Origin of the sequence: Shewanella sp. SR43-4, assembly GCF_014163845.1 — a bacterium.
GTDB classification, from domain to species: Bacteria; Pseudomonadota; Gammaproteobacteria; order Enterobacterales; family Shewanellaceae; genus Shewanella; species Shewanella vesiculosa.
The window spans coordinates 1-163,547 of record NZ_JACJEB010000011.1 but is presented as its reverse complement, the minus strand read 5'-3'; the positions used below and the strand labels follow the sequence as shown (position 1 = coordinate 163,547).

Sequence of the window (163,547 nt, the reverse complement as noted above, 5' to 3'; positions counted from 1 at the left end):
TGACGCAGTCACGCCCTAGTAGCGAAGCGCCCTAGCAGTGACGCAGTCACGCCCTAGTAGCGCAGCGACCTAGCAGTGACGCAGTCCGCCCTAGAAGCGAAGCGCCCTAGCAGTGACGGAGTCACGCCCTGTAATTATAGAAAAGGTTTAACAAGGTTTGCCATCATATTGATATGATCATCGTTATCGTTTAGACATTCGATGTATCTATAGTTTTTGCCACCAGCATCTTCAAATACGTGACGATTTTCGCCCTTAATTTCTTCTAAGGTTTCTAAACAATCGGCACTAAATGCTGGGCAGATAACGGCGATATCGGTAACACCTTTTTCAGGCAGACTACCAATGGTTACGTCTGTGTATGGTTGTAACCATTTAGCTTTGCCAAAGCGAGACTGGAATGTTGCCACATACTCATCTTCAGTTAGGCCTAATTTTTCTACCACTAAGCGAGTTGTCTTCATACAAAAACAATAATAAGGATCGCCTAGATGCAGATTGCGTTCAGGCATACCATGATAAGACATCACCAGTTTTTGTGGTTTTCCGTGTTGTTCAAAATCTTTTTCAATCGATGCTGCAAGCGCATCGATAAGATCAGGGTTGTCATGGTAGGTGTTAATAAAGTGCAGTGCGGGGATATAACGCCATTTCATTAATTCTTTGGCTAAAGCATCGAATGCCGAACCCGTTGTTGGAGCCGCGTACTGTGGGTATAAAGGCAAAACCACTAAATTGTCTACACCTTGCTTGTGCATTGCTTGCAGGGTACTGGCCGTTGATGGAGAACCATAACGCATAGCCAAATGGACGCTCACATCATGCCCTTGCGCGTGTAAATGATTGGCTAGTTTGGCTTGCTGACGTTGGCTAATGTCGAGTAGAGGCGAACCGGCTTCGGTCCACACTTGTTTGTATAAGGCTGCTGATTTGGCTGGACGAATACGTAAAATAATCCCGTGAAGAATAATCATCCATATCAGTTTTGGAATTTCGACGACTCGAGGATCCGCCAAAAACTCAGCTAAATAGATGCGAACAGCTGATGCGGTTGGTGCATCTGGTGTACCTAGATTTAATAATAATACACCGGTTTTGCCACGCGCTTTGTGACCGGTTTCTTTATCTAGCCCTGAAAATCTAGCCAAAGTATCTTCTCCGTTATTAGTATGGATTTATAAATACATCACAGTATGAGTAACTTGTGAGATGAAATTATAATTATATCGCTTTCGATTAACACAAAAAGAGCGCTAGTTATCGATTTGATGATCAAATCGATCGGCGCTCTAAAACGTCTATTTCAATTAAACTATTATCTCGATTAAATAGCTATGTTAGTTAACGCTATCCTAAGTTAACTAACTGTCCTAGCTAACTCATTTGGATAAGCTAACCACTTATAGAACGGACTCAATCGCTTTTATCAATTCATCGCTATCGGGTTTAACACGAGAGCTGAATTCTTTTACCGTTTTGCCATCACCTGAAACAACATATTTATAGAAGTTCCACTTTGGCTGGCCACTTTTATCACCTAAATATTTAAACACTGAGTTGGCTTCACTGCCTCTCACGGGTGATGTTGATACCATGGTAAACGTGACACCGTAGTTGATGAAACATACATCTGCGGTTTTAGCTTCGTCTTTTTCTTCTTGGAAAAAATCATCTGATGGAAAACCAATTACCACTAGACCTTTGTCTGCATATTGCTTGTGCAAGGCTTCAAGTGCTTCAAATTGAGGTGTAAAGCCACAATGGGAGGCGGTATTAACAATTAATACTGCTTTACCTTGGGTGAGTTCACATAAATTGACGTTTTCTTCGGAGTGTAATTTGCGGGCTTCAACATTGAGATAATCAGGACAACTTGCAGCAAAAGCCCCTGCACTAAGGGTAAACAAGCCTGCTGCGGCAATAAATTTAATCATGTTAAGTGTCCTTTTCTCAAAGTTAATAGGCACCGCTAAATGAATTTATCGGTGCCTAATGAAGTATCAATGCATTATACGCGATACTTTTTTATTGAGATCAAAACCTTTTAGAAATAGAAACCAATATTGATGTTTAAGCGAGAATGCCATGATGTATCACCATTATTGATACCAACGCCTGGACCATCAACAAACCACATATTTTTACCGGCAATCCAATCTACATAAGAATAAAATTTACCTGCCGTGATAGCAACACCAGTCACATTCTGGATAGAATCATCAAGCCCTTGACCCGATGCCATTACCTGGCTGTAATCGTTGTAAAAATTTACATTAGAGATTGGACCCCAATCAACGTCAATCGATTTAGCAATGTTAACGGTAGCAACATCGGCTTCAGCTGCAATTTCAAATGGATATTGAAATGCACTCAGCGCAATACGTTCACTGTTGTCTATATCATAGTCATAATGAATATACTGTAACTGTAATTGCCATTGTTTCCAGTCAAGTTGCCAATGCGCTGCAGCGGCAAGACCATTGGTGTCTTCACCTACTACGGTAGCGGCATCAGCCATAAAATCTAATTGGCTGTATTGTAATGAACCACCTAACTTATGAGTCACTTCACCAGAGGTAAATTCTCGTTCAACTCGGGCGTTGATTTGTCCAGCCTCTTCATATGGTGAATCGGCTGTTGTGGCCGCATCAAATGAGTAACGATCATAATTAGAACCGTCGCCAATTTCGTCATTAGCAAAATACGCTAAGTCATAACGCCAACCATCTTGTTCATTTTTGTAATGGATACCGGCATCATAATCATCTTCAAAACCAAGATAATAGGTTGCGCCGAACCAAAATGAATGGGCGGCATAAGGTAATAATCCAAATGGCACTTGGGTTACACCCACTTGCACTGATTGGGCTTCATCAAATTGATAACCCATGTATGCATGATGCACTACGTCCATATTTTCATACCAACGATACTGAGCAGAGGCGAATAAGCCATCTTTACTCTTGTAGTTAACATCTGCACGGAACAGTTCAAACTCAAGTTTGGAGTTATTGTCGTAATCTTTCCAACCGTAGTTCACGCGCACTGCACCGCCGATATCGACTTCATCTGTGACTGGTACTGCTGAGGCCGCGAATGGAAACAAGATTAGCGAAGATAAGACGGTGACTTTTTGCCATAACTGCATGAAACATCCTTGAAAAACAATTTTATATAACGTGAAAAAATGTGTAACAGACAACGTAAAAATACGAATAAGGTTACTGAAAAAAAGATTTTTAATGTATTTTTGTTATCGCAACTTTCACAACAATAGTCATGATAACCACAGTAATGATAACAATAATGGTGACCATGGTAACAAAAAAGGCCGTAAGATGTGACTTACGGCCTTTAATAATAAACAGCTTGATGAATTATCAGCTTATTGACTGACTAAGATAATCACTAATCCATGTCTAGAGTAATGCCTTCCATTGTCCCTGAAGACGCGGCTTCATTATTTTGTAATTTAATCATTAAGCGTAAATCATTAGGTGAATCGGCATGATGTAATGCGTCGGCATAACTGATTTCGCCTTCTACATACAAATCGAGCAAGGCTTGGTCGAATGTTTGCATGCCTTGTTCGCGTGACTTACCCATAGTTTCTTTAAGTAAATGTAACTCGTTTTTGGCGATCAAGCTGGCCACTCGAGGAGTATTGATTAACACTTCAATAGCTGCACGACGCCCGGTTCCATCTGATTTAGGGATAAGCTGCTGCGCGACAATACCGCGTAAATTTAATGACAAATCAAATAGTAGTTGGTTGTGCTTACTTTCTGGTACTAAATGCATAATACGATCAAGTGCTTGGTTAGCATTGTTGGCATGCAAAGTTGCCATACATAAGTGGCCAGTTTCAGCAAATGACAATGCAAACTCCATGGTTTCTTGAGTACGAATTTCACCAATTAAAATCACATCAGGTGCTTGACGCAATGAGCTTTTAAGCGCGGCATCGAATGATTCGGTATCAATGCCCACTTCACGTTGCGTAATAATGCTTTTACGATGGTTATGGACAAACTCAACAGGATCTTCAATGGTCAGAATGTGTCCGCGAGCATGTGCATTGCGGTACCCCACCAGTGCAGCTAACGATGTCGACTTACCAGTACCGGTGCCACCTACCATGATGATAAGACCACGCTTACTCATCACCAAATCTTTTAAAATCGCCGGCAGTTTTAAGTCGTCAACTTCAGGAATTTGGGTTTCGATACGGCGCATAACACAACCGGCTGATTCGCGTTGCCAGAAGGCGCTGACACGAAAACGGCCTAAATCTTTTGCCGCAAAAGCAAAGTTACACTCGCTAGTATCGTGAAACTCTTTCTTTTGTACATCACTCATTAAAGATTCAACAAACACCAGCGACTGCTCTGGGGTTAATTTATCTTCGGATAACTGACGTAACTCACCATCAATTTTGGCGCTGGGTGGAAAACCGGCAGTGATGAATAAATCAGACGCTTTTTTTTCCACCATCAAATTTAAAAATGGACGAACATCCATGATCCCAGCTCCTTAGAAATTAGCTTGTTTATTCGAGCTTTTCTGCATTGCATCTTCACGGGTAATTAAGCCTCTATTGACCAAGTTTTGCAGACATTGATCAAGGGTTTGCATGCCATGAGACATACCCGTTTGAATAGCGGAGTACATTTGCGCCACTTTGTCTTCACGAATGAGGTTTCGAATTGCTGGAGTACCCATCATAATTTCGTGAGCAGCAACTCGGCCACCGCCAATCTTCTTGATTAATGTTTGCGAAATAACCGCCTGAAGCGATTCAGACAACATGGTGCGCACCATACTTTTTTCACCTTCCGGAAACACGTCGACCACACGGTCAATGGTTTTGGCGGCTGAGGTGGTATGCAAAGTACCAAACACTAAGTGACCAGTTTCGGCTGCTGTCATAGCTAAGCGGATCGTTTCAAGGTCGCGCATCTCGCCCACAAGAATCACATCGGGATCTTCACGTAATGCACTTCTTAATGCGGCATTAAAGCTATGGGTATGTTTATGAACTTCACGCTGGTTGATTAAGCATTGCTTATTTTGATGGACGAATTCGATTGGGTCTTCGATGGTTAAGATATGGTCATGGCGATTTTCATTAACGTAATCGACCATCGCAGCGAGTGTCGTTGATTTACCCGAACCGGTAGGCCCTGTAACTAATACTAATCCACGTGGGTAACTGGCAATTTTTTTAAATATTTCTGGGGCGCCAAGTTGCTCAAGCGATAAAATTTCAGAGGGAATGGTACGAAATACTGCGCCAGCGCCACGGGACTGATTAAATGCGTTAACACGAAAACGCGCTAAATTAGGCACTTCAAATGAAAAATCGATTTCTAGATGTTCTTCATAGTCTTTACGTTGTTTATCATTCATGATGTCATAGACAAGACTATGGACGCCTTGATGATCTAACGCAGGTAAATTGATTTTTCTTACCTCACCGTCAACGCGGATCATAGGAGATACGCCTGCTGAAAGATGTAGATCTGATGCTTTGTGTTTTACACTAAAGGCGAGTAATTCAGTGATTTCCATTGTAGAGACATCCATTTAACCAACATTATGACAACAATAGCAGACAGAATATCAATCGCCCAGAGTAGAATTAATCAAGCGGCGCAAAATTGTTCACGATCATCAGCAGAAATAAGCCTGCTGGCGGTGAGTAAAACTAAACCTATCAGTGACATCGTTGCCGCTTATCAAGCTGGACAGCGTCTATTTGGTGAAAACTATGTTCAAGAAGGCGAAACTAAAATTACCGCCTTACAGGCAGATTACCCAGATATCGAATGGCATTTTATCGGCCCATTGCAATCAAATAAAAGCAAAATTGTTGCCGAGCATTTTGATTGGATGCACACCTTAAGTCGCGATAAAATTGCCCAGCGTTTACATGAACAACGCCCGAATAACAAACCACCATTAAACGTGTGTATTCAAGTTAATATTAGCCAAGAAGAGTCTAAATCGGGCGTCAATGCTGAAGACGTTGCCACGTTAGCGCTTACTATCAACTCTTTATCTAAGCTGACATTACGTGGATTAATGGCGATTCCTACCGCCACTAATGACGAGCAGATCCAACAACAAGAATTTGCCCAGTTAAAGCAGTTATTTGATCAACTTAAGCAACAGTATCCTAGCGTTGATACCCTTTCCATGGGCATGAGCAACGACATGGACATCGCCATCGCCAACGGTTCGACCATGGTGCGTATCGGTAGTGCGATCTTTGGCGAAAGATAAAGCTGATAGCCTAGAGCTAAGCGACCCTAGAAGCGAAGTGCTCTATCCGCGCAGCGGCCTAGCAGGACGCAGTCCGCCCTAGAAGCGAAGCGATCTATCCGTGCAGCGGCCTAGCCCTAGAACCCAGAAGCGTGGCGTCCTAGGACTGAATTAGGTAACATACACACGAACTGGACATAAATTCACTCATTTATTGGATACAGACTCAATGACTCAAGCAAAAGTATGTTTTATCGGTGCGGGCAATATGACTCGCAGCATTATTAGTGGCTTAGTTAAACATGGCTATCCTAGTGACCTTATTCATGCAACCAATCCAAGTAAAGGTAAATTGGATGCTTTGCAGCAAGATTTTTCGATTCATGTTTCTCATGATAATAATGCAACAGCACAAGCTGCTGATGTCATTGTACTCAGCGTAAAGCCGCAGTTAATGGCCACCGTTTGCGAAGACCTCAGCTCACTGGATTTAACCAATAAGTTAATCATTACTATCGCGGCTGGTATTCCTGCATCGCGTTATGCTGTTTATTTTAAACAGCCAATAAAGCTTATCCGCACCATGCCCAATACTCCGACACAAATTGGTTACGGCATGACGGGTATTTATGCCGATGATAGTATTTCTGCCGAGCATAAAGCGATTTGCGAAACCTTGATGCAAAGTGGCGGTAAAGTGACCTGGGTTGATAATGAAGCTGAATTAGATCAAGTTATCGCGCTCGCGGGCAGTTCTCCTGCGTATTTCTTCTTGTTTATTGAGTCAATGATCGCTTCTGGGGTCAACATGGGCATGGCAGAAGACAAAGCAAGATTATTGGCAGAACAAGCAGCCTTAGGCGCCGCGCAGATGGTGATTCAAAACCAGCAATTATCGGTGACAGAATTACGTCAAAATGTGATGTCAAAAGGCGGCACTACAGCCAGAGCCGTTGAAACTTTTCAGCAAGGCGGTTTAGTGGAATTAGTCGATAAAGCAATGACAAACTGTGTTGCCCGCGCCCAAGAAATGGCTAAAACATTTTAACGCGATGAGATGAACTAATATTTAACTTAAAGTTAACCTCTTTGGTGTAAAATAGCTTAGGTAAAACTAAGCTTTAATAGCGCAGATCTGAGCGGTGAGTGATTATATTTGCAGCTTAGTACTGTATTGCTAAACATAAGCTCAGTTAATTGAAGCATTGATCCTAGCATGTGTTAAATACTAGATAGCATAAACATAAGCACTAAATTACATAAACGTAAGGCAATATCCATGAATGCAATGAGTTTTTTAGTCAACACCCTGTTTGACTTATACCTAATGATCGTCATTCTTCGTTTTTGGCTACAACTTGCAAGAGCGGATTTTTACAATCCATTTAGCCAATTTGTGGTTAAGGCGACACAACCGATTATCGCCCCAATGCGCCGACTATTGCCTTCGATAGGACGTATTGATACTTCATCGATGTTACTGGCCTTTATCGTCGTAATGGTAAAAATGTTAGTACTTACTTTCATCGCAGGCGCTGCGGTAGATATTCTTACCTTGGTATTGTTCTCAGTGATTTCTGTGGTAAAACAAGCCGGCGTATTACTTTTTTGGATGCTACTTGTTCGAGCTGTGTTGAGTTGGTTTAATCAAGGTTACAACCCAATTGTGATGGTAATGACTCAGTTAACAGAACCAATTTTAGCCCCAGTGCGCAAAGTACTGCCTGCAATTGGCGGCTTAGATTTATCTGTGTTGGTAGTATTTATTGCCATGAACTTCATTAATATGTTGTGTGCACAGTACATCCCTTTTTGGGCGATTATTTAGTTGTTGGACATCACTAAATAATGACGGCTATAAGCTATTCCAACGATGAGCAGCAAGGTGACTTGCTGCTTTTTGTTTATCTACAACCCAAAGCAAGCCGCGATCAAATTATCGGCTTACACGGTAACGAATTAAAAATAGCCATAACTGCACCTCCAATTGACGGTAAAGCCAATGCTCATTTATCTAAGTATCTTGCAAAAGCCTGTAAAGTGGCAAAAAGTCAGGTGCATATCCTCAAAGGTGAACATAGCCGTCATAAGCAAATACAAATATGCCAGCCGCAAGTTATTCCAGCAGAAATAGCCGCACTTTTAAAGCTCACTCATCTATAATAACCCTATTGCTCAGCTCGCTAAGGACAAGATCATGTTTCAATCATTGCGTTTATCTCGCTCACTTTTACCGATATTATTATTGTCATTGATGGCAATGACGAGTACAGCTCAGGCAGAACAAAAACAGCAAGTCGGTAATTTCGATATTCACTACATGGCGCTCAATAGCACCTTTATTACACCAGAAATAGCCAAAACCTATGGTATTGAACGCAGTAGTTATAATGGTCTAGTTAATATTACCGTTCTCAATACCAGCCAAGATGGACACCCTGCAGTGCCAGTTGAAATATCGGGTATCGCCAATAATCTACTTGATGCACGCATAACGCTTGATTTTAAAGAGATCCGTGAAGGAAACTCAATCTATTACATAGCAGAAGTGCCTTATCGTGACGATCAAGAAGTTAATTTTACGATTGCCATTAAGTACGGCAAACAACTAAACACTTCATTGAAATTTAAACAAAAGTTTTATGTCGATTAAGGCCTAAAATCTCGATAGCAAGCGATAAAAAGCATAGAGCACTTCGCTGCTATGACGCTTGGCGGCTAGAGGCTATAAAATCAACAGCCTAGTCGCCCAGCAACTCAATCTTAGCAGCGAAGCTGTGCCTAGCTGTGACCGAGTTACGACCTCGCAGGACGCAGTCGGCCCTCTGGCGAGCCCGAGAGTTCCTAGCGCCGTAGCGCATCGCGGCTTTGTTAGCGTATAATAACGACAAATTTTTCTTCATTTCAAAAGCAAACCTATGCAGACTCCAATCAAACAACAAATTGTTCTTGCCAGTGGCAACAAAGGCAAACTTGCCGAATTTGATCAAATGCTTGCGGCATTTAACATTGAAGTACTACCGCAGAACCAATTTAATGTTTCTGAGGTGGCTGAAACAGGCACAACGTTTGTTGAGAATGCCATTATTAAAGCGCGTCATGCGGCTGAAATTACCGGAAAAGCCGCTATTGCAGATGATTCAGGCATTGAAGTTGATGCACTACAAGGTCAACCAGGCATATATTCCGCGCGTTATTCGGGTGAAGGGGCTACTGAAACCAGCAATTACCTTAAATTACTTGATGCACTCCAGGGTGAAACGCTTCGCAGCGCTCGGTTTCAATGTGTGCTGGTATACATGCGCCATGCAAAAGATCCGACCCCCATTATTTGCCAAGCATCATGGGAAGGCACCATTAACCATGCCCCGCAAGGTGAACAAGGCCATGGATATGACCCCGTTTTTATTCCTCAAGGCTTTGACTGCTCTGCAGCTGAACTCACTGGCGATCAGAAAAATGCTCACAGTCATCGAGGTAAAGCACTGAAACTGTTAGTGAGCGCCATGCAAGCCCAAGGCATAATCTTATCGACTAACACATCGAACAGTTCGTCGAGCAATACAATAACAATGGATGAGCAATCATAAATGACATTGCAATTACCGCCACTGAGTTTATATATTCATATACCTTGGTGCGTACAAAAGTGCCCTTATTGTGATTTTAACTCCCATGGCCAAAATGGTGAGTTGCCACAGCAGCAATATGTTGATGCGTTATTAGACGACTTAACACAAGACTTGGCTTATGTTCAAGGTCGAAAAATCCATACTATTTTTATCGGTGGTGGCACACCATCGTTATTTGATGCTAGCCAAATTCAACGCATACTTGATGGTGCACAAGCATTAATCCCTTTTGAAGATGACATTGAAATCACTATGGAAGCTAATCCTGGCACATTAGAGCATGATGACTTTAGTGCTTATCGTGCAGCGGGTGTGACGCGGCTTTCCATTGGGGTGCAAAGCTTCTCTAAAGAAAAACTTAACTTGCTTGGTCGGATCCATAATGAAGATGAAGCTAAAGTAGCGGCACAAAAAGCTAAGCAAGCAGATTATTTGAGTTTTAATCTCGACTTAATGCATGGTTTACCGAATCAAAGCTTTGATGAAGCCATGCATGATATCGATACCGCCACGGCATTAGCTCCGCCACATCTTTCGTGGTATCAACTTACTATTGAACCTAATACCTTATTTCATTCAAAGCCGCCTCAATTACCGGACGATGAGAACCTGTGGCAAATTTATGAACAAGGCCAACAGCGCTTAGCGGCATTAGGTTATGAGCAGTACGAAATATCGGCCTATGCAAAGCCTGGTTACCAATGCCGTCATAACCTTAACTATTGGCAATTTGGCGACTACCTTGGTATTGGTTGTGGAGCTCACGGCAAAATCACCCTACCCGAATCAAATCAGATTGTGCGTACCGTTAAAATAAAGCATCCAAAAGGTTATCTTGCAGCGGATAAATATACCTTTGAAACCACAGATGTCATCGAAGAGGACCGCCCATTAGAGTATTTAATGAATCGCCTTAGATTGATGATCCCAATTCCTAAAGCTGAGTTTGAACAGCGCACCGGGCAAGCGGCAGAAGTGGTTCAGCAAGGCATGCAAAAATCCATTGAACGAGGCTTACTAACCGAGACCGCAACACACTGGCAGCTGACGCCTAAAGGGCATATGTTTGTAAATGATTTACTGTCTCAATTTATTTAACTGCACAATATAACTCGCGGTTTACTTTAATAAACAGTTAACTGCGAGTTAATCCTTATCCATTAATGTACAAATCTTCGACCGCAAATACACATCCTCTAACATTTCTATTCACACTTTTAGGCAAAGCTTTATTAGGATGTGCTCCTACATTTAGGTACTTTGGGAAGATATCCATGTCTATAAAAACAAAAACAACTCTGGTTGCTGTTGCTTTATCAAGCTTATTAAGTACATCGGCCCTTGCACAATTACAAAATGCGCCGCTGTCTAGCCCACAAGAAAGTACAGCTGTAGCCACACAACATAGTGAATCTGAAAAAGCCAATGCATTGTTTGAAGCCATTTTTATGGAAAACGTCATGGCAAATCCGATTAATCAAACTTACCTTGGTATCAAACAAGATTACGGTAAATGGAATGACCTATCAGATGCTGCTGCCGATGCCGACATCGCTCGCAACAAAGAGCAACTCACCAGACTAACTCAGCTTGATACAGCAAAACTGGATCAGCAAGCACTGCTAAGTTATGAACTATTAAAGGCCGATTTAGAAAACACCATAAGCGACGATCAGTGGCGTTATTACAACTATCCGATGAACCAAATGTACGGTGTTCATTCAATGGTGGCATCATTTCTTATCAATCAACACCAAATAACAGATGAAAGTGATGCTAAAGCCTATATCAGCCGATTAAACGCGGTACCGACCCTATTCTCGCAATTAGAAACATCATTAGAAACGCGAGCGCAAAAACACATCATAGCGCCAAAGTTTGTTTTCCCTTATGTGATTTCCGACAGCAAAAATATTATTAGTGGTGCTCCTTTTAGCGATACAGGTAAAGACAGTGCGTTATGGGCTGACGCTAAACGCAAAATCAATAAACTCGATATCACTGATGATAAAAAAGACCTCTTATTAAATGAAGTAAAACAAGCCCTGCTCACTAACGTCAAACCGGCTTATGAAAAGTTAATCACTTATACCAAGACGCTCGAAGCACGTGCCGATACTAAAGACGGAGTATGGAAGCTACCTAATGGAGAAGCGTTTTATAATAACGCCCTCGCCCGCACTACCACCACTAACATGAGTGCAGACACCATTCATGATCTCGGTCTAACTGAAGTTAAGCGTATTCATGACGAAATGCGCGTCATTATGAAAAAGGTTCAATTTGCGGGTAGCTTAAAAGAATTTTTTGCTTTCATGCGTGATGACAAACAGTTTTATTATCCTGATACTGATGCTGGTAAAGCAGAGTATCTAGCTCAAGCTAAGTCAATCATAGATAATATGAAGACTCGACTAGACGAAGTATTTACCATTCAACCTAAAGCCGATTTAGTTGTTAAAAAAGTTGAGGCATTTAGAGAAAAATCTGCAGGTAAAGCATTTTACGATCAACCTGCACCAGATGGCTCTCGCCCAGGGACTTATTACGCTAACTTATACAAAATGGATGCCATGCCAAAGTACCAAATGGAAGCGCTGGCTTATCATGAAGGGATCCCTGGTCATCATATGCAAATTGCTATAGCACAAGAACTGCAAGGCATTCCAAAATTCCGTAAGTTTGGTGGTTATACTGCTTATATTGAAGGTTGGGGACTTTATTCAGAATATTTCCCTAAGGAAATGGGCTTATATGCTGACCCATACTCTGACTTTGGTCGTTTATCGATGGAGTTATGGCGTGCATGCCGTTTAGTGGTTGATACAGGGATCCACGCTAAAAAGTGGACTCGTGAACAAGGCATTGCCTATTATGTTGAAAATACGCCAAATGCTGAATCCGATGCGATTAAAATGGTTGAGCGCCATATTGTGATGCCATCACAAGCTACCGCATATAAAGTCGGTATGATAAAAATATTACAGCTGCGTGAACAAGCCAAAAAAGAGTTAGGCTCAAAGTTTGATATTCGCGAGTTCCACACTTTAATTTTGAAAAATGGTCCATTGCCATTAGACATACTTGAAGAGCAAGTCAACAAATGGATTAAACAAGTGAACTCACTGTAACTGACAATGGGTCATCTGCACCAACGTAAAACGGCAACCTAAGGTTGCCGTTTTCATGTCACCATTACCACAAAAAAATAACCCCAGAACAAAGTCTGGGGTAAACCAAATAAACTAGGATGATGGTTTTAAGGCCGGCATTGTTTTAGTTCGAAAAGCATTGCCAACTCTGATCCAAAATTTGCTACCTTGCAGATTTGTACGCTTAATTGAAAAGGGGTCATTTCTCAACCAAACGCATGCTTCAAATCATTTCGAATCAACACACAACCATTGTATTGATATCAGAACAGACTTCAACCACTAAAGCAGCGTAAATCACTAACCCCTTGATTAGCAGGTTACGGATCAACTAATAAAGACATAGCTTAAATATCTGATATAAAAGGGATAAAAATAGAACATAACCTACAAGCAAAGCTTTGTTTTAAAAATAAAACAATGTTTCCACTTTGCTTAACATTAACGCTAAATAAGAGAGGGAGTAAATATGAATAAAGCGATTTGTTTTAAGTTTGCAGCATCAAACTTGTCATATCTTTTTCACAATAGGCTTATTGAAAAATCAATACGCCTATTGTGAGTAGATATCATCCTGCTCGCGGAAAAATGGCTATTTGATAAGCCCTTATTATCCGGCGTTGATGTTATTTACGCAGTTTATACAGGTGATCGAACTTAGCGTCCCAATATGGCGGGCTGCTAATATGCGTTTTAATAAAATCAATAAATGCACTGACTTTAGGAGCCAAGTGTTTACGACGAGGATATACAGCTTGTAATGGGAGGTTATGTGTCAACTGCCAATCGGGTAATAAAGGTACTAAAGTCCCTTGAGCAATCTCATCTTCCATCAAATAACTGGCTAAATACACAATGCCTAAACCACTCACCGCTGCCGATTTTAATGCTGGAGCATTATCAACACGGAAATTGCCTGACACGCCAATTTCGCAATAATCATCACCTTTTCTAAATTGCCACATGCTGTGTTCATGCCACTCGCCTTGGTACACCAAACAATTGTGTTCGACTAATTGCTCAGGGCGGCTAATGTTACCATGTTGGGCAATGTACCCCGGTGATGCGACTAACAAAAATTGACATTTCATTAGCGGCCTTGCCACCATACCTAGCGGCAATTGCTCAGACATGGTTAACAATAAATCTAAGCCTTCGCTGACAACATCAACTTTATGATCAAGTAAACTGACTTGCAGCTCAAGATCAGGATGTCTTGCCATAAACTCTGGTAGAGCAGGGATAATATGCATAGTACCAAATGATTGCGAGATCCCGACCTTCAATACTCCACGAGTTGCATCATTCAAGTTGTGCACGCTCGATACGGCCTGCTCTGCATCGCGAAGTAATTCTTCACCCTGAAGATACAATAAATTACCGGCTTCAGTAAGACTTAAACTACGTGTTGTACGCTGGATCAGCTGGACACCAAGTTTATGTTCAAGATCTGCAACTTGAGTGCTCACTTTAGATTTAGAAATGCCAAGACGTCTGGCTGCAGCACTAAAACTTCCTGCTCGTGCAACGTGAGTAAAAATTGCGATAGGTTCTAACAGTTCTAACATGAAAGTCGCCTTAAGCTGGTTACGACATTAATAATAATTTCAGATATCTGTTCTAGTAACTAAACCTTGCCAAGCATCAAAATCAATATTCACTTGTTATGTTTTTTTACTGCTAAATAAGCACCAAAACACATGAATACTGTCAATCAACATCAACAATTGAAGATTCTAAAATATAACCACATCTAAAGTAGAGTGTAACTTTGGTATAATTGGCACCAGTATAGCAAAAAAAGCCTATATGGTTCTATATTTATAATTGACAATCTCTTTATCAGAACAAAGCAACACCAGCTATAGCGGCATAATCGTTAAAATAGGCGCAAAAAAAAGCCCCTGTGTCTTAATAAGAGCACAGGGGAAGGTCAGGTGTCGGGGAGACATATTGACGGTAAATCGATATAGGTTACTTTGCTGCTTCACCTAACTTAGCTAAGGTATAAGGAGCTAATTCAGGAATAGCCTGACGGGTTTGATTTTCAAGCACTAATAAAGTGGCAAAGTTATCACATACTTTATCGGCACGATCTTCAAGACCTTGCGATTGCGACTCAAGTTGCTTTTCGATGTCGGCACCGACGTTGTCCATCTTTTGTGAAAAAGCATTCATTTTCTCTTCAAATGACCCCCCTTCTGAAGACATTATTTGGCTACCAAGTGTCATCATTAATGATCCCATTGAACTGGTAACCATTTGTTCCATTTCTTGCTCAAACTCTTTGTTAAAAGCTTGCTCAATTGATGCTTCTGTTGAGCCTAAATAAAATTTATCGCCTTGTTGATATGCCATGGTATCAACACGCTTTTGAATACCGACCATTAATTTATCGATATGAACATTAGCTGCATCACCAAAAATAGGTGTTAACGCCATATTAACCGCTTGAGTAGCCACAGAAACAACATCTCCAACAAGGTCTATCACATCTGGCACTTGGCGAGAAAGTTCTTCAGAGTACTGGGTGAGTAATTTTTGTTGTTTGTCATTAAGAGTCACTTTTTTACCCTCAACATAAAGCTGACCTAACTCAACACGATACTTTTCGATTCCATTATCGCTAATTTGTAGCGTAGTCGGCTCAACCGTTACGTCGTAGTTTAGGGTTACGTTACACTTCTCATCATTCAATGACATTTTTGCCATTGCAGGTGTTAACGCCCCAGCGGTGAATAACACACTCGTTAACGCTAAACCACAAATCAACTTTTGCTTAGTCATGATAAAAATCCTTTTGGTATACGAATATCAATAATTAGGTCGGATATGAAAGGTATATAGCATAAGTTATGCCAAAAACTATAAGGTTATGATTTATATTGAATTAAAATCTTAGAAACAAAAAAGATGGGCGAGTAGAGAAACAATAGCGGAAGTGTATTCGTAAAATAAACCAAAAAGTAGTCTATTTTACGAATCTCAATAATAATTAATTTATCTGCACCAAACTAAAAAATAGATCGACCGAGTTGCTGACTGAAGTGCTCAAGCATCGCAGTGCCGGCAAGTGAGTTGCCATTAACATCAAGCTCAGGTGACCAGACACAAATTGACATGTCACCAGGGATAACCGCAATAATCCCGCCGCCCACACCACTTTTACCCGGCATACCCACGCGGTAAGCAAACTCACCTGCACCATCGTATAGTCCCGATGTTGCCAGTAATGCATTAAGTTGCCGAGTTTGCACAGGCGATACTAAACTGTCGCCATCGAGCGTTTTACCACGATTAGCTAAATAGAACATAGCCCGAGACAAATCAGCGCAATTCATTCTTAATGCACAATAATGAAAATAACTTTTAAGCACGGTATTAACGTCGCCGTCAAAATTACCAAATGACTTCATCAAATAAGCAATAGATGCATTGCGGGCGCTGAACTGGAACTCAGAGTCCGCGACGACTTTATCGTAAGTGAGTATTGGGTTTTGGCTTAATTGGCGGACCACTTCCAACATACGATGCTTAGGTGCCCCAAGACGCGCTTGCAGCAAGTCGGCTATTACCAGTGCACCGGCATTAATAAAAGGGTTGCGAGGTTTACCGCGCTCTAATTCAACCTGCACGAGGGAATTGAACGAGTGTCCTGAGGGTTCTTTGCCTACCCGACTCCAGATTTCATCTTCGGTATATAAATTCAGTGCCAGAGTTAAGCTAAAAACTTTAGAAATACTTTGAATTGAAAAAGGTTCGAGGTAATCACCGGCACCAATTGTTTGACCATCAATGGTGGTGACTGCAATACCTATTTTATTAGGGTCAACACAGGCAAGAGCAGGAATATATCCTGCCACCTTGCCTTTACCCAAAAGCGATTTTACTTTATCGACAGCTTGCTGAAGTAATAATTGCTCTGGCAATTTAGCTTAACCCCACCAAATATCATATAAATCACTGACTTCAAGGTTAGAAACAGGCTTATCTTTCCAGAATGTTTTGACTGCTGCAGTATCTTCATCAGTACATTTACCAATAGCTTGGGTAGCAATAATACCTTCCCATTGCTTGTGTCCACCACCGTGGAAACCTAATTGACGAGGTTCAATAACTTCAATAAGAAACTGATCGACTAAGTTATCAATATCTTGCTCAGAAACTGACTCATCAAAGGTCCAGTTAATTTCAAAACCTAGCTCTTGAAACTCATCAACTCGTAATTTTTTACGTAAACGACGACTACGATTTTGCGCCATGGTATATTCTCCGATTGCTGAAAGTGTAGTTGTGATTAAGCGATACGCTCAAACATGATATCCCATACGCCGTGACCAAGTCTGTGGCCCCTTGCTTCAAACTTTGTTAGCGGACGATGGTCTGGACGTTCGACAACTGTACCAGTTGTTGATTGATTTTTATAACCTTCTGCTGCACTCATTATCTCTAACATATGCTCGCTGTAATTTTCCCAATCGGTTGCCATGTGAAACACGCCACCAATCTTAAGCTTACGGCGGATAAGCTGTACAAACTCAGCTTGCACAATGCGGCGCTTATGATGGCGCTTTTTATGCCAAGGATCTGGGAAAAATAATTGAACGCGCTCAAGTGAACCATCAACAATGCTGTGCTCTAACACTTCCATTGCATCGTGATGATATACACGTAAGTTAGTGACTTCAGCAGCACCAGCATCAGCAAGACACGTACCAATACCTGGCTTATGAACTTCTATGCCAATAAAGTTTTGCTCTGGGGCAGCTTTTGCCATTTGCACTAATGATGCGCCCATACCAAAACCGATTTCTAACACGGTATCAGCATCGCGACCGAACACTTGAGTTAACTCCAACGCTTGTGGAGTGTAATCAAGCCCCATTGTTGGCCAATATGCTTCAATTGCTTGAGATTGACCTTTAGTTAAACGGCCCTCGCGTAAAACAAAACTTCTGATTTTACGAATATACTTACCTTCTTCGTTAAATTCAGCTGTGGTAACGTCGCTCATTTTTGCCTCGTTGTCTGCGTATTCTGTTGTGCTGTGTAACTAGTGATAAAATCAGCTAGTGGCTATATGCCATTAAGCCACTCTTAACTAGCACGTTACGCAATTGCTATCTGTAATAGATCATTTATAAAGTCAGTTGCGCATTATACCTAAACTGATCGCACATGTTTATGCTAATTTATGTTTTTAAATAGCGCGGCTACTTGTGTAATAAAATGCCTATGGCTACACTGCGCCCATGAAAAATCTAAGCCCATTTTCTGAGCGTATTATCGCTTGGTACGACCTGCATGGTCGCAAATCACTGCCTTGGCAGCTCAATAAAACGCCTTACCGTGTTTGGGTGTCGGAGATCATGCTCCAGCAAACTCAAGTTGCGACGGTGATTCCCTATTATGAAAAATTTATGGCGCGCTTCCCAAGCGTTGTCGATCTTGCTAATGCGCATCAAGATGAAGTGCTGCATTTGTGGACCGGCTTAGGTTATTACGCCAGAGCCCGTAATCTACATAAAGCAGCACAGCATATACGTGATGCCTTTGATGGCAAGTTTCCCACTCAGTTTGAAGATGTTGTGGCTTTATCTGGAATAGGTAAATCTACCGCTGGGGCGATACTGTCATTATCACTTGGTCAACACCACCCTATTTTAGATGGAAATGTTAAACGAGTATTGGCCAGACATGGTGCTATTGCAGGTTGGCCTGGACAAAAAAACGTTGAGCAGCAATTATGGCAATTAACGGATGCGTTAACACCTGCCAAAAATGTTGAAAAGTTTAACCAAGCTATGATGGATATTGGTTCAAGTGTTTGTACTCGCAGCAAACCTAATTGCGCAGCCTGTCCTGTGGCAATTGATTGTGTAGCGCAACAAAGTGGCCATCAAAGCCTATATCCAGGTAAAAAGCCTAAAAAAGTGACGCCCGAAAAATCAGCCTTTATGGTGGTTTTAGTTGATAACAGCGAAGATTCTATAAAAGTTCAATTAATCCAGCGCCCACCAGCAGGTATATGGGGAGGGTTATGGTGTTTTCCACAATTTGAGCATCAAGCAGAATTAAATGACTATTTAACCCTGCATAATTTGACACAATCTGAACAAGGGCTTGCAGGGTTTAGGCATACCTTTAGTCATTTCCATCTTGATATTCAACCCGTATTAGTTGAACTATCTGTTGCTCAAGCTACTGGCATCATGGAACAAACCTCGGCTCTCTGGTATAACATAGAGCAACCTGCGAAAGTCGGCTTAGCAGCAGCCACAGAACGCATTTTGGCTAATTTAGCCGTACTTTTCGCGACACATTAGTGTTTACAGTAATTAATAAAGTTAGTAAGGAATCATCATGGCTCGCACAGTTCACTGTCAACATCTCAATAAATCAGCTGATGGCTTAGATTTTCAGCTTTACCCAGGCGAATTGGGTAAGCGCATTTTTGACAATATCAGTAAAGAAGCTTGGGGCTTATGGCAAAAGAAGCAAACCATGCTCATTAACGAGAAAAAACTCAATATGATGAATGTTGATGACCGCAAGTTTCTTGAAGAGCAAATGACTCACTTTTTATTTGAAGGTAAAGACGTTGAAATCGAAGGTTATGTTCCACCAGCGGAAGATGAATAACCTAGCAATATAATTGATAACAGTATTAAACAACAAAGCCGCTTAACTTAGCGGCTTTGTTTTATTCATCACTAATCCGACAGGTTATTGTTTAACGCCTTCCACTACCAAGGCTAATTCAACATTAGCGGAAGCTGGACCTAAATCCATTTTGACACCGAAATCTTTCATCGCAAAACTGGTTGTACCGGTAAAACCTGCACGGTAACCACCCCATGGATCTTTACCTTCACCGATAGCAACAGCATCAATAGTTAACGGTTTGGTTACACCATTTAAGGTAAAGTCACCATTAATCACAAACTGGTTATTACCTTTATCGACAATCGATGTTGATGTGAAAGAAGCCTCTGGGAATTTGCTGGTATTTAAAAAGTCTGCGCTGCGCAAATGCTTGTCACGTTCAGCATGATTAGAATCAACACTGTTAGTATTAATTTTAACATTCACTTTGCCGTCTGCTACTTTGGCAGCATCGAAACTGAAGTCACCAGAGAACTCATTAAAGCGTCCCACCACAAAGCTATAACCCAAATGGCTTACACTAAATTGAATTGATGCATGTGCACCTTGAGTGTCGATAACATAGTCGGCAGCGTTAACAGCAACAGGTAACATAAACGTTGCACCGACGAGTGCTGCTATAAGGTGTTTTTTCATGACTTTTATTCCTTTAAGTTAATAACAAGTAGATAAATAGGTAGTGATATACATCGAACATAACGGTTAATCGGTTCGACGGTTAAACCATTCGATTATTTGCTGATACGACTTGGCAGCAACATTCTTTTAAGCGTCTTGTCTTTATCAATAACATGATGCTTAATCGCACCTGCGGCATGCAACACAACCAACCCCATTAAGCTATAAGCAAGGTATTGATGTATCACTCCAGCGGTATCGGCTTGATCATCAATAAAAGCGTCAGGAAATGGCACGGCAAACCAATCAAAAATCCAAATATCTCGACCATCAGCTGTCGAAATCATAATTCCTGAACACATAATGAGTAACATTAACGTATAAAGAGCAGTATGCGCCCACTTAGCCGCACGTTTTTCCCATGGCTGATGGTTCGATAATGGACTAGGAGCATGTGATATGGTCCGCCAAACAAACCTCAATAGTGTTAATCCAAGTAAAAGCAGACCGACACTTTTATGAAGATGTGGTGCCGTTTGGTACCAACTACTATAGTAGGTAAGATCTACCATCCAATAGCCTACGCTAAATAGACCAATAACAGCGATGGCGGACAACCAATGAATCATAATGGTCACTAAACCATAGCCAGTCGGAGTGTTTTTTAACATGTCTTACTTTCCTCTAAACAAGTCACAACATTTTAACGTTAATTTTGGGAAAGAAAATCAGTAAAAATAGCCAAAATCGTTCTATAAAATAGAATTAATAGATTTTAAGATAGAGAATGACCGCATAATTAAGCAAGCTCTAATTAAACATATATCAATTGTAGTCACTACTGATCAAATATCATCAAGCCCGGTTGTTCGTCCGTCGTTAACATTCTTCAAACTAACCGGTTTAATTTTTATGAAACAAAGCGACACAAGTGTTAAAGACTCTGTCTCTAGCTGCGCTAATGTCTGGTAAAAAATTTATAAGATTAAAAGAGCTTCGAGCAGTGTTTGTGGTGAGTGTAAATTGCGTTATCGCTTACTGATGTAGCATAACGACATGTCATAAACACAGCCTTGAATTAAACGGCTATACATAGCTGCACAATTAATGTTGTTAGATTAGCTGGCATAATTCAGACCTATCTGAATCACTTCTCTCCCGTTGAGTAAATGTCCTCGCATTTCAGTGAACCTAAATTAAGATAAAATGCGCTATAAAAAGTTCACTTCTTTACATGTAAAGAAGTGAACTATCAACGACTCGGGCTGGCCGTTAAAGCCAAAACTCTAACTATTAGTTAAAAATCGGTCTAATGCAGATCAAGAAACGACAAATTCAATTTTCTGATTACTTTTTATGTAATCGTTAGCAAGCATCTATGACTTTATTCTTGGTGATTAATGCTGATAAACCACTTTCTGGGGTTAAAATCGATAAAAAAGCATCATTTTGCACATTAACTAGCCGAACGAGTGAAAACATTTAAAAAACCACTTGCACGATAAAATCCATCACTATACTATGTGCGCACTCCAGACGAGACAGGCATTGATTACCAAGTTAATACCTAGTTTGCAGTAGATAACTAACACTTAGTTAGTTGCCCGAATAGCTCAGTTGGTAGAGCAGAGGATTGAAAATCCTCGTGTCCCTGGTTCGATTCCGGGTTCGGGCACCACAATTAGCCGGCATAGCTCAGTTGGTAGAGCAACTGACTTGTAATCAGTAGGTCCCGAGTTCGACTCTTGGTGCCGGCACCATAAAAAACAAAAAAGCCACTCAATGAGTGGCTTTTTTGTATCTAATTATCCCCACCTACTAAATAATACAAGCTCACATTAAGCTCGGTATTTGCCCATAAAGCACAACGAATTCAGCTATATCAATATCACTGGATAAATGATTAAGAGTTTGCCTTATCAGATTAACTTAACCTCAAATAAACAATCAAAGATATAACCAGCTTAGATTAACCCGTATCCCCGGCAGCGTTTCAGAGACATACTATAAGCAAAAAGAGAGCCTAGGCTCCCTTTTTCGGTTGATAAAATCGCTTTAAACGGTAAACGCTATTTCCAACGTCTCATCTTATGACCTTTAACGGCATAAAACAGAATGAATAAGTAGCATGGAAACATCACCATATACCCACCCTGCATACCTAAGGATGTCGCTGAACTGGTTAGTCCCCAAAATAGTGGCCCAAAAGCGCCACCGGCAATCCCCATGATTAACAATGCAGAACCTGTGCTGGTCAGTTTACCCATACCTGAAAGTGCCAATGGCCACACAGCTGGCCACACTATGGCATTGGCTAAGCCTAGAAATGCAATCATCAATAATGTATCGGGAAGTTGGGCACCACCAAAAGGAACTAATAAAGCGTTAGCTATGACATAAGACTGGCTATCACCAAACACGATACCGGCAGTTAATATCAGTCCTAAAATAGCACTGAGCATTAATGCATTAGGTTGGGAAATAAAACGGGGAATACAAATAATGCCCAAGGTATAACCTAGCACCATGCACAGCATGGTATAGGATGTCATTACCCCGTAATTCTCAACGCCTAGCGTCAATGCAAATGTTCCAATCGTGTCGCCAGCAATAACCTCAACAGCCACATAAACAAATAAAGCAATAACACCTAATGCCAAACTTGGATGAGACAAAGCTTGTTTGATCTGGCCTTTTTCTGAATCGATTTCTGCTTGCTCTTGTTCCAATTCAGGCAGAGGTGATTTTTTCACTGCAAAAGCAAGAACACCAATAAAGATAGCCATGCCAAGATAAGGATAAATTAAGCTGTTGGCCATTTCATCAATTTGAATAGAGGTTAATTCAGTACCGACTCGCTCTTTAAAACTATCTAAAATAAGTGCTGTGAATACCATAGGTGCAATCACGCCGGCGCCTTTATTCAAAATACCCATTACGCTTACACGTGCTGCGGCTGACTCTTCAGGACCTAAGCGAACCACGTAAGGATTAACCGCTGTTTGTAATAGTGTCTGCCCTGTCCCCATGACAAGCTGAGCCACTAGAAATAATATAAATACTTGGGTTTGGGCTGCTGGGATAAATAATAAACCAGCCAACATCATTATTCCCATGCCTAATGCCATACCATTTTTATAACCCACTTTACGAATAACCCAGGCTGAGGGTAATGCGGTAAACGTTACCGCAATATAAAATGAAAAGAGGATTAACGAAGCTTGAAAAGGGCTTAGCTGTAATATTTGCTTTAAGTAAGGCATTAAGGAGCCATTTAACCAGGTAGCAAAGCCAAGAATAAAAAATAAAATTGCCACAATTGTCATTGGTACAACACTATTTTCTGCCGATGTTTTTGTTGTTGTCATTTCCATAAACCTGCTCATTATTATATTTATAGGGAGGACTTAGTGGTTTAGAAATATCAATATTAATTGAGGAATATTAATACACACTCACCACTAAGACAGCCTTGTCATCCATAACTAACAACTCACTTTAATAGGTGAGTTAACCTTATACTCTTATGAATATTTTTCGACGGTACATCCACCACAGTACGAGCCATTGCACTGTGACTAAACCTATGACACTGATCATTAACTGACTGGAAGCTGGTGCTGAACGTATCACTCCACCTAACAAGCTTTGAGTGATATAAGACCAATCAAGGATACTTGTTCCTAAATAAACAATAATGGAGTTAACACCAATAATAACAAATACATAAGACCATTTTTGCCATTTTAGTACATCGATAATGGCATAAAATACGCTAAAAAATAGTAAGCTCCACCCTAATGTCACGAGTACAAAGCTACTGCTCCACAGATCTTTATTTACAGGAATAATAAAGTCGAGTAACCACCCGCCGGACCACATAAGTAGCGCACAGAGCATCATAATGCTCACTTTAGCCCAATCGCCTTTGGGGTGTGGCTTAACAATGTATTGGCCCACAAACACACCACATAATGCGTTAATGACCGCAGGGAATGTCGATAGCACGCCTTCAGGATCAAGTGCGCGATGCTGATAAGCCATACCCGGTCGTAATATACTGTCTATATAAGTATTAAGACTTCCATCTGCAGTAAATACTCCTGCTTGGCCGCCAGGAAAACCAACAAAACACTGTAATAAAATATAAAAAATGAACATCGATATGGTGATTAATATTTGAACTCGCAGCGAGGTGTGCCACACCACCATTGCCGCAAAAAACCATGCAAAACCAATACGCGCTAGCACACTTGAAAATCGAATCTGTTCTGGGTCAACAGGGATCCCAGTCCCCCATCCATGGTTATATAACACTCCCAATGCAATCAGTAACAGTAAACGTGTTAATGCATAACGGTATAGCGGAATTCGCTCACGAAAAGCCAATAAGTCGATACGCTTAGGTGATAGACCGAGCGCCACACCCGATAAGAAAATAAACAAAGGGAAAATTAAGTCATAAAAGGTAAAGCCGTGCCATTGACTATGTTGGGTCTGAGCTTCAGCAACACGCCATCCCGCCCACCCCGTTAAAGCAAATAACGCGGCAAAAATGCCTTCGCCACCGATAATCCAAAACATGTCAAAGCCACGTAATGCATCAAGTGACATAAGTCTGGGTTTGCTGGGCTTATCACGTTGAGTATTGGACTCAATTTTGCGATTAACTGACATCATAGTCTCTTTCATATTTACACAATTAGACAGTAAGCTTTACTGCGCAAAAACGACGTTGCCAGCAATATAGGTGCGACTGACTTTATTGGCCGGGTTTAATAACACTAGATCTGCTCTATAACCTGGTTTAATTAAACCTAGTTGTTGCTCTAAACCGAGAAATGTTGCTGGATATAACGATGCCATTCGTAAAGCTTCTTCATGACATAATCCAAGCATAGCCACGCTATTATTCACCGCCCCAACCATGTCTAAAACACAACCGGCTAATTCTCCCGTGGCTGCATTAAGTCTGTCCCCCTGACGAGTAACCTGAGTACCAAATAATTTGAAACTGGCATCATCACTCATACCAACAGGCGGCATAGCGTCGGTTACCAGCATGACTTTACCTTTAGGCTTAGCATTTATGGCTATTTTTGCTGCCGCAGGATGAACATGATGTCCATCGACAATTAAGCCACACCAGGCATCTTGACTTTCCAGCGCAGCACCGACCATGCCAGGTTCGCGTGAACCTAAAGCAGACATCGCATTATATAAGTGGGTAAATCCTGTAGCTCCAGCCTCTAATGCTGCATTCACTGTGTCATAGTCAGCATTTGAGTGCCCTAAACAGACTTTGACGCCTGCTGACACCAGTGCCTTAATAACCTGAGTTGACACATTTTCAGGCGCCAGCGTGACCACTTTAATGCCTAAGTCTTGACGACTAAAAATACTCAGTTCTTTTTCACTAATTTGCCGAATATAGCACTGTGGATGTACACCTTTTTTAGGCACACTTAAATGTGGACCTTCAAAATGAATACCTAAAACACCAGCTTGTTGATTTGCAATAGCCACCGCAACCGTATCGGCTGCTTTTGTCATGATACTTACATCATCAGTAATTAATGTGGGTAAGAAACCTGTGGTCCCAAATCGTGCATGAGCACGGCCAATAATTTCAATACACTCGGTACTAGGCTCAGCATTAAATAACGCCCCGCCACCACCGTTCACTTGCACATCGACAAACCCTGGTGTGAGCGTACCCGCTAATTTTGTGACGGTATGGTGTTCGACATCAATTACATCTTCAGCACGTATGACAGCAGTGATCTTGCCTGCATCTATGGTTACGGCCATATTTTTATGAAATGACTCACCATCAAATAATCGCTCAACAATCAGGATTTGTTTCATAATACTCTCTGCTCTATATCGATTTTAATGAAGCAACTATAGTGTTTGAGTGACCTTCTTTAAGCCCGCGGGTTGATCAGGATTAATGCCACGGGCAATTGCGACTGCGGCAACATCAATGTAAAAACGCTGCAGTAATGCTAAAGGCGCAACTCGTGGATGAATATCTGCAGACGTTTGATTTAGATGCACTAAATCAGCACCTCGCTGCCTAACATTAGCAATTTGTTCTACATGGCTGGCATACGACTCATCGTTAATACATACATCAACAATCGCTAATTTCTTTTCAACTAATGTCACTGGGCCATGTAAAAATTCTGCACTACTAAATGCTTCAGCGTGTATTGAACAGACCTCTTTCATTTTTAATGCAATTTCTTTTGAAACTGCATAACCTAAGCCGCGACCAAGAACCACTAAGTTTTTAACGCCGTCCAATGACTCAGCAGTGAGTTGCGGTTCAGCATCAACTGCGGTTTGTAAAGCTTGGGGTAACGAGTTTACCGCTTGCGCTAATGATTCACTTTGAGTCCACTTAGCGGCAACTTGTAAAATAGCAGATAGAGTGGCTAGGTAGCTTTTTGTTGCAGCAACGGCTTTTTCTTCGCCTGCACGTAATGGCACAACAACATCAACAATGTCTTTAATAGGCGCTGACTCATCATTGACCAATGCCACACAAAATCCGCCCGCCGCTTTAGCCATTCTGGCTTGTGCAAGAATGTCAGGGCTTCGGCCAGACTGTGAAATCACGATGACTAATGCTCCCTCAAGTAGTAATGACTTACCGTATACGCTGGCAACAGAAGGAGCAGCAGCAAACGTAGGAACACCCGCTTCGATTTCAAATAAGTATTTAGCAAATACACCGGCATGATCAGAAGAACCACGACCTACAATCATGACAAATTTAGGCTTAAGTTCACGTAAGGTCTGACCCAATGTGTCAGTAATAGTCTGGTTGGCAATCAATTGCTCGGCAATTTTCTGAGGTGCGGTACGAGCTTCTTGTTCCATAACTGTAAGAATTTTCATAATAAACCTTGATAAAATAATGTTGAATTAACCAGTAACCTTGTAGGTATTGAGTTGACGTCAATTAACGTCAACAAACACTCTACTGATGATTTACATTAGCTATTGGTTGAGTTAAAAATTGCTTTTTGCCGAACAAATACGCCCCATATTCTGGTGGCGAAATAGAGGGTGAAATCTTGCTTGCTATCTCATTGTCTAACCAAGGTGTTAGTGGTTCTGCTAATCCACCAATAATAGAAAAACGACTTGGGTTAAGAACAAATAGTTTTCGAGCAAGCTCGCTTATGTAATTTGCTCCATCTTGTACAATAGCGATTGCAACAGCATCACCATCCTGTGCGCACATCAATACGATACGAGCTAGCTTTGCATAAGCGCTAGATGATTGACCGGCGAGCTGTTCAACAATATCGATGGCATTTTTAGCGTTAAAATAATTCAGTAAGCTCTCGGTCAGCTTGCTTGAACATGCAAAACCGTCCAGAGCAAGTAACACGTGCTCAACCGCTTTTAAACCAAGCCATGCACCACTGCCTTTGTCACCTAATGCAAATCCATGCCCGCCTAAAATAATACTTTGCTGACCAACATGCGCATAACCACATGAACCAGTACCAGTAATAATAACCGCACCATCTTCACCGTGATGAGCACCAATACAGGCTGTATGCAAGTCAGTCGTAAGATACATGGCTTTAAATGGATGTTGCCACTGAATAATTTGCTGATAAAACTGGCCAACATTAACTCCTGCTAAACCAATACCAGCAACTAACTGATGGCAAGTGTCAGGTGCAAAACCGGCATCGACTAAAGCCAACTGTGATGACTCAATCATTGATTGAAACGTTTGCTCTAAACCATGTAGTGGATTGGCACGACCAGCCACTGCGGTGCCAAGTTGTTGACCGTCATCGGAGTAAATCGTGGCACGACATTTACTGCCACCGCCATCAATACCGATATAAAGTTGCTGTTCGTTAGGCTGTTTGTTACCCATGACTGTCCTCTTGGTATTCTGTTTAACGCTACTATTTTTGATAGTCATCAAGCCTGTTAATAAGTTAACGCCATGTTACACTAAAAATGACAACGCTGTCATTTAATTTTTAACAAAAAACACTAATAATCAACAAAAATGATATTTACATCATATTTAACAGGAGGTTGTATAACTAAATTGTCTGCTGATATTAGGGGGTAACACGTCGCCAGCGCATATGATACTGACGACGCGGGTGTCTACTGGTTTAACAATTAGTCTACACGCAGAGTTCGGCCTTTTCGCTTACCATTAGCGGCTACTGCTCTAACATCAACAGGGCGTTTCACCGCCACCGCCGAGGTATATACTTGCCAAGGCTTATCACCTTCCCGATATTCTATCTGTAAGCCAGGAAAAGCAATATTCGCACTTAATATGCCGTCCTTAATTACTGCACCAACGGTGGGAACACGATAATTAATACCTGCATTATCTAACTTTGCCAGTTCTTTATTGCCTAGGTGGTTGGCGATTTTTTGCCATTGACGTGCTTGCTGTTGACGCATTGTAGTAGTGAAATGATCTGTTGTTTGGTTATACACAGCCCCTGCGTATTGGTATGGCACTTCCCATTCAGGTTTATACCATGCTCGCTCTGCTAACATTAATAGTCGCGGATAAATCATATACTCAACGGTTTGATCACTGCGTAACGTTTCACTCCATATTTGCCCTTGTATACCGTAAACAGTTTCACCAGCCTTCATTGGGCCACTAGTTTGCTTGCCTGTATCGTCTAATTGAGGACGGTCATCGGCTTCAAAAGGTTGCCCTTCTATATCGAACCATTGTTCGGCATTAGCGGGTAAGTTACCTGGCATGAAGCTAAAAACATGATGGCTATTCAAGGCTCGAGTTCCCCAATAGTAACCATGTTCCTTTGGGTCAGCTTCATAGGGAAAATCAAAGTAAAGCACTTCAGGGTTGGACAATACCGTCGTCCAACCGTTATTAGCTTGTTGGTGAGCGCGTTGATAGCCTTTATGTGATACGAGATCCCAGACATTACTTTGAGAATGAGCAGGCATGCGGGCTGGACTCGTGTGGCTCATGCCATCACTCCAACCTGCTGGTTGAATACCTTTGTCGGCTAACATATTAGCGACACGTTCAATGAAATAAGCGCCAACATGATTGATATCAGTGACACCGTATTGGTTGCTCGCTATAAACGCTTGGCAAATAGGCGATTCAAGCCAAGCGCCTGCGGTTTCATCTGCACCGATATGATAGGTCTCTAACGGCTGCCCCGCTTGTTCATGTAATTTAGCGATTTCAGTAATCACTTTATCTATGAAACGGTAAGTAGACTCCATACAGACGTTTAATGTGTTGTCGTTGTAATACTGTACCGATGAATACTGTGTTGTATCGTTTGAGTCCGCTAATATGAACTCATTTGCCGCCTGTTTATCCGCTTTTGCCATCATATTTCGATAACGAACCTCCATCGATTTGATCGCTGCGCGTGAATGACCAGGCATGTCCATTGAAGGGATCACTTGAATTTGTCGAGCATTGGCGTACTTAATAATATCAATATAATCCTCTTTGCTATAGAAACCATTCACCTTAGTATCCGAAAAAGGCCCACTGCCTAGCTGTGGTAAAATACAACGAGTTTCAGACAAGTCGTGACAACGTTTACTACCAACATCGGTAAGTTCCGGTAAACCGTCAATTTCTAATCGCCATCCTTCATCATCGCCCATATGTAAATGCAGTTTGTTTAATTTATAAGCTGCCATTTGATCTAGCAAATCTAAAATAAACTGCTTACTGTGAAAATTACGAGACACATCAACGTGCATCCCTCGATAAACGTATCGAGGACTGTCTTTTATCTGCATAGGGTTAACGGTTAACGAGTCAATATTAAGTAATGAACTTAACGATGAAATACCATAGCTAAATCCACTAGCATTAGCGGCTTTAATGATCATATTTTGTTGATTAATAATTAACTCATAGCGATCTGTGCTTTGGTTATTGTCCTGAGATAATCGCTCGAATACTAACGGGACGCCTGCACTCGATTGCCTGACACCAATGCGCTCCAGGCGGGCTAATGCGGCTTGAATATCGTGCAGTTCAAGCTGCACATCGACCAGGTTTTGGCGACTAATATTAATACCTTGATGCAAGGATATCGCCTTGCCATTAGCAACAATAACTTGCGATTTGGGAGTCGGTAGTAATGAATCAACGCTTAAACTGGCATCGGCAGATACCGTATTATTTTGGGTAAACAGTATTTCCGGCTTAGCCCAGACTAATTTGTCTGTTGGGCTACGCTGATACTGTCTTTTAGCATCGGTAAATGCTTGAGCATAAGGTCGAACTTCCATATTGGTTTCAGGGTCTTGCTGTACACGAGTACTATTAATCACTTGCGGGGTCAGCTCTACACCTTGAGCATCGTTAGCCACAATATAGTAATTGGGCATGGCATCAGTTTCAGAGAGTTGCCACAATTCGCCACGAAAACGCAGTGTGTTGGCTTGTCCTGCATGAAAACCAGTAAAAGCGGCAGTAGGGGTTATTCGATGAAGATCACCTTTAATTTGCTCAATCGTAAACTCATCACTTAATACTGCTTGTACAGGTCGCATTTGGCTAAAGTAAATAGCCCAATCAGCTAGCAACATATCGTATGAACTGGTGAAATCAATCTCAGCAATAAAACAACGCTCAGTCGCTTTGGCACCTTCAGCACAGGCTTCGTCGGTTAAATTAGACACTAAGCGATATGTTACGCTCACGTCATCTGCAAATTTGGCTAAATCATCTTGACTCCAAGACTGCAAAGCCATTTCCGACATAGGCGCTGATGATTGTGATGGTGTGCATGCGACTAAGTAGAAAGACATAATTATGGCACTAAACGTCCAAGTTGTTTTCATTGCGTCCTCGTTATCATCTAGAAGTACAGCTAATTTACCGTTATCGGTTTAGCTAACTGACATAATTTTTAGTGTCAATTAGCCTTTATTTAATATCAGGTTACTTGCTTATTACCAGTAAAAAAGCTGGAACATAAATCGCTTAAGATATGCACCAGCCCATACTTTTTTCTTGGGAGAAAGTAAAAAGTATCTTAAGGGATAGTGATGATTCAACCTGAAGTGCCACTATCAAACATGAATGGGAGAGCTACTCCTCATCACGTTAAACTGAAACAACGTTACAACCGCCAATGACAACGCTGTCATACATAAGTTACCAATTTTAACCAATGAGATCCAGCTTTTTTACATTAGCCGACAAAAACAAACATAATTGTATTAACAACCATATATATCAATGCTTTAATAAAAAACCTGAGCGCCTTGATATACAAAATTTCAACTTCGATTTATGACAAACATGCTTGTTACAAATAAGATAAGGCTCTGTGCATCGTAAAATTCCCATAAACTCATAATCAAACTAAAGTTATCCCCCGCCGAATTTGTAGATTTGGCCTTTACTCCTGCTGAATATTATTTTTAACTAATGTTTTTGAATGTCGGTTAGTGTAGTTCGATAGGGGTTCATTATGCTCAGCGGCACAGATAAAACCAAAATGGCAAGTTTTATTGAGTTTTCTATTTTATGCAGCAGTTTTATTATTCATAACAGTACTCAAAAATTATAATAAATGACTGTTACAACATTCAGTAAAGCCCATTATTAAGCAATACTATGTTAATGGTACTGAATTTTATCGCAGTCTAGTGACTGCTTAGTTATTTGTTGGCATTAATGAATAGTGGCTATTTATCTGTTATTAAGGCGGAATGTTGGACTAAGTTATCCATTGTAACTGCATGATAGTGAGTATGTGAGTATGTGAGTATGTGAGTATGTGCACCGTATCGTCAGTGATTTTAGAACCCGCAACAATGGTAGATATTGAGGTGTTTTTTTAATCCGTTAAGCTGAAGTAACTATTTCGTTTAGAATGATATTAACAGGCATTATCATGCTAACTTAACTAAGTATGTTATCTAAAAATGGCGCCATTTAGGCGCCATTTTTATAATCAGTTGACTAGCGACCTAATACTTCCATGCGCGCAAGTCGATTAACTTGATTTAACGAGCCGAGATGGCCAAAAATAGGCCCTAAAATGCCACGTTTTTTTAGTTCTAAAAATGCCTCATCGGATAGCTGATTTAATTTTTGCTCGTCAATGAGATACAAGCCGTTAATATTACGTTTCTCGCCTGCAACATCTACGGTTAATGTTTGACTTACGAGTAATCCCTGCTCCGCTAAAAAGCCTAAGATGCCTCTTGTCGCTTGGTCTTGCTCATAATGGCTAATTAACTCTTGCTTACGAGCCTCTAAGAATGGGGTCTCTTTTTCCGCTTCAAATAGCGCTTGGCCTTCGGTAGTGCTGACATCTTTAGACTGCTCACGAATACCAATCCACACTTTGTCTTTTACGTCTGGATTCAACACTAAGCCAAGCGGATAGTCACGGATTACGGCAGGAATATATAAGCCTAACCACTTACCGTCTTTTACACTTAGGTTTTGGCCGGGTTTAAGACCGAGCATTGCCACCGATTGAAACTCACCGGTGTCACTATTTTTAACAAATACAATGGGGTACTCTGTCGCAGCACGGCCAATTTCATGTAAGGTCACAGGCACAATATGTTGTTCTGCTATATGTGTGTAATCACTAGAAACTATTTTGAGATCACTGTGTTTAGCTGGGTCGAGTAGAGTAATTTGGTTGGACATCTTGGCTCCTTTGGGTGCGGCTCTGTGCAGGTAATCGCGACGATAGATAAAACGATCACAGGTTGGTTATAACCTGTTTACAATAAATTAGTATTGAAACTACCAAGTTAACCAATTTTTACAAGCACGAATATAACGATTTTGCGCTTTAACTTACCACTTGCTTAAATATCCACCAGCAAATAGATTTGTCATCATATTTTCTGCAGACCATATTGATGTATTTTACTGAGTAACTCTCTGTGAGCAGGTAAGTGTTGGCATAACTGTTCGCTGTGCCGCCGAATCCTTGCAGCATGCTGTTTAGCGAGCACTAATGAGGACTCAGACATTGTTTTCTTGTATGTCAAAAATTTCATGCCATACAATACATACAGGTAATTTTCTACATTGAACACTTCAAACTTAGAAAATAGGTCTTCACTCAAGGGCACATACTCTTGCCATAACGCCAGTTTGTTACTTAATCCTGCCGGGATAGTCTGTGGGTCGCGATTATCTATCCAAAAATCTGAATCATTACGATCAGAAAGGCAATAATGCATTTTGGCAAACTCAACGACCCGTTCCCATGCATACGACATAGTCTGATTAAATCGCTCGGATAAACTTTCACATTGACGACTATCACTAGGAAAACGACTTGCCAAGTAACCTGCTGCAAAATCCGTTAGCATGATTGATGTTGCCTCTATGGGCTCTAAAAATCCTTGAGCCAAGCCTAAAGCGACACAGTTCTTAGCCCAAAACTGTTTACGGTAACCCACTTTCATTGGAATAGTGCGATACGAGTATTGATCTAATTGGCCACTGAGATACCGATTGAGCTTTTGTTCGGCTTGCTCATCATCGAGATGAGCACTTGAATACACTAACCCTACCCCACGGCGATTTGATAAAGCGATATCCCATATCCAACCAGCTTGATGAGCCGTTGCCTTAGTATAAGGGGGAATAATGGCATCAGGATCAGTTGGCACTTGCACAACAACGGCTTTGTTAACAAATAGCTCCTGAGATTTACCCACAAACGGAACCTTCAGTGCTTTTGCTAATAAGATTGAATCAAAACCACTGCAGTCGATATAAAAATCAAATTCCTGCTCGCCACATTTATCTAAAACCAATGATGCAATACTACCATCGAGGTGCAAACGGGTATCGATCACATTGGCTTTAACATGATTAACCGCAAATTTCTGTTTGGCATTTTCAGCTAACAACAAAGCAAACTTTGCTGCATTTAGATGATAAGCATAACCTTGTACGGCCTGATATTCTGGGGTTGTAATTAATTTAGGGGCAAGGTTTGCTTCGCAAACGTCAAATTGACTGGAGACTAACTGACTGTAAGCATCACTGGGATTTTGTAGCCATAACGAAGATAGATCATCTCCCATTGAACTCGGAGGGTCAAAAAGATGATGATAAAAATTATCTCTGCCATGACGATGACTATCAAGCCAATTTTGAAACTTAATCGACTGCTTAAATGTCACATCACAACGGGTAATAAACTCGGTTTCACTGATGCCAAAACTTTGTAATGTTTTACGGATCGTCGGTACGGTTCCTTCACCAACACCAATAGTTGGAATATCAGGGGACTCGATCAAAGTAATAGTAATATTTTGATTAAATAGCGCTTTTGCAAGATGATTGGCCGCCAACCATCCCGCAGTTCCGCCACCAACAATCGCAACTGATTGAATTTTCATATCACCTCTTAATCCAATAAAAAGCCCGGCAAATGCAGGGCTTTTAGTATATGACTCAATTAATCTATTAGATTAGATTAGAAACGGAATGCGACACCCACTTTATAGCGAGCTTCACCTTCAAAGCTCCACACTGGGTAGTCTGCTTTAAACTCAGCAATCACTTCAGAGTCTAGTGGTGCAACACCAGTTTGGATGCTGTCTTCTTCGGTTAAGTTAACAGCTTCAAACGTTATATCCATCCAATCTGTCACGCTGTATGTTGTGCTTAAATCAAGTGTGCCATAGTCTTCATGTTGACGGTTACCATAGAAGCCAGGTAATTCACGCATCATGTATTCGCTGCGCCAGTTATAGGCCAAGCGGGCTGAAAATGCATCCATCTCATAGTAACCGACTAAGTTAACTGTATGCTTAGACGAATCAGAGAACACACCCACTTGATCAGGGTAGTTTTCAGCAGGAGAACCTGCATCTGCATAAGTATAGTTAATAGAGTAACCTAAACCGTTTTCATATGAATCTTGAAGTTGCAATTCAAGACCTTCAATACGGCCACCGGTAGCATTGTATTTTTCACTTACCGTCCAGCAGTCATATACACCGACTCCACAAGCACTTTGGCCTTGAGCAGCAAGGTCATTATCGTTAATACCGATTTGTTGGTTTAACTTTTGACGAGTTGAAATGAATGAACTTACATCTTTAATAAAGTAAGTTGCTGCAGCTAAACCTGAATCACTGAAATACCACTCTAAACTTAAGTCGGCTTGAGTTGCTTTAAATGGGTCTAATGAAACAGAACCACGGTTAAGCTTCTCGTTACCAGGAGTACCATCGTTTAAACCCGGTAATGTTGACGTAGCAAATAGCTCTGCATAGTTAGGACGAGACATTACCTGTGATGCAGAAGTACGTAAAATCAGATCTGGAGCTAAATCAAACGCGACGTTTAAGCTTGGTAACACATCACTGTAACTAGCAGAATCTGTTGATGTTGCATCAGCAAACTGACCTGTAGAACTGAGTGCATAGTAGTCAGATTCAATGTCGGTAGAGATATAACGTAAACCAAAGTTACCACGAATGCCTTCAGACTCGAAGTTAGCCATTGCATACACTGATAGGTTTTTCTCGTTCAATGTACCGTAACCAGACTTGTCACGAGTAAAACCGTTAATTGCCGCTTTAGCATCGTTAATCATGTTATCAAAGTTTGGCTTAGGCAAAGTAAAACCAGCACCCGAGCTCATTGTGCCGTCAAAATAATAAGAGGCATCATGAACGGCGATATCACCAACGATTGCTGCATCAGTTTGTTGAGTCACATCGTGGTCAGCATAACGAATACCTGTTTTGATTGACGAAATGGCCCCTAAATCTGTTGGCACTGTCACATCAAACTGGGCATAGGTTTCTTCGTCGGTATTAGGCTGTTTCTTTAATGCCCAACCCGCGCCAGATAATTGGCCATTGTAGTCTTCAGCACTAAAGTTTTTATTAGCGATATCGATGTCAATGATATTGCCCGTTGCATCATAGTGGCCAGCAAAATCTGAAGGCTTACCGATTGAGTTACCGTAGTTAGAGGTTAAACTGGTACCACCATCTGCCTTGGTATTACCGATGCTACCTTCAATTTTGAAATTTTCATTATCATAAGCGAAATTGAAATCAAGGGTATCAGAAGTCATTTCAGCTTCTCGAGCCCAAGTTTGGTTCCAAGCGAAAGCATCCACACCAGTATGAGTAATATCTGTACACACACCCGCAGCGTTAGTTTGATTACAAGTGCTAACACCTTGCTGAGTTGGGAATAAGAAAATGGATGTGTTGGCATTATCAGCCTTTAGACTTAAACCTGTGTAGGTTAAGCCAAACTCTAATGCATCATTAGCACGGTATTGCGCGGCGACGTTTAACGCAGTGCGTTCACGGTCTTGTTGGAAGGTAGAAGGAACAATTTCACCCCAACCTAGCAAGGTTTCAATACCATTACGCTGATACTGGGTGTTCGCACCAGCACCAGAGATTAAGAAACCGAAGTTTTCGTTTTCATTTTTCCAGCTATATAGGCCAGATAATTCAGGATCAGTTTCTTCTGAAATCGTGCCATAGTCACCTTTGGCACTTAAAAATACTGTGTTTGACTCTAAGTCTAATGGCTTACGAGTCTTAACGATTACCGTGCCACCGATACCACCTTCAGGTAAATCAGCTTGCGAAGATTTATACACTTCGATACCACTGATCATTTGCGGTGGTAGTAACGAATAGTTAAAACTACGGTCAATGGCTTGCTGATCAAACCAACCAGTAGATGCAACTGAATGTCCGTTTAACAATGTGCTAGTCAATTGGCTCGAGGCACCACGAATAGACACCTGCTGACCTTGACCAAACTGGCGGTTTACTGCAACCCCAGGGATACGACCTAATGACTCACCGACATCGCCATCAGGAAACTTACCAATATCTTCTGCCGTTACTGAATCCACTACAGAATTAGCAAAACGTTTTTCGTTAATTGAAGCTTTCATGGAGGCACGCATCCCACGAACTTCAATTTTTTCAATGTTATCATCAACAGTAATTTCTTCTGCTGCAATAGCACCCACTGACACTATACTGCCAAACAGAATCGCAATTTGAGTAGCAAGTACATTTTTTTTAAAGATAGATGGTCGCATCTTTTTCCCCTTCCATAACTTTATTATCGTTTTTGAGTTCATAACCATTCCCTAGGAATGACAACGCTGTCATGTCTGGAGCAAACATTACACAAAAATTAACAATGACGCCACAAAAAAATAACCGTTCCTGCTAATTCATTAATTTTTTTGCTAGATAAACAACCTAAAAAAAATAACAAATCATTAAAAAACATTTATATAGATAGGAAAATGATTTTAGACAGTATGTATTTTTAATTGTAATAAATGCCGTAATATGAGTAGAAATGAAATTGAGGATTGCCAATTTATACAAAAACTCGCACTATTAGCAGACAAATAACCCATTTAATGTTGCGGCAATTTGCCTTGTTGAGTGGTGTTTCGCCTGAATGAAGAGTCATTTCTGACATGAAAGTAACGATTAACGACGTCGCAAAATATGCCGGCGTATCGATAAAAACTGTTTCACGGGTGACAAATAAAGAACCCTCAGTAAAACAAGCCACCATTGATAAAGTAAACCAAGCGATAACAGCATTAAATTACCAACCGAATTTAGCAGCAAGAAATTTAGCGAGCACTAGCTCGTATGTTATTGGTTTTATTTACGATAACCCCAATGCGTATTATGTCATTGATATGCAAAACGGTATTTTATCTGCCTGTAAAGACAGAGGATTTGAATTACTTATTCATCCATGTAATGCAAAATCCGAGACCATTTGTGATGAGCTGACCACTATGGTTAAGCATGCTAGATTGGCAGGGTTGGTACTTACACCACCGATGTCCGAAGACCCTAATATTTTGGCAGCCTTAGACCAAATAGGTGCTAATTACGTTAAAATTATTGCTGGTGAAAAGATCATCAATAGTAACGGATTGACGGTATTGGTTAATGACCAAAGAGGTGCGGTTGAAATTACTCAACATCTTATTGATTTGGGCCATAAACACATTGCATTTCTTAGTGGTGATTTACAACATGAATCAACAAAAGAGCGATTACTTGGATTTAAGAAAGCGTTAAAAAACAACTCTCTAATTCTAAATACTGATTGGGTGCTTGAAGGGGAATACTCATTCGAGTCCGGTTTAGCTGGTGCAAATAAACTCATTGCTATGGCTAAACGGCCGACTGCAATTGTTGCCTGTAACGATGAGATCGCCGCTGGAGCATTATTTGCAGCGCGCTTAGCTGGACTCGATATTCCAACAGAACTATCTATTGTCGGTTTTGAAGATAGCCCATTCTCTCGTCAAACATGGCCTAAATTAACCACAGTCCATCAACCCAATATCGAAATTGCTCAAATTGCGACGCAACTGTTAATTGATAAACGCAAAAATCAAACAACTGAAACGTTCAGATGCTTTACTCCAACACCGGTTATTCGTAACTCAACAACCTCGCCTACATAACACCAGAAAGCCTCTATCAATAGAGGCTTTCTGGTGTTTATCAACATAAACTCGTTTAATGTAACTTAAGTTTAGGACGTTGCCAGCGCAGTAGTTTTTGCGCAATACGATATACTGAGGCCGAGAACCAGCCATATAAACTGGCTAAATGACGCTGATAAAGCGAAATATACATCAAACGCGCGATATGACCTTCAACAAAAAAGTCTCCTGAACGTAGACTGCCCATTAAATTACCCACTGCTGAAAAACGACTAAGTGAAACCAATGAGCCATAGTCCTTATACACGAAAGGCTTTTCTGGTTGTTGTTTCATCTTCAAGCAAATATTGGCATAAAGGCAATCGGCCATTTGGGCTGCCGCCTGGGCTCTTGGTGGCACAGGTTTACCTGATGGTAAAATAAGTTGCGCACAGTCACCTAAGGCGTAAATATCATCAATGCCTTTAACATGCATACAATCATCTACATCAATTTGATTACGGGGAGTGATCGGAAGTTGAGTAAAGTGTTCAAAAACTTTCGGACCTTTTACGCCTGCTGCCCATACTTTAATGTTGGCTTTGATAGTCTCGCCAGTCGCTGTAACGAAACCTTCTTTAGTGACTTCTTTAACCTGCACACCTAAATGCAATTTAACGCCTAACTTTGACAGTACAGTTTGTGCTCTTGTACTGACTTGCTCTGGTAATTGCGGGAGGATTTTGCTTGATGCTTCAATTAAGTTTATGTCTAAATGATCTTTAGAAATATTTTGGTAGCCATACTCTCTTACTGATTCAATAACATGATGAAGTTCAGCTGCAAGCTCAACGCCTGTGGCGCCAGCTCCTACAATACCTATACCTAACTGGTCTTGGGTTTCATTAAGCTGTAATAGTGCATCCATGAGCTTATGATGAAACAGATTAGCACTATCTAAGCTGTCTAAGAAAATACAATGTTTTTCAGCGCCTGGTGTATTAAAGCTATTTGAAACGCCTCCCAATGCTAAAACAAGCGTATCATATTCAATATTGCGCGCAGCAATAATGATCTCACCTTCATCGTTGTACACTGGAGCCAGCTGGATTTGTTTGGTATTCGGATCACATTGATCAATAGCGCCACGAATATACCGGTAACCGTTCTTTAAACCGTGATCTCGATACTGTAGCCCTTCAATTGATTGATCAATGACACCAACTGCCACTTCGTGCAATTTGGGCTTCCAAATGTGAACGGTATTTTTATCTATTAAACTAATATCAACTAACGGGTTTTTACCAAATTTTCGTCCCAATTTTGAAGCCAACGCTAACCCTGCCGCCCCACCACCTACGATAACAATTCGCTGAACCATACATTACCTCAGAGATACCTTATTCCAACAACTTAACTACAAAAATATACACGTATAAAAAAAGGCCCTTATGGGCCTTAAACTGCTTCTTCATTTTCTTCGCCGGTACGAATACGAATAACACGCTCTACATCGGTTACAAAAATTTTACCATCACCAATCTTTCCGGTTCTAGCAGTATCAACGATGACATCGATTGCACGCTCTAAAAGCTCATCTTGAATAACGAGCTCGATTTTTACTTTAGGTAAAAAATCCACCATGTATTCTGCACCACGATAGAGCTCTGTATGACCTTTTTGACGGCCAAAACCTTTAACTTCAGATACTGTCATACCCGTAATGCCAATTTCAGCAAGTGACTCACGCACATCATCAAGTTTAAACGGTTTAATAATCGCTTCGACTTTTTTCATTAAATACTCCTGTCATCGCTAATTTGTTGATTAACCCAACTCGGTATAAGAGATGAGATAAATCGATATAAAGATCGCTTCACGTCTGCAATATAAAACTCACTATTTGTGTTGCTACAGTTATTTGCACGCTAATACATGGCAAAGACTGTTTGAAAATTATTTTTATCCTTTGCAGAGGATGATTAAGCATATGTCCTAATTACAGTTTATATGCTTGCTAACGTCATTCAAATATCTTACTTGAAAGCGCTGCTAATTGTCGCGGCTATTTTACGTATTTATGAAAAGATATTTCGCAGCAAATTCGCTGTTCATTTTCTATACTAACTTAATCTTGCTGCAGGACGCAGCTGACAACGTTTAAGGATGAACAACGATGAGATTTTCTATTCAAGAAAATGGCTTCAGTTTGATTGAAGTTATTATCACCACGCTAGTCGCTTCAATTATGTCATTGATAGCTATCCCCCCATTAAATGACGTGATTGAACAAATCAGAGCCAGAAGTACTATTCAAGTTATTCAACAAACCATTCAATTAGGCCGAAATATGGCCATAAGTTATGGCTCAAGGGTAACGGTTTGCCCTTTAGTTGAAAACGTGTGTTCTGAGGATTGGAGTCTTGGGCTAAGTGTTTTTATTGACCAAGGTGAAAAAAACCAACTTGATGCGAATGACCAACTACTCCAACAGACATCACCGTTTAATGAAAATGATTATATTAGATATAACCGCCCGGCGATCCGCTTTCAACCTGATGGACTTGCCTCTGGCACTAATGGCACATTAACTTATTGCCCTGGAAAGGTTGATAGTGAATATGCAAAAGCTGTTATTGTTAATCAAGCTGGGAGGGTAAGGATATCAAAGAAGAAAAATATAACATGCAAACTTTAGCGAATCGTAAAATGACAAATTTACACGTAAGAAATTGATTGCGACAGATGTCCGCAAATAGTCAATAAAACACTGTTATTCAGGTTGTGCTTGGTTATACTCTTGCTTATATGGCAGAGGACTCTTGCATGAAAAAAATACAATCTGGATTTACCCTAGTAGAATTGATGGTCACTGTTGCAGTTGCTGCAATACTGTTAGCAATTGGAGTGCCTTCGCTGACCAGCCTTTATGAAGGTATTCGAGCAAGAAGCGCTATCAGTACAATTGAATCATCATTTGTATTTGCGCGTAGCCAAGCAGTTAGTTATGGCAGTAGAGTCTCAGTCTGCCCAATGGCATCGACATCATGTGGCAGTGACTGGACCAAGGGTTTTAGCATATTCATTGATAATGGCACTATTGGCACTATGGATACAACCAATGGTATTGCTGATGTAGTATTACGCAAGGTAGATGCATTTAACAGTAACGATATTATTAAATCAGATTTATCACGATACAGTTTTAACCCTGATGGTATGGTGGCGAATGGCAACAGCGGCACTTTGCGTTATTGCCCTAGCACTGCAGACAACAATTCTTCTGAGGCCATAAGTATGAACTCTTCAGGTAGGATTTCTAAAATTAGTGGTACCGTAACCTGTAGCTAGTAAAAAGGGCTTATAATCGTAAGCCCCCTTAAAACTAAAAAATCAATCGTCTAAGTCAGTTCTTTGCTCATCAAGGTGCCGAACAAACTTATCTTTAAACTTTTTATCTTCTGTAATGCATTCAATAACACGCTTAACCATTAAACGTTCATTAGTTACCGTTGCAACAGAATTTGCTAGTAGTCGGCTTTGTTCTTCTATAAGCAAATTAGGATCCCAACTAAATACAGCAACATTTGGTCCATTAGCCGTTTCAACATGGCATTTAAAAGTCGACAGTGACGAATAAGTACTCTGTTCAGCAGTAGAGTAAAAACTAGTCGATATTAACAAAACAACTAAACCTGTAATTATTTTCATTACCAACACTCCGTAGGTGACTTGGTACCTGTTGAGGTTAACGATATCGTTGCACAAGCGGAATCACGTGTTGCTTGTACACCAACAGCTGTTGCTGTCACGGTGTAATCATCCCCACTCAAAGTTGTATCAACCTTATAATAGGTATTTTCAACAATCCAAGGATCTGCTTTCAGCCCAAGTTTAGTCATATCAGTTGCAAAGCTTCGATGATCTAAATAATATTGTTCTTGCAAATTAGCAACATGCATAACGCCAGCTAAACCGTCGGCACGCGCCCCCTTAGCAACAAATTGAGTGTAATTAGGGTATGCAATTGAAGCTAAAATACCTACAATCACAACGGTAATCATCACCTCAATTAATGTGAATCCTTGCTGGTATTTCATTACATTTTTACTCATTCTATTCATCTACATGGTAATAAATTTTATTGACTTTTAAACCGCCACGAACACACTTGTTGTCACCATCAGCACATCCATCATCTGGACCTGGTTTAAGCTTAACAAATAACTCACTGCCTGCACCTACCAGATACATATATCCATCCTCACTAGAACTATGGGGCGGAATAATTACCTGCGGAGTATCTGGAATAGTATAGCCAGTTTCATAACTTGTCTGAGAGTATGAACGAGTCCCTTTATGTAAATCAAATCCATAGATACGCCCCTGACCAGTAACTAAACATTGATTAGTTGATTGTGCTGTACCTGGTTCATAAGAAGTGAAAAACACCCGCCCTTGGATAATAGTGCCTGCGGATAAGCTTTTTTCCCCGGTGCCTGGAAAGCTATAATACCAACCTCTTTTAGTACCAAAAGCAATATTTTGTGCTTCGGTGCTTGGCGGAGTGGTTGTTACATCATAAAGATCATTAATGGTTAATGCAGCGGGGATTTCTTTACCCGTTGCCCCCGTAAATGACTTTGTAAGAATATTACGATCTTGCAACACAAAAAACTTATCATTTCGAGCTTTGTCTAATGGATGTGGTCTGTGACCAGAGCCTACAACCACAGCATCATATGGAATATTTTGATAAGCATTTGTTTTTGTGGTTACCCCTGATACGGTTGATGTTACTTCTGATATATTATTAAAATAGGTTTGCACAACCGTCGGTTCCGCAAAGAAACGACGATCAGTTGCCTGAGTATCACCACCTAAACTGGCAAATTTAAACGCTGTCCACGGATTAGTTGAATCACTTGGGTTTGCTGTCGGTAAGTCCATTCGCCAAATATTGGCTCCAGTATCTGTTGCGTATATACGATCAGTCAATCTGTCATTATTACTATCAAGAACTGCGACACTATTTGGGATACTATCAACAATACCGGCCATTTTTGTCATTCCAGTCCCGCTTGCTGGACCGAATTGATGCACTAATGCGCCAGTGTCAGCATTGACAACGAATACTCCACGACCTTTTGTATCATCAGAACCAACAGCAGAGCTATCTTTGGTAGATGGAGAATAACCTGCACCGAAAATAAGCACTGGTGATGCTGTGCTCGCTGAAGTATTACCACTTGGCACACCTGGAATAAAAGTAACAATAGGCTCAGCCCAAGTTTGACCAAGCTCAGCCATACCTGCAGAACTTGAGTCTATTTTCCACTTAAAAGAAGGTGAGTCGGGATTAGTAATATCAAGTGCATAATATGACTGACCACCACGTCTCATCCCGATAAATAAATAAGCTTTTTGTATTGCGCCCGAAGCAGACCGTTTTACATATGTCACAGGTGGCGTATCCATTCCATATACAGAATGAACCCCGGTTGGCACATTTGCCCTAAGCTCACGTAAATTGGGCAATAATTCATAGGGCATAAATCCCCAAGACTCAGTTACGGTATCACCAGCATCCTTAAACATGTGTACAAAGCCAGCGTTAGTTCCAACTATAATCCGTAAATCAGGTGAGCCTGCAGTACCATAATTGATAGCAAGTGGCTTAGAATGTAGAGGATCGCCCATAATATCAACACGCTTATCGATTTTTGAACCATCGGAATCTTCATCATCGACATCGACACCTTTAGCCCAATCAAACAAACCAGATAACTCAGTTTTATCTACCCCCATAAATAAAGCTAATTTGTCTTCGTTACCAATATTTGGAATGTTTATGGCAGTATTCTTTGTGAAATCTGTCAATGCTCCACCACTGCCAAAATTTCCCAAAAGCTTACGATTCGCGGTAACTTGCAGCACTGATGACGCTCCACCAATATCAACATTATTACCATCACCGCCGGAGCTTGTCGCATCACAAATAGATTGTAATGTCCAATATGAGCATGCTGAATTTTTTAAGCTCCCTGTGGCATCAAGTGCTGGATTACCATTTTTATCGACAATATCTCCAGACTTGGTAACTTTGAATTTTTTAAGGTTGCCTAACCAACGGGGGCCCTTGTTCGGTAAAAACATCGCATAGTAAACAGAGTCTAAACTCTGAGTACGGTCAAAGTTATTACTGGCAATAGAGGGAGAGGTAAAACTTGAATTAACTTCTAATATGTTTGAGAAAATCTTTTGTAATGCACCTTGAAGCGCTTGAGCACTTTTTGCAGAATAATAGTCACCGCCACCTCTTTTAGCTGTTTCTTTAAGTATAGGTGCGGCACTATCAGCCCCATCACTAAAACCAATGGTATAAGTAGTAATTAACTGATCACCCGTTATATTTGGATTGACATCATTTTTATGCATCCAACCAGCTAAAGCGGGAAGATAGTTACTAGCGTACCTATCAGATGTTTTCAAACCAGATAGTTTTAACACCTCACTGTCAGCATCGGTATCAGATGTCGGCTCACCGTCGGTAACATAGATAATATAAGCATCATTTTGACATTGTTTACCCACAAAAGGTGAAGTATATTTACCATTCACTTCTATCGTGGTATCTCTCAACGGAATTCGAGTTGGATCATCATTACCATAATAAACACCTCCACCAGCAAAATATCGATAGGCTTCATACAGATTTTCACACAACGGAGTATTACCGCCAGGTGATAATGACGAGATGGTAGTTAATAACCGCTCTTTGGTTGCATTAGTGGTGGTTGAAATACCATAAACAATCCGTCCACCATTACGATTATTACTATTATAGTTAAATACACTTAACCCAAAATCAACGCCAGGAGTCGTAACAATAGTATCTTCAATTACTCGTTGTGCCACCGACATGCGAGAATAGTTATGCTTACTCTTCGTCGAATTGTACCAATTTATATATTTTTCGGTATAAATCGTGATGGGCTGACCAATACCAAAATTGGTCAATTTAGATTTAGCAATCGCGTCATCGATTTCAGACTGAGTTGATGAGTTATTAATTGGGGTATACATAACCGGTGCAGCACTGGTGCCTAAACCATCAACAGGAAAACCATTTTGAACCCCAGGATTTTTGTAACTTTGTTCCGCTATATCCTCATAACAGTCTATGATAGAAACAGCACTACCATCCGTTAATGGTAATTCTTCCCAAGCACCACTTTCACCAGTATATCGATGCTCGCGTAGAAAGCCGGTAAACATCCCATAGTTAATCAAATACTCTTGAGAGGTAGCGCACATATTTACCGAGTTTTTAAATGTTTGTTTACTTGCCGAAGTTGGTATGTTTGTACTGCTTCTTGTATAGAATAGATTGGTATTATTGGTCAGTTTGGTACCACTATTATTCACATCCTCATTACCTCGAGGATAAGAGTCTTCAGTATAAAAGTTATTCCCCATACTTCCTGATGTATCGAAAATAATCAGCACTTGTGGTCTCGCGCCTGATCTAGCTGAAGCTTCAAATACATATAACTCAGTATCATCAGCAAAACTGATTGATGAGTAAACCAAAATAGCAAATAGTAATGCCGACTGTAATTGTTTAAAAATCATGACTAGCTCCCCCCCATAACTTCTTTTTCTACACCGACAACCACAATAACTTGCCCCATATTACTGCGGCCAAATGTTGCGGCACTTGATATTTCGACTCGACGACAAAAGATACCTACAGTAGGCGTAATGCTTGGTTGACAATCTGTATCACCATCAGCCAAAGGAGTTAATGTACTTGACACCCCTAAATCATTATCGACAGTGGTTAACACCGCAGTCATTGTAGCCATAACGTCTGAATTGGCTAAAATAGCTTTGTCTTGAGCACCTTGTGCTGATGCCATAGCATCTATACGTTCAGCTCCGGCACCAGCCATTCTTAATGACTGCGTAGAATTAACCGCTAAAGCGACACCAATAATTGTCATCAACACCAATATAATTAAAGAGAAAAATAGCACAATACCTTGCTGTTTTTGATAAGATTTTATCATATTGTTACCTTAAAGGTTTTTCACTATTTGGACCATAATATTGGCCCGAATCCATATTTTTACTAGTTATTAAGTATACGGTTTTCTAATACAATCGTTGTTGAAACAATTTTACGACGATAATTATCTTTTAATGGGCCAATTTTTTTATCACCGAGTTGATACGTTGTGTCATTGGTATAACTGCGATCTTTATCACTTGAACGAACTAATAAAAAAACTTTTAAAGAGACGATTTCATTGTCATTATCCCACATTAATGTGGTCACATTTTCTGCGGGCATATAGCTATCTGCAGTTCCGTCAGCATTGTTATCGACACCATACAGTACTCGCATATTTTCGATGCCTTCAACTAGCTGCTCCTCATTATTCATACCATTATTTATCGACAATGTACGTCGTCTTAGTACCGGAATGTCACCATCATCACGAATAAAATAGACATGATGTTGATATTCCCAATTCCGACTATTTGCAAGCCCTGGCGCGGCAGCATTGCCATCAAAAAAAACGATAGCTTTTAAAGTAGAGGCTACGTAATAACGAGTAGCTGTTAGAAAGGTTGCTGGCGGGCCAATTAAACGCTTAATTTGAATCACATCGGTTTTACTATTAGGAGAGATACAAGCTAAAGATTGAGGGCTCACGCCCTGTTCATAACCCCATAGGTAACGAAAACCTATAGGCTGAGCATTGGGAAAACTAGCATTGTTTAAACCTGCGCCAACACAGTCATTTGTTACGACTGTTGAACTAACAGTAATATTACCTGGAGTTCCAGTTAAGTCGCCCATAAAACCTAATTGGCTAAGGTCTCGCTCCAATATAGCTAATGCGATACGCCCATTTTCTTGCAGTTGGTTAAATTGACTAGTGGTTGTGACATTACTGGAAGACATACTAAACATGGTAAAAAGACCAGCCGTTAAAAATAGACTAATCAACATTGCGACCATTAATTCAACGAGCGACAAACCTCGTTGCTTATCAAATAAAATTATCATCTTATAATCGCCGTATTAACGACGAATGTACGTCGTCGATCACTACTAGAACCACATCCTTTAACAAAACTCGTTTGCCCCTCAGCACCATCAGATGAAGCTCGGACGCCTTTCCACGTTATGGCAACGATAACATTATTCGCGCCATCAACAGCGATGCAAGCTGTAGGTGAATCCAAACCGCCGACATTTGTATTGTCTGACGACTTTTCACTTGTGCCTAAAAATGCACGCTCCCATTGAAACAAGTCCCAATTTCTAGTTTCAATATTGGTGCAAATAACGTTTGCACCCACAGCAACATCACAAGATTTTGCCGATGCAATCGTACTACCAGTATAGGTACCATTGTAAGTGGCTAATTGACTACTATTGATACGCATTCGATTAATAATATCATTGGCATAATACGAAGCTTGAGTTTGCTGAAAAGACTCAAAACTGCCTTGTTTAGAAATAATATGAAGATTAAAAATGCCAATAAGGCCTATCACCAGAATAACCAGTGAGACCATAACTTCAATCAAGGAAAATCCATTCCTTTTAGGTGACATAAGCGTCAAACCTCCTGCAAAGATCAATATTAGAGAATACGACCTTAAATTTTGTTGCGCCAAGCTAATTTTACTTAATATATAGATGATAGCTGAGTTAAATGTAATCAGATAGTATCAATTTTGTATATTAAGCATGATTAATAGCTCGAAAGATTTTATTGCTATTATACTCGGTTCATTTTTTAAGTACAAAAAACCCGCAACCTAAATTAAGTTGCGGGTTAATATATTTAACATATTGAAATAAAACATATAGCTAACGTGATTGTGAACGTAACAATTAACGTAATTCTGCAGGTACGGCGAAAACGGTATCTTCTTTACGGCCTTCCACTTCAGTTATCACACTCGGCGCTAATGTCGCTATCGCGTTAACAACTTGTTGAACTAACACTTCAGGCGCTGAAGCACCGGCTGTGACAGCGACTTTCTTTACGCCGTTAAACCATGCAGCTTCTACATCAGCAGCGGTATCAACTAAATAAGATTGAGTACCGGTTTTTTCAGCCAGTTCACGCAAACGATTTGAATTAGAACTGTTTTTAGAACCAACAACAATCAGTAAGTCCACTTCTGCAGACATACTACGTACTGCATCTTGACGATTTTGAGTTGCGTAGCATATGTCATCCTTACGTGGTCCTTCAATTGAAGGAAAACGTTGCTGTAATGCACTAATGATATCTAAAGTGTCATCAACAGACAGTGTGGTTTGAGTAACAAAACATAACTTATCAGGATTATTAACCTGAAGATTATTAACATCTTCAGGTGATTCAATAAGATAAACACCACCGTTAGGGTTATCGTATTGTCCCATTGTGCCTTCAACTTCTGGGTGCCCTTGATGGCCAATCAAAATGCACTCGATACCTTTACGACTTGCGCGAGTGACTTGCAAATGCACCTTTGTCACTAAAGGACAGGTGGCATCAAATACTTTTAAACCGCGATCTTTGGCTTCTTTTCTTACAGCCTGAGATACACCATGGGCACTAAAAATAACAATGCTGTTATCTGGAACCTGATCAAGTTCATCGATAAAAAGCGCACCACGCTGTTTTAGATTTTCAACCACATAGCGATTATGTACCACTTCATGGCGAACATAAATCGGTGGTTCAAATAATTCTAAAGCACGCTCAACAATACTGATTGCACGATCAACCCCAGCACAAAAACCGCGAGGATTAGCCAACAAAATACTCAGTTCAGGAGACGTCGGATCAACTTTTAACATGTGATACCTTTTTAATCAGTTATAACACTGACCACTTCAAGCTCAAACGTAAGCGTGCGTCCAGCAAGTGGATGGTTTAAATCGACAGTAATTGAGTCACCAGCCGTATCACGAACAATACCCGGTATTTCACTACCACCTGGGCCTGCAAAACTGACGATGACACCGTCTTCAAGCTTCATATCAGCTGGAAAACGGCTTCTGTCCATATAATGGATTGCATCTGGATTTGACTCACCAAAAGCATCTTTTGCCGCTAAGGTAAACTTGTGCTTATCACCTTCACTCAAGTCTTTAAGTTCATCTTCAAAAGCCGGACTTAAGCTACCGTCACCAATATTAAAACGCGCCGGTTTGCCCGATGCTTTAGTACTGTCGGCGGTCGATCCGTCTTCTAATACAATATTCATATGGCACACCAATGAGCGACCATCTTGTTTAGTTAAATCTGTCACAGTTAATCTTGCTCCTTTGGTGACTTTGCATCTGGTCTAAATGATTCCCAAATGATCAGTACTGCACCCACAAATATACCTGAATCGGCAATGTTAAACGCTGGATAATGGCTGGTTTGCCAGTAGAAATCGATAAAATCAACGACAAAGCCATGCATTAAACGATCAACTAAATTACCCAATGCGCCACCAATAACTAAGGTAAAGGCTAAATTACTCCGCCACATCGTGTGTGACTGTTTACGTAGCCATATGGTGAGTAAAGTACTAAAGCCGAGGGCTATAATAGTAAAGAACCAACGTTGCCAGCCACCAGCATCACTTAAAAAACTGAACGCTGCGCCATAGTTTCGCACATAAGTGAAATTAAAAAATGGCAGCAGTTTGATAGACTCATACAATTCAAAATTGGCCAAAACCCATTGTTTAGATAGCTGATCGGCTAAAAACACCAATGCAGCTACCCAATACCAACGCAAGCCACTGTCTTTCCATGTTAATGGCACAGTACTCATTGTGTTACTTCCTTAAGCAAAATTGCGTTGTTCGCCTTCACCTTCAATATTGGTCACACAGCGTTGACACAATGTTGGGTGAGATTCAATGGTGCCAACTTCTTCACGATAGTGCCAGCAACGCTCGCACTTCTCTGCCGAACTTTTGGCTACCACTAGCTTAAGTGAGCTTAATTCTGTTTCGATGGCGTCATCACCGGCTTGTGACATATCCGCCACGGCCGCTTTTGAAGTAATAAGGATAAAACGCAACTCATCACCCACCTTGGCGAGTTCAGCCGCTAAATCAGCATCAGCAAACAATGTGACTTCAGCTTCTAATGAACCACCAATACGCTTGTCACGACGCGCTTGTTCAAGCACTTTGTTGACTTCGTTACGGACAGTTAATAGTTTTTCCCAATAATCATCACTTAAATCACTGTCAAGCATTACCGCTTCTAGGCCTTGATACCATTCTTGAGTAAACACATACTTTTCACGCTTACCTGGTAGCTGCTGCCAAACTTCGTCGGCGGTAAAGCTTAAGATTGGCGTCATCCAACGAACCATAGCTTCGGCAATATGATAAAGCGCAGATTGACAACTACGACGAGCATGACCTTCTTGCTTCGCGGTGTACTGGCGATCTTTAATAATATCAAGATAAAAACTGCCTAGCTCAACAGAGCAGAACTGCATCAATTTTTGGGTCACTTGGTGGAAGTTGTATTGATCATACGCTTCGATAATTTCTTGTTGCAGTACCGCTGCACGGCGAACAACCCAACGATCTAATGCGACCATGTCTTCTGAGGCAATCATGTCTGTTTCTGGGTTAAAACCATTTAGATTCGCTAACAAGAAACGAGCAGTATTACGAATACGACGATATGCGTCAGCACTACGATTTAAAATTTCATCAGATACGGTCATTTCGCCACTGTAATCCGTTGCGGCAACCCATAAGCGTAAAATGTCAGCCCCAAGCTTATTGATCACTTGTAGTGGCGCTATCACGTTACCAACAGATTTTGACATCTTACGGCCTTTACCATCAACGGTAAAACCATGAGTCAGCACTTGCTTATAAGGTGCTGTACCATTCATCGCCGTTGAAATCATCAATGATGACATAAACCAACCGCGATGCTGATCGCTCCCTTCTAAATACAAATCAACGCCATGACCATGAAACTCTGGGCGCGCAGCAACAACAGATGAGAATGATGAACCTGAGTCGAACCATACATCTAATGTGTCAGTTACTTTACGATACTGATCTGCTTCATCACCGAGTAACTCACTGGCATCTAAATCCCACCAAGCTTGAATACCCTGTTGTTCAATGCGATGCGCGACACGTTCCATTAGTGAAACGCTGTCTGGATGTAATTCATCGGTTTCACGGTGAACAAATAAGGTGATAGGTACGCCCCAAGTACGCTGACGAGAGATACACCAGTCGGGACGATTTTCAACCATTTTTTCGATACGGCTTTGACCCCAATCAGGGATCCACTTGGTTTGCTCAATTTCTTTTAATGCTTGCGAGCGTAAACCATGGTTATCCATAGAGATAAACCACTGTGGCGTAGCACGGAAAATAATCGGTGTTTTGTGGCGCCAGCAATGTGGATAACTATGACGATAGGCAACATGCAGCAATAACGCGCCTTTTTCTTCTAACAGCGCAACCACATTGGCGTTGGCTTTAAAAACATGCTGACCGGCAAAAAATTCAGTATCAGCTTTATAAACCCCATTATCGCCAACGGGGTTTGCCACTTCTAAACCGTATTTTTGACCAACAATAAAATCGTCCTGACCATGCCCTGGTGCGGTATGGACAATACCGGTACCCGCGTCAGTCGTAACGTGATCGCCTAAAATAGCTGGCACATCGAACGCATAAAATGGGTGGTTAAAACGCATTAACTCAAGCTCTGCGCCCTTTACTTCACCTAAAATGATGTGTGACTCTGCAGCGTAACGCTCAAGGCAAGACTCGACTAAAACTTGGGCTAAAATCAATGTGGTGGTTTTGCCATCTTTAACAAATTCCACCAAGCTATAATCTAGCTCAGGGCTTAATGCTAACGCACGGTTAGCAGGAATCGTCCAAGGAGTTGTAGTCCAAATAGCCATTGCCACTGGTTTAGCATAATTTTCAACGCCAAATTTAGCTGCAACTGCTTGGCTATCAACTGCCACAAAAGCCACGTCGATGGCTGGCGATGTTTTATCTTCGTATTCAACTTCTGCTTCAGCTAGCGCTGAACCACAATCGGTACACCAATGCACAGGTTTGACACCTTTGTGCAAATGACCGCTATCAATTACTTTTGCCAATGAACGAACGATATTTGCTTCAGTTGAAAAATCCATTGTGAGATATGGGTTTTGCCAATCACCTAATACACCTAAACGAATGAAGTCATCACGCTGACCTTCAACTTGAATAGCGGCATATTTACGACATTCTTCACGAAACTCTGCCGCAGAAATTTTGACGCCAGGCTTACCGACTTTTTGCTCAACTTTTAGCTCAATAGGTAGTCCATGACAATCCCACCCAGGAATATAAGGTGCGTCAAAACCAGACATGGTTTTTGACTTAATAATGATGTCTTTAAGAATTTTGTTTACAGAGTGACCAATATGAATGCTGCCATTGGCGTATGGAGGGCCATCGTGCAGAATGAAAGGTTTACGGCCGATACGGCTTTCACGGATCTGTTGATACAGTCCATCTTGCGTCCAGCTATTTAACATTTCTGGCTCGCGATTTGCCAAATTACCGCGCATCGGAAACTCTGTTTCCGGCAAATTCAAAGTAAATTTATAGTCGCTCATTGATCCCATACCATTATTTAAAGCTGATTCATTTCAGCTAGCATCGTTGCTAAATAAAGCGCGAGCTTCATTTGCATCATTTAAAATCTGTTTTTTTAGCGCGTCCAATGACTCAAAAGGTTGTTCATCACGGATCTTTGCCACTAGTTCTACTTCCACTCGTTTACCGTATAAATCACCGGTGAAATCAAACAAGTGGACTTCTAATCTGCAGGTTTGACCATTGACAGTGGGTCTAAACCCCACATTAGCCACTCCATCATATATATCACTGCCATCCCAGTACAAACGAACGGCAAAGACGCCTCGAATCGGTACCACATGTCGCTTTAACGCGATGTTAGCGGTTGGAAAACCGATCGTACGGCCTAATTTTTGTCCGTGAGCAACCTTACCACTTAAAATGAAAGGATGGCCAAGTAAACGCCTTGCTTGCTCCAAGTTCCCTAATGCCAGTTGCTCTCTTACCGCAGTAGAGCTTACTCGCGACGAGCCAACAACAAAACTTTGGGTACTGACAACGGTAAAGCCAAACTTCTTACCCGCTGCAACAAGCATTTCGAAATTACCTAAGCGACCTTTACCAAAGCAAAAATCATCACCAACAACTAAATATTTAACGCCAAGCTTATTGACTAATAACTCTTCAATAAAGGCTTCAGCAGGTTGATTAGCAAAAGCTTCAGTAAAATTGATACAAAGTAGTCGATCAATCTTCAGCTCGTCTAGTAACCTCATTTTATCGCGAAGGAGGCTAAGTCGAGCCGGCGCATCAGCACCTCGGAAGCGTTCTTGCGGTTGAGGCTCAAACGTCATTAACGTTGCGGGTAATTGAAAGTGATGCGCTTTACTCACCAAGCTACTGATCACTTGCGCATGGCCACGATGGACACCATCAAAATTCCCAATGGTCAAAACACAACCATAATGAGAAGCTAAAATATTGTGTATTCCGCGGATTAATTCCATTACGCTCAATACTGCCTATTGCAAATCGGCAGATTATATACCCAAACCAATGTCAGATGCGAGTTTCAGCCTGAGATTATTACAGCCGATTTAGGATATTCTGCCGATACTCGCCCTGCCATTCGAATAGGATAATTTATCTCTGACGTTTAATTTTCCAAGGTCGAACACCCAACACAAGCAAACTCAACAGATAAATTACTGCGCCGCCAACAATAAGCTCAATTAACATAAACATCCGCTCAAAAGTGTGCCATTCAAGCCATATGCTTTGTTGTGGCATAAAATACACAAGTGCAATAGTCATCAATGCTGTAGAAATGATCACTTTAAATGAGAAAAACAAGGTTTGTCGGCTCATTTGATAAACGCCCGCCTTATGCAAACCTCTGTATAACAAGCCAGCATTCAATAACGCAGACATTGATGTCGCAATAGCTAACCCCACATAACCAAATGGAATCGCAAAAATAAGGTTAAAGGCCATATTACTTACCATGGCAATGATGCCATATTTAACCGGTGTTTTAGTATCTTGGCGCGAATAGTATCCCGGCGCTAACACTTTAATCATCATAAAACTTAATAAACCACAGCCGTATGCAACCAAGCTATACGATGCCATTTCAACGTCATTAACGCTAAATGCACCTCGCATAAACAGCACCATTAACATGGGTTTAGCCAGAACAATTAACCCTAACATAGCCGGAGTCCCCAGTAGCAAAATGGCTTTAACCCCCCAATCCATAGTGTGATTAAAGCCACTGCCTTCGGCATTCACATGTTTTTGTGACAGTGCAGGGAGAATAACAGTCGCGATCGCAATCCCAAATAAGCCTAAAGGAAACTCCAATAGTCGATCGGCGTAGTAGAGCCAACTTATCGACCCTGTCATCAAAAAACTGGCAATAAAAGTGTCAAACAATAAATTAATTTGTGATACCGACACCCCGAATAATGCAGGGATCATCAAAGTTCTGATTTTCACTACGCCGGGATGATTCCATCCCCATGAAGGTTTAACGAGCGCTTTCTCGCGGATCAAAAATGGGATTTGGAACAAAAACTGAATAAGGCCGCCAAAAAATACTCCCCAAGCTAAACCAATCTCAGGATTTTCTAGCGTATGTGCATACCACAAAGCCACGGTAATGATGGCCACATTTAAGAAAACCGGCGTAAACGCTGACACAGCAAAGCGTCCGCGAGTATTGAGAATTGAGCCGGCTAATGCTGTGAAGGTAATAAACCATAAATACGGAAAGGTAATTTTTAACATCACTGAAGCAAGTTCAAATTTTTCAGCATTGGGGCCATCATTTAGCCAATCGACAAACCAGCCACCGCCAAAAAGTGCTGCAAGCACTGGTGAACACACTACGCCAACTAAGGTTACAATCGTAACCAGTACCCCTAAGGTACCTGCAACCTTACTTAACAACTCACGAGTATCTTCTGGAGTCATTTTTTCCTGATACTCAGTCAGTACCGGCACGAACGCCTGTGCAAAAGCACCTTCAGCAAATAAACGTCTTAAAAAATTAGGGATTTTATTAGCAAAAAAGAACACATCAGCACTACTACCGGCTCCCATAAGATTCGCAATAACCACATCACGGACCAAGCCTAATACTCGAGAAATCAATGTCATAACACTAACTATTAGACCTGATTTAAATAATTTTTTGCTCAAACAGCCCCCTGAAACGTGGTTACTTCTAAGAAATTAATGGGATTTATAACAAATATTCTATTCTAACCCTGTCACACAGACCAAAGAGCTGGTAGAATTGCGCCACATATTACACGAGTTGGGTTGAAGTTTGGCATGCTAGGTTGGATTAATTTATCTTTATGATGATTATTCAGCTGTAGTCGTTGACAAGGCGACAAAAAGCAGGCATATTCCTCGGCCTTAAAAGTATCAAATCCAGTTTTTAGGAGTTGCACCTTGGCTAATAGCAAGTCTGCAAAGAAGCGCGCGCTTCAGTCTGAAAAGCGTCGCCAGCATAACGCTAGCCGTCGCTCTATGTTACGTACATACGTTAAAAAAGTCATCGCTGCTATCAAAAGTGGTGACCATAAAGCGGCTACAGAAGCATTCGCTACTGCACAACCAATTGTTGACCGTATGGCGACTAAAGGTCTTATTCACAAGAATAAAGCCGCTCGTCAGAAGGCACGCTTAAACGCAAAGATCAAAGCTATTGCAGCTTAGTTTTTTGTAGTTTAAGTTTCCAAAAACCGGCTTAGGCCGGTTTTTTTATATCTACATTTTACCCGCTTGTTTTTCCTTATGATAATTTAACACTCCTCAATTAATACAATCGCTCACCATGAGTATCCGCAGCCTCTTTAACACTTATCTAAAAATAACCACTCATTGTTTAGCGGTAAATTGATTTACTCATTTCTAACAGATCTAGACCTAAGCGCTCTCAAAAGAATGATATACAGGCTCATTGAACGGATAACAGATGGTAAATAGCAACGCTAAATACTGCAAAGATATTGAATTTATTGGAGTTCGAGATAATTGATTTGCTCTCATTGATAACGATAATCAATGGTAGTAATCATCATGCTATAGAATATAAGGCTTGTAAGAAAAGGCAGTATTCGATTGATGTTAAAGAGTAAAGCATAATATTAGTAGCAAAAACTAAACGTCTTAACTAAGGCATCAATAAATAAGATGTGCCCGTTAAGACGTTTGCGGAGTCAGTTTAATAACAATACATATTATTTAATACTTGAATTAACTCTTTTACCTCGTCACTTTTTAACGAATAAAAAACGGTTTGCGCCTCTTTCCTAGTACAGACTAATTTGTCTTTACGAAGCCATGCCAAATGTTGAGATAAAGCAGATTGACTTAGCCCCAACTTCTTATTCATTTCACCAACACACATTTCACCTTCATTAAGAAGATGACACAAAATAAACAGTCTACGTTCATTTGCTAATGCTTTTAGCAATACGACCGCATGATCTGCTTGCTGTTGCATTTTATCTATATCCATCACGCGCTCTTCTCCTTCATCTAACCCCGCACTAATATAGCGTTCCCTTACAAATAGAGTCGGGACATAAAGCACACTTTTTGGTAGATTGTTGTAAAAAATGAGACTTAGCTAAAATAATCAAAGGAAACTCATGAAAAACTATCAAAGAGCAACACTCGTCGGAGCCATATTTACCACTCTACTCGGGTGTCAAACCCCCGTACCCACTAAAATGAGTGATGCCAGTTTAGTTATCAATAATTCAGATGATGCCAAAATCAGTCAACAATTGGCTAAGCAAGCTTTATCATCACGTTTAAGTTATGACATTGTTGAATCGCTTACCGTAGAAGTAGGTCCACGATTAGCGGGTACAGACAAAGACATCATGGCCGTTGATTGGGCGATGGAAAAACTGTGGTCGCTCGGATTTGATAAAGTATATAAAGAATCGGTTCAAGTTCCTGCTTGGTCTAGAGGCAGCGCACACGCGAGTATCGTAGCGCCTTATGAGCAACCTTTAGTTGTGACAGCCTTAGGTGGCAGTGTTGCAACCCCAGTTAACGGAATTCAAGCACAGATTGTACGCTTTGACAGTTTAGAAGAGTTATCCAATGCATCGCCGGGGCGCATTGAAGGCAAAATAGTGTTTATTGACCGTAAAACTGAACGCCACATTACAGGTAAAGGTTATGGCGAGGCTGTTGGTGGCCGCTCTCTAGGAGCCATTGTTGCGGCCCAGAAAGGAGCCTTAGCAATTGTTATCCGTTCCATTGGCACAGATCATGACAGAATGGCACACACAGGAATGATGCGCTACGAAGAAGGAACGCCTAAAATTCCTGCCGCAGCAATGTCTAACCCTGATGCAGATTTGATTAATGCCATGTTAAAGCGTAATCCTAACATCACCCTATCACTGAATATGACCTCAGAAAATTTAGGTATTGCGACATCTTATAATGTTATAGCCGAAGTCACTGGAAGCAGTAAACCAGATGAAATCGTTCTTATCGGTGCTCATCTTGATTCGTGGGATGAAGGCACAGGTGCAATTGATGATGGTGCGGGTGTCGCGATTGTTACCACCGCAGCTAAACTCATTCAAGACTTACCGCAAAAACCTGCACGTACTATTCGAGTGGTATTATACGCAGCTGAAGAAGTGGGTTTAGTTGGTGGTAAAGCCTATGCAGCGCAACATGCTGATGAGTTAGGCAAGCATTATATTGCGGCGGAATCTGATTTTGGTGCAGGACCTATTTATAAAATTGATTTTAATGTTAACCCCGCCACATTCGAGCAAGTGAAACAACAACACTCTGCCATAGCACTTAATGGGGTTGAGCTTGGCAATAATAACGCTTCAGGCGGACCGGATGTGTCGATGCTACCAGCATTAGGTGTACCGGTTGCTTCATTGAACCAAGATGGCACAGACTACTTTGATTATCACCACACGCCGAATGATACATTAGATAAAATTGATCCTAAGAAACTGGCACAAAGTGCAGCAGCTTATGTCCAATTTGCCTACATGATGGCACAATCGGAAATTGATTTAAGACCTGTTACCGAGCAAAAAGACCAACACTAGCGAGTTGTAGCGCTATTAAGTTCAATTGAGCTCAGAATTTGATGACTAAAAAGCCCTTGTTTAAGGGCTTTTTTATTGGCTAAGGCTATGGACTTAAAGTTTTACTTTTGTTCGGCGCGTAAAAATACAGGCTCTGTGGGAGTCGACTGCGCTTCACTGTAGTAATAGCCTTCAAGATCAAACTCAGTTAATTGCTTAACAGAAGTGGGATTAGTATCAATAATATAGCGCGCCATCAAACCACGAGCTTTTTTGGCATAAAAACTAATCACTTTAAATTGGCCCTTTTTGCAGTCTTTAAACACAGGGGTAATTAGCTGACCTTGAAGTTGTTTTACTTTGACAGACTTAAAGTACTCATTAGAGGCTAAGTTAACAATGATATCATCGCCCTGCTCTTTCAATGCTTGATTAACAGCTTCTGTAATCGTCTCTCCCCAGAAAGCATACAAGTTATTACCTTCAGGGTTTGCCAGCTTAGTGCCCATTTCTAAGCGATACGGTTGGATTAAATCTAGTGGTTTAAGTAAGCCATACAAACCAGATAAAATACGTAAATGTTTTTGACTAGAAGCCATTTGTGACTCAGATAAATTATCTGCATCAAAGCCTGTATACACATCACCTCTAAAGGCAAAAATTGCCTGCTTAGCATTATCTAAGGTAAACGGTGGCTGCCAATCAGCAAACCGAGCGGCATTCAGCCCTGCTATTTTATCACTCACCTTCATCAAGCTGGCAATATCCATGGGAGTTAATTCACGGCAAACATCAATCAACGCTTGGCTTTGTTTTAGAAAGCGCGGCTGAGTATGGGTATTAGAAATAGGTGAATGTTCGAAATCTAATGTTTTCGCAGGTGAAACTAAAACCAACATAAGTAAGCTCCGGATAAAATCATAACGTCATCATACTGAACTGATATAAAAAAACCATGCCGCATTAGCATGGTTTTTTCGATTGAGCTATTCGAGTAAACACTCTATACCCGAGTTTATTTCTTTATAGGCTCTGAAGAATTAGGCCAAATTTTTTCTTCTAATTGATCGGCTAACTCTGGAAATTTGCTGGTATCAAATACTGGATCGATACCCGCATCAATCTGTTCCCGATAGTCGTTAATAACTCGAATCGCTAGGCCAGACAACAACAATAAGGCCACAATATTAACAATAGCCATTAATCCCATTGATACATCGGCTAAATCCCATACTAGACTGATTTTAGCCAGTGAACCGAACATCACCATACCTAAAACAACTACGCGAAATATAGGCAAAGCTTTTTTACTATTACCAGACAGGAACATGACATTAGTTTCTGCGTAAGAATAGTTCGCAATAATAGACGTAAAGCAGAAAAGTAAAATGGCAAAGGCAATAAATGCTCCCCCCCAATCACCCACATGGCTGGTAAGTGCACTAATCGTTTTCGCAATGCCATCTGAACTAGATGCTGCATCACCAGACAATAAAATAATTGCAGCCGTTGCAGTACAAATAACAATAGTATCGACAAATACACCCATCATTTGCACAAAACCTTGCGATGCTGGGTGATTAGGATTTGGAGATGCGCTGGCAGCCACGTTTGCTGCACTTCCCATACCGGCTTCGTTTGAAAATAATCCTCGAGCAATACCGGCTTGCATTGCTTGAGCAACACTATAAGCAACACCACCAGCAGCGGCTTCTTGCCAACCAAATGCACTATTAATAACTAACATGAAAATGTCAGGTAACTTCTCAATATTCATCCCAACAACAACAAATGCTATAGCAATATAAGCAATCGCCATTACAGGTACAATGAGCTCAGATGCTTTAGCAACTTTTTTAAGGCCACCTACAATGACAAACGCACTGCAGATAACAATACCAATACCGATATATAGTGGTTCAAAACCAAAAACTTGAGTCATTGCACCAGTAATGGTATTGGCTTGAACAGCATTAAATACAAGACCAAATGCTAAAATTAGGAAGATAGAAAAAACCACGCCCATCCAACGCTGACCAAGGCCTTTCTCCATATAATAAGCTGGACCGCCACGGTATTGACCATCACCATCTTTGACTTTATAAACCTGAGCAAGAGTCGACTCTATCATCGCAGTAGCCATACCCAATACTGCTATAGCCCACATCCAAAACACGGCACCAGGCCCTGCTGTTCCAATTGCAACCGCGACACCAGCCATATTACCAGCTCCGACACGTGCAGCCATACTGGTACAAAAAACTTGAAATGATGATAAGCCATGCTTACCTGGACGGCGGCTAATCGCGAGTACTTTAATACCGTGCACAAAATGGGTAATTTGAATAAAACCAAGACGAATAGTAAAAAATAACCCTGCTCCCACCAACCCATAAACCAATAATTTGCCCCAAAGCAGGCTATTCATGAAATTAACAATCGTCTCTAACATTGCCATATTGTCTAATCTTCCCCGTTATAAGGTTATTTTTCTGTATCAGGCCATTGCACTGAATATAAAACACATAAGGCACAGACCAAGCACGTCATGTGCAAGCTGCTATGTGTAAAACGGTAATACTAATAAAAGTACCTATATAAAGTCGCCATTATAAAAGGTTATGGTCGTGGATTAATAGGTATTGATCACTCAGGACTACGAATGCTAAAGCTACGTTACCTAGCATACACATCGATTAAGTAAATGAAACGTTGCAATAACATCAACAAAACAAAAATTAACAAGTGATCTCAGTCACACTTTATCATTTCTACTATTAATGCTCTATGTTTAAAAAACATTTGAATCGTTATTAAATTTCAAGTAATTAGCGACAAATCAACAATAAATGCGATCGAAACCAAACCTCATTACTCAGAAATTAGATAAAGGCCACATTATTGTAACTAAATTACAGATACAGTGTTCTCAAAGAAGGTTAAATAAGTTTTTCACTTTTAATAGAGGTCACTATGACTAACCCAAATGAAATCATCGCGCTAAAAAAATACGTAAGAGCAACGAACTTCCTTGCGACATCGCAGATTTATCTGAAGCAAAACGTACTTTTTAAGCGTCCGTTACAACATACAGATATCAAACCTCGTCTACTCGGTCACTGGGGAACATGTCCTGGTATTAACTTTGTCTACGCGAACGTTAACCGTCTTATTGTTAAGCATAAGCGTGAATTCATTTACCTTGTTGGTCCTGGCCACGGTTTCCCAGCTGTGCAAGCTAACTTATTTGTTGAAGGTTCACTTAGTCATTTCTATCCTGAGACCATTCCATTCACAGAAACAGGTATCGAAGATATCTGTAAAAAATTCTCAGCAGCCTACGGCTATCCATCACATGCAAACCCAGAAGCTCCTGGCCAAATATTAGAAGGTGGTGAGCTTGGTTATTCACTTTCTGTCGCTTGGGGCTCTGTATTAGATAACCCAAATCTTATTGCCGCTTGTTTGATCGGTGACGGTGAAGCGGAAACCGGCCCATTAGCGGCATCTTGGTATGCTAACCGCTTAGTCTCTCCTGAGCATAACGGTGCAGTTCTGCCAATCGTCCATATTAACGGTTATAAGATCTCAGGTCCAACCCGTATGGGCCGCATGAGCCATGAAGAACTGGATCTCGAATTCCGTGGCCTTGGTTATCACCCCATCATAGTTGATGATGAAATGGAAACGGACATCTTTGAACAAATGACAGCGGCAATGGATTTGTCTTATGAAATGATCACTGACATTCAACGTCGCGCTCGTTCTGGTGAAGACGTTGTCAAACCCCGCTGGCCAGTTATTTTAATGAGAACAGCTAAAGGTTGGACGGGTACAGCTGAATATGATGGCAAAAAGTTAGCCGGTAACTGTGAATCTCATCAAGTGATTGTCAGCAACTGTGCTAAAGATAAAGGCCATTTAGAAGCACTCAATACATGGTTAGCCAGCTATAAGTTTGATGAGCTAGTACAAACGACTGAAAGCGGCGAACTGATATTTGATAAAGACATCATGTCATTAATGCCACCAAAGGATTTATGCTGTGGTCGCCAACGTTTAAGTTATGGCGGTGAAGTGGTTCGCGCTTTAACGAATCCAGATTTAAGCAAACTGGGTTATGGTGCTGAAACACCTCGTGGCCATCGTGGTTTTTCAATGTTGAAAATGGGAGAATGGATGCGTGATGCATTCAAACTGAACCGCGATCAACGCAACCTGCGTATTTTCAGTCCAGATGAAACTTATTCAAATCAGTTACAAGCTGTATTTGAAGAAACAGATCGTTCATGGCAATGGCCTATAGAAAGCTGGGACCAAGATATGTCGCGCGATGGCCGCGTGATTGAGTTGTTATCTGAAAACTTGTTATTTGGTATGTTACATGGCTACACAGTAACCGGCCGTCACGGTATGTTCCCTACTTATGAATCTTTTTCTCAGGTAGTGTCATCAATGGCTGACCAATACTGTAAATATGTCCATGCCAGCCAAGGGATCCATTTCCGTAAGCCAATTCCAGCATGTAACGTAGTATTGTCATCGTTATTAGAACGTCAAGATCACAACGGTTACTCTCATCAGAACCCATCATTCCTAGGCGCGATGTTAGAGAAGCACCCAGAAATTATTTCTGCTTACTTGCCAGCAGATGCAAACAGCACCTTGGTATATACCGAAAAAGCTTATGCTGACAGAGACAAACTGAATATTATTGTTGCGGGTAAAAAATCTTTACCTCAATGGTTATCTTTAGCTGAAGCTCGTCAACAAGCTAAAGATGGCATGATGGTATGGGATTTCGCCTCAGATACCAATCCTGATGTGGTACTAGCTGGTTGTGGTGATTATGCAACTCAAGAATGTATGGCTTCTTTAGTTCTCATTCGTGAAATACTACCAAGAGTACGTATCCGTTTTGTCAGCGTGTCAGAACTTCACAGTAGCGGTTTAGGCAGCCTTGAATTTCAAAGCAAACCTTGGATGATGGATGAAGTATTTACCCAAGATAAAGGTGTGGTATTTAATTACCATGGTTATCCAAATACCATCAAGAAATTGGTCTTTGATTATAAAGGTAACCGTCGTTTCCGTATTAAAGGTTATGAAGAAGAAGGTTCAACGACGACACCATTTGATATGGGAGTGCGTAACGGTACATCTCGCTATCACTTAGTGATCGATATGGCTTACAAATTATTCCAGCAAGGTGTGATTGATGAAACACAACATGTGACCATCACCACAGATATGTTGCAACGATTAGTTGACCATAAGAACTACATCAAAGCCAATGGTGTGGATCCAGAAGAAATCGAAAACTGGGTATGGACTCGTTAAACTAACTTATTATTAGACCAAAAATACGCCTTCTGGGCGTATTTCTATTTTCACTTCCCAAATATGCTCATTAGGGGGCATAAAAAGCAAAAACATTTAAAAACAGGAATATATTCACAATTACTCCCCAATCAATGCCAAAATAAAACAATCACACTTAGCTTATGATTTTAATTACTTTTTTTATGTCGCATCAATTTTATTGCACTGGTATTTTACAGACCATTACCAAAAATTAATCTTTTTTACTATGGAAAAACATCTAATTACCACCCATACTTGCGCCGCTGACTAAAATACAAAGGAACACCACATTAAGCGTCAGCAATGCATGAAGATAACAACTCCGTTACATGCATATTTGGTGGAGTAAAATAACAATGGACTATAAAAATATGATGAAGAACACATTAAAAGTAGTATTACTCACATCTATGTTGCCTTTCGCTGCATCTGCTGCTCAAGAATTAACACCTTGGTACGTTGGTGGTGGTTTAGGCGTCAATAACTATGAACCAAACTGTGACCAAAAAACCATGAAAGTGTGTGGTGAAGATGACCCATATGCTTGGGACGTATTTGGTGGCTATTTATTTAACGAATACATCGGAATTGAATTAGGTTATCGTGACCTTGGCCGCGCAGAATGGACTAATTACGATAATAAGAGCTACGATGTCGGTGCTACCGGTGTTAGTTTAGGTGTTGTTGGTTTTTATCCACTTGCAGACAAGTGGAGCCTATCATCAGAAATAGGTACTTATAGCTACCTATTAGAAAACCAACAAACAGTGAATGGCCAGAAATTAAGTGATTCTGGGGTTGGTTTATTTGCTGGTGCTGGTGTTGGTTATAACTTTACTGACAATCTTAAGTTAGAAGCGAAATATCGTCGTTACGAAAATTTAGACGCTGACGCATTAAACAACTTAAAAATGGAAAGTAACTATTGGGGGCTAGCTCTAAGTTATCGTTTCGGTACTAGCGCTCCTGCTCCAGTAGCTGCTCCAATAGTGGCTCCAATTGTTGCTGTAACACCTGGTGATGCAGACAAAGATGGTGTTAATGACGACATGGACAAATGTCCAAATACTCCTTCAACACACAAAGTTGATGCTACAGGTTGTACTGTTTATGAAAACATCACCACTAAGCATGACTTAGGTGGTATTTTGTTTGCTAATGACTCAGCAGAGATCCGTGCCGGCTCATTTGCTGATTTAGAAAAACTAGCAGATTTCATGAACAAATACCCACAACATACTGTCTCTATCGGAGGCCATGCGTCTAACGTAGGTAAAGCAGAATACAACATGAAGCTTTCTGAGCGTCGTGCTGTAGCTGTTGCAAATGCACTGAACACAAAGTATGGCATTAGCAAAAGCAGAATCAATGCTGTTGGTTACGGTATCACTCAACCTGTTATGCAAGGTAGTTCAGCAGAAGCTAACCGTGTTAACCGTCGTATCGAAGCTATCGTGACGGGTACCGAAAAACGCGCAGTATTACGTTAATTGTAATATTGATACGCTATACTTTAAAAGTCGCTGCTTGCAGCGGCTTTTTTATTTTAAGAACAACCTAATAAGCCTTACAACAGTGGCTGACACTGACATTCAGGTAATTGAATTGGAACTCTGCACCGTATAAACTAACCAATTCTGTCTATTTAACGACAATAATGGCTTTAAATAAGCGAAAATAACGGAAAATTTGGTAATTTTTTTACAAATAAAGTTGGAATAATCCCTAAAATCGCTTCTAATAAAGGCATTGATCTATTTTCATTGCTTATCGAGAGGAAATTTCCATGGCCAATGCACTCGCGCAACTCAAATCATTCACTACCATCGTTGCTGATACTGGCGACATAGAGGCAATTAAGCGTTATCAGCCTGAAGATGCCACAACTAACCCGTCGCTAATCTTGAAAGCCTCACAAATCCCTGAATACGCTTTTCTTATCGAAAATGCGATTGAATGGGCAAAAACCCAAAGCCAAAATGTTGAACAACAGATCGAAGATGCTGGTGATAAACTGGCTGTCAATATTGGTGTTGAAATTTTAAAGCTAGTACCAGGCCGTATCTCAACGGAAGTCGATGCACGCTTATCATTTGACAAACAAGGCTCAATTGACAAAGCGCACAAGCTAATCAAATTATACCAAGACGCTGGTATAGACAAATCGCGTATTCTGATAAAACTAGCTTCAACTTGGGAAGGTATTTGCGCGGCAAAAGAACTTGAACAAGAAGGGATAAACTGCAATCTAACATTACTATTTAGCTTTGCTCAAGCAAGAGCTTGTGCCGAAGCTGGCGTATACTTGATTTCACCTTTTGTTGGTCGCATCTTAGATTGGTATAAAAAAGACACAGGCCAAGATTACACAGCACAAACCGATCCTGGTGTAGTCTCTGTTACTGAGATATATAACTACTACAAGCAGCACGGCTATAACACTGTTGTAATGGGTGCCAGTTTCAGAAATATCGGTGAAATTATTGAGCTTGCTGGTTGTGATCGTCTAACAATTGGCCCTGCGTTACTAGAAGAGCTAGCGAATACTGATATTGAAATCAGCGAAAAGTTAGTGGCAACTGCAGCAACACATTCGGCTCCAGCAGCACTCACTGAAGCACAGTTCCGCTGGGCATTTAATGAAGATCCAATGGCTGTGGATAAATTAGCTGAAGGGATTCGTAACTTTGCCATCGATCAAGGCAAACTAGAAGTTATGCTAAAGACAAAATTAAGCTAGTTGGAGGCTTTACTCGTGACTACACTGACTCAAAGCACGACTTGGAAAGCGCTACAAACGCATTCAAGTCAACTACCTCACATGCGCGAATTATTTGCCCAAAACCCACAACGTTTTGAACAAATGAGCGTTGCGGCTTGTGGTCTGTTTTTAGATTATTCTAAAAACCGTGTGAACGATGAAACACTTAAGCTGCTATTCTCTCTCGCTAAAGAAGCAAAACTGAGTGATAAAATTACCGCGATGTTTAATGGTGATGTGATTAACAACACTGAACAACGCTCGGTATTACATACTGCACTGCGCAGTAAATCAACTCAAACTATCATGGCTGAAGGGGCGAACATCGTTCCTGAAATACAACAAACATTAGCTAAAATGGCTAAATTTGTTGGCTCTGTTCAATCTGGGGAGTGGAAAGGTTATACAGGTAAAGCGATTACTGACATTGTGAGTATTGGTATTGGAGGTTCATTCCTTGGCCCCAAAATTGTATCACAAGCGCTAAGACCCTATTGGCAAAAAGGACTTAACTGTCATTTTGTTGCCAATGTTGATGCGACCTCTATATGTGAAAAGCTAAAAAATCTCAACGCTGAAACAACCTTGTTTGTGATGTCATCGAAATCATTCAGTACCCAAGAGACACTCACTAATACTCTGAGCGCTAAAGACTGGTTTTTAGCTCAAGGTGCAGGCCAACAAGATGTCGCTAAGCACTTTGTTGCCGTGACATCAAATGTGACTAAAGCAACAGAGTTTGGTATGGACGCTAGCAACATATTCCCAATGTGGGACTGGGTTGGCGGCCGCTACTCTTTATGGTCAGCGATTGGTTTACCTATTGCGCTACTTATTGGCATGGATAACTTTAAAGCCTTGCTGGATGGCGCACATCAAATGGATGAGCATTTTTCCAATACACCTGTCGAACATAATATGCCAGTGATCATGGCAATGCTATCGGTGTTGTATGGCAACTTCCATGGTGCTCAAGCACACGTCATTTTGACTTATGATCATTATCTGCGCGGTCTGCCAGCTTATTTCCAGCAATTAGATATGGAAAGTAATGGAAAATCAGTCACCTTAGACGGTAGTGATGTTGATTACAGCACGGGTCCTGTTATTTGGGGCGGTGAAGGTACTAATGGACAACATGCTTACCACCAGTTGCTGCATCAAGGAACATCACTGATCCCTGCGGACTTTATCATGCCACTTCAGAGCCATAATCCGTTAGGTGAGCATCATGACCAACTTGCATCAAACTGCTTTGGACAAACTCAAGCGTTAATGCAAGGCCGAACTTATGATGAAGCACTAGCAGAACTGAGTAATAGTTCATTAGACGCGGCTCAAATACCGCTTATTGCTAAACATAAGGTCATGTCAGGTAACAAACCCAGTAATACTTTATTAATGAATAAACTGACGCCAACGACCTTAGGCGCGTTGATTGCGCTATATGAACATAAAACATTTGTTCAAGGTGCTATATGGCAAATCAACTCATTTGATCAATGGGGAGTGGAGCTCGGCAAGCAGCTAGGTAATGATGTATTGGAGCGTATTGGTGCTAAAGAAGAGGCAACACAATTAGACTCATCAAGTAATGCGTTGATCAACCTTTATCGTCAGGGAAAGCTTTAACGCCTGAGGCAAATTAACGCTCGCCCACAAAGCCTTTATATCAAAACACCCTCAATAGTCTTGAGGGTGTTTTTTTATGTTCAGGATATGTATTTATTGATCATTTATTAACATCGTTAATCACTAGCTAAAAACATCAATATGAAGCATAAAAAAACAGCTGACATGTAACACTAATGAAACACAAGTGTTGCATCCTATAGCTGTTATATGATATTTATCTGCAGAGACATCATAATAAAAGGGAGGTTACCATGGATCGATTAGACTATGGTGGTGCGCTAGACGAAGTTGTTGAAAGACCAAGCCGCTCAAAAAGTTCGCCTAAAAAACGCAAATGGCGTGAGATTGAAGCCATTAAGGATAAACAGCGTTTGCTTAGGGAACTGCAAGATATTGATGATTCATTCGATTTTGATGTTAACACACTAGTGCTTTAATTGGGTTATATCACCATTAAAGCCTAACGATAAAATCAATTAAAAGAGCGCTTAATGCGCTCTTTTTGTTTAACAAAATCGTGTCAGATTAGGCATTGATAACTTTCAATATCTCTTCTTCAAAGTAAAACATTTTATTTATTGTCTGCATGCTCAATATAGGCACGTAAATCTTCAAAGACCGTTTTATTGCTGTCATTGAATAATGGGTCTTCAATTAAGCGTTTTTCACATAATACGGTGACTTTTTGCCAATCCTTTTCATCAAACACGTTAACAAAATTCGGAAACACATCCCGCTCTTCGTACTGCATATGCTTCTCTTGAAGTTCGATATATTCTTGCAGATCTTTAACAAGTTGATCTCGTGAAATCACCACATCAGATAAGATCATGTTCAGGCTATAAACTAACGCGCTAGATGCTTCAGCTAAACGATGATGTTCATTATACAACTGGCCACTATTTGCCTGGCCGGTTTTATTACTATAGTAATCGAAAATAATGTCTTCCAGAGGATGATGGCTGTGTTCTGCATAACTCTGCATGTACTCAACAATATCTCTAACCAGATTAAAATTGACTCCTTGGCCATCTGCCAATCGAGTCAATTTATTGGAAAGAATATTCAACAAAATAGCAATATGCTTATGGTCGTGCATTAAACGTTGCAACATAGTCTTCTCCCGTAATCTATTTACCAAACGATAATGTTTAAATAATAGTCAAAAATGCACTATTTACTAATCTACACTGGTATAAAGCTTTTGGGGTATGATTAAGATCATATTATTGAAATATAAAAAAACACCTTATAGCGATCTAATCGATATAAGGTGCTAGATATTGCAAAAAACTATTTTAATACTGCAAACATATGTGACTTAAGCTGTTCAAAGTCTGCTGGTAACTGCGCTGACAAGATATCTTTTTGTGCAACTGCAGCCAATTCAGGAGGCAAGGACAAATTAATCGATAACTCACGGTCAACCACATCCTTAAACTTAGCAGGATGGGCAGTACCAAGAAATATACCGGTTTCGTTACCCTCCAGACCTAGAGTTAATGCATGGGCTGCGATAGCGGCATGTGGCTCAGATTGATAGCCAGCCTGATATAACTGAAGCAATGCGGCACGAGTATCAAACTCTGAAAGTGCAACACCAGTAACCAATGATAGCGGCCACCCCATCTGCGCGCAAATAGCCTCAACACGAGGCCAGTTACTCGGTTCAGACACATCCATAGCATTTGACATGGTTGCCACTGTTTTATGCGGCTGCCATTCTCCGTCGACAAGGTAACGCGGTACAGTGTCATTACTGTTAGTGGCGGCAATAAAGCGTTTAATGGGGAGGCCCATGGCTTTAGCAAATAAACCTGCGGTTAAATTACCAAAGTTACCACTGGGTACGGACAATACAATATCATCTTGTCCAGCTTGCTTGGCTTGCGCTACCGCTTCGAAGTAATAACAGATCTGGGCTAACAAACGGCTAATATTAATTGAGTTCGCCGAATTTAAGGCTAAGTCTTCGCGAATATTACTGTCATCAAATGCTTGTTTTACAAGATGCTGACACGCATCAAAGTCAGAGGTTACCGCCACCGTATGGATATTTTGGCCTAAAGTAGTAAACATTTTTTCTTGCAGTTCACTGATTTTACCTTTGGGATACAACACCATCACGTTGACGTTATCTAAACCGTAAAATGCATCCGCTACTGCGGCACCAGTATCACCGGATGTCGCCGTTAAAATAGTCAGCTTTTTGTTTCCAGCAAGTAAGCCGATGCATTGCGCCATAAATCGAGCACCAAAATCTTTGAATGCTAAGGTTGGACCATGAAAAAGCTCTAAACAAGCACGCTTATCGTCAACCTTAACGAGTGGCACATCAAAGGTAAATGCGTTATCAACCAGTGTATCTACACTGTCCTGCCCCAACTCATCGGCTAACCATGCACCCAACACTTTTTTACTGCGCTCAGCAAAAGGTAACGCCAATAATGCATCCATATCGGCTAACACCGGAATCGATGTTGGGAAAAATAATCCTCTGTCTTTACCTAAGCCAAGCTGGACGGCTTGGCTGAAGTTTACTACCTGCGATGGGTGTTTTAAGTTATATAATTCCATTGCGACTGCCTTTTAAATTTCAATATAAATAATGCGAAAAATTAAACGTTACACGCAGCGCGTGCCGAGTTGATCTAATTTACAAATATGAGCAAAGCCACCTGGCTCAGAGATATAATGCTCCATTAACCAAACTTTGGCTTTTTCTGCAGTGGCTAAATCGTCAGTCACACTAAACAGTGTTGGACCACTGCCAGAGATACCTGTTGTGAGCATGCCTAAGTCAGTTAATGCTGCCCGAGCATCCGTATAACCTGGAATCGCCGCGGCACGATAAGGCTCTGCTAAAACATCTTTTAGCATTTCAATCGCTAATGCTGCATCTTGCCGATAACTTGCGTGAACAAAAGCACTCAAGTATCGACCAAAATCAATCGCAACCGATTTATCATATTGTTTAGGTAGTAATGCGCGCATTTTGGCAGTCGATAACGAGATACCAGGATACGCGACCACCCAATACCAATTGTCAAAGCTCGGGATGGTTGCACATGCTTGCTTATCAGAGTTAAGCATCAATTGCATGCCTCCTAAATAGCAAGGTGCAACATTGTCGTAATGCACACTACCCGATATTTTTCCTTCAAATTCGCCCATCAAAGCCAACAAAGCTTGCTGGTCAAACGGCAATCCAAAATGTTCATTTAGAGCATATAATGCAGCAACAACAGAGCTTGCACTTGAGCCTAAACCACTGCCTACAGGAAGGTTTTTTTCTAGGCAGATAGTCACTCCATCATGTCTTTGTAATTTATCTAAAAAGAACTCAGCACATTGATAAACGATATTGTCTTTGCCGTCAGCAGGTAACTTATGCGCCCATTCACCTACCTGACTATAACTGATGCCGCTAACCGCACTACTAATTATTACCCTATCACCCAGTAACGATCCATCGATTGGCGCTAAGGCAGCACCAAGCAAATCAAATCCCACCCCCACGTTGCCCATTGATGCTGGCGCATAAACCGTAAGCGTGTCTTGGCTTACCTTTAACGTTTGCTTCATAACCCAACCTCACGAGTCCAATTTAGGGTTCTTAGCACGTCTGCAAAGGCGCCAGCTGCTGTCACTTCAGTTCCTGCACCATAACCTCTTAACACGAACGGGATCGGCTGATAATAACGGCTATAAAATGCTAGGGCATTCTCGCCACCTTTAACACTATAAAGCGGATTAGTTGCATCCACTTCAATAATTCTGACATGGCATTGGCCTTCATCGATTTGGCCAACATAACGCAGTACTTTACCTTCGGCTTTTGCTGCTGCGACTCGGGCTGATATTTCTGCATCTAATGAAGGCAGATTAGCCATAAATTGATTTACATCACCAGAGTCATCAAAACCTACAGGCAATACCGACTCGACATGAATGTCCTCAAGCTCTAAAGGTAGACCGACTTCACGGGCTAAAATTAATACCTTACGCGCAACGTCCATACCGCTGAGATCATCGCGAGGATCGGGTTCAGTAAAACACTTATCACGAGCAATGGCTGTTGCTTGCGATAAGCTCATACCTTCATCTAACATGCCAAAGATATACGATAACGACCCAGATAATATACCGTTAAACTTATGTAGTTTATCTCCCGCGTACATAAGCTTTTTCAGGTTATCGATGACAGGCAAACCAGCACCAACCGTGGTTTCATATAAAAATTGACGGCGCTGAGTTAACGCTGTTTTACGCAGCTCTTGATAGTAAGCATAATCACGAGTATTAGACTTTTTATTGGGTGTCACAACATGGAAGCCGGCATTCATGACATCAAGATAACGATCTGACACTAACTCGCTCGAAGTACAATCAACCAGCACAGGGTTGAGCAATTGTTGTTCTTGACCCCACTGCAGCAACTTAGCTAAATCATATGGTTGACCTTTTTCGGCCAATAATGATTGCCATTCAGTAAGCTCAAAACCTTCACTGTTTAATATCATCTGACGAGAGTTAGCAATGCCACAAACACGAATGCTAATGTGCTGATCTTTTAGCATCGAGCCTTGTTGCTTAATTTGTTCTAATAAACCCGCCCCCACATTACCGCTGCCAACTAAAAATACATCGAGATACTGCTGTACATCAAAAAAGGCTTGATGACATGCGCCAATGGCATGTTTAGTTTTCTTCTGTTGGATAACCGTTGAAATAGAACGCTCTGATGAACCTTGCGCAATAGCAACAATATTGACACTGGCTTTAGCTAACGCAGTAAAAAACTTAGCCGCGACTCCCTTGTGGGTTTTCATGCCATCGCCGATCAGAGACACAATCGACAGGTCATGACGTAACTCTATTGGTTCAAGTAATTCACTCTTAATTTCTAGTTCAAACTCTTGCTCTAATGCCCATTTCGCTTTATTGGCATCTGAAGTGGCTACACAGAAACTGATACTGTACTCAGATGAGCTTTGAGTAATTAGAGATACTGAAATACCACTGCGAGAAATAACTGCTAATGTTCGGCTTGCCATACCAACCATGCCTTTCATACCAGGACCAGAAACGTTAAACATGGTTTGGTTATCAAGGTTTGAAATCGCTTTAACTTGTAAACCAGTTTTATCATCGTCATTAGACACTAACGTGCCAGGGGCAGATGGATTAAAACTGTTTTTGATATAACAAGGGATATGATACTGAGCAATCGGTGCAATAGTTTTAGGGTGCAACACTTTGGCACCAAAATAAGATAATTCCATCGCCTCTTGATAGCTTAATTGTGATAATAATTTTGCATCAGCAACTACTCGTGGGTCAGTATTATAAACCCCATCAACGTCAGTCCAAATCTCACAACTTGAGGCATCTAAACAGGCCGCCAGCACAGCAGCGGAATAATCAGAACCATTACGACCCAATGTCACCACTTTGCCATGAGCATCTGCAGCAGTAAAACCAGGCATAACCCATACGCGACATTGTTCAAGCTTAAGTAAAGCAAAGCGTAGTTTACTGACTGTGATATCAACCACAGACTCCAACGGCTGTCCGTGAGCTAAAAATAGCGCAACAGGATCAAGTTGTGCTGAAGTTATGCCTTTTGCCAACATCACTTGCTCCATTAATGCCGCCGACAATCGTTCACCTGTGACTACGATTTCAGCGCGGACACTGTCAGGGCATTCACCTAGTAATTTAATCCCATACAGTTTGTCTTGCCAAACTTGCATTTGTACGGCTAGTTTTTCAACCAGCAACTGATGCTGAGAAGACGTGATCAGTGATGCTGCGGCATCTGAAAAGAGTCCACTATAGACTGAACTAATATGGTCTAATACTGGCTGGTAATCTTGCTGATTAACGGCAATATCGACCATTTCTAAAAGCGCATTGGTCACAGTGGCAGGAGCAGAAAGTACAGTCGCAACAGATTCCGTTAATGCAGTATCAGCAATAATGTCTGCCGCCATAGAAAAACGAGGCCAATTCGCTAGTGATGTTCCACCAAATTTCATTACTTTCATGTCAATCTCCATGTCACTAATAGAGTGACAACATTAAATTAAAACCAAATGATTAGAATTAAAACAAAAAAGCCCGCTTCAGATGTTAGAAGCGGGCTTGTTGTACAAATCTTTTAGGGTGTAATCAGCCCGCCCCCACTATGGTAATAGTGGTGGTTGTAATGGTAGTAATTACAACGAGCATGAGGGTAAACATTTGATGATTCTCTTTTTATAATAAATGTTAACTGCTGATAATTATTGAATCAGATTCAACAATCTAATTTTCCTTGGCTAACAGAATCACTTTTTTTACCTAAGGTTGTCAACCCCTGCTTACAGTTTATTTACAAGTTATTTTTTAGGCTAAGTTGATTTTCTGAGTAAAGAGGTTTCATAACGTTACAAGTCACCACTGGTAACGATAATCAATAGCGATTTTCCACCTTAACGTAAACGTCAATAGAAAAGAAAAAAACAATAAAATATAATAAATACAGTACTATATAATTAACAAAATGATTAAATCCCTGATAGTCGACTGTCGATAGAGATACCAGAAAAGTAAACGAGAAGCCTTTGCAACGCTATGACAAACATACTGATTTATTTTCAGCATTTAGGTAATTAAACCTGCAGCATAAGACAAAATACAAAAAGCTGTGATTGAATAAGCAAAAACTGATGTTAGCCATCGCAGCTTGATAGCAAAATACGCTATCATGCACACATCACAATTGGAGGCGATATGAAAATTACAAAACATGCGGCGGTCACTATTCATTACCGCTTATCTGATGAGCAAGGTTTATTAGTTGAAAGTTCATTTGAAAGTGAGCCTATGGTTTACTTACATGGTACTGAAAACTTAATTCCTGGACTTGAATCAGTTTTAGAAGGTAAAACTGTCGGTGAAACTATCGAGGCGAAAATCCCTGCTGAACAAGCTTATGGCGAATATCATCCTGGCTTAAAGCAAGAAGTTCCTGTCAGTGCATTTGGTGATGTCGAAGACATTGTTCCGGGTATGCGTTTTATCGCTGAAACTGAAATGGGCCAACGCCCAGTTCAAGTGATTGAAGTCAAAGACGATGTCATTGTTGTTGATGGAAATCATCCATTAGCAGGTCAGTCACTGCATTTTAGTGTTGAAGTCATTGCAGTAAGAGAAGCGACAGCTGAAGAACTTTCTCATGGTCATATCCATGCTGAAGGCGGTTGTGGCAGCCATGAGCACGGACATGACCACGATCATGAATCATGTGGTTCAGAAAAACCTGGCTGTGATGGTAATGGCGGTTGCGGCTGTCGTTAATTCGTCACGCATAAATTATTTGATCAATAGACCTTATCTGGTGTTATGTTTAAAGTCTATTTGTCAGTAGAAAGATTGAAAAACCTCAAGGCATTGTCTATTAACTAGTCAGTGCCTTTTTATTTAGGTTACACTAGCTAGATTAGTAGCATTAATTTACTCGCATCAATTAGTTAGATTTATTGCGACTCCCTTTATGGATTATTTGGAGTGCGATCCTAACTAGTTGACTACCAATATAATAATTAATACGTAGCGACGGAGTGCTTATGTTAATTAAACCGCTATACGAATTATTACCTTTCTCTTACATGGTTATAGGCTGTGTCAGTATTTTTTTGCTTGAACCCAACTATGCCCTGATTGCCTCTGTTGTTGTGTATTTGTATGGTGCACATATCTATAACCTGAGGTCCAAAAACCGTCGCACTGATGCTAAACGTAAGAGGAAATCAGGCTTAATCCCTGAAACACTCTATGGATTGATGCCATTTATCTATGTGTTAACCGCTGTGAGCCTTTATCGCTTTTACCCTAGAGACTCCAGCACACTGTTTGCGTTGTGTTTAATCACTTATGGTGTTTACCTAATCTTGAGACGCTCAAGCTATCGTCACCACAGACTCCCGAGAAGCATCAGTCAATAAGCTGTATTGGTAAATACTGGATAAAATAGAACAGCTCAATTGGGGCGATAAATTAGTTATCTCGTTACAATCTGAGCTAAGCACATCCAAGATAATGAAAGCCATTCGAATACCAATGAGCTGTACTCCTCCCCCCAATCAGACACAGTAAGTTAATGAGACTATTTATTTGTGTTGGTCATTTTTGGTAATTCTAAAATTAATGATATGAATAACCATTGAACAGCAATGCTATCTGTTATCGATAACAAAAAAGCTCTGATAATATGATTAATAAAGAATATTTCTATCAAAATAAACTAGTCTAAAATTAATTTTTTGACTGAATCTCTTTGTTTTACGGACATATTTTTCAAATAATTTGAACAACGCGTAATGGTTGCAATACTGACCTGATGCTCTGCTGCGATTTGTCTTTGACTTAATTTCCCCGCCAATAAGGTTTGAAATACCTGTAAACGCCCAGAAACAGCGCTGCGCTCTTCTTCCGTTAATAATAATTGAAACAACACAGATAAATCATCTTCGTTAGCATGAGTTAAAATTTTTTCTACCACTAAATTCCAATTGGCACGCATTGTATTTCTCTTTATAGTAATGCCTAGACATTACAAGTGTATCAAGGAACTACGCAAATTAGCAAAACAGCCGTTGATAAACATGTAATAAAACATATCGCAAAATGATAATAAAATTGTGTAGAATAAAGACTAATACACTGAAACTTAGCGCTAAATATTTGGCTAAGTGGCAAACGTTAGAACACGCTAGCTTAATATTAAGTATGACTAATGAGTATTAGTGCTTATGGAACCGGTACCATCAACAAAAAGTGAAGGATAACGATGAAAAAGATATTACTAACAGTTGCGGTTACCGCAATGATGATTCCAGCAGTATTTGCGAATAATTTCAAAGAAACAGCTGATGCCATTGAATACCGTCAAGCTGCTTTCGGCTTAATTGCTTATAACTTTGGTGATATGGGCGCTATGCTAAAAGGTAAAAAACCTTTTGATGCAGCGGTGTTTAGTTCTCGTGCAGATAATGTTGCCGCACTATCAAAACTACCACATGAAGGTTTTATTGACGGTTCTGATAAAGGCGATACTGAAGCTCTTGCAAAAATTTGGCAAGATAAGGCTGACTTTGATAGCAAAATGACTGCATTCCAAGATAATGCCGCAGCGTTAGCTATTGCAGCTAAAACAAGTAATGAGAACAGTATTAAACAAGCTTTTGCTAACACTGGTAAAAGTTGTAAAGGTTGTCACGACGTTTACAAAAAAGACTAAAGTTACTTGGAGCTGAACAAGATTTAAATCGATTAGTTTAAGCAAGCAATAAGTCGTTCAGACCTGTAACCCAAAAGAGTAAAGCCCATGCATATGGGCTTTTTTATTGCTGATTAACGAGTGATCGATGAGTTTTTGGTTCGATTTCGTTCGAGATAAACATGAGATAATCAAGCGAGTGGAACACTACCTAGCAATCTAAGCAGCATTTCGCTCAACACAGAATAACACGCTTTTAACCTACACCTTAGGGCAATGTTTATTGGTCATATCTACTAGGGTATTGGCTTTTCATGTCAAATGACGACACAACAAAGCTCCCACCTTAATCACTGACAACTACAAACCAACAATTCACAGCAAAAAATTAAAAATCAACAAACCCTAATATAAATTTATAAATAACTGACTACAGGTTCAAGCAACCACCACCATACACAGACAAATATGGCTAATACGATAATTAACGCTATCCAAGGCGAACGTAAGCGAGGTGGGGTTATCTGCTTACTAGCCAGTTTATAACCACTAAACATTGCTTTAAGTATATTGTCACCTTTAGCGACATGGACAACTACCGCAATGATGTGAATCGCGGCCATAGCTAAAATAATATTGAAATTGGTTTTATGTAACCAAGTTAACCATCCTGCTGTATCTGACGATACAAGATACATCAATGGACCTTCGGTAAAGATATCATCGGTAGCAAATAATCCGCTAATTAATTGCAGCATAATGATGCTTAACAATAAAATGACCATATACCCACCTAGTGGATTATGGCCTATCGACTTGGGTTTGGGTTGTGCTTTTGCGTAAGCAATAACTTTTTTAGGTGCAACAAAAAAATGTGTAAACTTAGCGGTATCGCTTCCTATAAAGCCCCAAATTAATCTAAATATAATCAGTGTCATCAACAGGTACGCTAGTATCTGATGCCACTGCATTTCTCCTATTTCAGCTGTCCACCATAACCCGCCAACTAAAGACACCATGGCCCAATGAAAAAAACGGGTTGGAAAATCCCATACCTTTATTTTTTGTTGTTCTATACTCACTAATAACAGCCCTTATAAATTTGCTTATAAGTCGATTATAAGCCAATCAAAAATGAATTAAATCACATCATTAAGAGTATTGTGTTTAATGTTGGAAATATTTGCTCAGCAAAATAAGCATTTTGAGCGGATTACGGAGATTGAGGGCAGATTCTTGGCTGTTTTGTTTAAAATACCAGCAAAATAAATAATATATCATCAACTTATCTATTCAAATATGGCGCAATTTATACCGTACCACAAGTAGATTTTAATGCTTTTTATTGAAAAATGTCTAAGAGATCAAATAAGCTGTGTTCGATGTTTTTTGCCATCTAAAACGTGATCAGGATCACAATACTTATGGTTAATCTTGGTAATCTGGAGTTAAGCAAACAACAAGAAGGTTCTAAATATGCTGAAAATCACTAGCAAACAACTTGAAGTCACTGCCCTTATCCGTGAACGTATCGAAGGACGATTAGAAAAATTAAGTCGACATGATATTCAATTAATTAATCCGCACATTATTATCAATCAAGAAAAGCAGTTGTTTAAAATAGAGGCATCAGTTGGATTACCTAGTGGAGATTTATTCGCCCAGGCAAAAAGTGAAAACCTATACGCAGCGATAACTGCAATGGGACAAAAGCTGGAAAAACAGCTAAATCGCCTGACCCATAAACCCCAGGCTCAACGCCATGTATCATTACCAAATGATACAGAAAGCGAATTTGAGTATGTCTATAAGGAGGAAAACGCAGCTTGATGTTATTTATCTCTCACCAGCGCACCCTCGGGTGCGCTTTCTTTTGTCTGTAATTAACGCAAGTCTGTATTAATGAATAAAATTACATTGACAGCAGTCTGCTAGGGCTTTAGTTTTAACCCATGAACAAAAATATATTCAGCCTTTTTATTTTCTTTTTTATTCAGCCCACCCCTGGAGGCGGATTTTCTGTGTAAAAACGAAAATGAAAATTCTAAAGCCTCCCAAATGGGAGGCTTTTTTGTCTTATAAGCACTGCTGTATGAATCAATACACCAGTATATAGCGTTATATTGAGGTCTATATGCAAAAACCACCCGCGTTAAGTCAAACTCGCGAACAGATCACTGCTCTTGATAAAGCGCTATTAGAGTTATTATCTAAACGCCGCCAATTAAGCTTAAATGTAGCTCGCAGCAAAGAAATTGATGTTAGGCCAATACGAGACACTCAAAGAGAAAAAGAACTGCTCGAAAGACTCGTGCTACAAGGTCGAGAACAAGGTCTTGATGCTCACTTTGTCATCTCACTTTATCAAAGTATTATTGAAGACTCAGTGTTATTTCAACAAACCTATCTTCACGGCAGAGCAAATCCTGACACTCAAAAACAACAATATACTGTGGCTTATTTAGGAGCGAGAGGCTCTTATTCATACTTAGCAGCTAGCCGTTACTGCTCTCGGCGCCAAGTAGAAATGCTCGATTTTGGCTGTAAAAGTTTTGATGACATCGTTAATGCCGTCGAATCTGGTCATGCTGATTACGGCTTTCTGCCGATTGAAAATACCTCTTCCGGATCTATCAATGAAGTGTATGACGTGCTGCAACATACAACGCTATCGATTGTCGGCGAAACAACCATTGAAGTCAGTCACTGTTTACTCACGAAACCTGACAGTAAGCTAGCTGATATAGAAACTATCTATGCGCATCCGCAGCCAATTAGCCAATGTAGTCGTTATTTAAGCCAGCATCCTAATATTAAACTTGAATATTGCTCCAGTAGTGCTGAGGCAATGACAAAAGTTATCGAAGCAAAGAGTAACACTGTCGCAGCAATAGGCAGTGCAGAAGGCGGAGCCTTATATCAACTGATTGCAATGGAACAAGGTTTAGCAAACCAAAAGATTAACCAAAGTCGGTTTATCGTTGTCGCCCGCAAAGCCTCTGCAGTACCGTCTCAATTACCCGCTAAAACTACCTTAATCATGGCTACAGGACAAAAGCCTGGTGCATTGGTAGAGGCATTACTGGTTCTTAAAGCGCATAACTTGAATATGAGCAAATTAGAATCTCGCCCTATTCCAGGAACGCCATGGGAAGAGATGTTTTATCTCGACATAGATGGCAACTTAGCCACAGCAGAAGTTCAACAAGCGATTAAAGAGCTAGAACGCCTTACCCGTTTTATTAAAGTATTAGGCTGCTACCCCTGTGAAACGGTTAAACCAACCCAGCTATCGCAAGCCCAGCTATTGATTGAACCAGGCAGTTCAAAACAACAACCAATCAAGTCTTTACCCAATAGCCAAGCAAAGCATTCACGCGACTATAAATCACAAGACACTCAGTTATTTTGCCAACATTTACAAATAGGTGCCGGACAGTTTAGCGCATTACAGCAAATTAATTTGCCGATAGATAATACCGAACTAGCCACCCAAGCTAAGATTATCAAAGAATCAGGTTTTCAAGCTATTTTGCTCAACGATTTAAAACAACAACTGAATGAACAAGAGCTAAAACAGCATGCACAAGTGATTGAGCAAGCCGGCTTAGTATGCATAATGCAAGTAGATCATGAACAAGAGTTTAGTATCGCAAGCCAATTAGCAGACATGTTGATTTTGAGCGGTAAACAAATGTATAACACCGACATGTTAACCTTAATTGGTTCAGTCAATTTGCCGGTGATATTAGAGCGAAATACCATGGCTAGTGTTGACGATTGGCTACAAGCCGCCGATACGGTCCTTAGCCACGGTAATCAACAATTAGGCCTATGTGAGTCAGGAGTGCGAAGTTTTACTCATCCTGAGCAGTTAAGCCTCGATTTAGCGGGGCTAGTTGAAGTTAAATTACGCAGTCATTTACCCGTTATTGTTAATACTTGTTTTAGCAGTAATGCTGCGCTGCTGAGCACTAATGCGATTGCCGTAAAACAGCTAAAAGCCGATGGCATCATTATTATCCATCAAACGCAGTTGTCATATGCTGAGTTGCTCCACGATTTATACCAGATAAAATAAAACATCTACTATAAGTTAAAGGTATCAAACTATTTTATCTTGAGCCGACCTTCACTCAAGCCAATAAAAATGCCGAGATATTATCTCGGCATTTTGCTTCACTAGTCGCTTCTTTTACTTAAACTGCAAGACCATCATTAAGACTGATCCAGCCTTTGAAAATACGATAACTAAACCAACTAACACCTAGGATGTACATTGGTAAACTTAACCATAATGGACTTAACCAATAACCGGCAATAAAAAATGGACACAGGCCGATTATACTCATGCGTTGCCAGCGTAAATGACTACCTAGCACAGAATCTGGATTAATATTTTTCTGGATCAAATTAAACCAAAGGCTCAATAATACGGGAACAAAAAACAATGGAAAGGCACTCATTAAACCATAAAGAAAATGCCCTAAGGAATTATCTTCAACCTGTTGAATAGGCAGTGTATTCGATGGCATCATCGACATAGGGTTATCCTCCAAATGCAACTACGTTTACTGAGCTAACACGGTTTTATTACACTACGGTGCTAGTTAAACATAAGCTTTGTGTCACTATTTCGCAATATTTAGATTAATTAATAATGCTTCATTTAACAGCAATTCACTTCGACTCGGAATACAAAAAGACAGTAAAGAAATAAAAGTAAGTGATTTTACCGAGCCCTACACCGCTGCATCTGTTTGTTTTTTACTGTTCAATACAACAATAATGATGGGGTAAAACAAATTTGAAAACGGTTTAGTACCCCAAATACAAGTTAACTGCTTTTCATATCGTTAACAGATTGCAACATGGCGCGACTTTCGTGTTGGAACTGAGGAGCAAAATCACCAAACCATTTTGCCACTCGCTGAAATTGCTCAACAAAGGCTTGTCTATTTCCAGTTTGCAACATGGTTAATGCATCACGATAATTATCAAGATAATCACTTATCGCATGTTGACTACCAGCTTGTGCAAATATGATATCGGCATAAAGCTCAGGATCTTGAGCAAATAAACGTCCAACCATGGCCAACTCTAAGCGATAAATAGGTGAGCTAAATTGCAGTAGGTTTCCAATATCAGCTTCTTCTTTACACAGGTTGACACCATATACAAAGGTTGAAAAGTGACGCATAGCTTGCACTAGTTGCATGGCTTTATCATGACGTTCGGCTTCAGCTTCGACAATACGAGCCCCCCAAATCTCAATCTGCTGTAGCAACCATTGGTAGGCCTCTTGATGACGACCATGACACACTACCACCACTTGTTTAGCAAGACTGCCAACATCAGGACCAAACATAGGATGTAGACCAACCACTGGACCGCTATGGGCTGCTAACATTGCTGCTACGGGCTCTTCTTTAATTGAAGTAAGATCAGCTAAAATACAATTGTCAGGTAACTGAGTTAATTTTTCTCGAATAACCTCGCAAGTCACATTTATAGGCACGGTAACAATCACCAGTCCAGCACCATCAAAAATAGCTGCGGCCTCTTGCCAATCGTTTTTATCGATACTTTTAACTTCATAACCAGAAAGAACTAACATCTGGCTAAATAGCTGTCCAAGTTTGCCCTGACCACCGACTATCACCACATGACCCAGATCTTGTTTAACCTGCTTGAAACCAACATCTTTCTCATTTAAATAAGATTCACGCATAAGCCGGCGTAATATATCTTCAATTAACTGTGGTGAAATGTTCATGCTTTGCGCTTCATTTCGCCGCTTTGCTAACATGGAGGCTTCACGTTGTGGAGCATAAATAGGCACACCAGCGGCATGTTTTACTGCGCCAACTTGTGCAACTAAATCAAGGCGTTTACGTAATAAATGCAGTAATTGTTGATCAACGCCATCAATTAAATCACGAAGATGCTCTAGGCCTGCTGTGGTTTTTTCATTCATCTGTTTATCCATTAACCGTTGACGACCTGCAGCGAATCAAAACGTGTTGGTAACACTACAGACAACTGGTTAGCGCCTTGTCTTAAAATAGTTTCAGTGGTTTCCCAGTCAATGCAGGCGTCAGTAACAGAAACACCATATTTTAGCTCTGCTAAGGGTTTATCCGAACTCTGATTACCTTGATTGAGGTTACTTTCAAGCATAACACCGATGATAGATTTATTACCTGCTTCAATTTGATTAAATACATCTTCACAAACGTTTTTTTGACGTAAATGATCTTTTGATGAATTACCGTGACTACAGTCAATAACTAACCGAGCACTGAGCTTGGCTTTATGAATTTGAGCCTCACTTTCAGCAACACTGTGCGCGTCATAATTAGGTGATAAGCCACCACGTAAAATAATATGACCATCAGGGTTACCAGCAGTTTGTAGTAATGACACTTGGCCCTCTTGGTTAATCCCCATAAAGCGATGACTACTAGCAGCAGATTTAAGTGCATTAATAGCCACCTCCAATTTGCCATCGGTACCATTTTTAAAACCAACAGGCATTGATAGACCAGAAGCCATTTCACGATGAGTCTGAGATTCAGTGGTTCTTGCGCCAATAGCTGACCAAGTAACTAACTCAGACATATACTGCGGGCTTATCGGATCAAGTGCCTCAGTAGCAATGGGTAGTTCAAGCTCAGCAAGCCAAATCATCAGCTCACGAGCCATTCTAAGACCTTTCTCTACATCAAATGACTCATCCATGTCAGGATCGTTAATCAAGCCCTTCCAGCCCACTGTTGTACGAGGCTTTTCGAAATAAACTCGCATTAAAATGTAAAAGTCATCGCTGAGCTCATCATGTAACTTTTTAAGTTTTAATGCATACTCTTTTGCTGCTGCAATATCATGAATAGAACAAGGTCCAGTGACCACAAGCACGCGATTATCCCGTTTATGAACAATATCTGATACTTGCTTGCGTGCATTAAGGATATATTGATAAGCATGAGTTGATAATGGTAGTTCTTGCTTTAACTCTGCAGGAGTGACTAGCACTTGCTCTGAACTAATGTGCACATTATTAATGGTATCTTGTTGCATACTTATCACTCTCTTTTGACGACAGACCTAAGGTCACTAATAGATTAATATTCTAGATATCTGATGGCTAAACTCAGTAACACTGTAACGCTACACCATTACAAGTTAAAAGCAACTATGCCTGTGCCATGGCATTAGAGCAAGGGTTATTTATACAAAAAGTTAAAAATCATTTAATCGATGATATTTTATACAAAACGATACATCTAACCGACATTAATTACGGGATCCGCTTATATCTTATTATGGTTAGGTCACTCTTATCGCTAACCCGGAACTGTTTTTGATCTTTACTTTTTTAAAGCGCTACAAACAAAAACCCGCCTTTCGGCGGGTTGTTGTGCGAACACTGCATCTTTATTCTGTATCGGTAACTATTACTTAGTTGCCAATTTTTCACGGATACGTGCAGACTTACCTGAACGCTCACGTAAATAGTACAGTTTAGCACGACGTACACGACCGCGACGCTTAACTTCGATGCTAGCAATTAACGGGCTATGCGTCTGGAAAGCACGCTCAACACCTTCACCATTAGAGATTTTACGTACTGTGAATGCTGAATGCAGACCACGGTTACGCTTAGCGATGACCAAACCTTCAAAAGCCTGAAGACGCTCTTTTTCACCTTCTTTAACACGTACTTGAACTACTACTGTATCACCAGCACCAAAATCAGGTACATCTGTTTTCATTTGCTCATCGTTGAGCATTTTAATGATGTTGTTCATAATTACTCCATCCTAGTAATAACTGAGCGTTGACTATGCGGACTTGTCCGTTTCATTCACGAACTGCGCTAATAAAGTCGATTGTTCGTCAGTCAGAGCTAGATTTTCAAATAATTCTGGCCGTCTCAAAAAAGTTCTTCCGATACTTTGTTGTAAACGCCAGAGTCTAATTTTTTCGTGGTCACCGCTTAACAGCACTGCGGGTACGTCAAGACCATCCAATTGTTCAGGGCGAGTATAATGAGGACAATCCAGTAGGCCGTCAGAGAAAGAATCTTGCTCTGCTGACGCTTGCTTGCCAAGTACACCAGGTACTAAACGAGCCACTGAATCGATTAATGTCATTGCCGGTAACTCGCCACCCGAAAGTACGTAATCACCGATAGACCATTCTTCATCTACTTCAGTTTGAATAATGCGCTCATCAACACCTTCGTATCGACCACACACTAAAATCAAACTCTCTGATTTAGCTAACTCAGTAACGCCTTGCTGATCCAGCTTGCGTCCCTGAGGAGACAGATAAATCACTTTTGCCCTATCACCTGCGGCAGCTTTTGCCGCATGGATAGCATCACGCAAAGGTTGCACCATCATCAACATACCTGGTCCACCACCATAAGGGCGATCGTCTACAGTATTGTGTTTATCATGGGTGAAATCACGAGGATTCCACGTTTGCAACTCAAGCAGGCCGTTTTTCACGGCTCGACCCGTAACCCCAAAGTCTGTAACAGCACGAAACATCTCTGGAAACAGGGTTATTACCCCTAACCACATATGTTGTACCTCGACTTAGAAGTCAGGATCCCAATCCACTAAAATCTGTTTCCCTTGCAAATCCACCTGTTTGATGAACTGCTCAGGGACAAAGGGGATCATACGTTCCGCTTTGCCGAAGGCATCTTTGGCATTAGCTTTAACTAGTAGTACATCGTTTGATCCTGTTTCCACGATCTGTTCAACAATACCCATGTTATAGCCGTTTATATTGGTCACTTCGCAGCCGATAAGATCACGATGATAGAATTCACTGTCATCCAATTCTTTCATTTGCTCAGACTTGATAGCAATCTCACAATTTGTGAGCATTTGCGCATCTTCTCTGGTAGCAACACCCTCAAGTTCAGCCACAACAGCTTTACCTTGAAAACGCCACTGAGCAACCTTAACTTCACGCCAAACGCCTTGTTCTTTTATAAGCCAAGGCGAATAATCGAAAATACCTTCAACAGAATCGGTATAGGAAGTGATTTTTAGCCAACCTTTAATACCATGACTGGAGCCTAACTTTCCCAGTACAACTAGCTCTTGGTTACTACTCATCTATCTATACCTTATACGCAATTAAGCAACAGCTTTACGCGCGTCTTTGATCAGTTTTGCAACACGGTCAGATGTTGCAGCGCCAGTAGCAACCCAGTGCTCAACACGATCAAGATCTAAACGTAATGTTTCTTCTTGGCCACGAGCCAATGGATTGAAAAAACCTACACGTTCGATGAAACGACCGTCACGAGCATTGCGGCTATCAGCAACAACGATATTGTAAAATGGACGCTTTTTTGCGCCGCCACGAGCTAAACGAATGGTAACCATGCGTTTTATTCCTCTAATGATTTGCTAGAAGCAAAAATAAAAACTGGAACTCCGTGTTCGCAAAGAGTCCCAGAAAGAAAGCCGGAAGATTTTACCTGACTTTTGAACTAATGCAACCAAAACTGATGATTTTTAGCTCACCCGTTTTGTTGTAATAAAGTCAAAAATATAACCTAACCAACTGATTGAATTTAAAATTAACTAATTTAGCACTCGAAAGATGCTTATATTATCGGCCCGGAAACTTCATTCCAGGCGGTAACATTCCACCCATTCCACGCATCATCTTCTTCATTCCACCTTTTGCAGACATCTTTTTCATCATTTTCTGCATTTGGGTAAATTGCTTTAATAAGCGGTTTACATCTTGAATTTGAGTCCCAGAACCGCCAGCGATTCTACGTTTACGCGACCCTTTAATCAAATCTGGGTTTTTACGCTCTTTGGCGGTCATCGAATTTATGATGGCTTCCATTTGTCCAGTCATCTTACCGTCTTGAACCTGAGCTAATGCTTCTGGTGGCAATTGACCCACACCAGGAAGCTTCTCAAGCATGTTCATCATTCCACCCATGTTTTTCATTTGCTGTAATTGCTCACGAAAATCTTCTAGGTCGAAACTGCCACCTGATTTTACTTTTGAAGCCAGTTTCATCGCTTTGTCTTTATCGACACCGCGTTCAACTTCTTCAATTAATGACAATACGTCACCCATACCGAGAATACGCGAAGCAATTCGGTCTGGGTGGAAAGGCTCTAATGCATCGGTTTTTTCACCAACACCTAAAAACTTAATCGGCTTACCGGTAATACTGCGGATAGATAAAGCAGCACCACCGCGAGCATCACCGTCAACTTTGGTTAAGATAACCCCCGTTAAAGGCAAAGCTTCATTAAATGCTTTAGCCGTGTTGGCCGCATCTTGCCCTGTCATGGCATCGACGACAAATAATGTCTCGATTGGGTTTACAGTAGCATGCAGCTGCTTGATTTCATCCATCATGGCTTCATCAACATGCAGACGACCTGCTGTATCGACAATGACCACATCAATGAATTTTAATTTTGCATAAGTGATTGCTGCTTTAGCAATATCAACTGGCTTTTGGCTCACATCAGACGGAAAGAATTCAACGTCGACTTCAGTCGCTAATGTTTCAAGTTGTTTGATTGCCGCAGGACGATAAACATCTGCACTGACCACAAGTACCGATTTTTTATGGCGTGTGCGTAAAAACTTACCTAATTTGGCAACCGAGGTCGTTTTACCTGCGCCTTGAAGACCCGCCATCATGATTACAGCTGGAGGAATGGCCGCGAGATCGAGGGCTTCATTCGCCTCGCCCATGGCTTTTTCAAGTTCGTTTTGAACAATTTTGATAAAAGCTTGCCCTGGGCTTAAGCTTTTTGACACCTCTTGACCCACAGCGCGTTCTTTTACGCTTTTAACGAAGTCTCTAACAACAGGTAAAGCGACATCCGCCTCAAGCAGCGCCATACGCACTTCACGCAGAGTTTCTTTAATGTTGTCTTCTGTTAAGCGACCACGGCCACTAATATTTTTTAGTGTGCGTGACAGTCTGTCAGATAAATTCTCAAACATTGAGCGGCTCTTTTAAGCATAACAATAATTGCGCCCATTATACCCAAGCCACTCTAAATTACGATACTTGCAACGAGAAGAACTCAAACACTAGCCAATTTTGTACAAAATAATTATCGAAAACGCGATGAAACTGTTAAATTTTGGGTCTTAGGTCACTGCCATGTTAGGCCGTGATCATGTTAATCTAATACAAATAATGAAAAGGTCATGCTTTAATAGTATTGTTCATTACTCAGGCGCAGTTTTTTCAGCATTAACGACTAAGATAGGTTGATTCTAAATGGTTATTTTTTCCGCGGCAGCCATGCTTTTTTATTGTTTAGCATTGGTTTTAGTAACGAGCCGACTTTTTCATGTTGAAGGGCCTAATCGTAAGGCCGTTATGGTGGCTTCTGGTATTGCCGTCATCATGCACGGGTTTGCGCTTTCGAATGCAGTGTTTACCGTCGATGGACAAAACTTTAGTTTAACTAATGTGATCTCCTTGGTTAACTGGATTATTGCATTAACGTTCACTATCACAATGCCTCGGCTTAAAGTCATCATTGTTGTACCCGTTGTGTATGCCTGTTCAATTATCTCTGTAGCACTTCTATGGTTAGTGCCACCGCAGTTTATTACTCACTTTGAAATACACCCGGAGCTCCTAGCGCATGTAGTATTATCATTAATGGCCTACAGCGCATTGATGATAGCGGCTATGTACGCCATTCAACTGTTATTCATCCAGAATAAACTGAAGAAAAAACAGATGATGATGAGCCCTGCTATGCCGCCATTAATGACGGTAGAAAAACAGCTTTATCATCTAATCATTATTGGATTTATTTTACTGAGTTTATCGCTGGTAACCGGCTTTATCTTTTTAGAAGATATGTTCGGTGACGGTAAAGGGCACAAGGCCATATTATCAATAATCGCTTGGGTGGTTTACGCTGTTATGTTGTGGCAACAATATACTGTCGGCTGTAGGATCCGCACCGCAGTGATTTACAGCTTATCTGGCGCGAGTTTACTTTCACTTGCATATTTTGGTGCAAGGATTGTTAAGGAATTGATATTAAAATAATTTTAATTATTTTTAACGTGTATAGCCTAATCTATACAATTTAAAAATAACCGAGATAACTTGACTCTAACGGCCAATAATAAATAATGGCCGTTAAATTAATGACAATTTGGCCTTTAGGCCAATTTCACACTACTTCATGGGGCCCCTTTTTTGGACGCTATATCTACCAGCGCACTCCTTATTTTCCTTTTGGTTTTAATCGTGATTTCTGCTTATTTTTCGGGTTCAGAAACCGCAATGATGAGCCTCAACCGATACCGCTTACGACACCTTGCATCCAATGACCATAAAGGCGCTATACGAGCCTTAAAGTTACTCGATCGCCCTGATAGGCTTATTGGGCTTATCCTTATCGGTAATAACTTGGTCAACATCCTTGCCTCAGCCATTGCCACTATTATTGGTATGCGCTTGTTTGGTGATATGGGTGTTGCGATTGCTACAGGTGTACTCACCATTGTGGTGTTAGTGTTTGCTGAAGTTACTCCTAAAACATTTGCCGCCTTACATCCTGAGCGCATTGCCTTCCCATCTAGTATTTTATTAGGTTGGCTATTAATTTTATTGTCGCCTTTTGTTAAAGCAATCAATTTAATTACGTCGCTGTTTTTACGCTTGATGGGCATCAAAACCGTCAAAACAAGTGATGCATTAAGCCAAGAAGAGCTGCGCACTGTTGTTCATGAAGCCGGAGCCTTAATCCCACAGCGTCACCAAGAGATGTTACTGTCAATTTTGGATTTAGAAAAAGTCACAGTCGAAGACATCATGATTTCACGTTCAGATATTTACGCAATTAACGTTAATGATGATTTCAGATTAATTAATAAGCTCGTGGTTCAGAGTCCTCATACTAGAGTATTGGTGTATCGCGATAATATTGATGATGCCGTTGGCTTCATTCATTTGCGTGATGCATTACGCTTGCAATCAAAACAGCAATTTAGTAAATCATCATTATTACGCGCAGTAAAAGAGTTGTACTTCATTCCAGAGGGCACCCCACTAAACGTCCAGTTGACTAATTTCCAACAAAATAAAGAGCGTATTGGCTTAGTTGTTGATGAGTATGGTGATATTCAGGGATTAGTGACATTAGAAGATATTTTGGAAGAGATTGTTGGCGATTTCACTACCTCAATGATGACCACTGCCAGTGAAGACATTAATATTCAGCAAGATGGTAGTTTCTTAATTGATGCCACGATTAACATTCGAGACCTGAATAAAGAAATGAAATGGAACCTACCCATAGATGGTCCTAAAACATTAAACGGTTTAATCATTGAGTTTCTTGAAGATATTCCAGCTGTAAACACCAGTTTGCGTATCGTTGATTACCAAATAGAAGTCATCGATGTAGCGGATAACATGATTAAGACAGTCAGAGTGTTACCGACTAATTTAGAGTTAATTGAAGATACTGAGTAAACTCCAATCGATAAAAAAGGCGCTAATAGCGCCTTTTTTATGACCATTAATTCATCCACATTAGTTGGAAAGTTTAGCTTCTAATGCTCGGCGCTTTTCACGTGCAATGGGAGTGATTTGTGCCGCTAAGTCTTTTTCTAAACCCATCATAAAATATAGCTCTGCCATTAAAAAAAATGGCCCTATCAGAATTTGATTAAGATCATCCATAAAAGCAGGCTTAGCTTTTTCATAATGATGACCAATAAACTGCATCACCCAGCCGATAACAAAAATACTGATGGCAATAATAAACGGGTGTGAAGTATGAACAACCTGCTCACTGGTGTATAGCACAGGCAGAATAAATAACACTAAACCAAGCGCCAGTCGCATGTGAAGCGCCATGTAATAGCCCAACACCAAAACTGTTAATATCATCGCTACACTGATTTGATAATCTTGCCAGTCAAAACGAATGGTCCCCAGCATTAAAAATGCTGACCAAATAATCATCGGAACGCCAATAAAGTGGGTTTTAATATTTTGCGGATTTAAATGCACACTTTTGTAAGTTGAAAGTTGTTCTACTGCAGATTTCATTTTAAGTCTCTTTAATTGTTGTTATCTTGTTAATTTACTCCAATTAGGCCGATTTTAAAAGACCACAAAAAAAGGCGCTAATGCGCCTTTGATAAATCATTTAATGTTGTGACATCAACTTTCTAATACAACAGTGGCTACTGCATAATGTTGTTCATCGGCAATACTGATAAACCCACAGCGACCGCTTAACTGTTCTAGTCTTGCTAATGCACCATCAGTAAAGCGGATTAGAGGCGCACCGTTAGCATCATTATCGATATGAATATGTTGAAACGACACTCCTCTGCCTATTCCGGTACCTAACGCTTTTGCAGCGGCTTCTTTGGCTGCAAAACGTTTCGCTAGAAATCGCTCAGGCTGCTTTGATTGCAAGTAAGTCGCAAGCTCAGACTCTGTAAGCACTCTTTTGGCTAATCTATCACCAAGGCGCTGTCGTTGCTCACCGATGCGGGCAATCTCTACAATATCTGTGCCGATACCAACAATTGCCATTACTCGCCTCTGCGGCCTGCAAGCATGAGTTGCTTCATATCTCTAACGGCAGTATCTAAACCATCAATAGCGGCTCTGGCAATCACAGCATGACCTATATTAAGCTCATAAAGCTCAGGAATAGCCGCGATGGCCTTAACATTGTGATAATGCAAACCGTGCCCCGCATTAACCACTAAACCTTTACTGTGAGCATATTGTGCCATTTCAGTAATACGCGCTAACTCGTCAGCCTGCTCAGCATCAGTGATCGCATCAGCATAACAACCGGTATGGATCTCAATGTAAGGTGCGCCAGATAAAACAGCTGCATCAATTTGCGTTTTGTCGGCATCAATAAACAATGACACTTTAATACCTTCTGCAGCCAAACGAGTGACGGCTGAGCGGATCTTCTCTAACTGACCAGCAACATCAAGGCCACCTTCAGTTGTGAGCTCTTCGCGTTTCTCTGGGACTAAACAGGCATAGGCTGGTTTTATATCACAAGCGATGGCAATCATTTCTTCAGTGACGGCAAACTCGAAGTTCATTCTGGTCTTCAATGTTTTTGCCAATAAATACACATCGCGGTCTTGAATGTGGCGACGATCTTCACGTAAATGGATGGTGATCCCATCGGCGCCAGCATGTTCTGCTACTGCCGCTGCGTGAACAGGATCGGGGTAATGAGTACCGCGAGCTTGGCGCAATGTCGCGATATGATCGATGTTAATGCCTAATAGTATTCCGCTCACATCGAGCTCCTTAACGTAATAAATAACACAATAATGACTTATGCTTACCAAGCTTTATATACGGTTTAGACCGTGCTTGGTTCACGTATTAAATCTAAAAAAACATTATACTAATCCGTTTTTTTAGTGAATAACTGTCTGCTTAATAAAGGTTTATTACCCAATAATGGCGTAAGTAAATAACGCATTAATCCTTTGGCTTGATTAAACTGCTCAGGTTGTAACTCTTGCGATGCCAATGCTAGCAACATGGCCCCCGATAAACTGCCTTTGCCATGAGTAAAATGACTCTCTTGGCTTGTTAAAATAGGTATAAAGCCACTCTGGGCAATAAATCGATAGTGACAATTATTATCGAGTAAATCACCTTGTGTATCATAGGCAAGAGAAGGCAGCGCACCTAACTCTAATAACAGTGCCATTTCGAAATAACGCAGGTGACTTGAGCAAAACTGTTTAGCTAATGCGAGTAATGCGCGGTGGTAATCTAAAAATATCCCTTCAGCTTGGTGCTCCACGGACAATAGACGAACTAATAACTCATTTAAATAGAAACCTGAATAAAGACTATTACCACTTAAGGGCATCGCGGGCGCTGCAGACTCAATTTGGGTAATGTTTTTTAACCCTAAATTTTTGGACTCAGATTTGGTGCTAAACTGGATTATGAGAGGTTGAAAAGGTTGTAATATGCTTTTAATCGACCGTTTACCCGAGCCAACTCGAGTGATGGCATCGACGCGCCCTTCGCCCTCAATCAGCAAATTAACAATCACGCTCGATTCGCGAAACTGTCGATGATGAAGCACATAGCCACGTTTCATAGTGGCCATGTCTATAAACTAACAATCAATAACGCTAAAGTCGATTTAGTTATCGCCATAACCTAAACTTCTCAATGCACGTTCATCATCAGCCCAACCTGATTTGACTTTTACCCATACTTCAAGGAAAACTTTATTCTCAAATAGGGTTTCCATATCTAATCTGGCTTGAGTCGCAATCGTCCGAATACGTTCGCCTTTATTACCAATAACCATGCGTTTTTGGCCTTCACGTTCGACTAAAATTAACGCATTAATTTGGTAAACACCATTCTCCATCATTTTAAACTGTTCAATTTCTACAGTCGCATCATATGGAAGCTCGTCGCCTAAAAAGCGCATCAGCTTTTCGCGAACAATTTCAGATGCCATAAAACGTTGTGAGCGATCTGTCACATAATCTTCAGGGAAGTAAAATGGTGCTTCAGGTAACGACTCGCGCGCCATATCCAAAATGCGTTGTACGTTAGTACCTTTACTGGCAGATATTGGCAAAATCTCATCAAAATCAAACTTTTGTGCTAATTGATTGAGGTAAGGGAATAATGCTTCTTTATCTTTAATATTATCGACTTTATTGATAGCCAAGATGATTTTACGAGCATCATTACGATGTTGTAGCTTTTGTAATACCATCTCATCATCAGCAGTCCATGTCATGCCATCAACCACAAAAATAACCATAGCAACATCAGCTAAAGAACTGGCAGCTGCACGATTCATTAAGCGGTTAATCGCACGTTTTTCTTCAATGTGCAGACCTGGGGTATCAATAAATATAATTTGGCTTGGGCCATCGGTATGGATACCCATGATCCGGTGACGAGTCGTTTGCGGTTTCTTTGAGGTAATACTCACCTTTTGACCAAGTAACTTGTTCAAAAGCGTTGATTTACCCACATTTGGGCGACCAACAATAGCCACCATGCCACAATAAGTTACATCGTATTTGGCAGTGGCGACAGGTGCTGCTTGGTTCATCCTTGCTAGCAGTTCATCTAAGCTAGGTTCTTGATTATCACCTGCTGGCAAGTCTGTTTTCTTGGTCATTTATTCAGTAACTCCAATACCTGAGCAGCGGCAAGCTGTTCAGCTTTTCTTCTTGAACTTGCCACACCGGTGACAACTTTATCTAATTCACTAATGCTACATTCTACAGTAAAGGTTTGATCATGCGCTTCGCCTTCTACCGCGACAACTTGGTAATCGGGCAATGGTTTTTTAAAACCTTGCAAATATTCTTGTAAAATAGTCTTGGGATCTTTTTGATTAATACCCGGCTTTATCTCAGCTAAACGCTCTCGATACCATGATAATAATAGCTTACGGCACACTTCAATGTCGGCATCGAGGTAGACAGCACCAATAATAGCTTCTACTGCATCGGCTAAAATCGATTCGCGTCTAAATCCACCGCTTTTAAGTTCTCCAGGGCCGAGATATAAATAATCCCCTAATTTGAATTCTTTGGCGATGATAGTCAGCGTATCGCCTTTAACTAAGGTCGCACGCATACGACTTAAATCGCCTTCAGTTGCCTTTGGAAACTGATGATATAAGGCATCTGAAATGACTATCGATAAAATCGAATCACCTAAAAACTCTAAACGCTCATTATGTTTATTTGCTGCGCTACGATGAGTTAATGCCTGGATAAGTAATTCAATATTATTAAATTCATAACCTAAAGTACGGCACAAACGCGGCAAATTTTTAATGGGTTCCATCAATGTATTCCACCTACTCTATCAAAACGTACACCGGTTGGTACCCATGCAGGTAACATATCACTCGGCTGACGATCAAATTCAAAACTAATCCAAATTGCTACGGCTTTACCTACAAGATTCTCTTCCGGTACAAAGCCCCAAAAACGGCTGTCGGTACTGTTATCACGATTATCGCCCATGGCAAAATACATTCCCTTAGGCACAACAAACTCACCGGCAGGAAGGCCTGCTTGAGGATAAAAGTGCTGTCTAAAATCAGGTCGTGACGGATCGATTAATATATCGTGTTTAACATCGCCAAGTTGTTCAGTCGAACGAATTAATGGCACGCCATTATGGCTAAACTCTCCACGATTAATTTCGACATGTTCAATCGTTTTAGCCGCAGGACAGTCAACTTGGCTATCACATGCCTCTTGGATCATAAGCTGCTTATTTCGATAGAAAATTTTGTCTCCTGGCAGGCCAACTACACGCTTTATGTAGTCAATCTTTGGATTTTCAGGATATTTGAATACAAATACATCACCACGTTCAGGCTCACCAGTTTCAACCAACTTACTGCGCCATACCGGATCACGTAATCCGTAACTAAACTTTTCAACCAAAATAAAGTCACCGACCAAGAGTGTCGGCATCATAGAGCCAGAAGGAATTTGAAATGGCTCATAAATAAATGAGCGCAGAATCATGACAAAGGCGATGACAGGAAAAATAGAATGCGCCGTTTCAACTAGCACAGGCTCACGAATGATTTTATCGATAGCGTCTGCGCTTAACTGGGTTGAGTTAGCTTGTGCTGCTAATAAGTTTTCACGGCGTTTAGGCGCGAAAAAAACCACATCAATTAACCAAATAAGACCGCTGACCAAGGTTACGAGCACTAAAATAAGCGAAAAATAGGCTGCCATTACTGATTTATCTCCTGCTGGGTGTGTTGGATCCATATGGCTTGAGCAAAGCTCAGAATAACTCAATCCAGTATGGTGATTAACGAATAAACATTCACCCAGTTGAGTGTTACAAAATATATAGTAAAAATAACGATAACGCCGCAATATGCGGCGTTATTCTGCACATAAACTCGATTAATTATTATTAATCGTTTAGCTTCAGTACCGCTAAAAATGCCTCTTGTGGCACCTCAACGTTACCCACTTGCTTCATGCGTTTTTTACCTTCTTTCTGCTTGTTAAGCAGTTTCTTCTTACGTGAAACGTCACCACCATAACACTTAGCGGTCACATCTTTACGTAATGCTTTAATGCTTGAACGAGCAATAATCTGACTGCCAACAGCAGCCTGAATCGCAATATCGAACATCTGGCGAGGGATTAATTCTTTCATCTTCTCAACCAAAGCCAAGCCGCGATGACGAATGTTACTGCGGTGAATAATCATCGCAAGTGCATCAACTCTGTCGCCATTGATTAATATGTCTAGGCGTACCATGTCCGCTGGATCGAAGCGAATAAAGTTATACTCTAATGAAGCATAACCCCGGCTCGTAGACTTAAGACGGTCAAAGAAGTCCATTACCACTTCAGCCATAGGCAAATGATAGGTCACGGCCACTTGATTACCGTGATACACCATGTTGGTTTGCGAACCACGCTTTTCAATACACAAGGTAATCACGTTACCTAGGTATTCTTTAGGCACTAAAATATTGGCTTCAACAATCGGTTCACGAATTTCCTGGATGTTATTCAGCGCAGGTAATCCTGATGGATTATCAACATAAATAGTATCACCGTTATTCATGATAACTTCGTAAACCACTGTCGGCGCTGTAGTGATCAAATCGAGATTATATTCACGCTCTAAGCGCTCCTGAACAATCTCCATGTGCAGTAAACCGAGGTAACCAATGCGGAAACCAAAGCCTAACGCTGAAGATGTTTCAGGTTCAAAAAACAGTGATGCATCATTTAAGCTAAGCTTGTTCAATGCATCGCGGAAGCTTTCATATTCATCAGTCGAAATCGGGAATACACCAGCATAAACCTGAGGCTTAACTCGCTTAAAACCGGGTAATGGTTTGTCTGCGCCATGCTTTGCATGAGTTAACGTATCGCCAACTGGTGCACCATGAATTTCTTTAATACCAGAAATAACATAACCCACTTCACCGGCTCGAAGCTCTGCTTTGTCTTTTTCTTTTGGAGTAAAAATACCAACACGGTCAGCGTTATAGTTTTGTCCGGTGGACATCACTTTGAATTTTTCGCCTTTTTTAAGAATGCCATTCTTAATACGAACTAACGACACCACACCAAGGTAAGCGTCAAACCATGAGTCAATAATCAAGGCTTGTAAAGGCGCAGATTCATCACCTACTGGAGGAGGAATTTTTGCAATAATTTCTTCAAGGACTAAATCAACACCGATACCAGTCTTTGCAGAACAGCGCACCGCATCCATGGCATCAATACCAACGATGTCTTCAATCTCTGCAGCGACACGATCGGGCTCAGCCTGAGGCAAGTCAATTTTGTTGAGTACTGGGACAACGTCCAAATTCATTTCTAGTGCAGTATAACAGTTTGCTAATGTCTGAGCTTCTACGCCTTGACCAGCATCAACCACTAATAATGCACCTTCACATGCTGCCAAAGAACGTGAAACTTCATAAGAAAAGTCTACGTGTCCAGGGGTATCAATGAAGTTGAGTAAATAAGTGTTACCATCTTTTGCATGGTAATCTAAGGTGACACTTTGGGCTTTAATCGTAATGCCACGCTCACGTTCTAGATCCATTGAATCTAAAACCTGTGCAGCCATTTCACGGTCAGTTAAGCCGCCACATACCTGGATCAGGCGATCGGATAAAGTTGATTTACCATGGTCGATATGGGCAATAATCGAGAAGTTTCTAATGTGTTTCATTATGCTGCAATGACTACTACTAAATATGATGAAAATCGAGGTGGCAAATTGTACCTGATTAGGGGGTTAATACCAATCAGATTAAACAATAGTATCTATTTTGGTGTAATTGTTGGCCATAAGATGCTGTTTTCAAGTATTGGCTAATGAGTTTACGGACTCAATCAGTCAGTACAAGATGCACCACAGGCTAATAAGTTATCCTTAATAATAACTAGTGGCTCGCACTAATAATGCCCACTTCTTGCCCCAAATAGGCAATGATAACGGGTGTAGCTTGTGCTTCAAGTTGCGCGGCGAAGTGTTTACCAATAAACCAAGCAACCAATGCGCCTAATGCACCAAAAACCATAGCAAAACCATTAGTACTCAATCCTAGGCCAGCGGCTAACATTTGCCCCACTAATGCAGATAGAAACAATCCTAGTAACGGCAATAAATACACTAATGCAGCCGCTTTAATGATAACGCTTTCAGGTAAGCCTATTTTAAGTAAATCACCCTTATGGCAAGGTTTATCACTTGGCAATGAAAAACGTTGCGTTTGAACAGAAAAAGCTTTTGCAATGGTTGATGTGCCACAATTCTCACTGCTAGCGCAATGATTACAGGCACTTTTCAACTCAACTTCAACTGTTGCCCAACCTTGTTGATAATCAACCACTCGGGCAATTTCTTCCATCATAGTCGGTGCCGTTGATTCGGATATTTTACTCGTCATTTTACACACTCAACCGATAAATAATGGAGTAATTTTAGCATAATGCGGCGCAATGACTAAGCAAGTTTATCACTAAGCTATATCATTGATAACGCTCTGCTGGCCCTGAAAACACATAAGCCGTGATACAAGAAGCTCTTGTCACGGCTTATGTTCAATAAAGCACAAGGGTTACTTTAATACTAAACTATTAGCAATTTTATCTAAGGTTTCTGAAGGCACCTTACCAATAGCCACGACCTCAAGAGTACCTACTTTTACCACTACCATTGATAAGCCATTACGAATAAGTAATTCATTAGGCATAGGGTTTTCTCCTGCACGGGCAACATACACTGAAATATTAGCTAAACCATCAGTTAATGCAATATATTCAACAGGTTCATGAATACCAATTAAACGATGATGATCGCGAACAACCACGTCAAAACCTTCAGGTAACCAAGTAAATTGCCAATTTTTGCCATCAGTGCGTTCAGCTTGATTCATCACTGCTGGCCACTCTTGCTTAGCGGCTTCAATTAAAATATTTGCTGGTTCAGTTAACTCAATAAGTTCAATAACCATGGTTTGTTCAAGCAATTGTTTGTCTTTATTGAGAGTGTCAAAACGTAATGGCAGGTAGGTATCCATATCGATCCATACTTGCGCATCATAACGGTTATCGTCATTAGCCAATAAACGGATCATCTGCCCTGGACGTCCAGCTATACGAGCGCGACCGCCAATAACAAATTGATAGCCTTTTTCGAGTTGATTTAAATCTCCCGCCAACGCCGCAGGCCAAATACCCTGTATGCGAGGAGCCAAAACACTGTAAGCCGGCTGGTCATGTTCTATAAACGTAACTCGATTATCAACTCGTACAGCATTTTTAGGTGAGCCATTGAGGTACTCAAGTAAAGCAACTTCTTTGTTGTCGACAATGCCATGAATATAGACGAGCGGACGAATATGGTCAGCTTGTAGCTGAATAATTGAGGTTTTATATTGTTTATCGTGCATCGCTTGGCTCATATTATTAAGCCAAGCTTTAGCAGATAAATCTTCTTCAGCGTGTGTTGGAAAGGTTAACGCTAATAGTGCTAGCAGGATAAGGCGCAAGCTAACTCCTAACAAAGTAAGACGTAAGATAAGGTTTATTCCAATTTATTATGGATTTACCGTAGCATCTTGCACGCTATTGTTATCAACAGCAACACCTGGATTTAAGCGTTGTTGCAACATGTGATCTTGAATATAAGCATTAATCCGGCGACGCTGTTCAATCACTTGCTCGTTGGAATAGCTTTGCTGATTTTGTGCTGCACCAGTCTGATAACTTACCGGAGATACACTACCCACTAAAGGACGTGTCATTAACACTGGTAATGGCGATTCTGCATCATTGCTTTGGTTATAATTTTGCACACCAACAATCGCCACCATAGCGACAGTTGCAGCAATAGCATATTGGCCAAACTGCTTGAAAAATGGCACTACATTGGAAGCAGTAGTTCGCTGTTGGTCAACTTCAGTTGATTTGGCTTGAGGCGCGATAATTGTTGGCTCAAGCTCAATAGCTGCAGTGATGCTGGCAAAAAGGTCTAAGTCAATGGTCGCAGGCAGTTCGCCGCGCATTGCATCGCCTATCATATGATAGCGTTGCCATTCATCATGTGAATCAACATCAGCAGAAAGCTGTGCCAATGTTTTATCATCGACTTCACCATCAACTGCTGCAGATACCCATTCTTGACTTGATTTAAGCATTATTCACCTATCTAAGGTTAAGGCTGTTACTTTTCCAGCAAAGGCTGGAGCTGTTTGTCGATTGCTTCTCGAGCACGAAAGATACGCGATCTAACTGTGCCTACTGGGCAATCCATTATATTGGCAATATCTTCATAACTCATGCCGTCTAGCTCTCTGAGCGATATGGCCATTTTTAATTCTTCAGGCAGAGTATCGAGCGTGTTAAAGATCACTTTACTCATTTGATCTTTCATTAATAATTGCTCTGGTGATGCAAACTCTTTAAGTGCATCACTGCCTTCATAATATTCTGCATCTTCTATATCAACATCGTTTGCAGGTGCTCTGCGCCCTTGCGATGTAAGATGGTTTTTTGCGGTGTTTACCGCAATACGGTACAACCAAGTATAAAATGCACTTTCACCACGAAAGTTTGCTAAGGCTCTGTAAGCTTTAATAAAGGCTTCTTGTGTCACATCCGCCACGTCCGCTTGATTGCGAACATACCTGGAAATCAAACTCATCACTTTATTTTGATACTTTAGCACTAACAGGTTAAATGCGTTTTTATCGCCTTGCTGTACTCGTTCAACTAATTGTTGATCACTATATTGTCCACTCATCCGAGCCGACTACTCCTAATCTGTAATACTGATTTCTCAGTCGCTCGAATCCTGTTCATATAAGTAGACCTACCAATATGAAGAAAGTTCGATTTTGAATTAAAAAAAGTTAATTTATTTCACTTATCAATAAAATATCTAAGCAAAATCACAATAAAACCCGCTGTAAAAGTACCCTACTTAGGTTATTTGATTTACTATAATAAAACCACTAAGCCACACCATGATACCTGATGAAACAAGCAGTTGAACACCAATGTGACATTTTGATCATCGGCAGCGGAGCTGCTGGACTAACTTTAGCACTACATCTTGCTGAAAAATCAAAAGTAATTCTTCTTTCTAAAGGCCCGTTATCAGAAGGGTCCACGCTATATGCTCAAGGTGGAATAGCCTCCGTTTTTGATGAAGGCGACACAATTGAGTCACATGTCAACGATACGTTAATCGCTGGTGCCGGATTATGCGATAAATCGGTTGTGACATACACCGCAGAAAACGCCAAAAGCGCAATGCAATGGTTAATTAATTGTGGGGTGGCATTTGATAAAGAAGAAACCTTAGCAGGAGTCGATAATAGCGCGGCACCTTATCACCTTACCCGTGAGGGCGGGCATAGCCATAGACGAATTCTACACTCAGCAGATGCAACCGGTAAAGCAGTACAAACCACATTACAAGAACGAGCCATGGCTCACCCAAACATACAAGTATTAGAACGTTACAATGCGATCGACTTAATCACCACTCGTAAATTACATCGACCGGGTAACCGTGTACTTGGCGCTTATGTGTGGAATCGAGATGAGGAGCATGTTGAAACCGTTAAGGCAAAATTTGTGGCCTTAGCAACCGGTGGCAGTTCTAAAGTTTATCAATACACTTCCAACCCTGATATTGCCAGTGGCGATGGTATTGCTATGGCTTGGCGTGCGGGTTGCCGCATCGCAAACATGGAATTTAATCAATTTCACCCAACGTGTTTATTTCACCCTAACGCGCGAAATTTCTTATTAACCGAAGCATTACGTGGTGAAGGGGCATATTTACGCCGCCCAGACGGTAGCCGCTTTATGCCTGACTTCGATGAACGCGGAGAGCTTGCCCCTCGTGATATTGTCGCCCGCGCAATCGATTATGAAATGAAACGCTTAGGCGCAGACTGTGTTTATCTAGACATCAGCCATAAACCTGCTGATTTTATCATTAAACACTTCCCCACCATTTATCAACGTTGCTTAGAATTAGGTATTGATATTACTCAAGATCCGATCCCTGCAGTGCCTGCAGCACATTATACCTGCGGTGGTGTGATGACTGATCTTCATGGTCAAACTGACATTAATGGCTTATATGCTATTGGCGAAGTAGCTTACACTGGCTTACACGGCGCTAACCGATTGGCGAGTAATTCGTTACTCGAGTGTTTAGTCTTTGCACGGGCAGCATCACAGGATATAGAGGGACTGTTACATAAAATCCCAATGCCTTGTCCATTGCCTGTGTGGGATGAAAGTCAAGTCAGTAACTCAGATGAAGAAGTGGTCATTGCCCACAACTGGCACGAACTGCGGTTATTTATGTGGGATTACGTCGGTATTGTGAGAACTGATAAACGATTGGAGCGAGCGCTCAGAAGATGTTTAATGTTGCAACAAGAAATTGAAGAGTATTATTCAAATTTCCGTGTCAGCAACAATTTGTTAGAGTTGCGTAACTTAGTCCAGGTTGCAGAGTTGATTATTCGATGTGCGATGGAGCGAAAAGAGAGTCGAGGACTTCACTATAATATTGATTATCCTGAACAAGTCGACAATCCTAAACCGACTATCTTACAACCTAATCGTTAATCATTATCGGACGATTTACGCTTAAATAAGCTCATTGATGGCTCAATAATAGACGGCACAGATCACGATACGCTGTGTCGTCTAACATATCACTCCACACCAGTAATAACCGCTGCTCTCCAGATTTACTCACCTGTAAAAAAATAATGCACACTAGTGGGCAAATGAACGCTTTTTTGCTTAGGCTGATATTACTCGCTTGTACACCTGTACCGTATAATAGAGTACCAGCCCTCTTATTTCCCAAAGAAAATAAACAACGCCAATGAGACAATCTGCGCCATTCAAAAACAAAAATAAGCATTACTACAATAAAAAGTAATGTTTGGATAATGTGGTATATCAGGGAGGAATAACTGGGCCAAGCCAAAAAGCTACTTAAAATAACGGCAAAAAATACTGTTAACCCAGCACGCTGTAAAAACGAAGCACTCAACGCAAATTGCTGCATATGAGTGCTAGTATTAGACGACGAAACGGCTATTGAATTAAGGTGCTGGTCTTCCACGGACTTTTATTATCATATCGGCTAACAATGGATCTTGGCATTGTTCATGCCCCATAAACCAAGCAAATAACTCTGGGTCTTCACACTCTAATAGACGAATAAAGGTATTTTTATCATCATCGGTCATTGCTTCATATTGAGTTTCGACAAAAGGTTGAAACAAGATATCTAATTCTAACATTCCGCGACGACATGCCCAGCGGACACGAGCTATATTCATTAATTCCAACACAAATCTCCTGATGTCTGTATCACAAGTTAGCTTATACGGTTCTCAAAATCTTGTACTTGTTTATCTCGTCCAGCAAATAATTCTCCAAAATCAGTTGCTAATAATGATTTTACCGCGGGATGTTGGATCATTCGCTCAGCGAACATCACATGGTATTCTTCTTTGATGTCAGTTGTTTCACCAAGCAATACCATACCTTGTGACAGTATATCATGACGATAAATAGACGGTGCGACAAAAATACCGCGATTAAAGTAACCAAATGCTTTCATCATTTCGGCATCGTCAAATTCCCCCAGAATACTGACATTAAGATTTTTTTCCGCAAACCAACCGTGTAACTGTTGTCCTAATGAGGTTCGTTTACCTGGGATTAATAATTTACTCTGCTCAAGACAAGCAGGAAAAGGCGTAGAGATAGATTCCGCAGAAAAAAAGCTCACACCACACTCGCCTAACTTTTTCGACAAAATCTCAGGATACTTCAACGAGCCGCCGGCACAATCCGATACAATGATATCCAGCTTATGCTCACGTAAACGTTCAATAAGACTATCGTGAGTTGACTCATAACACGCTAAATGTACGGACCCATCGGCAGGAATAACGGTTAATAACACACGGCTCACGAGGGCTTTAGATAATGCATCCGCCACACCGACCTCGAACAACAAGGAGTCATCTTTTTGATAATTTAATATATCAAGCATTTCATAGCTAAGACTAAACATCTTATCCGCATAACGAAAAACCAGTTCTCCTAACTCAGTAGCCTCTAAATTGCGCCCTACACGTTTAAACACTGCGCCCTTTAATCTTTCCTCCAATGAACGGATCTGCCCGGTAATGGTTTGAGGTGCAAGACATAATACTTGAGCGGCTTTGGTTACAGAGCCTTTCTTTTGTACCATCCAAAAATAATATAAATGATTATAATTTAAATGCTGCATATCAATTACTAACCCTACAAAAATCACTACAGCTACTATAGCAAATAAACACTTAACTGCGCTGTTGATTAATTGATAGTAGCTGGGCTGTATATCTTAGGTGGTTAACGTGGGTTAGAGAAAACGCGTTAGTGGTTTATTTAACTTAAACTAAGGATAAGATATGACAATACAATAATAAAAATCATAGCCTTAGCTATCATCAAACTTGTCATTCGTTTTCCTACAAGGCGAATTGATGCTTCCAATAGCAAATTTATTACCCGTTAATTCAACGCAATAAGCAAGGCAAAGGGCTGTTTTAGCGTGGTTTACCATCTAAAATTCAGGTGATTTAACCCTGCAGTCTAAATCTTAGAAACACAGGATCTAAAAAGCTAATCCGCCATAACAAACTGCTGCAACATTCATCATCAAAAATCAACAGTCCCTGAACCACTAGAATAAATCATCTGAATGATTAGCCAAAAATAAAGCATAAAAAACGCAGCCCAAGGGCTGCGTTAATCTATTGACCAAATTACTGACTGCGGCGACAATCCATTAAACTCGTGATCACTGATTCCAGCTCATCACTGTTACTGACATTGTTTAACGACACCTGCTCAGTAAGTGCTGAGACAACTTCAGATTTTACGATTATGTGGCTAGAGCAATAATTCACATTCGCTGTTTGATAACGTTTCCCCGCTCGGTATTTCAATGCTCTTGATTCATAATCATTGGGATCAATTCGTTTCTTAGCCAGTTCATCTTGAAACATTAATGCTCCATCCACAACGCCTTCCAAATAACTTTGGCAAGTGGGTGAGTTAGATGATTCCAGACAAACATTAAATGATTCCGCCGATACAGGAATAGCTAAACTGCTCACGAGCATTCCCAAGGTTAATGTATTGAATTTCATGATTTCCCTCCATTTTTAGGCAGTACCTTGGCTAACCAAAAATAACCAATCACAGCCGCAAATAACGATCCAGTTAAAATACCGAGCCTTGCATAATCACCAAACGCAGCCGGTGAATTCTCAAATGCTAGTGAAGCAATAAACACCGACATGGTAAATCCAATACCACACATAACCGCAACAGGGATGATATGCCTCCAGCCAATGCCTGGTGGTAACTCAGCTAATTTAAGTTTTACTGCTAAATAACTAAATAACAGCACTCCAATAGGCTTACCTAATAACAGACCCATGATGATACCTAGGGTGATAGGTTCAGCAAATGTATCCAATGACATATTGGTTAATGATAAACCAGCATTAGCAAAAGCAAACACCGGCAAAATCATAAAGGTGCTCCATGGGTGTAACTTGTGCTCTAAATGCTCAGACGGTGAAGAGCCATCTTTAGCACGTAAAGGGATACAAAATGCGATAATCACACCGGCCAAAGTCGCATGCACGCCAGATTTCAATACCGCAACCCACAAAATAAAGCCCAGTAATCCATAAGGTAGAATCGAACTGACCCCTTTTCTATTCAACGCGACCATTAGCACGATTGATATCGCCGCAATCACTAAACTAAGCATTGATAAATCGGTACTGTAGAACAGCGCAATAATCACAATCACGCCAAGATCATCAATAATCGCTAACGCCAGCAAAAATACCTTTAAGGCCACAGGAACACGACTACCCAGCAGTGCCATAATGCCTAGCGCAAAGGCAATGTCAGTTGCCGCAGGGATGGCCCAGCCAACCTGAGTTTCAGGGTTAGAGTAGTTAAATGCTAAGTAAAATAACGCAGGAAAAACCATGCCACCAATAGCAGCAAAGCTGGGTAAGGATGCTTTTGCGACACTAGACAATGCTCCTTCCAGTAATTCACGCTTCACTTCTAAGCCAATTAATAAAAAGAACAATGCCATCAAACCATCATTAATCCACAGTAAAAGTGGCTTATCGATATCAAGATCACCTACCCTAAACTGGACTTCAGTGGCTAAGAAATCTTGATATATCCCAGCTAATGGTGAATTGGCAAGAATCATCGCCAAAGCCACGGCGATCATCAGTAAAATCCCACCGGCAGACTCTTGGCTTAAAAAGTTTTTAATTGCACGTTCCATATAACACTCCAAAAAAAACAATAAGATAAGTCTATCTGAATCATTGAAACTATAATAATCGCTTGTTTCTTGATATTAACTCGGTATTTCCGAGGTATCAAGCGGTAACAAGTCTGCTTTATACTTTATTCAAGTTATGCTGACACTGTGAAGCATAGCGTAGATTGGGTCTTTTTCTACAGATTAGAACGTGTTAATTAACCTTGGTTTGGGTATAATCTCGAAAAGGAAAAAGGATTAAACAGATGAAACAATATCTAGATTTGTGCCAGCGTATTGTCGATGAAGGCGAATGGGTCAATAATGCTCGCACTAACAAAAAATGCCTCACCGTCATTAATGCCGATCTTGTTTATGACGTTGCAAATAATCAATTTCCATTAGTGACTACACGTAAAAGTTTCTGGAAATCGGCCATTGCAGAAATCCTTGGCTATTTACGCGGTTATCAAAATGCTGCTGATTTTAGATCATTAGGCACCAAAACATGGGATGCCAATGCCAATGAAAACCAAGCTTGGTTAGACAACCCAAACCGTAAAGGTCACGACGATATGGGGCTGATTTATGGAGCCTTGGGGCGTGCTTTTCCAAAAGCGGGTGGTGGCCAAGTCGATTTACTGCAACAAATTGTTGATGACTTAACTAACGGTATCGATAATCGCGGTGAGATTTTAACCTTCTATCATCCAGGCGCATTTGACTTAGGTTGCTTACGTCCATGTATGTACGAGCATCACTTTTCATTACTTGGTGATACCTTATATCTCAATAGCACCCAAAGAAGTTGTGATGTTCCATTAGGATTGAACTTCAATATGGTACAGGTTTACGTATTGCTGGCATTAATGGCACAAATAACGGGCCACAAACCTGGTAAGGCGTACCATAAAATTGTCAACGCTCATATATACGAAGATCAGCTTGAACCCATGCGCGATATTCAGCTAAAACGTGAGCCTTTTGCCTCACCTAAATTAATCATTAATCCACAGATTAAAACCTTAAAAGACATTGAAACTTGGGTGACCTTGGATGATTTTAGTGTAGAAGATTATCAGCATCACGACGCGATTAAATATCCTTTCGCCGTATAATCTGCTTTCGCTCATAACAAAAATGGCGTTGTTCAAATACTTGAACAACGCCATTTTTGTTATTGTTTAGGCTTAACTCGTTAGTAGTTTCAATCCTACAACAACAAGCAAGCAAGCAAAGATTTTTTTCAACACTGGCGTGGGCCAAGAGCTTGCCGCTTTTACACCGATAGGCGCGCACAACATTGAGCTAATAATAATCCCGATTAATGCGGGTAAATAAATGTATCCTACCGAGCCCTCGGGTAAATTCGGTACATCAAATCCCGCGATGACATAACCAATGGTACCGGATACAGCAATAAGCATTCCGGTTGCCGATGAAAACCCAACAGCTTGGCGCATTTGTAAACCGCAATAACTCAAAAATGGAACTAGCAGTACTCCACCACCAATCCCCATTAGCCCAGCGGTTAGCGCTATCAAAATTGAGATGATAAATAGCACGGCAAAATTAGGCAGACTACTTCCCGTTTTCACTTTAAACGGAAACGCCATTTGTACAGCCATTAACACGACAAAAATGGCGAAGGCCTGCTGTAAATCATCCGATGCAATTTGCTCAGACACAAATGCTGACGCTAGAGAACCAATCACAATGCCGGGTAAAATAGGTTTAAATAACGCCCAAGGAATATTACCGCGTTTATGATGGGCAGCAGCTGAAGACATAGACGTTAAAATAATCGACGCCAGTGATGTAGCGATAGCGACGTGAGTGAGTTGAACCGAGCTAATGCCCACTGAGGGTAAGATATACAACAGAGCAGGCACAATAATTAATCCCCCTCCAATACCTAGAAGGCCGGCTAAAAAACCCACAACGGATCCCAGCAAAAGACATATTAAAAAGACCTGCAGTAAACTATCCACGATGACATCCTTAAGAGCGACACTTGGCAATATTATCAAAAACCACAACAGCGAGTTATCAAGCCGATTAAATTAAACGACTAATCCATATTAATTAAGTCTGCTAAATCATGCTGTTGTAAAAAATGAGCGAGTAAGCCTCGAACTTGATTACCATTTGATTGCTGTAAAATAGACTCCAGCAATTCAGATAACTGTTGTTTTGAGACACGTCTAAGTAAAAAATTAATCCTCGCTAAGCTGCCTTGGTTCATACTGAGTTTGTTATACCCCATAGCAACTAAAAGCAAGGCGCCGTAGGGTTCTCCAGCAAGTTCACCACACACACTCACATCTAAATCATACAGTTTACACTCATCAACCGCGCGTTTAAGGGCTCTAAGAATACCAGGGTGATAACTGTCAAATAGCGAACTCACACTCGGATTATTACGATCGACAGCCAGCAAATATTGCGTTAAATCATTACTACCGACAGAAACAAAGTCAACTCGCTTCGCCACATCTTGTAACTGGTATAATAATGCTGGTACTTCAAGCATTACACCAACTTTTGGCCTAACCAAAATAGTATTTAACTCTTGGCTTAATTCAATAAATGCTTGATCCAAATATTTTAAGGTTTGATCTATTTCATCTAAATTACTGACCATTGGCAGTAATATTTGCAATTGATTACCGTGACTTGCTGCTTGTAACATCGCCCGTAATTGCACTAAAAATAATTCAGGATGATCCAGTGATAACCGAATGCCGCGCCAGCCTAAAAATGGGTTATCTTCTTTAATCGGAAAATACGGTAGTGGTTTGTCACCACCCACATCCAATGTACGCATCACCACAGGTCTATCACCTGCAGCATCTAATACTTGGCGATAGACATTGATTTGTTCACTTTCACTCGGAAAGCGTTGATGCAACATAAATAGGATTTCAGTTCGATACAACCCAATACCATCGGCACATTCTGCTATTTCAGATGCGATACCACTGAGTAACCCTGCATTGAGATACAAATGGATCCGCTCACCATCGGTGGTAATAGAGGGTAAACCCAACTCGGCAGAAAATTGCTTTTGTTTTTCAACATCTGCATCAATCAGTAATTGGTACTCTTCTATCACAGCGGGTGAAGGCGATACCAATAGCTGACCACGATTAGCATTTAATACTAATAGCTTTTGATCAATATCGATGGATAAGACTTCATCAACGCCAACAATAGCTGGTACACCTAGCGCACGCGCTAAAATAGCAGCATGAGCATTTACTCCACCACGCTCGGTGACAATCCCAGCTAACTTTTGCCGCGGAAACTCTGCCAGTAAAGTGGCATCCACTTCTTTTGCGACTAATATAACCGGTTTATCCGGTTCTAATTCCAGTCGGCCAGGCTCTATCAGTTGTCGAAGCAACTTCTGCCCAAGCTCTCGAATATCACTGGCGCGCTCTTTGAGGTAAGGATCTTCCATCGCCAAAAACTGCTCAATATAGCGAATAGACACCCGACTGACAGCAGACTCAGCTTGCCAGCCTAATGCGACTTCACGGGCATACTCGCCACCGAGACTCGAATCATCGAGCAGTAATTGAAATGCAGTAAATATAGAGGCAACATCAGCAGATTTCTCGCGTTCAAAACGTTGCGATATTGACGTCAGCATGTCTTTACAACGCTGTACGGCTAATTTTAAGCGCAGAATTTCAACATCAACATCAGTACATCGGATCTCGGCCTGTTCCAGTGAAATCAAACCACCTAACACTAGACCATGAGCAATCGCAATACCGCTTGACGCTGTTTCACCACTGAAAACAACTTGTTGCTGCACATTGGTAATGGCCGCCTTGTGCTTTAAGCTTCGCACAACGACAGCAAGTTGCGCTGCCAAGGTCATTAAAAATGCTTCTTCGTTTTCACTGAACTGACGCGCTTCGGGCTGTTGCACCACAATAACGCCGACAACCTGTTTTTGAAAAATGATCGGTACAGCTAAAAATGCCCGATATTCTTCTTCTGCAGCTTCTGGGAATAATTTAAAGCGAGGGTGAATACGGGCATCAGCAAGGTTAATAGCTTCTTCACGTTCGGCAACTAAGCCAACTAACCCTTCAGATAGTGGCATACTGACGCGGCCAACAGCAGATTTTTCTAGCCCTTCGGTGGCCGATAACACAAGATGTTGTTGTTCAAGGATATAGATAGAACAGCAATGGGTAGCCATCGCTAATCGAGTTTGTGACACTAATATGGTTAATGCACTTTCAAGGCTGTTGGCTCTCGCAACAGCTTGAGTAATATCCCTGAGCATATTTAACACTGTTCCAATCCTCTTTGAAATCAGTTAACTCCGTTGTTTGCTTCGTTTTTTACTAAATTCGCGCGTTTGTAGCGCTAATGTCGTCGATGCGAACTCTTTCATTACCTTTCTATATACGTCGCGTTTAAAAGACACTACCTGACGAACAGGATACCAATAACTGACCCAACGCCAATCATCAAACTCTGGATGACCTGAAGAATTCAAGTTAATGGTATTATCGTGACCTTTCAATTGTAGTAAAAACCATTTCTGTTTTTGGCCAATGCAAACAGGTTTGCTTTCTTGGCGTACCAAACGCTTAGGTAAACGGTAACGTAACCAAGAGCGCGTGGACGTTAAAATTTGAACATGTTCAGGTCTTAGCCCCACTTCTTCGTAAAGTTCTCGATACATGGCTTCTTCTGCAGACTCGCCATCATCCAACCCACCTTGTGGAAACTGCCATGAATGTTGGCCAAAACGTCTGGCCCACATAACTTGTCCAAATTTATTACAGATAATGATGCCCACATTTGCGCGAAAGCCGTCGCTATCAATCACATGGACTCCGAAAATAACAAATTTTATATCGTTTGATTGTTTCACAAAGCATGCCTATCGGCAAACCTCTATTTACTGTGGATAATTGAATAACAATGTGAATAAATCAAAATTATCAACAATTATACAAAACCACTTTGTGGATTATCCACAAAATCTGTGGATATCTCTGTTCGAAACTTTGGTAAACCTTAATAACAGGCTAAAAACCAACTAATATCCTTTTGAATAAAACTGCTGAGAATTATATTATAATTCTATATAAACAGTAACTTAAAATTTTAAATAAATTCAAAAAATGCTAGATCGCTGCAATAGTACAAAAAACACACAAGCCTAATTGAGATAGCTAATCACTCATTTAGCAACTTAAGTTATACACAAATAACAAGGCTTATTTTAAATTAAACCCGTAAAAAAGCCATTTTATTACGTTGACTTGGGGTTTTTAATCAGTTAAAGAGCCATAAACTTGTACTTATCCATTAAATCTGTGGATAAGTATGTGTGAAATGTAGGGGAAAAACGAGTGTAACTTGGGACAAGTATATTATAAAAACAGTCGTAGTTAAAAAATTCATTTTAAAACAGCATCCTACAGAAGATTTTAAGCGAATAACTTTACCCAAACAAAATGCGGTTATTTTTCAACCAACCCAGGTACAACTAACTAAACTTGTTATCAATCAATATTACTTGATAGCATAGCGTGTCAGTATTAATCGCCAGCGCCCCCCACGTTCTCAAAGGTAAATTATCATCAAATGGCTAAATCATCGCCCTTAAACCTCAATGAATTAATGCAAAGAGCCCACAATATGGCAGGCATTTGTTTAGCGGATATTGCCAGAGATAATCAAATAGAAGTACCGGTGGATTTGCGAAGAGATAAAGGCTGGGTAGGTCAACTTATTGAATCTGAATTAGGTGCGCTTGCGGGCTCAAAACCTGAACAAGACTTTCTGCATTTAGGCGTTGAGCTGAAAACGATCCCGATTGATCATAACGGCAAACCACTAGAAACGACTTATGTTACTGTGGCCCCACTGACGAATATTCAAGGCATGACTTGGGAGAATAGTCTGGTTTATCATAAATTGCAGAGAGTGTTATGGGTTCCTGTTGAAGGTGAACGGAGTATTCCTGTTGGACAAAGACGCATAGGCACACCCATACTGTGGCAACCCAACAGAGATCAAGCCAGACAGTTACAACAAGATTGGGAAGAGATAATGGAGCTTATTGCCTTAGGCAAGGTGGATAAAATTAGCGCCCGTCATGGAGAGGTACTGCAATTACGACCAAAAGCGGCTAATAGCAAAGCACTCACAGAAAGCATCGCCGAAGATGGCAGTATACAATTATCCAATCCTCGAGGGTTTTACCTTAAAATTAACTTTACGCAACAGATCTTAGCTAATGCATTCTCATAATCTGCCACAATCACAACCCTGACTATGATTATTAATATCGAAAAAACTTGTACTACTGCAGCAGTTTCTTCACTTCTATTGATCTAAATCAGAAATAAAATATCACAAGTAAGCAAAATTTCTATAGACTACCCCTCTTATATACTAAGTCATTTAGGCAACCACATTCTCCGTGAAAGCACGCCGTCAAACACAAAAATTATTGTTCGCTATTTTTGCCTGGTGTGTAGCAATGGCTTCTTTCGTTTTTTTTCGTTACTCACAATCATCGCAACTACCTGAGTGGGCAGTTGGAAGTGCCGATTTAGCCACACTTGCTGTGATGATGGGCATTGTATTTGGCTGTTTGCATTGGATGTCGAACCTGATTGCTGACTTTAGCGCCATCAGTCGTTTACCTTATTTATTTTCAGTCGTATTTAAAGGCTTGTTTCTATTACTCGGGGCGACGACCTTAGCGTATGTGACACAATTTTTAAACATGTGGGCCATAGAGAATCACATGGTGACATTGCGGCAAATGCTTACGGTGCAAATTATTTACAGCCCATCATTCCAAGCATTAGTGGTTTATCTTGTTGTGGTGCGGGTCAGCTTAGCTTTTATTGAACAAATGTCGCTGTTGGTAGGCCCAAAAGTATTACTGAATATTGGCATGGGTAAATATCACAAGCCACGTTATGAGCAACAATTGTTCTTGTTTATCGATATGGTGTCATCAACCGCTCATGCAGAAACGTTAGGTGACTATCGCTTTAGCCGCTTGATTCAAGACAGCTTTAGTATGCTTGCAGATACGGTGACCGATAATGAAGCGGAAATTTATCGCTATATGGGTGATGCAGTATTGATCCACTGGCCGTTAGAACAAGGCATTAAACATGACCGTTGCATGAATATCTATTTTGAGTTTTGTCAGCAACTTCAGTGGCAGAGAAAATACTTTGAACAGCAATATGGTTTTGTGCCCAAATTCAAAGCAGCAGCCCACTGTGGCCAAGTTGTCGCCGCAGTTGTTGGTGTTCATAAGCAAGAAATTAGTTTCTTTAGTGATGTATTAAACACTCTGGCTCGACTGCAAGATCAATGTAACCCACTCGGTCAAAGAATGTTACTCTCAGGGGATGTAGTGCATCGACTTGAACAGCAAAATAGCCAGTATCAACTGACTGACTTAGGGCCTATTATGCTAAAGGGTAAAAAGCATCCAACTGAAGTGTATGGTGTTGCTCCAATAAAATAACTCCCTCTGCTAGTTGAAGTCAGTTAATAACAAAAATGGCAAGTATTACGACTTGCCATTTATTGAGGCTTCAACATTCTCCAAATGAGTCTCTAACCGATCTTATTCGGTAACACTTGTGCTAACAGCTTTTTCTGAATGGCCAAACCTAAGGTTCTGAACGTTGAAATACGACTGGTAGTTTGACGCCAAACTAAACCGATATCACGGTAAGGGGCTTCGCCAGGTGGATCGATAGCAACCAGATCGGTATCCGTTAATATCCCTGTATCAATAGCCATTTGGGGTAAAAATGTAGTACCAAGTTTACTGTTTACCATCTGTACTAAAGTATGCAGACTCGTGGCAGCAAAGGGATTAATTTTGGCACTATCACCCAATTGGCATGCTGTTATTGCGTGTCCGGTAATACAATGTTCAGCTTGGAGTAAAAAAATACTTTCATCAGGCATTTTTTGGTAGTCGATAGGTTGCACTAATTGTTGCGATACCTCTTTATGCATTACCATTTTAAACGGATCAATACCGACTTTCATACTATGAAAACCACTCGTGTCCACGGGTAACGCCAATATCAATAGATCTAACTCACCTTTGGCTAACGCATCCAACAAACGCTCAGTGGTATCTTCTTTTAATAACAAGCTGAGTTTGGGATAATCTTGCTGGCATAATTTAACCACTCGACTGAGTAAGAATGGCGCTATGGTCGGAATACACCCTAAGCGGATCTCTCCAGTCATGGGTTCGCCTTGATTTTTAACTAACTCAACTAAGTCATCGACATCGGTTAAAATATTGCGAGCTCGCTCAACCACTTCTTCGCCAATAGCAGTAAACATAAAGGATTTATGATCGCGTTCAATTAACTGGTAACCCAGTTGCTCTTCAAGGTTTTGAATCCCACTTGATAATGTTGATTGGCTCACAAAGCATATCTTGGCAGCGCGATTAAAATTTTGTTCTTGATGTAAATGAACTAAATAATAAAGGTTTTTAAGGCTAGGAAGATTTTTCATATAAACGATTACCCTTATCTATGTTAATTCAAATAGTGAATTAAATAAGCCAAAAAAACAAGACATCAATGGGCTAATCGAAATAAAGGCCCATAAAAAATGCCCCTTAAATAAGAGGCACTTAAACAGCATGACTTTCAGCACTCGTCTAGGTATTTATCTAAACAGATAGTGACTAGCATAATGGAAATTACGCTTTTGCTTCCAAGTATACTTTCAACTGTTGTAAATCTTTGGCAGCATGCTCAACGATTGCAGCAAGCCATACCTTGTGTTCGGTTTCCCATTTAGCTTCTTCACCGTGTTGTAATAACTGTGAAAATTGCTGAATGCGTTTCAGGCCAACAGACCCTGCTGCACCTTTAAATTTATGAGCTTCTGCACATAAGGTGTCTTTATCATTTGCATCACCCGCTTTCACTAGGCTGCTGATATATTCAGGCATTAGCTGCTCGAATAACACGACGCTTTTCAATAACGTTCCAGCTCCAATGGCACTGATATATTGCTCAAGCGTATTGAGATCCAATATTGAGTCTAACTGCGTTGTGGCCATTAAGGCACCTCTATCAAATATAACGCTATAAAGTTATAAATATGATACCGAGTAAAATACCCTATGCAAGGCTTGCTAATATTTAACCGCTATTTAATGACAAAATATCACATTTTTTCAACATAACTACTCAACTGGTATTACCAATGTTTAAAAATACCTCACATTGATAATTTTTCAGCCAAATTTTTAGTGATAATAGTTATCACTCCTATATAACATCACAAAAATCGACCTAAATGTTGAACCTATTTGATTGCCAATAATCGACCCGCAGCGATCACTCGCCCCAAGAGGTTTTAGGTTGGCTAGCGATTAATGCACTGCCTTGCCCACCAAATTCACGTAACTCGTTTACGATCGCAACCAAGCCATCCCAGCGAAAAGCACACCAATCTGGGGCGAGTAAGATTGGTTTTTTGGCATAAGCAGTTACCCGATGAAAGATAATATTTTTTGGAGTATGTCGAATAAGTTTTGCAGCTTCAGCGGCATACTCTTCAAGGGTCAATAATGGCATAGCATTATAACGCCATTGCTTCGCCATCGTACTGCCTTCAACAACATGTAAAGGATGTAATTTAAGTCCATCTACACCAATGCCTAATACAGTTTGTAAGCTATTAAAATAGTCAATCGACGTTTCGCCTGGGAGCCCTAATATCAAATGAGTACACACTTTAATGCCTCTAGCGCGGGCATTTTTTACCGTCCGACGATATTCGCATAACAGATGGCCACGATTAATCCGCTTTAAAGTATGATCATTGGCGGTTTGTAAGCCTAATTCTAGCCATACTTCTATCCCTCGTTGTTGATACTCAACCAGTAAATCAATTACTTGATCAGGAACACAATCAGGACGAGTACCAATATGTAACCCTACAATATCGCTATCCTCCAGCGCTTGATCATATTTTTGCTTAAGCACTTCATACTCATCATAAGTACTAGTGTAAGCTTGAAAATAAGCAATATATTTAGCTGTGGGTGCAGTATTTATATTCACCGAAGAAGTACATTTTTTTGCTGATTGCGCACGTACTTTGCCTTCAGTTAATTGTATCGCTATCGGTTGTTCTCTACCTCGTTCACCACTGAATGAGGCAACGTTGCAAAAAGTACACCCTCCCACCCCTAAGGTGCCATCACGATTAGGACAAGTAAATTGGGCATCAATGGTTAATTTTTTTACCCTTTGTCCATATAGACGTTTGCAATACAGGCCAAACGTATTTACGTAGTCATCTAAACCCAAAATACAGTCTCATTATTACGCCAAAGTTCGCCAGTGTAGTCAGTCGATAAACACCTGTCTTGGTGCTAAATCAATAAAACAGTCTATTAACTCAAGCGAGTTATAAACTTATGTACAAACTAAATAACGTTTAAAACAATTTAGTTTATTTACATCGACAAAAAGTGAATATTTACTCATTTATAATAATTTTTTACCCAAAGACTGTGTTTGAAATAAAATTCATTATTTTTGTTTCAAAAACAATTAACCGCTATTGTTACAAAAAGGTAATCAGTAATTTAATTTTTTTCTAAAATTCTTTTTATTCAGAACGTTATAGCGCTAAAAACACAGTTTACGTTAACGTAAACTTGACAGCTTATTACCTTTTTCTAGTAATTATATTTCAGTTTGTTGCATTTTTTTGGTTTGACCTTTATGCATTCTCGGTTTAATTTGGATGGTTCGGGTGCATATCTATGGATATTCTTCAAATTTACCCCGAGTCGTATCTAGTAGAGGTTTAGGGGGTTTTTTGTATGAGCTTGTATCATCCCAGTTTTGAGCGTGACAATTGCGGATTTGGTTTGATTGCACAAATGGACGGAGACGCGAGTCACCGTATTGTGCGTACCGCGATTCATGGTCTCGATCGAATGAAGCATCGTGGTGGTATTGCAGCTGACGGACGCACAGGTGATGGCTGTGGTTTATTAATGCAAATGCCTACAGATTTTTTTGAAGCGATTGCGGCTGAAAATGATTGGCATTTAAGCCGCAAATTTGCGGTGGGTATGCTATTTCTTAGCCAAGATGAGCAACGCGCTGATGAAGCGAAGTTCATTTTAGAAAAAGAACTACAAAGAGAAACGTTAAGTGTCGCTGGCTGGCGTAAAGTTCCGATCAATCCAGATGTTCTGGGGGAGATTGGCCGGAAAAGCTTGCCACAAATCTATCAAGTATTGATTAACGCGCCAGTGGGATGGCGTGAGAAAGATCTTGAACGTCGCTTATATATGGCTCGTCGCCGTCTTGAGCAACAAATAACAGATGATAAAGATTTTTATGTTGCTAGTCTTTCTGGGCAAGTCATAGTCTATAAAGGATTAATGATGCCAGCAGACCTGCCATCATTTTATACAGACTTAGCAGATATTCGTTTAAAAAGTGCGATTTGCTTATTTCACCAACGCTTCTCAACGAATACATCGCCAAAATGGCCATTAGCACAACCGTTTCGTTATCTCGCTCATAATGGTGAGATCAATACCATTACCGGCAACCGTCAATGGGCAAGAGCGCGTGCTTATAAATTCAACTCGCCTTTATTACCCGATTTACAACAAGCGGCCCCTTTTGTTAACGAAACCGGTTCAGACTCGTCTTCTTTAGATAACATGCTCGAAATGCTGTTATCCGGTGGCATGGATTTATACCGTGCGATGCGTTTGCTTATTCCACCAGCATGGCAATCTAATCCTGAAATGGATGACGAGTTAAAAGCTTTTTATGATTTTAACTCAATGCACATGGAGCCGTGGGACGGCCCTGCAGGCATTGTAATGACCAATGGTCGCCATGCTGCCTGTGCAGTTGATCGTAACGGCCTACGCCCTTCTCGCTACGTTATAACCAAGGATCGTATCCTCACCTTAGCGTCTGAAGTGGGAATTTGGGATTATTCCGCCGATGAAGTGATTGAAAAAGGCCGTGTTGGGCCTGGCGAGTTATTAGTCTTAGACACCTTAAATGGTCGCTTGTATCACTCATTTGAAATTGATAATGACCTAAAGCGTCGTCATCCTTACAAAGAGTGGATGGCTAAAAACAGTCAGACATTGATCCCTGCGGAGCAAATTGCGCCGACAAAACAAGGTTCAAGTGGCTTCGATGCCAAAACACTGCTGCAATATCAAAAACAGTTTGGTTTTACTCGTGAAGAATTAGAGCAAGTTATTTGGGTACTAGCCAGTAAAGGCGAAGAAGCCATTGGCTCAATGGGCGATGATACACCTATGGCTGTATTGTCGAAAAAGTCACGCTCCTTGTATGACTATTTCCGTCAAAAATTTGCTCAGGTGACTAACCCACCGATTGACCCCTTGCGTGAAAAACACGTAATGTCGCTCGCGACCTGTGTAGGACGTGAACAAAATCTTTTTAGCGAAACCACAGGTAATGCTTACCGAGTAATGTTTAATTCGCCAATTTTATTATTCAGCGATTTTAACCAATTACTTGGACTCGATAGCACTAACTATCGCGCCAATACAGTTGACTTGAACTACGATGCTCAAGAAACCTTAGAGCAGGCTATTCGTCGTATAACAGACGAAGCAGAACGCTTAGCGCGCAGTGGCACAACATTATTAGTCTTGTCTGATCGCGCGGTTGCAAAAAATGCTCAAGTGATCCCAGCCGCAATGGCTGTCGGAGCTGTGCAGCGACGTTTAGTCGATAAAAGTTTACGTTGCGACACTAACATTATTGTTGAAACCGCATCTGCTCGTGATCCACATCATTTTGCGGTACTAATCGGCTTTGGCGCAACAGCCATCTACCCTTACCTTGCATACGAATCTATTTCTGCGATGGCTAAATTACATCAGATAGATGATGTGACCCCATTAATGCTTAACTTCCGTTATGGCATTGAAAAAGGTTTGCGTAAAATCATGTCAAAAATGGGCATTAGTACCGTCGGATCATACCGTTGTAGCCAACAGTTTGAGGCCGTCGGTTTAGCCAGTGATGTGATTGAATTGTGCTTTAAAGGCGTAATCAGCCGTATTGAAGGGGTTAGTTTTAACCATATCGCCGATGACCAAAAAATACTCCATACTGCGGCCTATCGCGCCCATGTACCGCTACCACAAGGTGGCTTGCTTAAGTATGTTGAAGGCGGCGAATATCACTGCTTTAACCCAGATGTTGTCAATACCTTGCAAGCGTCACTAAAAGACAAAAACTACGCTGAGTATAAAAAGTTTACTCGCTTGGTTGATGATCGCCCAGTGGCAACGCTGCGCGATTTAATTGGCATTAAAGGCCAGCTTGACGCAGTTGAGCAAGAGACTGTTGAAGGCGCTGAAACACTTTACTCACGCTTTGACAGTGCTGCCATGAGTATTGGCGCATTAAGCCCTGAAGCCCATGAAGCATTAGCGGTTGCGATGAATCGTCTTGGCGGTCGCTCAAACTCAGGTGAAGGCGGAGAAGACGCGCGTCGTTTCAATAGCGAACGTAACTCAGCCATTAAGCAAATTGCATCTGGTCGATTTGGAGTGACAGCTCACTACCTGGTTAACGCTGATGTGCTGCAAATTAAAGTGGCACAAGGGGCAAAACCCGGTGAAGGTGGTCAGTTACCTGGTCATAAAGTGAGTGTGGAAATTGCCGGATTACGTCATGCACGTCCTGGTGTGACCCTCATTTCACCGCCACCACATCATGATATATATTCTATTGAAGATTTGGCTCAGCTGATTTTCGATTTAAAACAAATCAATCCAAAAGCCTTGGTGTCGGTCAAACTGGTTTCAGAACCAGGCGTGGGCACTATTGCAACGGGTGTCGCCAAAGCCTATGCCGATATGATCACCATATCGGGTTACGATGGCGGTACTGGTGCAAGCCCAATCACCTCAGTGAAATATGCTGGTTCTCCTTGGGAGCTCGGTTTAGCGGAAGTGCATCAGTCACTGGTAGAAAATGGCTTACGTCATAAAATTCGCTTACAAGTGGATGGCGGTTTAAAAACCGGTACTGATGTGATCAAAGCTGCATTACTCGGGGCTGAAAGCTTTGGATTTGGCACTGTGCCTATGATTGCGCTTGGGTGTAAATACTTACGTATTTGTCATCTTAATAACTGTGCCACAGGTGTTGCGACTCAAGATAAAAACTTACGTGATAATCACTATCACGGCTTACCAGAACGTGTCATGACCTACTTTGAGTTTGTTGCTCAAGAAGTGCGTGAATGGATGGCAGCATTAGGTGTCACCAAGTTCGAAGATTTAGTCGGACGCAGCGACTGGTTGTATGCGATTGAAGGTCAAACAGACAAGCAACGTGGCTTAGATTTAGCGCCGATTTTATACAAGCCTAAAGTGCAGCCAAATACGTCACTGACATGGAAAGAAATCAATCCGCCATCCGATGTGGGTCAGTTAAACCAAACCTTGTTAGCTGATTGTCGTACGGCAGTTGATCTCGGTGAACCGTTTACTTATCAATATCAAATTAATAATACCGATCGCTCTGTTGGCGCAACACTGTCAGGCTATATTGCCACTAAAGTCGGGGTCGCGGGTGCAAAACAACCGTTAACCCTTGGTTTTAGCGGTAGCGCAGGACAAAGTTTTGGGGTTTGGAATAGCCCAGGCCTTGAACTTAGGCTTTGCGGCGACGCCAATGATTATGTTGGTAAAGGGATGTCAGGCGGTAAAATCGTTATTCATCCTCCTATTGGTAGCCCGTTCCAGAGTGAACGCAGTGCCATTATGGGCAACACCTGTTTGTATGGCGCAACGGGCGGTAAATTATTTGCCGCAGGCCAAGCGGGTGAGCGTTTTGCTGTGCGTAACTCTGGCGCCATCGCTGTCGTTGAAGGCAGTGGCGATAATTGTTGCGAATACATGACCAGTGGTATCGTGGTTATCCTAGGTAAAACTGGAGTTAACTTCGGTGCAGGTATGACAGGCGGATTTGCTTATGTATTTGACCAATTTGGGCGTTTTAATCGTCGGGTAAACACCGAAATGGTCGACACCCATAAAGTAGAATCAAAAATCCACCAGCAGCACTTAAAAGGTCTTATTGAAACTCATTATGAAGAAACAGGCAGTGAGCATGCCAAAATGATATTGAGTGATTTTGAAAACTGGTTGGATTGTTTCGTATTAGTTAAACCAACGAATATTGCCGTTGCTGACCTGCTAAAAATTGAGCAGAAGAGTCCGGAATTAGTGGTAAAAGCAGGGTAATTATTATGAGCAATGACTTTCAATTTATCGAAGTGGGTCGAGTAGACCCGGTAAAACATGAAGCCAAGAAACGTGCCACACAATTTATTGAAATTTATCAGCCGTTTACACAACCAGAAGTCAAGCAGCAAGCCGATCGTTGTCTGGACTGTGGTAACCCGTATTGCGAATGGAAATGCCCACTGCATAACTACATTCCAAACTGGTTAAAACTGGCAGAAGAAGGCCGGATTATGGAGGCGGCAGACTTGGTGCATGAAACCAATACGCTGCCAGAAATTTGTGGCCGAGTGTGCCCACAAGACCGCTTATGTGAAGGTGCCTGTACCTTAAACGATGACTTTGGTGCTGTGACTATTGGTAGTGTTGAAAAATACATTACCGATACTGCCATATCACAAGGTTGGCGCCCAAACATGACTCAAGTGACTCCTCGTAAAGAGCGTGTTGCCATCATTGGAGCGGGTCCTGCAGGTCTTGGCTGTGCAGATATTCTGGCACGCAATGGTGTGCAAACAGTAGTGTATGACAAGTATCCACAAATTGGTGGTTTGCTCACTTACGGCATACCGTCATTTAAGCTTGATAAAGAGGTCATGGCGACACGTCGCTCAGTGCTTGAAGGTATGGGCATCAAATTCAAAATGGGTGTCACTGTCGGAAAAGATGTGAGCTTCCAAAGCCTGTTAGATGAATACGATTCTGTATTCTTAGGTATGGGTACTTACACCGCCATGAAAGCAAAACTGCCTAATGAAGATGCCCAAGGCGTGATCCAAGCCCTGCCGTATCTTATTGGTAATACTCATCACATTATGGGTACTCAAGACGAAGCGACACCGTATCTAAGCCTCGAAGGTAAAGATGTCGTGGTGCTAGGCGGCGGTGATACTGCAATGGACTGTTTACGAACAGCTGTTCGTCAAGGTGCTAAAAGCGTGACATGTGCTTATCGCCGTGACGAAGCCAACATGCCGGGTTCACGTCGTGAAGTACAAAATGCTCGCGAGGAAGGCGTTAATTTCTTATTTAATCGTCAACCTGTGGCCATTAAAGCTGAAAACGGTCAAGTGGTCGGGATTGAGTGCGTTGAAACCCGAATGGGCGAAGCTGATGCCAGCGGACGTCAACGTGCTGAAATCATTCCAGGTAGTGAGCAAGTGTTAGCAACTGATGCGCTGATTATTGCCTTTGGTTTCCAAGCTAGCCCTGCCGCATGGTTTAGTGATTTTGGTATCGAAACCAATGAATGGGGCCTAGTGAAAGCCAATAAAACAGATGACAACCCGTTTCAAACCACCAATCCAAAAGTGTTTGCTGGCGGAGATATGGTGCGAGGCTCTGACTTAGTCGTGACAGCGATTGCAGAAGGTCGAGACGCGGCATTAGGGATTTTAAACTATTTAGATTAATAGCTTGCTAGCCTAACAGGATAGACATTCTAGGTTAGCTTGATAATAACAAGCTGTTATAACGTGTTTGCTTGTGAATTTTTGCGCATCTTATGATGCGCTTTTTTTTAGTTTATTTTTTACTATAACTCACTGTTGATTATGAGTGTCGAGTCGAATTAACTAAAAAATAGCTGAAGATATTGTCTTTTAATAACGAATTATCATCTGAAAATTTGATCCCCACGTGTAATAGCCCTTCAACATTTTTAACTTTTACCGCACTGCCAGATAAAATGCCAGAAAGTTCAGTATTGATCGAAATAGACACGTGTATTTGCTCGCCTTCGGCAAAACTTGCCGCGTTGGCGTCTAAGGTTAGCAAACACCCCGAAAATGAAAAATCAACCATTTTGGCGCTCACTTTAGCGTCATTGTGAATAACAAATACATCTTGTTCAATATTAACTCTGAGCTGATCGCGTAACTTTTTCTTAATGATGATTTTCGGAACACTGAGACATAACATCTTAATTGGTTGATTAACGATAGATAAAATAGATGACTTAAACGCAATGATGTCTTTAAAGCCGCTATTGGTCATGGCTCTTACAACAATTTCAGCATTCACTAGCATATGCTGATAAGCCTCAGAAAGACCTTTGTTTGGATACTCAATTAAGATAAAACGCCCAAGTTGATAACCAATCATACTCGAACGTGATTGGACGGTTTTGCCATTGGCAAAATGAATTTCAATAAATAAATCCATGCCTATTTCGATCAAACTAAGATCACCATAAATTGGAGCGCTTGCTGGGGTAGTCATTGTCTACCTGCTCTTATATAACTCGTCATTATCGGCCTGTGTGTTATCAAAACATCTCGTCAGAATAGCTATAATAAACAGAATAATCTTATTTTGCTCATTATAGCTAACCCGAGCCAGATTCAAATCGGATAAATGGCCAAATAACGCAGACGGCAAGATAAAGGACGATTGCCACACCGTTTATTATCTTAAATGAATGTGACTTATACCAAACAGTAATAATTAATACTGCACAGCAACTAATCATAACTCAATGTTTTAGTGACTATAATAATAAATAATTTATTGCAGAATCATTTCCTCACCCTGAAATCAGATCATACTTGCGCAAATAAACTGGATTAATACTCACCAGCCTCACCAACAAGCTTTCACAGTGATTGATAAGCTACTAACAAATAAGTAGAATACAAATCATTATCATTTACTTGGTTTATTTTAGAGAATAATTCTTTTATTCCTATTGGGGCAATACCTTGAATACTTTCTTAAACAGCTTGACGTTAAGACGGCAATGGCTCAACTCATCCTTCTTCAATCGATGCCTATTGCTTGCTATTAGTGCGATTTTTTCAACGACGCTATGGGCGCAGAGCCCGGCAATGACATCTGACGATATTGTCAAACAAACACGACAAATTCTCCAGTTAGCTGAATATATTGGGGTGGATTACTCAGAAGCGGTTACAGCAGGTAATATTACTAATCCTGATGAATTTGCTGAAATGCAGCAATTTGCCAGCATTATTATTGAAAAAACCAACCTGCTCGCGAATGATATGCAAAATTCAGTAATGACAGATGCATTGCAATTACAACAAGCCATTGAAAACAAAGCGCCACTGGCTGTTATTCAAGGATTTAGCCAACAAATCCGCCAACAGTTATTAAGCCAGTCTCCGGCCTTAATACTGCCATCACAGCTATTAACCAAAGATCATGTTCAGCAATTGTTTATCGAAAATTGCTCAAGCTGTCACGGTGATTTAGGCCAAGGCAATGGGCCATTAGCCAAATCATTAGCACCTGAACCAACCAATTTCACCGATCAAGAACGTGCGTTAAATCGTTCGTTACTGGGACTGTATGACGCCATTTCTGATGGTTTAGATGGCAGCGCGATGCGGGCTTTTAGTGAGTTAAATGATCAACAACGTTGGTCACTGGCTTTCTATGTTGGCAGCTTAGCGTTTGAGCCAACGGCCACGGTAACTGAACATAACAAACATGATACTAATGTTGAATTACAACAATGGGTCAATAACAATCCTATACAATTACTTCAGCAAGATGTCGGCATTGATCGTAGCCAACTTGAGTTATTACGCTCACAACCTGAATTACTGTTTCAACACGCCGAGTCGCCGATTTCAACTGCACGCACAAACTTGCAAGCTGCAGTAGAGGCTTATCACGCCAATGAGTTAGCGCAAGCACAAACCTTGGCGGTAAGTGCATACTTAGATGGATTTGAGTTAATTGAAAATACCTTAGATGCTCATGACAGTAGTTTACGAAAATCGATCGAGAGCCAACTGCTTAACTTTAGAAACTTACTGAAAGTACCAGGCCAAACCACACAGATTAATCAAGAGTTTGCCAGTATAATGACTCAGCTTAATCAAGCTGACACTGTATTAACAGGCCAATCGTTATCAAATAATGCCATGTTTTCGGCGGCATTAATTATTCTGTTGCGCGAAGGTTTAGAAGCACTGTTGGTGATCATTGCCTTAATGACAGTGTTAATTAAAACCGAGCGCCATGATGCGATTAAATTTGTTCATTTTGGTTGGATATCGGCACTCGCTGCGGGAGTATTAACCTGGTGGGCAGCAGATAATCTGATTAGCATTAGCGGCGCATCGAGGGAGTTAATGGAAGGCGGCGCCGCATTAATGGCTGCTCTGGTGTTGTTCTATGTCGGTTATTGGATGCACAGTAAAACCCAAGGTTCCAAATGGCAAAGTTACATTAAAAATAATGTTGATCGTCATTTAAACACTGGTACCTTATGGGGTCTCACAGGGCTTGCGTTTATTTCGGTCTATCGTGAAGTCTTTGAAACCATTTTGTTCTATCAGTCATTACTGACTCAAGCCATAGGCTCTGATAGCAGTAATGAACAAGTCAGTTACCTGGTTTACGGCTTGCTAGCCGGTATGGCTATTTTAGCTGTGATTGCTTGGTTAATGATGCGCTACTCAGTTAAATTGCCATTAGCCCGCTTCTTTGCGGTGAGTTCATACTTCATGCTGGTGCTAGCGTTTATCTTGGCAGGCAAAGGTATTTCAGCATTACAAGAAGCTGCGGTAATTAGCCTTACGCCCTTCCCTTTAGATGTATCGATTAGCTGGTTAGGTATAGCGTCGACATGGCAAGGCTTAAGTACGCAAATGGTAATTGTGGTGTTATTTAGCTTTTTGGTTATTCGTAATCGTTACGCCAAATAATACCCAAAATTGACAGCATGACCTTGAGTGCTTAACCCTCAAGTTTGGTGTTTTGTATTCGAGTTTAACATTGAGCAGCCAATAAAAAGGCCGGCTAAATATATTTAGCCGGCCTTTTTGTGCCTAGAAGCGGTTAGTCATTTATTGCACAGTAAACTTAGTATCTTCATCTCTTAACATGTACAGCGCAAAACACGCGGCCCACATTGGCCATGCAGCAAAAAACAATAAGTTATTAAACGCATCAAAATATTGATTAAATGCCGACAAGGTTGAAGCGCCGTGCATGAGAAAGATAATCCCGTAAGTAATACGCTTTTAAAACCCCAATACAAACGCAAATACTAAGGTTAATTGCAGTGCGCCCATAATATAGGCGGCAACTTCATTCATGCCGCTAATGCCATAAAACTTTTCAAATATCTTCATGCTATGGCTAGGATTAACAAACTTATCCAATGTCCACACTAGCATCACCAAAAATACGCCTAAACGTAAAGCCAGTAATGACCATTGCAATTTGCGTTGAACATCGCCGCTAAGTGTTGTTTGCATCATCATTCCTTAAAAAATAATAATAAAGTGGTATCTATCTAAAACTAATGAGCTTTTAATAGGCTAAACTGACTTTTTAATCAAAAATCGCATTTGCCACTAATTGACCGAGTAACGCGCAACTATGTTGCACTGTCATCTATGCCATTTAGACCTAAGCCTATAAAAATAGGCATAACATGGTTGCAACAAAAAAGTTAATTAGAAGGTCTCTTTAACCATGTTCATCACAGCAGAAAATATTATGCCTACTCATCGCCATCAAAATCGTTCACTTATCGCGCTAGCGGTTAGCCTAGCCTTGTATTCATCTTTGACAACTGCAGCTGAAGACACTTCCACTATCGAAGTGATTCAAGTATCAGGTAAAGCGATTAACGATAAAGGCATGTCACCTAAAAACACTAAGATCAACGGCCCCTTTGGGGATGGCATAGCATTAAAAGATATTGCCCGCTCGGTCACGCCTATCACCAGTGAAATGATTGAACAGCTTAATATCACTGATTTATCAGACATTCAAAAAGTCAGCCCTAACAGTTATTCAGCCAGCGGCTTCGGTGCATCGAGTTTGCCAACCATTCGCGGTCAATTAGGTGAACTGTACCAAGATGGTGTTCGTCGCCAGGCCGGTAATAACGGCTTTGGGATTCCCATGTCGTTTAATGCAGTAGAGCAAATTGATGTCGTCAAAGGTGCACCACCAGTGCTACTCGGTACCAGTCAACGTAACGGTGGTTTTGTTAATTTACATTCGAAAACTGCGCCAACTGACAGTAAATTTGGCAAGATCACGGCATCGGGCGGCAGTTGGGACCATTATCGCGCTCAATTAGATGTCGCTACAGACCTAGTCGCCAACCAAAGTGGCATACGTTTAAGCGCTGAACACATAGATAACGGCAGCTATTACGATTACTCAGGCTTTAAAAGTGACAGTATTTTTGTGGCATTTCGATTACTGCCCGACGATGTCAGTACTTGGGATATTAACGTCGAATACTATGATGTTGAATTTACCGACAACGCGGGGATTAATCGCCCTACTCAAGCATTAATCGACAACGGTTTATATATTACTGGTCAAGGTGTTCAACCTAATGGCAGTACTATTGCTGGAGCCAATGCCATCGTATCGCCAACCGGCTTAGTTGAGATAGATCGCAGCCAAGTATTAACCGATCCCGATAACACTAACGACGCACAAACCTTTTTGCTGCACAGCACATATGTGCGCCAACTTAGTGATAACGCAACCCTTAAAAACATTACTTATTATCAGCATTTAGAACGTGAAGAAATCGCTCAAAACAGTTTTGTTGAAATCATTGATGGTGCTGACACAGCCCAAAACCGCCTTGAATTAGCCTATCAATGGAATGACAGCCAAAGTACCATTGCCGCGGTGGATATTCGCTACAACAAAGTGTTAGGTTACAGCCAATTTACCACCGAAGCTGACTTACCTATCGACTTGACGGGTCCAATTGAAAACCGCCGTATTCCACTGACTGCTGAGCAGCAAGCAAGGCTAGTTGAGCTGCGCCCAGGTGTGTTTGTGTCACCCGGAGCCCAATACGATACCAACGGCGATGGCACTGGCAACTTTTCATTGTCTGACACCACAGACTCCAGCAGTTGGCAAACCGGCTTGGCGATCCAACACAACAGTCAATGGACCGATAAGTTTTCGACCAGCATAGGTTATCGAGCTGATTTTTATGATGTCCAGGCACGCGATCCTATTGCGCCACAAGGTCAAATTGCGGCCAGCGATTCTATTCATGAAATGCTAGAGTCTGGACAAATTAGTCTCAGCTATAAACTCACCGATGCTATCACTACCTATGCCAGCGCTAGCTATAATGAATCAACCTCAAACAGCATGGGTGGTGGTAATACCTTAGGTGCAAACAACCAAATTAGTCGTCAAAACTTTGCCACTGAAAATACCCTTAATGAAGTCGGTATAAAATACTCACCAACAGACAGCGCTTGGTATGTCGATGCCGCTGTGTTTGATCAAAAACGCAGCCTGCGTAATCGAGATGGCAGCAATACCGGCATTCGCACCAAGGGATTTGAGGCACAAGCCTTTTTTGATGCCGATCCATATTGGTTTAGCGCAGGTTACAGCTATTTAGACGCTCGCTATGATGACTCAGCAAGTAGCCAAGACACAGTGCAAGTGGCCGACAGCTTTGACAACTCGCGCCCGGATATCATCCAAGGCACTGGAATTGGAGCGCCAAACTTTGCCTCATTTGCACCATCAAATCGTCGAGTTCAAGGCTTGCCTGAGCAGACATTGACAATTAATGGTGGTATTGCCATTACCGAAAAATGGCAAGCAGGTTTCTCCGGTCTATATACCAAGAGTTACCCATTAGATTTTTTAGCGACTGTGTACATCCGCGATCAATACACGCTTAATATCAACACTCGCTATGACTTTACACCGCAAACAAGCTTAAGGCTGGACGTGAATAATGTGACCAATCAAAACAACTGGCGCCCTGTATTTGAAGGCGGTTATTTTGGCTCAACCTTGGTTTTCCCTGAGCTACCTGTTAACGCCACGCTTACCTTGCAACATTCATTTTAAGGCGACTGTTTATGATTAAAAAAATTATCCTATTACTCATTGCTACATTATTAGTAGTACTGTTTTTCTACTTCGACTTGCATCATTTACTGACCTTAGAAGGCTTAAAAGCCTCGATGAATGATTTCCACCAATGGCGCGAGCAATCGCCATTATTAGTTATTGGCGGATTCTTTATACTGTATGTAACTGTGACAGCATTGTCTCTTCCCGGCGCAGCCATTCTCACCATTGCCTCTGGAGCACTATTTGGTATTGTTGAAGGGTTGATTATTGCTTCGTTTGCTTCAAGTATTGGCGCATTATTGGCCTTTTTAGTCTCACGCTACTTATTGCGCGACTCAATCAAAAAGCGCTTCCCTGAACGTTTAGCGGCGATTGATAAAGGCATTGAAACAGAGGGGGGCTTTTATTTATTCACCTTACGCTTAGTGCCCATATTCCCATTTTTCATGATTAATTTATTGATGGGCGTCACTTCATTTAAATCGTGGACCTTTTACTGGGTTAGCCAGATTGGTATGTTTTTGGGCACCTTTGTATACGTTAATGCCGGTACTCAGCTGGCGCAAATTGACAGCTTAACGAACATTTTATCGTTTAATCTGATTATATCATTTGCACTATTAGGCTTATTCCCTCTTATTGCTAAAGCGATAGTCAATACCATTAAAAAACGCCGCGTATACAGTCAATGGACTAAACCCGCTAAGTTTGATCGCAACTTAATTGTAATTGGTGCAGGTGCCGGAGGCCTAGTTACTAGCTATATTGCTGCCGCAGTAAAAGCAAAAGTAACCTTAATTGAAGCCGGAGAAATGGGCGGCGACTGCTTAAACTATGGCTGTGTGCCCAGTAAAGCGATTATTAAAAGCGCTAAAATTGCTCAGCAAATAAGAAACGCCCATCATTACGGCCTAGAAGACACGACACCTGAGTTTTCTTTTAAAAAAGTCATGGCGCGCGTGCATCAAGTGGTGGCCGATATTGCTCCCCACGACAGCATTGAGCGTTACACCAATTTAGGTGTCGACGTCGTCAAAGGCTACGGAAAATTAGTCGACCCATGGACAGTAGAAATTAGCCACCCTGACGGTAACACTAGCCGCTTAACCGCGCGCAGTATTGTCATCGCAACAGGTGCTAGCCCGTTTGTGCCACCGTTACCAGGCATAGAAGAAGTCGGCTATGTCACCAGTGATACCTTGTGGGATGAATTTGCCAAACTCGACACTGCGCCGCAAAAATTGGTGGTATTAGGTGGCGGCCCAATTGGTTCTGAACTAGCACAAAGCTTTGCCCGCTTAGGATCGCAAGTCACTCAAGTTGAAATGGCTGAACGCATCATGATCAAAGAAGATCGTGAAGTGTCAGAGTTTGCCACCCAGGCCTTACAAAAAAGTGGCGTGAATATTCTAACCTCTCATCAAGCACTGCGCTGTGAACTACGCGATGGTAAAAAATACCTTATCGTTGAGCATCAACAGCAAGAATTAGCGTTAGAGTACGACCAGCTATTATGTGCTGTTGGTCGTAGTGCCCGCTTAAGCGGTTACGGTTTGGAAGAGCTAGGCATTGAGACAAAGCGCACTATCGTCACCAATGAATACTTAGAAACCTTATACCCAAATATCTATGCGGCAGGCGATATTGTTGGCCCGTATCAATTTACTCACGTGGCAGCGCATCAAGGCTGGTACGCGGCAGTAAATGGACTGTTTGGTCATTTGAAAAAATTCAAAGTCGATTATCGCGTGATCCCGTGGACCACCTTTATCGATCCAGAAGTGGCTCGAGTGGGTATAAATGAATACGAAGCCCAGCAGCAAGGCATTGATTACGAAGTAACTCGCTTTGATTTTGCTGAACTTGATCGTGCCATTACCGACAGTGCCACCCAAGGGTTTATTAAAGTGATTACCCCTAAAGGTAAAGATAAAATCTTAGGCGTGACCGTGGTATCAGAACACGCTGGCGATTTAATTGCAGAATTTGTGTTGGCAATGAAACACGGCTTGGGACTGAATAAGATTTTAGGCACAATTCACAGCTACCCAACATGGGCCGAAGGCAACAAGTACGCCGCTGGTGAATGGAAGCGTAACCATGCTCCAGCAACTGTGCTGCGCTGGTTAGAAAAATACCACACTTGGCGTCGTGGTTAACCCTACTGAGTGATCACTTGGGTTTATGAAAATGGGCCTTAGGCTATAGGCCTTAAATAATCGTTCTGATGACGATTCTTAGAACATAACTCTCGATAATGGCTGTTATAAAGTGACTCTATATAACAAGAATAGGTCTCAGATAATGAAAAGATTAACGCGATATGCTCAATCGTTTATGCTGACTGTCGGTTTATTGCTGAGTTTGCTTGCTAGTCATGCGGCTATTGCGGCAGTGGATCAGTCTGACGTTATTTCTGCTATAAAGAGTCCGGCTATTAGTCAGGCGATCAACAACCAAGCTGCTGATAACAATACACTAGATAACCAGATCATGGCGCTACACGATAACTGGAATACATTACTCAGCCGTCATGTTAAGCCGATAAACCAAGGTCACAGTAGCGCGGTAGACTACGCCGCCATGCAGCAAGACCGAGCGATATTGACCCTGTATCTCAAACAACTCAGTCAAATTACTCAAACTCAATTTGATGCTTGGGATAAGCCGGCACAACTGGCGATGCTCATCAATGCTTACAACGCCTGGACAGTTGAACTTATCTTAACCAAGTACCCTGATATTGATTCAATCAAAGACTTAGGTGGATTTTTCAGCTCACCATGGGACAAGAGTTTTATCCCATTACTGGGTAAGACCCGCAGTCTCAATGATATTGAGCATAAACTGATCCGCGGCAGCGATCGTTACAATGATCCTAGAATTCATTTTGCGGTAAATTGTGCCAGCATTGGTTGCCCTGCACTACGCGAAGAAGCTTACACTAGCGCTAAACTCGACATGCAACTCGATGCACAAACCCAACGTTTCCTTGCCGATAGCAGCCGCAACTACGCCAAAGGCGACACAGTCTATTTGTCTGCAATTTTTAAATGGTATGGCGACGATTTTACCAAAGGCTTTAATGGAGCTGATTCTGTTGATGCATTTTTATTACTGTATCCTAGTGGGCTAAAACTCAGTCCGGCACTTCAAACCGCGGCAGAAAAACAGCAATTGAATATCGATTTTTTAGATTATGACTGGTCATTAAATGCGGTTCGCTAAGTGGATGTTATTCAGCAAAACACCTAAACCTATAGTGCATATCATTGCCACAATGGCTTTAATTATCAGTGTATGCGCCAGTCTTTGGACTGGTGAAGCTGATGCCAAAACCACTAGTTCAGCAACATGGTCAGATATTGAAGATCGTGGAATAAACCAAGACGTATACTTTCATGCTTGGGGCGGCGATCCACAAATCAATCGTTATATTCAGTGGGTTGCCAAGCAAGTTAAGCAGCAGTATCAGATCAATTTACACCATGTAAAACTCACCGACACCAGCGAAGCGGTCAGTCGAGTATTAGCAGAAACGTCAGCAGGTAATAACACTCAAGGCCAAGTCGATTTAGTGTGGATTAACGGTGAAAACTTTGCCGCCATGGCCAAGCATCAACTCCTTGCGCCAAACTGGGTCGCACAATTACCCAACTTTAGCTTAACTGATCCAGACAACAACCCTGCAATGACTCGCGACTTTGGCGTACCAACACAAGGCATGGAAGCGCCATGGGGTAAAGCTGCGCTGACTTTTTATTACGACAGCCTAGCGACACAATCACCACCGCAAACCTTGCAACAATTAAGCGAATGGGTCAAACAACATCCAGGCAGGTTCACCTACCCTAAGCCACCAGACTTTTTGGCCACCAGCTTTTTAAAGTATGCCCTGATTGTACTGAATAACGCTCAACCTGAGGCAATCAAAAATCGACTTTATCAACCTGCCACGGCACAAAGCCAAGCTCTGTTATTGCCGGTGTTGTGGCAATATTTAGATGAGTTACACCCGTATTTATGGCGCAAAGGCCGCCACTTTATGTCCAGCGGCATGGAATTACGTCGTTTAATCGGCGATGGCGAACTTGCCCTAGCATTTACCTTTTCAGCCGCTGAAATTCCGGCGGCAGTGGCGCGTTTTGAATTACCCGACAGTAGCCGCAGCTATCGTATGCAAGATGGCAGCTTGAGTAATATCCACTTTATCGCCATTCCCTATAATGCTGCTCACGCTAATAGCGCTAAACTGCTCGTCAATTTTTTACTTAGCCCACAAGCACAAGCAAAAAAACAACAACCCAGTGTATGGGGCGACATCAGCGTGTTGGCAACATCTAAGCTGACTGCCGAGCAACAAGTCTGGTTTAATCCATCCGCTCAGTCACATCCCAGTGCAACTATCGCTAACCAAGCAATCAGCCCAGCGTTGAGCGAGCCCGATCCAAGCTGGAGTAAAGTGATTGCAAAGCTATGGTTACAACGCTATGGAGTGATGCAATGAGCACGGTAGCCAGGTTGTTTAATCCTATTGTACGCATCAGTCCATACATCATGATGGCATTGTTAGTTATTCCGGTAATGGGTGGCTTAATTGGCGTAATGTTGCCTGCATTTGGTTGGATCCCAGCATTAGATCAAACCTCGTTGAGCTTGAATGGTTTTAGCCAATTATGGCAAACACCGGGTATTGGTCACATGGCGTTATTGAGCATCGGCACCAGCTTTGTCAGCACCTTATTAGCCTTTTTAATCACGATACTTATCCTAGCAAGTTACTTTACCAGTCCTTGGCTGGGTTATATTCAACGGCTTTTAGGGCCAATCCTTGTTATCCCTCATGCCGCGGCGGCCATTGCTATTGGATTTCTTATCACCCCGTCGGGCATGATATCGCGCTTAGTCTCACCTTGGTTAAGTGGTTGGAATGCACCTCCCGATTGGTTATACCCACACGATGCGATGGGGCTGAGTATTATTCTTGGCCTAACATTAAAAGAGCTGCCTTTTTTATTGCTGATGGCGCTGGGCGCGTTAGCGCAACCCGATCTTGGGCAAACATTGCGGGCACAACATAAAGTGGCATTGAGCTTAGGTTATTGCCCAATAACCGCATTTTTTAAAGTGGTGTTGCCAAGCCTCTATCCTCACTTACGCTTACCAATATTGGCAGTAATGGCCTACGCCAGTGCTAGCGTCGAAATCCCCTTAATTTTAGGCCCTAACAACCCACCGACATTGGCTGTAGCGATTATGCAGTGGTTTCATGATGTGGATTTAAGCCTACGGATTAAAGCATCAGCAGGGGCAATATTACAAATTCAACTCACCTTATTCGTATTAGCCTGCTGGTGGCTACTAGAAGGCTTAGTGTGTCAATTCGCTAACTCGATGTTAACCAATGGCCGGCGCGATTACGGCGGCGCCATCATCCAAAAGATAACCCATGTGATCACCGCCTTAATGATGGCCATCATAGGTTTGGCATTAGTGGGAATGCTACTGTGGTCTTTTGCTGGTTTCTGGCATTTCCCTGATGCCTTGCCGCAACAAGTTTTCATGCTGCATTGGCAAACAGCATTACAACAAATGCACACGCCACTTATCGACACGGTACTGATTGCCCTTTGCGCCACTGCCCTAGCCATAAGCTTAACCTTACTCACCTTAGAAGCGGAGCAGCACAGCGGAAAATCGCTATCGCTACTGGGGAGTGTATTAATTTATCTGCCTTTGCTTATTCCAAGCATCGCGTTTTTATTTGGTCTGGTGTGGTTACTTGAGCAAGTCAACAGTCAGCATACCTTTATCAATGTGGTACTGGCCCATTTGTTGTTTGTATTACCTTATGTGTTTTTATCACTGGCTAGCAGCTATCGACGTTTAGACCCACGCTTTAGTATTGTTGCGGCCAGTCTTGGTGCGACCAAAGCGAAAATCTTTTTTAGGATTAAACTGCCCATGTTAATTGGGCCAATATTCATTGCTTGCGCGCTTGGTTTAGCCATTAGCTTTAGCCAATACCTACCCACTTTGCTCACCGGTGGCGGGCGAATTAACACCATTACCACTGAAGCAGTTGCACTCGCCAATGGTGGAAGCCGCAGGATCAGTGCCGTATATGCGTTAATGCAAATGATCCTCCCCGCTTTAGGTTTTTTATTAGCTTGGTTATTGCCAAAAATGATTACCAAAATGTTAAGCAAGCGCCACCAACAAGGATAATAATGCAAACATTCGCCAGTACAGCCAAAAGCTCAAGTACAACTACAGCATCAGTTCTCACCATTGATGGGCTGATCTTGCGTCGTCAGCAACAAGGCTTATTATCATTAAGTGCAACCATTCGTGGCGGTGAAATACTGACGATTATGGGACCATCTGGTAGCGGAAAATCGACGTTATTAAACTGGTTAACTGGCATGTTACCAGCGGGTTTTAGTGCTGAAGGACAATTGCATTTAAACGGCCAAAATATCACTACGACAGCCAGTCATTTACGCCATATTGGTTTGCTCTATCAAGACCCATTATTGTTTCCGCATTTATCTGTGGCAGGAAACATCGGCTTTGCCATGCCGCCGAGCCCTAAAGCACAGCGACAAACCGCAATTAGTGAGGCATTAACCCAAGTCGGTCTGGGCGGATTAGAGCAGCGTAATCCACAAAGTTTATCTGGCGGCCAGCAAGCTAGAGTAGCATTGCTGCGGGTATTGCTTAGCCAACCTAAAGCCATTTTATTAGACGAACCCTTTAGTAAGCTCGACAGTCAATTACGCCAAGAAATCAGGCAACTCGTTTTTGATCAAATACGCCAGCACCAGCTACCCGCGATTATGGTGACTCACGATCAAAATGATGCCGACGCAGCCCAAGGCGAAGTCATTTCACTTTGAGAAATGATACTGTAATCAGCAGTACTGATATGGGTAGAACAGTTATAGATATAGATAAGCCGTGACGTAACAAAATCGCGACGTTAAAGAATTGAACGATAATCAATAGATTAATTGGAATGACATCATGCTAGATAGATTTATCACCCCAGTAATAAAGCCACTGTTAGCGCCTGCGGTGCTGTTACTCGATAAAAAAAATGTCCACCCTGATCAGCTCACCTTAGTGGGTTTCGGTTTAGGCATGTTGGCTGTTCCCTTGTTGGCATTACAATTTTGGTACGGCGCCTTGTTTTTTATCGCACTTAATCGAATTATCGATGGCCTTGATGGCGCGCTTGCTCGCCACCAAAAACACAGCAGTGCCGCGGGTGGTTATTTGGATATTTGCCTCGATTTTATATTTTATGCCGCCATTCCGCTAGGGTTCGCCTTGGCCAACCCTAATGAAAACGCCTTAGCCGCAGCTGTGTTGTTAAGCGTATTCATCGGCACAGGCTCAAGCTTTTTAGCCTTTGCTATACCGGCTGAAAAGCTGAATTTGCCTCGACCACAATTTGCCAATAAGAGCTTTTATTTTTTAAGTGGCTTAACCGAAGGCACCGAAACCATCGCCTTCTTTGTGGCATTTTGTTTATGGCCGACTTATTTTCCACAACTTGCCTATAGTTTTGCCTTTTTAGGGGCCATTACCATTTTTACGCGCATTCATGGCGGCTACTACACACTTAAAAATCAGCTTGTCAAAGGAGCAAAGACCAAGAAATCAGCCGTTAAGGAGCCAACAACATGATAGATGAGATGGTAGCGATACGCTTAGGTGTGTTTTTAACGATTCTGGCATTGATGATGAGTCTAGAATGCCTATTCCCCGCAAGGAAACTAACCAAAACACCACAAACAGCCTCTATAGTCACTCGTTGGTTTGGCAATTTTGGCTTATTAATAATTGCTTCTGTGGTAGCAAGATTACTATTACCACTGGGTTTAGCTGGGTTTGCCTTGTACACAACACAACAACAATGGGGCATATTGCACTGGGTTAATCTGCCCCATTGGGTCAATATTATAAGCAGTCTGTTGTTACTGGACATGCTTATTTACTGGCAACATAGGCTATTTCATCGCATACCGTTATTGTGGCGTTTACATAAAGTGCACCACGCGGATCGCCATGTCGACAGCAGTACGGCTTTGCGCTTTCACCCCTTAGAAATCATCGCCAGTCTTGGGATTAAAGCGCTAGCGATTATCATATTAGGTATACCTGCTGAGGCGGTGATACTGTTTGAGATCTTGCTTAATGGATTTGCCATTTTTAACCACGCTAACATTCGCTTACCTAAAAAAATCGAACATATTGCCCGATATGTGGTGGTAACCCAAATACTGCACCGCATACATCACAGCCAAGTGATGGCCGAAAGTAACACTAACTTTGGTTTTAGTATTGTGTGGTGGGATCGGTTATTTGGTAGTTATTCTGCTAAGGCCAGTAAAGCAGACGAGGATATCGACATAGGATTAATCGAATACCCAAACGCGAAACAAAATGCATGGTTAACAGGCTTGTTATGGATGCCGTTTACCCACAAAAAGAAGTGATGCGTAAAACTAAAGCGAGAACATTCGCATAACTAGCGCCATTAAATAACTGCTCCTATCCTTTAGGCTAAATACACATCTAGGTCGCAACATATGGCTATTTAATTGACACAATGTTGCAGCCCCTTGCAAACGAAAGATTGCTGCTAAATATGGGTAATAACGGTTATACCGCACCGACTCAGCATCAATACTATAAATCTTCACTGTCATTTTATTGTTCATACAGGTAGACCTTCGAGCAAAAATATTCTGCGCATTAAATCGATGAACAATTTTTAACCACAAAACTGTCCCCTCAAAGAAATAGCATTACATATAATAGATATTTACATTTTACTGTCACGAATAATCATACAGTCCATTGATTTATAAAAGTAAATGCTATTTAATTAATTTCTGGCAATCAAAATATGTGTTTTCATGAATTTCATTAACCAATTTTTCCTGCTAAACGATGATAAAAACGCACATGAATCGATACCCAACTGGCGAATAAGTGCACTACGAATAATCCTCTCTTCGGGAATGTTGCTGTGCTTAGCTATTGCGTTTGACACATTCAATTCTGCCTTACAATTAAATTACTTATGGATAATCGCGCTTACTATTGGTTTCACTTCGGTGTTATTTTTATTGTTACTGGCCAGTAAGCGATTCTATCATTTATGTGCTCATATCCTCCTCGCTGCATTGGTATTGGCGAGTTTAGCAATCAACTTGTCGCTTCCAGACTTAGGACTAGCCAAAATAGGTAGTATGCTGATGTTTGTATGCCCTTCTATTGCGCTAATGTTGTTAGGGCACCGAGTAGCAATCTGTTTCGCCTTATTAAATATCGTGCCATTTTATATGATATTGCATGATATCGACCTGTCTCAATACACCGACATAGATAAGCAACTCCCTGATGCGAGTTGGTATATTACTGGAGTGGTTTTTCTATTTTTTAATATCTGCGTGCCTTTAGCTGTTGCAAGAACCATTGTCGCGGCTAAACGTCTCAATAAAGCAACGCTAAGCTCAAACGCTTATTTGAAAAGCAAAAATGAGCTATACCGCACTTTTTTTGCAGAATCGACTATCCCCAAAATTATTGTCGATGATCTGGGAAAGATTACTGATGCGAACCAACAAGCGATTGATTTACTAAAATTACCTAAACCATTAAAAAGCGAAACGTTATTGCTTTCATCTGTCATGCCAAACATCAAAACCTGTAACGCAGGCAAACAAGAGCAAATATTGCACTTCAACAATACCTATCAGCGTGTTGTCCATCAGCAACTGACCGATGCTAATTTTTGTGTTTATGAATTTCATGATTGCAGTGCAGAACAGAGCATTAAAGGTAATTTGGCCGCCATGGAACAAGAGAACAGACGTCTACGTTATCGCGATACACAAACACAGTTACCGAATCGAGATTGGTTTGAACTGCAATGTGACCGCCTAATTGCAAAATATCGAAAAGGCTTTTATGTGGTTGTGGCTCAAAGTGCCAATAACGACTATTTAAATATAAAATTTGGTAACCATAATTCTCAAGCCATTACTAAAACAGCCTTTAAACGCCTGCGTAACAATATTGAAGGACCTTTATTATGTGCTCATATTGGACCTGGGAAAATTGCCTTTATTCTTGGTAGCCTTAACGAAACCGATCTGTATAGCGCCTTACCTAAAATCAAACATACTTTAGATGAAGATTACAACTTACTAGGAATTAAGTCTTCGCAATCATTTCTATTTGGTATTGCCCATTGCCCTGAACACGGGGATGCAAGCTGTAAAGTTGTCGCTCATGCTATCGAGGCGCTTAAATTAGCCAATACCAACGATGTATTTAGCTTATATGACCAAACCAATTCACAAAGCTTTTTAGAGAAATATGAAATATCGATGTTGCTCGATGAAGCACTACAGCAAGGTGAGCTAACCGTTTATTATCAACCTAAAGTAACGGCATCAGGACAATGTATCGGCCTTGAAGCGTTGGCTCGATGGCACAGTCCCATTTTAGGTACAGTATCACCAGCGGTATTTATCCCTATCGCAGAAGAATACCGAATGATCAGCCGTTTAACGGATTTGGTGATACAAAAAGTCTGCTCGCAAATCAATCAATGGACTCAACAAGGGCTTAACTGTGTACCTGTGGCGATTAATATCTCACTAATTGATTTCACTCAAACCGACTTTATGTCCAAGTTAGTTAAGTATTTAGCTGACTTTACTGTCAGCCCAAAACAAATAGAACTCGAGTTAACCGAAACCTCACTAGAAGCGAATCAAGCCCACTCGTTAATGTTAATGAAAACTCTACAAGCGTGGGGTTTCACCATTTCGGTAGATGATTTTGGCGTCGGTTATTCTAATATTGCTCGTTTGGCTGACTACCCAATTAATAAACTCAAATTAGATCGTTCATTAATCAGCCAAGTTACCTCTTCAGCTCGTCAACAAAGCTTGGTAAAAGCGATCCATAATATGTGTGAAGAACTCGATATCAAGTGTGTGTCTGAAGGTGTAGAAACTGCGGAACAGGTAAGCATTATGGCGGATATGGGCTGCAAAGAATTTCAAGGGTTTTATTTTTCAAAACCCATGACGCCTGAACAATTTTTTGCCCATGTCAGTAAGAAAGGACTGAAGTTTGAGCATCAGGACAGTTTAATAAAAGCGTAAACATTTATACCAATCTATAAAGGAGGTTTGGTGTGAGTCGCTTGTTGCTCGAAACTAGATTCCAGTCAACATAACAGCATGGGATAACGTGTCTTGCTGGGTTTAGCATTAACGCTCGAAGCTGAGAATCCAAGTAACGCTTTAATCTTTTCAATCTTATCTGCTGGGATTTTTTACTGGCATTAAAGGCTTTAACGCCTTGGCGCGGTTTGCATAGTAAGTCATATCGTGTTGCAGGATTTTGCCTCTAAATAATAGCTATGACGCTTTAATCGGCAATCCTAAGACAGGCTGTGTTAAATTGTCGTTATTGTGGCGTAATTAATTAGGTGTAAAAAAGCTGTTACCTCCAATAACCATGAATTAAATCACTCATAATAAAATAGTTTTAACTCGAGGCCCTGGTGCAAATAACCAACCCATTGATCAATAAAATAACTGTCAGCTTACACACATTTATCGTGCTCGTGATATATTAGCAGCCATTCAAATTTGCTTATTCAGTTAAGGTTCACTCATGAAAATCGGTATTATTGGCGCAATGGAGCCAGAAGTTGTTCATTTAATTCAAGCCATCATTGAGCCTGTGCATAGCACTATTGCCGGAATCGAATTTATTAGCGGTAGCATTGCGGGCAAAGATGTCGTCGTCACTCGCTCGGGGATCGGTAAAGTGGCAGCCAGTATCGCGACCACATTATTAATCGAAAAATTTGCCGTAACCCATGTGATTAACACAGGATCTGCAGGCGGTTTTGTGGATTCTCTCGCTATCGGCGATATTGTGATTTCATCAGAAGTACGTCACCACGACGTAGATGTCACTGCATTTGGTTACGAAATTGGCCAAATGGCCCAGCAACCAGCAGCATTTATGCCTGATATCAACCTAGTGAATGCGGCCAAACAAGCTGTAGCATCATTAGGTGAAGTAAACGCAATAGAAGGATTAATTTGTACTGGCGACAGCTTTATTTGCGACCCGGTACGGACAAAAGTGATGCGTGAAAACTTTCCGACTATGGCAGCCTGTGAAATGGAAGGGGCAGCTATAGCCCAAGTTTGTCACCAGTTTACAGTACCTTTTGTGGTTATCCGCTCTCTATCAGATAATGCCAACAATGACTCACCGGTTGATTTTGACTCTTATATTATTAAAGCAGGCCTGCATTCTGCCATGATGGTGATCGCACTGTTACAACAGCTATAAACCTTCTAGAATCAGTACAGAGACAATGACCTCATGGTCTCTGTACTGAGCAACCTTAAGGTTAACAACAGCCTAACTATTGAGTGTCTATGGTCAATCAATTATTTAATCCTCAATTACTTAGCCAAGATGGCGGGTTACTGCAAAGCTGTTGTATTTTATTTTGTGCCTTAATTTTGGCTCGATTTGCGCCCATTCCTAGAGATCTACAGCCATTATTATGGTTCAACCGCTTAGCCACCTTGATAGCCATCAAAGTAAATCATCCAGAGCGAGCGGTGAGCCAGCAACTTATTGCAGGGATTTTAGCGACACTCATTTTAATTGTGCCTAGCGGGATTATCGTGAGCTTTTTACTTAGCCTTGCTGCTTATCCTTGGTTTTTTGAACTGATCATCTTGTATTTCTGTTTATGTGATTCCGCTTTTAAGCCTGTGGCACAAAAAGTGGTTGATGCCATAAAAACCGGCAATAAACAACAGGCCAAACAACTTCTGGCTCCTTGGGTGAGACAAAACACCCAAGCCTTATCAGAGGTGGGGTTAAGTAAAACAACCATAGAGAAACTGTTTACTACTCCCATTTACGGCACCTTAGCAACCATACTATTTTTCAGCATAGGCGGCGCTACGATGACATTAGTGGTGCGTATGTTAAGACAACTACAACATTGCTGGCCGCCTTATCATCCACATTTTTATATTTTTTCAAGTTTTGTCGGCCAGTTAAATAGAGTTATATTTTTCATCCCGACGTTACTTTGGCACTGCTCAATCGCCATTCAATTTGGCCAATTGGGTATCAAGTCTATTTTTTCACAACCAATATCGACAACAGTGAATAAAGATCAGCTCAATAACCATTACACGAGTTATGCATTAGCGGCCAAATTATTAAAAATAGAATTAGGCGGGCCGCAGCAATTTATTGAAAATGGCAACACCATTCGGGTAGATTTACCCAAAGTAAAATCAGGGCCCTTGCCGGATCATCGCCACATTAGCCAAGCCATAACTGTCACGCACACAGCCAATCTTTTTTGGATCAGCCTAACCTTGCTACTACCGCTTATTTGGACCGGATTAAGATTTATTTAAACCATATAAATCTTGTTTTAAACAGGCTATCATTTAGCGATTATGGACTCGTGTGCGTTTGATGTAGGCCTGTTACAACCTGATGTCACCACTCGTTGTTAACATAGGTCAATTATGCCGACAAATGGCTTATATCTTTGTAACATAAATCCTCTATAACTAATTATTAGCTGCATGAAAACCAGTTTAGGAATGCCATTTTGTTCAACCATTTACATGTATCATTAACCACACCAGCATTGCTGTTTCCGGCTATTTCATTGTTATTGCTGGCCTACACCAATCGATTTTTTTCATTAGCGGCATTGATCCGTCAACTCAGTAACGATAAAAAACCGGTACAAGGCGATCAAATTAAAAATTTACGCCAGCGAATTATTATTATTCGCAAAATGCAAGAAGCTGGTGTCAGCAGTTTTGCCTTGTGTGTGTTATGTATGATTTTGATTTACGTTGGCTTTAATCAAGTTGGCTCATTGGTGTTTGGATTGAGTTTACTGCTGTTATTGTATTCGTTGATTTTATCGGTAATAGAAATCCGTATTTCAGTAGATGCCCTCACAATTCATCTCAAAGAGCTAAGTAAATGAGTCAATGGATCTACTTTTTTGATTTATGCGGTACCGCTGTATTTGCTCTTTCGGGAGCGTTAGCTGCTGGTAAGCACCGCATGGATCCTTTTGGTGTTATTGTATTAGCGTCTGTTACAGCTATTGGCGGCGGCAGTATTCGTGATGCCTTAATCGGCGCGACACCGGTATTTTGGATCCGCGATCCAAATTATATTATTGTCATTCTTGCGACCGTAGTGGCGTGCTTAGTGTTGGTGCGTAAACCCCATAAATTACCTGCACGCACACTGCCCATAGCCGATGCATTAGGTTTGGCGTTATTTACCGTTATTGGCGCAGAAAAGGCCTTACTAATGGGATTGTCTGGTATGGTCGCGGTCGTCATGGGCTTAATCACCGGCGTCGGCGGCGGGATTATTCGTGATTTATTATGTCGACAAATTCCAATGGTGCTGCGAACAGAAGTTTACGCAACCGCTTCTATCGTTGGAGGCATCTGTTATACCTTAAGTATATTTGTCGGCATGGATAGCATGACATCATTACTGATCGCTATGTTCAGTACGCTAATCATCCGTCTGAGTGCTATTCGCTGGCACTTATCTTTACCGGCTTTTGATTTGAAAACTAAGAGAATTTAATGTGCGAATAATCTTCATATTATGCTGTTTGCTATTGAGCTTTCCCACTAAAGCCAATATTGGTGACATGCCGCGAGAACAACAACTTGCGATGCAATACATGGAAGCACTCACTGATCACGATTATACCGTCTTACGTCGATTTTATTCACGCGAAACAGTATTTTACGATAAGACAGCCAATACGACCTACAAAGGTGGTCGGCACATTATTGCGTTTTTACAACGAGCCCATGAAGGGGTATTAGAATACCGCTTAAACGTAGAACACATGTTTAATACTGGCTCACTGGTGGTAATCATTGGTAGTTATCGCTTACGCGGTCCAGGCGATCAGTATGGTAAACCTGGAAAGATTATCGACCTTGCCGTACCCGGTGTCACAACCCTTAAATTTGATAGCAATACTGAGCGCCTAGTGGAGCAAATGGATTTAATGGATTATCAAACCATGACTGACCAACTTGCGGCTCAGTAATAAAATCAGAGTCAATTGCGCGCCGCGAGCGCTTTAATTGGCTGTGTTATATGGCTTCAGTGATATCGATTTCATTACGTATCAGACACAAAAAAAACGGCTTAGTTAATAAGCCGTTTTTTATTGATTTCGTAAAACTTATTTCAAGATAACTTTAGCAAATTTTCGCTTACCAACCTGGAATACCGCTTCAAGACCAGCATTAAAACTGATGCGACTGTCTTCCACTTTTTCGCCATCCATTTTAACCGCACCTTGCTTGATCATCCGCATACCATCAGATGTAGAGCCGACAAGACCTGCATCTTTGAGTAAGTTAGCAATCGCTAAGCCTTCACCTGCTTCTAAAATGACTTCTTCGATGTCATCTGGAATGGCACCTTTTTGAAAGCGATCGATAAACGCTTGATGTGCAGCTTCTGCTTGGGCTTCATCATGGAAACGAGCAATGATTTCTTTGGCTAATAAAATCTTGATATCGCGAGGATTAGTGCCATTTTCAACGTCTAGTTTAAACTGGGCTAATTCAGTTAATGGACGGAATGACAATAATTCAAGATAACGCCACATCAAATCATCTGAAATCGACATGATTTTACCAAACATTTCATTTGCAGGCTCACTCACACCTATATAGTTATGAGCCGATTTAGACATTTTTTTAACGCCGTCTAAACCTTCAAGCAATGGCATCATGATAACAGTTTGTGGTTTTTGGCCTTCTGACTTTTGCAGTTCGCGACCCATAAGCAGGTTAAACTTTTGATCGGTTCCACCTAATTCAACATCGGCTTGCAATGCAACTGAATCGTAACCTTGCAATAAAGGATACATAAATTCATGAATCGCAATAGATTGACCTGATGCATAGCGCTTTTTAAAATCGTCACGCTCCATCATACGAGCAACCGTTTGCTGTGAAGCTAAACGGATCATACCCGCGGCACCTAATGGCTCTAACCAGCTAGAGTTGAATTCGATACGCGTTTTTGCTGGGTCTAAAATTTTATAAACCTGTTCTTTGTAGGTTTCTGCGTTAGCAAGCACTTGCTCACGGGTCAAAGGCGGACGAGTACTGTTTTTACCGCTAGGGTCGCCGACCATACCGGTAAAGTCACCAATCAAGAAAATCACTTCGTGACCTAACTCTTGAAAAGTACGCATTTTGTTCAAAATAACCGTATGACCTAAGTGAATATCTGGAGCGGTAGGGTCTGCGCCTAACTTGATGCGTAATGGGCGCCCTTCTTTCAGTTTCTCAAGCAAATCCGCTTCAAGTAATATCTCATCGGTACCGCGCTTAATCTCTGCCAATACTTGATCTAAATTCGCCATCTCTACTGCAACTCCCAGGGCTTGCACAAAAAATAAAGAGCTCTATGTTACTTGTTAGCCACAGCAAATGAAAGAGTGTACACTTAGCAGATAACAACGAGATAGAGAAATTGGTAACAGAGTCAATGGCAAAGCTTCTTACTTTATTCACATTGCTGCCAAAAGCACATCAAATCACATTATCTTTATTAGTGATTTTAACGACATTTATTCTGATGTTCCCATCGGAAGACGCTCAAGCATCTAAACAAACCCAATTGATGAGCCAATCAACTGAGCAACCCGACATAGAAATCAACAAGCGTTATGCCATTCCACTTGCCTTTCGCACGCCTACAGCACCAAATAGTAATGATAATATTGATGCCGAAAAGTCTGATGAACTCCTATCAAAAGATGACAGCGACAATACCATCAGCGGTGAAACGGCAGATGACGAAGCCTTTGCTCAACACCTTTCGATGTTGCAAACCAGCACTTCTGATATTGACGGTATGATCAATGATATCGACCAGCAAGTGGCTAATCAAAAAGCCAAGTTAAAGCAAGAGGTCGCTAACGATGATAATAGCGTTGAATACTATGAAGTTGTTAAAGGCGATACATTGGGCGGCTTATTTAGCCGTGCTGGACTCAGCGCTAAAGACGTCTACGACATTACCCAATTACCGTTAGCCAAAAAGAATTTGCTCAAGATTATGCCCGGCGAAGAAATTGCCATTAGTAAAAATGCCCAAGGTGAATTACAAGAATTAACCTATCGAATGGACAAAGTGTCGACATTAGTGATCAGTCATCACAATGAGCAATATAAAGAAACCGTCAACACCAAAGAAATCGAAAATCGTACCTCATTTATTACCGCCAATATTAAAAGTAACTTTTGGAATGCTGCGGCGGATGCCGGTTTATCGGGTAATCACATTATGGAATTGGCCAATATCTTTGGCTGGGACGTCGATTTCGCGCTTGATATCCGTAAAGGCGATCATTTTTCATTATTGTTTGAACAAGAATACGCCGATGGCCAATTTTTACGTAATGGCAATATTCTCGCCGCGGAGTTTTTTAACCAAGGGGAGCGTTACACCGCCGTACGGTATACCGACGGAGAATATTATTCAGAAGATGGCAGTAGTATGCGCAAAGCATTTTTACGCTCACCAGTAGACTTTAAATATGTCAGTTCTAACTTTAATCCTCGTCGTTTGCACCCAGTAACGGGGCAAATTAAAGCCCACCGCGGCGTAGACTATGTGGCCGCCATAGGTACACCGATTAAAGCCGCGGGTAAAGGTAAAGTGGTTGAGGCCGGTTATAACCAGTTTAATGGCAACTATGTATTCATTAAGCACAACGAAACCTACACCACTAAGTATTTGCATTTAACTAAGCGCAAAGTAAACCGTGGTGAAACGGTTAAACAAGGCCAAATAATCGGTACCTTAGGTAAAACAGGCCGAGTCACTGGCGCTCACTTACATTATGAATTCATTGTAAATGGCGTTCATCGCAATCCACGAACCATCGACTTACCTAAATCTATGCCGATTGATCGTAAAGAGAAAAATAAATTTACGGCACTCAGTAAACAATTGATGGCTCAGCTAAAATCAAATCAACAACAGCAATTGGCAAGTAATTAATAGCCTAATATTGCCATTCACAGAGAGTTACCTCATGTCTAAGCCAGAATACTTTATCGGTCTAATGTCAGGCACAAGCATGGATGGTGTTGATGCGGTGTTGGTTGATTTTTCAACTGATCATCCTATTTTAGTTGCCAGCCATACCGAAGCGATACCAGCACATTTATTAAGTGGTTTACAACGTTTATGCCAGCCTGCAACAGATGAAATAAACCGCCTCGGTCGACTCGATCGCAGCGTTGGTAAACTGTTTGCACAAGCGGTTAATCACTTATTGGCTAAAACAACTGTCACTGCCGATGAGGTTATAGCCATAGGGTCACACGGACAAACTGTGCGTCATATGCCTAATTTAGAAATGGGTTTTACATTGCAAATTGGCGATCCTAATACCATTGCTATTGAAACTAATATCGATGTCATTGCTGACTTTAGACGTAAAGATATTGCCCTTGGCGGCCAAGGGGCACCTTTAGTTCCAGCATTTCACCAGCAAGTGTTTGCTCGCCAAGGTCACTCTAGAGTGATTTTAAACATAGGTGGAATTGCCAACGTAACCTATTTACCTGGTAATAGTGAGCAAGTATTAGGCTTCGATACCGGTCCGGGTAACAACCTAATCGATGCCTTTATTCAACAAAACTTGAACCTTCCTTTTGATGAGGATGGTGCTTGGGCAGACTCAGGAACCAGTAATCCTGACTTACTCAAACAGCTATTATCGCACTCTTACTTTTCGTTAGCTTACCCAAAAAGTACTGGTAGAGAGCTGTTTAATCAAGCTTGGCTTGAGCAACAAATCGCTGACTATAGTCATTTAGATCAAGAAGATATTCAATCTACCCTACTTGACCTTACCTGCCACAGTATTGCCAACGACATAAATAAACTGGCACCGACAGGTGAATTATTTGTCTGTGGTGGCGGAGCATTAAATAAAGCCTTAATGCAACGACTAGCCATCTTAGTTCCCAATTATAAAGTCGCTACCACCAGCGCGTTAGGTGTGGATGCAAAATGGGTTGAAGGCATTGCCTTTGCCTGGTTAGCCATGCGTTATCACCATGATTTACCAGCTAACTTACCCGCTGTTACGGGTGCGTCACGCGCTGCTGTGCTAGGTGGGCGTTTCAAGGCGAGATAAACACACCAAAATGCGTGGTTTACTTTTGCAATTGTGGCCTCAATGTTATGATGCCCACAAATTTGCTTAATTGTTTAAAATTGAGCAAAGCCAAAACTTAAGATGAGAGTCAATATGAGCAATAAAACCAAAACTGTATCTGAACTAATGAATCTAACTCCAGAAGGTCGTTATGATTATATGGTTGATCAGATTAAAGCTGAAAAAATTATTTGGACACTTCAAGATCAAGATGGTTGTGTCATGCTGACCACTGAAGATGAAGACTGTATTCCAATGTGGCCATCTGAAGAGACTGCCGCACTATGGGCTGTTGATGAATGGAAAGACTGCGAGCCATTAGCGATCCCACTTGACGAGTTTCAAGAACGTTGGGTAAGCGGTATGGAAGATGATGACTTATTTATCGCGGTTTTCCCCGTTCAAGAAGACTTAGGCGTTGTGGTTCCTCCTTTTGAAATGAATGAACGAATTTTGCCAAAGAAACAACAAAAGCATTAATTGTGATGACCGATACCAACACTGAAACCAACCACGCAGACCAGGCTCACAGCGTTGCAAAGCCACATTTACCCAAACGGCTAATTGGCTTGATGATCGTTTACACCTTGTCGGCCATCAGCGGGCTATATGCTGCCAACTCCTTGTCTGAGTTAAGTGCAATGTTATGCATATTAACCTTAATGATGGTGCTCGCAATAATCGGCCGCCAAAAAGCAGGCTTATATCTTCTGCGGGTGTATTGTGTACTGCAACTTTTGTTATACAGCGTACTGCCAATCATTATGTATGACCCCGACAATTTAGTTGCCGGTCCAACCACGTTTGATTTTGGTTTGTTTCAAACCGTTGTTGCTGATTGGGTTATCTACTCTGTGCTTATTGCGCTGGGGATCATTCAAGTGTGGATTAGCTTTAATGCAAAAGTGAAGGCGTGGTTTAAACCGCGGATGAATTTTAATATTATGAGCAGTTAGTTTTGGGTGTATCGGTACAATATAGACATCAAAAAAGCCGTCGAAAGACGGCTTTTTGTTAGCTATTCGATTACATGTCCCCAGACAGGTTAATCACTGTAATAACGCGCATTACACCGAGAAACTCGCTCCGCAGCCACATGTTGTGGTCGCATTAGGATTTTTAACAAAAAAACGTGAACCTTCAAGACCCGATGTATAATCGACTTCACCACCAACAAGGTACTGAAGACTCATTGGATCAACAACCAATTGCACACCTTGTTTCTCAATGGTGAAATCACCTTCGTTGACTTTCTCATCGAATGTAAAGCCATACTGAAAACCAGAGCAACCACCACCTGTTACATACACACGCAGTTTTAATTCAGGATTCTGTTCTTCTTCTAACAGACCTTTTACTTTTATCGCCGCCGCATCGGTAAATTGGATCGGCATTGCTGTATCAACTTGTTCAGTCATTACTACCTCTTACTTCGGTTTCTGCGGAGAATTATCCTTTACCTGACTATTTTGTTCAAGTATTACCCGCAGTTCTTTTTCACCCATCAACAGCTCTGGTACATTATAGACTTGCTCAATCTCGCCACCTTTGACACCACGACGAGCAGCCACCTTCACTTTGACCATGATTCGTTGAAGATTAAATCCCACTGGAAGTTCAAAATTGTTATCTATAATTTGAAAATAATTAAATTCAAAATCCAGTTTTTTATTGATTAATTTGCTCAAAGACAGCTCAGCTGGCTGATCATTTTGTGTACCTAGCAACAATACCGTCGAACTCGTCTTCACTTTAACTTGGTGTTTTTGCAACTGAGTGAGAATTAATCGCAATTGATATTGACCAGCCGCCACACCCTGGGCTAATTCCACCCCATGAATAGACACGCCTTCAACACCAGAATCAGTCACCATTATACTGCGATAAAACGCTAATTCTTTCTCTAACGCTTTTTGATCTGATAATTGTTGGCTAAACATATCTTGCATTTCTTTATTGGCATTTTCAGCAATGCTTAATGCTAAATTACGACTGGCAAGCACTTGCGCCTGTTCCTCAAGTTGTTGTAACAATTTACGCTTGCCACTGGCACTATTCGGCGTAGCCTCTGGTGCAAATGAAAGCCATAAATTAAAACTTATTGCTCCCAATAAAAAACACACTAACATTAAACCAATCAAGTATATGCTTGATGTCCTATTTTTACGTTCTAAAACTTGCAGTCTATCTAACCAACGGTGATAATTTAACATTAAGTTACAACCTTTTAATAAAATACAGTATGTTTGGCGAAGCATATTTTTCTTGGGTTTATTTTTGTGCCCTAGTTAACGTTTTGTGCAAATCATACCCGTATTACACAAGCTTATAATGCTAATATTTAGCGAGTCCAATAACCCTTTTTAGCCTATTAACTGTGTTAAATCAGATATGCAGCCAGCATGTATTAAGCGGTTAGTCCTATTGATGGAGAGTAATAACATGACACTAGCGCGTTATCAAACGATCAATAAACAGCTGCACAAAACACCCTTAACATATCAACAGGCCTTAGAGTCAAACCGTGCGATTTAAGATAAATAAAGCCGCTATTATTCACGCCAAAAGAACGACGCGCAAATATCTACGTAACGAATTTAGAGATAAGTTATCTCAGGCTAAAATTAGTGTGCAACTTTGTGCACTGGCGCTGCTGTTTGCCATCATAGCTTCTGTGGTGATTATCTTATTCCGTTTAAGCTTAGTGTGGGCAGATCAATACCTGCATTCAGATAGCTTAACCTTAAGCTCAACCTTAACTAATTGGCGGTCTTACTTACCGATAATCGGCGCATTACTCATTTGGCTACTGTCTTTATTGGGCTCAAAACGCTATCGGCGCATGGGGATTGCCTATGTACTTCACCGATTCAAATTACATTACGGTAAGGTACCGCTTCAATCTGCTGCTGGACAGTTTTTTCAAGCATTAATCGCCTTAATGGCTAATTTCTCTGTCGGTAAAGAAGGCCCTGCAATTCACTTGGGTGCAGTAAGTGCCAGTGTTATGGCCGAGAAGTTTTCATTACCAGACAATAGCGTGCGCATTATGTGTGCCAGTGGTATTGCCGCCGGCATTGCTGCAACCTTCAATGCACCGCTTGCTGCGGTATTATTTGTATTTGAAGTGATTGTGCGCGAATACAAAATCCATTATTTCTTCCCAATCATGCTTTCAGCCATTTGCGGCGCGGTATCCAGTCAATTGGTGTTTGGTAATATTCATGAATATGAATTGATTAATGTCATTCATATTCCACTGGATCAATATCCTATTTTGCTGATTGGCGGCCTTGCTTTAGGCTGTGTCGCTGCGTTGTTTAACTATTCACTGCTAAAAGTAACCGCGACAGGTCAGCAATGGCCGTTAATTTATCGGCTGCTTATTGCAGGTGTGATTACTTCGTTTGTGGCGCTGTTGCTGCCGCAAGCTTTGGGTTCTGGTGATCTGGCGATTAAAGAAGCCATTAGTGAACATCCTAGTTTACTGTTTTTAATTGCACTGTTGTTGGCAAAAATCTTGGCCACCATTGCTGCTATTGGCTTTGGTGTCCCCGGCGGATTAATTGGTCCACTCTATGGTATTGGCGCATTAGTTGGGGCTATCTTAGCCTTAGTCAGCAGTTTACTGTTTCCATCCATCGCACCTTATGTGGGTTTATATACTGTCATTGGCATGACAGCAATGATGGGGGTTTGTCTGAGTGCCCCTCTAGCTGCATTAGTTGCGCTGCTTGAATTAACCAACGATGCGTCGATTATCTTACCGGCGATGTTTGTCACCATTCCAGCATTTTTAGTGGCATACCAGGGATTTAATACTCATTCTATCCTACTTAAACAACTGGATATTATGGGGTTAGGCTATAAGGTTGCCCCACTGAATCAAGGGTTACAAAAGAAAGGCGTTAGAGTACTGATGGATAAACGCTTCGTGATTGTTAACGATGATGACGAACTACTGCTTGAAGTACTTAAACGCGCTGCTGGCCGCCCAGTATTAGTTAGAAATGCTGAAGGCGAAATTGAAATGTTGCGACTTGAAATGCAATCCTTTGAAGATTCAACCACCCTATCGCGTCATCTCATGCCCGGATTACCTGACAGCGCTACCTTAAATGAAGCTTATGAAGCACTGCTCCCAAAACGATCTGGCGAAGTGTATATCTATCGTGATAACACGCAAAAAGTTGTTGGGGTGATCAGTTGGGCGAATTTATTGCAAGAAATTCGCTCAGGGCAAATTTAATCCAACCTCTTTGAACTCATTAGTCCTCAATAGTGTGACAAAGTGCGGCTTAATCCTCACTTGTCGCTCCATATGAGGCGCTTGAGCAAATTGCAGCTTCAGATGTTATCTCAGTGGTTCTAAGGCTAATTCGCTGCGGCACGAGCAAATAACATGAGTCTTTCAAACACGATTAAGTTAACGGCCAAAATCATGACAATGTTCTTGATAACAGCAAGTGAATCTCTGTGTTAAGCACGGTTATTATATTTATCTGGCGGTTATTTTCTGCTACAATTTTGCCTCAGCCACCCTAGACATAATCTCTATAACACCCTATATAATAATACGGTAAAATAGCATGCTGTTCTGGTGAATATTTTGCCCCTAAACTTTGGAAATTAGGCTGATGACGCAGTTCGAAGGTTCACATATCCTTTCAGTAAGCCAGTTAGATCTGGATTCAATTAACACTATTTTCAACGTCGCGAATAAAATGACACCTTATGCTTTGCGTGAAAAACGCACCAAAGTATTAGAAGGTGCCATTTTAGGCAATCTGTTTTTTGAACCCAGCACCCGAACTCGTGTCAGCTTTGGCTGTGCCTTCAATTTACTTGGCGGACATGTTCGAGAAACCACAGGAATGGCATCATCGTCATTATCTAAAGGCGAATCACTTTACGATACGGCTAGAGTACTCTCTACTTATTCGGATGTAATTGCCATGCGTCATCCAGACGCATACTCAGTTAAAGAATTTGCCGAAGGCAGTCGCGTACCTGTAATTAACGGTGGCGACGGACCGAATGAACACCCTACTCAAGCCTTACTTGATTTATTTACCATCAAGAAAGAGTTAAGCCACTCAGGTATGGGCATAGACGGTATGCATATCGCCATGGTAGGTGATTTAAAATATGGTCGTACTGTGCATTCACTATCACGCTTACTGTGCATGCATAAAGATATTAAATTCACCTTGATATCGCCAAGTGAACTATCAATGCCTGACTATGTGATCGCCGACATTGAAAATGCTGGCCATAAGATCACAATAACCGAGCAACTTGAAGGCAATTTGCATCATGCAGATATTTTATATCTGACACGCATTCAAGAAGAGCGCTTCCCATCACAGGAAGAAGCCAATAAGTACCGAGGTAAGTTTCGCTTAAATCACAATATTTATACGCAACACTGCAAGTCAAATACCGTGATTATGCATCCATTGCCTCGTGATTCACGCGCGCAAGCAAATGAACTCGACAATGATTTAAACAGCCACCCAAGTTTGGCTATTTTTAGACAAGCCGATAACGGCTTACTTATACGTATGGCACTTTTTGCATTAACACTTGGGGTTGAAGACCAACTCGAAAAGTATGAGTGCCCAGTAAACTGGTATTCACGTAAAGCCGATAGATAATTGGCACACAATATTAAGGATTAGACATGACCCGTTCCGAGGTTTTATTTGAACAGGCTAAAAAGACCATCCCTGGTGGCGTTAACTCACCTGTACGAGCTTTTAATGGTGTAGGTGGTTCACCTTTGTTCATTGAAAAAGCTGATGGTGCTTATATTTTTGATGCCGATGGTAAAAAGTATATCGACTATGTTGGTTCATGGGGACCGATGATTTTAGGTCATAACCACCCTAAAATTCGCCAAGCAGTGTTAGATGCCGTTGAAAATGGCTTGTCGTTTGGTGCACCAACGGAACTTGAAGTTAAAATGGCTGAAAAAGTCATATCAATGGTGCCATCAATAGAACAAGTTAGAATGGTCAGTTCAGGTACTGAAGCCACTATGAGTGCGATTCGTTTAGCACGTGGTTTTACTAATCGTGACAATATCTTAAAATTTGAAGGTTGCTACCATGGCCATGCTGACTGCTTATTAGTTAAAGCAGGTTCTGGCGCGTTAACCCTAGGGCAACCAAGCTCACCTGGTATTCCAGAAGATTTTGCTAAGCACACGTTAACAGCAACCTATAACGATCTTGATTCTGTGCGCGCTATCTTCGAACAAAATCCAACCAGTATCGCCTGTATCATCCTTGAGCCCGTTGCGGGCAATATGAACTGTATTCCACCTGTCGAAGGCTTTTTACAAGGCTTACGTGCCATGTGTGATGAGTTTGGTGCACTATTAATCATTGATGAAGTGATGACAGGTTTCCGCGTGTCTATGAGTGGCGCACAAGGTCACTACAAGGTAACACCTGACTTAACCACACTTGGCAAAGTTATTGGCGGCGGCATGCCTGTAGGCGCATTTGGTGGCCGTAAAGATATCATGCAGTTTATTGCACCTACGGGCCCTGTCTATCAAGCCGGTACCTTATCTGGTAACCCAATTGCGATGTCTGCTGGTTTAGCCCAAATGGATGCATTGTGTGAACCCGGTTTATACGAAGCGCTTGCAGATAAAACGAAACGCGTTGCGGAAGGTTTTAAAGCCGCTGCAGACAAACACGGTATTCCATTAAATATTACTTATGTGGGTGGTATGTTTGGTTTCTTCTTTACTGAAGATAACACGCCAATGACCTCGTTTGCCCAAGTCACAAAATGCAACATGGAACACTTCCGTCATTTCTATCATGCCATGTTAGATGAAGGTATTTATTTAGCGCCAAGTGCTTATGAAGCGGGCTTCATGTCAATGGCTCACGGCGATGCTGAAATTGAATATACTCTAGCCGCTGTTGATCGTATTTTTGCTGCAATGAAATAAATCAACAGACAGCTCAAGCTAAGCAGTCTTTTGGTAACAATAAAGAGGATAAATAACCACGTTATTTATCCTCTTTTCATTTGTGTTAACAAACTCCAATTTCTTTTCACTGTATTGCTTTTTTATACGCTACTTTGGTCGATTATTGGCAAAATAACTGTGATCTCAGTTGCGAAATCCCTCGTTGTGTGATGTGATCGCCCCGCCAAACGGAAAGCTTAATTAAACCTTAACGCTAGGGCCAAATTAGGTTAGCAAAAATTCATGGTAATGATGTTGATTACCTACAACACAAAGTTGGAATTGCAGTCATGCTACATACTTTTCTTATCTCACTTGCGGTACTTGCATTGCTCAGTATCGTGTTCGAAGAAGTTACCCATATAAATAAAGCAAAAACCACCCTATTCCTTGGCTGTATAGCTTGGATTACCTTGTTCATAGCTTCTGGTAGCCCAGAAAAAAGTAAAATCGTGGGCGAAAACCTCAACGAAAACTTATTAGAAATTGCTACATTATGGTTGTTTTTAATGTCGACCATGACTTTTGTCGCCTATCTTAATGCCAAAGGCATGATCCAAGTATTGGTTCAAAAAATATTTCCGCAGCAAGTCTCTGTGCGAATGTTGATGATGCAAGTCGGGTTATTCTCATTAGTACTGTCGACTTTTTGTGACAACGTCACTGCCACTCTGGTGTCATTAGGTTTACTAACAACCTTTAATTTAGATAAGCAAATGCGCCGCCGTATGGCAGTGTTAATTATCTTTGCGGTAAACTCTGGTGGGGTGGCATTAATCACGGGTGATGTGACTACCTTGATGATTTTCCTCGCCGGTAAAGTGCATATCTCAGAATTGTTAATCTTGTTTATTCCAGCAGGAATTAGCGTCATGGTCCTAGCAGTATTGTTTTCACTTAAAGCCGAAGGACATGTAAGCACCACGCCTATCGAGCAAAATTACAATACGGTTGATATTGTCATCGGAGTCATTTTCTTTACTACCATAGTATTAACCATGGTACTTAACGTGCTGTTTGGTATTCCGCCGGTATTGACCTTTTTATTCGGCTTATCGGTGATGTTCTTAGTGGGCCGCACCAATAAAAGTAAAAGTGAAGAAGTTCAAGTATTAGAATATATTCGTCAGGTTGAATTCGATACCCTATTGTTCTTCTTAGGTATCTTGTTACTCGTTGGCATGCTCAAAGAAATTGGCACTTTACATTTATTAACCGAAGTGTACGGCATGTATAACCCTAGTATTTCTAACTTTTTCACTGGCGTGGGTTCTGCCCTGTTAGATAACGTGCCATTAACCGCAGCGTTATTAAAAGCCGATCCGGTTCTAACAACAGCACAATGGTTAGGACTGACTTACTCTGTTGGTGTCGGTGGATCGTTATTAATCATAGGTTCTGCATCAGGCATCATTGCCATGAGTAAAGTGGAAGAGCTCACATTTGTCAGCTACTTAAAATACGTACCAGCATTACTATTATGTTATTGCATCGGTTATGGATTAACCTTGTTTTTAGCCAATAACATTCATGGCTAATATGGCGAGTTAATTAAACCAATAACACTAAGGCGCAATAAGCGCCTTAGTGTTATTTATCGATTGAGGCTAACGAATGACATAACGAAGTTGCGATAGGTTTGTTAAGGTAAGTATGGTAAACCGAGATTGAAATACTTGTGCTAAAGCAGCATCTAAATAGCCGGCACTCTAAATTGTTCACCGTTAATTTCTAACACTATATCCCTAGGCCTTATCTCAACAATGGTAAGCTTGTTCTGAATCATATCGCCCTGCTGTAACTCAACACCATCGACATTTAGCCAACGATTGTTTGGTTCAGATGAATATACATGGGCATTAATATTAAACTCAGGCACTTGTAACTGTACGCTTGCAGGTAAATCACCATATTTAGGAATCTGTTGATTTGTAGGTCGAGGAATAGGATCGAGCTTTTCCTGCGTCACTTGCTGATTTGCAGACTGCTCATATTCAACATCTTTTAGCGCGGTTTGAAATGCGGCTAACAAGTTATTGCGCTCATCAATTGAGGGCTCTTTTACCGAAGCAAAATCGACCTCTTCAGCCGCAGCATTAACTTGCAGCCTTAATGCTTCTAGTTCAGCTTGCCCACGTCGATTCGCATTGGCGCCTAATATAATAGGTTCGGCATTATTCGTCAGATTAGAAGACGCACTGCGTCCCGACACTTGATGGGGTTGATCGTCAGTTTGTTGAGCCATTGCCTGAGCATCGTCATTACGACCCCAATCCTGATTACGCGCTTCATTATCTGATGCCGATTGATAACCTGACTCCATAGGTTCAGCAGCAGTGTTCTCAACATTACGCTGCAAAGTACCCAAGGATTGATAACTATTTTGAGCAAGAGGTTGCGCAATCGGCAAAGCCACTTTACCGGCTAATCGCACTCCATCATGGCCTTGATCTATGGCACTCTGATTGCCGCGTGGCAGCTCACGAGATCCATTAGCAGCTACCGCATCAGCAGATAGGGTTGATTGGGCTACAGCCACGGTATCAGCCACGGCTAACGGTGCATTGTAACGCTCAACGGGTAAGGCAACAGTTTGCACACCAGGCACTGCAGGATGTAGCAACAAACTCATGCTCCAAGCCGCACCAACACCAAACGCAATAGATAACGCCAGCAGAGTGAATTTTCGGGTGTTGGCTGATATTTTCGGCGGCGGAGAATAATTGGCTCTGGGCGTTAAAATAACATCAACAATATTTTCTTGTTGCTGCTTTTTACGGTTAACAGCGTCTAATAGAATTGACATTAACTGCGCTCCGAAGATGCACTCAAACGCGGGCCTTGCTGGCTTAAATATAAGTTCAGTTGTACTAAGGTTTGATTGCCAGCAATACCATCAGGCTTAAGGCCATGCTGACGCTGAAATTGCATTAATTGCTGTTCTAATTCACCATCGAATTGTGTCAGTAAGCGTGCTCGGCGTTTATTGACTAACGCTAAGCTATTTTCTAACCACTGTACTTGCGCCAGACTCGAAGACTGACCGATTTCACGGGGTAATACACCATCTGGTTGCCAAAGAATTTCGAAGGTACCGCTAAAATGACGATCAAACCAATCTTTGTTTACCCAGAATTGTTGCTCGCCCAATTGCAATAAAATTTGCTCCACTTGGCGCTCTACAATCACCCCATAAAACACATTCGCCTGAGCATCTTGTAAATACACCACCGCAGGATAATTTAGCCGCATAATACTGTACCAATTACCTTGTTGCTGGTAACAGGCTAAATCTTGTTGCTGCGCAGCCTGGCAGGCAGATAAACCAATGATAGGTTGTTTATTCCATAAACCAAATAACCCGGCAAAAGCATTATCAATGCTACTGCTTTGTAACATAGCTTGACGCAAAATCTGTTGCTGCGCGTTAACAACTGGCGGGCTGGTTTGTAGTTGCGATGTCGATGCTGTAATAGATTGATTTGTGGCACTAGGAATAGTAGCTAACGCTGGCGGATTAACAGACTGCTGCGTTTGATTGCTAGCTAATGCTGTATTGGAGTTAAGGCTATCGTCATTAGCCGAGCGATTAAACAGATAAAACGACAAACCAAATGCCAATACCAGCGCGGTTGCTGCAACAAATGGCCAACGCTTATCGCTAGGAGCATCAATATCACCTAACACTTCAACTGCGGCTTGATTAACCATCTTGTGATCAATCGGCACCTTAGCTTGACCATAACCAGCCATTAGTGCTCGTTCACATAATAAGTTAGTCAAGCGCGGAATACCGCCAGAGTGTTTATGTAACGCGGCAATCGCTTTACGGGTAAATAAAGGCTCGTGCCGACCCGCTACTTGTAAACGGTGCAGAACATATAAGCCAATTTCATCTTTATTCAATGGTAATAGATGGTAACGAGCAGTGATCCGCTGTGCTAACTGGCGTAGATCTTGGCGTTTTAACAGTTGCTGTAACTCTGGTTGGCCAATCAAAATGACCTGCAACAGTTTTTTGGTATTGGTTTCAAGGTTAGTCAGCAAACGCAACTGCTCTAACACCTCAGAACGCAAATGCTGCGCCTCATCAATAATCAGTACGGTATTACGGGCATTTTTATGATTAGTGAGTAAGTAAGTACTGATGAGATCGGTCAGCTGTTTTAAGGTCGGATTTTCGCCATACTTAATTTCCAACTCATCACACAATGTCGCCAAAAGCTCTAACTCGGTAAGTGATGGATTAAGAATAAATGCCGTATCTGTATTTTCCGGTATTTGTTGTAATAAACAACGTGAAACGGTAGTTTTCCCGGTACCAACTTCCCCCGTCAACAATACAAATCCACCAGTTTCACCTAACCCATAAGTTAAGTGTGCCAGCGCTTCGCGATGACGATCGCTCAAGAACATATAATGAGGGTTAGGAGCAATAGAGAATGGATTATCGTTTAATCCATAGAAGGCTTTATACATTCGACCAAAAATCCTTATTTGAAACTGACGGCTCACGTTAATGCTTGTGCAACAGCTTGTCAAAAGTTAGCCGTAAAAATCTAACTCTGATAAGATTTAAGCAACTTATTATTACACGTTGTGGTACGCCATGAAGATTTATTTAGTCGGCGGGGCCGTGCGCGATACACTTCTTAAACAAACTGTTGTCGACAAAGACTATGTGGTCGTTGGCAGCAGTATTGACGAAATGTTGGCTCAAGGCTATCAGCAAGTCGGAAAGGACTTTCCGGTTTTCTTACACCCAAAAACTCAACAAGAATATGCACTGGCGAGAACAGAGCGTAAAACAGGTAAGGGTTACCAAGGGTTCAGCTGCGATGCTAATAAAGATGTCACTCTTGCTGATGACTTACTGCGCCGCGATTTAACCATTAATGCCATTGCACAAGATAGCGAAGGTAAACTCTATGATCCCTACCATGGCATTGATGATATCCACGCCAAAGTACTGCGCCATGTATCCGACGCCTTTATTGAAGATCCCTTGCGTGTATTGCGAGTGGCCCGATTTGCGGCTCGATTTCATCACTTAGGTTTTACCATTGCAGCTGAAACCTTACAGTTGATGACCGATATCGCCAATAGTGGAGAATTAGAGCACCTCACGCCAGAACGAGTATGGCAGGAATGCGATAAAGCATTAAGCAGCCAAAGTCCGCAAATATTTTTCGCCGTTTTAAAGCAATGCCAAGCATTAACTGTGTTATTTCCAGAAATTGATGCGTTATTTGGCGTCCCCCAACCAGTAAAGTGGCACCCAGAAATAGACACCGGCGTCCATACGCTGATGGTTCTGGAGCAAACCAGCCTACTAAGCAGTAATAAAGCGGTCCGCTTTGCAGCATTAGTACATGATGTGGGCAAGGGGTTAACCCCAAAACAAGAGTGGCCGAAACATCATGGTCACGGCCAAAAAGGCTTAAGCATCATTAAAGCACTTTGCCAACGAATACGCGTGCCTAATGAATACCGTGATTTAGCCTTATTGGTCAGCGATCAACATCAGAATATTCATAATGCTTTTGAACTGAGGGCTGAAACCATCGTTAAACTGTTTGATAAAGGTGATTTCTGGCGTAAACCACAACGGTTAACAGAGCTTTTATTATGTTGTCATGGCGACATAAGAGGACGAACTGGATTTGAACAAGCAAGCTATCCGCAAGCTGAATTTTTACAACATTGCTATGAGTTGGCCAGCAACGTAGATGTGCAATCAATTATTAGCGCGGGTTACCAAGGATCGCAAATTAAAAGCCAACTTCAACTAACGCGCTCAGAAACAGTTAATAGTTATATAAAACAAAGAATTGAACCATAATGGTTACATCAGTAATCGCCTATTTAGGTTTTTATGTAAAAAAGCGGAAAAATGCAATTTTTAGCGGAGAATAAGCAATAAATCACTAAGATTTATATAAAATCGATAAATAATGATGCTTTTTGCCCAGCCAGCTTGCAATTTTCTTTTATTTCGCTATTTTAATTAAACAATGTTAAGTTTGCCTATAGCAAATTAAAAAATCTGTGACATAATTACGCCGTTGCAAAGGCACATGCCGTTGCACTATTTAACAACCTATATATTAAGGGATTTACCCATGAACAAGAAAGTACTGATGATTGCTGGTGTTGCGATGACTGCTTTATTAGGTGGTTGTGCTAACACTACTGCTTTAGAAGAAAGCGTAGCAAACCTAGGTAACAAAGTTGATCAACTATCAGCAGAAGTTGGTTCTTTAAAGTCTGAGCAAAGCAAGCTATCTGCCGATGTTAAAGGCGCTAAAGCTGCTTCTATGGACGCACAAGCCGAAGCTAAACGTGCTAATGACCGTTTAGACAACATGGCTTCTTCTTACAAAAAGTAAGAACTGCTATTAAAAATTAGCTTATTTAATAGGTTGATTATTAGGGCTTGATGGTTGATTCCACTACTTTGTAGTATTTCAACATCAAGCCTTAATTATTTGTGCTCATTTAAAATGTGGTATCAAGCGGTATCAAGCCGTATCA

Annotated in this window: 139 protein-coding genes, 2 tRNA genes, 1 pseudogene and 1 other annotated feature; of the genes and pseudogenes, 60 read left to right on the top strand and 82 right to left on the bottom strand. The window is 41.2% G+C overall.

Translation table 11 applies throughout. From position 1 onward, the window contains the following. Window positions 1-134: 134 nt before the first annotated feature. The 5 genes from hemH to H5123_RS14175 all read right to left on the bottom strand — a co-directional run bounded on the left by hemH (window position 135) and on the right by H5123_RS14175 (window position 5,571). Window positions 135-1,148 (bottom strand): ferrochelatase, encoded by a 1,014-nt coding sequence (gene hemH, locus H5123_RS14195; protein ID WP_182698373.1) that lies wholly within the window; start codon window positions 1,146-1,148, stop codon window positions 135-137. A gap of 252 nt (window positions 1,149-1,400) precedes the next feature. Next, window positions 1,401-1,934 carry a glutathione peroxidase gene (locus tag H5123_RS14190; RefSeq protein WP_182698372.1) on the bottom strand — a complete coding sequence of 178 codons (534 nt, stop codon included), beginning with the start codon at window positions 1,932-1,934 and terminating at the stop codon, window positions 1,401-1,403. Between the two features lie 110 nt (window positions 1,935-2,044). After that, complete coding sequence (locus H5123_RS14185; RefSeq protein WP_182698371.1) at window positions 2,045-3,148, bottom strand: hypothetical protein; 1,104 nt, start codon at window positions 3,146-3,148, stop codon at window positions 2,045-2,047. A 260-nt stretch (window positions 3,149-3,408) separates the two neighbouring features. Further along, entirely contained in the window at window positions 3,409-4,521 is a 1,113-nt protein-coding gene (locus H5123_RS14180; protein WP_124017185.1) for a PilT/PilU family type 4a pilus ATPase, read from the bottom strand. Between the two features lie 12 nt (window positions 4,522-4,533). Then, a complete protein-coding gene (locus H5123_RS14175) occupies window positions 4,534-5,571 on the bottom strand; it encodes a type IV pilus twitching motility protein PilT (RefSeq protein WP_011638307.1) in 1,038 nt (345 codons plus the stop codon). A gap of 27 nt (window positions 5,572-5,598) precedes the next feature. Here H5123_RS14175 and H5123_RS14170 point away from each other — a divergent pair, with 27 nt between their 5' ends. From H5123_RS14170 to H5123_RS14135, 8 genes are all read left to right on the top strand, one after another. Then, window positions 5,599-6,285 (top strand): YggS family pyridoxal phosphate-dependent enzyme, encoded by a 687-nt coding sequence (locus H5123_RS14170; protein WP_182698370.1) that lies wholly within the window; start codon window positions 5,599-5,601, stop codon window positions 6,283-6,285. 208 nt (window positions 6,286-6,493) lie between these two features. Next, window positions 6,494-7,312 (top strand): pyrroline-5-carboxylate reductase, encoded by an 819-nt coding sequence (gene proC, locus H5123_RS14165; RefSeq protein ID WP_182698369.1) that lies wholly within the window; start codon window positions 6,494-6,496, stop codon window positions 7,310-7,312. 231 nt (window positions 7,313-7,543) lie between these two features. Next, window positions 7,544-8,092, top strand: coding sequence for a YggT family protein (locus H5123_RS14160; protein WP_182698368.1), 549 nt, complete (start codon window positions 7,544-7,546; stop codon window positions 8,090-8,092). 20 nt (window positions 8,093-8,112) lie between these two features. After that, the gene (yggU, locus tag H5123_RS14155) at window positions 8,113-8,427 is read left to right on the top strand and encodes a DUF167 family protein YggU (protein WP_124017181.1); all 315 of its coding nucleotides are present in this window, start codon (window positions 8,113-8,115) and stop codon (window positions 8,425-8,427) included. A 91-nt stretch (window positions 8,428-8,518) separates the two neighbouring features. Then, window positions 8,519-8,917 carry a DUF4426 domain-containing protein gene (locus H5123_RS14150; protein ID WP_124017223.1) on the top strand — a complete coding sequence of 133 codons (399 nt, stop codon included), beginning with the start codon at window positions 8,519-8,521 and terminating at the stop codon, window positions 8,915-8,917. A 265-nt stretch (window positions 8,918-9,182) separates the two neighbouring features. Next, on the top strand, window positions 9,183-9,854 hold the full coding sequence (gene rdgB / locus H5123_RS14145) for an RdgB/HAM1 family non-canonical purine NTP pyrophosphatase (protein ID WP_124017180.1): 672 nt from the start codon (window positions 9,183-9,185) through the stop codon (window positions 9,852-9,854). Then, window positions 9,855-10,994, top strand: coding sequence for a radical SAM family heme chaperone HemW (gene hemW, locus H5123_RS14140; RefSeq protein ID WP_182698367.1), 1,140 nt, complete (start codon window positions 9,855-9,857; stop codon window positions 10,992-10,994). 176 nt (window positions 10,995-11,170) lie between these two features. Beyond that, window positions 11,171-13,027 (top strand): DUF885 family protein, encoded by a 1,857-nt coding sequence (locus tag H5123_RS14135; RefSeq protein WP_182698366.1) that lies wholly within the window; start codon window positions 11,171-11,173, stop codon window positions 13,025-13,027. A gap of 647 nt (window positions 13,028-13,674) precedes the next feature. Here the strand turns inward: H5123_RS14135 and H5123_RS14130 are convergent. The 5 genes from H5123_RS14130 to trmB all read right to left on the bottom strand — a co-directional run bounded on the left by H5123_RS14130 (window position 13,675) and on the right by trmB (window position 18,062). Then, the gene (locus H5123_RS14130; protein ID WP_182698365.1) at window positions 13,675-14,616 is read right to left on the bottom strand and encodes a LysR family transcriptional regulator; all 942 of its coding nucleotides are present in this window, start codon (window positions 14,614-14,616) and stop codon (window positions 13,675-13,677) included. A gap of 406 nt (window positions 14,617-15,022) precedes the next feature. Next, window positions 15,023-15,835, bottom strand: a complete 813-nt coding sequence (locus H5123_RS14125; protein ID WP_124017176.1) for a YggN family protein — start codon at window positions 15,833-15,835, stop codon at window positions 15,023-15,025. 227 nt (window positions 15,836-16,062) lie between these two features. Continuing rightward, window positions 16,063-16,977: a glutaminase B gene (glsB, locus tag H5123_RS14120; protein ID WP_182698364.1), complete on the bottom strand. Its 915-nt coding sequence runs from the start codon at window positions 16,975-16,977 to the stop codon at window positions 16,063-16,065. A gap of 6 nt (window positions 16,978-16,983) precedes the next feature. Then, window positions 16,984-17,310: a YggL family protein gene (locus tag H5123_RS14115; RefSeq protein WP_182698363.1), complete on the bottom strand. Its 327-nt coding sequence runs from the start codon at window positions 17,308-17,310 to the stop codon at window positions 16,984-16,986. A gap of 35 nt (window positions 17,311-17,345) precedes the next feature. After that, complete coding sequence (gene trmB, locus H5123_RS14110) at window positions 17,346-18,062, bottom strand: tRNA (guanosine(46)-N7)-methyltransferase TrmB (protein WP_182698362.1); 717 nt, start codon at window positions 18,060-18,062, stop codon at window positions 17,346-17,348. Window positions 18,063-18,300: 238 nt separating this feature from the next. On the opposite strand from trmB, the gene mutY reads away from it, so the two are divergent. Together mutY and H5123_RS14100 are read left to right on the top strand one after the other, a co-directional pair. Beyond that, a complete protein-coding gene (gene mutY, locus H5123_RS14105) occupies window positions 18,301-19,374 on the top strand; it encodes an A/G-specific adenine glycosylase (protein ID WP_182698361.1) in 1,074 nt (357 codons plus the stop codon). Between the two features lie 37 nt (window positions 19,375-19,411). Next, entirely contained in the window at window positions 19,412-19,690 is a 279-nt protein-coding gene (locus H5123_RS14100; RefSeq protein WP_101086395.1) for an oxidative damage protection protein, read from the top strand. Window positions 19,691-19,774: 84 nt separating this feature from the next. Here the strand turns inward: H5123_RS14100 and H5123_RS14095 are convergent, their stop codons facing one another. Both H5123_RS14095 and H5123_RS14090 read right to left on the bottom strand, forming a co-directional pair. After that, the gene (locus H5123_RS14095; RefSeq protein ID WP_182698360.1) at window positions 19,775-20,350 is read right to left on the bottom strand and encodes a YceI family protein; all 576 of its coding nucleotides are present in this window, start codon (window positions 20,348-20,350) and stop codon (window positions 19,775-19,777) included. 95 nt (window positions 20,351-20,445) lie between these two features. Further along, window positions 20,446-21,003: a cytochrome b gene (locus H5123_RS14090; RefSeq protein ID WP_182698359.1), complete on the bottom strand. Its 558-nt coding sequence runs from the start codon at window positions 21,001-21,003 to the stop codon at window positions 20,446-20,448. A gap of 931 nt (window positions 21,004-21,934) precedes the next feature. Here H5123_RS14090 and H5123_RS14085 point away from each other — a divergent pair. Beyond that, window positions 21,935-22,010 (top strand) — tRNA-Phe (locus H5123_RS14085). Between the two features lie 6 nt (window positions 22,011-22,016). Further along, a tRNA-Thr gene (locus tag H5123_RS14080) sits at window positions 22,017-22,092 on the top strand. Window positions 22,093-22,401: 309 nt separating this feature from the next. Here the strand turns inward: H5123_RS14080 and nagP are convergent. The 9 genes from nagP to H5123_RS14035 all read right to left on the bottom strand — a co-directional run bounded on the left by nagP (window position 22,402) and on the right by H5123_RS14035 (window position 37,428). Continuing rightward, window positions 22,402-23,706, bottom strand: coding sequence for an N-acetylglucosamine MFS transporter NagP (gene nagP, locus H5123_RS14075; RefSeq protein ID WP_404948315.1), 1,305 nt, complete (start codon window positions 23,704-23,706; stop codon window positions 22,402-22,404). A gap of 142 nt (window positions 23,707-23,848) precedes the next feature. Continuing rightward, window positions 23,849-25,009, bottom strand: a complete 1,161-nt coding sequence (gene nagX / locus H5123_RS14070; protein WP_182698357.1) for a transmembrane glucosamine N-acetyltransferase NagX — start codon at window positions 25,007-25,009, stop codon at window positions 23,849-23,851. A gap of 39 nt (window positions 25,010-25,048) precedes the next feature. Beyond that, on the bottom strand, window positions 25,049-26,200 hold the full coding sequence (gene nagA, locus H5123_RS14065; RefSeq protein ID WP_182698356.1) for an N-acetylglucosamine-6-phosphate deacetylase: 1,152 nt from the start codon (window positions 26,198-26,200) through the stop codon (window positions 25,049-25,051). A 36-nt stretch (window positions 26,201-26,236) separates the two neighbouring features. Next, window positions 26,237-27,238 carry a glucosamine-6-phosphate deaminase NagB-II gene (gene nagB-II / locus H5123_RS14060; RefSeq protein WP_182698355.1) on the bottom strand — a complete coding sequence of 334 codons (1,002 nt, stop codon included), beginning with the start codon at window positions 27,236-27,238 and terminating at the stop codon, window positions 26,237-26,239. Window positions 27,239-27,320: 82 nt separating this feature from the next. Further along, the gene (gene nagK, locus H5123_RS14055; protein WP_124017165.1) at window positions 27,321-28,241 is read right to left on the bottom strand and encodes an N-acetylglucosamine kinase; all 921 of its coding nucleotides are present in this window, start codon (window positions 28,239-28,241) and stop codon (window positions 27,321-27,323) included. A 257-nt stretch (window positions 28,242-28,498) separates the two neighbouring features. Further along, a complete protein-coding gene (locus tag H5123_RS14050) occupies window positions 28,499-31,189 on the bottom strand; it encodes a family 20 glycosylhydrolase (protein ID WP_182698354.1) in 2,691 nt (896 codons plus the stop codon). 1,129 nt (window positions 31,190-32,318) lie between these two features. Continuing rightward, window positions 32,319-33,020, bottom strand: coding sequence for a SapC family protein (locus H5123_RS14045; protein WP_124017163.1), 702 nt, complete (start codon window positions 33,018-33,020; stop codon window positions 32,319-32,321). A gap of 194 nt (window positions 33,021-33,214) precedes the next feature. Beyond that, a complete protein-coding gene (locus tag H5123_RS14040; protein ID WP_182698353.1) occupies window positions 33,215-34,738 on the bottom strand; it encodes a tryptophan halogenase family protein in 1,524 nt (507 codons plus the stop codon). Between the two features lie 77 nt (window positions 34,739-34,815). Next, complete coding sequence (locus H5123_RS14035; RefSeq protein ID WP_124017161.1) at window positions 34,816-37,428, bottom strand: TonB-dependent receptor; 2,613 nt, start codon at window positions 37,426-37,428, stop codon at window positions 34,816-34,818. A 393-nt stretch (window positions 37,429-37,821) separates the two neighbouring features. Here H5123_RS14035 and H5123_RS14030 point away from each other — a divergent pair, with 393 nt between their 5' ends. Then, window positions 37,822-38,835, top strand: a complete 1,014-nt coding sequence (locus tag H5123_RS14030; protein ID WP_182698352.1) for a LacI family DNA-binding transcriptional regulator — start codon at window positions 37,822-37,824, stop codon at window positions 38,833-38,835. A gap of 55 nt (window positions 38,836-38,890) precedes the next feature. Here H5123_RS14030 and H5123_RS14025 read toward each other — a convergent pair whose 3' ends face one another. Then, a complete protein-coding gene (locus H5123_RS14025; protein WP_182698351.1) occupies window positions 38,891-40,177 on the bottom strand; it encodes an NAD(P)/FAD-dependent oxidoreductase in 1,287 nt (428 codons plus the stop codon). Window positions 40,178-40,254: 77 nt separating this feature from the next. After that, a complete protein-coding gene (glnB, locus tag H5123_RS14020; protein ID WP_124017158.1) occupies window positions 40,255-40,593 on the bottom strand; it encodes a nitrogen regulatory protein P-II in 339 nt (112 codons plus the stop codon). Between the two features lie 379 nt (window positions 40,594-40,972). On the opposite strand from glnB, the gene H5123_RS14015 reads away from it, so the two are divergent. Beyond that, entirely contained in the window at window positions 40,973-41,494 is a 522-nt protein-coding gene (locus H5123_RS14015; protein ID WP_182698350.1) for a GspH/FimT family pseudopilin, read from the top strand. A gap of 128 nt (window positions 41,495-41,622) precedes the next feature. Beyond that, a complete protein-coding gene (locus H5123_RS14010) occupies window positions 41,623-42,147 on the top strand; it encodes a GspH/FimT family pseudopilin (RefSeq protein ID WP_182698349.1) in 525 nt (174 codons plus the stop codon). A 42-nt stretch (window positions 42,148-42,189) separates the two neighbouring features. Here the strand turns inward: H5123_RS14010 and H5123_RS14005 are convergent, their stop codons facing one another. From H5123_RS14005 to murJ, 12 genes are all read right to left on the bottom strand, one after another. Next, complete coding sequence (locus H5123_RS14005; RefSeq protein WP_182698348.1) at window positions 42,190-42,507, bottom strand: TapY2 family type IVa secretion system protein; 318 nt, start codon at window positions 42,505-42,507, stop codon at window positions 42,190-42,192. Then, window positions 42,507-42,911 carry a type IV pilin protein gene (locus H5123_RS14000; protein ID WP_273057702.1) on the bottom strand — a complete coding sequence of 135 codons (405 nt, stop codon included), beginning with the start codon at window positions 42,909-42,911 and terminating at the stop codon, window positions 42,507-42,509. The genes H5123_RS14005 and H5123_RS14000 overlap by 1 nt, the downstream gene beginning before the upstream one ends. Before the next feature lies 1 nt (window position 42,912). Continuing rightward, entirely contained in the window at window positions 42,913-46,431 is a 3,519-nt protein-coding gene (locus H5123_RS13995) for a pilus assembly protein (RefSeq protein WP_182698347.1), read from the bottom strand. A 2-nt stretch (window positions 46,432-46,433) separates the two neighbouring features. Then, on the bottom strand, window positions 46,434-46,868 hold the full coding sequence (locus tag H5123_RS13990) for a PilX N-terminal domain-containing pilus assembly protein (RefSeq protein ID WP_182698346.1): 435 nt from the start codon (window positions 46,866-46,868) through the stop codon (window positions 46,434-46,436). 62 nt (window positions 46,869-46,930) lie between these two features. Next, entirely contained in the window at window positions 46,931-47,875 is a 945-nt protein-coding gene (locus H5123_RS13985) for a PilW family protein (RefSeq protein WP_182698345.1), read from the bottom strand. Continuing rightward, window positions 47,872-48,429, bottom strand: a complete 558-nt coding sequence (gene pilV, locus H5123_RS13980; protein WP_182698344.1) for a type IV pilus modification protein PilV — start codon at window positions 48,427-48,429, stop codon at window positions 47,872-47,874. The genes H5123_RS13985 and pilV overlap by 4 nt, the downstream gene beginning before the upstream one ends. A 283-nt stretch (window positions 48,430-48,712) precedes the next feature. Beyond that, window positions 48,713-49,642, bottom strand: coding sequence for a 4-hydroxy-3-methylbut-2-enyl diphosphate reductase (gene ispH, locus H5123_RS13975; protein WP_182698380.1), 930 nt, complete (start codon window positions 49,640-49,642; stop codon window positions 48,713-48,715). 41 nt (window positions 49,643-49,683) lie between these two features. Next, the gene (fkpB, locus tag H5123_RS13970; protein ID WP_124017148.1) at window positions 49,684-50,127 is read right to left on the bottom strand and encodes an FKBP-type peptidyl-prolyl cis-trans isomerase; all 444 of its coding nucleotides are present in this window, start codon (window positions 50,125-50,127) and stop codon (window positions 49,684-49,686) included. Window positions 50,128-50,129: 2 nt separating this feature from the next. Then, entirely contained in the window at window positions 50,130-50,633 is a 504-nt protein-coding gene (gene lspA, locus H5123_RS13965) for a signal peptidase II (RefSeq protein ID WP_182698379.1), read from the bottom strand. 21 nt (window positions 50,634-50,654) lie between these two features. Next, window positions 50,655-53,477: an isoleucine--tRNA ligase gene (ileS, locus tag H5123_RS13960; RefSeq protein ID WP_182698343.1), complete on the bottom strand. Its 2,823-nt coding sequence runs from the start codon at window positions 53,475-53,477 to the stop codon at window positions 50,655-50,657. Window positions 53,478-53,510: 33 nt separating this feature from the next. Beyond that, window positions 53,511-54,446: a bifunctional riboflavin kinase/FAD synthetase gene (ribF, locus tag H5123_RS13955; protein ID WP_182698342.1), complete on the bottom strand. Its 936-nt coding sequence runs from the start codon at window positions 54,444-54,446 to the stop codon at window positions 53,511-53,513. 136 nt (window positions 54,447-54,582) lie between these two features. Further along, window positions 54,583-56,142, bottom strand: a complete 1,560-nt coding sequence (murJ, locus tag H5123_RS13950; RefSeq protein ID WP_124017145.1) for a murein biosynthesis integral membrane protein MurJ — start codon at window positions 56,140-56,142, stop codon at window positions 54,583-54,585. Window positions 56,143-56,400: 258 nt separating this feature from the next. Here murJ and rpsT point away from each other — a divergent pair, with 258 nt between their 5' ends. Beyond that, window positions 56,401-56,667 (top strand): 30S ribosomal protein S20, encoded by a 267-nt coding sequence (gene rpsT / locus H5123_RS13945; protein WP_124017144.1) that lies wholly within the window; start codon window positions 56,401-56,403, stop codon window positions 56,665-56,667. A 508-nt stretch (window positions 56,668-57,175) separates the two neighbouring features. On the opposite strand, the gene H5123_RS13940 is transcribed toward rpsT, so the two are convergent. Continuing rightward, on the bottom strand, window positions 57,176-57,472 hold the full coding sequence (locus H5123_RS13940) for a metalloregulator ArsR/SmtB family transcription factor (protein ID WP_124017143.1): 297 nt from the start codon (window positions 57,470-57,472) through the stop codon (window positions 57,176-57,178). Window positions 57,473-57,605: 133 nt separating this feature from the next. Between H5123_RS13940 and H5123_RS13935 the strand changes: the two genes are divergently transcribed. After that, the gene (locus tag H5123_RS13935; RefSeq protein ID WP_182698341.1) at window positions 57,606-59,051 is read left to right on the top strand and encodes a M28 family metallopeptidase; all 1,446 of its coding nucleotides are present in this window, start codon (window positions 57,606-57,608) and stop codon (window positions 59,049-59,051) included. Between the two features lie 101 nt (window positions 59,052-59,152). Here the strand turns inward: H5123_RS13935 and yaaA are convergent, their stop codons facing one another. Both yaaA and H5123_RS13925 read right to left on the bottom strand, forming a co-directional pair. Further along, window positions 59,153-59,929 carry a peroxide stress protein YaaA gene (gene yaaA / locus H5123_RS13930; RefSeq protein ID WP_182698340.1) on the bottom strand — a complete coding sequence of 259 codons (777 nt, stop codon included), beginning with the start codon at window positions 59,927-59,929 and terminating at the stop codon, window positions 59,153-59,155. A gap of 116 nt (window positions 59,930-60,045) precedes the next feature. After that, on the bottom strand, window positions 60,046-61,482 hold the full coding sequence (locus tag H5123_RS13925) for a sodium:alanine symporter family protein (RefSeq protein ID WP_124017221.1): 1,437 nt from the start codon (window positions 61,480-61,482) through the stop codon (window positions 60,046-60,048). A 521-nt stretch (window positions 61,483-62,003) separates the two neighbouring features. On the opposite strand from H5123_RS13925, the gene H5123_RS13920 reads away from it, so the two are divergent. The 5 genes from H5123_RS13920 to H5123_RS13900 all read left to right on the top strand — a co-directional run bounded on the left by H5123_RS13920 (window position 62,004) and on the right by H5123_RS13900 (window position 69,227). Further along, entirely contained in the window at window positions 62,004-64,370 is a 2,367-nt protein-coding gene (locus tag H5123_RS13920) for a phosphoketolase family protein (RefSeq protein WP_124017140.1), read from the top strand. Window positions 64,371-64,750: 380 nt separating this feature from the next. Next, the gene (locus tag H5123_RS13915; RefSeq protein ID WP_259395255.1) at window positions 64,751-65,884 is read left to right on the top strand and encodes an OmpA family protein; all 1,134 of its coding nucleotides are present in this window, start codon (window positions 64,751-64,753) and stop codon (window positions 65,882-65,884) included. A 296-nt stretch (window positions 65,885-66,180) separates the two neighbouring features. Then, window positions 66,181-67,134, top strand: a complete 954-nt coding sequence (tal, locus tag H5123_RS13910; RefSeq protein WP_124017138.1) for a transaldolase — start codon at window positions 66,181-66,183, stop codon at window positions 67,132-67,134. A gap of 15 nt (window positions 67,135-67,149) precedes the next feature. Further along, the gene (gene pgi, locus H5123_RS13905) at window positions 67,150-68,787 is read left to right on the top strand and encodes a glucose-6-phosphate isomerase (protein ID WP_182698339.1); all 1,638 of its coding nucleotides are present in this window, start codon (window positions 67,150-67,152) and stop codon (window positions 68,785-68,787) included. 254 nt (window positions 68,788-69,041) lie between these two features. Next, entirely contained in the window at window positions 69,042-69,227 is a 186-nt protein-coding gene (locus H5123_RS13900) for a DUF3545 family protein (protein ID WP_124017136.1), read from the top strand. A gap of 134 nt (window positions 69,228-69,361) precedes the next feature. On the opposite strand, the gene H5123_RS13895 is transcribed toward H5123_RS13900, so the two are convergent. The 4 genes from H5123_RS13895 to thrA all read right to left on the bottom strand — a co-directional run bounded on the left by H5123_RS13895 (window position 69,362) and on the right by thrA (window position 74,840). Then, window positions 69,362-69,904: a hemerythrin domain-containing protein gene (locus H5123_RS13895; RefSeq protein WP_124017135.1), complete on the bottom strand. Its 543-nt coding sequence runs from the start codon at window positions 69,902-69,904 to the stop codon at window positions 69,362-69,364. A 179-nt stretch (window positions 69,905-70,083) separates the two neighbouring features. After that, a complete protein-coding gene (gene thrC, locus H5123_RS13890) occupies window positions 70,084-71,367 on the bottom strand; it encodes a threonine synthase (protein WP_124017134.1) in 1,284 nt (427 codons plus the stop codon). Between the two features lie 48 nt (window positions 71,368-71,415). After that, window positions 71,416-72,375 carry a homoserine kinase gene (gene thrB / locus H5123_RS13885; RefSeq protein WP_182698338.1) on the bottom strand — a complete coding sequence of 320 codons (960 nt, stop codon included), beginning with the start codon at window positions 72,373-72,375 and terminating at the stop codon, window positions 71,416-71,418. Next, window positions 72,372-74,840 carry a bifunctional aspartate kinase/homoserine dehydrogenase I gene (gene thrA, locus H5123_RS13880; RefSeq protein WP_182698337.1) on the bottom strand — a complete coding sequence of 823 codons (2,469 nt, stop codon included), beginning with the start codon at window positions 74,838-74,840 and terminating at the stop codon, window positions 72,372-72,374. The genes thrB and thrA overlap by 4 nt, the downstream gene beginning before the upstream one ends. Window positions 74,841-75,567: 727 nt before the next feature. Between thrA and slyD the strand changes: the two genes are divergently transcribed. Together slyD and H5123_RS13870 are read left to right on the top strand one after the other, a co-directional pair. Continuing rightward, complete coding sequence (slyD, locus tag H5123_RS13875; RefSeq protein WP_124017131.1) at window positions 75,568-76,134, top strand: peptidylprolyl isomerase; 567 nt, start codon at window positions 75,568-75,570, stop codon at window positions 76,132-76,134. A gap of 269 nt (window positions 76,135-76,403) precedes the next feature. Next, window positions 76,404-76,781 (top strand): hypothetical protein, encoded by a 378-nt coding sequence (locus H5123_RS13870; RefSeq protein ID WP_124017130.1) that lies wholly within the window; start codon window positions 76,404-76,406, stop codon window positions 76,779-76,781. A gap of 299 nt (window positions 76,782-77,080) precedes the next feature. Here H5123_RS13870 and trpR read toward each other — a convergent pair whose 3' ends face one another. Further along, window positions 77,081-77,359 carry a trp operon repressor gene (gene trpR, locus H5123_RS13865; RefSeq protein ID WP_124017129.1) on the bottom strand — a complete coding sequence of 93 codons (279 nt, stop codon included), beginning with the start codon at window positions 77,357-77,359 and terminating at the stop codon, window positions 77,081-77,083. A 267-nt stretch (window positions 77,360-77,626) separates the two neighbouring features. Between trpR and H5123_RS13860 the strand changes: the two genes are divergently transcribed. Next, the gene (locus H5123_RS13860; protein WP_124017128.1) at window positions 77,627-78,076 is read left to right on the top strand and encodes a cytochrome c; all 450 of its coding nucleotides are present in this window, start codon (window positions 77,627-77,629) and stop codon (window positions 78,074-78,076) included. A gap of 395 nt (window positions 78,077-78,471) precedes the next feature. Here H5123_RS13860 and H5123_RS13855 read toward each other — a convergent pair whose 3' ends face one another. Then, a complete protein-coding gene (locus tag H5123_RS13855) occupies window positions 78,472-79,137 on the bottom strand; it encodes a cytochrome b/b6 domain-containing protein (RefSeq protein WP_182698336.1) in 666 nt (221 codons plus the stop codon). Window positions 79,138-79,531: 394 nt separating this feature from the next. Between H5123_RS13855 and hpf the strand changes: the two genes are divergently transcribed. Both hpf and pheA read left to right on the top strand, forming a co-directional pair. Continuing rightward, a complete protein-coding gene (gene hpf / locus H5123_RS13850) occupies window positions 79,532-79,885 on the top strand; it encodes a ribosome hibernation-promoting factor, HPF/YfiA family (RefSeq protein ID WP_124017126.1) in 354 nt (117 codons plus the stop codon). 124 nt (window positions 79,886-80,009) lie between these two features. Continuing rightward, window positions 80,010-80,131 (top strand) — a sequence feature (Phe leader region). 58 nt (window positions 80,132-80,189) lie between these two features. Then, the gene (gene pheA / locus H5123_RS13845; RefSeq protein WP_182698335.1) at window positions 80,190-82,136 is read left to right on the top strand and encodes a prephenate dehydratase; all 1,947 of its coding nucleotides are present in this window, start codon (window positions 80,190-80,192) and stop codon (window positions 82,134-82,136) included. 118 nt (window positions 82,137-82,254) lie between these two features. Here pheA and H5123_RS13840 read toward each other — a convergent pair whose 3' ends face one another. The 8 genes from H5123_RS13840 to ffh all read right to left on the bottom strand — a co-directional run bounded on the left by H5123_RS13840 (window position 82,255) and on the right by ffh (window position 89,068). Then, a complete protein-coding gene (locus H5123_RS13840) occupies window positions 82,255-82,599 on the bottom strand; it encodes a hypothetical protein (protein ID WP_124017124.1) in 345 nt (114 codons plus the stop codon). A gap of 293 nt (window positions 82,600-82,892) precedes the next feature. Further along, window positions 82,893-84,032, bottom strand: coding sequence for a bifunctional chorismate mutase/prephenate dehydrogenase (gene tyrA / locus H5123_RS13835; RefSeq protein WP_182698334.1), 1,140 nt, complete (start codon window positions 84,030-84,032; stop codon window positions 82,893-82,895). An 11-nt stretch (window positions 84,033-84,043) separates the two neighbouring features. Next, on the bottom strand, window positions 84,044-85,135 hold the full coding sequence (locus H5123_RS13830; protein ID WP_124017122.1) for a 3-deoxy-7-phosphoheptulonate synthase: 1,092 nt from the start codon (window positions 85,133-85,135) through the stop codon (window positions 84,044-84,046). Between the two features lie 377 nt (window positions 85,136-85,512). Beyond that, a complete protein-coding gene (gene rplS / locus H5123_RS13825; protein WP_011638365.1) occupies window positions 85,513-85,866 on the bottom strand; it encodes a 50S ribosomal protein L19 in 354 nt (117 codons plus the stop codon). A 33-nt stretch (window positions 85,867-85,899) separates the two neighbouring features. Next, the gene (gene trmD, locus H5123_RS13820) at window positions 85,900-86,646 is read right to left on the bottom strand and encodes a tRNA (guanosine(37)-N1)-methyltransferase TrmD (protein ID WP_124017121.1); all 747 of its coding nucleotides are present in this window, start codon (window positions 86,644-86,646) and stop codon (window positions 85,900-85,902) included. A 15-nt stretch (window positions 86,647-86,661) separates the two neighbouring features. Further along, a complete protein-coding gene (gene rimM / locus H5123_RS13815) occupies window positions 86,662-87,192 on the bottom strand; it encodes a ribosome maturation factor RimM (RefSeq protein ID WP_124017120.1) in 531 nt (176 codons plus the stop codon). A 21-nt stretch (window positions 87,193-87,213) separates the two neighbouring features. Next, window positions 87,214-87,465 carry a 30S ribosomal protein S16 gene (gene rpsP, locus H5123_RS13810; RefSeq protein WP_124017119.1) on the bottom strand — a complete coding sequence of 84 codons (252 nt, stop codon included), beginning with the start codon at window positions 87,463-87,465 and terminating at the stop codon, window positions 87,214-87,216. Between the two features lie 229 nt (window positions 87,466-87,694). Continuing rightward, window positions 87,695-89,068 carry a signal recognition particle protein gene (gene ffh, locus H5123_RS13805; RefSeq protein WP_182698333.1) on the bottom strand — a complete coding sequence of 458 codons (1,374 nt, stop codon included), beginning with the start codon at window positions 89,066-89,068 and terminating at the stop codon, window positions 87,695-87,697. A 283-nt stretch (window positions 89,069-89,351) separates the two neighbouring features. Between ffh and H5123_RS13800 the strand changes: the two genes are divergently transcribed. Both H5123_RS13800 and H5123_RS13795 read left to right on the top strand, forming a co-directional pair. Next, window positions 89,352-90,140 (top strand): inner membrane protein YpjD, encoded by a 789-nt coding sequence (locus tag H5123_RS13800; protein WP_182698332.1) that lies wholly within the window; start codon window positions 89,352-89,354, stop codon window positions 90,138-90,140. A gap of 153 nt (window positions 90,141-90,293) precedes the next feature. Next, window positions 90,294-91,574 (top strand): HlyC/CorC family transporter, encoded by a 1,281-nt coding sequence (locus tag H5123_RS13795; RefSeq protein WP_124017116.1) that lies wholly within the window; start codon window positions 90,294-90,296, stop codon window positions 91,572-91,574. Between the two features lie 60 nt (window positions 91,575-91,634). Here the strand turns inward: H5123_RS13795 and H5123_RS13790 are convergent, their stop codons facing one another. The 12 genes from H5123_RS13790 to rpoE form a co-directional block, all read right to left on the bottom strand. Further along, complete coding sequence (locus H5123_RS13790) at window positions 91,635-92,156, bottom strand: DUF962 domain-containing protein (RefSeq protein ID WP_182698331.1); 522 nt, start codon at window positions 92,154-92,156, stop codon at window positions 91,635-91,637. A gap of 114 nt (window positions 92,157-92,270) precedes the next feature. After that, the gene (gene acpS, locus H5123_RS13785; RefSeq protein WP_124017114.1) at window positions 92,271-92,651 is read right to left on the bottom strand and encodes a holo-ACP synthase; all 381 of its coding nucleotides are present in this window, start codon (window positions 92,649-92,651) and stop codon (window positions 92,271-92,273) included. Next, complete coding sequence (pdxJ, locus tag H5123_RS13780; RefSeq protein ID WP_124017113.1) at window positions 92,651-93,388, bottom strand: pyridoxine 5'-phosphate synthase; 738 nt, start codon at window positions 93,386-93,388, stop codon at window positions 92,651-92,653. The genes acpS and pdxJ overlap by 1 nt, the downstream gene beginning before the upstream one ends. Window positions 93,389-93,498: 110 nt before the next feature. After that, window positions 93,499-94,212 (bottom strand): DNA repair protein RecO, encoded by a 714-nt coding sequence (gene recO, locus H5123_RS13775; RefSeq protein ID WP_165870134.1) that lies wholly within the window; start codon window positions 94,210-94,212, stop codon window positions 93,499-93,501. Window positions 94,213-94,257: 45 nt separating this feature from the next. Beyond that, a complete protein-coding gene (gene era / locus H5123_RS13770) occupies window positions 94,258-95,262 on the bottom strand; it encodes a GTPase Era (RefSeq protein ID WP_124017111.1) in 1,005 nt (334 codons plus the stop codon). Next, window positions 95,259-95,939, bottom strand: a complete 681-nt coding sequence (gene rnc / locus H5123_RS13765) for a ribonuclease III (protein ID WP_124017110.1) — start codon at window positions 95,937-95,939, stop codon at window positions 95,259-95,261. Before rnc ends, era begins: the two co-directional genes overlap by 4 nt. Continuing rightward, window positions 95,939-96,853: a signal peptidase I gene (lepB, locus tag H5123_RS13760; RefSeq protein ID WP_182698330.1), complete on the bottom strand. Its 915-nt coding sequence runs from the start codon at window positions 96,851-96,853 to the stop codon at window positions 95,939-95,941. Before lepB ends, rnc begins: the two co-directional genes overlap by 1 nt. A gap of 187 nt (window positions 96,854-97,040) precedes the next feature. Then, window positions 97,041-98,831, bottom strand: a complete 1,791-nt coding sequence (gene lepA, locus H5123_RS13755) for a translation elongation factor 4 (RefSeq protein ID WP_124017108.1) — start codon at window positions 98,829-98,831, stop codon at window positions 97,041-97,043. Between the two features lie 214 nt (window positions 98,832-99,045). Continuing rightward, window positions 99,046-99,516, bottom strand: coding sequence for a SoxR reducing system RseC family protein (locus H5123_RS13750; protein WP_165870133.1), 471 nt, complete (start codon window positions 99,514-99,516; stop codon window positions 99,046-99,048). 207 nt (window positions 99,517-99,723) lie between these two features. After that, the gene (locus H5123_RS13745) at window positions 99,724-100,656 is read right to left on the bottom strand and encodes a MucB/RseB C-terminal domain-containing protein (protein ID WP_124017106.1); all 933 of its coding nucleotides are present in this window, start codon (window positions 100,654-100,656) and stop codon (window positions 99,724-99,726) included. Between the two features lie 48 nt (window positions 100,657-100,704). Beyond that, complete coding sequence (locus H5123_RS13740) at window positions 100,705-101,304, bottom strand: sigma-E factor negative regulatory protein (protein WP_124017105.1); 600 nt, start codon at window positions 101,302-101,304, stop codon at window positions 100,705-100,707. A gap of 26 nt (window positions 101,305-101,330) precedes the next feature. Next, the gene (gene rpoE, locus H5123_RS13735; protein WP_124017104.1) at window positions 101,331-101,909 is read right to left on the bottom strand and encodes an RNA polymerase sigma factor RpoE; all 579 of its coding nucleotides are present in this window, start codon (window positions 101,907-101,909) and stop codon (window positions 101,331-101,333) included. A gap of 233 nt (window positions 101,910-102,142) precedes the next feature. On the opposite strand from rpoE, the gene nadB reads away from it, so the two are divergent. Beyond that, window positions 102,143-103,759: an L-aspartate oxidase gene (nadB, locus tag H5123_RS13730; protein WP_182698329.1), complete on the top strand. Its 1,617-nt coding sequence runs from the start codon at window positions 102,143-102,145 to the stop codon at window positions 103,757-103,759. A 31-nt stretch (window positions 103,760-103,790) separates the two neighbouring features. On the opposite strand, the gene H5123_RS20855 is transcribed toward nadB, so the two are convergent. The 5 genes from H5123_RS20855 to nhaA all read right to left on the bottom strand — a co-directional run bounded on the left by H5123_RS20855 (window position 103,791) and on the right by nhaA (window position 107,528). Further along, window positions 103,791-104,210, bottom strand: coding sequence for a protein YgfX (locus tag H5123_RS20855; protein ID WP_182698328.1), 420 nt, complete (start codon window positions 104,208-104,210; stop codon window positions 103,791-103,793). Window positions 104,211-104,247: 37 nt separating this feature from the next. After that, the gene (locus H5123_RS13720; protein ID WP_124017101.1) at window positions 104,248-104,496 is read right to left on the bottom strand and encodes a succinate dehydrogenase assembly factor 2; all 249 of its coding nucleotides are present in this window, start codon (window positions 104,494-104,496) and stop codon (window positions 104,248-104,250) included. Between the two features lie 29 nt (window positions 104,497-104,525). Beyond that, on the bottom strand, window positions 104,526-105,449 hold the full coding sequence (gene nhaR, locus H5123_RS13715) for a transcriptional activator NhaR (protein WP_182698327.1): 924 nt from the start codon (window positions 105,447-105,449) through the stop codon (window positions 104,526-104,528). 520 nt (window positions 105,450-105,969) lie between these two features. Continuing rightward, window positions 105,970-106,356 (bottom strand): hypothetical protein, encoded by a 387-nt coding sequence (locus H5123_RS13710; RefSeq protein ID WP_182698326.1) that lies wholly within the window; start codon window positions 106,354-106,356, stop codon window positions 105,970-105,972. After that, complete coding sequence (gene nhaA, locus H5123_RS13705; protein WP_124017098.1) at window positions 106,353-107,528, bottom strand: Na+/H+ antiporter NhaA; 1,176 nt, start codon at window positions 107,526-107,528, stop codon at window positions 106,353-106,355. Before nhaA ends, H5123_RS13710 begins: the two co-directional genes overlap by 4 nt. Before the next feature lie 245 nt (window positions 107,529-107,773). Here nhaA and H5123_RS13700 point away from each other — a divergent pair, with 245 nt between their 5' ends. Beyond that, window positions 107,774-108,625: a thymidylate synthase gene (locus tag H5123_RS13700; RefSeq protein ID WP_124017097.1), complete on the top strand. Its 852-nt coding sequence runs from the start codon at window positions 107,774-107,776 to the stop codon at window positions 108,623-108,625. Window positions 108,626-108,697: 72 nt separating this feature from the next. On the opposite strand, the gene H5123_RS13695 is transcribed toward H5123_RS13700, so the two are convergent. The 3 genes from H5123_RS13695 to rppH form a co-directional block, all read right to left on the bottom strand. Then, complete coding sequence (locus H5123_RS13695; protein ID WP_182698325.1) at window positions 108,698-109,498, bottom strand: sulfite exporter TauE/SafE family protein; 801 nt, start codon at window positions 109,496-109,498, stop codon at window positions 108,698-108,700. A gap of 80 nt (window positions 109,499-109,578) precedes the next feature. After that, a complete protein-coding gene (ptsP, locus tag H5123_RS13690) occupies window positions 109,579-111,819 on the bottom strand; it encodes a phosphoenolpyruvate--protein phosphotransferase (RefSeq protein WP_182698324.1) in 2,241 nt (746 codons plus the stop codon). A 24-nt stretch (window positions 111,820-111,843) separates the two neighbouring features. Next, complete coding sequence (gene rppH, locus H5123_RS13685) at window positions 111,844-112,362, bottom strand: RNA pyrophosphohydrolase (protein WP_124017220.1); 519 nt, start codon at window positions 112,360-112,362, stop codon at window positions 111,844-111,846. A gap of 764 nt (window positions 112,363-113,126) precedes the next feature. On the opposite strand from rppH, the gene mutH reads away from it, so the two are divergent. Together mutH and H5123_RS13675 are read left to right on the top strand one after the other, a co-directional pair. After that, complete coding sequence (gene mutH / locus H5123_RS13680; RefSeq protein WP_182698323.1) at window positions 113,127-113,795, top strand: DNA mismatch repair endonuclease MutH; 669 nt, start codon at window positions 113,127-113,129, stop codon at window positions 113,793-113,795. 232 nt (window positions 113,796-114,027) lie between these two features. After that, the gene (locus H5123_RS13675; RefSeq protein WP_220487645.1) at window positions 114,028-115,038 is read left to right on the top strand and encodes an adenylate/guanylate cyclase domain-containing protein; all 1,011 of its coding nucleotides are present in this window, start codon (window positions 114,028-114,030) and stop codon (window positions 115,036-115,038) included. 92 nt (window positions 115,039-115,130) lie between these two features. Here the strand turns inward: H5123_RS13675 and oxyR are convergent, their stop codons facing one another. The 3 genes from oxyR to H5123_RS13660 form a co-directional block, all read right to left on the bottom strand. Continuing rightward, complete coding sequence (gene oxyR / locus H5123_RS13670) at window positions 115,131-116,057, bottom strand: hydrogen peroxide-inducible genes transcriptional activator OxyR (protein WP_124017092.1); 927 nt, start codon at window positions 116,055-116,057, stop codon at window positions 115,131-115,133. A gap of 190 nt (window positions 116,058-116,247) precedes the next feature. Continuing rightward, entirely contained in the window at window positions 116,248-116,613 is a 366-nt protein-coding gene (locus tag H5123_RS13665) for an Hpt domain-containing protein (protein WP_124017091.1), read from the bottom strand. 280 nt (window positions 116,614-116,893) lie between these two features. Beyond that, complete coding sequence (locus H5123_RS13660) at window positions 116,894-117,871, bottom strand: TIGR01212 family radical SAM protein (protein ID WP_182698322.1); 978 nt, start codon at window positions 117,869-117,871, stop codon at window positions 116,894-116,896. Between the two features lie 521 nt (window positions 117,872-118,392). On the opposite strand from H5123_RS13660, the gene gltB reads away from it, so the two are divergent. Next, window positions 118,393-122,841, top strand: a complete 4,449-nt coding sequence (gltB, locus tag H5123_RS13655; RefSeq protein ID WP_182698321.1) for a glutamate synthase large subunit — start codon at window positions 118,393-118,395, stop codon at window positions 122,839-122,841. Between the two features lie 5 nt (window positions 122,842-122,846). After that, window positions 122,847-124,253, top strand: coding sequence for an FAD-dependent oxidoreductase (locus H5123_RS13650; protein WP_124017088.1), 1,407 nt, complete (start codon window positions 122,847-122,849; stop codon window positions 124,251-124,253). 139 nt (window positions 124,254-124,392) lie between these two features. Here the strand turns inward: H5123_RS13650 and H5123_RS13645 are convergent, their stop codons facing one another. Beyond that, entirely contained in the window at window positions 124,393-125,061 is a 669-nt protein-coding gene (locus tag H5123_RS13645) for a flagellar brake protein (RefSeq protein ID WP_182698320.1), read from the bottom strand. A 605-nt stretch (window positions 125,062-125,666) separates the two neighbouring features. Between H5123_RS13645 and H5123_RS13640 the strand changes: the two genes are divergently transcribed. Beyond that, window positions 125,667-127,517, top strand: coding sequence for a cytochrome c/FTR1 family iron permease (locus H5123_RS13640; RefSeq protein ID WP_182698319.1), 1,851 nt, complete (start codon window positions 125,667-125,669; stop codon window positions 127,515-127,517). Window positions 127,518-127,658: 141 nt separating this feature from the next. On the opposite strand, the pseudogene H5123_RS13635 reads toward H5123_RS13640, so the two are convergent. Further along, window positions 127,659-128,072, bottom strand: a pseudogene (locus tag H5123_RS13635) (hypothetical protein). Window positions 128,073-128,316: 244 nt separating this feature from the next. Here H5123_RS13635 and H5123_RS13630 point away from each other — a divergent pair. The 14 genes from H5123_RS13630 to H5123_RS13565 all read left to right on the top strand — a co-directional run bounded on the left by H5123_RS13630 (window position 128,317) and on the right by H5123_RS13565 (window position 145,873). Further along, complete coding sequence (locus H5123_RS13630; RefSeq protein ID WP_182698377.1) at window positions 128,317-130,677, top strand: TonB-dependent siderophore receptor; 2,361 nt, start codon at window positions 128,317-128,319, stop codon at window positions 130,675-130,677. A gap of 11 nt (window positions 130,678-130,688) precedes the next feature. Beyond that, complete coding sequence (locus H5123_RS13625) at window positions 130,689-132,842, top strand: FAD-dependent oxidoreductase (protein WP_182698318.1); 2,154 nt, start codon at window positions 130,689-130,691, stop codon at window positions 132,840-132,842. Window positions 132,843-132,987: 145 nt separating this feature from the next. After that, window positions 132,988-133,911 (top strand): DUF547 domain-containing protein, encoded by a 924-nt coding sequence (locus tag H5123_RS13620; protein WP_259395672.1) that lies wholly within the window; start codon window positions 132,988-132,990, stop codon window positions 133,909-133,911. Between the two features lie 52 nt (window positions 133,912-133,963). Further along, complete coding sequence (locus H5123_RS13615) at window positions 133,964-135,190, top strand: ABC transporter substrate-binding protein (RefSeq protein WP_182698375.1); 1,227 nt, start codon at window positions 133,964-133,966, stop codon at window positions 135,188-135,190. Then, window positions 135,187-136,911 (top strand): ABC transporter permease, encoded by a 1,725-nt coding sequence (locus H5123_RS13610; RefSeq protein ID WP_182698317.1) that lies wholly within the window; start codon window positions 135,187-135,189, stop codon window positions 136,909-136,911. The genes H5123_RS13615 and H5123_RS13610 overlap by 4 nt, the downstream gene beginning before the upstream one ends. Before the next feature lie 2 nt (window positions 136,912-136,913). Next, a complete protein-coding gene (locus H5123_RS13605) occupies window positions 136,914-137,582 on the top strand; it encodes an ATP-binding cassette domain-containing protein (protein ID WP_259395670.1) in 669 nt (222 codons plus the stop codon). Between the two features lie 127 nt (window positions 137,583-137,709). After that, window positions 137,710-138,375 (top strand): CDP-alcohol phosphatidyltransferase family protein, encoded by a 666-nt coding sequence (locus tag H5123_RS13600; protein WP_182698316.1) that lies wholly within the window; start codon window positions 137,710-137,712, stop codon window positions 138,373-138,375. Then, window positions 138,372-139,187 (top strand): sterol desaturase family protein, encoded by an 816-nt coding sequence (locus H5123_RS13595; protein WP_182698315.1) that lies wholly within the window; start codon window positions 138,372-138,374, stop codon window positions 139,185-139,187. Before H5123_RS13600 ends, H5123_RS13595 begins: the two co-directional genes overlap by 4 nt. A 423-nt stretch (window positions 139,188-139,610) precedes the next feature. After that, window positions 139,611-141,875: a bifunctional diguanylate cyclase/phosphodiesterase gene (locus tag H5123_RS13590; protein ID WP_182698314.1), complete on the top strand. Its 2,265-nt coding sequence runs from the start codon at window positions 139,611-139,613 to the stop codon at window positions 141,873-141,875. A 517-nt stretch (window positions 141,876-142,392) separates the two neighbouring features. Further along, on the top strand, window positions 142,393-143,085 hold the full coding sequence (locus H5123_RS13585; RefSeq protein ID WP_124017078.1) for a 5'-methylthioadenosine/adenosylhomocysteine nucleosidase: 693 nt from the start codon (window positions 142,393-142,395) through the stop codon (window positions 143,083-143,085). Window positions 143,086-143,174: 89 nt separating this feature from the next. Beyond that, window positions 143,175-144,182, top strand: coding sequence for a cobalamin biosynthesis protein (locus H5123_RS13580; RefSeq protein WP_124017077.1), 1,008 nt, complete (start codon window positions 143,175-143,177; stop codon window positions 144,180-144,182). A gap of 200 nt (window positions 144,183-144,382) precedes the next feature. Next, complete coding sequence (locus H5123_RS13575) at window positions 144,383-144,772, top strand: DUF2721 domain-containing protein (RefSeq protein WP_124017076.1); 390 nt, start codon at window positions 144,383-144,385, stop codon at window positions 144,770-144,772. After that, complete coding sequence (locus H5123_RS13570) at window positions 144,769-145,395, top strand: trimeric intracellular cation channel family protein (protein WP_124017075.1); 627 nt, start codon at window positions 144,769-144,771, stop codon at window positions 145,393-145,395. Before H5123_RS13575 ends, H5123_RS13570 begins: the two co-directional genes overlap by 4 nt. A gap of 67 nt (window positions 145,396-145,462) precedes the next feature. Further along, complete coding sequence (locus H5123_RS13565; protein ID WP_235781991.1) at window positions 145,463-145,873, top strand: nuclear transport factor 2 family protein; 411 nt, start codon at window positions 145,463-145,465, stop codon at window positions 145,871-145,873. Between the two features lie 138 nt (window positions 145,874-146,011). Here the strand turns inward: H5123_RS13565 and tyrS are convergent, their stop codons facing one another. Continuing rightward, entirely contained in the window at window positions 146,012-147,208 is a 1,197-nt protein-coding gene (gene tyrS / locus H5123_RS13560) for a tyrosine--tRNA ligase (RefSeq protein ID WP_124017073.1), read from the bottom strand. Window positions 147,209-147,333: 125 nt separating this feature from the next. Here tyrS and H5123_RS13555 point away from each other — a divergent pair, with 125 nt between their 5' ends. The 4 genes from H5123_RS13555 to H5123_RS13540 all read left to right on the top strand — a co-directional run bounded on the left by H5123_RS13555 (window position 147,334) and on the right by H5123_RS13540 (window position 150,978). Beyond that, window positions 147,334-148,854, top strand: coding sequence for a peptidoglycan DD-metalloendopeptidase family protein (locus tag H5123_RS13555; protein WP_182698313.1), 1,521 nt, complete (start codon window positions 147,334-147,336; stop codon window positions 148,852-148,854). Between the two features lie 34 nt (window positions 148,855-148,888). Next, on the top strand, window positions 148,889-150,001 hold the full coding sequence (locus H5123_RS13550) for an anhydro-N-acetylmuramic acid kinase (protein ID WP_182698312.1): 1,113 nt from the start codon (window positions 148,889-148,891) through the stop codon (window positions 149,999-150,001). Between the two features lie 114 nt (window positions 150,002-150,115). Next, window positions 150,116-150,502 carry a DUF2750 domain-containing protein gene (locus tag H5123_RS13545; protein WP_165870124.1) on the top strand — a complete coding sequence of 129 codons (387 nt, stop codon included), beginning with the start codon at window positions 150,116-150,118 and terminating at the stop codon, window positions 150,500-150,502. Window positions 150,503-150,507: 5 nt separating this feature from the next. Continuing rightward, on the top strand, window positions 150,508-150,978 hold the full coding sequence (locus tag H5123_RS13540; protein ID WP_182698311.1) for a hypothetical protein: 471 nt from the start codon (window positions 150,508-150,510) through the stop codon (window positions 150,976-150,978). A gap of 111 nt (window positions 150,979-151,089) precedes the next feature. Here H5123_RS13540 and erpA read toward each other — a convergent pair whose 3' ends face one another. Both erpA and H5123_RS13530 read right to left on the bottom strand, forming a co-directional pair. Further along, the gene (gene erpA, locus H5123_RS13535) at window positions 151,090-151,440 is read right to left on the bottom strand and encodes an iron-sulfur cluster insertion protein ErpA (RefSeq protein ID WP_124017068.1); all 351 of its coding nucleotides are present in this window, start codon (window positions 151,438-151,440) and stop codon (window positions 151,090-151,092) included. 9 nt (window positions 151,441-151,449) lie between these two features. Continuing rightward, the gene (locus H5123_RS13530; protein WP_182698310.1) at window positions 151,450-152,235 is read right to left on the bottom strand and encodes a DUF6776 family protein; all 786 of its coding nucleotides are present in this window, start codon (window positions 152,233-152,235) and stop codon (window positions 151,450-151,452) included. A 311-nt stretch (window positions 152,236-152,546) separates the two neighbouring features. Here H5123_RS13530 and H5123_RS13525 point away from each other — a divergent pair, with 311 nt between their 5' ends. The 4 genes from H5123_RS13525 (at window position 152,547) to nhaD (ending at window position 158,551) form a co-directional block, all read left to right on the top strand. Beyond that, window positions 152,547-154,271, top strand: a complete 1,725-nt coding sequence (locus H5123_RS13525) for a chloride channel protein (RefSeq protein ID WP_124017066.1) — start codon at window positions 152,547-152,549, stop codon at window positions 154,269-154,271. A gap of 388 nt (window positions 154,272-154,659) precedes the next feature. After that, entirely contained in the window at window positions 154,660-155,679 is a 1,020-nt protein-coding gene (locus H5123_RS13520) for an aspartate carbamoyltransferase (RefSeq protein WP_124017065.1), read from the top strand. Window positions 155,680-155,705: 26 nt separating this feature from the next. Continuing rightward, window positions 155,706-156,992 carry a glutamate-1-semialdehyde 2,1-aminomutase gene (gene hemL / locus H5123_RS13515; RefSeq protein ID WP_182698309.1) on the top strand — a complete coding sequence of 429 codons (1,287 nt, stop codon included), beginning with the start codon at window positions 155,706-155,708 and terminating at the stop codon, window positions 156,990-156,992. Between the two features lie 311 nt (window positions 156,993-157,303). Next, a complete protein-coding gene (gene nhaD, locus H5123_RS13510; protein ID WP_124017063.1) occupies window positions 157,304-158,551 on the top strand; it encodes a sodium:proton antiporter NhaD in 1,248 nt (415 codons plus the stop codon). 155 nt (window positions 158,552-158,706) lie between these two features. Here nhaD and H5123_RS13505 read toward each other — a convergent pair whose 3' ends face one another. Both H5123_RS13505 and H5123_RS13500 read right to left on the bottom strand, forming a co-directional pair. After that, on the bottom strand, window positions 158,707-159,819 hold the full coding sequence (locus H5123_RS13505) for a general secretion pathway protein GspB (protein WP_182698308.1): 1,113 nt from the start codon (window positions 159,817-159,819) through the stop codon (window positions 158,707-158,709). Beyond that, window positions 159,819-161,492, bottom strand: a complete 1,674-nt coding sequence (locus tag H5123_RS13500; protein ID WP_182698307.1) for an ExeA family protein — start codon at window positions 161,490-161,492, stop codon at window positions 159,819-159,821. Before H5123_RS13500 ends, H5123_RS13505 begins: the two co-directional genes overlap by 1 nt. A 130-nt stretch (window positions 161,493-161,622) precedes the next feature. On the opposite strand from H5123_RS13500, the gene H5123_RS13495 reads away from it, so the two are divergent. After that, complete coding sequence (locus tag H5123_RS13495; RefSeq protein WP_182698306.1) at window positions 161,623-162,855, top strand: multifunctional CCA addition/repair protein; 1,233 nt, start codon at window positions 161,623-161,625, stop codon at window positions 162,853-162,855. Between the two features lie 280 nt (window positions 162,856-163,135). Then, entirely contained in the window at window positions 163,136-163,402 is a 267-nt protein-coding gene (locus tag H5123_RS13490) for an Lpp/OprI family alanine-zipper lipoprotein (protein WP_124017059.1), read from the top strand. The last annotated feature ends 145 nt before the right edge of the window (window positions 163,403-163,547 follow it).

What these genes read in the sequence shown, in the direction of transcription:
- H5123_RS13505 (WP_182698308.1), bottom strand. Translation starts at nt 159,819, where the DNA reads ATGTCAATTCTATTAGACGCTGTTAACCGTAAAAAGCAGCAACAAGAA.
- lepA (WP_124017108.1), bottom strand. Translation starts at nt 98,831, where the DNA reads ATGAAACACATTAGAAACTTCTCGATTATTGCCCATATCGACCATGGT.
- H5123_RS13985 (WP_182698345.1), bottom strand. Translation starts at nt 47,875, where the DNA reads ATGATAATTTTATTTGATAAGCAACGAGGTTTGTCGCTCGTTGAATTA.
- H5123_RS13610 (WP_182698317.1), top strand. Translation starts at nt 135,187, where the DNA reads ATGAGCACGGTAGCCAGGTTGTTTAATCCTATTGTACGCATCAGTCCA.
- hemW (WP_182698367.1), top strand. Translation starts at nt 9,855, where the DNA reads ATGACATTGCAATTACCGCCACTGAGTTTATATATTCATATACCTTGG.
- H5123_RS14115 (WP_182698363.1), bottom strand. Translation starts at nt 17,310, where the DNA reads ATGGCGCAAAATCGTAGTCGTCGTTTACGTAAAAAATTACGAGTTGAT.
- H5123_RS13840 (WP_124017124.1), bottom strand. Translation starts at nt 82,599, where the DNA reads ATGTCGATGATGCCATCGAATACACTGCCTATTCAACAGGTTGAAGAT.
- H5123_RS13925 (WP_124017221.1), bottom strand. Translation starts at nt 61,482, where the DNA reads ATGTTAGAGACGATTGTTAATTTCATGAATAGCCTGCTTTGGGGCAAA.
- H5123_RS13490 (WP_124017059.1), top strand. Translation starts at nt 163,136, where the DNA reads ATGAACAAGAAAGTACTGATGATTGCTGGTGTTGCGATGACTGCTTTA.
- H5123_RS13675 (WP_220487645.1), top strand. Translation starts at nt 114,028, where the DNA reads ATGGCTTCTTTCGTTTTTTTTCGTTACTCACAATCATCGCAACTACCT.
- H5123_RS13555 (WP_182698313.1), top strand. Translation starts at nt 147,334, where the DNA reads ATGGCAAAGCTTCTTACTTTATTCACATTGCTGCCAAAAGCACATCAA.
- tyrA (WP_182698334.1), bottom strand. Translation starts at nt 84,032, where the DNA reads ATGAATGAAAAAACCACAGCAGGCCTAGAGCATCTTCGTGATTTAATT.
- H5123_RS13585 (WP_124017078.1), top strand. Translation starts at nt 142,393, where the DNA reads ATGAAAATCGGTATTATTGGCGCAATGGAGCCAGAAGTTGTTCATTTA.
- hpf (WP_124017126.1), top strand. Translation starts at nt 79,532, where the DNA reads ATGCTGAAAATCACTAGCAAACAACTTGAAGTCACTGCCCTTATCCGT.
- H5123_RS14050 (WP_182698354.1), bottom strand. Translation starts at nt 31,189, where the DNA reads ATGAAAACAACTTGGACGTTTAGTGCCATAATTATGTCTTTCTACTTA.
- H5123_RS14180 (WP_124017185.1), bottom strand. Translation starts at nt 4,521, where the DNA reads ATGGATGTTCGTCCATTTTTAAATTTGATGGTGGAAAAAAAAGCGTCT.
- H5123_RS14135 (WP_182698366.1), top strand. Translation starts at nt 11,171, where the DNA reads ATGTCTATAAAAACAAAAACAACTCTGGTTGCTGTTGCTTTATCAAGC.
- tal (WP_124017138.1), top strand. Translation starts at nt 66,181, where the DNA reads ATGGCCAATGCACTCGCGCAACTCAAATCATTCACTACCATCGTTGCT.
- ribF (WP_182698342.1), bottom strand. Translation starts at nt 54,446, where the DNA reads ATGGAATTAATCCGCGGAATACACAATATTTTAGCTTCTCATTATGGT.
- H5123_RS13630 (WP_182698377.1), top strand. Translation starts at nt 128,317, where the DNA reads ATGCCTACTCATCGCCATCAAAATCGTTCACTTATCGCGCTAGCGGTT.
- H5123_RS14040 (WP_182698353.1), bottom strand. Translation starts at nt 34,738, where the DNA reads ATGAAAATTCAATCAGTTGCGATTGTTGGTGGCGGAACTGCGGGATGG.
- H5123_RS14000 (WP_273057702.1), bottom strand. Translation starts at nt 42,911, where the DNA reads ATGAGTAAAAATGTAATGAAATACCAGCAAGGATTCACATTAATTGAG.
- H5123_RS14030 (WP_182698352.1), top strand. Translation starts at nt 37,822, where the DNA reads ATGAAAGTAACGATTAACGACGTCGCAAAATATGCCGGCGTATCGATA.
- rplS (WP_011638365.1), bottom strand. Translation starts at nt 85,866, where the DNA reads ATGAACAACATCATTAAAATGCTCAACGATGAGCAAATGAAAACAGAT.
- H5123_RS13565 (WP_235781991.1), top strand. Translation starts at nt 145,463, where the DNA reads ATGCCGCGAGAACAACAACTTGCGATGCAATACATGGAAGCACTCACT.
- H5123_RS13990 (WP_182698346.1), bottom strand. Translation starts at nt 46,868, where the DNA reads ATGATAAAATCTTATCAAAAACAGCAAGGTATTGTGCTATTTTTCTCT.
- nagA (WP_182698356.1), bottom strand. Translation starts at nt 26,200, where the DNA reads ATGAAACAAATCCTGATTGTTGAGCGATTATTTGATGGTGAGTCATTT.
- recO (WP_165870134.1), bottom strand. Translation starts at nt 94,212, where the DNA reads ATGAAACGTGGCTATGTGCTTCATCATCGACAGTTTCGCGAATCGAGC.
- yggU (WP_124017181.1), top strand. Translation starts at nt 8,113, where the DNA reads ATGACGGCTATAAGCTATTCCAACGATGAGCAGCAAGGTGACTTGCTG.
- H5123_RS13870 (WP_124017130.1), top strand. Translation starts at nt 76,404, where the DNA reads ATGTTAATTAAACCGCTATACGAATTATTACCTTTCTCTTACATGGTT.
- H5123_RS14025 (WP_182698351.1), bottom strand. Translation starts at nt 40,177, where the DNA reads ATGGTTCAGCGAATTGTTATCGTAGGTGGTGGGGCGGCAGGGTTAGCG.
- H5123_RS13790 (WP_182698331.1), bottom strand. Translation starts at nt 92,156, where the DNA reads ATGAAATCTGCAGTAGAACAACTTTCAACTTACAAAAGTGTGCATTTA.
- H5123_RS14160 (WP_182698368.1), top strand. Translation starts at nt 7,544, where the DNA reads ATGAATGCAATGAGTTTTTTAGTCAACACCCTGTTTGACTTATACCTA.
- mutH (WP_182698323.1), top strand. Translation starts at nt 113,127, where the DNA reads ATGGCTAAATCATCGCCCTTAAACCTCAATGAATTAATGCAAAGAGCC.
- H5123_RS13530 (WP_182698310.1), bottom strand. Translation starts at nt 152,235, where the DNA reads ATGTTAAATTATCACCGTTGGTTAGATAGACTGCAAGTTTTAGAACGT.
- H5123_RS14175 (WP_011638307.1), bottom strand. Translation starts at nt 5,571, where the DNA reads ATGGAAATCACTGAATTACTCGCCTTTAGTGTAAAACACAAAGCATCA.
- H5123_RS13625 (WP_182698318.1), top strand. Translation starts at nt 130,689, where the DNA reads ATGATTAAAAAAATTATCCTATTACTCATTGCTACATTATTAGTAGTA.
- H5123_RS14005 (WP_182698348.1), bottom strand. Translation starts at nt 42,507, where the DNA reads ATGAAAATAATTACAGGTTTAGTTGTTTTGTTAATATCGACTAGTTTT.
- H5123_RS13860 (WP_124017128.1), top strand. Translation starts at nt 77,627, where the DNA reads ATGAAAAAGATATTACTAACAGTTGCGGTTACCGCAATGATGATTCCA.
- H5123_RS13520 (WP_124017065.1), top strand. Translation starts at nt 154,660, where the DNA reads ATGACGCAGTTCGAAGGTTCACATATCCTTTCAGTAAGCCAGTTAGAT.
- H5123_RS14130 (WP_182698365.1), bottom strand. Translation starts at nt 14,616, where the DNA reads ATGTTAGAACTGTTAGAACCTATCGCAATTTTTACTCACGTTGCACGA.
- H5123_RS13650 (WP_124017088.1), top strand. Translation starts at nt 122,847, where the DNA reads ATGAGCAATGACTTTCAATTTATCGAAGTGGGTCGAGTAGACCCGGTA.
- thrC (WP_124017134.1), bottom strand. Translation starts at nt 71,367, where the DNA reads ATGGAATTATATAACTTAAAACACCCATCGCAGGTAGTAAACTTCAGC.
- nagP (WP_404948315.1), bottom strand. Translation starts at nt 23,706, where the DNA reads ATGGAAATGACAACAACAAAAACATCGGCAGAAAATAGTGTTGTACCA.
- H5123_RS13935 (WP_182698341.1), top strand. Translation starts at nt 57,606, where the DNA reads ATGAAAAACTATCAAAGAGCAACACTCGTCGGAGCCATATTTACCACT.
- H5123_RS13590 (WP_182698314.1), top strand. Translation starts at nt 139,611, where the DNA reads ATGAATTTCATTAACCAATTTTTCCTGCTAAACGATGATAAAAACGCA.
- H5123_RS13570 (WP_124017075.1), top strand. Translation starts at nt 144,769, where the DNA reads ATGAGTCAATGGATCTACTTTTTTGATTTATGCGGTACCGCTGTATTT.
- H5123_RS14185 (WP_182698371.1), bottom strand. Translation starts at nt 3,148, where the DNA reads ATGCAGTTATGGCAAAAAGTCACCGTCTTATCTTCGCTAATCTTGTTT.
- H5123_RS14170 (WP_182698370.1), top strand. Translation starts at nt 5,599, where the DNA reads ATGACAACAATAGCAGACAGAATATCAATCGCCCAGAGTAGAATTAAT.
- slyD (WP_124017131.1), top strand. Translation starts at nt 75,568, where the DNA reads ATGAAAATTACAAAACATGCGGCGGTCACTATTCATTACCGCTTATCT.
- H5123_RS13915 (WP_259395255.1), top strand. Translation starts at nt 64,751, where the DNA reads ATGGACTATAAAAATATGATGAAGAACACATTAAAAGTAGTATTACTC.
- thrB (WP_182698338.1), bottom strand. Translation starts at nt 72,375, where the DNA reads ATGAAGCAAACGTTAAAGGTAAGCCAAGACACGCTTACGGTTTATGCG.
- nagB-II (WP_182698355.1), bottom strand. Translation starts at nt 27,238, where the DNA reads ATGAAAATTCTTACAGTTATGGAACAAGAAGCTCGTACCGCACCTCAG.
- H5123_RS13700 (WP_124017097.1), top strand. Translation starts at nt 107,774, where the DNA reads ATGAAACAATATCTAGATTTGTGCCAGCGTATTGTCGATGAAGGCGAA.
- trmB (WP_182698362.1), bottom strand. Translation starts at nt 18,062, where the DNA reads ATGAGCGACGTTACCACAGCTGAATTTAACGAAGAAGGTAAGTATATT.
- H5123_RS13540 (WP_182698311.1), top strand. Translation starts at nt 150,508, where the DNA reads ATGACCGATACCAACACTGAAACCAACCACGCAGACCAGGCTCACAGC.
- H5123_RS13895 (WP_124017135.1), bottom strand. Translation starts at nt 69,904, where the DNA reads ATGTTGCAACGTTTAATGCACGACCATAAGCATATTGCTATTTTGTTG.
- H5123_RS13615 (WP_182698375.1), top strand. Translation starts at nt 133,964, where the DNA reads ATGGCTTTAATTATCAGTGTATGCGCCAGTCTTTGGACTGGTGAAGCT.
- nagX (WP_182698357.1), bottom strand. Translation starts at nt 25,009, where the DNA reads ATGTCAGTTAATCGCAAAATTGAGTCCAATACTCAACGTGATAAGCCC.
- H5123_RS14190 (WP_182698372.1), bottom strand. Translation starts at nt 1,934, where the DNA reads ATGATTAAATTTATTGCCGCAGCAGGCTTGTTTACCCTTAGTGCAGGG.
- ffh (WP_182698333.1), bottom strand. Translation starts at nt 89,068, where the DNA reads ATGTTTGAGAATTTATCTGACAGACTGTCACGCACACTAAAAAATATT.
- H5123_RS14010 (WP_182698349.1), top strand. Translation starts at nt 41,623, where the DNA reads ATGAAAAAAATACAATCTGGATTTACCCTAGTAGAATTGATGGTCACT.
- H5123_RS13920 (WP_124017140.1), top strand. Translation starts at nt 62,004, where the DNA reads ATGACTAACCCAAATGAAATCATCGCGCTAAAAAAATACGTAAGAGCA.
- H5123_RS13580 (WP_124017077.1), top strand. Translation starts at nt 143,175, where the DNA reads ATGGTCAATCAATTATTTAATCCTCAATTACTTAGCCAAGATGGCGGG.
- H5123_RS14125 (WP_124017176.1), bottom strand. Translation starts at nt 15,835, where the DNA reads ATGACTAAGCAAAAGTTGATTTGTGGTTTAGCGTTAACGAGTGTGTTA.
- H5123_RS14045 (WP_124017163.1), bottom strand. Translation starts at nt 33,020, where the DNA reads ATGTCCAACCAAATTACTCTACTCGACCCAGCTAAACACAGTGATCTC.
- H5123_RS13645 (WP_182698320.1), bottom strand. Translation starts at nt 125,061, where the DNA reads ATGACTACCCCAGCAAGCGCTCCAATTTATGGTGATCTTAGTTTGATC.
- H5123_RS13595 (WP_182698315.1), top strand. Translation starts at nt 138,372, where the DNA reads ATGATAGATGAGATGGTAGCGATACGCTTAGGTGTGTTTTTAACGATT.
- H5123_RS13550 (WP_182698312.1), top strand. Translation starts at nt 148,889, where the DNA reads ATGTCTAAGCCAGAATACTTTATCGGTCTAATGTCAGGCACAAGCATG.
- H5123_RS13495 (WP_182698306.1), top strand. Translation starts at nt 161,623, where the DNA reads ATGAAGATTTATTTAGTCGGCGGGGCCGTGCGCGATACACTTCTTAAA.
- H5123_RS13710 (WP_182698326.1), bottom strand. Translation starts at nt 106,356, where the DNA reads ATGAAATTCAATACATTAACCTTGGGAATGCTCGTGAGCAGTTTAGCT.
- H5123_RS14090 (WP_182698359.1), bottom strand. Translation starts at nt 21,003, where the DNA reads ATGTTAAAAAACACTCCGACTGGCTATGGTTTAGTGACCATTATGATT.
- nagK (WP_124017165.1), bottom strand. Translation starts at nt 28,241, where the DNA reads ATGGGTAACAAACAGCCTAACGAACAGCAACTTTATATCGGTATTGAT.
- era (WP_124017111.1), bottom strand. Translation starts at nt 95,262, where the DNA reads ATGACCAAGAAAACAGACTTGCCAGCAGGTGATAATCAAGAACCTAGC.
- pilV (WP_182698344.1), bottom strand. Translation starts at nt 48,429, where the DNA reads ATGTCACCTAAAAGGAATGGATTTTCCTTGATTGAAGTTATGGTCTCA.
- rpoE (WP_124017104.1), bottom strand. Translation starts at nt 101,909, where the DNA reads ATGAGTGGACAATATAGTGATCAACAATTAGTTGAACGAGTACAGCAA.
- thrA (WP_182698337.1), bottom strand. Translation starts at nt 74,840, where the DNA reads ATGAAAGTAATGAAATTTGGTGGAACATCACTAGCGAATTGGCCTCGT.
- H5123_RS13995 (WP_182698347.1), bottom strand. Translation starts at nt 46,431, where the DNA reads ATGATTTTTAAACAATTACAGTCGGCATTACTATTTGCTATTTTGGTT.
- trpR (WP_124017129.1), bottom strand. Translation starts at nt 77,359, where the DNA reads ATGCGTGCCAATTGGAATTTAGTGGTAGAAAAAATTTTAACTCATGCT.
- rdgB (WP_124017180.1), top strand. Translation starts at nt 9,183, where the DNA reads ATGCAGACTCCAATCAAACAACAAATTGTTCTTGCCAGTGGCAACAAA.
- H5123_RS14095 (WP_182698360.1), bottom strand. Translation starts at nt 20,350, where the DNA reads ATGAAAAAACACCTTATAGCAGCACTCGTCGGTGCAACGTTTATGTTA.
- H5123_RS13940 (WP_124017143.1), bottom strand. Translation starts at nt 57,472, where the DNA reads ATGGATATAGATAAAATGCAACAGCAAGCAGATCATGCGGTCGTATTG.
- H5123_RS13605 (WP_259395670.1), top strand. Translation starts at nt 136,914, where the DNA reads ATGCAAACATTCGCCAGTACAGCCAAAAGCTCAAGTACAACTACAGCA.
- H5123_RS13665 (WP_124017091.1), bottom strand. Translation starts at nt 116,613, where the DNA reads ATGGCCACAACGCAGTTAGACTCAATATTGGATCTCAATACGCTTGAG.
- oxyR (WP_124017092.1), bottom strand. Translation starts at nt 116,057, where the DNA reads ATGAAAAATCTTCCTAGCCTTAAAAACCTTTATTATTTAGTTCATTTA.
- rnc (WP_124017110.1), bottom strand. Translation starts at nt 95,939, where the DNA reads ATGGAACCCATTAAAAATTTGCCGCGTTTGTGCCGTACTTTAGGTTAT.
- H5123_RS14035 (WP_124017161.1), bottom strand. Translation starts at nt 37,428, where the DNA reads ATGCGACCATCTATCTTTAAAAAAAATGTACTTGCTACTCAAATTGCG.
- proC (WP_182698369.1), top strand. Translation starts at nt 6,494, where the DNA reads ATGACTCAAGCAAAAGTATGTTTTATCGGTGCGGGCAATATGACTCGC.
- nhaA (WP_124017098.1), bottom strand. Translation starts at nt 107,528, where the DNA reads ATGGAACGTGCAATTAAAAACTTTTTAAGCCAAGAGTCTGCCGGTGGG.
- nadB (WP_182698329.1), top strand. Translation starts at nt 102,143, where the DNA reads ATGAAACAAGCAGTTGAACACCAATGTGACATTTTGATCATCGGCAGC.
- mutY (WP_182698361.1), top strand. Translation starts at nt 18,301, where the DNA reads ATGAAAAATCTAAGCCCATTTTCTGAGCGTATTATCGCTTGGTACGAC.
- H5123_RS13750 (WP_165870133.1), bottom strand. Translation starts at nt 99,516, where the DNA reads ATGATGGAAGAAATTGCCCGAGTGGTTGATTATCAACAAGGTTGGGCA.
- H5123_RS14100 (WP_101086395.1), top strand. Translation starts at nt 19,412, where the DNA reads ATGGCTCGCACAGTTCACTGTCAACATCTCAATAAATCAGCTGATGGC.
- H5123_RS13600 (WP_182698316.1), top strand. Translation starts at nt 137,710, where the DNA reads ATGCTAGATAGATTTATCACCCCAGTAATAAAGCCACTGTTAGCGCCT.
- H5123_RS13800 (WP_182698332.1), top strand. Translation starts at nt 89,352, where the DNA reads ATGGTTATTTTTTCCGCGGCAGCCATGCTTTTTTATTGTTTAGCATTG.
- rpsP (WP_124017119.1), bottom strand. Translation starts at nt 87,465, where the DNA reads ATGGTTACCATTCGTTTAGCTCGTGGCGGCGCAAAAAAGCGTCCATTT.
- tyrS (WP_124017073.1), bottom strand. Translation starts at nt 147,208, where the DNA reads ATGGCGAATTTAGATCAAGTATTGGCAGAGATTAAGCGCGGTACCGAT.
- nhaD (WP_124017063.1), top strand. Translation starts at nt 157,304, where the DNA reads ATGCTACATACTTTTCTTATCTCACTTGCGGTACTTGCATTGCTCAGT.
- H5123_RS13500 (WP_182698307.1), bottom strand. Translation starts at nt 161,492, where the DNA reads ATGTATAAAGCCTTCTATGGATTAAACGATAATCCATTCTCTATTGCT.
- H5123_RS13640 (WP_182698319.1), top strand. Translation starts at nt 125,667, where the DNA reads ATGACATCTGACGATATTGTCAAACAAACACGACAAATTCTCCAGTTA.
- gltB (WP_182698321.1), top strand. Translation starts at nt 118,393, where the DNA reads ATGAGCTTGTATCATCCCAGTTTTGAGCGTGACAATTGCGGATTTGGT.
- glnB (WP_124017158.1), bottom strand. Translation starts at nt 40,593, where the DNA reads ATGAAAAAAGTCGAAGCGATTATTAAACCGTTTAAACTTGATGATGTG.
- H5123_RS14015 (WP_182698350.1), top strand. Translation starts at nt 40,973, where the DNA reads ATGAGATTTTCTATTCAAGAAAATGGCTTCAGTTTGATTGAAGTTATT.
- pheA (WP_182698335.1), top strand. Translation starts at nt 80,190, where the DNA reads ATGCAAAAACCACCCGCGTTAAGTCAAACTCGCGAACAGATCACTGCT.
- ileS (WP_182698343.1), bottom strand. Translation starts at nt 53,477, where the DNA reads ATGAGCGACTATAAATTTACTTTGAATTTGCCGGAAACAGAGTTTCCG.
- trmD (WP_124017121.1), bottom strand. Translation starts at nt 86,646, where the DNA reads ATGTGGTTAGGGGTAATAACCCTGTTTCCAGAGATGTTTCGTGCTGTT.
- yaaA (WP_182698340.1), bottom strand. Translation starts at nt 59,929, where the DNA reads ATGTTGGTTTTAGTTTCACCTGCGAAAACATTAGATTTCGAACATTCA.
- hemL (WP_182698309.1), top strand. Translation starts at nt 155,706, where the DNA reads ATGACCCGTTCCGAGGTTTTATTTGAACAGGCTAAAAAGACCATCCCT.
- rimM (WP_124017120.1), bottom strand. Translation starts at nt 87,192, where the DNA reads ATGAGTAGTAACCAAGAGCTAGTTGTACTGGGAAAGTTAGGCTCCAGT.
- H5123_RS13740 (WP_124017105.1), bottom strand. Translation starts at nt 101,304, where the DNA reads ATGCTTAAATCAAGTCAAGAATGGGTATCTGCAGCAGTTGATGGTGAA.
- H5123_RS13620 (WP_259395672.1), top strand. Translation starts at nt 132,988, where the DNA reads ATGAAAAGATTAACGCGATATGCTCAATCGTTTATGCTGACTGTCGGT.
- lepB (WP_182698330.1), bottom strand. Translation starts at nt 96,853, where the DNA reads ATGGCAGCCTATTTTTCGCTTATTTTAGTGCTCGTAACCTTGGTCAGC.
- H5123_RS13900 (WP_124017136.1), top strand. Translation starts at nt 69,042, where the DNA reads ATGGATCGATTAGACTATGGTGGTGCGCTAGACGAAGTTGTTGAAAGA.
- acpS (WP_124017114.1), bottom strand. Translation starts at nt 92,651, where the DNA reads ATGGCAATTGTTGGTATCGGCACAGATATTGTAGAGATTGCCCGCATC.
- H5123_RS20855 (WP_182698328.1), bottom strand. Translation starts at nt 104,210, where the DNA reads ATGCAGCAATTTGCGTTGAGTGCTTCGTTTTTACAGCGTGCTGGGTTA.
- erpA (WP_124017068.1), bottom strand. Translation starts at nt 151,440, where the DNA reads ATGACTGAACAAGTTGATACAGCAATGCCGATCCAATTTACCGATGCG.
- H5123_RS14150 (WP_124017223.1), top strand. Translation starts at nt 8,519, where the DNA reads ATGGCAATGACGAGTACAGCTCAGGCAGAACAAAAACAGCAAGTCGGT.
- H5123_RS13545 (WP_165870124.1), top strand. Translation starts at nt 150,116, where the DNA reads ATGAGCAATAAAACCAAAACTGTATCTGAACTAATGAATCTAACTCCA.
- H5123_RS13830 (WP_124017122.1), bottom strand. Translation starts at nt 85,135, where the DNA reads ATGCAACAAGATACCATTAATAATGTGCACATTAGTTCAGAGCAAGTG.
- nhaR (WP_182698327.1), bottom strand. Translation starts at nt 105,449, where the DNA reads ATGCAGCATTTAAATTATAATCATTTATATTATTTTTGGATGGTACAA.